This window comes from Neobacillus massiliamazoniensis (genome assembly GCF_001048695.1).
Taxonomy (GTDB): domain Bacteria; phylum Bacillota; class Bacilli; order Bacillales; family Cytobacillaceae; genus Neobacillus; species Neobacillus massiliamazoniensis.
Map to the genome: position 1 here is coordinate 1 of NZ_CVRB01000007.1, position 162,699 is coordinate 162,699.

A 162,699-nucleotide genomic window follows, 5' to 3' on the forward strand; every position below is an offset into this window, starting at 1 on the left:
TCCTGAGCCAGGATCAAACTCTCCAAGAAAGTTGATTTAGCTCGAAATTTACGTTGGCTTCACATCATTAAATGAAGTGAATAATTATTGTTTGTTGACGTTCTTGTTTGTTTAGTTTTCAAAGATCAATTTCTCTTTTGGAGCGGGTGATGGGAATCGAACCCACAACAACAGCTTGGAAGGCTGTGGTTTTACCACTAAACTACACCCGCATATATAATTTTGAATGGTCGGGAAGACAGGATTCGAACCTGCGACCCCTTGGTCCCAAACCAAGTGCTCTACCAAGCTGAGCTACTTCCCGTTTATACGTATAGATTTGGAGCCTTGTAGAGAAATTTCTTTTCTCTAACTTTTAGAAATGGCGCGCCCGAAAGGAGTCGAACCCATAACCTTCTGATCCGTAGTCAGACGCTCTATCCAATTGAGCTACGGGCGCATTTTTTAAAAGCGACTTTATTATCTTAATATAACTTTTCGAATCTGTCAAGAACTTTTTTTGGTGCGGCCGAGAGGACTTGAACCTCCACGGGGTTGCCCCCACTAGGCCCTCAACCTAGCGCGTCTGCCATTCCGCCACGACCGCATCTTCATTAGCGACAAAGATAATCATAACAGATTATTCATTAAGTTTCAAGAGGAAATTGTTGGTGCGGGTGAAGGGAGTCGAACCCCCACGCCTTGCGGCGCCAGATCCTAAGTCTGGTGCGTCTGCCAATTCCGCCACACCCGCATAAAAAGTAAATGGCTGGGCTAGCTGGATTTGAACCAACGAATGACGGAGTCAAAGTCCGTTGCCTTACCGCTTGGCTATAGCCCAATAATATTTAAATAAGTGGCGGTCTGGACGGGACTCGAACCCGCGACCTCCTGCGTGACAGGCAGGCATTCTAACCAACTGAACTACCAGACCAAAATTATTTTAGAAAAGAAACGGGAAATGACTTTTCGCTCATCCCCCATTCCTGATGACCCCTACGGGATTCGAACCCGTGTTACCGCCGTGAAAGGGCGGTGTCTTAACCGCTTGACCAAGGGGCCAAATTTATATGGCGGAGAAGGAGGGATTTGAACCCTCGCGCCGCTTACGCGACCTACACCCTTAGCAGGGGCGCCTCTTCAGCCTCTTGAGTACTTCCCCATATGGCTCCGCAGGTAGGACTCGAACCTACGACCGATCGGTTAACAGCCGATAGCTCTACCACTGAGCTACTGCGGAATAACTTCAAAACTTCCATCGAATAAGGTGCTTTCCTTATCGACTCTTTCCATTATAATGACGATGTATTATAAAGTCAATATCGTTTTGCGATAAAATTTTTTCCAAAGTTAAGCCTCAAGACAAACTGATTTCATTGATTTTTTTCAATTTCCCTTTGCATCTTCCACATACATATTTGCTAGTATTAATACTTTTTTTTCGCTTGTACTGAAGATGGCATTTAGTGCATTGATATAAGAGGATTTTTTTTGAAGACCGTTTTGGAGGCATATCGGTAAGGCGGTTACAAAATCTCGGTGCACCTGTCTTTTTTAGTAACCATTTGAACTCAAGATCACGATGCTGATATCCTTTCCCTTCAAGATGCAAATGATAATGACAAAGTTCGTGTTTTATTATTCCGATTAGTTCATTTTCCCCTAATTGCTCCAAGTACTTTTTATTAATTTCTATATTGTGGGTACCTAATAAATATCGCCCGCCAGTAGTTCTTAGCTTTGGATTGAAAGAGGCTTTATGTTTAAATGGTTTTCCAAATGAATCAAGTGATATTTTTTCCACCATTTTTTGAAGTTCGTGGTTCTCCATGCTTCTCCCCTCTCTTTCAGGCGAACGTGACAACCTATTATAGCATATATTAATTGTACCTTTAACGATGAACTTTTCGGGAGGTTTGATTATGCCGAGTTGGTTACAAAACCAAATGAAAAGAGCTTTCCACGAGAAAAACCTCTACCAAATAAAACTTTTAAACCAGTGCTGGTTTTTTTACCGAAAAAAGCATTACTCCTAAGCTAACGCGTTTTATTTTGGGTAAGTAAAGCTAGATTTTTTCTAAAGTTGATTTCCAATTAGCTACAAAATATTCAATATTGAACAAAAACAGCACCGGATTTAACAGGTGCTGTTTTTTACAAATGAGAACAACTACTTCGAGAGATTTTCAATGATTGGTTTTACTGAAGAGACGCTTTGCGGGTATTGAGATGACTTTCTTACGTATCAACGACCAAAAACAGTTGGAGCCCGAGAAAAAGGGCGTTGATAAAGTGTATCAACGACCGAAACTGGTTGGAACGAGAGAAAAAGGGCGTTGATAAAGCACATCAACGACCGAAATCAGTTGGAACGCGTGAAAAAGGGCGTTGATAAAGAGCATCAACGACCGAAATCAGTTGGAACGCGTGAAAAAGGGCGTTGATAAGGCGCATCAACGACCGAAGCAGGTTGGAACGCGTAAAAAAGAGCTTTGATAAAGCGTATCAACAACCAAAAACAGTTGGAACGAGAGAAAAAAGCCTTGATAAAGCACATCAACGACCAAAAACAGTAAGAACACAAGAAAAAGTGCTTTGAGACGGTCATGTAAACTCTCTTTTGTGCCCTGCTTCATGAAAAATGCATCCGTTCAGTCAAGTAAACTTTTTTACATGACCGGTTTCGGAAAAAACACATGCGTTCAGGCACGTAAACTCTTTTACATAACCGGTTTCGAAAAAAACTCATAAATTCATTCATGTAAATTCCTTGTCGACAAAACTTTGGGATCTCTTTTTTTAGCCAACAGGCTTATTTCATAAACAATTTTATTAAAAAATTCATCTTTGAATAAAAAATCAACAATGAAACTCAACATAACTAACAGAAAAAAGGAAAACAGCCATTGACGAAGTTCATCAATGACCATTTTCCGAAAAACACTATTCTTAACCAGCAGTGTCGAATTCTTATTGAGATGGCGGCAGCATTGTCAGTGCTACTCTGCCCTTTTTCATATCGACGGAGTCAACCCAGACGGTAACCACATCTCCGACAGATACAATATCTAAGGGATGCTTTACGAAGCGGTTGCTGAGCTTTGAAATATGAACAAGCCCATCTTGCTTTACGCCAATATCAACAAATGCTCCGAAGTCGACCACGTTTCGAACGGTTCCTTGTAGCTCCATTCCGGCTTTTAAGTCTTCTAGTTTTAAGACATCCTTTTTTAGGAGTGGACGAGGAAGATCATCGCGTGGGTCTCTTTCAGGCCTTACCAACGCGTCAATAATATCCTTTAAGGTTAATTCACCAATAGAAAGTTCCTCTGCAACAACCTTTAGATCAAGGCTGTTTAAAGCATTCCGCAATTCATCGGTCCCCAAATCTTTTGCTGTAAAACCTAGATTTGATAATAAGTTTTTCACTTCATCATAGTTTTCAGGATGGATTCCTGTACGGTCAAGCGGCTGTTTACCGTCTAATACCCGTAAAAATCCAATGGCTTGCTCATAAGTTTTAGCACCGAGCCGAGGTACTTTCTTTAATTGTGTTCGGCTCGTAAACTTCCCTTCTTCTTCACGCATTTTCACAATATTGTTGGCAGCTGTTTTTGTTAAGCCAGCTACGTATTGCAGCAGTGAAGATGAAGCTGTATTGACATTGACGCCTACTTGGTTAACGGCTGTTTCGACAACGAAATGGAGCGATTCAGATAAGCGCTTTTGGGATACATCGTGCTGGTATTGGCCGACACCTACTGATTTCGGATCGATTTTAACTAATTCCGCAAGCGGGTCCTGCAGACGCCTTGCAATTGAAACAGCACTTCTCTCTTCGACATGGAAATTCGGAAACTCTTCTCTGGCTAAATCAGAAGCGGAGTAAACACTCGCGCCAGCCTCATTGACGATGAGATAGAAAATTTCATCCATTTCTTTTAAAATATCAGCCACAAATTGCTCTGTTTCACGCGAGGCCGTTCCATTTCCGATCGCCACCATCTCTACCTTATACTTTTGGAGAATGGCGATGACCTTTTCTCTTGCTTCCTTTGCTTTCGAAACAGGCGGGTGCGGATAAATCACACCGATTTCTAACACTTTACCTGTTTCATCAACGACCGCAAGCTTACACCCGGTACGATATGCCGGATCAACCCCAAGCACTACCTTTCCTTTCAAAGGCGGCTGCAGCAGCAAATTCCGAAGGTTTTCTGAAAAGATATGGATGGCTTGCTCTTCAGCTTTTTCGGTTAGTTCGCTGCGAATTTCTCTTTCTATTGATGGCTGAATCAGTCTTTTGTAACTATCCTCGATTGCTTCCACGACAATCGGAGCTGTTGGTGAGTACTGGTTCCGAATCCACTTCTTTGAAAGGTAGCCATTCATCGCGTCCACATTTACCTTTACCGATGCACGTAAAATTTCTTCTTTTTCGCCGCGATTTAGCGCTAGGATTCGATGTGGGACAATTTTATTTACAGGTTCTTCGTATTCATAGTACATCTCATAAACCTTTTTCTCGTCTTTCTCTTCTTCCTTCACGGCCGATGCGACCGTTCCAGTCTTCATCGTTTCCTTGCGAATCCATTTGCGGGCTTCAGCATCATCCGAAACCATCTCTGCAATGATATCCTTCGCCCCTGCTACTGCCTCTTCAATGGAAAGAACCTCTTTTTCTTCCGATAAAAATTCTTGCGCTTTGCCCTCGACACTTTCTTTCGGGAAAGTCAGTAGCCATTCGGCAAATGGCTCTAAGCCTTTTTCCTTTGCTACTGTCGCTTTTGTCCGTCTCTTTTGTTTATATGGACGATATAAATCTTCCACCTCTTGGAGTTTTTCAGCGTTTGTTATTTTCCGACTTAGTTCATCCGTTAGTTTTCCTTGTTCAGCAATTATTCTTATTACTTCTTCTTTTCTTTGCTCTAGGTTCTGAATATATTGCCAGCGTTCGAGAACATTGCGAATTTGCACTTCATCAAGCGCACCGGTCATTTCTTTTCGGTAGCGGGCAATGAATGGGACTGTATTGCCTTCCTTAATTAAGGAGATGACACTTTTTACTTGTTTAAACGTAATGGATTGCTCGGCAGCAATTTTTCCAAAAAGCTGTTCCTCTTTCAATAATGTATCATTCACGAAAAACAAACCTCCAAATCCTTTATTCTATTATGGTTATTTTACAGCATGAACTTATTTTCGTAAAAAAAAGCAAGCCGGTAGCTTGCTTGAGCAAAAATATGAGGTCAGGTTTATGTATAAATTAGATAACGGGCGAGCCCTTTGGTGGTTCGTGAGGCGCAGATATCCATAATGAGGAAACATCTAGCTTATTTGTTTAAAAAAACGCTCTTTTATTGAAAAAAGAGCGTGTTGAAGGTTAGAATTCGATGAGTCCTAAGCTTACTTGCAAGGCTTCATCCACTTTTTCCATCATTTCGTCATCGAGATGGGTAATTTTATCGGTTAATCGCTGTTTATCTATTGTACGAATTTGTTCTAAAAGAATAACGGAGTCTCGTTCAAAACCATAGCGCTTCGCATCAATCTCGACGTGAGTAGGAAGCTTCGCTTTTTGAATTTGAGCTGTAATCGCTGCAACAATAACGGTAGGACTAAACCGATTTCCGATGTCGTTTTGGATGACTAGTACAGGACGGACACCGCCTTGTTCAGAACCAACAACTGGGGATAGGTCCGCGAAATAAACGTCACCACGCTTGACAATCAAAGGTTTATCCCCCGCTAACAAGACGTTCTACAGTATGTTCTGCCTCATATTCTGCTAAAAATGCTTCTGATGCGATCCCTAAATTGATCTTAGCCATTTCCATATATCCACGTCTCATGGATTCGCGAATTTGTCTCTTTTTCCGTTCGCGCAAGTACATTTTCGTTGCTTGATAAATAAATTCACTGCGATTCACATTCTCTTGTTTAACAAAACCATCTAATTCACTCAAAAGATGTTGCGGTAATTTTACCAAGATTTCCGTAGTTGCGCCAGATTCAGACACAAACATACACCTCCACCATCACTACACACCCGATTTTATCTGTACCATTTTTAATAATAACATTATTTGTAGATAATGCATAGACTAATTCTAATTCTTCTGTATTATAGACCAATGAATGCTCCTTTTATGCACAAAACATCCGCAATATTATTAATATGTTTAAGCAGAACGATTTAAGACTATTGATTTTGAAGTAAATAGTTCTTTAAATCGACAATTTTCCCACCTTTTTTGTAAAGGCGTGGAACACGGCTTGCGATGATACAAGGAATTTCGTAATTGATGGTCTCGAGTTTTTCAGCAACATCATTGATCGAGATCGATTGTTCTTTCTGGCGCCCAATCAACGTAACCTTGGTTCCTACCGGTACATAATCAGGAAGCAGAATCATACATTGATCCATACAAATTCTGCCAACAATCGGTGTTCTAAACCCTTCGACTAGTACTTCCTGGCCCTGAAGCTTACGGATCCAACCATCAGCATACCCGATTGGAATCGTTCCAATCCACACTTCTTTGTCTGCTTCATAGGTAGCGCCGTAGCTAACTTTATCCCCTTTTTGCATCTTTTTCACATGGACAAGCTTTGAGTGTAACGAAAAAGCCTCCTGCAACGGGAACGGTATTTCTTCTTCCATTTCACGAGATGGCGTTAAACCATACATTGCAATCCCAATCCTAACCGCATTAAAGTAAGTCTGCGGAAACCTTAGTATAGCAGCACTGTTGCTGCAATGGATGTACCGTGGGCGTTTTTTCAATGCGCTAAGCATATCCTGAAAGTTCTCGAATTGTTTTTGAAAATAAGTGAGGTCGAGTTCATCTGCTGTCGCAAAATGAGTAAAGACCCCTTCAAAAGAAAAGCGATTGTCTTCTTGAAGCATTTGCTCAACCGTTGCTAACTCTTCTTTGCTCCGAACGCCGATTCTTCCCATTCCACTATCAATCTTAAGATGAACTTTAATCTGCATGCTGGGATCTAAAAATTGTTTCGCCTTTATCAGCCATTCCTTTTGAAAAATCGTCACAGTAACATGATTACGAAATGCTATCTGAGCGTCTTCTGGTCTAACAGCACCTAAAACGAGAATTGGTGCGGTGATCCCTTTTTTCCTTAAGGCAATTGCTTCATCCATGAAAGCGACAGCCAAATAAGTAGCTCCTGCTGCAAGTGCAGTTTTGGCTACCTCCACATCACCATGACCATACGCATTTGCTTTTACAACTGCAATCATTTCTACAGTATCTGGCAATAGTTTTTTTGTAGAGATAACATTTTCGGTAATACAGTCTAAATCTACTTCTGCCCATGTATCCCGATAGAAAAAGCCCTGCTCTTCCATTTATTCCACTTCCTAATTACTTTAGTTAACATATTGTTTCATTTTATCATAAAAATATGGAATCAGAAAAAAACAGACCCTATTAAAAGGCCTGTAGGCAGGAGAAAATTTATCCAGTATTAACGGACAGTAACCCTACCTCAAGAATGAGAAAGAAACGAAGAAGATAGGTGAGGGATAACTGCCCGTAAATGTCCGATTGGTTCAACTAACCATCAGTGGGGGATGAAGAACCCCCCACTGATGGAAGTTTCACTTTATTTTCCAATCTCACCTTGGACAGATTTTGCTATTCCTACCATTTCATCCTTGGTTAGGTTTTTCGATGCCAGCATGTAATCGACACCGTCTTTCGTCCATGAAATGGAGTGGTCCGTAACGGCTCCAATCGTAGCACCTAAGTCAACTAAGTCTCCTTCAACATAGGTCGGCGCGGTTGCTTCCTTTACGATTACCCTTTCTTGGATGAGCGTAAAGGACTTCTTGCCGTCATATGTGAGTACGACCCGTTTCCCGTTATCAATCTTCACTTCTTTTTCCTGAATTAATTTCGAGTCCTTCAGTTCAAGGGTTGGATATTTAACGGTGAAAGATTGATCTTGCGCCTTCGCCATGGCAGGTAAACCAAGCTGGGCCCGCGTCATGTTCTTTTTCATATCAAAATCGTCCTTGTTAAAGCTGGCATTAAATTGCACCTTAGAAAACTCAACGGTAACAAGGGTCTTTCGGTCGGGATCCATCACTTTGACGACTGCCGGTGATAAATCACCTCTGTTCAGTTTGATCTCTTGAAACGGCAGCATACTATTATTTTGGTAACGTGTTTTCGTTTCAAAAATATAGTAATCCTTCGTTGCAGTAAACTTGGCTTCCTTATCCGTGACAATATCTTTAATCAGTGATTCATACAAATAGGCTTGACTACTATTTTGCGGCCAGTCACTTTGGAAGCGGAAGCTCTTATTAAGGGCTGGGGTTAACACAAATACCCCTTGTTCATTTCGTAGAATCATTTGACTTTGATCTTTTTGGGCATTTTTCAGATTGACTCGGTAAAATGTAGGATCTTTATGCCAAATTTCCACATTATAAACCTGTGAATCTGTTCCCATTTTTAAAGTCATTTTTGCGTTGACTTTATAACCTGATAAGTCGTCGAGTTTGCTATTTAAGTCTTTCACCACATCTTGCTGTGACTTAGAGCCACAGGCGGCTAGCGAAAAAATGACCATCAGCGCAGCGATGAGCAGCAACAACTTTTTCCCCATTCCTTCAACCCCTTCTTGTCTCATTTCATATGGTTTTTTGAAGAGAAAGGCAGGGAACTAAAATGACCATAGCTGACCTTGTCTCTCCTTTATTCCCTATGAATATATGAGACAGCCTTCGGGATTATGATTAGAGATAGTACTAGCCTTTAAAAAATGTTCTAATCCGATTCAATGACCACCTGTGCAACAGCATAATCTCTGCTATGGGATATTGATAAGTGGGCATTAACATCTGGCTTTACAATTACAGGCTTTCCTAATGGATCGACAGCAATTTCTATATCCAGGAAGGAAAGGTCTTTGCCTATTCCCGTCCCCATTGCCTTCGAAAATGCCTCCTTTGCGGCAAATCTCCCCGCCAAAAATTCCACTTGTCTACGGCCTGCAAGGGTTTCAAACCGATCCCGTTCACTTGGAGTTAAGATGCGGTCAACCAGTTTACCTGTTCTGTTTACTACATCCTCAACCCTTGATAGTTCGATGATATCGATTCCAATTCCTTTAATCATACTTCATCTTCCTTCTATTTAAATATCTGTTAGCATAATAGTGTACAAGTTTGATAAAACCGTCCATTATAAGTAGTAAGAATATTCAGGGGGTTTACCATGTTTATACGAACCGAAAGCTTTCGTGAATTTATTCGCTTTTATCCAATCGTTTCTTTGATCATATCCATTAATATCATTATTTATCTTTTATCCATTTTACCGTTTTTCCCTAACATTTGGTTCTTTGAAACGTTTTCAGGTGTCAACCTATACATTACGGAAGGGCAATTTTGGCGGTTGCTAACGCCCATCTTTATGCATAGCGGTTTTTCACACATGCTGTTTAATAGCTTTTCCATTTTACTTTTCGGACCTGCCCTTGAAAGGATGCTGGGCAGTGGCAGATTTTTATTTGTTTATCTTTTCTCAGGAATCATTGCCAATATTGCGACACTCATGGTTGAGCCACTGACTTTTACTCATGTCGGTTCCAGCGGAGCCATTTTCGGCTTATTCGGGTATTATCTCAGCATCATCATGTTTCGTAAAACGATGCTGTCTCGACAGAACTCACAAATTATTATAACCCTTTTGGTCATTAATTTACTCATGACCTTTCTACAGCCCAATATTAATATTACTGCCCATCTTTTTGGATTACTAGGCGGCTTTCTCTTAGGGGCCTTTCCCTATTTCAATAAAAAAGATTTTTCCGATTCCATCAAAGGAGTTTCCAACTGGGCTGGGAGCAAAAAAAAGGACTTTTCCTATCAGTCCCCTTTGAAAAAATTGATGTGGGGAGTGATTGTTCTCCTTGCCATCCTTGGGTTTCTTGCTCAAAGATAAAACGATATATACAGTAGGTAACTTTTCGGCTATCATAGCGAGTCTAGCGCAATTAGGGCTCTTGGTGACCGAAAACTGTGGCAAAGCAGAAATTTGGTCACCAAAGAGGGCTCTTGGTGACCGAAAACTGTGACAAAGCTGAAATCTGGTCACCAAAAGGGCTCTTGGTGACCGAAAACTGTGACAAAGCTGAAATCTGGTCACCAAAAGGGCTCTTGGTGACCGAAAACTGTGATAAAGCTGAAATCTGGTCACCAAAAGGGCTCTTGGTGACCGAAAACTGTGACAAAGCTGAAATCTGGTCACCAAAAGGGCTCTTGGTGACCGAAAACTGTGACAAAGCTGAAATCTGGTCACCAAAGAAGGTTCTTGGTGACCGAAAACTGTGATAAAGCTGAAATCTGGTCACCAAAGAGGGCACTTGGTGACCGAAAACTGTGACAAAGCTGAAATCTGGTCATCAAAGAAGGTTCTTGGTGACCGAAAATAGTGATAAAGCTGAAATCTGGTCACCAATGCACAAAAATGTGTTTTCTTCTTGTTATAAATCAACAACACAACCGTTTTTAAAAAAAGAGCATGGATAATTGACATCCATGCTCTTTTCTTAATTATTAATGGTTAAAGGATCTTGGCTTTGATGATTTGCCGCCGGTTCTTTTTTCTCCGCTTCTCGGCTTTACCGATGCTTTTTTACGACGGTCAGAATTGTAGCCACCGCGTGAATCATCTTTTCTTCTGCGATCACGGTCATAAGGTTTTCTTTCTTTTTTTCCAGGTAGAGGCTGCTCTTCCGTAAGTTTTACAGGAGTAGTATCAGGCTCTTTTGTCAGCATCTTCAGAACAGCTGCAATAACGGTTGATGCATCATTTGTTTCTAGCAATTCCTCAGCTGCTGCTTTGTAATATTGAAGATTGTTCGTTTCAATCGTTTGATTAATCTTATCCACTACCGCACGCTGTTGGCCTTCTAATGCCTCATCAAGGGTTGGTGGCTTCATCCGCTCCATCTTGCGTTTTGTAGTCTTTTCGACAACGGCAAGATACGACTTTTCACGTGGTGTGATGAATGTCAACGCCATTCCAGTTTTACCGGCGCGACCTGTACGACCTATCCGGTGAACATAGCTTTCAGGGTCCTGCGGAATATCAAAGTTGTAGACATGAGTAACTCCAGAGATATCAAGTCCTCTTGCCGCTACATCTGTAGCAACAAGAACATCAATCGATCCTTCTTTAAATTTGCGAAGGACAGAAAGACGCTTTGCCTGGCTTAAATCACCATGAATTCCTTCAGCCGCATAGCCTCTTAAGTTTAAGGCTTCTGATAATTCATCAACACGGCGTTTCGTCCGGCCGAACACAATTGCTAATTCCGGGGATTGAATGTCTAACAGTCTTGTCAGCACATCAAATTTATTCTTTTCTTGAACTTCAAGGTAATATTGCTCAATTGATGGTACAGTCATTTCCTTCGTTTTCACTCGAACGATATGCGGATCCTTCATGAATCGTTCTGCGATTCTTTGGATTGGACCTGGCATTGTTGCCGAGAACAGTAATGTCTGGCGCTCTTCAGGAATTTTAGCAAGAATGGCTTCAATATCTTCAATAAAGCCCATGTTTAACATTTCATCCGCTTCATCCAGAATAACCGTTTGGACATTATCAAGACGCATCGTCTTACGATTGATATGGTCCAAAAGACGTCCAGGTGTTCCCACGATAATGTGTGGGGATTTTTTCAATGAACGGATTTGCCGACTAATATCCTGTCCACCGTAAATAGGAAGGACGCGAACTTTTTTGCCTGCTCCGATTTTATAAAGTTCTTCAGAAACTTGAATCGCTAATTCTCTTGTAGGCGCAATAATAATTCCTTGAATCGCCTCTTTACTCGTAATAATCTTTTCCACTAATGGAATCCCAAAAGCAGCTGTTTTTCCTGTTCCGGTTTGAGCTTGCCCAATCACATCTTTATTTTCTAAGCTTAACGGAATTGTTTCAGATTGTATTGGGGTTGCTTCCTCAAAACCCATTTTGAGGACAGCCTTTAAGGTTGCCTGGCTAATACCTAAATCTTCAAACTTGGTCAATGTTTTCATTCTCCTTCATCTATTTAAAATTATACTGAATAGTTCTATCGAAACACATCTAAAATGCCGTTAGTAGGTATAACTTATTTTACCAAAAAAAAGACATTCCTCCAAAGGAGTATGCCCTTATCGCTTATCAGAATTTAGATCGTTAAATTCTGTACGCATAAATTCCACTACGCCTAATTAACCGTCCTATTCGGCGAGTTTCCATTTAACGTTCTTTAGACACGCTGAAGATAATCATACCATTATTATTTGTTTAATGCAATATAAGCAAGTAGGAAACAAATTATTCCAGCTTACGGTTCCTTCAAAAAGTCGTATACTTGGGAAAAGAGGGCATCCTTTTCCTCACAGTGACAGATATGATGCTTAGACTCTTTTATTAGGGTAAGCTTTTTCTGTTTTGCAGGAATGGTTCGATATAAATATTCAGCGCTTTTAAGCGGCACAATCCCATCACACTCTCCTTGTGCGATTAAAGTTGGCACATTTATCTGGCTTATCAGCGGTTTAATATAGGAAACGAGCCGTCTGAATTGCCATGTTGCAGCAAAAGGGGTTTCTTTTATTTTTCTTTTATATCGCTGAAATAATTCATTTTTGACTAAATTCCCCTTAAGCATATCGGCAGCTATCCCCTTTACATCAGAGAATAATTGCTTCGGATTCATATAATAGGCTGCAGCACTGAGTAAAATGAGCTTGTCCACAGGATATTTGGCAGCAAGATAGCCGGCAATTAAACCGCCCATGGAAAAACCAATGACATAAATCTCGTCACATGTTTCAATGAGTTTTTTTAATTCTAACTCAGCATATTCAAGCCACTCTTCATAATGAATCCCTTTTAAAGCAAGGGTGTCGCCATGTCCCGGAAGAGTTGGAACACGGAACACCCAGTCTGTTCGCTCCTGTAAATAGTGAACAAGCGGCTCTACTTCATATGGGGCACCTGTAAATCCATGAATACATAAGCATCCAATCATTTTTCTCACCAGCCTATTAACAGGCCCCGGTCCAAATTAGGAAACAAGCCTATTTCTGTAATGCCGTTACAATTTCCTCTAATTTCATCCCGCGCGATGCCTTAACAAGGACCAATGTCTGGGCATCTAAATGCTGCTTTAGCTCGCGAATGAGTCCTGCTTTATCTGTAAAAGCAAAAACTCTTTGTTCGCCTAATACTGATCGTGCACCTTTTGCTATTTGTTCCCCTAAAGCTCCATAGGTAAACAACAAATCAATTTTATCGGCATGTAAGCCTGTTCCAATTTTATAGTGGTATTGTTCTTCTTCCGCCCCAAGCTCAAGCATGTCGCCAAGAACAAGAATCTTCCGTCCATACCCTTGAAGATCCGAAACTAAATCGGTGGCTGCCAACATCGATGTTGGGCTGGCATTATAAGCATCGTTAATTATTTTTTCGCCATGTTTCCCTTCAACTAGCTCCATGCGCATATGTGTCAGCTTAATCTGCGCTAAGCCATCATTCATTTTTTCATATGGAATCGCAAAATGCTTGGCAATCAACATGGCTGCCATGGCATTTAAAATATTGTGTGTACCTAAAACAGGCAGCTGAAAACTCTCGTTCGAAGCATTTATTTTAAAACGGTTTCCTTGACCGAGTTGCTGAATTTCCGTTGGGAATACATCATTGGTGTCTTTTCTTCCAAAGGTTTCAAAATGAATAGTTCCTTGATGCTCTTGAAGTCTATCCATTAATAACGGCTCGTCACCGTTTATAACAGCCAGTCCTCCGTTTGCAAGTCCTAGTAAAATTTCAAGCTTCGCTTCTGCAATTGCCTCTCTTGAGCCGAGGTCAAGAAGATGGGATTCACCAATATTCGTAATCACAATGGCATCCGGACAAGCAAGCTTCGTTAGGAACTCAATTTCTCCTATAGCGCTCATGCCCATTTCTAACACAGCAATTTCCGTATCCCGATCTAGCCCTAGGACGGTTAAAGGGAGTCCGATTTCGTTATTAAAATTCCCTTCGGTTTTTTGAACCTTATATTGAACGGATAAGAGTCCGGCTGTCATATCCTTCGTCGTCGTTTTTCCGTTACTTCCAGTGATTCCTACAACCTTAACCGGCAGTTCGTGGCGGTACTCTCTCGCTAACTCCTGCAGGGCTAGTAGGCAGTTGTCGACTAATAGGATCGGCAAGTGGGCAGGAGGGTTGGGAACATCGCTTTGCCAGAGGGCGGCAGCTGCCCCCTTCGCAATCGCAGCTTCCACATACTTATGACCGTCCACATTTTCACCTTTAAAAGGGACAAACAGGTTACCCTTTTCGATTTTTCTCGAATCAATCGTCACCCCTTCTACGATTAGATCAACAAATGGGGTGATATCATTTTTTATTGAAATCATGTCAGAAATCTGTTTGATCGACTTCCTAATCATTTTTTTCCTCCATTTTTCAAGAAAAGCGCAAAGCGCCCCAGACAGAGGCGCACTTTCGCTTTTCTTATTGTCTAGCTTCAGCGCCTAGCCACTCGAGGTCATAAGCCTCTCCCATTAAGAAGGCAAAAAGCGCCTTCTTATTGGGAGTGTCTTATCCTTGTCGTGGCTGAACGAGGCGCTTACGCTTTTCTTAGATTGTATATTTAATTTTTTGTTTTTCTGTATGTCTTTCTATTGCAAGGTTTACAAGTCGCTCAATTAATTTAGGATATTCAACACCGGTTTCCTTCCACAATAGCGGGAACATACTAAACGGTGTAAAGCCAGGCATGGTATTTACTTCATTTATTAATACTTTACCATCCTTTGTTAAAAAGAAGTCTGCTCGAACAAGTCCTGAGCAATCCAATGCTTTAAAGGCTCGAATGGCCGACTCTTTAATTTCTCGGTATTCGTCCTCTGAAATATCTGCAGGGATCATTAAGGCTGTTTCCCCGTCCTCATATTTCGCTTTATAATCATAAAAGTCTTTTTTCGGTACAATTTCACCCGCTACCGAACATTCAGGATGATCATTACCAAGAACACCTACCTCGATCTCACGGGCAGTCACGCCTTCTTCAATAATCACTTTTCGGTCGTACTGGAAGGCTTCCGCAAAAGCAGCCTCTAATTCTGAGAGATTTCTACATTTGCTAATGCCAACGCTTGAGCCAAGGTTAGCAGGCTTAACGAAACATGGATAGCCAAGTTCTTCTTCTACTTTTTTATAGATTTCCACCTTTGTGATTTCCCATTCACTTTTGGTAAAAGCAACATAGTTTACTTGGGCAAGTCCTGCTTGCGCAAAAATATTTTTCATGATGACTTTATCCATGCCAGCGGCGGATGCTAATACGCCATTTCCAACATACGGAAGATTTAATAATTCTAAAAGCCCTTGTACGGTTCCATCCTCACCATTAGGTCCGTGCAGCAATGGAAAAATCACATCAAGCGACTCTTTTTCTTGCTTTTCGGTTTGAAAAAGCGATGGTGCTAAGGCTAATGGCGATACCTGAGTGCTCGCTGAAAATTCTAGTGCTTGCACGTTTTGAACCGGAGCATTAAGTTGAGGCCCTTTCACCCACTGCCCTTCAACATTTATGTAGATCGGATGAATTTCAAATTTTTCTAGGTCCAGTGCTCTAATAACAGCAAGGGCAGTCTGTAACGATACTTTATGTTCAGCGGATTTTCCACCATATAATAAACCAAGTTTTGTTTTCATAACAATCCTCCACCTTCTCATTAACGTTTTTATTTTACCACTTTATTTTATTAGAAAGGAAACGTGGTTCATGTTTTGGATGATTTTTTATACCCTATCCTAATTTTATGAAAAATACAGCTTACCTTAAAACAAGATAAAATCTCTCCAAGTGGATATTGGAGAGATTTTATATGACAGTTAATTTCCACTCTTTTAATTTCTTGTCAAAAATAATTTTTGCATGACAAGTTTTATGGGCAATTTGTTCATATTCCTCATACATATCATCCATATTATCAAAATCGCCAATTACCCAGACAGGAATTTCAATTCTCCCACGCTGATGATCTGCATCCTTTAATGAAATACAGATACCCTCTTTGATGAAAGGAGTTAACGAGAGAAGGATTTCCTTATTGACCGGAGGATAAAACCGTTTCTTTCGTACTCCAAGAAGTGTTTTTTCAAGTCTTAGGTGCCCCAATTTACCTGCAATCGACACACTTAATAGTTGAAAAAAATCCTTAAAGCTGCGGTAATAAATTTTGTTATACCAGCCGTCGTCACGGGCCAAATAAACAAAACGATTGCCTAGTTTATTATAAAACGGCAATTTCAAATGCTGCTTTTGATGGCCTAAATACAATAGTTCCGCAATTTCCTGGCCGGTCAGTTCATTTAACAATTCCTCTTCTAGAAAATCTATCCAGCAGAAATTCCCGTAACCATATACATCTTGTGTTGCCAACTTTTTAATTCGATCTTGCGGGCAATATTGGAGAAGTGTGTGCCTGTTTAAATCAGAGTCATCAAAGCGATGCTTAAGCAAAAGCAAATGATTTAATGACCCTGAAAAAGCAGTAACAAATTCTTCAAATTCGATTCCGTATGACAAAACATACTGGTCCGTTTGATTTAAATGTACGTAGATGAGGTCCCGTATGTCTTGATGATGCCTTTTCAATGCAACTTCCTCCGATCAACAATTTAGAAAATCTATTAAAACCTTACAGGATATAAGAATGAAAGAAAGCTTTTAATGAAATATTGGTCCATTTCATTTTACCAAATTATAGTGCAAATAGCTTATTTCAATTCTTTTACAAATAAAAAGATTTTGGTGAAATCATTGCAACTATTTTACTCCTATATATAGCCTTTTGGTCAATAGTTTATTTGTTAAATTTTCAATGCAATGTATACCTTTTTTATTATTTACTTTTCTTCCAGTTTTCAACGATTTATTGAAACCATTTTGTAAGTAAAATCGTTATTATATATGTGCGCCTGTAACATTTTACCTTAGAAATATTTTCTAGCATGTAATTAGACAATAAAGGTGATGAGTGTGTGTTGATGGAAAACAGAAGATATAGAACTGATCGCTTTGATTGGACGCTTACCTTATTGTTGTTCCTCTTTTTCTTAATTAGCTGTGTGGCTATTTACAGTGCACAAGGCTCCGCTCAATATGACAGGAATTTTTTAATCATGCAGGTCTTTTGGTATGTAGTTGGAGCCGCGATTATCTTGGTTTCGATTCTTTTTGATACATATCAGTATAAACGGCTTTCCTGGTATTTATATTGTTTTGGACTCTTATTACTCGTTGCTTTGATTGTTGCTCCCGAAAGTATTGCCCCTGTCAGAAATGGTGCTAAAAGCTGGTTTATTATAAAAAAAATAGGCCAGATCCAGCCGTCAGAATTTGTAAAGCCCTTTCTGATCTTAGCCTTAAGTCGGGTTATTATCCGTCATCAGGAACTCTATCAGGAAAAAGCGTTGAAATGGGACTTTCTTTTGCTTTTAAAATTAGGTGTCACTACCGCCGTACCGCTTGGACTCATCATGCTCCAACCTGACCTCGGAACAGGTCTCGTTATTTTGGCTATATTAACAGGTATGATTTTAGTTTCCGGAATTTCATGGAAAATCATTCTCCCTATCTATAGCGCAGGAACCTCCCTTGGAGCACTGATCCTCTATCTGGTTATTAATAAACCTGAGCTCCTGGAGAAATATCTAAAGGTAAAAAGCTATCAATTTCTTCGCATTTACGCCTGGATAGACCCTGTGAATAATGAATCAGGCGCAGGTTTTCACTTGATGAAATCATTAAGTGCAATAGGCTCTGGGGTCTTAACGGGAAAAGGGTTCGGCAAGCGGGAAGTGTATATCCCGGAAGGACATACTGATTTTATCTTCAGCGTGATTGGAGAAGAGTATGGCTTCGTTGGTGGAAGTATCTTAATTGGCCTCTATTTTATGCTTATTTACCATTTAATCAGGACGGCTTTGGATACGAATGATCCTTTTAATACGTATGTTTGTACAGGGATCATCAGCATGATTACCTTTCATGTCTTCCAAAATATCGGAATGACTATTCAAGTTCTCCCGATTACCGGAATTCCCTTGCCGTTTATCAGCTATGGAGGCAGCTCGTTAATGGGGAATATGTTTGCAATGGGACTGATCTACAGCATTCGCTACCACCATCGAAATTATATGTTTGCAACTGACAAATCCCTAGGCACTTAAAAAGCAACAATCCTTGCTTTTTTATTTATTGGCTAAGTTAAATCTCATTGATGATTTTGCCACTATGTTGATTGGAGCGGAAGGCGCGAGACTCCTGCGGGAGTACGTGGCAGGGGAGACTCTGCAGGCGCTTAAGCGCCGAGGAGGCTCCCCGGAACGCCCGCGGAAAGCGAAGCGCCTGAAGCGGAAATCAACAGGCAAGTTTAACACAGCCTAATTATTAAGATTATCTTAAAGATTACTATATATATTCCTTTATTAGACAAATTATTATAAACTAAAAAAGTATCTTTAATAAATTGTGAAGGTGAATTATGACTGCTTATATTAATACCGTTTTGGATTTCTTGTCTCATTTAGGTTACTTCGGCATTGCTTTAGGTTTAATGATTGAGGTTATCCCGAGTGAAATTGTACTGGGCTATGGCGGATATATGATTGCACAAGGACATATCAATTTCTTTGGAGCCCTCATTGCCGGTATAATTGGCGGAACCTTTTCCCAATTATTCTTGTATTGGGCGGGCTATTATGGTGGACGTCCATTTTTAGAGAAATACGGTAAATATGTACTAATTAGAAAACACCATATTGATATTGCCGAGAAATGGTTTGAAAAATATGGCGCCGGAGTTATTTTTTCTGCACGATTTATCCCTGTGGTACGACATGCGATTTCCATTCCAGCCGGGATTGCCAAAATGTCGATGAGTAAATTTACTCTTTACACCGTTGCTGCCATTATTCCGTGGTCTATTCTATTCCTATACCTTGGTAATGTTTTAGGAAAGAACTGGTCACATGTCAAGGAAGCCGCCGCACCATATGCAACGCCAGCTATTTTTGTTGCCATCATCATTGGCGTGATTTATTATTTAGTCAAACGAACAAAGAAAACCGCCAAATAGGCGGTTTTTTTTATGTTGATGACTTAGGTTTTGAAAATTTAGCTTGTGCCCATGCATCGAGCTTTTTGACATGGCTTTTTCCGATGGTAAAGCCGTATATAATTAGCAAGACAATAATGAGCGTATACAAATCAATTTTTTTTGTCGAGATAAAATTAATGATCCCCATTAATACTTGCGGGATTACTCCTGTCAGTGCAAACAATACCGTTGCAATCTTAAACCAAATTTTAGATTTTAATCCATATCGAGCATATAGCAAGAAAAATGTCGACAACCACGCCAATACCTCTAAACTACCAAGGATTATCCATTTGTTGTCAACCAAAATATTCATCATTATGAAACTCCCTTTCCTTTAAATTACCATCAAAATAAAAAAGCCATGGAGAACGACCGTTACCGATCTCTTCTCCCAGGCTTTTATCCTTCCGTGGACACCAAATAGCGGAAAACCCATTGCAAAAGTCCACACTTTTCCGCAATTTATACAGGTGTGTTTTCTCTCGGACCAGACTGGCATTACACCACGGAACCCTAGAAAACATGTTCATATATATTTATCCATTATTTTAACAGAAAAATAGTACCCAAAGTAGTTCTATTTTTTTACTTTTTAAAATGATACGGCAAAGTTGCAACAATAACTTTCTTTTTAAAAATAAGATAAGTCCTAATTAATAAGCTCGATTGATTGTGTAAAATATTATGCCAGCTCTTTTTGGTAATGAACTGTGGAATTAATACCGTTACCCGATAATTATTTTCACTCGCTTTGTGTTCCACTGTATCAATAAATTTCGATAAGGGCTGAAGAACACTGCGATAATGAGATTGCAAGGTTACAAGTCGTACATCAGGCTGCCACTTCTCCCACTTTTCGGCGAAACGTTTCTCATCTTCACGATCAAATGAAACATAAACAGCGAAAATTTGATCGGTTAATGATTTGGCATAATTAATGGAATTTTCCACTACCTTCGTAAACCCTGCAACCGGTACAATGATAACATTTCCTTCAATAGGGATTGCAGGTGATTCGGGATGAATCCTTAATTGTTCACCAACTGCTTCGTAATGTTTATTAATCCGATGAAACATAATAACAATTAACGGTAAAAAGATAAAAACAAACCACACTTGAGTAAATTTCGTTATAAAGAAAATAAGTAGTACCGTTAAAGTAATTATCGCTCCGATTAAGTTAGCACTTAGCTTTGCCAGCCATCCGCCCTGCTTTTTCCGGACCCATCTGATGATCATCCCTGTTTGTGATAAGGTAAACGGAATGAACACCCCAACAGCATAAAGAGGGATTAAATGCTCGGTTTTTCCGTGAAAGGCAATAATGAGCAGAATCGAAGCAACCCCTAAAGCAACGATTCCGTTTGAATAGCCAAGACGGTCGCCTCTAATCGCAAACATACGAGGCATATACTTATCTTTTGCCAGGTTAAATGCCAATAAAGGAAAAGCCGAAAAGCCAGTGTTGGCAGCCAAGACCAAGATTACTGCCGTAGTTCCTTGAACAAAAAAGTATAAATAATTCCGCCCGAAGGTTTCTCTAGCAATTTGCGAAACTACTGTTTCATCAGCCTTTGGTCCAATACCATAATAATATGCCAAAAAAGTAATACCACTAAACAATATCGCTAATAATGATCCCATTAGAATCAATGTTTTGGCTGCATTCTTGGGAGCGGGGTCTTTAAAATTAGGAATGGCATTGGAAATCGCTTCGACTCCTGTTAACGCTGAACAACCGGATGCGAAGGCTCGAAGTAGCAGGAATAAGGAAATTCCTTCCACCGGTGTCCCAAGGGCCGGATGATAAAAGGTATGCGAAACATTTCCGGTCATAATATTATAAATGCCAACTCCAATTAATATAAAAAGTGCAAAAACAAACAAATACACCGGATAGGCAAGAATCGTTGCCGATTCCGTTAAGCCCCGAAGATTTAAAATAGTAATCATGACAACTAAAACACAGGCAATCGGGACTGTATAGGGATGTAACTGCGGAATAGCGGATGTAATGGCATCCGTACCAGCAGAAACACTAACAGCCACTGTCAATATATAATCCACTAATAAAGAGCCACCAGCAATTAAACCCGCATTCACCCCTAGATTTTCTTTTGATACAACATAGGCTCCTCCGCCATGCGGATAGGAAAAGATAATTTGCCGGTACGAAATAATTAAGGCTGCTAATAAAAATAGGACCCCTACCGCGATCGGAATAGAATACCAGTAAGCGACTGCGCCTATGGTTGATAAGACAATTAGGATTTGCTCTGTGCCGTACGCCACAGAGGATAGGGCATCGGAAGACAGAATCGCTAATGCTTTTAAAATATTTAGCTTTTGATCTCCTAATGCCGTCGATTTTAATGGACGGCCAATTAAGATTCTCTTTACAGAAGAGAGCAAGTTTTTCACCCACCATGAAGTAGAATTTACCGATTGATTTTAACACAACTTATTGGAGTAGTAGAAGTGTTTTCTTTGTGTACAGCTTCCCCTCTAACTAAAAAAGCATGGAGATTTTCATCCTTCATGCTTCGACTAGACGATTTTTTTAGGGGCACCTTTTTTATTAATGGTCTGTTAAACTTGTCTGTTGATTTCCGATCCATGCGCTCGCTTTCCGCGGGCGGTCCGGGGAGCCTCCTCAGCGCTTAAGCGCCTGCGGGGTCTCCCCTGCCCCGTACTCCCGTAGGAGTCGAGCGCCTTCCGCTCCAATCAACATTGCAGAAAAATTATCATGAACTTTGTACGTATAGTGGTGCCTGTCACATTTTGGGACAGCCTCTTACTCATAAAAAAAACGTTCCTACCATAAGTAGAAACGTAATTTCAAATCAGGTTACCAATTATTTTTGACTTGCCGCTTCAATCACACGTTTCATAGCGTGCATTTGTCCCAAATGGCTCGATTCGTGGAAGATGGCAAAGTTCGCAAGCTCTCCATACGTTTCTGCTCCGAGGAATGGATGTTTAATTCGTTCAGATAAACTCTCCACTGGAATCTCTTTGATCCGCTTAATTTGCTCTTTAAGCTGAGCAGATAATTCCTCAACGGAAGGAACATCCCCCTGCCAGTCAGAAGGTTTCGTGCCCCTACTGAATAATTCCATGTAGTGTGCCGGAAGATGGGTCGATTTATTCGGAAAGCCAAACATAAATTGCTCTGCAACTGTCAGCACATGACCTACATGCCAATGAATCGTATTATTAAATCCTTTAGGCTGTACGTCCACGATTGCTTCGTCCAAGGCATCGACATTTTTTAGAAGGAAACTACGCGTTAACTCAAAATTTTTGAATACTAATTCGCTCATTCTCATCTTCCCCTCTTTCTGATTTCAAGCACCTTCTATTTTACCTAAATTTATCCTCTTAGGAAAATAATTTGCTCTTACATTTCTTCAGGCGCTTCAAGTCCCAGCAACCGCAATCCTTCTTTAAGAACAATCGTTACACTGTAGACTAAGGCAAGGCGCGCTTGTTGCTCATCACTTTCTTCAAGAATTTTTACTTCCGCATAGTACTTATTAAAAGCCTGGGCAAGGTTGACCACATATTTTGCCACCTGGGACGGATCAAATTGCTCGCATGCCCGTTTAATTGCATTTGGGAATTCCATTAGGAAACTAATGACTTTCCATTCCTTATCCCATGCTGCATGATCGTTTTTCGAATAATCCTCAGGATGCCAATTCCCTTTACGCAGAATCGAGCATGCTCTCGCATACGTATATTGAACGTAAGGCCCTGTTTCCCCTTCAAAACGAAGCATATCTTCCATAGAAAACTCAATATCGTTCATTCGGAAATTTTTTAAATCGTGAAAAATAACTGCCCCAACACCAACCTGATTCGCTACTTCGTCTTTATTAACTAAGTTTGGATTTTTTTCTTCAATATTTTGCTGTGCTAAGGAAATGGACTCTTTTAATACTTCTTCCAATAAAACAACCTTTCCTTTACGCGTGGACATTTTCTTACCGTCCTTTAACATCATTCCAAACGGAACATGGACCATTTTCTTAGCCCAACCATAGCCCATTTTTTCCAATACAGCCTTCAACTGTTGAAAATGCAGGCTTTGCTCATGACCAACTACATATAAAGAAAGATCAAAATCATAATGCTCCTTACGATAAATAGCCGCTGCTAAATCACGGGTTGCATAAAGGGTAGCGCCATCTGATTTTTTGATTAAGCATGGCGGCAGTTGTTCCTCGTGAAGCTCGACCACTTGAGCCTGATCGGATTCCACGAGCAAATGTTTTTCCTCTAACAGCTCGACAACACGGTCCATTTTGTCATTATAGAAAGCCTCACCTGCAAAGGAATCAAAGTCAACATGCATTAACTGATAAATTTTTGAAAATTCCTTTAATGATTCATCACGAAACCATTGCCAAAGCGACAATGCTTCCTCATTCCCATCTTCAAGCTCTTTAAACCAGTTTCGCCCTAGGTCCACAAGCTCCGGATTCGTTTCCGCTTCCTCATGAAACTTGATATAAAGTTTTAACAATTCTTTAATTGGGTTTTGCTTTATTTTTTCTGTATCTCCCCATAGCTTGAAAGCCGCAATCAACTTCCCAAATTGCGTTCCCCAGTCGCCGAGGTGGTTGATTTTGATTGGCTTGTAGCCAGCCTTTTCAACGATGTTCGCCAAAGCATTTCCTATCACCGTTGAACGCAAGTGCCCCATCGAAAACGGCTTGGCAATATTAGGTGATGACATATCAATCGTTACATTCCCACCATTCCCTATGGTAAGTGTGCCGTAAGTCTCTTTTTGTTCAAAAAGATCTGCAATCATTTTTTCCGAAACCGTCTTTTTGTTTAAAAAGACATTGATATAGGCCCCCACCACTTCGATCTTTTCAAAATTAGGAGATTGAACCCGTTCGCTTAACTCCTGGGCAATCAGATTCGGAGCTTTTCTTTTTAATTTTGCTAAAGTAAAGCATGGAAAAGCCAAATCTCCATGGGCATCGTTCTTCGGTTTTTCAATGCTCAATTGAAGTTCATCCATTGTCAATTCGTGATTCAGCAACTCGTAAAGAATGGCTGCAAGTTCTTGTTTAAAATTCATTTTTAACCCCTCCATATAATTTAAATTTGAAGCGCATTGCGACTTGCTTAGGAAAGAAAATAAAAAAACCCCCGCCTCTTAAAAGAGACGAGAGTTTGATAATCCCGCGGTACCACTCTAATTGTTCAAATAGAACCTGCTTTACATCATAACGGAGAATTTCCCGGCATGCCCTACTATTTTCAGGCAGGCATCTCAAAAGTGCGCTTCATTATCTGGTCTGCATCAGGCTCTCACCATCCCTGACTCGCTTTGCCTTTTCAGATAATTACTTTCTTTTTCATCGATTTTATCCGAATTATTAACAATTATTATACTGGAAAGAATCAGATTTAACCAGACATATTTGATGATTTTTATTGTTATGGAAACTCTATAATAAAAGGAGGTTTTCTTATGGCTAGAAGAAATAAAATCCTTGTTCCAGAAGCTAGAAAGGGTTTAGACGAATTGAAGGCAAAGGTGGCACACACTCAGTACCCCGAGGATGCAAAATTTGAAGCCGCCGAAGAGGTAGGTGTTCCTTTGAAAAAAGGCTATAACGGCCAACTTACTTCCGAGCAAGCAGGAAAGGTCGGTGGCAGACTGGGAGGCAGCATGGTTCGCGAGCTCGTCAAAATGGCACAGGAAAACATGGCGAAAAAAAGATAATTTGGGGGCCTGATTTTTCAGGTCTCTTTTTATTATTTTAGAATAAATTTGACAATTTTGTGACAATTGATAGAATATTCAGTAAGAAGGAGTGGATGACAATGCAGAAAAAAAATGTCAATAACTTATTTTTGACCACCAAGATTGCCCTCGGTGCTATTGGAATTGGACTGGTTCTTTTTTTAGTCGGCTTATTTGTAAGCGGTTTCAATTATTTTCTCTCTGCAACTGGTATTGGTATCATCATTGCTTCCTTGATTGTAATCTTCTTCGGTATGTCAATTAGTTTAATGGAAGAATATGTGGAAAATAGTAAACGCCATCAGCAGCTAAGGAAAGGTGTTACAGCATATTCGAAAAAGCCGTACCACTAAATCTGAAAAGTTAAAGAGCCGTGTTCCAATATTAGGAACCGGCTCTTTTTTAAAGGATAGATTTATTTTTCCCCTTCAGTTATATAACGACCCTGCACCCATGTCATAATGAAAAAGACGATGAAACAGATTAAAAGGAGAGAACCGCCAACAATGAAGAATATTAGATTAATAGTATCAATTCCGCTGATTGGCTTTGTATAATAAAGCCACATCCCCACCGTTAACCCAAAGGATCCAAGGATTGCCGTCCAAACATGAATCATCGCCAGTTTTGAGTTTTTCGGGATCTTAAAGACACGATAAAAAATAGCAAAAGCAAATAGTGACAACCAACCGACAACTAGAACATGAGCATGAACATCTCGGAAAGCGTATGCTCCTGACCCGGCCATATGGGAACCTAGAAATGCCCCCACTACTCCATAAATAGCAGCCGCTCGAATTAAAACCTTCGTACGATCCATCATATTTCAACCCCTTTGTTTAACTGACACAAGTGTCGGATTAATGTAAAACAAACAAAGTATTTCATTTACATGATTATTATTTCACATTCCGACACAAGTGTCAATAAAATCTAACGCGCTTTGATTCCATAAAAAATGACAGAAAAAAGCTTTTCACTCCAGTCATGTGGATCAACATTAAGCGTTCTTGGGATCTGTATTGAGTTAAAAAAAATACTTGTAATAATTTCTGGTGGCAAGTCGGTTCTTAGAAAATTTTCACTCTGTCCTCTTTTTATCATATTAACAATAATGGAAAAAAGCTCGCGATGATCGTGATCCAGCTTTTCGATTTGGCGCTCCATTTCACTTGTTTTGGCCGTTTTCAAATGAGGAATATATTGAATAAATTTATGGATATGAGAATAAGAAATAAAAATAGTAAGCAAATCTTTTAATTGTTGAATCGGATCACTATCGTCCAGCTTTAGACATTTTTCCATAAGGGTGTTCATTAAATTAACCATGTAGGAAGCGACAAGCTCGTCCTTGTTTGAAAAATACTCATAAATTGTACTTCTTCCTACGCCCAGCCGTTCGGCAAGAAGTTTAAAATGTAGACCGTCATAGCCTTTTTCCAATAAAAGCTCTTCTGTTGCCTTCATTAACTCCTGTTGATTTATACTACGCAGCCTTGCCATACAACCGTCTCCTTTGCAACAAACATATAGGTTATTATATAGAAAGCTGAAAATATATGAAAGAATCGTGATCAATGAAAATTATTTTTTCCTTATTTACCATGCACAGGGCCAATGTTGTTCTTTTATGTCCACTTACCAACCAAAAGTCACTAACGTTAACAGAATTGTTGAATTATTCACTCTCCAGTATTGGTATTTTTTTATAAAATAGACTTAAGGTTTTATGAAAGGATGTGGAATATGCCTTACAAACCACGCGTTGAAAAAGATGAATTGAAGCTTATGCGATTTTTAAACACACGAATGGATTTACTCGAAAAAGATAAAAAGCACTTTTTGAATCTCCAAAAAGGCTATGAAGGCGAAGGGATGTTTGACTTATTAACAGAGAAGCTTTCCTTAGAACGGTATGTATTGAACGATTTGCTCCTTGAGTTTAATAACTCAAAATTTCAAATTGATACGACCATGATTGTTCAAGAAAAAATTTACCTTTTTGAAGTAAAGAATTTTGAAAGCGAATATGAATACCGTTCTGGCATATTACATACTATTGCTGGAAATGAAGTTAATAATCCACTCGATCAGATAAAGCGGAGTGAATCCCTATTTCGCCAGTTACTTCAAAAATTAGGATTGAAATATCCCGTTGAATCATGGGTTATCTTTATCAACCCCGAGTTCACCTTGTATCAAGCCCCTAAAAACCAGCCCTTTAAACTTCCGACACAGTTAAATCAGTTTATGAAAAAATTAAACGCAACACCCTCTAAACTAAATGGATGGCACAAGAAACTGGCCGATCAATTAGTTTCCTTACATCAAATTGATTCTCCCTATCCCCGATTGCCCCCTTATGAATATGGTCAGCTTCGAAATGGTTTTACTTGTGCAACATGCCATTCATTTTCGGTTTCTTTACAGGAAAAGGAATTGGTTTGTGGTCATTGCGGTCATCATGAAAAATTAGAGTCTGCTGTATTGCGGAGCGTAGAGGAATTAAAGCTGCTTTTTCCAAATAGAAAAATCACTACTAATGCTGTTCATGAGTGGTGTGGGGTGGGTTTGTCTAAGAAAGGAATCAAAAGATTCCTTGATAAAAACTATAAATCTTTCGGGCATAATAGGTGGATCTATTACGAATAAGATTTGGATAGGCTCTTTATGGAGTAATTTACATTGTTTAGCATCAATTTCGCAAAGGGATTGTTTGTATTTTCATTTACCTCTTCCAGTTTTGGGCGATGATATGCTCTATCAACGATCTTTTCCTTACCTACATGCCGAGTTTGGTCATTGATAAGCGTTATCAATGACCTTTTTTCTGTTTTCCTATCGGTTTTGGTCGTTGATAATCGTTATCAATGACCCTTTTCTTCTTTTCTTACCTGGTTTGGGCGTTGACAAGCTCCATCAACGACCTTTTTCTTCTTTTCCTACCAGTTTCGGTCGTTGACCAGCTCGTTCAACGACCTTTTTTCTGCTTTCCAATTGATTTCGGTCGTTGATAATCGTTATCAATGACCCTTTTCTTCTTTTCTTACCTGGTTTGGGCGTTGACAAGCTCGATCAACGACCTTTTTCTTCTTTTCCTGCCTGTTTTGGTCGTTGACAAGCTCCATCAATGACCTTTTTCTTCTTTTCTTACCGGTTTCGGGCGTTGATACGCTCGTTCAACGACCTTTTTCTTCTTTTCCTACCAATTTCGGTCGTTGACCAGCTCGTTCAACGACCTTTTTTCTGCTTTCCTATCGGTTTTGGTCGTTGATAATCGTTATCAATGACCCTTTTCTTCTTTTCTAAACGGTTTCGGGCGTTGACAAGCTCCATCAACGAAACACTACGACCCAGTCGATCGATAGTGCCTGACACCAAATTGCCAGACAAGAAAACAGGGCAGTATAAATAGACTTCCCAGCACAGGCATCAGCATGTAAAGGAGATCGTGCCCCGTTGTTTTTCCGAGAAGGTACAGTAACGGCAGGTAATTGACACAACCAAACGGAATCACGTATGTAAAAAAACGGGCTACCCACTTTTGATAAATATTCAACGGATATTGGGCCATCTCGCGGCCGCCGTCTGTAAAAATATTTGCCACTTCAAGGCCTTGGACTGTCCAAAAGCACATGGTGGCGGCAAGCATATAGATTCCGGTAAAAATAAGCACTCCGCTTATTATCATCAATACAAGGGTTACCGCCTTCATCAAACTCCACTCAATCGGAAGGTTGCCGAGCGCCCAAACTAAAACAATGACACTCTGAAGAAGCCGGCCAAATCTTGTAAACTCGAATTTTGAACCAAGTACCTGTAAAAACGTGCTTCTTGGCCGAACGAGCAGTCTGTCAAATTCCCCTTTAACGACAAGATTGGAAAAAGCATCAAAGCCGCGGGCAAAGCATTCACTTAGTGCAAATGCCATATGGATGACGGCAAAGCAAAGCGCTACCTCGAAAAATTGCCAGCCTTTTATTTGCCCAAAACGTTCAAACAAGAAATAAAGGCCAGCAAAGATAGCAAACGGAATAAAAAACTGGCCGATCGACAACAGCCAAAATGATGTCCGATATTGCATTTGTGCTTTAAAGTGAATTAAAAGATATTTAATATAAAGGACCAATCTTCCTCACCCTCCCTGAACAACCACTTTCTTTAGTACACTGTTAAGCGCGATTCTCCCTAACCACACTAGAAAAAGAAGATACACAAGCTGAATAAGAATCCCAATGATGGCATCGTGCTGTGGAATTTGTCCCGAATAAACCCGAAACGGAAAATCGGCCGTCCAGCGAAACGGCAGAATATTGGCGATTTGCTGAAGCCATGCCGGCATTAAGGGAATCGGAATGACCAGCCCAGCAAAAAACTCACCGAGAACACCAAATACTAGCAGAGACCCCATTGGCGATAAAGTCACAAAAACGGATATATAAATAAACATGGAGATGGCTACCAATAGAAACAAGCCTAGAAGTAACGCACTTAAGAATAATAAAAATGCTGATAAGCTAGGTGGGAGTGTCAGGTTATATGGTTTCGGTAAAAAGAAAGAAACGAGTAAAATCGGGAAACATCGTAATAAGGCACTTGATAGCCGCTGCGCCAAAAGCTTCGCATACCAAAAACCGTAAAGCTCGCAAGGCCGGCAAAGCTCATAAGCAATATTCCCGCTCGTGATCATTTCCATCAGTTCGTTGTCACGAAACCAAAGCATAATAAAAGCAAGAAAAGCCTGCTGCAGCCATATGTAATTGATTAATTGTGTTAGGGAAATCGGAGGGATTTTGCTGGTATGTTCGTAAAAGGCTTCAAACACCATAATCATAATAAAGCCCCAGAAAAATTGAGTTACCACTCCAGCCAGTGCAGCCACACGGTATTGCATTCCATAAAGAAGACGCAGCTTCAAAACCGAAAGATACACCCTCATATTTGATACTCCTTATAAAGATGTACAATGATATCCTCAATCGGCTGTGTTTCAATCGCGACATCGATCAGCTCAACACGGTCGGACAGCTGAGTAATCACTTCGGAAGTCTTAACCCTATCTGTATCTATACTAAGAACAACTCTTTCCGGTGACCATGTAAGCACGGATGCCCCCGGAATATGAATAGGATTTGAATTCTTCCCGTAATCAGCCGTAATCGTTTTTTGTGTTCCAAACCGCTTCCTTAATTCATCTAAATTGCCGTCGTAAAGCAATCTTCCCTTACCAATCAAGATGACCCTGTCAGCTAATGCCTCAATATCATTCATATCGTGAGTTGTCAGAATGATCGTGACTCCCTTTTCTTTATTAATCGTTTTGATAAACTGCCTAACCGCAATTTTTGAAACAGCATCAAGTCCGATGGTCGGTTCATCTAAAAATAACACCCTCGGATTATGAATGAGAGATGCTGCAATTTCACAGCGCATCCGCTGCCCTAAACTTAATTGCCGTACAGGTGAATTCATGATTTCTTGTAATTCGAGAGTTTCAATGAGGAGTGCAAGCGTAGCTTTGTATTCTTGCTGCGGGATCTTGTATATATCCTTTAATAGTTCGAATGAGTCGATAACCGGTACATCCCACCAGAGCTGTGAACGCTGACCGAAGACAACGCCGATATTTTTTACATACTGAACACGATCTTTCCAAGGTGTATAGCCCATAATTTTGCAGGTCCCGGTGTCCGGCACCAAAATGCCGCTCATGATTTTAATTGTGGTTGATTTGCCTGCCCCATTTGGACCGATATACCCAACAATTTCACCGGAATCAATCGAAAAAGAGATCTCATTCAGTGCTTCCACAATGGTATGTTCCCGGTAAAAAAGCGCCTTCGCGGCCTGTCGAAGCCCGGTCGTGCGCTTGGCTACCTTGAAGGATTTGCTAATACCTTCTACGAAAATCATTATTTTCCCCTCCTTCAGAATTTAAGTCGCGGAGGAAAATAATAACATTAGGACACTAGAACGTCAAGAATTTTTTGAATATTTATACCATAAACCCAAGCACAATAAGAAACTGGGCTAAAATATAGGTCACCATAATACTTGTATGGGTGGTTCTTTTCTTTTCTGTAAACATATCAAAAGCGAGAATGGAGTCAGAAGTGATAAAAAACAAAGACCCTAAGAACGGTAGTAGAAAAGGAATAAATGACTCCGACCAAATACGTGTAAGGCTGAAAAAGCTCATTAGTAATATCACAACCATATACATTCCCACTGGTAGTTTCATAGATTTATTAATAGAGGGAAATAGCTTAGTGCTAATGACTGCACCAATAACTATGTAAGGTACCAACAGCAAATAAAACCATAATGGATAATGAAAACTTAGAAACGCAAAAACATAGAAAATATGCCCAATTAAGAAGGACGCGATGCCACCTAATAAAAAGAGCTTTTGTTCAGACCATATTAAAAACACATCACCGAAAAAGGACGCGATTAATGCCCAAATAATCAGGGAGTTGAATTTGTCCACATTCCAAATATAAAAAAGCAACAAAAGTGGCATTAATAATGGTTTCGTAATGTTTCTTCCTAACTGGTTGTTTTTTCTTAAAAAAATGATATGTAAGATTGAAACGATGATAAACGGAATTCCTATTAACGGGTTTAAAAGCATCTGCACTCATCTCCTTACTTACCTCTATTGTATCGTAGTCTAATAATTGTAACATTATATCCCGCTCTAAATATAAGGAATATTCCTTCTTTTTAAAAAGGCTTTTACAAATATTCCAAAGTTTTATCCCAGATCCCAAAGCTAAAACCTCATAAAAACTTACAGGAAAGACAAAAAAATCCCTAAAATCCATTTTTAATCTTTTGTTCACATTCCATTCATAATCGCTGATTAAGATGAGAGCAAAGATTAATAAGGGGTTGAAAAAAATGCTTAAACCTATTCAAAGTTTAGTTAAATTTTCGAGTAGTAAAAAAGGCGCAAAAGTGGTTCTCTTCATTTGGATTGCCGCTGTGATTTTATTAAGCGTACTCATGCCCGCTTCCAAACAATATTCAGTAAGCAGCAAAGAAGCAAGTGTGAAAAACGATACACCTTCCGCAGTCGCTAATAAAATCCTAGATAAGCAATTTCCATCAAAAGATGGTTTAACTGGATTACTTGTTTTTCACGATAAAAATAAAATCACCGATCAGGATCTAGAAAAGATTACCGAAGTTAGTAAGTGGCTTAGTTCGGATCAAAAGCCAAAGGATGTTGCCAGTTCGGTTCCATTCTATCAATTCCCGAAACCGGTGCAACAGCAATTTCTTTCTAAGGATGGAACAACGCTGCTCCTCAATTTTAATTTAAAACAAGGATCAGACTCGCATGTCGCCAATAAGACCGTAAAAGAAATTAATAATAAACTTAAAGAAATGAAATTAGGTTCCTTACAGGCTGAAATCACAGGACCTGCCGGCATCACTTCCGATACGATCACCATCTTTCAAAATGCAGACGTTGTGTTAATGCTAGCGACTGTTGCGTTGATCTTTGTTATCTTATTGATTATTTATCGTTCACCATTATTAGCGATTATCCCGTTGGTAATTGCCTCTATTGTGTACGAAGTCGTCGATCGGGTATTAGGGTTTGGTGCAAAACATGATTGGTTTGTTGTCGATAGCTCGGCGACCTCGATTATGCTTGTTCTGCTATTTGCAGTGTTAACAGATTATAGTCTATTTATTTTCTCGCGTTATCGCGAAGAGTTACAAAAGCACTCTTCAAAATATAGTGCAATGGGAGAAGCGATTCACCATGTTTCAGAGCCAATTTTATTCAGTGGCGGCACCGTTCTTCTCTCTGTCTTAACACTTTTTACAACGATTTTTGTACCATATAACCATTTTGCTCCAGTTTTTTCAACAGCAATGGTATTTATTCTTATTGCAGGTCTAACGTTAATACCAAGTATATTTGCCATTTTAGGTCGAAAAGCCTTCTGGCCATTTATTCCGAAGGTGGATGAAAAGGCAGTTAAGAAACCAGGCTTCTGGGGTAAAGTTAGTAATCAAGTTAAGAAACACCCTGCGATCATTTCAGGAATCCTTTTAATTTTCTTGCTCGTAGGTGCGTTCAATACGACATTGATCCAGTATTCCTTTAATATTATGAAGTCATTCCCAGCCGATCTTTCTTCCCGAAAAGGGTTTGAATTATTGGAACAACACTATCCTGCCGGGCAGCTTGCTCCAGTCACAGTTATTTTAACGAAAGACAGTGAAATAACATTAGACGAGTCATTTTTGAAAAATGTAAAAACGCTTGAGGAAAAAATGGGGAATATCAGCGGGGTTGATTCTTTTAGCCAAGGAATAACAGACGCAATGATTCAAAATCCATCAAAGCTTCCTCCAGGCTTCATCGGGGACGATAAAAAAGAAGTTAAACTGCAGCTGGTATTAAAAAATAATCCATATGATGACGGGGCAATTTCGACCATTCAAAAACTTCGCGATCAAGAAACAAAGCTTCTTAGCGAAAGTGGTCTTTCAGGCAGCGGCTACCAATTACACTATGCCGGTCAAACAGCAGAGCAATTAGATGTCAGGGCCATGAATCAACGAGATATGATCGTCCTGTTCTCTCTAGTCACTGTGTTAATTACCATCATGCTCGGATTCCAAACTCGTTCCATTTTACTACCAATTCTGATGATGGCAACAATTCTTTTATCCTTTGTCGCAAGCCTAGGGTTCGGCTGGATGATCTTCCACGATATTTTAGGAATTTCTTCAATCAGCTATCGTTTGCCAGTCTATACATTTGTCTTTATGGTTGCACTTGGGGTCGATTACAATATCATGCTTGTTTCCCGTATTAAGGAAGAACATCTTAAACATTCGTGGAAAGATGCAGTTGCAAACGGTGTTGCCTTAACCGGTGGCGTTATTTCATCAGCTGGTATCATTTTGGCTGCAACCTTTGCTGTATTAATTACACAGCCATTAGCAGAACTATATTTATTCGGAATTATCATGGCTTTAGGTGTAATCATGGATACCTTCTTAGTCAGAGGTATGCTGCTCCCTGCAATTTTGATTCTTGTAAATAAAAAGGAGAAATCTTCAGCAGCTTCCATTAATAATTCCATTTCCTAAAGTAAAACGAACAGTGCCAGGTGCACTGTTCGTTTTTTTTATGTTTTCATTTATTCAAGCAACTACAAATCTCCAGCGTGAGCTAACTCTTCTGCCCGATCCGTAGAATTTCTTTTTGAAAAAATGTTTTTGTGGTTTTTTACCGTGGTTATAAACATTGAAACGGTTAAAAACAAGAGTAATATCAATATAGCCCCACTTATATAATATTCAACGCTTGGGCTGAAACGGTACGAATAAAAAATCAAACTAGAAACACTGTAAAGTACAATTAAAAACAATTCGAACAACAAGCTCATACAAACAAACAATAAATATAAAATGACTATTTTTCTATGTGAAACATTTTGTAAAGTAAGGCCATCCCAACAAAGACTAGCAAACTTCCCCACCATTTATCACCTCAATAGACACTTCTTTTAAATAGTATGTCCAAAAAAGATGATTCATTACCGAAAACGTATTTAATAAGGACTCTGATTATTATCAGAACTCTCACTATCCTTTAACACTCCTAATTTCTCCCATTAATTCAACAAAAAAACCATTGTCTGCAATCTATAAGGATAATTATAATATTCAACATAATGTCTTTTACTTTTTTTCAAAAATTATTTTAGTAAGGAAAACTTTTTTCATTCGAAAATAGTCATAGAAGAAAGAGGAAGAAAAAAGTTGGGTGATTTCATGCAAAAAAATCGTTATATTACAGGATTAGATGGTTTGAGGGCATTGGCTGTATTATCTGTCATTGCTTATCATCTTGATTTACCTTTTGCAATGGGAGGATTTATCGGAGTAACCGTTTTTTTTGTATTGTCCGGTTATTTGATTACAAGCCTTTTATTATCAGAATGGGAAAAAACAAATACTATAGATTTGAAAAATTTTTGGTTTCGAAGAGCAAAGAGACTACTTCCAGCCATTTTCTTATTACTTATTGTTTTAAATATTATTGTTCCTATTTTTGTGCCAAATGCCACAAAACATTTACATAGTGATACGATTGCCGCCATTTTCTATTATAGTAACTGGCTTTACATATTCCAACATTTGTCTTATTTTGAAACATTCAATACACCAATGTTTCTTACTCATTTTTGGTCACTTGCAATCGAAGAACAATTTTATATTTTTTGGGCAATCGCTTTATTTTGGTTATTTAAAATAAGATTGAAAAAGGGCGTTATCGCAAGTTTGTCTTTTATTTTTGCTTGTTTTTCTGCTATATGGATGGCGCATTTATACCAACCAGGAATGGATCCAAGCAGGGTTTACTATGGAACAGATACACGTCTATTTTCTTTACTCATTGGGGCAAGCTTTGCACTTTGTTTTCCGATTCATCACTTGCGTGAATTAAAGAAAATGTCATCAAAATTCACTTTGGAACTTTTTGGGATTATTGGAGTTTTGGTTATTTTTTGTATGGTTTGTTTTACAAATGAGTATATGAGTTTTCTTTATTATGGTGGTATGTTTTTATTGTCCATTACCACAGGTCTTCTTGTTATTTCTATTTGTTCACCATCGAACACATTGTTAAGTAAACTTTTTAGCTTGTATCCACTAGAATGGATTGGAAAACGCTCATATAGTATTTATTTATGGCATTACCCAATCATTACTTTTATGCATTCTAAAGTAAATACAGCCGGAATTAGCTATTTAGAAATTTTATATGAACTTTTCATTATTTTCGCTTTAGCTTCTTTATCTTATACATTTGTTGAAACCCCAATTCGAAAAGGGAAAAAGATTCGCTTAAAAAAGTTTGCCTTATCTTTTACTTTAATAATGGTTATGGCTATAAGCGTTTCTTGTAATTATTCACAACCAAAGCCAGCACAAAAATCAAACGTGGCTCATGCAATACAAAAAGGGAATGAAACAAAAGAAGTAAAAGCTGTGGCTAAAACTCAAGAAGCTAAACCTGTAGATGAAACATCAACACCAACACAAACAACAACTACAACAACAAAAACACCTATCCTCACCAATGCTACAGCCATTGGCGATTCCATAATAATTGATGCTACCCCGGTTTTACAGGAAGGGGTTCCCGAATTATCTGTTTACGGAAAAGTTGGTCGACAAATGTCGGAGTTAAAGCCGATTGTTCAGCAATTGAAAAAGAACAATCAATTAGGTGATGTGGTTATTATTGAACTTGGTTCTAACGGGGCTTTCCCAAAAGAAATGCTGGAAGAAGTTATTAATATGATTGGAAAAAATAGAAAAGTGATTTTAATCAATACACGTGTACCGAGACCGTGGTGCCCGGTTGTAAATCAAACACTTGAAGATGTAGCAAAAGAATATCCCAATACAAGTGTAATTGATTGGTTTTCTGCAAGTAAAAATCATGATGAATATTTTGTCGATGACGGTGTACATTTAACGAGTGAAGGTGCAGATGTTTTTGCGAGCCTCATCGAAAAAAAACTCAATGAAATAAATCCAGAGAACATCAATAAAAAATCGACCAATCAATAGATTCAAATGATTGATTAAATCGCGACAGTGTTTCGTTTCAGATTGTAGACAAAAGGCATTCGAATGAGCCCATTCGGATGCCTTTTGTCATTTTGATGCTTTAGGCTTTGTTAAACTTGCCTGTTGATTTTCGCTCAACAAGCGAGCATCCGCGGGCGTTCCGGGGAGCCTCCTCAGCGCTTAAGCTCCTGTGGGGTCTCCCATGCCCCGTACTCCTGCAGGACGTTGAATCAGCATCCTTGAATCAACACCGCACGATGGAAATGCGATAGCATTTTCGAGGATCTCGCCCCTTCCGCTCCAATCAACATAGTTTCAAAAATCAACAATGACCTTTAACACTGCCATGCTTTAAGAAGCTTCTATCGCTTATTTACAACTAAATGCGCAAAATGGAAATGATCGAAGGCATGTAATTCATCTTCCCGGTTAGCAAAGTACATTTCTTCAATATTTGCTGGTGAAAGATTTTCATATAAAAGCATATTGCAATCCTGGAGCTCCAAATCCAGCTCAAACGGATCAAACCCGGTAATGATCGGCTCTCCTGTCTGGGCGGTGATTTGCCGCATTTGGATTAATTTTTGCGAAGCGGTTGTGTCATTAAAAGCAGTATCATCGAGGTAATCAAATACGAAAGAACTTCCGTTTACGGACAAAGCCGAAATAGTAGATAGAAGTTGGTAAAAATCTTTTTTCTCTAAATACATTACAACGCCTAACAAACTAAAATAGGCATATTTTTGTCCGTCAAAGCCACTTTTCTTCAGCTCGTTCTGGAGTGAATCATTTTTAAAATCAACTGGAACAAATTTTAGGTTTGGGGGTACCGCTATCCCCATTTCGTGAAGGCGATTTATTTTAAATGTTTGAGTTGCGGGGTGGTCCACTTCAAAGATGATAAAATCTTCAGGCAAGTTTTCTTGTCTTAATGCAAAGGTGTCAAGTCCTGCACCTAATATAACATACTGCTTTATCCCTCGCTTCACCGCCGACATAAGACCATCTTCTGCATATCGTGACCGGCTGACTAACTGTGGAATTGTCTGGGTATTCATCACCCAATCCAATTTTTCAGCAAACGTCTTCAAGACTTCACTCTTTTCCTGATCAAAGAACGCAATGGCATTGGCCCAATTGGCGGCAATTAGCTGTTTTTCATCTTCCCTTAATAGGGAATGAGCAAGATGATCATTAAAAACAGGCTGACTGCTGTTCGCTACATGATAACCTCTGGCAAAGCAGCTGACTAATGCGGTTAAACTTTGTTTCGTTTTTTCCACAAATAACTCCCCCTTCGTAAAAAGAAAAAAACCCCAGGCTAAAATATAACCTGGAGCTAATCTTACGGTAAAGTTATTTTATTGTCAATTAAAATATAATTATAGCACAAAATAAATATTTTGTCAACAATATTTTTTCAGTTCCTTTTTCGGTGCCTAACACCAAACTTCATTTGGAAAAATTAATAATATTGGCTTAAATATTGTTAAAAATTGATTTCCATTGTTTATTTGTCGCGTTGGAATTATCATGATGATTAACGTTTTGATTTAATTATTGTGTAATCCATAAAATAATTTCATATAAACTATAAAATAATTTCTAATATGCTTGGAGTGCGCAAAGGAATTTAAATAAACTTTAAGCATTTATTTCAGTTGTGGAGAAGAGAAGTTGATCTAACAAAAATCTTTGAAAGGAAAAAAAGAAATGCAGCGTAATAAAAGGATTTTGATGGTTTCACATTGCATTTTAAACCAGAATACGGTCATTGAAGACGAGGCAAGAGCGGAAGGCGCTGTCCTTTCTGCAGTTGAATGGGCCTTGAAGGAAGGTTACGGGTTTCTCCAGCTGCCTTGCCCAGAATTCACTTTTCTCGGATTGAACCGTCCCTCCATGACTTACGAACAATACAATACACCCGAATACAGAAAACATTGCAGGGAGATCTTGATGCCCGTCCTTCATCAGGCCGAAGAATACATAACAAATGGCTATGAGATTGTCGGACTTCTGGGGATCCAAAGCAGTCCTTCATGCGACCCTACTCGGGGCATCTTTATGGAAGAGCTAGCCGCAATGTTTGCAGAAAAAGGAATCGAGTTGAAAAAACTCTGGTATTTACCTGACACGAGCTCACCCACATTTAAGAGTGGAGAACATTTTGTAAAATAAATAAGAAAAGCGCAAGCGCCTTGGTCAGCCCCGACAGGCATAAGACGAACAGCGAGTGCAGCTCCCCAGCCACCACAGCAAGGAAGCTACTTGTGTAGCTTCCTTGAAGCCTTGCGGAATGGCGTTAGCCATGGAGCAGAGACTTCCTTGAAATCACTTCCGTGCCGGCTTATGACCCGAGGGGCTAGGCGCTCCGCCGAAAAACGCGAGTTTTTCGGCGTGCGAGGTATCGCTTTCGAAGCTTACTCTTATGGAGCTGGACAATTTTCGAAGTCAAATTTTATCTTGCTTATCAATCCAAATAGCCAGTTTCCCCATTGGAAGTTGGCTATTTTTCAATATGCGACTCATTTCTACCTTTATCGATTGTAATTAAACGTTTGATTAAAAACGCCCTTTCCCTTGCAAAGATAAGTTCCTTGCTTTAAAGAAGGTAAAAAAATTGTCAAAAAATATATGAAAAGTGGCCTATTTTTTCAAAAAAGTACATTTTCCCTGTTATTTTTCATTCTTTGACTATTTTCTCGCTTTTTCACCTTTAACTAAACGTTTGATTAAAAACAACTTCAAAATGGTTCATTACTGGATTTTCACACACACTTGTTTAAAAAACATGTCGAGAGCTGTCTTCAATTAGCCGAAAGAATAATCCGTTTATACCATTTAGCTGCCGCTTCGACTTCTTCAATAGTCAATTGATGGCCGCGATTCTCCCAATGAAGTTCGACCTTGGCATTCGCCTTTTCAAATAATGATTGCAGTTCGGTAGATTCCATTGGAGAACAGATGGGATCATTTGTCCCGGCAGCAATAAACACGGACTTCCCTGTTAAATCAGGTAGTTCTATTCCTTTTCTTGGGACCATCGGGTGATGAAGAATCGCCCCTTTTAATGCATTTTGATAGTGAAATAATAAGCTTGCTGCAATATTGGCTCCATTAGAATAGCCGATGGCAATAATATTTTCACGGTTGAAATCATACTTATTGGCTGCCTCATCAAGAAACTCGTTTAATTCTTTAGTGCGGAACACAAGATCCTCTTCATCAAAAACGCCTTCTGCTAATCTTCGGAAGAAACGAGGCATTCCATTTTCCAATACGTTTCCACGGACACTTAATACGGAAGCCTGATCATCAATCATTCCAGCAAGAGGTAATAAATCTGATTCGTCCCCTCCTGTTCCATGAAGCAATAGTAAAGTTGGTTTTGATGAATCTGTCCCTTTTTGGAATATATGTTTCACCACCATGATCTCCTTTCAAGTATCTATTTTGGTCGATCGATCGTAAAAATTTCTCCTATTTTTGCATAATCATTGCCTGCCAAGCGGCTTATCGCTCCTAAACCTCGTGGATCGATTCTTCCCTTTTCATAAAGATCGTTTTCAATGTGAAATTGAACCACTTTTCCAATTATAAGGTCGCAGCTGGGAGTATCCAAACCGCCTAATTCCAAGGAATGTTCTAATACACATTCCATTCGGATCTTCGCTTCCTCTACTCCTGGCACTGATATTTTTTCGCTTTCGATTGGCGTTAAATGCGCTAATTCGATTTCGCTTTGATGAGGAGGCAGGCTGGCAGCTGTTTGATTTATTTTTTCAACATTTTGTTCATTAACGATATGGACGACAAATTCCTTTGACTCGATGATGTTTCTGGCAGTATCCTTTTGCCCTCCTCCTGACCGCTGAATAGCTAATGAAATCAACGGAGGATTAGCTGAAACGATATTAAAATAGCTAAATGGTGCACCATTTAAAATTCCGTCCTTCGAAATCGATGTGACAAACGCAATCGGTCTTGGTATGATGCTCCCGATTAAAAATTTATAATTTTCTCTCTCGGTATTTGTAGCTGGATCAATTGAAAGCAAAGTAATCATCCTTTCCTTCGAATCAGTCTAATTTCCTTACTATTATCGGAATTAATACCTGTTCAATTTGTTCCCGTTTAGGATCAAATTGTTTAGGTAGCATTAATTTTTCTCCCAGTGTCTCACGTGGTTCGTCAATCGTAAATCCTGGCGAATCAGTAGCAATTTCAAATAAAATTTCACCATGTTCTTTAAAGTAAATGGAATGAAAATAGTTTCTGTCCTTAACCGGAGTGGTAACATATCCATTATCCTTTATATAGTTTTTCCAGTCTAATTGATCCTCATCATCACTTGTCCGCCAGGCAATATGCACCCATCCGTCCACGTCCAATTGGCGTCAATTTGAGATCTATGATATTTCCAATTTCAGCTATGGAACGAAAACGAACGAAATCTGGTTTGCTTTCTCATATTACTCAGTCCTTTTCAATTAAATTATGATTATTTTTACTCTGTTTCAAATTTATGTTGATTTTGAATAACTATCCTTAATTTTATTTTTGGATTAAAAATCAACAATGAAATGTAATCCAAGATTCTCAAAGACCAGTTATATCTCATATTCAAATATCTCGAATTTGAGATAATTATATTACTTCTTGCCCGAGGTGTCAATTGGGATTCTTTAGATGATATCGTTCACGTTGAAGGCTATACGTTTACAAAATCGCCTCGATTGGCGGATATCATTCACGTAGAAGAGCTCTACGTTCACTAAATCAACCCGTTTGGCGGATATCGTTCACGTAGAAGAGCTCTAGGTTCACTAAATCATCCCGTTTGTAGAATATCGTTCACGTAGAAGGGCTTTACGTGCACAAAATCACCTCGCTTAGTGGATATCCTTCACGTAGAAGAGCTCTACGTTCACTAAATCAACCCGATTGGAGGATATCCTTCGGCTGTTAGTTTATTATATTCCTTATATCATCCCATCCATAAACAAGCTCATTGAGCTTTTTCCCGGAGAACTCCACTGCTAGAGTGTCTATTTTTTTGCCGCCAAGGGTTTCGTAAAACCTGCAGGCGCTATTATCCTCCAACACTAAAACCAGCATGGTATGAATATTTTGTTGTTGCAATTCTTCAATTATTGGTCTCACAAGTAATTTCCCTAATCCATGACGCTGATATTCTTTTAAAATATATATTGCATATAATTCTCCGCTGAAATTAGGATATTTGCCTGTTCTTTCCTTGCCGCCGGATGAAAAGCCGACAATACTTCCTTCATCATTTTCGGCAACAAATACCCCTCCGCGCGGAATGTTCTCTTTCCATAATTGCTCTCGTCTTTCATAGGACAAATTATTTAAGTATTCATCTGGAATGATCGTTGCATATGTAGTTTTCCAGCAATCAACATGGACCTTCGCCATCCCCTTTGCATCACTCAACACGGCTTTTCTTACTTTCATTAAATCTCCTCATCCTCCCAGCAATATTTATCTACATAAGCTAATTCTCCCGTTGTCTATCCAAATATTATTACAAATAATTCACCGTTATCCTAATAATTCTTCCTCCAACTTCGTCTTCCTCTTTGGTCTTTAAAAAAATTCATGAGTCTACATTCCTCGACAGGATTACAACCTCAAGTTTGTCAATCAAACGTTTGTTTAAATATCTAGTAATCCCTTTGAATAAAAGGTTTCCCATCAAAAACACGAAAAAATATTGTCGATGATTTCATAAAGTTTTCTATAGGATCGATCATATCAGCCTATAAAAACAGTAAATCTCCAATTATCGACGGTTTATCTACATTTTCCTTTCTAATCAAACGTTTGTTTAAAACAACTACAATCTCTTTTGAGTAAAAGGATTTAACCGAATAGTGCCCAAAATACATGTCGAATACTAGTATAGGATTACAACCTCATGGAGAAATCTTCATTAAAATCGATGAGACTGAAAGCATAAATGTTCCTTTTGGAAATCCTATGCTTTATTTTATCTTTTGTATTGTTATTATTTAATTCGATCCTGTGAAACCTTTTACATTAGTGGTTCTCTATGATAATTGGAATATACTATGTGATTTGAACCATAAGTTTGCTGTCACGGCAAACTTATGGTTTTTTTGTTGGTGATAATTTCCAATTTGTATCGTTAATGGCAGTTAAAATTCATTAAGGGCTAATCTATCCTTTACTATTCCAAAGGGAATTCCATGTGTATCGTAGCGATATTTATAAAAAAAAGATACATATCAGAAAAAAACTACACCACATGTAGTATGAAACTATCTTTATAGTGAACAGACCTCATTAATGAAAAGGAAGCATTCATTTTTTTGTTGAATATGATTCATGCATGTATCGACAATCTTTTTTCAATTATTGAGTAGAAAACCGTTTATTCAAGCTCGTTTATGGCAGTTTTAAACAAACGTTTGATTAATAGACTTTTTGGGTAAATTTTTTAATCAAACGTTCGTTTGAAATTGGCTTCACCCTTGATTTTGAACGGATTTTATTCAAAAAACGGTAAAAATAATGTCGATGAAGTCTCATCTTTTCTCTTAGTAAATGGAAATATCGATAAAACCCCCGATAAACATACAGCAGATGACAGTTCCCCTTGTTAAACAAACGTTTGTTTAAAACTATCAAGATTCTTTATAAATAAAGGGTTTCCCGTTCCAAGAGCAAAAAAACATTGTCAGGAAAAGTCCCGAAAATCTTACAATATTAAAAAAGAACGGCCCCCTAAGGAACGTTCTATGTTTCTACCCTATCGATACCTTTTATTTAGAAGGAATAATAATAGAAAATCGTGTTCCCTTTCCTTTTTCGCTTTTTATTTCTATATCTCCGTTTAATTCTTTAATAATACCGTATGAAATCATCGTGTCGAGCCCAGTTCCCTTCTCTTTTATCGAATAGTTTTGTTCTAAGTAATTCAAGCGTGTATCGACAATCTTTTTTCAATTATTGAGTAGAAAAGCGTTTATTCAAGCTGGTTTATTGCAGTTTTAAACAAATGTTTGATTAATAGACTTTTTAGGTGAATTTTTTAATCAAACGTTTGTTTGAAATTGGCTTCACCCTTGATTTTGAACGGATTTTATTCAAAAAACAGTAAAAATAATGTCGATGAAGTTTTCACTTTTCTTCGAGCAAATGGAAATATCGAAAAAAAACCCGATAAACATACAGCAGACGACCGTTCCCCTTGTTAATCAAACGTTTGATTAAAACTACCAAGATTCTTTATAAATAAAGGGTTTCCCGTTCCAAGAGCAAAAAAAACATTGTCAGAAAAAGTCCTGAAAACCTTACAATATAAAAAAAGAACAGCCCCTAAGGAACGTTCTATGTTTCTACCCTATCGACACCATTTATGCAGAAGGAATAATAATAGAAAACCGTGTTCCCTTTCCTTTTTCGCTTTTTATTTCTATATCTCCGTTTAATTCTTTAATAATACCGTATGAAATCATCGTGCCGAGCCCGGTTCCCTTCTCTTTTATCGAATAAAACGGCAAAGCGATTCGGTTTATCTCTTCAGGTGACATTCCAATTCCCGAATCAATAATATCAATCACAATATTATTCTTTACCTTTTTCACATTAATTTGTAGACATCCTCCATTAGTCATGGCTTCAATCCCATTTTTTGCAATGTTAATTAAACACCGTTTTATATAAATGGCGTTGGCATTTATATAAAGGGAACCTACGCTTTTGCTTTCAACTTTAACATTATGTAGGCTGGCCATCGGTAAAATATCATCTATTACTTGATGGACAATTGGTGTAATATCTAATAATTCCTTCTCAACTATTTGTGGATTTACTAGGGATAAATAATCGTTAATAACAAGTTGCGTTTGTTCTAACTCCATTAGTATAACTTCCAAATACTCACCCTTATGTGTTTCTGAGATTTCGTTTTTACTAAACATCTGCATAAATCCATATACCGTAGTCAAAGGGTTTCTTATTTCATGGGCTATAGACGCAGCTAATTCACTCGTCACAATAAATTTTTCTGCACGCTGAATTTTTTCTTTCATTTTAAACCTTTCAAGCATTCCTTCAATTAGATAAAGAGACAACAAAGCAGTAAAAACATTGATTACTATATAATTGCATAAAAAGTAAATAAAATTTGGTTCAACTTTACCGCTAATCCGAATTTCGTTTACTAAAGCATAGACGGAAAAGGAAATAGCGCAAAAAGAAGTAAGCAATGTGCTGAACAATATTTTTCTTTTTTTAAAAAAAACAGCTAGAAAATATTTTGATACCATAGTAATGGAAGTGGCCATAAAATATACAATAACTGCAGCGAATACTCCGTTTCCACCCAAGTAAAAACGGTAAGATACAAATACAATGGTGATGATAATATAGCTCCTAAAACCACCATAGAGAACAGCTAAAATGATTGGGATAAGCCGTAAATCATAAATATATCCGGAATGAAACCTAAAGGGGAACGCCATACAAAGAACGATCGCAATTGATGAAAGAAAGCCAATTAATACATTATTACGTACTTCTTTTCCATCTTTATCTAACCAAAATATTTGATAGAAAAAAATACAAATGATAATAATGAAAGCATTTAATAATAGTGTCGAAATCCCCATGCGCAGCGCCCCTAATTCGATTGATAAGTGTCAGTAAACTGATAAGATTAAGATAATTATAAACAGTTTTTTATTAAAAAAAAATGCAAGAAGTTGAAATTAGTGTAAAAAAAAATTCCGTTACCGCGTACTCTTCTAACTCATTCATTAAAGGCTACTACTGCTGCTCGGAATCGATTTTTAACACCCTATCTCTGATCGTGTCGATTTTTGCTTTATTTACCTTTATCACATTCCAAAAAAACGAAAAAAAACGTTGGAATCGTTCTTTTTATGAACGATTCCAACGTTCTTCAATGTTAAATACTTTCCAGATGACAAAGGACATCCCCCAGGAAAATAAAAATAAGATAACTAACAGATAGCCCATCCAACTTATATCAAGATCGACGATCCACTTCCAACCACCACTGCTGATGTTCAGCTTTTCCGAAAGAACCTGAACTAACTCAATCATGCCGATCAATAATGCGGCGATGACGGATATCGCTGTGACAGTTAAATTGTAATAAACTTTGCGGATTGGCGTTGAGAATGCCCAGTTGTAAGCATTGGTCATAAAAATCCCATCCGCTGTATCCATTAAACTCATTCCTGCTGCAAAGAGAATAGGCAGTGACAGAATGCCGACTAACGGTAAGGCATTTTTGGCCGCACCTGCTGAAATAGCAAGTAATGCTACCTCACTTGCCGTGTCAAAACCGAGACCAAATAAAAAGCCGATAGGGTACACATGCCAGCTTTTATTGATTAGCTTAAAAAGGGGCCCAGTAAAGCGAGCAATAAAACCACGGTTTAATAAGAGTTCTTCAACTTCCGCATCATTGTATGTACCTTTGCGCATTTTGAAAAATACTTTTTGTAAATCGAACAAAATAATGGCATTTAGGATTCCAATAAATAATAGAAAACAGCCAGATACAATCGTTCCAATTGTCCCGCCCATTTCTTGCCAATGTGGCAATTCCTTTTGCGCCCATTGCACCGAAATCGAGAGAAGAACAGCCATAAGAAAAACAACACTTGAGTGTCCTAACGAGAAAAAAAAGCCCACTCCTATAGGATTTTTCTTTTGTTGAACTAATTTTCGGACCGTATTATCAATAGCTGCAATGTGATCAGCATCAAAAGCATGTCTCAATCCTAGAGTATAGGCAAGAAAAGCCATTCCGAGCAGCAATGGATTATTTCTTGCTCCAATCCACAAAAAGATAAGTCCTATTACATGTAATAAAAGGACAACTACACCATAGGGAATCCAATTTTTCTTTTGCAAACTATCACCTTCTATAACAGAATAATCATCTGATTCTATCTTTTAAAATTGTAACATTAATCCAGGATAGAAAATTTGACAAATTCGTAAACGAATCAAGCCTGTTTATTTCAGAGAATAGTCTACTTTTAAACATAAAAAAGAATCGGAATCACGTCCAAGAACGTCCGTTTCCCGATTCTTTAAAACATTTTATCGTTAAAGATTCATTCAATAAGCAAGTTGATTAAGCTTTCTTCTACTTCCGCATCTTAATAAAGTTATTTGTCGCATACTTTTAATACGTCTCATAAATTATGTTTCCTGTCTGAGAAGTATCATAATCTCCTAGGGAGTTCACTTCTGACTGAAACTGAGGGGAAGATAGAATCTCCTTTACCGTGCTTATGAGTCGTTCAGATTCAGGAGTTTTTAGGATTGCTAGGTCATAACGTTCTGTTATTAATGGAACGAAATCTATTCCAACGATTTTAGAAACCTTTTCAATTCCCACTCCCACATCTGCTACTCCAGAAGCAACAGCTGAAGCCACACTTAAATGGTTCGTTACTTCGTGACGATAACCTTCGATGTCCCTTGAAGTGATCCTGTTTAATCTAAGTTGTTCATCAAGAAGGATCCGTGCTCCAGATCCTTTCTCTCTATTTACGATTTTAATATGATCTTGATTTAAATCAGTCCAAGATTGGATATTTAGAGGGTTCCCTTTTTTGACATAAAACCCCGCCTTCCTTGAAAGAAGGTTAAGTAGGATATAAGGATAGCCCACTAAAATTTTTTTGATGTAAGGCAGATTATATTCTCCTGTATCCCCGTCAAACATATGTAAACTAACGATGTCGCATTCTCCATTGTACATCGATATTAGACTATTTAAACTTCCTGTATAAGAACGGAGTGACTTATAGGATGTATTTTTCTCGATGTGCTTTCCTAGAATATCTAGAACTAGATCTTGTCCACTAATGACAATATGATTTGAATCCTTAGTTTCGTTCTTGTGTTGTTCGACAACAGGTCCATACAATTTTGTACCCTGGTTCGTCTTTTGATTTTGAATATAATTGTCAAGGTCTTTTGCATCTATTCTCATCTGTCTACCGACGCGGAAAACAGGTAGCTCCCCTTTTTTAACAAGGTCATAAAGGGTTAATTTCGACACTTTTAAAAGCTGTGACACTTCTTCAATCGTATAGGAAAGCTCCTTTGACATTTTCATCCCTCCATCTATATTTTAACTTACTGCCTGTTAAAATGTATATTCCATATAAAATTAAGGCAATTATCATAAAGATTTGATCCTTACGACAGTAAAAGGTAGCTATCCGACAGTAAGATGGCACTATCCGACAGTAAAGTCTCTATATCCGACAATAAAACAACAATTTTTGCGTAAATAGTCAAAATTTAAGAAAAAAAGTGATGTTGCACACATTCATTTTCGTTATACTTAATTATAATTAGTAATAAATAGTTATAATTAGTATGAAAGGAAGAGATGGATGAAAAGATTTTATTTATTATTTTTCTCATTTATGCTACTTTTACTAACCTTGTCTGGATGTTCAACCCAGGATGACGCGAAAAAGAAAAAACAAGATGTACCAGAAAAGAAAGTGGAATTAACGATTTCAGCAGCCGCAAGTTTACAAGATGCTTTAAATGGCATAAAAGCAAACTTTGAGAAGGAACATCAAAATGTGACCATCAACTATAACTTCGGAGCATCTGGGGCACTTCAACAACAAATTTCTCAGGGAGCACCAGTCGACCTTTTCTTCTCTGCCGCTGAGGACAAATTTAATAAATTAGTGCAAGCAGGACAAATTGAAAAGGAAAAAGGAACCAATCTTGTTGGAAATGAACTTGTATTAGTCGTTCCAAAGGATTCGAATAAAGATATCAAATCATTTGAAGACCTTCCGAAATTAGATAAAATCTCCATAGGTACCCCTGAGTCTGTACCAGCAGGGCAGTATGCTAAGGAAACATTGGAAAAATTAAATATCTGGAATGCTGTTGAAGGAAAAGTGGTTTATGGTAAGGATGTTCGCCAAGTGCTTACATATGTAGAAACAGGTAATGTTGACGCAGGAATAGTTTATAAAACGGATGCATTAGTTTCTAAAAAAGTTAAGATTGTCGCAACGGCTAAGGAAAGCACCCACGCACCTATTATTTATCCAGTAGGTGTGATCAAGAACAGTACCCACCCAAAAGAAGCGCAACAATTCTATGATTATCTTCATAATAAAGAATCGATGGAGATTTTTAAGAAGTATGGATTTAAAGGCCTACAGTAATTAACATGGCTACAAACTTTTGGTCACCCGTCAGACTATCGATTGAAATAGCATCTGTCGCTGGAGTATTGGTCTTAATTCTAGGGTTATTTTTTGGAAAAGTGATGGCGAATCGAAAATTTAAAGGGAAAAGCATTGTTGAAACTGCTTTCCTTTTACCGTTAGTATTGCCTCCTACTGTCGTAGGTTTCTTGTTAATTATCATCTTTGGAAAAAATAGTCCCGTAGGACAATTGATACAATGGCTATTCCATAGTCCTGTAATGTTTACGTGGTGGGCTGCTGTGATATCCTCTACAGTTGTCGCCTTCCCTCTTATGTATCAATCTGCTAAGACTGGATTTGAAGCGATTGATGAAGATATTGAGGATGCAGCTCGGGTGGATGGGGCAAATGAATGGAAATTATTTATGAGTATCTCCATTCCTTTAGCACGTAAAGCGATCATTTCGGGAGCCATCTTGAGTTTCGCGAGAGCATTAGGGGAATTTGGAGCTACGTTAATGTTCGCTGGAAACATCCCCGGCAAAACCCAAACGATTCCAACAGCGATCTATATAGCCATTGATTCTGACAATATGCAATTAGCTTGGCTATGGGTATTGAGCATGATCGGTATTTCTTTTTTGATGTTACTATGTATCCAATTAATGAATTCCGAATAAGCGATTCAAAATTAATTCAATTAGTCTTCAAAAAGCTAGAGCATGCTTTGACAAAGATCATCAAAACATGCTCTTATCCTTTTAAAAACGTTCACCCACTATAAAAATATTAAACTTGGATTAGTTATTAATGCCAACTGATGAATTAGTCTTTTTAGTTGGTAATGCTACAAAGAACCAAATTATATTGATAATGCTAGCCATTCCGCAAATAACCAATAAACTAAATAGTGACGGAAGCATATTCTTTGCCACACCAAAAATCGCAATACTAAACATTATTGATATCAGGGTTAATAATCCTAAAACATCAAAGACCTCCATTATATATTTCACCCACTCCAAGCCATTGCGATACATTAATAACGGTACTATGTAAAAAAATAATATCATAGCAATCGAAAGCCACATACCCAAAGAATTGAATTGATTAGCGTTTTTCCCCACCTCTGATAATGGTGACAACGAAGCAACAATTGTCATAGAACAAAATAAAATAGCAGAAATTAATGTGATGATCGTAACTTTCTTTTTGTTATCCATATAAACCTCCTCGTTCATGTTTTGCGTAGAATCGGAAAATATGGGTCATGTTCCCATATAATACTAAACGAGTATATAGATGAAAAGTTTCAGTCATATTCTTCATTCTTATAAAAAAACCCCTTTTAGGAAGGGGTGAAAAATGAAAAATAAAGTCTGCCTAATTCGTTAACCTTCTGAGCTTTCCTCCATTTTCTCCGGCCACTTTGACCTCATTTCTTCGCCCCAGATACCATTTGTAGAAAGAGTCAGATAGTTCTACTGGCACATCCTTCACACCAGCAAAATGTATCGGTTTTGCTCGATTAATTGTTTCGATCGATGCGAGACATAGCAGTCGTTGAATAATATTCCGCGTTACTCTCACTTCAATCACCTTATCGCGTCTCGAAACAAATAATGTGGTGGTCAGAATTCCTTTTTTGAATTGAATAAAGTGATCCTTTAAAAGGTAACGGGTATTGAAGAAATTGAGCAATCTTGATACAAGGATCATTATTAACAGGAGAGCGGAGAGAATCCACCATGCTCCCTCCATATTTAACAACTTGGGCTTGAAATAAAATAAACCTCCCGTTGGCGCTATCCAGATCCAGCTTGGCCACAGCAAGCGAACCCATAAGGATTTTTTCGGTAGAACACTCATTTCTTGTGTGACTTCATAAGAAGGAAGTATTTCCGAAATCATTTCATATGCCCGTTTAACGGGTAGAAATGGAGAAGGCTGTTTCGTCAATGACACCTTTAGTAATATAGATTCGTTCAAAGTCTGAGGAAATTTCATACTTCCCATATTTAATAAATGTCCTTACCATTCCGAAAATGACAGAAGCAACGATGAAAATACTGATGATCATGGCAGCTATCCACCAAGATTTCACTATACTCGTAATAATCCCTTCGGCTTCTTTTTCGACATGGAGCTTATCAATAATTTTAAAACAAAAAGGTATAAGGACTAAAAAACTTAGAGATGTAAAGGATGCTTTAAAAATGTCACGTATAGTTGGCCTAAAATGAATCCTTCTCTCTGAATCTACATTCTTTATTTCCATTTCCGATGATAATATTTGATCATCATGGCTGATAGAACTGCTAGTCGATTCATCACGCTTTGGACGTGTTATGTGCGCTTCGATTCGATCTGCTTCTTTTTGAGAAATGACTTCGAATTTAACAGTTGCATCATCACCCTTCATCCCAGTTTCAAAACTGATCGAGGTCAGTTTAAAAATTCGATGAAATAAATTGGTATGTCGACTGATATTTTGAATTTTCGCAAAAGGAATGGTACGTTCAGACTTTCTAAAAATGCCTTCGTAAAGATGAAAGGAACGATCATCGAGTTCGTATTTATGGGTAAACCACTTGAAAATTTGTGAAATACTTATGATTACGAGAATGAGTAAAAGAGTCCATCTACTATAAAAAGTAAAAGCTGATTTAGAACCCATTTTGATCACGAATAGAAAAACAATGGCGAAAAAGGAGTTCTTGATGGTTTTCCCTAAATGAAAAAGCAAGAGAAGTGGATGGTAGCGTTGGGACTTCGTCATGATTCCACTTCCTTTATTTTTGCATATAGCGCAATCTGATTCCTTAACTCGACCGCCACCTCTTTTGGTAGAGCAGGAATGGTATGGGATGTCCCCATTGTGTCAATTGAAACGGAGCAGAGACCGTATTTTCTAAGAAGCGGGCCTTGTTTTGTTGCAATCGCTTGTATTTTAGTCATCGGAACAAGTTGGTTTTTTTCCACAAATACGCCAGATTTCAATTGTAAAAACTCTTCATTTACGTCATAGCGCCAAGTTTTATAAAGCAGAAACGGGCGGATAAAAGACCAAACTGTTCCTATCACCGCGATTGTTGTGATGGCCATCAGAATCCAGCCGATCCACTCTTTCCAAGAAAAACGATTATCAAGATATAGTAAAACTCCAAGAACTATAAATATTATTAAAATCTCAATGACGTCACTAATAATCCATACTTTAATCGCATCCTTAGATAATCGTTTTTGAGGTATATTCATTTGAGAATACAAAAAATCACCACCTATATATCTAAACTAGTTCCATTTGCGTAACAATAAACCTTGATGACTGTATAATTCATCTTCCTTCACATTTGCGGAAAGGGCTAATCGCCCCATCCGATTTAGAGGGCAGGCTTGGTTCCAATGACGACGGTGGCGTCTAGTTCGTCGTAACTGGACAACTGCGTTATCAGCCCGTTACGAGCAAAGATCTCGACGGTCTTGGAAGCCTGCCGCTCGCTAGTCTCGACTAGTAGGTGGCCGCCCGGTACCAACCAAAGTGGCGCTTCGGCCGCCACCCGTCGCTGGACGTCAAGCCCGTCAGCGCCTCCGTCGAGCGCCACCCGTGCCTCATGATTGCGGGCCTCCGAGGGTAGCAGTCCAATCGCCTTGGTAGGTACGTATGGAGCGTTGGCGATTAGAAGGTCTACGTGGCCCTGCAGTGAGGAGGGCAGTGGCTCGTAGAGGTCACCTTCGTACACATGACCTCCGGCAGCAGTGATGTTGCGGCGGGCACACCGCACCGCGGCTAGGTCTATGTCGGCGGCGTACAACTCGATTCGTTCTATGGCTGCGGCCAGTGCCGTACCCACCGCACCCGAGCCGCAACAGAGGTCAACTACGACGGCTCCCGGTCGGGCGAGTGTAGCGGCCTGACGGACGAGGAACTCGGTACGGCGACGGGGTACGAATACTCCAGGGTCCACCTCTATCCGCAGACCGCAGAACTCCGCCCAGCCAATGACATGTTCGAGGGGTAGACCGGCTTCTCGACGTTCCACCATAACGGCGAGATCCGCTGGTGTCCGTGCTGCAGATATAAGTAACCGGGCCTCATCTTCGGCGAAAACACAACCTGCGGTCCGAAGCCTAGTAACGATGTTTGCATAAATTGTTTCTCCATGAAAGCTACCACTATTCACACTTTTTCCCACCTCGGCATGGATTTTTATATCATCAACATCTTTTAAAGTTTCAGCCTTCGTTGGTAACTTACTACCATCAAAACGATTGACTTTTCCATTGCTCAAAAAATCTCTTCTTATGCCCATCAATCCCCCTTATTCCTAAAAACAAGTCTTACAAATCCAATGATTTTATTCCTTTGTTGTATTAGCTACTCTTTCAACATAGGGATCTCTAAACCTTTTTTTACTGCCCAAACCTGGTGATCATGAAAAAGAAGCTCTTCAACCTCGTTTACATTTATCCATTCTAAAAAGTGGTCATCATCAATGGGTTCTTGTAATTTGTTTCTCAGTTGTGCCAAGTAAAAATAACCATCACTAATCATTGGTTCTCTATTAGATGAAATAAAATATCTCATTGAGTTTCCAATATATGTACCTGTTGATACCTCATATCCTGATTCTTCTAAAGCCTCTCTGGTAAGACATTCTGTGTGCGACTCATTATTTTCAATCCCACCGCCAAGTAAAAAATACTGTCCATTCGTTGTTCGAACAACAGCAATTTTATCTTTAGTAGAATTAATAATTACAGCATATACACCTTTTCTTAATTCATAGTTAAGACCATCAATTTTTTCGCCAAATATTAGATTCATTGGAGCCTCCTCTTTCGGTTTATAGAGCCAACACTACTCGTTACACCTTGTTTCTAATCATGTCGATTATTAGTTTATTTAATAGGATATATTTTTACCTTATTCCAAATAGAGTTCCAATTCTTTTTACTAATCCGTTTTTCATAAATTAGCATTCGTTCTTCGGTTTCCATTAAATAAGGCGTTGGCCTAACTTCCAAATTGATCACATCGTGAATTCCACAAGGAGCTGTCAATATAACCTTGTCGCTTCCATCTAATTTCACTCCTAAAGCTGTTGCCGTTTCAGTGAATTTCGGAATAGCATCAATTGAAGAAGTGTAAGGTGGAAAATGATTGATAAGGTGCATTCTTGCCTGGTTTTTTACTGACCATGGGATATTGGGATGAAGCCTATTTAGTTTTTTCTCCCACTCTTTTTCCTCTGCTTCATTCAGATTTGTAGGATCATAGTACACAACATCAATATCAGGTAAAGCCGTTCTTTCGCTAAAATTATGTAACACATCCCATATCTTAGACCGTACAAAACCTGCACAAACCCACCAATCCGGCAAATTCAATGTTTTGGTAGTTTTTAATATTTCCATCATCCATTTATCTTCTTGTATGATTGATATAATATCTTCTTCGTTTTTGATCAACCTAAGGACCCCTTCATAAAAGTTATACGTTACTTTTTCTTCTTTGGTTCCATTAATCCTTCAAAAATTTTCCCTATCGCTTTACTCTCATCAATAATTGAGCGCTTTCTAATATCCCAACTCTAATAGCCTGATTGGTTGTACTAGTAAAATAGCCCCCAACAGATGAGGGAGCCTTCTACTTTCCTGAAGTCAGGTAAATTTCATTTTTTCAGGAAACTAGAGGTCTCCTACTTTCCCGGAGTCTAGCAAATTTCATTTTTTCAGGAAACTAGAGGTCTTCTACATTCCCGGAGTCTAGCAAATTTCATTTTTTCAGGAAACTAGAGACCTTCTACTTTCCCGAAGTCTAGCAAATTTCATTTTTTTGGGAAACTAGAGGCCTTCTACTTTCCCGAGGTCTTGCAAATTTCATTTTTCCAGGAAACTAGAGGCCTTCTACTTTCCCGAAGTCTTGCAAATTTCATTTTACCAGGAAACTAGAAGCCTTCTATATCCCGAACTTGTCGTTGATCAACTAGATAAGTTATAACGTTCCTTTTCATCCAATTTAAACACCCCTGTTATCACGAAGTTCTACAATAGTTCCTTCAGGTGCCTTCACTTTGCATAAGGAACCATTCTCAACCTGATAAATGTATTCACCATTCTTCATTAAGAATTCTATACCTAAGCTCCGCAAACGATTAACCTCTTCATTTAAATCCTCTACCCATATGCAAAAATGTACTAAACCTTGATTATTGGTATTTGCATCGCTAAGTACTTCACCAGATTTCCCCGTTTGCAACTCAATGTAAAAATCACCTAATTGTAGCCAAGTATTATAATCACGTCCGTGAAAATTAGGTGATTCTTGAACCAATGAAAAACCCAATCCTTCCGTATAAAATTTCAACGTTTCCAGATAAGAATTCGTTTGTATACACACATGATGAACAAAACTTCTCGACATATAGACTTCCTCTTTTCAAATGGTGATAGTTTAAAACCATTATAGCGATAATCTACAATAAACTTCTAATTTATCACTGCTAAAACCTCGTGGAGTTGGGATCCGATATGCTCAACCTACTAACTGATGAGTAATGCCTAGGAAGGAGAAACAAAACATTCCCTTTAGACAGTAAAAACCACCGATCTAATCAGTGGTCAATAAATCGCCAGGTTTCTCAATACTCTGATGATTATTCATGTTTCCTTTTAACAACTTGAGATTTGCAATAATCAAGATGCTTATGACAACGAGCAGGAACCAAGAGCTAATTTTACTAATATGAACAAGGGTCCAAGAATCCCGTTGGTTTGGATACTGCCAAGCTCCAAAGAAAGTAGCGATATTTTCAGCTACCCATATAAAGAAACCAATGAGGAAAAAAGAGAGAGCGAGTGGCATTTTATAGGTCGTTTCACGTACTGAAAATTGTACAAATGTTTTAACAAAAACCAAAAATAAAAGGATCGTTAAAAACCAGCGGAAATCATAAATAAAATGATGGGTAAAAAAATTTAAATAAATCATGATTCCAAGTGGTATTGTCCATTTTGCTTTTGGCCAATTGTTCATTCTTAAATCAAATCTACGCCACGCCTGACAAATATAGCTGGCAACACTTGCATACATAAAGCCACTGTACAGAGGAACTCCAAAAATCTTTGTCCATGCTTCTTCCGGATATGCCCAGGAACCGAAGTGTACTTTAAATATTTCTAGTAAAAGTCCGATCAGGTGGAACACACAAATCACTTTGACCTCATCCTTTGTTTCTAGGCCGGTTTTATACATCATATACTGCATGAAGATACAAACAAGTAAAATAAAATCGTAGCGATATAGCCCAGGAATAATAACAATCTTTGAAAGTGCAAGTGTTGCAAAGATTACTACAGGGAAAACACAAGATAAGGATTGATGATATCCAAAATATAAGAGATCTCGTATATATTTCATTGTTCCTCCTTTTAAGGCCGGATGATTTTCTCCTTTAATTTTATATTTTAAGAAAGAAATAAGTCAATAAATATTTATCGTAAAACGATAAATATTTATTGATTCGAAAGACATTTCGGGTTATTATATTGTTAGCTAGTGAAGGAGGCTTCTTCTTTTTATGAGACAGAAAGAATTATCAGTGTGGTTAAAATTGATAATTGTTATTTGCGGATTTTTCGGTCTGCTGTTATGTATTTATTTTAGTCCTGAAATTGGAAAGAGCATTTTACTGAACTCTGAAGATTTGAAAATGCTTTATAATCCCTTTATTACATTCATTTGGATTACAGGGATTCCATTTTTTATTGCTTTAGTTTTAGGGTGGCAGATCTGTTCTGACATTGGCTCCGATCAAGCTTTTACAGTAAAAAATGCAAATAAATTGAAAATAATAAGCGTTTTATCAATGATTGAAGGTGTTTTATACGTTGGCGCACTACTATATATTTTCGTAGTTGGGAGTTACCATACTAACGTTTTAATTTTTCTTTTACTGATTCTATTTTTCTCAGTCGTTATTTCCGTATTTACTTCCATGCTTTCTCATTTAGTTAGAAAAGCTAGTGAAATAAAGCATGATAACGATTTAACGATTTGAGGTGTTGAATGATGACTATTATAGTAAACCTTGATGTAATGCTGGCTAAAAGAAAAATGAGCGTTACAGAATTATCCGAAAAACTAGGAATTACAATGGCAAACGTATCAATATTAAAAAATGGAAAAGCAAAAGCGGTTAAATTTTCAACTTTAGAAAAGATATGTGAAGTTCTAGAGTGTCAACCAGGTGACATTCTGGAGTATAAAAAAAATGAATCTTGATTATCTCAATAGAGGAGAATTCATGATGAAGAATAAATACTTATTAGCATCTACACCAATATTGTTAGGAGTTGTTTGTCTAATTATCTATAGCATGATTGGTTCAAAAGTAGCACCAGACGGTACTTTAGAAGAACCTTTCTTCTTAATTCCATTAAGTTACCTATTCGTTTTAATTGGAATCATTTCAATATTGTTTGTAGCTGTCATTTCGATGTTTAAAAAAGTCAAACATAATTGATCAAACTGACCTACCTCTTTCAGTTTATAAAATAAAAACCGTAAGGAGATCAATTCTCTTTACGGTTTTTTTATTATTGGAGTTTAAGAAGAAAGCCTCTGTTTTTACACTAGATCATCTAACATTGCCAATAAGTTTTTATAATTAGTAAGTGTATCTTTATCCTCTACTTTGTAGCCAGATTTAAAAAATGTAATTTCTCCAGTTCCGTCATTAATCTGATTCCTTGTTTCGAGAATTCTCTTTAAGTTTTTGGCAGTGCCAATACTTCCAGAAATAATGTCTACATCTTCAGCAAAAAGCTTCTTTAAACTATTTTTAAAATATGGGAAATGAGTGCATCCTAAAACTACGGTCCCGTACTGCTTTAAATCAAAAGAAGATAATTGATCTCTTAAATAGGGTACAACTCTCTCTTCACTGAATTCGAAATTCTCAGCAAATTGCACAAGACCAGGAAGTGGTAAGCTTTCAACAATATCGTGATGGTCTATACTTTTCACCAGGTTATGAAATTTCTCCTCTTTGAGGGTCAAATTCGTCGCTAATACTAAAACTTTTTTTCGTTTTCCTTCACAATTTTGAACAGCTGGTTTTACGGCTGGCTCAATACCTAAAATCGGGAAATCATACTTTTTGCGAAGGTCTTCTACAGCGATACTGGTTGCAGTATTACAAGCAATGACTAATGCTTTTACGCCTTGATTAGCTATAAAATCAACAGCATTAAAAATATATTGTCTTACCTCTTCTTTTGGTTTTTCACCATATGGAACATGTAAAGTATCAGCATAGAAGATGTAATCTTCATTCGGCAGGAATCTCAATGCTTGATGAAGTACTGTTATTCCACCAATACCCGAGTCAAAAAATCCTATTTTCACTACTTTCACTCTTCTCGTTAATTAATTCTGTTCTATTTTATCACTCACGCCTTTCCAGTACCATTTTTCCACCTTTAATTTATTTCATTAAAATAAGTCTCTTAAATTCGCAAAACAATCATCAGTAGTGCAGCGATTAAAGCAATTGCACTACTCGTACTAAAAGCTACCATAGGTCCAAATGTCTGCCACAGATAACCCGCCATGATACTCGCCGGTAATGCTGCCAAACCGGTCATGGCATTGAAGGTACCCATTGCTGTGCCTCTTTGCCCTTCTGGTACAATATCAGCAATATAGGCTTTTTGGATCCCTTCGGTAAAAGCGTAGTAAAATCCATATAAAACAAACAATACCCAAACCAAAGAAACGCTTTTTACTATACCAAATCCAAAGTATATGGTTGCAAAAGTCAGCAATCCGGCAATGAGGACCGAACGACGACCAAAACGATCAGATAACATTCCAACAGGCGTCGAAAAGATACTGCTGCTTAAATTCATTGCAAAAAAGGCTAGTGGAATGAAAGCTGGAAGCATCCCTGCATCTTGTGCACGTAAAGCTAGAAAAGCATCAGAAAAATTACCAACAGTAAAAAATGTGAAAATTAAAGAGAACCAAATAAAGCGACGATCTAGATTTTTAAAACCAATTTTCGGAAGGCTTGCTTGTTTTACATTTTCACTTCGATCCTTTTCTTTTAAGAAAAAGAGGATAAGAATAATCGCCAGGATTCCAGGAATAACGGATAACCAGAATACAAGACGGTAATTACCTTTATATGTAGCTAGAATCCCAAAAGCAACCAACGGTCCTAATGCTGCACCTAGAGCATCCATCGAACGGCGAAAGCCAAAAGATTTCCCCCGTTCTTCTTTCGTTGTAGAGTCTGCAACGAGTGCATCACGCGGCGAAGTTCTTATTCCTTTACCAAATCGATCAGAAAAACGAATGATAAGAACCTGAGTCCAGGAGGCGCTTAACGCGAAAAGCGGTTTTGTCAAATTGGATAGACCATAGCCTATTAACATGAGCAGCTTATGTTTACCTAGGCGATCTGTAATCATGCCGGAAAACAATTTTAAAACACTCGCAGTACTCTCGGCTATTCCTTCAATAATACCGATTGATCCTACCTGTACGTGTAAAACGGAGGTAAGATACAGAGGCAGGATAGGAACAATCATATTACTAGATAAGTCTGTAAACAAACTGATAAGGCCAAGTACTAGAATCACAGGATTCATTACAAACAGTCTCTTTTTATTAGGTCCAGCCGAAGAATTCATTTTATCCCCTCTAAATATTCACCTTAGTTTTTTTATATTGGAAAAAACAACAATACATGTGTTCCTTCCCCTTCTTTACTTGTAATTTTAATTTCACCCTTGTGCAATTTCATAATACTTTTAGCAATATACAATCCTAAACCAGAGCCTCCCGTTTCTCTGCTCCTTGCCTTGTCCACTCGGTAAAACCGTTCAAAAATATTATTTATCTCGTCCTGAGGGATTCCAATGCCATAATCTTTCACTCGAACAATCGCATGATTTTCATTTTGTTCCACAAAGACATCAATTTTATCCTTGCTATATTTCATTGCATTATCTAGCAAAATGATGATGACCTGTTTGATCTTTAATTCATCTGCACGGATGATGATTGGATCCTCTTCTGAATGAAATGTAATTTCTCGCCTATATACATGCTTAAATTGTTTTAAAATATTTTGGCATAAAGATACCAAATTTACCTCATTAATTTCTAATACATTTTCTTTCTCTAAGTTGGTTAAGTCTAGAAAAGTCTCGGTCATTTTTTGAATTCTAGTTGCTTCTGAATGAATGGCATTGATCGCTTCTTCTGCCATTTCTTTATTTTCTATCCCATGCCTTCTTAAAAAATTTGCATAGCTCTTAATGACTGTTAAAGGCGTTTTTAATTCATGAGATGCATCAGAAACAAACTGTTTTTGTTTTTCCATATTTTCTTGAAGCCTATCAATCATACGATTGAAAGTTTTTGCCATTGTTTGGAGTTCATCCTTCGTCTTATTTTGAATGGTAATTGTTTTAGGAACACCACTCTTTTCAATTTCCTCCATGGTTTTAATCATATTGGAAATCGGTCTCATGATCATATTAGCTAACCATCGCCCCCCAAGTAAGGACAATAAAGCAGCTAAAATGGTGCTAAATATCAAAATCGTACGAAGAATCTCTTTTCTTGTTTCTAAACCTATTAACCGTTCCCCAATTTCCAAACTCCCACTAAGTTGCTGTCCATCATGAATCGGGACATGGACGATTAATACTTGCTCTTCTCCGTGTTCAGCCCTGATTATGCGTGTTTGAGCCTGCTTTGTCTCAGTGTATTTTCCTTTAATTTTTTTGGTGAGTAATGGATCATTCGATACTTCATAAACTACCTTATTATTCGGTTGCATAATTCTGATATAGGAATGAATGGTTAAATATTCTTTTAGTTTTCCATCAATGTTACTAGAAGATTGAATTTTATCGATGTCTTTTAATATGTCCGCTGCCTTTTGATACTGCATATCTTCTTCCATATTTACCGTGGTTTTCATAAATGAAAAGAAGACTACGATATTTATGAGTATCATGATACACAACATCCAAGCAGTCGTTAAAAGATTAATTTTTGTTGTGATTCTCATCTATTTATCCTTTATGGTATACCCGATACCCCTTACAGTGGTAATTAATTGGGAAGAAAATCCTTCATCAATTTTTTTTCTTAGATGAGTTACCGTGACATCGATTACGTTGGTTTCACCTTCATATTCATATCCCCAAACATTTAGTATAATGTTTTCCCGTGTAACTACTTTATTTTTATTCATTACTAAATAGACTAAAAAGTCGTACTCCTTCGGTGTTAATGAAATAAATTTCCCATTCCTTGAAACTTCTCTTGAGTCTGTCTCTATTATTAGATCCTCAACTTGCAATACAGATTCTTCTTCCTTTGATTTAGGATGATTACGAAGACAGGCACGGATTCGGGCTAATAATTCTTCGATTTCAAAAGGCTTAGTGACATAGTCATCAGCCCCGTGATCCAATCCAGCTACCTTATCAAATGTTGTATTTCGTGCTGTTAAAAGAATAATTGGAGTATTCCTGTTTTCCTTTCTATATCTCCTCAATACTTCGATTCCACTTAATCCAGGCAACATCACATCTAGTAAAATTAAATCCATTTCTGTTTGTAAGGCGGTTTCTAATCCTGCTTTACCATTGTGTTCTACTGATACCTGATAACCTTCATATCCCAATTCCATTTTTAAGACACGAGCAATCTGAGTTTCATCCTCGATCACCAGAATATGTGTTTTCACTTCACACTCATCCCTTCTAACCATCCGCAAAGCATTTTTTACATTTATTTGTCTCTTTTAATTCAATCCTTTTCCAATACAAGTCGTAACATTTCAAACAACAAGAAGTTAAAAAATATCCAGACACCGCCATATACATATCCACCCACAATATCACTAGAAAGGACATTGTTCGAGGCAATATTTGCAACCGCTATACCCATTAATAAGAATAACGCAAGTAAAAGTGCTAATACTGGCGCATAATTTTTTTGCGAATGACGGACAAGTAAAAATAAGCATGTTCCATAAATAATGATTAAATAGGTAGCATTTAGATCAGGAAAATTTGCAGAATGAAATACCCCTTTGAATCCCAATGATCCAAAGTAAGAAAATATCTCCTTAATCAAATCATGAAAAGGCTTCGCCCCTAATATTGCAACTAAAAGCAGAAGAAACTCTATCCCCCTGTTTCGTCCCTTTCGCCAAATATAGATGCTCGTAATCGCTATGATGACACCAAGTGCATATGGGGACTGAAAAAATAAGAATCCTTTCATCCAACTCTGGTAAATGGAAGAATCAACCATGTATTCAGTGATTTCATTGAACTGAGCGAAATCATTATATAAATAGTCTTGAGCTAATCCCAGCATCAAGATAACCATACCAATTAAAACTAAAGTAAGGAAAATAAGAAATATTTCAGTTGCTCTTATCGTTTTTAGTCGATAAATTAACCTTTTTATTAAACGACTAAAAAAGTCCTTAATTTGATTTTTATAAGATCGATATACCCAAAAGCATACTAACAATACAGCAATAGCAATAATAAAAAATACCATATATTTACTTGCGAATTTATGGAAATCCCTCCAGTGAGGTCCCAATGCTCTACCAAGGGAAATAAAACTAACTGCCCATAAGAAAGCACCAGTATAAGCAAGCATGACAAATTTCGGAAACGGCATTTTAGAAATACCCGAAATATAACCGGTAAAATGCCTTACCCCTGTAATAAAATAAGCAAAAACCAACATTTTACTGCCAGATCGTTCAAACCAAGCTGCTGTTTTTTTATATTTTTCAGGCCCAAAATGGATGTATTTACCATATTTTTCAATTATCTTATATCCTCCTGCTCTTCCGATCCAATACGTAGCTGTAATACCGATACCAGCTGAAATAAAAGCTGTCAGAAGGGCCAAAGCATAATTCATTTTTCCCTGATATACAAAGTATCCTGCATAACTCATTAATAATTCTCCAGATATTGGAATAGCCATGAGTTCTAGAAGAATACCTAAAAATAAAATCAAATAACTATGTTGTTCAAATATAGTCAATAAATGTGACATAAAAATGCCTCCAAAGTATATTTTGAAAGACCTAAACACGTATAGTGAACAAATCTTCCACTTTATGTCTTCTTATAATGTAGCACTTATTTATGAACAAACTAAGTTTTTAATGAATTATTAATGTTTTATACAGTAAACGAAAAGGCGCTTTAGCTATGCTTAGGATGCCCAATTTTTGGAGCAGTATTATTTTATATATTAATGGAGGTAAACGATGAAAAGAATAGTAGAGGCAACCATGCAACGAGCCATACTTATGATTGTATGTGTTGTCATTATCTTGGCTTGGGGAGGTATTTCCGCTTTCCAGATGCAACGAGATTATATGCCTGGAGTCAACAATACAACCCTTGCACTTAGCATGAGAGTTCCTGGGCTTCAAGCTGCTCAGGTAAAACAACAAGTAACAGATAATCTAGCAAGTGCCGTTAAAACAGTTGATGGTTTATCCAATGTCGAAACCACCTCTTATGATGGCGGCTTGTTTATGAGTTTGTATTTTCCAATGAATACAGATATGAAACAAGCAGAAGACCAAGTGAATAAAGCACTAGCCAAAGCTAGTCTTCCTTCAAACATAACTAGCACTCCAAGTGTTACACGATTAACAAACAGCTCTTTTCCTATCTTAACTTATAGCGTAACAAGTTCAAAATTGGATGAAACAACACTTCGCTCGACCGCAACGCAGGAAATTGTCAAACAAATAAAATCTGTACCAGGTGTAGCAGATGTTTCGGTGTTTGGGGGAGCAAAAGATGGTTATGTATTAAACATTCGAATGAAAGACTTAGTGAAAAACGGGTTAACATTGGATGACGTGAATAAACAATTTTCTATGTCCCTTCCAACCATGCCACAAGGTGATATTGTAAACAACCAATTATCGATTCCAGTATCGTTTGATGGGATACAATTAACTCAACAACAAATGGAAAACACAACGATTAAGAATAAGGAAGGAAAAGCCATTCCTATTTCAGCGTTTGCTACCATTTCTCATTCTTTAAATGACTTAAAAACGGTTTCTAGGACTAATGGAACACCAAGTGTCCAATTAAATGTAATCAAAACACCTTCTGCTAATATTACAGATGTTGCAAATCAAGTAAAAGACCGTGTAGCTCATCTTCAGTTGGATACAGTAAATCCAAAAGATGTTTCGTTTCATGTTTTACTTGACCGAGAAAATGAATTAAATAGCTCACTTCTCGGATTAGTTCGTGAAGGATTACTTGGGTGCCTATTCTCAATGATATGCGTGTTCTTCTTTTTCCGAAATGTAAGGTCAACCTTACTCATTGCAATTTCATTACCAATTTCATTACTGGCTACAACTGCTATCCTAAAAACAATGGGTATTACATTAAACATTCTAACTGTTTCAGGTTTGATTGTGGCGATGGGGCGTATTGTCGATGATTCGATCGTTATTTTAGACAACATGTATCGAAAACGGGAAGAATCAAAAGAAAAATCTCTACTTTCTCTTCTTACATCAGCCGTTTCAGAAATGATTCCTGCGATTTTGGGCTCAACCTTAACTACGATTGCTGTCTATATTCCAATCGCTTTTGTTGGAGGAGTCGTCAGTGCTACGTATAGCGGATTTGCCTGGTCAGTCGTGATTGCAATTATCATTTCATTCTTTGTTGCGATGCTGGTCATCCCTGCATTGGCCTTTATGGGATGGAAGGGCGGAAGTGGAAACTTAACGAAACAAACCGTCAAAGTAGATTCTCTCATGAAACCAGTATTGCAATCTGCCTTCAAACATAAGAAAGCAATGGTTATTGGTTCAATTTTGGTCTTTTTATGCGCTGGAATCTATTCAGCTTTTCTACCAGTAAACTTATTACCAAGTAGTAAAATCGGACAAATTGCGATTAAGGCAGAATTGCCACAAGGAAGCACTCTACCCGAAGTCGATTCTGAAGTCCAAAAAATTGAAAAAACGTTAAAAGCAAATCCAAAAGTCGATGCTTATTCATCTAATTTTGGTTCTAATATGACACCACAAAGTGATGATGTTTTTGACCAAGGCGGAGGATATATACAATATCCAAATGTGGCAAACCTTTCTGTTGTATTAAAAAATGACAAGGACACTGATTCTGTCGTAAAACAATTACAAGATCAACTTCCAAAGCTATCTGATAATGTTACTTATACTGTAACAAGCCAGAATATTTCTGGTGACGATTCAAAAATACGAATCTTATTTACAGGGTCCGATCAAGCAACTTTAGATACTGTAGCACAACAAGCGAGAACAAACTTATCTAATATTGCGAACTTAAGTGTAGATGGCAAAGTGGATTTAACAAATGGGTTACCTAAATACAAAATAACATTTGACCAAAAAGCGATCCAAGATAAAGGTGTGAAAGTTTCTGACGTTCTCACAGTCATTAATCGATATATGTCCCAATCTAAAGATGCATCCATTACGATTGATCATAAATCGCTTCCTGTGGACGAGTATTTAGACCAAATTGCATCAGGTACAAATTCTCCTATTACGGTAAATGCATCTCCAAGTGATGTTATAGCTTCTCTTGCTGCTGAAACATTCACTGGAAATAATGGAGAACAGGTACGTCTTGACCAAATTGCAAAAATATCAAAAGACTCATCTTCTTCAACTATTAGCGAACGAGATGGTCAACCATTCTCCCTTGTTACAGCGCAGATTACATCAAACGATGTTAGTAAAGTTGCCGATCAAGTCGACAAAACTCTAAGCAACATGAAAATGCCAAACGGTGTAACGTATTCAATGGGAGGAATCTCTGAACAAGTAAAACAAATGATTTTTGAAATGTCCGTTGCCGTTGCATTTTCTATTTTATTAGTATTAATGATTACTTCTTCTATTTTCAAAGGGTGGAGAGCACCGCTTGCTGTTCTTTTAAGCATTCCACTCGCTTTAAGTGGTGTCGTCATTGCATTAGTCCTTTTTGGCGGTCAATGGAACTTAGCAGCACTAATCGGTGTACTAATGCTTACAGGTATTGTAGTGACAAACGGAATTGTATTAATTGATAAAATCGAACGAAATCGAAAAGAAGGAATGCCTGTTAAAGAGGCTGTTTTGAATGGTAGTCTTTCAAGGATCAGACCAATCTTAATGACAGCAGCTGCGACAATCCTTACTTTATTATCACTTGCATTTTCTCATAACGCAGATACGGTTGTTTCTCAAACACTCGGTATTGTTGTAATTGGGGGAATGGTAACATCAACAATCAACAGCTTTATTATCATTCCAATCATTTATGAGTGGCTGCATAAAAAATCTGCTACAAAAAATACATCAACTGATGCAAGAAGTGCCAGCTAATAGTGATTGTTGAGATTTAACACTTATATAGTAGTGATTACAAAAAAGCTATGTTAAAGCTCATTGTTGTTTTGCCACTATGTTGATTGGAGCGGAAGGCGCTCGACTCCTGCGGGAGTACGGGGCAGGGGAGACCCCGCAGGCGCTAAAGCGCCGAGGAGGCTCCCCGGACCGCCCGCGGAAAGCGAGCGACTGGAGCGGAAATCAACAGACATGTTTAATAGAACCTACAAAAAACACCGAGCAAATTTGTGAAGTGAACCCCTTAAGTTGGACTAATGAATCCAGCTTAGGGGGTTTTTAGTTTGGTAAAGTTCTCAAATGAATGTAGAGAAAAGGTTGTATTGGAGTATTTGAATGGAGGAGGAGGAACGCACGACCTGGCAAAAAAATATGGTATTGGTAGCCATACAACTATACTTAATTGGGTAAATCAATATAAAAAATATGGGGATAAAGCATTCGATGTACGGAGTCCTAAGGATGTTTATGATGGTAAGTTTAAGTTAGAAGTTTTAGAATGGATGGGGAAAAACAGAGCATCATTACGTGAAACGTCCCTTCATTTTGATATAACTACACCAAGTACAATTTTATCGTGGAAGAGGAAATTCGAAGAAAACGGTGTTGAAGCTCTGTTTAAACAGAGAGGAAGACCAATAGAAATGAAATCTAACCATGAATACCAACAAGGGAAAAATGAGGAATCCTCCGAACTTGAAAAACTACAACGTGAAAATCGCCTGTTAAGGATTGAAAATGAATACCTAAAAAAGCTAAAAGCCTTAATTCAGGAATCCGAGGATACCGACAAAAGCAAGCGAAAGTAGTCACTGAATTAAGGGGGAAATATCGGTTATCTGAAATTTTGAAGGTCGTTGACCTTCCGAAAAGTGTGTATTTTTACTATCAAAATTATGAAGAAATCAAACAAAGTGACCGAGATTTAATAGAGGAAATCAAAGCCATAAAAAAGGATAATCCAGCCTATGGTTATAGACGGGTCTATCTTGAATTAAAAAATAGTGGATGGAAGGTAAATCACAAAAGAGTCCAGCGCATTATGCAGGAGCAAAATTTACAGTCAAAAGCATATACGAAGAAAAGCAGGAAATACAACTCTTATAAAGGGACGGTTGGTAAAATTGCCCCAAATCGGCTAAATCGTCGGTTTAAAACAGATCGACCTTATCAAAAGCTTACAGTAGATGTCACAGAGTTACGCTGGGGGGATAAGTCCACAGAACACCGCTGTTATCTGGAACCTGTTATGGACCTCTATTCTGGTGAAATCCTGTCCTTTAACATTGATCTTCATCCTACTGTATATTTTGCCTTAAAACCGTTACATGAAGCCTTGAAGGCACTTCCAGAACTTCCTTATCGGACAACTGTTCATTCAGACCAAGGGTTTCAATATCAACATCACAGCTGGGTAAAAGAGCTTAAGGAACATCATGTATTTCAAAGTATGTCACGTAAAGCGACTTGTCTTGATAATGCGGCAATGGAGAGTTTCTTCCACCTTTTAAAATCTGAAACAGTTCATCTTTACAACTATCAATCTTTTGAGGAGGTCGCTCAGGCCGCAGCAGATTGGATTAGTTACTACAATAACGATCGAATTAAAGAAAAACTCGGAGGTAAGAGTCCTGTACGGTACAGGCTTCTTACCACCGAGCAAGTAGCATAATATTTTTGTCCAACTTTATGGGGTCAGATCATTGTCGGTGTTTTTTGTGTGTCCACTCCCAAGACTCTCCTATTGATGTGAACAAATGTTGACATATATACTTTCGTTAGTATCAAGGCATTGGGAATCATTGACGGAGACCAGAGACGTTGTTAAAATTATTATTGGAATTAATGTGAAGATATTCACAAGTATTAACTCGTATTTTTTCAAAATAATATTTTCAAAAGGGGTTTCACGTTATGAAAAGAATCGTAACACTGAGCACTCGTAATCTGAAGGATACTGCAAAACACGGTGGATGTGGCGCATGCCAGACATCTTGCCAGTCAGCTTGCAAAACATCTTGCGGAATTGCAAATCAGAAGTGTGAAAACACACTAAACAGATAGGAAACAGGAAATGTGCCGCCCAACTGCTTTCTAGAAGGGCGGCAATTTTTTTCGCCATTACCGGGTTGTAAAACCCACACAGAATAGAAGTTTCACTTTATAGACAAAAGGAGCTTGATGATCAAGTGATTCATCAATATAAATTAAACGGATACAACATCGTCCTCGATACCTACAGTGGATCGGTGCATGTTGTCGATGACCTCGCCTATGAAATCATTGCGCTTTATGAGAATACACCTGCAGAAGAAATCGTGACAATAATGCTGGAAAAATACGCACATGATTCCGACATCTCCGAGGGGGACATTCGAGAAACTATCGCTGCTGTCGAGGGGCTAAAAAATGATAGTCAACTCTTTACGGAGGATGAATATAAGGATCTCTCAATTGATTTGAGAAATCGTCAGACTTATGTAAAGGCCCTCTGCCTCAATGTCGCGCATACTTGTAACCTGTCATGCGAATACTGCTTCGCCAGTCAGGGGAAATACAACGGAGACAGAGCTATTATGAGCTATGAGGTTGGCCAAAGAGCTATCGATTACCTACTGGAAAACTCCGGTCATCACCGAAACTTCGATGTTGACTTCTTCGGTGGAGAACCGCTCATGGCCTGGAAAGTTGTCAAGCAGATTGTCGCATACGCAAGAAGCAAAGAAAAAGAATACAAAAAGAATTTTCGCTTCACCTTCACGACAAATGGCATGATGCTGGACGATGAAGTCACCGAGTTTCTAAACAAGGAAATGTACAATGTCGTATTAAGTCTTGATGGAAGAAAAGAAGTCCATGACCACCTTCGTAAAACAGTCACTGGAAAGGGCAGCTACGATCATATCGTTCCAAAATTCCAGGAATTCGTAAAAAAACGTGGAGACAAAGAATATTATGTACGTGGGACCTACACCCACAATAATGTCGACTTCACCAATGACATTTTTCACATCGCAGATCTTGGTTTCGACAAACTCTCGATGGAACCTGTTATTTGTGACCCACGGGAACCATATGCGCTTACCGAGAAGGACCTTCCAGAGATTTACAACCAGTATGAGATTCTCGCTAAGGAAATGCTTAAGCGAAACGAAAAAGGCAATGGCTTTACTTTCTACCATTACATGCTCGACCTCTCAGAAGGCCCTTGCATCCAAAAGAGAATTTCCGGCTGCGGTTCAGGAACTGAATATCTCGCTGTCACACCATGGGGCGAGCTCTTCCCTTGTCATCAGTTCGTAGGTGATGAAGAATACAGCCTGGGAAACATCTGGGATGGAATCACAAAATCAGAGACACAATGCCAATTTAAAGAGTGCAACTGCTACTCGAAGTCGGAATGTCAGGACTGCTGGGCGAAACTCTACTGCAGTGGTGGTTGCACTGCCAACGCGCTGCACGCAACTGGCTCCATCAATGGAACCTACGACTTCAGTTGTGATATTTTCCGTAAGAGAATCGAATGTTCCATGATGGTAAAGGTAGCCGAATCCATCAGATCTATGGAACAGACTGTGGCCGAATAGGCACAAAAATGTAAAAAGAGGCTGGGACATACGTCAGAAAAAAATCTGATTTATGCTCAGCCTTTTTGGATTTAATTCTTACTCCTCTGCCAAATTCCACTTAATGATATGTCCAGCATGTGTAAGGCCTCCTCCAAATCCATACAGTAGAAGAGTGTCACCATTTTTTAACTTTCCTTCGTTTATCGCTATCTGTAAGGCTAATGGAATGGAAACAGAAGAGGTATTTCCCATGTATTCCACACTAGTTAATGTTTTATCTAGTGGGAAACCTGATTTTTCACATATGGATTCAATCATTCGTAAATTGGCACTATGTGGAACAAACCAGTTTATTTCATCCATTTTTAACTCTGCTTGACATAACAACTCTTTAATACCAATCGGTAGTGTACGTGATGCCCACTTATATACTTCTCTTCCGTTTTGAACAATCTTCCCATTCGTTCCTAAGGATTCTCCAAACATGGTAGTAGATAGATTGGTACGATATACATGCATACCACCTTCCCCATTTGTCCCCATATGGGTAGCTATAAAACTCGGTAATTCTTCATCTTTCTCTATTAGGACAGCTGCGGCTCCATCTCCAAATAAAATACATGTCGTCCGATCTGTATAATCAGTTACTTTAGATAGTGTTTCCGTCGTTATAACTAAAATCTTGCGATGAAGACCAGCTGTAATCAAACCATTCGCCAAATGTAATCCATAGGTAAAACCAGCACAGGTTGCGTTAAAATCAATAGCACCCGTCTGTCGAATATTAAATTTCTTTTGTATTTGGCAGGCTACACTTGGAAAAGCGTAGTCAGGTGTAGTCGTTGATACCAAAATACAATCCACGTCGATAAGGTCTTTATGATAATTTTCCACTAAGTCTTCAATAGCTTTAAAAGCCAACATTGAGGCAAATTCATTATCACCCGCAATTCTTCTTTCCTTCATTCCAGTTCTTTGAACAATCCACTCGTCGTTTGTATCTACAATTTTTTCTAAATCATCATTGGTAAGTTTCTTTTCAGGTACATAGGTCCCAATCGCTGTAATTCTCGCTTTTGATCGCATTCGTTTGTCTCCTTTACGTTTTTTATACCAGGTACTATAATTAGATATTAGTATCAAGTACTAATTGGTGTCAATCTTTTATCATGAAAATAATGGGAATTAAAATTCTACTTGTAGGAGAGAGATTCATGTTCAATACTCAACAAATTAAAGAAGCTATTCCACATCGTTTCCCCTTTTTATTAGTTGATCGTATTAGTGAAATAGAGGAAGGAAAACGTGCTGTCGGAATCAAAAATGTTACTACTAATGAGAAATTCTTTAATGGCCACTTTCCGGATTATCCAGTAATGCCAGGCGTTCTAATCGTAGAAGCATTAGCACAAGTCAGTGCTGTTATTATGTTAATGAGAGAAGAAAACCGAGGGAAGATTGGGTTGTTTGCTGGTATCGACCGATGTCGTTTTAAAAAACAAGTTCATCCTGGAGATCAGTTACGTCTTGAAGTAGAAATAACAAGAGTTCGTGGTTTAATCGCAAAAGCAAATGCTGTGGCTACAGTAGATGGAGAAATCGCATGTGAGGCCGAAGTTACATTCGCTCTTTTCGACAACCAAAAAGCCTAAAGAAAAAACCAAAAGAGAAAAAATATCTTTAATCTTTTAATAATGGGAGAAAGCTTCTGGACTAGGACAATTTTCAACTGGAATCTTGTGTATAATTTTAGGGATTTTATCCTTTATAATTAAATAATTTGTAAATAAAAGGGGCTAATCTTTATTTTTAAAGTTTAGCCCCTTTTATTACTTTTCACATAAAGTTAAAGCCCCACCAAAGAATCTAGTATAACAAGCTCTTTATTATATATTTTATTCATATACCATAACCCAATATTTTTCTCCTGGTTTACCTTCTTCAACAACTTTCTTCCAACCATTATTCTCATAGAATCTCATAGCTTTTTGATTTTCAGATACACACTTCAGTCTTATTGGTTTATTCATTTTTTCTAAGGAGGCATTAACCAGCTGACCACCAACACCCATGCCTGAGAAATCGGGATGGACAAATAAATTATGAATAAAGTTATCTGGCAAGTATAAAGAAGCAAATCCAAGAATTTGAGATTCTTCCTCTGCTAAAATTATATACTCATCAACCGTATCATTATCAAAATCTTCTACAGTCATTTCTTCGATATCCGCCCAATGAAAACTTTTACGACGTGATTCTAGGTATATCATTCTTAAATCAGGGTAATCTAATTCATTTGCTACTCTAATATTCAAATTTTTCCCCTCGCTTTCTAAATTCGTTCATCCAATCTTCAAGAAACGCCCCCAAAAAATGCTGTTCGTTCTTTTGTTATCCACTCATTTAAATCCATAGATGTTTGTTTCACAAGACGGTTCACAAGTACGTCATGCCATACATAATCCTCTAACAAATAGATATGCACGGGATCGTTCGTAAAAAATGCTACTTCACGCTCTTCTGGGGAAGGTCCATAAATCATTGAATGACCATCAACTGAAATAATAAACCAATGTGGATTGGTATTGGTTTCTGTATAGCTTGTAATTCGATGCTCATCTAGTGTAGGCAAAGCATTTTCTACGTGTAGTGTAATCCCCTTAATAGATACTGATTTAGATTTGTCTTCTAAAAGTTCTCGTAGTTCTTCGTACATATCGTCCCACATTGAAAGAACAATTTTATTCTTTGCTTCTGATAAAACCTTTTTACAATATTGAATAATCGATTCTCGACTTTTTAAAACCAAAATTTTATTTTCTTCTTTTGGCTCGTTTTTTTCTATTTTCTTGAGCTCTTCGCTCATTGATTCAAAATTTTGTTGCCATTGTTCTTTTGATTTAGCAAGAAACATGGAAACAGGGAGAGCTGAATAAATGGTTTGATTTAAGGTACTTTCCTTTAACACAAGGCCCTTATTTACCAATAAATCAAGTGTCTCATATATTCTTGCACGAGGGATACCTGAATCTTTACTTACTTGATAAGCACTCACATGACTGTTTTGTACAAGTGCTATATATGCTTTAGCTTCATACTCTGTATAGCCCAGATGCTTTAATTGTAAAATTAATTGTTCCATTGTCTTCCCTCCAGTCTATTTATTATAACTTATTTAGTTAAATGATTTCCCTTCCATACGGTGTGTTACCTCTTTACAAAAAACATTATAGTTACTATTATAGTAGTAACTAAGAGGGGTGAAAACATGTTTTCGGATATTAATATTGAAATTATTGTAATACTTGCTTTGTTTGGATTTTTAGCAGCCTTTATCGATTCGATCGTAGGTGGAGGTGGATTAATTTCATTGCCGGCTTTAATGTTTTTAGGACTAAATCCTGCTGCGGCTGTAGCAACGAATAAGTTAGCGGGTACAATGGGATCATTTACCTCTACTCTTTCATTCTATCGTTCGGGAAAGCTAGATTTACGCTCTGTATATCATTTTTTCCCTTTAGCTTTTTTTGGCTCAATGTTAGGTGCTTGGACCGTCCACTTAATTAACCCAGTAATTTTAAAGCCACTTATGTTATGTATGTTAGCAGCCGTAGCCATTTATACGATTTTTAAGAAAGATTGGGGAACGATCTCTACCTATAAAAAACTGTCTATAACTAAATTAGCTGGATTTATTGTTTTAATATTCGCTATCGGTTTTTATGATGGTTTTTTAGGACCTGGAACAGGCTCCTTCTTGATCTTTGCGTTTTTAATGGTTGGCTTTGATTTTATAAAAGCAGCTGGCATCGCAAAATTTCTAAATTTCGGTAGCAATATCGCAGCGCTAATCATGTTTATTTATTTGGGGCATATCCATTATGTCTACGGTTTTATCATGGGAATTGCTCAAATTTTAGGTGCTGTTGTAGGTTCACAATTTGCTATCAAAAAAGGAAGTCAATTTGTGCGAATCCTCTTTATCATCGTTACGATTATTTTGTTATCGAAAAATGCTTATGATTACTTCCATGTAAAATTAAACTAAATATAAAATTACATTTTTTATTATTTGAAAAATCCTCATACTGTTTCCTAAAAAACAATAGACTTGATTTAAATTATACCAAGTCTATTGTTATTAATTATAAGATTTTAGAGTCCTTTAAAATTCCGACTTGCTCTTTAAAATTGAATTTAACAATCAACCTTATAAATTCTTTCTAATTTAGATTGCACTTATAGTTGCCATGCCCTTGATATTTATGTTAGGTGAAAATATAGTAAATATTGGTGCAACCCCTGAATACTTCATTGAAAAAATATCCTTCCCTCTGCTTAACCCTCTTCAAATCCTTGGCTTATCAGGCTTTTTCGGGCTTCAGAACGCAAAAAAGAACCGAGATAACGTACCAACATTACGTTTCCCGATTCTTTTCAAAGCATTACACTCGACTACATTAAGAAAATCCCATCTTGGTCATATATTCCAAATTTACTTTAACTTTAAATTAGGTTAATACTTTTTTACATTACCATAATAAAGGCTTTACCTTTTCCTAGTATTCTATTAAAGGATTAACCTAAATGATTGCATCTTGAAAAGGGAGTGAAAGATTTGGGCAAATTTAAAAAGAAGAAAAAAATGATTGCTGGACTTGCATTAAGCACTGTTTTATTTGGTTCTGTAAGTGCTTATGCAGCAAAGGATGGTGCATTTGGGAGTACCTTAGTCGGTCGACAACCTAACGGCTCAGTTATGACTGCTGACAATCATTTGCTTACACCAGCCGGGAAGCAACTTGAATTTCACGGGGAACCAACTTCCGTTGCCGTTAATCCAAATGGAAAGACTGCTGCAGTCTTAGTAGGAGGTTACAATGGAAATGGGCTTAACATTGTAGATCTGACAACCGGAAAGGCGATAGCCACGAATGTCAACCTGGGTATTGGTAATGGATGGGGACTAGCTTATTCTCCTGATGGTAAAACACTCTATGCATCAGGTAAAAGTTCAGGGAAAATTGTCACTATGTCAGTGGCTGATGACGGAATTCCTACAGTGGCATCGACTTTAACACTACCATCAGCTAGTGTGGGGGGTACTAGTAACCCGCAAGACTTAGCTGCTGCGCCTGACGGAAAGACGCTCCTTGTGGCTCTCAATCGAGACAATAGTCTTGGTGTCATTGACCTGCAGTCGGGAAAACTTTCTACCAAAATACCTGTAGGAAACGCTCCTACTAGTGTGGTGGTTAATGGGAATACGGCATATGTGACAAATCAAGCTGGTAGAACAGCTAATTCTGATGACTTCACCATAAAGTCCTCTGGTACGCCGATTGTAGTAGACCCTAAATTGGGTACTTCATCTACCGGAACCGTATCGGTGGTTGATCTCACCACAAATACCGTTACGAAGACAATCCCTGTTGGGATTCAACCAGAGAGAATGACGCTCTCTGGAAAGTATCTCTTTGTAACAAACACAAACAGTGACACGGTGTCGGTTATCGACACACAAACCAATGATGTTGTTCAAACGATTGATATCAAACCATACCCGAACGCACCGAAGGGCTCTGCACCGAACGCTGTTAAAATGATTAACGGGAATCAATTAGTAGTAAGCCTGGGACGAGATAACGCCCTCGCTGTATATGACTGGAACGGACCGGAAAAAGAACCTCGCTTGAAGGGACTTGTACCGACTGCTTCTTTCCCTGATGATATTGCCATTGATACTGTTAACAATCAACTTCTTGTCACTAACTTGAATGGAGTAGGCTCGGTTGGAAACACGGATAAAAATCATTCAGTTTTTGCTCAAATCGGCTCTATGTCGATGATTCCGTTCCCTTCGAACGATGATCTCGTTAAAATGACGGACCAAGTTTACACCAATAACGACTGGTTCGGGTTGAAAAACCGAAACGCAAAGCCACGCAACAATAAGAAACCTGTGGCAATGCCAGAGAGAATCGGTGAGCCTTCCACCATCAAACACGTGTTTTACATCATCAAAGAAAATCGTACGTATGATCAGGTACTCGGAGACCTTGGTAAAGGCAACGCCGATCCAACTTTGACTCAGTTTGGTCAGAGCGTTACACCAAACTTCCATCAGTTAGCAAATACCTTCCCGTTGTTGGACAACGTCTACACAAGTGGCGTTCAGTCAGCTGCTGGGCATCAATGGGTTACACAAGCAACCCTCCCTGACTATGAGGAGAAAGAATCAGGATCAGGCAACCAGCGTAGCTACCCAGGAGGGAACCAAAGCGACCCTATGGCCTATGCACCAACCGGACATATTTGGGATAACGCCGTAGCACATAATGTATCGGCTGCTGTCTTCGGAGAAAATGCAACTAGTTTTAGTGGTCCTGAGCCATTTGGCAACTGGACTTCTTGGTATAACGATTACTTGATCTTGTCGGGGCAACAGCAAGGTTCGCTTCATGTGCCTGTTGGGGATTATCAAGCAAAAAGTGATATTCCAGCGGTGAATTCTATCTTGTACAAGCCGTTTCCTACCAACACCCAATCAATTCCTGATGTGTACCGGGCTCAAATCTTCTTGGACAAGTTTAATGATTATGTAAAGAACGATAATTTACCACAACTCATTACCATGTGGTTACCTAACGACCATACTGCTGGAACTTCCAAAGGGTACCCAACACCGCAGGCAATGGTAGCAGACAATGATCAGGCTGTCGGAAAGATTGTAGACGCCATCTCACACAGTCCGTACTGGAAAGACTCAATCATTTACGTTACCGAAGATGATGCTCAAGCTGGTGTAGATCACGTAGATGGTCACCGTGAACCAGCATTTGTCATTAGTCCGTGGGTAAAAAGAGGGGTAACTGATAGCCACTACTGGACCACTGCTGATATGATAAGAAGTATGGAACAAATACTTGGGTTACCGGCTATGAATCAGAACGATGCTGCGGCTGATCCGATGAGCGAGATCTTTACCGACCAACCGGATTTTACTCCGTATAATTTGGCTGCAAATCAAATACCACTAAATTGGATGAACGGGCAGCCAGCACCACAGGCAGCAGCGACTGCAACGACATCTGCAGCAGCACCTGCAGCGACAACTGCAGTCACACCTGCAGCGCAGCAGATGCAAAATGATTGGGATTCCTGGTCCGAAAAGCATAAGGATGATTTCGGTGGACCAGCCTCAAAGCCAGACGTTGTGAACGCGAATATGATGAACCATGTAACTTGGTACGCGACAAAGGGATATGATAAACCATATCCGGGTGACAAAAAAGTCTTAACACCGGATGAAGTTGAAAAGCAGCCTGCAAGCCATGCTCCTTCACCTGCTGGCAACTAAAAGTTCTTTTTTCCATTATCCTATGGTTAACCAATAAATCAAAAAGGATGTCCCAAAGGTATAACTTTCTGGGACATCCTTTTTTTATTTAGGACCAAATTTGTTACTGAGAGAAGGAGATTTTAACAAGAGACGCCTGAAATGACAGGGTCTTTTTTATTTATTTCTAAACATTTTCGAAAAAAATCCGATTAAATATAGGTCTTATCTTTATTATTTTGAAATAATAATCAACCAAAGTTAACAACGATAATGCAGTTTTTACTACAAGTATCATTGACTATAATTATCAGTTTTCCAATCTAACAAGGCTATTACTTAGATACAGGAGGAGGAAAAAGATGGAACAAGAAATGAAGCGTACATCAAGATTCAAATGGAACAGTGTAAAAATGAAGTTGATTGCTGGAATGACAGCCGTGGCGTTAGTGCCAACGATTTCTTTATCCATTATTTCAAATGTAGTGGCACAAAAGGTTGTATATGATGGATTGTCTCAGTCTACTCTTCAAGCAACAGAACAAGCCAACGAAGGATTAACTTATAAATTGCAAGGGGTTGAAAGCCAATTAAATTTGCTTGTTAACAATATCAATTTTACAGAATATTACCAGAACCCCATGAATGCGCAATACGGCTTGGCATTGTTGAATGGAACATTAAAGTCAGATAATGAATACTTCAGTGTTTATTTTTCTTCTACAAAAAAAGAAACGGTATCGGCTCCAGATAACGTACCAGCCGGTTATGATCCTACCACTCGTGATTGGTATAAGGGAGCAGTACAAAACAACGGAAAAGTATTCATCACAGAACCTTATCGTGATGCAGGAACAAACCAAATAACTTTAACGTTATCGCAGGCTGTATTGGATAAAGATCATCAATTGGTCGGAGTTGCTGCCATTGACTTAGATATTGGTCAATTTTCAAAAGCTATCAATAATATTACCATAGGCGAAAAAGGATATATGTCCATCGTTGGCAAAGATGGAAGCTATATCTCCAATCCTGACGATAGTCAGGTTGGTTCCAAGTCCCTTACGAAACTTTCTCTATGGAACTCTATGAATGATAAATCGACAGGGTACAAGGAATACACGGTGAATGGTGTTGATAAGTTTTCTGCTTTCTCTACTAATAAACTCACAGGTTGGAAATTTATATCAACCTTAGATGCTGCCGAAATTCAAAAAGGGTCAAATCAAATTCGAAATATTGGATGGATTTTAACAGGAATCTTTGCTCTATTATCTGCAATATGTGCATATCTTTTGGGTAAGCGTATGTCAAAGAATATTATTTCTGTTAAAAATGCAATTGAAACAGCTTCAAAAGGAGATTTTACAGTAAGAGTAGCTGTTAATACACAAGATGAATTTAAGGAATTAGAACAGAGCTTTAATAAAATGATGGAGCAATTATCATCTGCTCTTCAAAAAGTAGATCAAACCTCGAACGTAGTTAGAGAAACGTCCTCTAACTTAGATATGATGACAAGGGAAGCAAATTCAGCCTTATCTGAAGTAGCTATTTCTATTAGTGAAATATCAAAAGGGGCAACGTTACAAGCTGAGAACGTTTATGTAAGTGCGGAACAAATGAGAGAACTATCTCAACAATTAGACGAAATCTCAGCCATAACAGAAGATATAAATAACGCATCACAACGTTCTATGGCATTAAGTAATAATGGTTTAGAGAAAGTTCATATCCTAACGGAAAAAGCGTCGGAAACCAAGTCTTCAACAAATGAAGTTTCCGTTATTGTGAAAGATGTTGAAGAACGAATGGCAAAAATTAATGCCATTGTTGAAGTCATAACCAATATAACAGATCGCACAAATCTATTATCACTCAATGCCTCCATAGAATCTGCCAAAGCAAAAGAGTACGGTTTGGGTTTTGCGGTAGTAGCAAGGGAAATACGCAGTTTATCCGACCAATCGAAAGAATCAGTCATTGAAATCAAGAAAATCGTATCAAACATTCAAGCGGTTGTGAAAAAGGCAGTAGAAGCGATGGAAAGAACCAATGAGGCCGTTAGTCATCAAGATGTAGCTGTAAAGGAAACCGAAGCTATTTTTACCGATATTTTATCCGCTATCAATGAATTAGCCAAAGGAATAGAAACGGTAGAAGGTTCGGTCAAAGATAGTAAATCCAACAAGGATAGAATCAGTGGAGAAATGGATAGCATTACCGCCGTCTCTCAAGAAACGGCAGCGGCGACTGAAGAAGTTTCCGCATCTGCAGAACAAATTTCAGGCACCATGAAAGTCTATATTCAACATTCAAATGGATTAAAAGAATCATCACAACAGTTAGAACAAGAGATTAAAAAATTCAAATTAAATTAAAAGAATAAAATAGAAATAGAGGCTGACACAAAAAGCCGTTAAATAACGACTATTTTGAGCCAGCCTTTCTATTTTAACAATTTGTTTTTTTGTAAGGGATTAATACTTGTCTATATCTATAGAATTTAAACTGCACTTTGCAAAATCTGTCCATCACTCATTTTAATGATAGAGTCAACATAAGAAAGCATTTCTTCATCATGTGTAACCATTAAGGTAGTAATGTTTAGCGTTTTAGTTAAATTTCGGATTAACATCATAACATCTTTAGACCTTTTTGAATCTAAACTTGCAGTTGGCTCATCCGCAAAGAGAACTTTTGGTTTATGGATAATTGCACGAGCAATTGCAACCCGCTGCTTTTCCCCGCCAGATAATGAAGATGGATAAGCATTTTTCCGATGGTCCATTTCAACTAATTTTAGTATTTTGTCAATTTCATTTTTTTGTTCTTGTTTCTTTAGTTTAGCTTCAGATACATCCAACATTAGCATTAGTTGCTCTTCTACTGTGAGAAAAGGAACAAGATGTGCAAATTGAAAGACGAAACCAAATTTACTTGCTCGTATTTTCCGTACTTGTTCTGGACTCATATTAGTCATATTTGTTCCTTCGAACATTACTTGCCCATCTGATGCGGGTTGAAGTCCTGCTGCTATTGTAAGGAGGGTACTTTTACCAGATCCTGATGCACCCACTAATGCTGTTATTTCTCCTTCTCTAAGGGAAAGATTAATTCCTTTTAGTATTTCTTCCTTCACTTCACCATTAGTAAACGTTTTTCTAACATCATCTATTGTAAATATTGCCATATTAAACCTCTCCTTGTTGTATTGCTTGTAATGGTTCCACTTTTTTAATTTGCATTCCTGATAGCGTAGCTCCAATAAATCCGATAATTAAGAAGACGATTGACAATTGTACTGTTGTTCCAGCGGTTAAACTAAAAGGCATTCCTTTAGGTGCAATCATATTAAAACCTTGACTGAGTACAATTGATATGGAAAGAGCAATAACTGTTATAAACAGCATTTGTGTCCACATCATTTTAAACAAGGCACTTGTTTTTACCCCGATGGCTTTGAGAATCCCGTATAAACCAATCTTTTGAACGTTCATCATGTAGAAAAAGATAGCAAACAACATTCCGCTAATAGCAACTAAAAACCAAATAATCATATTGAGAGACATTTGTTCTGCTTTATAACTCGCAATTGTATTAAGGAACTCATTCTTCGAAAATGATTGTAAGCCAGTGTAATGTGTTGAATCTCCACCCGGTACGAACATCAATTGCATTGCATTGACCCGGTAAATTTCTTTGTAGTCGTCCATATTAATATAAGCAACAGGCGCATGGCTGAATTTACTATTGTCTACAAAACCTTTTACAATAAACTTGCCATTGTACTGATTATTCGTTAAGGTATCTCCAACTTTTATACCTTTATCTTTCATAGATTTATCTAATACGATTTCCCCTTTGTTAACATTTTTAAACAAACTTGAATCGGTCGATGTAACAAAAGCGACGCTTTGTTGCTTACCAGCACTATCGTTCAAAAATCCCATTTGAATTGAAAATGCTGCAGCATCTTTGTGTTCATTTAAAACTTTATCTTGGGTACTTTGATCTATCTTTGACATATTATAGTTTTGGTTTGCATCTTTCGTCATATAAAATTGTCCATTTGGTAAATCTTTGATTAATGCAGCATTATCTTGAGATAATCCATTTGCCAAACCGGATATAATAAATGTTAAAAAACTAACAAGAAAAATGATTGAACCTAAAATCAAAAACCTTACTTTATTTTTCTTAATTTCTTTCCAAGCGATATTCATCTTAATTCCTCCAGTCTCTTTGGTACATGCTTAGTTTATAATCGCTATATGAACGGAATATGAACATGAAATTACATTTAAAGAGATTTTAACCGTGATAAAGGTAGAAATAACAAAAAGAGCATGTTTTGAAAAAAGATTGCTCAAAACATGCTCTTATAATATTTAATAGGATTAAAAAACGGATATGTGCCGTTTTTCCAATATATGTGCCGTTTTTACGATTTTATGTGCCATTTTTTAAATATATGTGCCGTTTTTAACTTTTATGTGCAATTTGATCCCGAGTACCCATTTTTACCGTTGAAAAGAGGTCCGATTATAAATTCTGAGACTCATTTTTTGGATTTCCACCTCGAAAAAAACAGATATGTGCCATTTTTGATTTTTATGTTCCGTTTTTCAAATATATGTGCCGTTTTTCGATTTTATGTGCCATTTTATAAATATTTGTGCCGTTTTTAACTTTTATGTGCCATTCTGGAATGGTCCTCTAAAATCAGTCACCAATAATCCTGTTTATCAATTTTTACAAGTAAATCAAAAAGCTGAATCAAAAGGTCCATAATTAATCACCTTTTTAGTCAGCTTCTTTTGATCAAACTTATTACAAATTATCAATAATCTTCCAGTGCAATCCCATTGGAAGCTTTTACTATCATTTTCGTAATCATCTTAAACATTGCGCCCATTAGAATCGGTAAACGCAACATTAAATTACGCAGCAAGATTTTTGATTTTGAGCTTTCAATCATGCCCCCAGCAGCTACTAGCCCTATTTTTTGATTTTCCTCAACAAATTTTCTCATCTCTTTTTCGTAGGAAACAAAGGCACGGTCGTAATTGCCTTGCGCAGCTTTCAGTTCACCAGCTAGTACATAAGCACCGACAAGTGCCAGGCTAGAGCCTTGACCCGAAAGAGGTGATGGTCCATATGCCGCATCACCTACCAATGTAATCCGCCCTTTTGACCATGTCGACATGTGAATCTGACAAATCTCATCAAAATAGAAGTCTGTCGCTTCTTTCATGGTTTTGAGAAGATTCGAAGTTTCCCAACCCCTATCACCTTGGAAAGCATTTTGTACAAGTTTCTTTTGGGCTTCCACATCATAGCGATCATACTTCAGTGCCTCTGATTTGAACACGAACATACCCTTTGCTTCAGTATTATCTCGAGCACTATACATACCTACAGTTTTGCCTGGCATCGTATACATCAGCGAGCTGTGGTCGATGTTAAGGTAATTCTCGAGGGTAAAAATCGAGATATAACAGCCAAGAGAACGTTTAAATTGTTCAGTGTCACCAAAAATTAAGTTGCGCACATTGGAATGGAGCCCGTCAGCACCAATGATCAGATCGAATGTCTGCGGCTTGCTACGAGTAAATTGGACTTCTGCACCTGCTTCAGTCTCATGTATAGCGGTAATCGAATCGTCCCAAATATATTCGATTGTATCCTTAGTCAAGTCGTACAAAATATTACAAAGGTCCTCGCGCATAATCTCGATGTCCAGCCCATGTTGGTTTCCCATACTCGCTTCACTTATTTGACCTTGGATTTTGCCTTTACTGTTCACGAAGTAAACACCAGTCATGCGTGTGTCAGCTTCACGAACTTGATCGAGAATCCCCATCTGCTTAAGCACCGTAATGGCTACACCACGGATATCAACACCATATCCACCTCGTCGCAATGCGGGCGCACGTTCTACTACAGTCACATCAAAGCCGTAGCGATGAAGCCAGTAAGCTAGTGCCGGCCCAGCAATGCTCGCACCAGAAATAAGGACGCGCATCTTTTGTTTCATAATTGATATTCACTCCTACCCTAATTAAAAGTAACCTTCTATTTTATTTAAAATTCTTCAAATGGCAAGATATGACCAGGGTCATTGGCAATTATTCAACGTCAATTTTTTCTGCTGCGAAAATTCCGGAAATGTTGCGGCTATACAAATTCATATGCATACTGTTCCAATAAATGTCTCTCTGTCCGTATGAATTTACTTGGTGACAAGCCGCATGACCATGTCGACTTCTGGAATCCGATAGTCACTGCTCTCCCTTGCATTCATAACCATGACTCCTGAAAGAATCGTTAAATAGCTCGAGATCAATTCCTCTAAATCGCCCGCCACGATCTCGCCTGCTTGTTGACCTTCCGCAAATAGAGGCATCAATAAATCTACATAAGCCTTCATGGAGTATTGGGTAAAAAGCTCTTTCACTTCATCTGGCACCCCTTCCGAGGATCGCGCCTGATAAATTAACAAGTAATAATACTTGCTCTCTTCCTCAAGAATGGCCTCAGTCAAAAATCTAATTTTCTCAAGCGGAGAAATTGGGATACTTTGAAGACTTTTAGTAGAAGTATAGGATATTTCCATCGCTTCCTTCACAAGTGCAATAAAAGCCTCATCTTTCGACTTGAAATAGTGGTAGAATAGCCCTTGACTTACGCCCGCCTCCGCGGCGATCATGCTGATTTTTGTCCCGACGATCCCCCACTGAGCAAAGACCTTAAGGGCTGCTCTCATGATCTGTTCTTTTCTTTCATCTCGAATCTGGTTCAATTGTTCTTTATTTAAAGGCGACATTGGTTGCTTACTCCTTTGCTTTGTAGAAACTTAACTTAAAAAATGCTGCTTTACTTGCTGTCCCACCACTTCAGGTGAATTTCGATTATTTGGAGCAAGGTGGCTTAATTTCGGGAGTACTAGCGTCTTGGTGTTAGGGATGGTCTGATCCAGCACTCTCATCGTGCTTCCCATAGACTCTGGATTTTTCCCGCCTTCAATTAATAGCGTATCTGCCTCAATAGCGCTGTAATGACTGAAGGTGGAGTCCAGACGACCTACTTCTTTGTGTTCATTCAGGGATTCTGGTAATAATCTTTCCATGTGCTTCCAATGATCTTTACGTAGCATTATTCGAAGGATTAGCTTCAAATACCAAATAGGTACCAGTTTCATTGAGTTTACTGGACTAAAAGCTCTTACAAAAAAAGCAAAAGCGCCGTAGGTGTCATTCTTATTTAGTGCTTTCTCATATTTAGGAAACCAAGTTGTTGGTATGGACCCATTGATGGAAACACCGGGCTCATAAAGGGCTATTTTCGTAAATAAGTTGTTCATTCTTGCTGTTTCCAAGGCAACAAGCCCTCCAAAGCTATGACCGAATAAATAGGTAGCTCCTGTTGCTTCTTGCACAGCTGTAAGATCTTCGCATTCTTTGCGAATGGAATACTCGTTTCCTTGTGGTCCGCTTATCCCTCGTCCTCGTCGATCGATCACATGAACAGTAAAAGAGTCTGCTAATTCTTGTGCAAAATGTGTTAAATCATCAGAGCTGCTAAGCGCTCCATGAAGGACAATTACACCTGGTCCCCGACCAGTACTTTTGTAGCCAATGACCGTACCATCCTTTGATATTACCGTTGAATGAGTAAATGAAGTCGCGTCTCCCCTACCAGAAATATCTATCCACCCCTTATTTTTAATTTTGAACGAATGATTCAATCAAAAATATCATAAAAGATTTTAAGTTTTCTGTCAATACATTGTAATAAGTTTTTTTATCGTGACAAAAAAGTTAGAACTTGCTTCTATTACCTTTTCAGCCTTCAAAATTAATTTTCATTATTGTACTAAAAAATGATATGTACGCTTTCATGTATTGGTTACCTTCAACTTTCCTTTGTATTCGTTGATTCTGTCATTCTTATTCTCATTTCAATCAGAAATTCTTCTTCTTGTTGATTAGGAGAATTATGAATGTGTATTAAAGATTCATATATATCGCCGATAACCGTTAATTGATGGAGCTCAACATAACTAATGAGTTTTTGTAAACTTAAAAAATAATCTTCTGTTGATAAGCTGTTAAAGGTAATACATACATATCTACCTTGTGGAATTTTTGCGACTTCCGTATCTTGCATACGTAATAAAATCTGTTTATTTGATAAAACAGGTGTAAATAAATATCGATACGTAACATCATCAATATGTGTATAAGGCTGATATGAGAAAATGGCACCATAACCATTGTTTCTAAATCCTTCTGTCGAGGCAGCAAATTTCTTTAATTTACTGTAAGAAGCATTTAAAATATTTATCGGATCAATCCCTTTTGCCTTTGTCTGTATTATTTGTATTTCTTCTTCATACGAAAGAAACACTTCATCAAGCGGAGGATATTCCTTCTGCCTTTGCAATCCCTTTTTAGCATTCGCAATAATTTGTTCGATTTCTATTAAAGAATCTATTTTTTCCCTCACATTTTTTTCTTGTTCCGTTAAAAAGGTGTAGAAATCATCTCTATTTAGTCCTTGTACCTTTTTCATTTCTTCTAATGGTGTCCCAATATATTTAAGTGATTTAATGAGATCTAGAAGGTAAATTTGGGAGTCTTTATAATAACGATAGTGAGTATCCGGATCGATATAAGCAGGTTTAAATAAGTTGATTTTATCGTAATAACGTAGGGCCTTAATCGAGATATTCACTAGTTTTGAGACTTCCCCGATTGTGTAAAGCTTTTCCTTCATTTCTATCACTTCCTTACTCTAAGTATATTGAACTACTCACCACTTAACACCCTTAAGGGTTGTTTGAAGTGGGAGATTCCTAAGAACACCAGTGTATCCACCAGTTATTGATTAGGCGATCCCCGCAGTCCCTGCGGTTAGAAGTTTTACGGCTTCATTTTTAAGATTGATTCCTGCATTAATATCTCGATTATGATGGGTATGACACTTAGGGCATTCCCATTCACGTAAACCGAGATTTTTAACGTCTTTGTTTTGATAGCCACAACAGGAACAAAGTTGACTGCTTGCAAAGTTTTTTGCAACGGTTACTACTTGTTTACCGTACCATTTCGCCTTGTATTCCATCATGCTTTTGAATTGTGACCATGATACTTCACTGATGGCTTTGGCAAGATGATGGTTTTTCATCATATTTGAAACGGACAAATCTTCCATGCCGATTACGTCGTGGTTTTTGACAATCTCGGTGGAGATTTTGTCCAAGTAGTCTTTTCTTGCATTCGCAATCTTTTCATAGATACGTGCAACTTTCCTTTTGGCTTTGTACCAATTAGATCCACCTATTGTACGTCTGCTCATCATCTGTTGTGCTTTGGCTAATTTTCCCTCTAAGGTGCGGAAAAACTTTGGATTAGAATAGATGGTTCCATTAGAAAGAATGACAAAGTCTTTTAAGCCAACATCAACTCCAATAGCCGAATTGGTTTTAGGTAATGCTGCTACTTCTGTTTCAGTCGCTAAAGAAACAAAATATTTCCCCGAAGGATTACGTCTAATGGTTGCACTTAGTATACGACCTTCCACCTCACGACTTTTAGCAAAACGGACAAGACCAAGCTTAGGTAGTTTAATATGTTGATCGAATACAGCGATGTTGTTATTTGTATACTTTGTCGTATAGGATTGAACTTTATTCTTTTTTGATTTAAAACGAGGCTGTTGATTCTGTTTTTTGTAATAGCGAACATAGGAATCACTAAGATTTTCTACCGATTTTTGCAAAGCAATACTGTCTACTTCTTTTAAAAAAGGGTAATGTTTTTTTAGTTCGGGAAGGGATTTGATTGTTTCGTATTTGTTTAAATATTGACCTTTCCAATTATTAGATGTAAGTTGACCATTCTGTTTCATTTCTTCGACAATATACCAGTAGGCATCTCTTTCTTTTTGTTTGCCGAGAAAAAAATTGAATACAAAACGTGAACAACCTATGGTTTTATTAATGAGTTCAATCTGCTTCTTGTTGGGATATAGGCGAAACTTATAGGCTTTATGAACTAACACGAATTCCACCTCGCTTCACAAAGAACATTTGTTCTTATTATACCACGTGATGGAAAGTTTTGGCTAACGCCAATCGAAATTCATCTCCCCTTATCGTTAGGCTGCGCCCTTCACACGATTGAAGAGGGAGTCTTCTTTCGAGAATGATAAAGAAGCGTATTCTTTTTAGTAAACAAAGAATACGCTTTTGATTACTTAAGCTGTGCGATATGATGGCTCTTTCCAAGCAAGGGTTAACCCAATACCGACTGATAATAAGACTGTTGCAAAATAAAACGGATAGTTTAAATTGATATCGAATAAAGTCCCGCCAATAATTGGTCCAATTACATTACCGATACTTGTAAACATTGAATTCATACCGCCAACAAATCCTTGTTCATTGCCGGCAATTTTGGATAAATACGTTGTCACAGCAGGTCGCATTAAATCAAATCCGAGAAATACTGTTGTTGTAACAAGTAAAATCGTAAAGTATGAGTTCACGGTTGTTACTAAAAATACAAGGATCGTCGAGAGAATGAGGCTATAACGAATTAAACGAATTTCACCTATCCATTTAGTAAAGTGATCGAATAATGCAACTTGAACAATCGCCCCTACAATGCCTCCGCCTGATATTATGATGGCAATGTCTTTCGATGAAAAGCCAAATTTATGATCGACAAATAGAGCAAATAACGATTCAAAGGCTGCCAAACCCAACTGTGTAATTAAAATAATCATGAAGGATATAAAATACTGAGGTGCAAAAATACGTTTAATCCCTGTTTTTTGCCCTTTTACTTCTTCATTTTCAGGATTTCGTTCTGGCTCACGAAGTGCAATAATAGATAAAACGGCTGCGAATAATGCTACGACTGCTGCACTGTAGAACGGTAAGCGAGAACCATACTCTGCTAAAAAACCTCCAATGCCAGGCCCAATAATATAACCTGTTGATATCGCTGCCGACATATATCCAAGCGCTTTTGCACGTGTATTAGCCGTTGTAATATCTGCAATAACTGCTGTTACAGCCGGCATCATGAATGCTGCACTTACTCCGCCAAGCATTCGAGAAATAAAAAGAACCTCAACTGTTTTTCCGATTCCGAATAAAAACTCCGAAAAACTAAAAATTATTAGACCAATAACGATCATCCTTTTTCGCCCAAATCGGTCTACCCAACGGCCTGCAATTGGAGACACAATTAATTGTGTGACAGCAAAAGCAGCCACCATATAGCCGACAACTGATCCAGATAAATTTAACTCATCCATAATTTTGGGTGTAACTGGAATAACAAGGCCAATTCCTAAAAAGGCAATGAATAGATTCGTCAATACGATAGCTAAGGTCATGTTTTGTTTTTGCATATTGCTCTACTCCTTAAAAAATACCTTATAAAACATAATGTAAAGCCTCCCCTAAGGGGAGAGTCAACGAATTCATTACCAATTTTTTCGGTTTTGTCTTGAATCCATGCTTTTTAGAGGATAACTGAAATTTTTTTGTTTCTTCTTTGCTAACTTTCCCTTAAAGGGCAATTACAACAAAAAATCTTTTTCAAAGAATATGTTATAAAGGGTTCCTTGAATATTAAGAAGTTGTTTAGGGGATATTTTCAATTGGGAGATATTCCTTTAATGATTCTTAGGAGGACCTTATGATTCTCAATAATGAAAAATTAAGAGCAAGAGGGCATGAGTTTGCTCTGACTCATGAAATATATGTAACCAACTCCCTAACCGCTCATTCCTGGTCAAAGTTTCGGAAAGATATGGCTAGTTTGCATGCCTTTGCGGAACGTTTAAGTAACCATAAAGTACAGTGTAAGCAGCCTGCAGAAGATTGGTTGCTTGACCACATCAATTTTATGGAGACACAATCGCAAGCGGTTATTCGTAATTTGCCTAGAGCTACTCTTCAAAAGCTACCAAGATTAAGAACTAGCGGGGTGCCAAGAATATATGCCCTGTGCGAAGATTATCTGGAGCATGTGGACGGTCATTATGACGTTCACTCATTTGAAAACTACATAAAAGCATACCAAGAAGTTTCTGTACTTAAAGATATTGAGTGCTGGGCTCTACCTAATGCCATGCGAGTGAACATTATTCGTCGGCTAGCCAAAGTGATGCATGACGTCCGATATCGACACGAGGTATGTGATTCTATTTCATCCTTATTTGAACGAATTGGTGCAAAGAATTTGTCAGACGACAAAATACGGATTTTATTGGATCAAATTGCCAATAAAAAACCATTTGGTCCAATCGAGATTGTCCATTTTGTCCGACACTTAAGTGAAATGGAGCCTGATATTCGAATCGTTCGTGACTGGCTAGCGACCTATGTAGAGATCAATGAATCCAGCCTAGAGCAGATCGTTTCGTTGGAGCATCAACTTCAAGCGGAGCTTCAGGTGACTTGCGGAAACTTAGTGCAAAGTTTGCATATTTTAGAGCGCCAGCCCTGGCGTTTAACGTTTACAAAAATTTCTCATATAGAACAAATCCTTCTATCTGACACAATTAGTGATTATGAAGGTTTGGATTTAGCAAGCCGTGACTTACTTCGTGGACGTGTTGCAGAGATAGCCACCCAACTAAATATTCCAGAAACATTAGTAGCCGAGACGATCTTATCGCTCGCTAATTCCAATAGAGAAGACTCAGACAAAGCCGATGTCCTGCCTCGAAAGGCATGCGTGGCTTATTATTTACTCGATCCTCAAGGAATCATGGACATGCGTACAGCACTCTTAACTGTAACTCGACCACGCAATTTGCCACACATAGCCATTCGGCGCCAGCCGTCATTCTTGTATTGGTCGAGCTCAATTTTACTATTTGTTGGATTAATGTTTCTGTCGGGGGCATGGATAACATCTGGAACAGCCATTCAGCCTGTAGCTTGGATTGCGATTATAGCCGCTCTTTTTTTACCAATCAGTGAATGGGTTATAACGATTGTGCATAAAGGTATCTGTCGATTCTGCCACCCTACTCCTCTTCTCCGGTACGATTTTTCCGAAGAATTACCGGAAGATGCTGGTACAATGGTGGTTATTCCAGTGATTTGGTCAAGTACGGAGGAAGTCGATGAGGTGGTCAATCGACTGTTGATTCACTATTTGGCTAATCGGCAAAATAATATTTATTTTGGTGTATTGGCAGACTTTACAGACGCGTCGACCGAGACTCAATCAAATGATAAAGATCTGGTGACACATGCGATCAAACGAATCGATGCCTTGAGTGAGGAATATGGAGATGATAAATTTTTCCTATTTCACAGATCTCGTCTTTATAATCCCGTTGACAAAATTTACATGGGCTGGGAGCGTAAGCGTGGAAAAATAGTGGAATTTGTGGAGCTTTTATCAGGTAAAGAAAATACCAGCTTTACCACGATTCATGGAAAAAAAGATTTTCTGCAGAAGATTCGTTATGTATTTACCGTCGATCAAGATACACAACTACCGATAGGTGTCGTAAGCCGTATGGCTGGAACGATTCATTATCCATACAACCGACCACGGTTTAATAAAGAGGAAACTCGCGTGTTAGAAGGGTATGGAATCCTGCAGCCACGTATTGGCGTGAACTTTGAGTCCACCCAAAAATCAAACTTCGCTTCACTTTGGGCTGGAGAACCTGGTATCGACCCCTATTCCTTTGCCGTTTCCAATGCATACCAAGACCTATTTGGTCATGCGGTCTTTGTGGGTAAAGGGATCTTCGACGTTGAGGCCTTTCGGAAAACATTGGTGAACCGTATCCCGGATCATCATGTCCTAAGTCACGATTTACTTGAAGGGGGATATCTTCGCACAGGGTTAACTTCTGACATTGAAGTAGTCGAGTCGTATCCAAGCACATTTTATGCGTACGAGCGACGTGCCCACCGATGGATTCGTGGAGATTGGCAGCTTATCAAGTGGTTAGGAAAAACGTGCAAAGACCGTTATGGTGTGCCAAGGCGAATTGATTTATGTGGTCTGACCCGTTGGCAAATAATTGATAACTTGCGCCGTAGCCTCCTTCCCCCCATTCTTTTATTAATAGCTTTGTTAGGATTGAAGGTTTTGCCTGGTCGAGTATGGGTATGGGAAACGATTGTTCTACTCACCATTTTTCTTCCATTTTTTTTTACACTTGTTCAATGTGTGATTAGAAACGGAAGCGGTTGCAGTATGGGTATATATTTTTTGCAGAGTGCAGTTCAACTGATCACATTACCATTTACGGCTGTTCTTGCAGTAGATGCTATTTTACGCACACTTTATCGCCTGTTTATTAGCCGGCGCAATTTACTGGAATGGGTCACATTTGCAAAGACGGATAGCAGTCCTGAAAAAAGGCGAGTGTTTATGTATGAACCTGCTGGATACGTAGTAATTGCACTATTTGTCATTCTGGCATGGCTAGTCGGAGGGATTTTCGATCGTGCAATTGGAATGATCGCATTGGTCATGTGGCTTTTGGCACGGACCATTATACAGCAATTAAACAAACCGCCAAGAACAGAACCCCGTATATGGTTGAATAGTGCACGCTCTGATCTCAAGGAACTAGCGAGGCAGATTTGGTCATTTTATGATAAATATGTTACTCAAGATGAATCTTGGCTGCCGCCAGATAACGTACAGTATCATCCAAAGGAGGTCATTGCACACCGAACGTCACCGACCAATATTGGATTATATTTATCTTGTGTTATCGCTGCGCGCGATCTCGATTTCATCGATACTCCTGAAATGATCAGTCGAATCGAAGCAACGATGAAAACACTTGCTGGTATGGAAAAATGGAACGGGCATCTCTTGAACTGGTATGATACCTGTTCAACAGAGCCTCTTTTACCTCGATACGTTTCCACAGTTGATTCTGGTAACTTTGTTGCGTATCTGATGGTCGTTCGGCAGGGACTACAAGAATGGAAACAAAAAGAGGTACATTTCTATTCTCAAATCGAAAAAATAATGAAAGAAATTGATCAGTTTATTGAACAGACTGATTTCAAGTCTCTGTATAACACAAATGAGGACCTTTTCTGTCTTGGCTATCACGTCGATACAAACCAAAAAGATACGATCCTTTATGATTTACTAGCTTCGGAAGCAAGACAGGCGAGCTTTGTCGCAATTGCACTTGGACAAATTCCGGTTTCTCACTGGTTTACACTAGCACGTACCATGACGATTTTTGGTAAATGCAAGACGTTATTATCTTGGTCGGGTACGATGTTTGAATATTTGATGCCGAGACTGATCATGCGGACATATCGAAACACAATCTGGGACTCTACTTATCGAGGAGCCATTCACCGACAGCGAGAATATGCAGACAAACATCAGCTTCCGTTTGGTATTTCAGAAAGTGGCTATTACGCATTCGACTATCAATTGAACTATCAATATCGGGCCTTTGGTGTTCCAGGACTTGGACTTGAACGAGGCCTCGAAAGGAATTTGGTTTTAGCACCATATGCTACGATCATGGCTCTTCCATATGCCGGTGAAGCTGGAATTAAAGCACTCCAGAGATTTATCGACTATGGTGCGAAAGGCGAGTACGGGTTTTATGAAGCAGTTGATTTTACTAAAGCTAGAATGCCTAAGGGGAAAAATCACCAAGTAATACAGAGTTTTATGGCTCACCATCAAGGCATGAGCATGTTAACTCTTGTCAATTTGTTGAAAGATGAAATTATGGTGAATCGATTCCATACTGACCCACGTGTATGTGCAACCGATTTACTTCTACAGGAACGGGTACCAGCAAAACCTGCCCTGATTAAAGATCCACTGGGGATCGATGCAAAGACTCTGGAATTTGATCATAAGTCAGATGAGACGGAACGGACGTTTACCGGGCCAACTCTCGTTCCGGAAGTTAACGTGCTGTCAAACGGTCGTATAACCAGTGTAAATACGAATGATGGAACAGGTATGCTTACATGGAACGGGTTGGCAGTCACACGCTGGCGGGAAGACCCTGTTTTAGGTACATCGGGTCCGATTGTTTACATCCATGATGCCACTTCTGAAAAAACATGGAGTACAACAAGGTTCCCTTGTGAAGCTGCGATCGACACGAAAACTCTGTTTCGTATTGATAAAACAGCCTATGAAGGAACTTATGATGACATTTCATCCAAACTTGAAGTGACTATTTCTTCCGAAGTTGACGCTGAGGTACGACGTCTTCAGGTGGTCAACAACAGCAGTGAAGATCGTACATTAGAAGTAACGTCGTTCCTAGAGTTAGCGTTAGCAAACCAATCCGCAGACACTGCCCACCCCGCTTTCAACAAGTTATTCATCGAAACGAGTCACGATATAAAGGCAAAATGTTTGTTGGCAAAGCGTCGTCCGCGTGAGGAAGAAGAGGATGAGACGTGGGCAGTGCACACAATCTTTGTCGATGGATGTGAGAAAGGTGACTATGAGTTTGAAACAGATCGGGCAGAATTTATTGGACGTGGAAATACACTCCAAGTACCAAAAGCGATATTCTCACGCTTGCGTGGATCAACTGGTTCAGTTGTGGATCCTGCGTTTACCATGCGCCGTTGTATTCAATTGGCACCGAAAGAGTCCGCTACGATTTATCTGGTAACAGGTGTCGCTGAAAGCCGTGAACAGGCGCTTGAAATTGTTCAACGACTAGGTGATCCAAAGCAAGCAGATCGAACCTTCCATTTGGCATGGGTACGATCCCAAATCGATCTTAGGCAACTGCATCTAACTTCGAAACAAGCCTTAGAAGCAAATCTTTTGGCGGGAAGGCTCCTTTTTACTCCGCCACTCACACAGCTTCGCCAGGATGCAATTTCACAAAATGCTTTAGGACAATCTTCCTTATGGCCGCTTGGAATTAGCGGTGACGCGCCAATTGTCTTAATTTCCGTCAAGAATGAAGCAGATATTCCGTTCGTTATTCTTTTAGTCAGTCAACACCAATACTTATGTACGATGGGGTTGGCGGTTGACCTAGTGATACTCGATGAAACTATCGGGGGCTATCAGGATCAGTTCATGAACCGTTTGCGTGAGAACCTCGCTATACGGGGGATTAGCAACATGAGACGGATTGTTGGATTAAAGGCATCTCAATTGTCAGAGGATGAACGAACCCTTCTCATTGCCGTTGCACGTGTCTTACTCCGTGCCGGAGGACCAAGCTTACGAGCACAATTGCGCATCGTTGAAGATGAAATAAAGCCCGTACAGCAGAGGACAGTGTCAAATCAAGAAGGCCATTGGGAGCAGCAACCGTCTAGTATGGGAGCAAAAGGTGAATTTTTCAATGGTTGGGGCAGTTTTATCGAGGATGGATCCGCGTATCAAATTCATGTAAAAAGAGGAGCATATTTGCCGAGGCCATGGAGTAATGTCCTTGCCAATCCAAGATTTGGCTGCATCCTTACTGAATTAGGAACCGGTTATAGCTGGTGGCGGAACTCACGGGAATGTAAGGTTACGCCTTGGACGAACGATCCAGTTCTTGACCAGCCTGGAGAATGCCTCTACTTGCGCGACCTCGACAAGAATCAAGTTTGGTCGGCCGCGCCCAAACCAGCAGGCGGTAATCGAACGTATACGGTAACACATGGATGGGGATATAGTCGAATTGAACAACAGGATGGAGATATTTTATCCACTATGGAGACAACCGTTCCGTTACATGATCCGTTAAAACTCATTCGTCTCCAACTATGCAATACTAGTGAAGAATTAAAGAGGATATCAATTACGTATTACGCTGAGTGGGTTCTTGGCGTTTTACGTGAGGCTCAAGCACCTTTCATCATAACCGAATGGGATAAAGAACATAGCACACTGCTTGCTCGGAACACATACCAAGAAAGGTTTCGTGATGCTGTCGGCTTTTTGCATATTACACATCCGGATCCTATGCCGAAATCGCTTCAACCATATTCTTGGACCGGTAATCGTACAGAGTTTATCGGTCATGGCGGTACATTAGAGTATCCTGCTGCAATTTTAGAGGAGAAACTATCTAGGCAAACAGGTACTTTTTCCAATTCATGCGGGGCGGTTCAAATCGTGATCGAAATCCCAGCAAAAAGTGAGATCGCATTAAACATCTTACTAGGCTGTGCTGCTTCAAAACAGGATGTATTCTCTCTTGTTCAACAATATGGTCAACCTTCAGCATACGAAAAGACACTTGAAATCGTGACAAACAATTGGGAGCACATTCTTGGTCAAGTGCAAGTGAAGACACCTGACCGGAAAATGGATGTGATGATGAACGGATGGCTCTTGTATCAATCACTATCTTGCCGATTATGGGCCCGAACTGCTTTTTATCAGGCCGGAGGTGCATTTGGTTTTCGTGATCAATTGCAGGACTCACTGGCGTTCTTACATGTTGACCCGTCCATTGTGAGAAATCAACTACTCATTAATGCGGCTCATCAATATCAGGAGGGCGATGTCCAACATTGGTGGCACGAAGAAACGCACAAAGGAATACGGACCCATTTTTCAGATGATTTACTATGGCTTCCATATGCTGTATCTCGCTATTTAGAACTGACAGAAGATCTTGATATTCTCAAACAGGTAGTTTCATTCTTGTCCAGTGATATTCTCAAAGAGGGAGAATTGGAACGGTATGAAGATACAGTGGTGTCTGATGAGAAGGGATCACTGTTGGAACATTGCCTACGAGCCATTCGCCATGCTTTGAAGTTTGGTGAACATGGTCTTCCACTTATGGGAATTGGTGACTGGAATGACGGGATGAGTCGTATCGGTTCAAAGGGACGTGGCGAGAGTGTTTGGCTAGGCTGGTTCCTGCTAGATATCTTAAAGAGGTTTATTAGACTTGGGGATGAGATCATTTCTAAAGATATGCTCGAACTATTTGAACAGACCTCTACAAAATTGGAAAAGAACATGAATGAATTTGCTTGGGACGGTGCTTGGTTTCGTCGTGCGTTCACTGATGCTGGAACATGGCTTGGTTCGATGGAGAACAAGGAATGTCGAATCGACGCCATCGCTCAATCCTGGGCAATTATATCAAATGGGACATCTGTTGACCGACAGGAGCGGGCGATGCGTTCATTTGACCGTGAGCTTGTTGATCGAGATTTGAAACTTGCCCACTTGTTGACAAAACCGTTTGATAAAACTCGGCCGAGCCCAGGATATATCCAAGGCTATCCACCTGGAATTCGAGAAAATGGAGGACAATATACTCACGGTGTCATTTGGGGAATTGTCGCCTGGGCGATGTTAGAACGGCGTGATAAAGCCTTTGAACTGTTCTCCATGCTAAATCCAATTTCACACACAGAAACTTCACGCGATGTCAGGACTTATGGAAATGAACCTTACGTGATGTCGGCAGATGTATACACAGCAAGTCCCCATCAAGGTCAGGCTGGTTGGTCTTGGTATACGGGAGCGGCTGGCTGGATGTACCAAGCAGGATTGGAGTATGTATTGGGTATCAAGCGCTGTGGCAATCGACTATATATTCATCCTTGCGTTCCCATTGAATGGAATTCTTTCAGCCTCGACTATAGATATGGAAATTCAACCTATTCGATTGAAGTCTGCTGTGGAAAAAATCAAGGAGTTCCACTAACATGGGTAGTTGACGGTAAAGAAGTAAAAAATCAATCGTACTTGCAACTTGTTGATAATGGCAAAGTGCATCAAGTGGTAGTAAATGCAAGCCTACGGTGTTCCAGTGCGATAGAGTAAAGGGAAACAATGTCTTATAGGGAAAAACTAGGGGTCCATATTTGGTCCCCTAGTTTTTATATCCCCAAAATATTTCTTATACAAAAAAAGTTAGAGACAAGGTACCCTTTCTGCGACTGTTGTAATACTTAATATGAGTAAGCAAAGCATTTCGAAACTTGAGCGTGGGATTTATTCACCATCCATTAAAACCCTAATGGAAATTTGCGAAATACTAAACACTCCCTCAAATGAATTGATGAATAATAAGCTGAACAATTTGAGGATCCTTAACTATCGAAAAAAATGAAATTCTGCATGCGACGATATCTTCTCGTTTCCTGCAGAATTTTTTTATGTCTTCAAATATGTTGAGGAGCATGATTTGAGCTACGAGTAGATGCATGTCAAGTTCTTCTCAACGTGCCAATAAATCATAATGCCTCGGCCGTGGTTCCGGATATGCCATTCTATCATAAGATTTTAATCCTATGCGCCGAACTTTTTTGAATCTGAAGCCTAGTAATATCATAACTATGTATAAGAAAAAAAATAAACCCCAACGCTCTCCCCTTGCCTTAGCAATTCTTGCACTTTTTATGGAAGAACCAATGCATCCATACCGAATACACTCTTCTGGAACTTGGAGTGGTTGCGTGAAACAGCATAGCTGCTAAACAGTAAAGATTAGCAATTAAAGCTTATAAAATCGAGGGCAATTTGAGGAGGAGTTTCATATGACGAACGAAAATGCATCCACGTCAGAGCATCAAAAAACTGGTTCCGTAGTCTCCAAGGATGGCACTCGAATCGGCTATCGCCAATTTGGTAATGGCCCGGGTGTAGTGTTGGTACACGGTTCAAATGTATCGTCCCAAAACTTCATACAGCTTGCAAATGGGTTGGCTGATATTTTCACAGTCTATGTACCAGACCGGCGTGGTCGTGGTCTTAGTGGCCCATTCGGTAAAGATTATAGCATACAGATGGAAGTTGAAGATCTGGAGGCACTCCTAACCGAAACAGACGCACGCAATATCTTTGGGGTTAGCGCAGGCGGTCTGATCGCACTCCAAGCAGCACTCAGCCTACCGGTTATTGAAAAAATCGCTCTTTATGAGCCGGCGCTCTTGATGAACGGTTCAGAACAGACGGCCTGGCTTACGCGTTTTGACCAGGAGATCGCTCAAGGTAAGGTGGCCGCTGCGCTCATTACTTGTATGAAAGGATTGCAGTTGGCGCCTCCTATATTCAATGTCATGCCCCGCTGGTTGCTTGAATCTCTGACGAACATGGCGATGGCAAGCGAAGATAAGAAAGCAAAAGACGGCGATATTACAATGAGGATGCTCGCTCCGACGTTGCACTATGACGGGCTGATGCTCGCTGAAATGACAGGAACGCTGGATCGCTTTAGATCCGTGAGTGCTAAGGTGCTACTGCTAAGCGGGAGCAAAGGTCTATCTTGGTTAAAACCTTCCCTTTATGCTCTAGAGGAAGTCTTGCCACGTGTCAGGCGTATTGAATTTCCAGGACTCGACCATGGAGCCGCGTGCGATGTCAGTAATACTAATAAAGGTGGTAAGCCGGAACTGGTGGCCCAAGAACTTCGACGTTTTTTTGTCGAGTAAGTAAGAATGGGGCTATTGCTAAAGTCTTTTTCTATGTTTATTGAATTAAAGAGAGGGTTTTCTCCACATATAAATTCCCAGTAAAATCATCCAACAGAGTAGCAAGAAATTGGCTGGCATGTTGATCGCCATATCTAACTCAGAAAAACCTGTATAGGCAATCACTATGCCGGCAATTGCAGTAGGAACGCCACCAGCAAGCGCTAAAACACCTAACCATTTAGGAAAGTGCGGGTCTTTCAACAACACAAAGCCGTATAACGTTACCGTGACACCGAAGAGCAAGCTATCGATACTCGCAAGTCCTATCTCGATTTGTCTAACAGCGAGTGCAGAATTAAATAAAGCCTCTTTTGCGTTCTCCTGTGCCTTTGCCCAAGTGTCTACCATTGCCTTTAGCGCTATACCATCAACGGCTTGTAACGCAGCTGCTACCGCTAAACTCGCTACAGCGCTGACAGCTCCCAAAGTGGCTGCAGCGCCAGCGGGGCCCAGTACTATCCTTCGAGAAAGAAGTACAAGAGACGCCACCATCAAAGCGACGCCAGAAAGTTGCATTAAATGACTGAACACCCAGTTGTGGTCTGCGGCGTACTCCGTGAAAGCCGCCAACGGCATATTAGGGTCCTCGTGCATAGGGTGTAAAAAAGTGCCAACCAACAAAAATAGTGCGCCGCTAATTGCAGTAATAGCTGCAAACCTAACTTCTCCGTCGTAGTTTCTTTCAATAATAGTATCTTCAATATCATTATGCATTAGGCTATCTCGCCTTCCTTCGTATTCGTCCTTATTCGTTATGCGCGCATATATAAGGTGATGTTCCTAAATTGGCTCCATCTTTTCCGAATACTAGGATAGCCATTTAAACTATCCCCACTAAATATACATTAACGTCATAATATTGATAAATTATGTATTAGATGTTATTTACTTGTAAAATTTTTTTAAATAAACATTTAAGAAGAGTCGACGATACTCATTAGCAAAAGTGTTTTCAATCGATTTGTAGTTGAATATGGAAGACAAAACAGAATAGCAAATTTCAGCGCCCCTGACGGTAATCCCCTTTATTTAGTAGAAGTTAAATGGGCATACCGTAGAAATTAACCACTATAAGTTTAGCATTCGCTAAGTGTCTTCTTTTGGCTTATTGAGATATTTTGTTAATTAGTGAAATAAACAATAAGGAGTCCGCCTCTTTATTTGGCGGTTCCTTGTATTTTTTATAAAACTTTTATGTCATCATATAGATCTAAACTTCTCTTTTACTACGGAACAATTTAATTTTCCAATAACAGCTGCCTACTCGTTTTAATTCCCTTCAAACTGAAAAATATCTTGATTAATCAGTTGATGGAAGTATCTATCCATTTCTTCTGCTGAAACACTTTTTCTATTTTGTAACCACCATGTACTTAACGTTGTAATTACACCCGAATAGAATTCGCTAATTAACTCATTTGGTATTGTATGGCTTTTACAAATTCGATTTAATTCTTGATTCTCCTGTTTCTTCATTTCACGGGTTTGATAATGTATAAAGTTATTAAATTGTTTATCACCCATTTGCGACTCTAATATTTTACCAATCTCTTCATGATGTAAGAATTGCTCCATCACTTGAAATGGCTTAGTTAATCGATCTAAAAGTGGTATTGTCAAGGATTCCTCCTGATATTGTTTAAATCCAAATGCCAATAATGCATCTTTATCTTCAAAATGTTTATAAAATGTTGTTCGATGCACCATCGCACGATCACAGATTTGGTTGATGGTAATGGAACTATATTTCTGTTTTGATTGCGTCATTAATTCAAATAAAGACTCCCACAATAATTTATATGTACGTCTAATACGTAAATCAAGCTGCTCCTCATTACTATTCATCTACACTTCTCCTTTTATGTAGTTTAATTATACAACTTTCGAAAATTGATTCTCCTTTTTTAATCTACACGTGTATATTATATTGCATATACCCCTTAATATACAATTGTATTAAAAGCAATCAATGCAGGTGGTGATCTAAGGGGAGTATGTTTCTGGGCCAGACGGATTAGGTAGTCAAATTTTGTTCTATTGTACTCTGATTAAACATGGAGGGTTTTGTATGGAAAATACAGTCATTTCAACTTCCGAAATTAAGGATTTTAAAACTAAATCCGAAGAATTTGCTCCATTTTCTTGGTATAAAAAAATGCTGACGGAGCATCCGATTCACTATCATGAAGGCACCGACACTTGGAATGTTTTCAAATATGAAGACGTTAAGCGAGTTCTTACAGACTATGAACTATTTTCAAGTAAACGCCACCGTTCCATTTTACAGATCGGAGCAGGTACAGAGGAAGGGAGCGTACCAGATCGCTTAAAAATCAATGAAACGGATCCACCGGAACATCGTAAGTCACGTTCTCTGCTTTCGGCTGCTTTCACCCCTAGAAGTCTCAAAGCTTGGGAGCCGCGTATTGAACAGATTATTAACGATCTGATTGCCGAAATGGGTGATAAGTCGGAAATCGATATTGTCAAGGATTTTACAACCCCCCTTCCGATTATAGTAATGGCCGATTTGCTTGGGGTTCCGCATAAAGACAAGCTGTTGTTTAAGAAATGGGTAGATATATTGTTCATGCCTTTCAATAGTGAAAATGCCGAAGAAGTGGGTCAACAAAAGGCGAAGGCAGCGATGGAGTACTTTAATTATCTGTATCCGATCGTTGTGGAAAAAAGAAAGCAGCTTTCAGACGATATTCTTTCTGATTTGATTCAAGTTGAAATAGAAGGAGAAAAGTTTACGGATGAAGAAGTTGTTCGTATGACTATGTTTCTTCTTGCGGCGGGTGTTGAAACAACAAGTCTTTTGTTGGCTAATTCATTCTACTCATTGCTATATGATGCTCCTAAACTTTACGAAGAATTAAGAAACAATATAAACCTCGTACCTAATTTTGTTGAGGAGATGCTGCGTTACCGTTTCCACGTTATTGCATTGGACCGTGAAGTGAAAGTAGATAACAATGTTCTAGGCGTTGAGTTGAAGAAAGGTGATTTGGTAATCACTTGGAATAGCGCGGCAAACTTTGATGAGGATGTATTCGAAGATCCATTTACTGTGAATATTCACCGGAAAAATAACAACCGGCATCAAACGTTTGGCAATGGGCCGCATTTCTGTCTCGGTGCGCCACTGGCGAGATTGGAAGCTAACAAAGCGTTCAAAATTTTTATGGAAACATTTACTCGCATCGAATCGGTTCCAGGCTTCAATTTGGAGGCAAGTTTACAGACCTCAGCAGCTGGCCAGGCCTTATCCAGCTTACCGCTGAAGGTTCACCGCTAGGCCAAGTTGTCCGGTAAATTGGGGTGTCCCAAAAGTCATCAAAAATGACGGAGGGACACCCTTTCTTCGTTTTGAAAATGACCTCTAATCTTCTATTTCAAATCCAAAAACATCTTGATTGATCATTTGATGGAAGTATCTTTGTTTTAATGTAATATAAAAACGGATTCAGTGCGCAAACTGAGTTAAGAAATGAAATAAATACTGATAGTACAAAAAACCGACAGTTGCCGGTTTTTTTGCATCATGACGATATCAGCTCTTTTGAGCATTTATTGCTTCCCATTCTTCTTTGCTAGGATATTTCTATACCAACTTACCGTATGCCTAACTGCCTCTTTATGTGGGGTAGTAGCATGGTCGCCGAATTCCCTCACAAATTTGATGTGATCAACAACAAAAGGCCTTTCAAACTCATAAAAAATTTCTTTAATCTCCTTCATCATCGGATGAAACAAGGATAAAATAGAAACTACACCCCGCGAAGAGGTACGAACTTTACAGTCTGATCCCAATTCGTCAAAAAGCAACTGAAGCAGCTGCCTTGTTGTAATCGTGTCTGCACTTGGAATATGCCACACTTCCCCTAAAGCCCGATCCTCTTGACCAAGCGTCGCTAAACCTCTAGCAAAGTCATCAATGTAAGTATACGTATGTGGTACATCCACATTCCCCAGCACATCAACTGACTTACCGCTTAAAGCGAATCCAAAAACCCTCTCGCCCATAAATGACTGTTTTAGAACCCCAGGACCATAAAAGTCGGATGCTCTCCCAATGGCTACGCGTACCTTCCCGATCTTATGGGCATTCATTAATTCTTCAGCCATCCTCGCCCTAGTTTTGCCCTTTTCCCCCTCCGCTCTATATGGAAGGCTTTCCTTCAAAGGTGTATTCACACGACCGTACATATAAAGATTATCCGCATATATTAGCTTGGCATTCGCTGCGGCAGCTCCTTCTAAAATCCCTTTTGTTAAAGCTGGGAATTGTTTGGGCCAATTCAAATAACCTGGTTGTGCGCAGTGATATACTACAGAGGCATCTTTACAAATTTCTATAGCATCGGAACCTTGTGATGCATCCCCTCGGATCACCTGAACCTTATCATCACCAGGTAATTGGCCACTTCGATTCACCATGCGAATGTCTTGCACCCCTCTTAATTTCAATTCACGCAAAAGAGCCATTCCTAATGGTCCAGTACCGAAAATCACATGAGTGTTTTTATTCATTATCATTTTCTCCTTTCAAGATCAATACCCAAAGGATACTGTCTAACGTAACAGGAGAGTCAAGATAAGGTTATTTATTTTTTAATACAGGGATTTGAAGTTCCACTACGATCGAGTTATAGTCATCATGATTATTTTCTCTTCCGAACAGATGAAGTTCTCGAGTAGGCCCGATCGGTGAGAAACCATGGAGTGTAATCCACTTGAACAACTCTGACAAAGCATAACCCACTTCCATAAAACTACCGCTATGAATCAAACTAGCAACAACCGCTTCTCTTGGTAAATTATTAATAGAAATATTTTTAGATTCGGCAGTTATATCGTCAGAATAATAATCATGATCAATAATAACTGCAGTTTCAATATCAAAGTTATGGTCAACAAATTCTCTTGCATGATACAGTACCAATTCCTGATTCACTTGAATTCGATTCTTCGTTAACCACAAGTAAAGATCGTTGAACATCCTGCAACGATAGGAAACCATATCATGAATGGTTGGGATAATTTCACGGATAGAAACGATGGAATAAGGAGCTACATTTTTCAAGATGACTTCGTAGGGTGAAGGTTTCCCCTCTTGCTCTATTTGCAACAATCGAGCCTCGATGTTTCTTAATTGCAGGGTAGATTGTTCTATTTGTTCAGACAGTTCCTCTTGTTTCGAGTAAAGCATTTTACGCAACTGGTCTATTGATAAATCTCGATTAACCCACTCAGAAATTTGTTCCAACGAAAGTCCCATATCCTTGAATGCCAATATACGGGTTAAACGTGGTAACTGCTCAAGAGTATAGTACCGATAATTTGTCTTTGGGTCGATAAACTCAGGCTTCAATAACCCAAGATCATCCTTAACGTTCTAATTGACACTTGTGCTAACTGAGAAAATAATCCGATCTTAATCAACTGAGCACCTCTTCCATATTTAAATGCAATATTTTTCTATCATTAAAAAAAACTGGTCCCAAAGACATTTTATATGCTTCTTGGCCAGTTTTTTAGTTTTTTTATTTTAGTTCCCAACTTTATTGTAATTCCACAAATGCCCCTATATGTAGCTGACGTACATGACCTGTTTACACAAGTTTATTGTACTATCTTCTAGTTGTTCTAGAACATAACGGGTATCCGAGAGTAATCAACAGGTATTTCTGGAATTTCCTCATCATTTATGACCTGCATGATATACATCCTTCTTAAGCCGCTATCGTTAACCGTCAATTAACCACTTTACGATTAATCGCTGAAATGATTAAACAGATTTTCTAACCCTTTTATATCATAAAAGTCTCTATCACCCAATTTCGCTTCAGTAAACCAAGGGTTTTCATTTGATAATATCTCTTTAAAAATTGGCTCTTTTAAACTTGCTTGTTGATTTCCGCTCCAGGCGCTTGCTTTCCGCGGGCGGTCCAGGAGCCTCCTCGGCGCTATGCGCCTGCGGGGTCTCCCTTGACCCGCTTTTCCCGATGAACCTCTTTTATTTTTGTATGGATCTAGCATTTATTTTGTAAGAACCTCCTACATCCGTAGCATCATTGCCAAACGCTGAAAAGTGATTCAGAAAGTCTTTAATAGACAACCTCCACCAATTTTCTACCGCATCCCGATTTAATCAAATGTTTGATTAGTTTTACTGTCAGTCTTATCAAATCTGCATTTTTGGCCAAATACGGCTGCTAGAATTGTCATTTGATACGTTATTCATCTTACCAATTCGCCAGGAATTCGCAGCATGGGTTTTTAACTGTCAAAGCTTACTATTTTCCAAGCCATTTCGGGGGTTTTCATTGTTAATCAAACGTTTGTTTAAAACTGCTAGAATTCCCTTTATAGCAAAGAAAAACTTACCCAACCGCATGAAAAAAAGATTGAAACTTGTCTGGAAAGTTGTAAGGTTTAACCCCAATTCTCTTATAAAAATCAATCCGTGACATTTTCCGCCCCTTTTCATGCATTCTCACTTTCAAATAAACGTTTGATTAAATTGAACCGTATTCCTCATTAATAAAGGGTTTCCTCTTTAAAAGTCGGAAAAAAATTGTCGAAATACAGGAGGAATGCACTTCCTTTTTTATAGAAGTAAGAAAGATCAAATTTTGAGGGGAAAGTTTTAATCAAACGTTTGTTTAACAAAAAAGAACCGAGAAGGACGTACCCTTGGTACGCTTCCCGGTTCTTAAAGTCATGATAATCTAGTAATTATTCCCCTGCTTCTCTCCCGCTCTTCTAGCTGTTCAGATACCAACTTAATTACAGCAGGTACCAACTTTTTAGCAGAGAAACGAAGAAAATAACAGGTAGATGTTCAGTGACATTATAGTTGGTAACCCAAAAATCCAATAAAACCAATGAACTATTCTACAAATTATTTCTCATGTTAAGGATTTTTTAATGTTTTATTCAGAGAACATTAAATATAAATGGCTATACTTAAATTGCCCAGTTTTTTAATGGGTGTTTCATTTGTAATCTTGGGGTTTTACGTGTTTTACTTTCATTTTCTATATGAAGGTTCTTTTTTTGTGGTTATGGTTTCTTCAATGTTACCTTAAAAAAGTTAAAAGGAAGATAAAATTAAATGAGTATGTTACATCAAATTGCAATAAACTGGATTAACTCAATTGGATATTGGGGTATTCTTTTTGGAATGATTTTGGAAAGTGCCTGTATACCAATTCCCAGTGAGGTAATTATGCCTTTTGGAGGATATTTAGTTTCAACAGGCCATCTAAATATGATAGGTGTTATTTTGATTGGAACGCTTGGAAATATCATCGGCTCTTTAATTGCCTATGCTATTGGCCATTGGGGTGGGAAAAGATTTATAGTTCGATTTGGAAAATACGTATTCTTATCAAAAAAACATTTAGAATCTGCAGAAAAATGGTTCGATAAACGTGGGGAAATTACAGTATTTGTTTCACGTATCTTACCTGCGATTCGTACATTTATTTCCTTACCAGCTGGAATTGCCCGTATGTCACTTGGTAAGTTCTTAGCTTACACTGCTATCGGTAGTTTGATTTGGTCTGGTATCTTATCCTATGTCGGCTACATTTTGGGAAGTAACTGGGGAAACATTCAGAATATCCTACATCCTATAGCTTATGTGGTTGTCGTTATTGTATTGGTCTTTCTAGTTTACCTAATTGTAAAAATCATAAAAAACAAAAAAGTATAAGCTTAGCTTTATTTTCTATTTGGATAAATATTTAATAGGAGGATTGAGGGGTTTAAATGAATTACACATTATTTAAAGCTATAAACCAAAATGCAGGTCATCATTCCTTTTTAGATGGGCTTATGGTTTTCGTTACGAAAGATGCATTGCTTATTTATGCGTTAGTTTTACTTCTCATGTGGTTTATTGGAAAGGAAAAATATAAATATACAGTTGTATTTGCTGCAATAACTGGTGCAATAGCTTTGTTCATTAACTTTGTCTTAGGTCATATTTTTTACGAACCACGCCCGTTTGTAACACATCATGTTAATTTATTAATTCAGCATGCAAAAGATTCATCGTTTCCAAGCGATCATACAACAGGTGCATTTTCATTAGCATTTGCGGTACTTTGGCGGAGACATCGTAAAATTGGATTTGGAATGCTCTTATTTGCAATTTTAACAGGAATTTCTCGTGTTTATGTAGGGCACCATTATCCTTTTGATATACTAGCAAGTGTTATTGTAGCACTAATTACGAGTAGATTTGTATATGCATTTAGTTCTGTATTTAGACCAATTGCACGGATAATTATTAGCACTTACAACCGAATTCCACTGGTCCCTAAAACTGAACAACAGAGTGTTTCAAAATAATACAAGTAGAAAAACATCGGTTTTTTTCGATGTTTTTTTGCTTTAGGTGGTCTTTTTTTTAATCATCCTAAAAAAGACTTATTCAATTCATTCAGAAAATCAATACTTTTATTTACACTAAGAAAGTTTCATTTTTTCAATACAATCAAAAAGAAGTTTGAAACTCATACTGACAATAGAACGTCTTTTAACTTGTAAAAGTCTTTTTGTGTTTTTAGAAAATGAATTGTAAAATGTTCCTAATCTACACTAAGAATTTATAAAACAGAAATGGCTAAATTATTTTTAACGAGTGTTAAATACAAATCATCTATTTGTGGAGGAGAGATTGGTACTGTGAACAAAAAAATCCTAATAATTTCTTCTGATTACACAGGTCACGGGCATAAAAGCATAGCTGAATCATTACAAGAAAAAATTGCTGAAAATGAGCAAATACAAATACATGTTGTGGATGGCTTCTCATTAGGAGGATCTGCATTATTAAATATTGGTAAATCTTATGGTCCAATTACAAGATATTCTGCCCAATTATGGAATGCAATATGGCATGTTTCTGCAATGAATTCTTATGCGATAGACAAAGGTGTAGAAAATCTGATTAAAGACGATTTTATGGTTTTATTGGATGAAGTAAAACCAGATGTAATCTTGTCGATTCACCCAAACTTTAACGGTTCAGTTATTAACATTTTAAGAAAAGAAAGAATTCAAATTCCTTTTGGCACTCTTATTGCGGATTTGGTTAATATTTATCCATTGTGGTGCGATCCCAGAGCTGACTTTATTTTATGCCCGACTAAGGAAGCAAAGCTAAAATGCTTAGAATATGGCGTGCCTAAAGAAAAAATTCATGTAGTGGGATTCCCTGTTCGAGAGAGATTCCTGGGTCATCAAAATAAAACATTTGAAATTAAATCTGAACTTAACTTTTTAATAATGAGTGGCGGCGAAGGCGTAGGGGATATGAATACGATTGCGGAAAACCTGCTGAATCACTTTGATTGCACAGTGACAATCATTGCGGGAAGAAATGAAACATTAAAAGCGGAGTTAGAAAACTCCCTTAAACCTCGTTTTGACAAACGTGTAGACGTTTTAGGGTTTACCAAGAACATTCAGGATCTCATGCTTGCTGCTGATATTGGCATCATGAGAGGAAGCCCAAATACCATGTTCGAAGCTGTAGCAACAAATTTACCAATGATTATTACAGGAGCACTGCCAGGACAGGAAAAAGACAATCCGTTATTTGCAGAAAAGCATCTATTAGGTGTAAATTGTCAAGACAACGAAAATCTTAAATCGATAATCGATCAGTTATTGGCAAATGATGGAGAAAATTTGAAAATGATTATGGAATCCCAAAGAAAGTTTATCAATCCACTTGCTGCACAAGATATATTGGATTACGTAACTTCGGCTGAAAAAGCAAAGGGGAAATCAAGGAAGAGAAGAAGAATTCATCTTGTTCTTGCTACAAGAAAATCTTTTAAAAAGTTCAAACGGAGAAAGCCTTTAAAAAAGTTCAAACGGAGAAAGCCTTTAAAAAAATTAAAACGCAGAGTCGGATAATAGTGCTTTTTTGAAATTGAAGATGAAAAATACAATGTGGCTGAAGGAAATCTCAGCCTTTTTAGACTCTGTTTAACGATAATATTAATGCTTGATCCATATTAAAAGGATCAGTATTTGGTCTTTTTGTACTTTATATATCGTTCTGATTTAACATATAATCACCTGTTCAAACTTAAAAAATGGTTAATTATTTTTGGTATTCAGGATGGTTATGACGTTTGCAACCAAAAAGATAACACGCAGTCTTTATTGATGTATCGAATTTCATTTTCGGAATATAACATTCTAAAAATCGATCATAAATTTGTTCATACGCTTTCTTTTCATCGAGCAATTCTTTAATTCGTTCCTGCTTATCACTTTCAGTCCAATCTTCATCACATTCTTCTTCATAAACATCTTTGATTTCTTCACTTTTTTATTTATAGTTTCATTTAGTAATTCTTGAGCACAAGTTAGATTATTCAAATTTACCAGCGAGTAAACATATCGACTAATCCAATTTGGATCTTTAGCATAGATATTAGCCTACTAAAAAGTCGGTTTCTTTCCTCCCTACTCCCTCACTCCTAATCAAACGTTTGATTAAATAAAAAAGAACCGAGAAGGACGTACTATCAGTACGCTTCCCGGCTCTTGAAGCCATTACATAATACATAATTATTCCCCTGCTTCTCTCCCGCTCTTCTAGCTGCTCAGATCCCAACTTAATTACAGCAGGTACCGACTTTTTAGCCGAGGAACGAAGAAAGTGGCAGGGAGATACGACTTTTTTCAAACATACAACAAGTGTAGATTTATAAAAAAGTTTAATAAGAAACAATCCAAGAATGTTGATTTTTCTTCAATTTTTTTATTTTCCAGATTATATATTTTTTGAATAAAGTTTGATCAAAATACATGTTTATTATCACTATTTTATTTTGTAAGGTCTTTTTATTAAACTGTCCATTTGGGAGGGTGCAGTTCAGTGAGGACTGACCCCAAAGTTTCTTCATTTCTTATAGATTATAGATCCGGGTTGAAGACACCTTTTGAATCTTTCGCAATATTCGTAATTAATTCATTTCTTAATTGTTTTGCTTTTGTATATGCATCTGTAGCCGTGTCATTACTATATTTATTTAAATACTTAATTGCTTCCTGTTTGTCTTTCTTATAAAGCTCTGTAGCCTCTTTTTCAACCGAACTTTGTTTTGCAAATAACTGATCCTCGTAATTACCCCAATAGTTTTTCAATCCTACTCCAAGTGTGTCTGGGTTTGTTGCAGCTAAAGCAGCTGGTGCACGAAAAGCCCAGTAAGCTGATTGATCATCATATTTGTCATTACCAAGTTTAAAAGCAGTTGGTGTGTCATATGTTCCTTGATAGAATGGTAAATAAACACTATATTCCGGGTTTGCTAGGCAAAGCCACATAACATTGGCAATATCAGCAGGCATATTAGATCTTAGTTGAATAACATGGGATTCCACTGTACGATCTACACCAACAGCACGCTCATCTTTACCTGTACTTGTAGAAGGATCATATGGAGTACCTTCATAATGAGAGCCCATGAATTTCATCACTTGTTTTGGAGTAATTTTCTGATCCGGAATCATAAATAATGGATAACGTGTTAAATCAGCATTTTGGTTTATAGAAGGAGTAAATGTCTTTTCTCCCCACCATTCTCTACGTGTATTGTATTTTTGACCAACATCACCGTAAGCTCCAGCAAAATCAAATTTTTGATTAATATCTTTGTCATTGTTTGGTATTAAGCCTTTTTCAACTGCATGAGAAATTAATGTTTTAGAGCCCATGAAGTTTTTCGTGTCGGAAAGATTCACATTATCGATTCTTAATCCATTCGCAACAATTAAATAAGCATTATCAGGTACTCTTTCCGCTACCCATTGATGTCCTGTTCCAACCTCGAAGTACCAAATTTCATTCTTATCTGCGATCGCAACGCCATTTGCTTCAGCAGAACCATACTTTTCTATGTACTTTCCTAGTAATTCAGCACCTTCACGGGCTGTTTTAACACGTGGTAAAATCAAGGTTGGAATAACCGATTCGCTAACACCTTTTTCCACAAATGGATCAGATGCTTCTGCTTTTTTATTTGCATAAGCACTATTTGTAGCAGAAATTGCTACTCCGTATTCATTTATCCCTGCTTCTTCAAAAGGCCCTTTTGAAGGATCCCAGTCTGGTATTGCAATATACTTATAGGATACCTTTGGTTGATCTACTGTTAGTCCAGTTTCAAATTTTAGTTTTTCCCCTGATTTATGTGTTTTACTAGGGAATACCTTGACATGTTTCGACCATGCACTAGATACGTCCTCATTTCGTGCAACCAAGACCGAACCATCTGCGGTTGCTTTTTTCCCTGCAAAAACCGATGTGCAAGCGCTTGCAGGAAAAGCAAATCCTCCAACTATTAAGGTAGTAATGGCTGCTGCTACACTTGCTTTTTTGATACGATGTAACTTCATTTGCCTTCCTCCTCTAACATTTCTGGATTTATTTCATCGTTATTCTAGCATAATATAATAACTTTGTGATCACTTTCACATATTGTTCATATAGAAAAAAGTTAGTCCAAAATCATTTATTCAGAGGAATGGATTATCCTATTCCATCCCTCGTTTTTCTCCTTGTTTTTCAACACTCTTCAGGCTTTTCTTCCCGCTTTTTCTCCTGTTTCCTTCATAAAAAAAGACCGAAAGGTTACCAGGCATCTATCCTGATTTTCCTTCGATCTGATTCAACCTTTTTTATTTAAGGACATACATATTTGTATCAACCCAAAGTTTTTTAGGTGGGTACAACAAGTGTCTACTTACATTATTGTTGGTAACTAAAAAAACCGTTATTATCAAGGGTCCTACCAACATTTCCTATTTATTACATTTACATTAATGTTGGTAACTGAATACTATACTTGAAAAGTTCCAAATTATTTCTAACATTTAATTGATGTATGTTATGGCATTATGTTTATTAATATTTATAAATAATTCCTCAAATATAAATTGTATTAATTCTAATAATTATACATATTTGTGAAGGTGTGTTTATTTAACTAATAGATAGGTTAGTGGTTAAATTTATCGGATAGAACCGTGGGAATTATTGAGAAAATGCGCTCTCCTTACTCTAGAAAAGCGCCCGATTGCTGAATACCTGCCTTCTAATCTAATACTTTGTATTAGAGATTAAAGTGAGCCTGAAGCTTGGCTGACCAATGACACTAGCTGCCTTAAATCAAACGTATCTCCTTTAACAAGCTTCAGTGTTTTTCTTTCCGGTGGACCATCGAACATGCCTTCAGGAAGCTCCAGCTCGGCAGCATTAAAGATCGTAAAGCTAACCGCATTTTTCGATGTCGAGATGACAGCAGCGTATTTTCCGTTTTTCAAAAAATGGGGCTTCTTATACTGAATACGTTCATTGACATCCGGTATAGCTTGGTGGACGACCTCACGTAAATTTGTAGATAGTTCTCCCTGCCATGGTTCTTTTAACGCTTTAATAAAATCGGTTACTTCCTGATTCATTATGCATACTCTCCTTTTTGTACGTAGTGAATTTTTTTGAATTTGGGATGGTTTACGGTTTGGTAATCATCCATGTAACACCGAATTTATCTATAACTTCTCCATAGTATGCGCCCCATGGCTGCAAAGCAAAGGGATACTTGTTTTCTCCTCCCTCACCAAGCTTGGCATATGCCTCTCTAGCTTCAGACTCATTGTCATAGGTTAAAGCAAGACTGATGCTGCGGCTGCTGGATACCGGTTCAAAGGAATCGGAGATCATAAGCATATTCTTTTCAGCTACCATCAAAGACAGATGCATAACTTTATCCTTCATCGCTTCTGGAGTTCCTGGTGCCTCACCGAATGTTTTAAGTAATAGAATTTCCCCACCGAGTGACTCTACGTAAAAAGCCGCCTGGCTTCTTGCATCCTCCGACATTAGATAAGAGTTTAATTGTGCTCCCATTTTTTCAACAACCTTTCCATTTTCATTTGTCCTTCTATAAATACAACGAATAAACATTGGTGAAATCGACAAAGGAAAAAACTTTTTTAAAAATTTTTTAACATGTTGAGTTGGTCCTCTAAATCGGCTGCCATGACCAGTGTTCCAGAGTCTCGTAAGAAACCCTGATCCTCTTTGAGTTTTCGAACTTCGATTTTACCCATCGGAACCGGCATCCGTAGAGCCCAATTGAACGCCACATCTTCTGAGTTGACATCGATCAGGATATATTCCGCAATAAGCTCTTGATCTACCGGAAACGGGCCGGCCAGTATTTCCGGCTTTCCACTATCCGATGGATACATTATCCTTATCCCGGTTGAGCTTGGATGGAGTTCCTCTGCAGAAATGAGCACACCGGCGCTGGCCAAAGACTTCTTGTACGCAATCATTGCATCGATGTCTTCCTGGCTGTAATTTACCCCTGCTTCCGAGTATCCGGTCGCATTGACAATGAACATAAATCGCATTATTGTTTCCCTCCTTATGGGAAGATCACTTGAAGGCAATATTGGCTGCCGTGACTCTTCCCTTACTATAACGACGATTGGGAAACCCTGTAATCGACAATGCGGTAAAAAATTATTTCGATATGCGAGAATCACATTCAGCTGCCCGATTCAGTAATAGTTTCCGTTCACGCTCATTCAGGGTCATAGATGCAGCTAGTTCAAATTCTTTACGGGCTTCGTCGACCCTCCCAAGCTTTACCAGGAGGTCTCCACGAACGCTCGGTAGAAGATGGTATCCCTTTAAGGAAGATTCGGCACCGAGCTCATCAACAATCTGAAGTCCAAAGGCAGGTCCAAACGCCATAGATACGGCGACTGCCCGGTTTAATTCGACGATTGACGATGGTGTAACTCTCGACAGTGCTTCATAAAGGGCTGCAATACGGATCCAATCGGTCTCAGCAACGGTAGGTGCCTGTGCGTGACAAGCCGAAATTGCAGCCTGCAGCGAGTAAGGCCCGAGCGGCCGTCCAAGCTTCCGGCTACGCTCCAATGCCGCTAATCCGCGGCGAATTAACAATTGATCCCACTCGGCCCGGTTCTGATCCATGAGAAGAACAGGTTCGCCCATAGAGTTAACCCTCGTTTTAAAGCGCGAAGATTGAATCTCCATTAGAGCGACTAATCCATGAACTTCCGGATCATAAGGTACGATCTCGGCCAGTACACGTCCGAGTCTCAGCGCCTCCTGACAAAGCAGGGGACGGATCCATTGATCCCCGGAGGTTGCCGAATATCCTTCGTTGAACAAAAGGTAAATCACCTCAAGTACTGCAGAAAGGCGATCTTTAAGTTCTTCTCCTGCCGGCACCTCAAAAGGAACCTTTTTGTCTCTAAGGGTTCTCTTGGCTCGGACAATTCGCTGTGCAATCGTTGCTTCAGCAGCAAGAAAAGAACGTGCAATTTCATCCGTTGTAAGCCTACATAACAAGCGAAGCGTAAGAGCTACTCTGGCCTCCTGGGATAATACCGGATGGCAGGTCATAAAAATCAGACGAAGGAGATCGTCACCGATCTCCCCGGCTAAAGTATGATCTATGTCATCCTCTGTATATAAATCTGTACTACGGGCGATTTCTGTGTACTTCTGATCCCGCAGTTTGGTCCTGCGAATAAGGTCGATCGCACGTCGCTTCGCCGTCGTCATAAGCCAGGCACCTGGTTTGTCTGGAATGCCGGTCTGTGGCCATTGTTCAAGGGCAATCATCAAAGCATCGTGGGCAAGATCCTCTGCGAGACCGACATCCCGTACCATTCGAGTTAACCCCGCAATAAGCTTTGCCGACTCTATTCTCCATATTGCATCAATGGTTCGATGTGTATCGGACAAACTCACGCTTTTTTCTGCTCCTCAACCTGTTTACGAAGTGCTGCTTCTTTCGCCAGTGATTCAGGATTGTCTGTTAAGTCCTCTGCCTCGAATACCTGCCTGAGCTCAATCTCGCCCTGGCCAAACCCATGAGGGTCCGGCATACGCAGTGCCCATTCAATGGCTTCTTCTCTCGATTTGACATCAATCAGTGTATATCCTGCAATCAATTCTTTTGCCTCCGTAAACGGACCATCAATAATCTTCGGTTTAACTCCAGGTTCAGGATAGGAAATCCGGATTCCGTTTGAGCTGGGCTTGAGGCCATCAGCCGCTAGCAAGACACCGGCCTTTACCAATTCCTCGTTATACTTCTGCATGGCATCAATAAGCTCCTGACTGGGCACACCCCCCGCCTCTGAATCTGTTGTAGCTTTGACAATCATCATAAATCTCATTTTGTATACCTCCTATTTTTTCGTGAAGTTTCTTAACCGATGTAAAACCGTCAGGTAAGTCCGCTTCTATATATACAACGAATTAAACTTGACCGGATCGACAGCAATGTAAATTTTTTTCTCCGTATTACTTTCGGTGGCAAGCAGTAAAATACCTGTCTATCATTAAAAAGTGGAATAACAAGCAATCAATCGGGCGATACCGAAGAGACTAAACTACTAAGATTCACCCTGCTATTAACATTTAAAGGTGTTGTTCCACAATCTGGTCCGATTGTGGAACAAGAAAAAATCCTGCATATCAACACAGGATTTTTAATCAAACTTAATTTTAAATAATCGAACTTTGTTTTAAATGAACAATCTTTTTTATAGTAGCAAAAAAGAACCAAGCGATGGACCGTTAAATCCTAACACTTGATTCTTTCTGAGTGGTAAATACATATAATGTTCAGTTACCACCATTAATGTCTAGTTACTAACATTAATGTCGGTTAACACAAGTATTGATTTGAAATAAAGTTTGATCAAAAAAAATCACAAACCCATATTTTATGGTAAATAAGAAGAACCTATTTTGAAAAAAAGATTAATCAAAATAGGCTCTTTCTTTGTGAAGTATTGTTCAATTTTTATTAAAAAGTTTAATCATTTCCTATCTATGTTGCTCCACAATCGCGCCCTATAATGGAATAACAAATATTCCTAAAATAGATTATAGCTTGTTGAACTAACGACCGCCGTTAGCTGGATAAGTTAGTGAACAAAAAAGCACCCATTTTTCATGAGCGCCCCTTATGCTTTCTTCTTTTTACCAAATAGACCTATTGCAACTGCCGTTCCAACGGCTACCGCAAACCAAGCTGCGAAACTCACCATTTCCACCGCCTTCTCATAGTTTAAACATTTATACCTATCTAAGATATGCAGATTTCAAAAATTAAGACCGCCTTTTTTTATTTCTTCGACCGCCGTTAGTTTGAGTACAATCTTTCACAAACACCATAATGTCATTACATAGGTATTCAATTTTTCTTGATTTTCTTCCTCCATTAAATGGCCCTTAAATGGAACAACTTATTGTCACTCAACAGTTCCTTAAACGATTTTTCAATTCAGATGTTCTTTTCCTTTTCACTATAAAAACACCCCTTTAGACGAACATGTCTAAAGGGGAAAAGCTTCGTAACTTTCTTATAAACATCGCGACTTTCTTTAAAACATCGCAACTTTCTTTCAAATCTACAACAAGTGTTCAAGTACATTAAAGATATATAGTAAACATCGCTCCAAACCCAGGTTTTACGATACTATCATTTTTTGTAAGTGCATTAAAGATGTATAGTACCAATTTTCACCAGTTTTTATGGTTGTATAGTGGTCAGCTCAAGGATTGAACATATTAAAAACCTTTTATCCAATAAAATTCAGAATTAATAACTTCGCATAAAATATAGATTGACTAATCACTTTTTGATTTTAAACCTAATTTCGACTGCACATATTCAATAAACCATTTTTTCGGATATTTTATAGGAATTTGTTGATAAATATCTTTTTCGCTTATCTGCTGTTCTTGCATTCCTTTTATTATCCAATCAGCCAATCGTTTAAGATAATTTGCCTTTGTCTCAATCGAGGAATTCAGTAAAGAAGTTGTATTAGGTAAACTTAACATAAACCTAGTTGTTAAATTCATCAATTCAGATATCCGTCTTTTCGTTATTCTAGTTGGTCTTTTTCCATCACTGTCCCAGTTATCAAGTAAATCTTGTACCTTTCCCATTACTTCATTATCAAGGTTAACATCATATTTATAGTGGCTATTCTTTTTGATAATCCTAACATTTACAACAATTGAATTTATCCATACATTATCATGTTGTTTAAGCCAATGATAAGCTTGATAATTCTTAGCTATTAAATCTGTCCTCGATATATCAGGGCGGGATTTAAGTGTTTGTTCAATTTCTTTTCGAAATTTGTCTCTTTTTTTCTCCAAAGAAAAAGTCCTTTTTTGACTAACATAATTTTGCGGTAATTTCCAGCCACAATTTATATTATGTTCTACCATTACTCTTTTTAATGCATCAATCGTTATACAAAGCTCTTCGCTAATTACTTTCAAGGTTTTTCCTTGATTTATCAATCTTAACAATTCATTTTCCCAAACATGTCCAAATTGTAACACCCTCCCCCTACTTAGTTCATCCTTTTCATCCTTGAAAGGTCCTCTCTTAGTATAAATATAGCCACAATCGCATATGAAAATGCCTACATAGATGTTTGAATTAAGATACTTAATATCTATTTCCTTTACCACTTTTTGCTTGTAATGAGTAGCAGCAGGATTCAAACAATACCAAGGTCCATCCCTAAAAGGGGCTTGAATATTTGACTTGGAAATTTCAATATTAAAAAAGTTCTCTACTGAACCGGCAAGAAATCTCATTAATAAAACATGCCTTATTGGATAATATTTTAATTTTAATTCCTCAAAGGAAATCAATTCAAATAACCAGTGATATTTTTTATATATATGAGACAACCCTAAAATGTTCAAAAGGTCACAACTATAAAAATTGATAAGGTCTTCTAATAACTTTTTACATTTCATCTTGCCTAAATGTAAAATGTACCCTTTTTGTTTAAGTATAAAAAAATATCTTTCACATATCGAAGAACAATCTATTTTTTCATAATTAGAAAGTAGCCAGGATAAATCTTTTGATAAATCCCACAAAAAATTTTGTTCTCTTTCTTCAATAAAAAAACTTTGTGTAGTAGAACTATTCATGTCCTCCTTAGTAATAAAAGGTAACTCCTGTCTTGATGGATTCCTATATATTTTACTTAAAATTGTCCCATGTTTCGGGCAAACCAAAACTCCTGGGACTTGATGAATTCTTCGGATATATGTTTCTCCATATTTCTTTATATCGTCAATAGAACAAACAGTACAATAGTATATATTGCTATCCCTATCCCATCTTAAACCCAATTTAGTTAATATTAATCCTTCATTACTATTACGCATCATTTTAAAAACATCTTGCGCAAGACTAGTCTCTAAAAAAGGTCGGTATAATGGAAACAATGTGCAGTTTCTAATTAGATATTCTTCCGTGATACCCCAACTAGGAGGAATCCTTTTGATTATTTCATTAATTTTTGTGGGAAAATCAATTGAAATGTTTTTTACATCTTTATAACCAAATAACTCTGTATAGGTATTTGCCCATGTGAAACTCCCGGTATGAATAAAATACCTACAAATTAAACTGTAAAGTGTTTCATCGGGTCGCATTGGCGGAAAATACGGAACCAACAAATAATTTTCCCTCCTTGTATATACTTTGTATGTACAAAATCCCAATAAACGAAAAAAATCCACGTATCCAACGGATAGGGATTTTTCGGAAAATATTTGACTACTTATCACTCCAACATCGATACTAATAATCTAAGAATAAATTAAAATGGGTTTGCGATTGATTTTGGTTTATAATACATCTTGTCATACGATGTAAATATATGCTTTCTCGTAATATTAGAGTCTTGGTTTGTTCTAGCCATATTTGCCGCTCCAGAAATTAGTTTCATCAATTGTGCAAAATTTCCTTCAGTAACAATAAAAATCTCATTACTCAAATTACTCAAATTTGACGGCTTTTTAAATTCTAACTTTTTTTCAACATCCATTAATATCGACTTAAATGTTGCCACATCTTTCTTTGTTTTGTAGGATAATTGATTGAAATAAAGACTATTATCGAACTTTACATTTAATACCTTAGATGAATTAATATTTGGCAAGCCAACAATTACCAAAGAGGTACCTGTCCTTATAAGTATTTCTTTTAAGATGTAAATAATATCGTTAATAGGATTACCTCTTTCCACTAAAACTTGAAAATCATCAAGTACAATCATTTTGATTCCTGCATTTATTATAAATTCAACTAATCTTTCTATCTTCTTAAGATGAGAAGTCCTATCAGCATACCGAGTATCTCCAACCGCTCTTAGTAAAATTCTTAAAAGACCACCTTTATTTACCGGTTTTGAAAATCGGGCAAATAGTGTTGCTCTTGAAGTATCTATCTTTTCTAACTGATTAATACTCCCATCGATTAAAGTGGATTTCCCAACACCTGATTCTCCTGTTATTAATAAAGTGGTTCCCGAATGTGAATAACAATACTCAATTAATTCGATACCTTTATTAAAGGATTCATGTTCAATTAATATTTTATCCTTCATCTAATAAACGCCTCCACTATACTTTTTTAAAGCCCTTTCTATCTCCTCCCTTAATGAATGGTTAATGTATGGGCAATATTCCCATTTCTATCTCCAATGAGTTCTTGTTTCCAAGAGCTTAATATATTGAACTAATGTTCATTCTGAACAGTTATCTTTTTCTCTAGTGTATATTTATTCCATTCTGTATCCATCTTGCTATGTGTCAAATTGTCTTTTGGTGAAAGAGGTTCTAAGTGCAAATGAAAATCAAGAATAATCCCATTATCATCAAACATAAAGGTAATCCAAGGTTGCCCCTTTAAGCCTTTCGTTGATTCGTCAATTAAAAAAATATCCCATTTTGTATGGTCAATTTCAAAAATGGAAATCTCTTTTTTGCTCATTAAAAGCACCACCTAATTAATTTGTAATTTTAATAAATATCAAAAATTAATAATCCATTTGAAAACAATAGAATTGATAGCCAAAATTCCATGTAAGGGGGATTTTTCACGCAATTCTCTTTTATTTCCGGGATTTTTCCTTTTCTATCATTAAAAACTTTTAGGTACTCCGCGTAAGGGCATCATATCTATTAAAGAAAATACTCTTTGAAATATATCTATGGTAATTTTATACTCTAAATTATCCCGAATGGATTTGTCATAAGGAGGTTTAATACTTAGGTGAAACCAAGTGGATACTTTTTCTTAGAGGCATAGGAAATCAATGATTATCTAAAGAGGAAGATAGCGTCAACAACAAAACATCTAGGTGTATTTAATCAACATGTGTAAGTACATCAAAATTTCTAATACATAAAAATTCCCCCTAAAAAATTAGAGTTTATTCAATGTAATGCCTGGAATTTTATATTTACATTCGGTGTTGCTTTTATCAAAATAATCATTTAATGTCTCTTCCAAATCCCTTTTTCCCCTTCCTATCGCACGATTTATAAACCTATGAGATTGGATAGAAAGAGGCTTTGAGTATGAGGAGTTTATACAAGGAACCTCAATGTAATCATGTGTAATTGAATGGTCATACACGTAAACATTGGATAAATCCTCTGGATTGTATTTCAATTCAACTAAAATATCATAATTCCCACTTTGTAGATTATATAAGTCCTGAAGTTCTTTCGAATTATAAGTTAAATTGGCAACCCTAATGCCATCTCCTTTAACCTTCCTTCTTCCTGTATATCCAAACAAGACAGCTACTTGTTTAGGAGACAGCTGTTTTAAGCTTTTTGTAACAATCCATCCTTCCCTTATACATTTTTCAAACTCTTGTAGTTGTTCTGTATTGTCATCGATTATCCATGTATGTATTGCTTCATGAAGATTTCTAAGTTTTAAAGCCCCATTTTCTAACACAAACTTTTTTATTCGGTTTAATAACTTTTCAATATCTACTTTACTAATTGTATTTGAAAAACGAGGAATATACTCAAGCGCTATACTGAGCTGAGAACAGGCATCCTCGAAATGTTTATTATACATGTGACCATTATCAAGGATTAGATTCAAGGGGATTCCGGAAGATAACCACTCATTCTCAATTCCAGGATATATATCTTTAACATAGCTTTTTGGCAAAATTGCATGTTTTAATGCAGCCAATGCTGTATGGCATGAAGGAGGTTCAAAACTTAGATGATAGCCTAGGGGGTATTTTGAATTACTGTGCAAAATATAAGTCAACCAGGTGCGACCTAATGGTTGTAAGGTAAAATCATCAACAACAAATACATCTAACAATGTGTATCCAACTTGCGCTGTTCCACCCAGTTTTTCTAAAGCCATAAATAATTCCCCTTCCATATTAAAATTTCATTAATAAATATATCATTAATTCATTATTGTGTAAATATTTACAATAAAATAAAAAAGATTGTAATCCCTACAAAGAAATTACAATCTTTTCTTCTATATTATTAAATTCATTTTCACTTAAAGAATGTAAATCCATTTGATTTAAAAAATCGATTGGCGTTTTTTCATCAATATAAAATGAATAGAGAATAATATCTTTAATCAATGCTTTATTAAAAGACTGGGTAATAAAAATCCCTTTGGGATAAAAACCTTTTCTCCCTTTTAATAAATGAAGGAAATAATCTGGCTTAACTGCAACAAAAAGAAATACCTTTTGATTTCCTTTAAAATCAATAATAACCTCTACTTTTGCAATACCATTAGTAAGAGCATCTTCATGGATAACGTTAATATCCATCCTAATATGTTTATCCACTGTATATTCAAGTGTAGTTTTTACCGGTTCCTCCTGAATAGATTGGAACCCAGACAACTTTCCTGGTGTAATTGGACTAACTAACATCGCTTTCCCGCTATAAACTTTAAATAAATGAAAGATATATCTTTTATCCAATTTTCCACTTTTATTGCTAATAAAAAGATATTCACTCTGAGAGTAATGTTTATAATTTCTTTCTTGAATATACCCTTCTAATATCGACCTTACTTCATTGTCAAGGTGGTAAATTTTCTTTTGATTCTTCTGAGTAATTACGGAAATAACCCCATTACTGTAATCCTTTAATTTCATATCGACAATATCTGATATTAGCAAATTGGTTTTCATTAAAAGTATTATTAAAGTTAAATCCCGCTTATTTCGTCCCTTTCTAACAGCAGCCAAAAACTTCTCAACATCGAAAGATGAGACTTTCTCCTCTTCCTCCTTAACGGGGGCATCGGGTTCTACTCGATGACTACGTTCTAAAACAATGTTATCTTGAAATCCCTTGTTTACAAGAAATTGATTAAACTTTTTTAAGCCGGTCATTTTAGAATTAATGGTTGCAGCAGGTATTTTATCAAGCTCCATACTTAACCCATACATATTTACTGCTTCTTTTTCTAATTTTGTAAATTCACCAAAGTGGTGGTCATTAAAATATTTTAGGAAGTGCCGAACTGAAACCATATATACCTCTGAAGAGGCATTGGTTAATTTTTGCTCTTTTAATAGCCACTCCTTAAATTCATAAATTATATTCAAAAGCTTTCACCTCTAAAATTCCACATGATTTCAATATATTGCTTTTATTCTAAAGTAAAGATTTTTAATTCCTTTTTCAAGTTAATAAAAACAAGAACAATAATTAAAATGGAAAATATTTCATCGAATAAAAGATTTTTATTACATCATAATACAAACATACGTTTGAAGCTGATTTAAATACTGAAAGGAAGCCAAGGAATGAATTATATTGAAATCCCACTAACCAAGTGCAGAATTTTTTTAACGGAAAAAGAATTAGTTGGTTTATTAAGTAAAGATGTAGAATTATACAAGGAAAGCCTCAAAAGAGGTAAAGCTTTTATTCGAAGTAAGAAGCAACAACAGCGGGAAGTTGAAACTTTTGTTCAGCATAAAGCATCTAATTTCAGAAAGAACATTGATTAATTTAAGGAGAGAAAGAAATGGATTCTTTTAAAATCGGCACTTGGTTCTCGTATAAAAAGCTAAAATGGGAAACAAACCTTGAATGGTGCAGCGAGGAGGTAATAAGAAAAACTGGATTATCAAGAGAGAGACTTAAGAAAGTGTGCTTGAAGTTTTGCACGAAAATAAAATTATCGATTAGACAAACAAAATCAATGTTGATGGCAGTTGCCCCGAATATTACTGTTTTAACCAAAATGACCTTAACCGGGAATGTTTAAATGTTTGCTAATAGACGTTAGATATATTAATTATTACTTATTGGGAATAGGGGAAGCTAACCTTAAAGCGATTTTTCAGCATTATCACGTTCGGGCTGAAGATAAGCAGCAGTCCATTTGATTTTCCCTCGGTCACGTATTGTCATCGTAATCACTTTGGTATCATTAAACACGAACGTACGCTCTTCAAATAGTTAAAAAGAGATAGACCACTTATTTTCGGTCTTTAATTTTCGTTTTCTACTTAAGCACCCAGTTAATGAATAATACTCTATCCCTTATTCTTCTGATAAATCCAGTAATTCATCATCTTGATTAAGTTCCGGGTTCACACGGTTTTCAAGAATTCGATATTCCTCCTCTGTTAATCCAGTTTGAGAAATATCATGAGAAACAGTCAGTTTCCTCATTCTCTATTTAAGTTTTGTTCAGCATCTATAATTGCACCACCCGACTAATATATTTTCTTCATTATTTTTTATTGTATTATCGACCATTAATTTCTTTTAAATTGGCTATGTTTAAAAGCTAATTAATATGGGCATACTTCTAATGTTTTGACTCAAAATAAAAAGGTTTTTTAAAACTAATACAAAAAAATGTGTTAAAAAGGTCTTGAAAATTCAATAACATAGTAGATATAATAATCAAGTTGCCTTTTTTAAGGAAAAATGCTTGATTCCACTTCCGAAGAATGATATTCTTTTTTTAGAACTTAAGATTTTACCTAGTAAAAGTTACATTTTCACCTTCCACAGTGGAGTATTACCAACTATAATTTTTGTCTCAGTAAATAAAAATATTTTTGGCTTACTAAGTAAAAGTTTAAGTAGACAAGCATTTTATTTTCTTTTTCATCATATGATGGAGATTAGATAAAAATCACTCCCCAGTGGTTTGGAGAGTGATTCGGGTTTTTTCGGTTGTGGCGACCTAATTAACCCTTGAGATTTCGTTCGTCTAATACTTCGCGAATTGCTTGTTTTGTTTTTTCGTATTTTTTCTTTCTTCGTTCAGCTGTGGTTAGCTGAATTTTTCTTTTTATCGGCACATATGCCAGATTTGCTATAAAATAAAGTACGAATAGCAAGCAACAAATCCATAGTGGCATATGAAACACTAAAAACCAGATAATTGCTGATACAACAAATGGACCAAAAGACCTGTGCAATACGAAGAATTTTACAAAATCTGAAATGCTTGTCTTAGAAGATAAAATTTCGTTATCGATTGCCTTTTTAGTGTCTGCGTATAACTCATATGCAGCACTACCAAAAAACATTGTAACAACTAACAGAAATGCAGCGACCGTCATGTTTTCCTCACCTCCAGGTTCAACATGAGGAACCGTTTAGTGAGCCTAGGAAACACATTGGTCGGCGGACCTTTTGCTTGCACGATATTCAGTTGTAATGACTGCAAGGTGTATCTCCTCTTTCCTTAACCCTTGAGGCTTCATTTCTCTTTACTTAGTATTACTTTATATCGTCTTAGCGAACGGGACTTAATGGCTCCCGGAATACCCCTACAAAAGACTTGTAAAACACTCCAAAACTACCATTTTCCAAAATAGGTAATATGTACCCTCGATTATTATATAACACTGTCAACTGGAAAAACAAGGGCTGTTTTGAAAATTTTTGGGCGTTTTTTCATTTCTGTACCATTATACCCATTTAATTTCGATATGTTAACCGGTTGTGAGATTATATATTTTATTACTTTTCAAATAGCCTTCAGTACAGTCAACCTTTTTTTGCGATAATGATAATCTATCAGATAGCTAAACTCCCCACGCTATTCTATATAATCACTATATTCGCCTATTCTTAAATATATTCCATTATTTAAAAATAATTTGACCTTTATTATATATTTAAGATTTGGTCCAAATAATTCTTCACATTACCCCTTATACACTGTCAATGTGTAAATCAAGGGGTATTTGGAAAAAATTTCTCTAAAATGCCTCGTATTTTGATTGGCTATTAAAATAACACGATATCAGTTGTTCCATTTATCCGAAAATGTTTCTACTTATATTGTATTATCCTTTCTAAAAAAATCAATATATAGTGGTAGGTATAATTCTACCTAACTTTCTCTCTTGACAAAGTAACCACTTCACGTTTATAATGCAACCCTTTTTTTGTTCGAATCCAAGTTTTGTTCCAAATATTTCTTCCTTGTACACTACTATATTATAGCACCGGATTTATTTTTTCCAAATGGAGTCCTGCGTGACCTGGTTGGATGCTCTGCTTTTCCCATGCCCTCTTACATGATATCTATTGTAATAACGCAGAATTTTTCACAATTACTCCTGTATTCTACTATTTCTACGATTATAGGCGCGGGTACCACTTCGTTTTGGCATGTTCCTCTTTATAGGTACAGTGTAACCTAATTTCAAGGAAAATACCCCACCTAAGGATAATCCTGCCACCGCAATTTCTATCAATATATAAAATAAAGTGAAATATACCAACCAAAAATAAAACAACAGCAGAAATTTCTCCACGGTTTTGCAATCTTTTTTTTGCGAAATATTTTTCAGCCGTTCAATTTGGGAAAACGAGGACCATTTCGCTATTTGTTTCCCCCATTTTTCTTCAATTTAAACCTTATTAATATACATAAATGCAAAAAAAGCCCCAGCAACATTGCCGGAACTTTCTTATTTTTATTGTCTTGTTAATCGTTGAACATCAGTTTCTACGGCGAAGATACGCTTATTCAATGCTTCCGTCTTGTCGTCAACGTAATTTATAACCTTTTCATTAGAGTCATCAATATGTTGTGTAATACTCTCGATATATGTGCTCAAATCTTTTATTATTGATGTCTTAAAGTTATCTACCTTTTTATCAACGCTATCGACTTTCTTCTCCAGGCGTTCTTGTCATTTTTCTAAACTTTCTAATTTACTTAAGATTTGCTGTAATAATTCTTCCACCAAAATCTCCTCCGTTTTCTTTCTTATACTATATCACCGATTGAGGATACGAAAAAGCATCAGCCGGAACCGGTTAATACAGATAATAACCTATTATCTTTACAATAGTATTCCCTTCTTCGGGAACGTGTTGTGTAAACGGAAAGGAAATTACTTATCTCGCTAATGACAAGATAAAAGAACATTTTGTTTCTCTTTTAATAAAGAGTTATCGTAGAGATTAGTAAGTAAGTATTGCAAATTAAACCACTTCAACAAATCCTTACCTGGGTTCCAAACAAGCACAGGGATTGATTATGGGGACATCAACATGTGAAGCAGTTAATGCAATCTTTTAACAAAGTTATTTAGTTAATTCATATATGGACGAAAAAAATCCGGACACATTTGCATCCGGTTTATCTATACCATTATGATATATGGTCTTTTTCTTCTGGATTATCCAGCACACTAAAGTTTTGCAGATATTTACGATAGTTTTTAACAAGTTTCTTTTCAAGGACTTTACGTCCCTCAACTACCTCAATGTTCATATTGTTAATGGTAGGAAACTTGGATGTAATAGATACATTTGTAATTGGTGGTGCAACAACCAACCACTGAATGTTTAATAGGTCAAGCAAACTGAATACTCCTTCAACCAATTCTGGCGCTGACATTGTTCCAAACGGATTATCTGTGACAAGGAACAATGGACTGTTTTCCTCTACCCGCTGTCTCATTATCATGGCTATAACAATGAAATGAGCGAGCAATGTTTGTCCTCCACTCTTTGTCGAGGAGGTGACACTTCCTTGATTAATTGTTTCCCATTCCTTGTATACCGCATGCTTGGCTTCCCCTCGAAGTAATCCACCCTCAATATCAGGAATATGAATCATTAAGCGAGGAAAATCTCCCATAGCCTTTAATACTAACTTTGATATATTCATGGTCTTAACGATATCATGCACCGTAAAATTATCAATTTTGTCCTTATATTTACTAACATAGAAATCAATTTCGTTCATACAAAGTTCTTTGACCAAAGGCTTGATATCCTCTAATTTTGTCGGGAAAGGAAAGTTCTTATTGTACTTTATTAATGGAAAACGTTCCTTTTTCCAGTTTATAATTGTCAATTTCCGCACCAGGTCCTGTAGAACATTGATGACATCAAGAACCCTTCTGGATTGACGTTCTGCACACAAGTCAACAGCTTTGTCCGCTTTTTCCTTTTGTTCAAGTTCATCTTGAAGGTTATTTTTTGCCCAATCAAGATAATTGTTCAAAGAAGCCACGGCATCATCAAAGCTCATATCCCGAATAGTGGATAAGAAATGGACCAATTCCTTTTGATACGTTTCTGGTATATTAGTAAAGGACTCAATTTTTTCCTTTATCTGTGTAATACGTTTCCCCAGATTTTCTTGATAGCTACGATAATTCGTGGTTGACGAATTATATTTCTGGTTCCACTTAGTAAAATATTCTATAGGATTTTCGTGAATAATCACTCTTTCTTGCTCTGATAGCACTTGAGCAGGGTGAACTGGCAGTTTCAAGTCTTTTAGAAGACGAGTTGTTTGTTCCATCCCTTCGATGGACGTATGAAGCTTGGTGATTTCTTCTCTTGTTTCACTATACTGCCTTTCCAAGAGATTCCGCTCTTTTCGATATTGTTCTTTCGCTGCTTTCCAATCCGGAATCTCTATATATTCAGCACCAAAGCGAGGATAGTCCTTCTCCATATCCTTCCTTTTATCTTCCAAGCGCTTTTCAAGCTTTTCGATTTCCTCACGATTGTATTTCATTTTGCTCATGATTCCATCCACTTTTGCTTTTCCTTGGTCCCTTTGTTTTTCTGCCTGGGTTACAAGCGTTGCAAGATGCATTTCATCACTCTCAGGTACAGATAATTCACTCCATGAGTTCCCATACAAATCTTGAAGGATATTTTCGTGTTTTATGACTTGTTCTTGCAATGTTTTAACCGTTTGATTCAGTTCAGCTAATCGCATGTTCTTATTGCTTATGTTCTTGTCAAGCTCATGGTATTTGATGATATTCTCTCGTGCTTCTTTGGACAATGAATGACCGTAGGAGTGTGAGCGTAAATCCTGTTTTTCATCAAACGTATCGATTACGGCTGCTACTGGCATTTGTATGTCCCCTAACATCCGCCTTAATGTACTGTAGTTGCTTCGAACATATCCCATCCAGTTGCTAAAACTTGCACTGTTGTTTGTTTTTTGAATAGTTATTTTCCCTTTTTCTTCCTCTAATTGTGTAATGCCGTTCTCTGTTTCCTCGATGAGCTTAAGGAAATTCGATTTTGTTTTTCTGTTTTCTTTGTCTTGTTCCAGTTCATTTTCTAACAGCAAGAGTTCCTTTTCATTCTTTTCAAGGACTTCTAACTTATTGCTCAGTGACTCAACCTCTTCCAACTTCTTATTAAGTGCCCCTTCTTTCTCTTCCAACTGCACTTTAATGTCTGATAAAATATTCGTTTGCTTTTTTTCTTCCGTTTGGAGGTTCAAAAGTTTAAGAGCCAATTCCGTTTTTAGAATCCCGCTTAAAAGGACTTCCAATTCCTTCGAAACCTTCTCGATTTGTTCGATTTTTCTCTCAAACGCCCCAACCTCGTGGTCTGCATCATCTGCGTTCTTCTCCACCATAACTTTCCATTGCTCAAACTCATATTCATCTTCAAGGAAACTATAGCTTAAGTCTTTGAACAAATAATTCATCTCATCTTGTTTGTCTAAGAACGGATTCGCTGTGCTCTGCTTATCCTTTTTACTTGACTTCGTTTTATCGACCAATACAACATGACTACGAATTAATTCTTGTTCAATAAACGAAAGATTTAATGACTCAAATGATTCTTCCAATATAACAACGCTATATCGCAGAGCTGGGTTCCGCTCCAGTTCATATTGCTTTTCTTCACGGGAAAGATGATGGAGATACTCGCTTCCATACATGGATTCAATGCGGTGAGCATCTAATAATTGTTTTACTTTTAGTAAGTCACTGTTTGGGATATAGGAACCAATCTTATCCCCTTCCTCTATTAGATGAATATCTTCCTGGAAGGTCCACATTTTTCTAAGTTGTTCCTTGTGGGCATCCTTAGTTTTTTCTAAGTAATTTTCAAGGTCTTTCCTGATTTCGTAGTAACTTTCCCTTTCCAGTTCAAAAGGATAATGTGTTTTTAAAATTTTGGAGACATTGGCTATCAGTTCATTTTCTTTTTGGGTAGCAACTATGCTTTCATTCTCCACTTGCTTAATTTCACTTCCAATTGCTTTCACACGGTCTTCCTGCCTGGCTAAATCTATCCTTGTATCTAAAATTTCATTTTCCAAAATAGACTGAGACTTCGATGCGCTTTCAAAAGCTGTTTTAACTTGGGTTAGTTCCATTCTGGTCTCATCTATGATGTCGGAAATCTGGTAAGGCAGTTCTGCCCCATACTGTATACAAGCTTCCTCTAATTTTTTCTCGAATTGGTCTATTGCATTCGAAAGGTCATATGCCTTAAATTCCAAATCTCTTTTTTGTTTACTCTCGGAGTCCATGTCCATTTTAAGTTGCTGAATTTTGGTCTCATGAGCGAGGATAGAGCGTGCATTCCGGTTCATTTCCTTTTGCCAGGATTCAGAAATACTTTCCCATTTCTTGTTAAAATACTCCCTAATTTCTTTAAGACCGGCTGTTGCTTCTTTTAAATCTTCCGAATCCATTAGAGTCGAAATGCTCTGATTATTAGCCTCTATTTCATCCAGTTTGTCCATTCTTCTTTTTAGTTCAAGATTCACTTTTTCCTTTATAAGTTGCGTTTGATATCCTTTCAGGGCAAGGTCTGCTTTTAATTGTTCATGTTCCAACTCATAGTATTGCCCATCAACCTCATCCCTCTCTTGGTGCAGAACAATATAATCGATATTTGCATATTTCCATCTTGCTATGTCACGTTGCTCTTTCCGGGCAGTTTGTTCCTTTTCAAGTTTCGTTACTTGGTTTTCTTTGTAATCCATTAATGACATTAGGAGTTGAAGGAGTTCACTTCCTTTATTTTCCCAAATCTCTACGGACTGTTTAATTTCTTCTCCTTCCCTAAAGCGGTCTTGAAGTGGCAGAATAAAATCATTAATTTGTTCAATGCTGTCTACCATTGCTAACAGGTCGGGCAATTCCTTTGAAATCTTCAAGGCTTCTAAAAACCAAGAGGTTACAACGGATACCTCTTTTTTATTCCGTGAATCGATTCCCTCAATCTTATCATTTATTGTTGGAATGAGAAGGTTGTAGAACAAACCAGTATTATCGGTAGAGCCTTTGAAGAACTCTCCGAACCCGCCTTCGCCATCATTGATTCTTTTTAAAATGTTAACCGTGTTGGTATCATACCCATATTCCTCAATTTTTTCTATATATGAATCTCTGTCTTGCTTCGAATAAAAATGGAATGACTTATCGGATTTAATTGCTTCTTTCCAAGTATTGAAAGGAACCGCCTCTTTTTCTTTTTCATTCCATAACTGAAGTTCAAAAATATCAGCCATCTCAATCACTAAAGGCTCCATAGTATAAAGAAAATAATCAAGCTCTATGGGAGAATTTGTTTGAGACTTTTTATCATTCGAGACGAGGCGCGGAGTCACCGCTATACCAAGTATCACACGTTTGGATAATGACACTTGCCATTCTTGGACAATATGAAAGGTGTATTCGATGGGTCTATCTTCATCATTAAAAAAGAAATGATGTACATGGTTAAGGTCTTTCTTCCACGAAGTCAAAGGGTCTAATGTTTGAAACAATGTTTGGAAAAAAACCCCCTTACCGCCTCCATTTCTAAGAATATAGGCTGCATGACCAGGCATAGATTCAGGAATGGTAAAGTCCAACTTTAAGTCATCCGTATGTATGTTTCCTGAGTCGTACTTCAATCCAACAACTCTCATCTTTGCTAGTCTCGCTTCCATGATGCTCTTCCCCCTTCATTACTCCTCAAATTTCGAAAAACATCCTTATGAATCATTCCTCTTCCATGACCATTTGGAATAACAAGTAGCCCATATTCAGTTAGTTCATTAGAAAACTTAACTTGATTCATTTCCTTTATACTAAAGTCTAAAACTCGATTGTTTGAAAATTCCATAATCCTTATGCCCCCATTTCTCCAGTTTCTTTTACATCCTCTAATAAAACTTGGAACACATCATAACGGTCTTGGTATCTATCCATATTTCCAAATCGTGCGCGCAACCTCTCAAAGAAGACTGGCGTTGGGGTCATTCGGCTGGTTTGTGCAGTTCGTTCTATAAACACCATTTTATCCTTTTCCAACTCTCTTACTGCTCCATCAATCAATCCAAACTTAGATTCCTTGATATAACTTACACGTCCATTTTCTAATTTGTGATACCGAAGCAACTTCCACTTTTTATGCATTTCTTTTACCGCAAGTGACCAGTCCTTAGAAAATGTCCCTTCCGATTCTATATCAAGTTCGTGCCAGTGATTTAAGGCTTTGGTCACTAACTCCTCAATCTCACCATAGGATAGCCCTTCATTCTCCCACTTGATTTTGGAATCAATGTCGTTATCCGCTTCGGAACAAATGACCATCCACACAACTCCCATGATGTATAAATCAACTCGATTCTCATAGGATTTAACATTCCTTTTCAACTCGGATATCGGGTTAGTGTGGAAGGAGTTGTGGGGTTGCACAAGAATGTGTATGTGTTTATCTTGTCTCACAACCCTTAGCCCAAAGCTCTCCGCCAGCCTTCTTACGCAATTTCGAACTTCCTGAGATTCAATATATGGATGGACTAATGGATGGTCATTCGGCAGATACTTTCTCTGCCATAAACAAGCCACTAATTCAAAAGCTGCCCTCTCAATCTGCGCGATGTTCATTTTCTTCCGCCTCCTCCATGATTAATAAATAGGTAGATACATCGATTTTATTTCGTAAAACCATTGAGTCTTTGCTGGGAATGCTAAAAATCTGTTTGTTCCTTAATATGGATAATTCAGGATATTCCTCCATCAACTTGGAGAGCAACAAGGCTTTATCGTCACTGTCTATTTGTTGAAGGTTTTCCTCATTAACTATGAAAGGTTCGTCCATCGAAGCGAAGGCTAACCAAAAATCAAAAGCCTCCCGATTCTCAACCCACCTTGCCATCGTTAACTCATCTATTTGTTGCAAATGCCTTAAGGAAACTCTCCCTGTTTTCAACAACTCTTCAAATATTGGCTTCCATAATGTTAAAATGGAATCCCAATCGAGGGATATAGGCTCTAATTGGGGCTTTGTCTTGGTTCCAGTTCCTCCAAAAGTGGGGCGAGATAAATCCAGATGCTCCTCAATTCCCCATTCCAATGGTAAGATGGAAGGCTTATAGGGCGAAAACAATGATTCTACCAGCGTTAACATTTCGTCGGGATGAGCAAAACCTACTACTTTGGCTTTGTCTTCCCAAATCGTTTTCCTGAATGAGGTGGTATTGGTTAGCCAGATATTCCGGAAATGAGAGTTTCTTATTTGCAATTCCAATCGGACGTTTTCAATCACCAATTTTGCTAGCCTATCGTGATTATTTTTAGTTTTTGAGAGTCGTTTAGTTAATTGCATGTAGGTATTTTGATGCTCTGGAGACACAGCAATTCTCCTTAGAATTCCATCTAGTTTCCGGTACTTTTGGCTTTCTTCATCAAATTGTGCCTCCACATCTTTCAATTGTTTCCCCCATCGACTTTTATTTTCGTAAATGGTTGACTTTGGATTCCTGATAAGCTCATCCATATGGATTTTTTCCTCTTTTAACAGGGTCATAACCCGATGGTTTAACGAATCCAACATTCTTAAAGCAGACTTCAACTCACCTTTTTCAATCAGCAATTCAACCAGAATCTGCTGTATCGAAACAGGAAGATGTTTTTGAATTTCATTAGTATTTAAAAAAAGAGCCTGTGCTTCTTCAGATAGTTTGTAAACCGGCAGCCCTTCTTCAAAGTTTGTCGCATCCCTATCAATCTCAAGGTACTGAAAACGAAAGGTCTCCCATTCCATTTTATGTTCATTAAAGAATTGTTCTTGGAAGGCAAAGGTATGCTTCGAACTGCCCTCATTAACCATAAGAGCATCTACTATCTTTTCGGCTTCAAACCAATCACAATCTTTTTTCATGGATTCTGCCATCTTGAAAACCGTCTGTACCAGGTCATCCCTTGTTCGTCTGACATCATCCAATAATTCCTGATAGAAAATCACTGCAATCAGGGTGAATGATAAGTGGCGAGCATAAGGGTTTAAACGACCAAAATTTGCCCCTGTGCCAAGAATCCAAACAGGAATTAAGGTCTTAAAGCGAGACCCTAAATCTTCGAAGGATAATTGCCGCGCCTTTTCCATTATTGAAACCCTCCCTTATTGCGAAGAGTCTCAAAATTAATACACTCTTGAGCGATTCGCTTCCGTTGATTCCATAACGTCTTAATAACTTCAAAAGTTTCTTTGTAGTCCTTAAATTCCTCTTGTAGCAAATACAGGTTTTTTTCAATTACCTTCTGTTTTTTTAATACACTAGTCGCAACTTCATTTGAAAAGGAAATTAAAAACGAGTAAAAGTGGTGCGCCAGCGAAATATTGAAGTCTCTGTGTTTATTTTTAGCATCAAAGTAGATATTGAAACCCTCATAATCAATATCCCCTGAGTAACGTATCGTCAGCTGGGTAGGGTCATCGGTTATATCCTTTAAGTAGCCCAATGTACTACATATTCTGTATCCTTCTCCCCAAACCAGGTAATGTGGGATAGGTCCAAAATTCCAGGGAAGCTGTCGGATTAATACTTCTTTAAGAGTTTGATAAGTAGATAACCCTTCTACGACCAGAACCTCATGTAGATAGTTTTCTGGCACTGCTTCATTCTTCCAATATTGAAATGGCTCATGGACAACCTTATACAAAAGGTCTTCTGGCGTTAATTGGAGGCGATTCATTAAGCTCGTTCCATGTGAAGAAGCTAAATACTTTTCCGCTTCAATATCATCAGGAAGTTGTTCATATTTAAATAACATCAGTGACCGCTCCTCTCTGGTTATTTTTATATGTGTGTCTTTGTTTTTTACAAATTCATAGAGTGTCAGTATCAGTTTCCACTCATCCTCGGTCTGATATTTTTTCTGTCTTAAGTAAAATCCTAAATCGATATAGTTCATTACTCTTGCTATGTCTGCTTTATTCCATGTGTTTTCAACGTATTTAGGTGTAATCCAATAGGTATCGTTTAGGCGAGGTCGTTTACCATTGAATCCAGGATTTGTTACATCTTGAAGAATAGCATCCTTCTTAAGCCGGGTGATGACCTTATGAAATTCCTTATACCCTCCCAACTCGTTATATTTTCGAGGAGAACCCGCAGCTCCAATTACTTCATTTTCAAATTTTTCAGTTCGAAGAAGTTTCCTTGAACTTCTCTGTTTTTCACGTAAGGAGGTGATACAACGAATGATGATTTCTTCTAAATGCCCCATGTTGACCATCTTTCTTTTTGCTAATAGTCTAGTCAAAATAATAATTTCTTAAACTAGTAAAAATTCACAAATAACCCTTTTTTACCACAATGAATAAAGACCAAATGCAAAAAAGCAGAGAACTAATTTTCTCTGCTTCGAATCAACGATTGATAATTCCTTAAAAGGATAAACAAAAATGCATTTTCGTAATCTTTCCAAATCATCTAAGTATATTTTTCGATTTCTTGAGTGATAACTTCCTTAACCATAATTGAAATATCTGGTCTTAAACCAGCCTTTTTATATACCATCCAATCTTTAATAAACAAATTCCCTTTTGCCAAATGTTCTATCGCAATTTTTACCCGTCTTATTTGAAAGTCTTCAACACTTTCTGCTACAGATTTCAAATATTCAATAGACAGGGGTAATCTCTTTGCGTATTTGTCTACCCAAACCACCCTGTTTACTTTCATTGAAATGGACTTTATTGTTCTTCGAATAGGTTTTTCCTCATCATTCCAGTTATCTACTACATTTTTTAGCTCCGCTAAAAGCACTTTATCCCGTTCTTCCCAATCTACCCTTACAGTATTTCGAGAAAAAACCTTCCTTGATGGTGAATGGTTATATAACCACTCTTTATCATTTCTATATAGCCAGAAATACAAATCTTGTGAACCCGCTCTTAATTCACTTATTGATAAAGTTTGATTTTCTCTTTGGAGTTGTAACCACTTTTCCCTTTTTATTAATAAAGTTTCATTTTGCTGTTTTTGTCCTTTTTTATCTTCAATTATCGTATGAAGATACTGCTTTTCCTCTATTAAAGTTAAATGCTTTTTTATAACCTTAATATCGGTGTTCAGAGCATTTGATATATATGTTAAACTCTTTCCATCCCTAATCATGGATTCCACAGCATTTTCCCAAACCGGTCCAAACTCCAGAACCCTACTTTTCTTTAATTCATCCCCTTCCTCAAGATTCCGCGTATAGATATAACCACAAGAGCAACTAAACCTTCCAATTAGTTTTTTTGATTTAGGGTTTATACAAAAAGTAACTTCAGTAACACATCTTTTCAAATAATGGTCCGCTGCTGGATTAAGGCAGAACCAAGAATCCTTCCCAAAAGGTTCGCTAGATTTTGGTCCCTTGAAAAAATTCTCTACCGAACCAAATAAAAATCTCATCATTAATACATGATGTAGCGGATGAAAAGCCTTCCGATTCTTCCTTACCAGCTCCTGCACCCAATTATTTTCGGTTTCTTTAACAATACTACAATTAAGCATCTGCAATAATTCGGGAGAAAAGAAATTCATAACACTGATAACCAGCTCTTTTTGATTTACTCTACCAGTAGGCGTAGCAAAATTCTTGTGTATAAGAGCTGAAATGTACTTTTCCTTATAATAGTTAATAGGTTGTGCGGGAATATCAGAATTAATAATCCAATATAAATCCTTTCCTATATCAAATAACTTAACTAATATTTCTTCAGAGGGCATACCCTTGGTCTCTTCGGTATTGTCTACAGCATAATAAGCCGCAACATACTCATGCTGGCTAGAAAGTGGAAGTTTCACAATACTATTCTTCAATAAACAACCATGATGTGGACATACAAGAACGCCAGGTACTTGATGTATTCGATGCCAATACGGTTCTCCATACTTCTCTAATTCCTCTTGATAACAGGTTGGACAATAATCCAAGTAGCTTTTGCCAGGTATCCTATTTGCCGTAACACCTATTTGGGCATGAATATTATTGTTTTCCCCTCTTTTTAGTTTCGATTTAATAATATTTGCCCTTTCTACCGGCAAAAAGGGTTTGTATAGCGGAAACAATGTATGGTCCTTAATAAATACTTCACTGTTTAGTCTATTAAAAGCTAAATTATCTTCTAAATCTTTTAAATTACAAGGAAAATCTATTACTGCTCTCATTGTGGATTTCCCAAATAACTCACTAATAGTTGTTTTAAAACTTGTTTTTCCTGAGTGAACATGATAACGAGCAATGGTGCTATAAAGCAGTTCGTCTTTATAAAGTAAAGGAAAGTAACCTATCATACTAACTCCCCTCCGAATCAGGTAGATTAGTATACAGGATGGACAATTTATAAGATAATCATACGATTACTTTTAATCTTTCAATTTATTTCGATTCACCAGACCTCAAATTACAGAATTGCTTACTTTTTTATGTGTATATTTATTTAGGACTTGATACTCTGTAAAAACTAATAAATGACATTATAAAAAGAGCTTGGTTTCACCGAGCTCTTTAGTATTTTTTAAAGGTTAAAATTCGCTTATCCACTATTTAAAGAAATAGCTTATCTCCGATAACCCACTTTATACTATTCTATTGAGGGAACTTGGATAAATCCTTTTTTCTTCAATACATCTTTTAGTTCTTCACCATCTGAAGCAGCAGCCGTTAGTAAGCTTTCATCGTCTTCATCAGGTCTATCTTCAATAGTTTTTTGGGAGTTTCCCATCGTATCCTGTCGGCTGAATTCAAAGGAAATTGCTTTAAATGCTAATTTCTCTTCCGTTTCATTTTCACCCAACTCCTCAATTGCCAATTGAGCATATCTTTTTGCCTTTTTCTTGCCAATCCCCATACCTATTAACTTGGCAATTGTTTTATCTAGCTTTGTTTCATGAACAACTTCCTTTTCCAACTTTTGCAATTCAATCGCTTCCAAAGCTTTTCTTAAGTCTTCTTTCGTTATTGGATTTTGGTTTAATGGAATGACTTTCCTTTTGACTGGTTTAATATCTTCAAACCCATCTTCCAACATTGCACCATTGTCCTCTTTTAAGGCATTGAGAGCTTTCTCCATCAGAGTGAATTTTTCCTTTTTCACCTGTTTAATTATTTGAGGAGTTATTATTTCTTTTCCGCCTTTATTGATGACTTTTTCTTGAGAAAAGCGAAATAACTTCATAGCCACATCAATAATGCCCTGGCTCTCTTCATACATTAAATTGACGAACTCATCTGTTAAGGGGGTAAATGTTTTCGTCAATTGAATTCTCCATAATCCCTCTAAATAAAGTCTCCAGGTTTTATCATTCTTCATTGGGTCCCAAAATTGAGGACCATCACCTGTTAATCGGCGGATATTGCTAAACTCCGCTGCCAAGACCCTTATCGCTTTTGGTGTCCCAATAAGAAAAACCGGCAAACTAATTTTGTTTATTAGCGATGCAAAGAAATTTAGCACTATTTTTGCTCCACCACTTTTTTGTACACTGAGAAGCTGGATTTCATCAATAATTAGAATACCGATACAATACAAACTTGCTAAATGCTCCATATAATTAGTCAATTCTTCTACGCCAAGCCGTTTCTTCGTAACATATTCTAAGTGCTTTGTACCCAATAATCCATCAAGTTCCTTAAAAAAATTAAAACAGAGTCCTTTTAACCCACCATTATAAGTGCATTTTACTTTAAGATAGGTAATCTGAATTCTGGTTAGTTTTTCATGAGAGATAACTTGGGGGTATAAACTTAAAATTTTATCCATAGAAGTGCTTTTTCCGATACCTGAACTTCCTATGAATACGGTACCGCTATGACCTTCTTCCCCTTGTTCTTCCAAACAATATTCATAAGGCTCTTTATTTACAATTTTACTATGACTTTCGTAAAGCCTCTGAATCTGTTTAGGGTCCAGGGGATTTCTATCAAAGTACCCTTGTCTCATACAAATAGATACTTTTTGTTCCAATTCTATGTGCTCTTGAAACGGTTGAAAATAGCTTTTAATTGTAGGGCGAATGAGATGTATTCGAAATACCCCATCAAGTTCCTTTATCTCTTGGGAGATAGTTGGATAATGAGCCAATTTTCCATATACTTCCTTCTTAGTTAAAATATGCGGCAAAGCTTCTATTAACGGGTTTCCTTTATAATCGGGGATTATTTGGTCTATATAATGTGCAGGTACTCCTATTTCTTTATTTTTATTTTCACTCATCTCATTTTCTCCTCCTGCAATTTCTTCAAAAAGGCTAAATCGATTTCATCATCATCTTCCTCATATATTTCCTCCACCTCTATTTTCTCCTGTACATGTGAATGCTGCTGATAAGGATTGTTTTCGGTCAAAATAAATGCGCTTTGCTTCCTTTCAGCTTCTTTTTCAACAGCTCTATTTGGGATAATATCTGTTGTCTTTACCTCTTTAATTTGTCTATCCCCTTTTCTTTTCACTGCCTCATGTACTATTTTCTCAATATTTGCAATTTGATTTGTATTTCCTGTGAGAACAACCGAGTCATGGTCCGCCTTTGCATGGTCCTCCAATTTCATTTTGAGTTTTGCCTCTGCAAATGTCATTCCGCAATAGACTTTATTCCTTGAAAGTAATTCGCACGCTTTATAATCCGTATTTCCAAGGTGAATATATATATAATCAACCAATCTTGGGTCATATGAAACTTTTATCATCCAAGTCTCTTGTTCAGCACGATAATACCAATCTTCATCTTCAACATATTTACAGGAATAGAACATATTTTCAAATTTTATTCCCCTTGGCGTTACGCTGGCTTTTTCCACAGGCAATAAATTTAACTTAACGATTTTTGGGTCGGCATATCTTAGAATTCCAGTGTTTTTACCTATTCCCCAACTCCATAACTCGTTTGGTATAGGCTTTACATTATCCCTTAGCATATCCTTAGTTACTGGGTAATTATCAATCCAGTGATTCTGATTGTAATTTAATATTCCTTCAATAATGATTTTCGTATAATCTTCAATTGTTAGCACAGCGTCTTTTCTATAATCGGGGGCACCACGTTCGCCTGCATCCTTATGAACGTATCCAGGAAGTAGGGATTTAATTTTTTCCTCTGCCCTAAAGATATATTGCTCCACTATACCCTTTAAATCTGCCCTACCAGTCGGGGTATTATTAAACTTGATTAAAAATACTTGTAAATATGGTTCAATGTTATCACTGGTAAATTCAGGACCTTTATCAGAACGAATAGATAGGGGAAGATGTTTAGCTCGCCACATATCTGGAGTAATTTCATATCCATATTCTTTACAGAATTCAACCTTATCCATATTTGCATTCGCAAGTGCCATCATAGCACCCACCCACGATGCCTCTTCCACCCCGATATAAAAACCGGCAACTTCTCGCGAAAATACATCTATGACATAATAGACGGTAGCTCGTCCAATAATTTCTCCCGGATTAAATCTTGATACCAGATATACATTGCTTTTAGTCGAGTCTATTTGATACTCAGAACCGGGACCCTCAACGATGGAAGCACCTAATACAGGACGTTCGGTTAAATTATATTTTCTTGTACCTATTCTCTTCTTCCTGTGCTCTGATGTTTTATAGTGTTTTGCATTATAGTATATTAGTTGTCTACGGGATGGTCTTTTAGGTCTTGTAATAAATGCCCTTTTTCCATCCACATAAACTTCATCTGAATAATACTCCTTAATTAACTGGTTATAAGCATATTCAAGTGTCGAATTTCCTTCAACGTGATAGTATTTCTTGAGTATTTTATCGAATTGGTTCTTTACTTCTTTAGTTAGAGGGATTCCTTCATATTTTACGTTTTCATGGCTTGGTCCAGGTTTGCTCTTAACGAAGTTTCTTTCTTTAACCCCGGTTGCTTCATAATTAGGAAGAAGAGCATTTATATTTTTTCCTCTTTGCCAATATCTTCTTAAATATTTATATACAGTCATAGCATGCAGCTTTTCATGCTGTTCAACGATTTCTTGTATCATCTTCCATCTTATTTTCTCGTTGAAAATATCAGGTTCATTTTCTAAAGAAACAGCCTCTTTTATATATTGCCAATTTTTATCCCGCCGGTTTTTATGTTTATCAGGAATATTTTCCTCGTGGAAAACTTTCAAATAGGGGTCAACTAGCTCAATAAATAGTTCCTTATCCTCCAGACCCTGAAGGACTGAGGAAAAACGTCGATAAACCGGGAGAGCTTTTTTATCATCAATATCAATAATGAAACAATCATAGCCCTCATTGTCTATCCATAATATTCTCTGCCTTAGTAAAGTACCATCTGGCAATTCTGTAACAACAATAGAATTTACAGCAACAGGTAACATATTTCTACATTCCCTTCCTTAACTGCGGCAAAATCGCGTTTTTAATTTTTCCTCTTTGCCAATATCCCCATAAATATAAATATTATGTCCTTACCTTTATTCAGATAGCTTCCCCAAAAGACTGGTACGTTTATCGATTGGCTCATTTAAATTTATCTTTAATTGTTTACTAGCTAATAAGTGTTTGAACAAGTATAGGAAAACACCAGATTCAACCCCAAACTCATTACCTAAACCTATGGACATATCGAGTAGAGACATTTTTTCCTTTAATAAATTGCTTTTCAGCCTTTGGGACATTATTATAAGTTGGTCCTTTTTTATATCAAATTCATGTAAATCTTCTAATTCTTTATGGGTGTACAACTCTTGTAGATTATCGACTAGTTGTTTAGGGATATTCTGTTCTGTTAAAATCGCCCAATCAATGCCAAGCCTTTTGTAATAGACTCGCTCAATTTCTAACAGAATCAGTTTCCATCTGATTTTTAATGTATTAGAATGTCTAACCGTACGAATAATAGTTTTCCGTTTCCCCTCAACCATTTTTGTTATACAAAAACTACTAGTAAGTATCTTTGGAACCTGAGTAACCCTGTCTCGCGGGTACTGAACATTTAAGTTATCAGCAATAGCCAATACTTCGATTAGGTTCAAAATGGGGAAATGCTCTCTAATATCAATGATGGAATCATCCCAATCTAGCAGTAAAAAATGTTGGTATTCTAAAGTCGAAAGCAAATGTATCCTGTTTGTTTTGATACCAGGTATTCTGTTGATTGTTTGTTTAGATGAAAAATCGGAAACTTTTTTCCAAGGTTTATAATCCTTACCCTCACCTTGTCCAAGTCCTTCTTTTAAATATCGATGATACTTATTTAGCGTCCAAGGGGTTTTCCTGCCCAATTTCCAACACCTCCATAACTTGTGTATATACACGATATGTACAAAAGCCCATAAAACTGGAAAAGAATCCGCCTATCCAAATCGAAAAAACTTTGGATAGGGGATTCCTTTATATCATCTAGACAAAAATATATTAATTAAGCTTATTCTAGTAATTAAATTAATTGAAGTCAAAATGATTCAATCGCCTTTTTCTAACAATAATCTTCAAATTTTCTCCTATTTCCCTAAAATATGAAGCAGCAGAAACAAACTTTTTATATAATGATGTTGATTACTCGTTTGGCTCAATTTATGAGATAATGTGCATAAATCAAGGAAAGGATGATTCAGTTTGAAAAGAAAAGACTTCATAATTTATACTAAAACGTAAATTGATATCAATGCTGATATATTCAAAGTAGTTGATGCACCAATTAAAGTTCAATTACAAGCTTTTATTACTGGCTATATTGAAGACTATGGAGAATCACCATCTATCAACTATCTTCAATCAGTATTTCGTATAACAAAGCAAGATGCTGAAATAGCTTTATCCTTGTATAGTAAAAAGTGATTTTTTACCACCAGAAATAAGACCTGATTTAATTCGTTCAACTTTAATTATTACTTAAGCCATATTTTAGATAGGGGTTCCTTAATTGCATTTTCCACTCTCCATTATTACTAGTAAAATAGACTCCAAAATTATTTGTAACCTTATCAAACGGGAATTCCTTATTAACTTCAACCTTATCTATAAAAGAATAATCCGGACTACAGAGAAAGGTATTTCCATCATAGCCCTTAGCATTTAATACTTTACTATCAACGGAGATACCTTCTTCGAAGATAAAATTTGGGATTTTCACCATTTCATTCGTAATATTAGTTTCATTGGATTTTAACAATGAGACCCAATGGTGTGTATTCTCAGTAATACCAGGAAGCTTACCCACCGAATCAATAATATAATGCTTTAAACGTCTAACACTTAGTTCTTCATACTCTGAATCTAATGCAGTTCCTAACTCTGTTGCTGCAACTCTTGAATGAATACCTGCCAAGTGTATCTTAGCGGCATACAAGTTGGGTAATCCCATTTGAACCAATACAGCTAATGTTTCGTATTCTTTAGCACCCTCATCATTGTTTAACTCAGACAACATCCTAGCTATTGCATGTATACCCCAAGGTAGTGTATAACCAAAGTATTCGTTAATGTTTTTGAGAGTTCTTTCATCAAGAGAAGAAATTGATTGCCCTGTTATCCATAATTCCCTTACATCATCTTCTATTTCATTATTTTCAAATTGCTTTGACGGGAATCTGGATATAAATATTTCTGTATCCTTTAAAAAGACTAATAAATCTTCAATAGCTTTATTTGATTTTTGATATTTCTCCAAAATTTCTAGTACAACTGGTAGTTCATTTCTAATAAATAGCCCTGAACGAATTGGGATACTGGATGATACTAATCCCTTCCAAAATTGTGGCTCTCCCGCCAAATTTAATACCCCTTTATTTCGAGCCTTCAGAAATGAAATAATGTCTTCCTTATTTAAATTTTCAAAATATTTCACTTGGATATAAGCTAATGAATGTCTAAAGTAATCATCTATCCATTCGGAAGAATTTTCACATCCATAGCTCTCGAACTCTAAATTCAACGCCAACAATGTATCGTCTATCCAATCAAATAGGGTGAGCAAGTCATCAGTATGCTTCTCTTTTAAGGAGGAATAGTCATTTTCCGCTATCATTTGGAGTAGTGTCTCAAAACTTACATCTGTAGCTTTTGCAACACGATAAATATAATCAATAATATGTAGTAAACCACTTATAGCTTTATCTTGATTTCCACTTTCAAAATATTCAAGTGCCAGTCTTCTATCCCTTCTAGCACTCCATGAACTGGAACCTCTACTAGCGTCAACTACAAAGAGGATTTTGCCCTCTCTGTCTACAAAACTTCGTCCAGCACGTCCAGCAATATTCCAAAAGTCATTACTACTAATTTTATTTTCAGCGTCATACCAGACATTCGAAAAAATAACAGTTGATACCCCTATGTTAACACCTTGCCCTAAAGTAGATGTAGCAACGATTATCTTGGGATTGCCCTTTCTTATTAATTTTTCCATTGCTAATCTTACCTCAGTAGGCAAACCAGAATGGTGGCATAATACTCCATACTTAGCACATTGGTAAACCTTTGATTCTTCACCGTATGCTTCATCACAAGCTAATTTAAAAACACTCCATTCATCTATACTGGTCCATATATGTTCTTCTTTATTTTCTCCCATCGAAAGTATTACTTCCTTAGCTTGAGACAAGACCATATTCTTTCTACAAACAAAAACTAATACTGAGCCAGAGTTACTTAACTTTAATGCAGCTGCTGCAACTGCCTGCTTTTTTTCTCTAGGAAATCTATACTCAGACCTAGCCCTCTTAACAATAAACGGATTAATGAAGTTTCGATTAAATGACTCGATTTCACCTTTCCAAGTAATATTAACATTCCTACCATTGTATTCAAGTAGACCAAATCTTTGAGAGGATGGTCGCCAATTTGAATTAACCTCCATTGTTTCATTCCCGGATATCCAACTTGCAATTTCTGATGAATTCGGTAACACCGCTGAAAGAAGAATCATTTTACCCTGGTTTCTATTTAGATGAATTCTTAACTCTTCAATGAAAACTTCACTTAAAACCTGCCTCTCTTCTGGTCCAATTAAATGTCCTTCATCAATAATTACGAGTTTTATATTTGATTTAACTTCTGAGTTGCTTCTTAGTATTGCTTTTGCTTTCTCAGGGGTTGCAATGATAATGTTTGATTCATTTATTACCATCTCATCAAGTTTACTAAACTGTGAACCACCATAAAGATGAGATACCTCAAATCCTAATGGTCCGAATACTTTTGAGATTGAATCCTCTACCTCATATGCTAATGACCGAAATGGAGCTAAATAAAGTATTTTATTTTCATACCCTTTTACTAGGCAATCTAATATTGCAAACTCCGCAATTCTTGTTTTTCCCGCACTTGTCGGTAGACTTACGACTGCACCTTTATCATCTAATACCACCGGCAAAGCAATTTTCTGGGAATGGAAAATCTCTACTACGGGACTCTTTTGGAAAGCCATTGATGCTATATACTTCCTTACTGTCATATCTTCCCCATTTATATAAGGAGGTATCGCCTTCCACAAAGAATTCTCCTGAAACCCTTCGACGATTAACATAAATAGCCTTATAACCCACCACAAAGACGGTTCAGCATCAATTTCTAATAGTTCTAATAAGTCTTTTAGATATTCCTTTGCCTTCCTTAGCCATAATTCATTTCCGGTGAAGATAAATTCTAGCAAACTTGATAATGATTTTGAAAGGATTAAAACATAGACCCTATTATTTGCAAATTCTTCATCATCTAATTCTGATATGGTTTTATCACTATATTCACCACTCAAAAATATTTCAGAAAGGAATTTATCCAGTTCTGAATACTGTCTTCTTAAAAATAGCGATATTAATTTTGCAATTATTGTATCAACACTGATATTTTTCAATAATATAAAGGATTTTGAGTATTGATTAGCTGCATAAAATGCCAGAGAGCTTGTTAAAATAAAATATGTACTAAACTCATTTCTATTGGCGATTGGACTATATATGTTTTCTAAAATAACGGCACCCTTTTCTAAGGGGAAAATTGATTGACTATTACTTCCGTTTTCAGCAAAGGAACATCCAATTGATATGTAGGACATAGCTATACCAGTTAATTTTTCATCTAAATCAGGTGAGTAGTTCGGAAAGTTCGCAAACGGTTCCTGAACATTAAAAAGGATATAGCGTGAATCACTTTGAGCAAAATAGTTTTGAATAAGTTTATCACTTTCTAGCCGCTCCAATAAAGCCTCTGCTTTTTCAATCTTCATTCTCAATACCCCTTTTCAATTTCTCACTTGCTAGGGCAAAGCTTTGGGATATTAATTCTTCAGGCTTATCTAATCCCAAAGATAAAAAAATAAAACTAGGGTTCTCAGAATTTAAATGGTTTTCTACGTTTGTAGCTGTATTATGATTACTTAGTAGAAACCCAACATTAACCACCGGAACTTTCCCCTGTTTAACATCAATATTTAATTCTTCTAATTTATCTGCGAGCTCTTCTTCACCTAATTCACTAAGTCTATTTGCAACAAAGAGTATTGATAATGGCAGTTTTAATTTTTTTCCAAATTCATCTGTGATTTCCTTAACAGCAGCTTTATTTGGTGTTTTTCTGAACTTCGATTCACCTAGAATAACCTTATCGGCGAGATTCTCCTTATTGAAAAGGAGTACGTCATCCCCCTTGATGGATTGACTCACATTTGGGTTATACCGTAATTTATATAATAATAATTGAAGTGGGGTTGATGCCTGGAGATATTCAGCAAGAACTATCTCCGCTCCATTTCCTCTCATTGTTTTTTCAGCAACAGGTAGCATTTGCTGCTGATTTAAATACTCATTTAGTCCATATTTTCTTACTATCATTTCTCTTTTTCGTTTTAATCTAGCAATTGTTGAATCCGCGATATGATGGGTAAGTATCCAATCAGAGATTTGTTCAACTGCATATTCACGCATTCCCTCTGTTTCGATTAATTTCCTATGTATTTTATTATTTAAAATAGGTAAATCTTCGTGAGACAACCATTCCGCAAAAATGGATTTATTAGGGTGTTCTCCTATAAGTACACATTGACCTGAAATTGATTCATTCAATCCTTTTTCCCCCCAAGTTATCCGGTTATTTTTTCTATATCAATCAAAGTGTTAATCCGCTAAATTACTTTTAAATAATTACATTATCAATAAATTAATAAGAGCAGAAGCTAACTTACTTCTGCTCATCTTAGTTAGTTAAATTACAAATACGGTGCTTGCTCATAAGATAGTGTAAAACTTCATTTCTAAACCACAAATGATAATATTCAAGTTTTTGACCTTCAGTTGATACCATTGATGGAATCCAAGCGCTTATTTGGGATAAACTCAGATATTTAGTTCAAACTCCATCTGTGCCATCAACTCAGCCTGCTTAACAACTGTTTCTACTGCTTCCTTTTGTAAATCTGGTGGATAACCGTATTTCTTTAAGAGTCGCTTCACGGTTACTCGCATTTTAGCTCTTGCGGATTCACGAAGGTTCCAGTCAATGCTCATGTTCACTTTAATCGACTTTGTGAGCTCGTGTGCAATGAGTTTCAGTGTATCATCCCCTAATACTTGCTCTGCTGTTTCATGCGATGCTAGAGCATCATAGAAGGCAATTTCTTCTTTAATAAGACCTGCTTGCTCTCCTCGTTTATATGCCCCATCCACTTCCTTAGCCAACGCAATCAATTCTTCAATAACCTTCGACGTTTCAATCGCTCGCTTATTGTATTTATTGAGTGCTCCTTCAAGCATTTCGGAGAATCTACGTGCTTGAATTAAGTTCGTTCGCTGCACACTTTTCACCTTACCGTTTAACAAACGATTAAGTAACTCAACCGCTAAGTTCTTATGTGGCATTGCCTTCACATCTTCTAAGAACCTATCCGATAAAATCGAAATATCTGGGTTCTCTAAGCCAAGTGATTCATAAATATCTACTACTTCTTCTGAAATGACCGACTTCGAAATCAACTGATTAATTCTTGCTTCCATTTGAGCGTTCGTTTTCTTCTTGCTACCGTCACCAATGCTCTTTACAAGACTTGCTTTTACAGCTTTAAAGAATCCAATTTCTGCATTCAGCTCCTGTGCTTCGGGTGTAGTGGCACATAAAGCAAACGCTTTCGAAAGTTCTGTTACAGTCGTTAAAAAACGTTTCTTTTCTTCTTCACCCAGACCGAGAACAAAGTCCATTGTTGAAATAATAGCATTCATTCGTTCCGTTGCCTTTTCAGATAAATAGCCGCTATAATCATGTTCATACAACATTTCAATGAGCACTTCATGCTTTTCTAGCAAAATATCCACTGCAACAGATGTATCTACACCAGCAGTATTTTTGTCACTTTCCGTGTATTGATGTAACGCTTCTTTCAAGTTTTCTGCAATACCAATATAATCAACTATTAATCCACCCGGTTTGTCCTGGAATACACGATTCACACGAGCAATGGCTTGCATCAGATTATGCCCTTTCATCGGCTTGTCGATATACATTGTATTCATTGCTGGAACATCAAATCCTGTCAACCACATATCCCGCACAATGACGATTTGTAATGGGTCATCATTATCTTTCATACGTCTTGCTAAATACTCACGTCTCTTTTTATTCCCAATGAACGGTTGCCATTCAACAGGGTCACTTGAAGCACCTGTCATAACAATTTTAATCACGCCTTTGTCATCGTCATCGGAATGCCACTCTGGACGCAATGCCACAATTTCTTTATACAAATCAATCGCAATGCGACGTGACATCACAACCACCATCGACTTCCCGAACATCGCCTGTTTCCGTTCCTCATAATGCTTCACAACATCCTCAGCTAAACGATTCACTCGTGATGCAGCTCCAGTTAAGGCTTCAAGTCTTGACCATTTAGATTTCAAACGCTCTTTCACGGATTGTTCTTGGTCTTCTGTGATTTCTTCATACTCATCATCTAGCCGAAGGTCACTCGGTAAATCTAATGGAATAATACGACTCTCATAAAAGATTTTTACTGTTGAGCCATCCTCTACAGCTTGCGTCATATCATAAATATCAATGTATTCACCGAAAACGGCAGGTGTATTTTTATCCGTTGCTTCTACAGGTGTTCCAGTAAAACCAACAAACGAAGCATTCGGAAGGGCATCTCGAACATATTTTGCAAATCCATACTTCGTTTCCGCAGCGTTTCCACGAACGATTGCCCCGAATCCATATTGGGACCGGTGAGCTTCATCTGCCATGACAATGACGTTCGAACGGTCCGTTAAACATGGCATGACGCCTGTATCCTCATCAGGGGAAAACTTTTGTAACGTAGTAAAAATAATACCTCCCGATTCTACCGAAAGTAATTGTCGAAGTTCATCACGACTATTTGCTTGGTTCGGTGTTTGACGTAAAATACCATCCGAAATCGAGAACGTATTAAACAGTTGGTCATCTAAATCATTACGGTCCGTCAACACCACAATCGTCGGATTGTTCATCGCTTGAATAAGTTTTCCTGCATAGAAAACCATCGTCAAGCTTTTCCCAGAACCTTGTGTATGCCACACAACACCGATTTTATGGTCGCCTTGTACAGCTATTTTCGCTTTGCCTACCGCTTTATTCACAGCATGGAATTGATGATAAGAAGCTAAAATTTTGTATGTATTCTCTCCATCTGTTTGGAACAAAATGAAGTTACGTAGGATATCCATAAAACGACTTGGTTCCAGCATCCCTTTTAACAGCACTTCTAATTGCGATAGAGAGGTTGGAGCCAGTTCTAGACCATCAATAGTACGCCATTTCATAAAACGCTCTTCATTAGCAGTAAGCGACCCGACACGAGCATTCACTCCATCACTTGTTACTAGAAAAGCATTGTAACGAAATAAAGAAGGAATCGTTTGCTTATACGTTTGAAGCTGATTATAGCCTTCTGAAATTCCTGTTGCTTCATTTGTAGCGTTCTTTAACTCAATCACCACTAATGGTAAGCCATTCACGAAAACAAGCACATCAGGACGCTTATTTTGATTCCCTTCAATAATCGTGAACTGATTGACTGCCACAAAATCATTATTTTCAGGACTTGCAAAATCAAACAACCATACTTTTTCCGTTGGATTGTAACCATCTATGCCTTGCAATTCAATATCTAATCCTTCTGTCAACATACGATGAAATTTTTCATTGTTCATAATCAAACTCGGTGATTCGTTCGCAGCAATTTTCTGAACAGCCAGCTCAATCGCATTCATTGGCACATTCGGATTAATTCTACGAAGCGCCTCCTTCAAACGTTCATCTAATACTACATCTTGATAGCTATTCCGTTCTGGATACTCTCCTTCATGAGCAATATCGGGACCAGCTAAGATGGTATAATCCATCTCAGCCAGCCATTCCAACGTTGCTTCTTCTAAATCTGACTCTAAATACTTGAACATTTAAACCACCACACTTTCGTCTGGGATTTTTATTTCCCCTGAGAGGAGTTTTGGTAGAAGTGAATCTCGAATTTGCATCAATTTCTTATTTTGTTGCTGATTAAACCAAATTAGATTATTTTGAGTTTCGATTATTCTAGTTAACTCATTTAATTGCTTTTCCATCGGAAGCAAAATTTTAATTGATAGAATATCACCTGGCTTTATTGAGGGATATGCGCTTGTACTTTGCTCAGCTATAGCTTGTAATTCTTTCATTGTTTCTTCTTGAGTAAGCCATAAATATATTAAGTCATTTGAATAAATACCTTTACTTCTAAGAACTACAAACCCTGTTGAAGCTATCATATTTTCAATAGGTTCTTTGATAATTCCATGATGTTGTTGATTAGGTCTAACTGTAGAATAAACAATATCATTTGGTTGCACTTTTCTTTTTGCCCTGCTTGGAGTTTTATATTTGGTTGTATCAATCAATTGTATATTATCAATAAAGTTTCTAGTTATATTTCCTGTATCTAGATAATTTATATATGTCCATTTTTCACTGCTAGATAGTGTATCCTTGTTAGCATTACAAACTTCTCCTATCGTAACTACTTTCCACCCTTCAGGAATCTCGCTTAACTCACTATCAACCATCTTGCCACCACTTGATTTATACGGCTTCGCCTCCTCATTCGGAAACTCAAAATCAATAAACCAGCGCTTGAAAAGGGTTTGGGAGAGTTGTTCAAGATTTCTAATCATAGAATTGTTTAATTCAATTTTTGAATTTATAGCTGAAATTAAATAGACAACTCTATTTTGTGTTGTAATATCTGGGATAAACAATGGATACTTTTTAAAGTCCTTTAATACCACTCTTGGAATAGCTGAACCCGATAAATATCCCTCTTTTAATTCATTTTTAGCTTTATCTGTACCTAAATAATACATTAAATAATATGGATTTATTTTTGAGGTATCAGGTCTCAAAATAGCAATTGAAGATAATAAAACAACTTCTCTTTGTTCTCTAAATACAAAACAATATTCTAAACATGAATTGCCATCTTTAGCTATCAAAACATCATTTACTTGCGGCTGACATTTTCCAGCAACTAGCTTTATATAATCTGTTTCTGATATTTGTTTAGAGTTATCATAATCAAAATCAAATGCCCCCATATCTTTAACTGACAACATTTTATATCCGTCAGTTACAGCTTTTGGACTAGCATGGGCACCGTCAGTAATTACCAGACATACTTCCTCTAAGGAGAACCTCTTAAAACCCATACCCAATCCCTCCCAATGCTCGGCGGATTTGTTCTTCTAGCTCTTTTGATTTAGCAAATTGCTCAGATAGCTCTGTTGTTAAGCGTGTCATTTTTTCTTCAAATGGTTCACCATCTTCTTCTGCTTCTTCTAATCCTACATAACGACCCGGCGTTAATATGTAATCATTACTTCGTACTTCTTCAAGCGTTGCTGTTTTACAAAAACCTTGTAAATCTTGATATGCTTCATCTAACGTACCACGCCATTTATGGAATGCATCTGTAATCTTTTTGATGTCCTCGTCGGCAAATTCTTTATGTGTTCGGTCTACCATGAAACCAAGTTTACGTGCATCAATAAATAGAATCTCCCCGTTCCGAGCACGTTTCCCCGTTTTTGATTTGTTTTTCGATACAAACCAAATACAAACAGGAATTTGCGTTGAATAGAACAATTGCCCCGGCAACGTCACAATACACTCCACTAAATCAGCTTCAATTAAGTTTTTACGGATTTCACCTTCACCTGAAGCATTAGTTGACATTGAACCATTCGCTAAAACAAAGCCCGCTGTTCCTGCTGGTGCTAACTTTGAAATCATATGTTGAATCCATGCATAGTTCGCATTACCAGTTGGTGGTGTACCATACTGCCAACGAACATCCTCGCGCAACTTGTCCCCACCCCAATCTTTAATGTTGAATGGTGGGTTCGCTAATATGAAATCTGCCTTTAATCCCTTATGTAAATCATTTAGGAACGTATCAGCATTATGTGTTCCAATGTTTCCATCAATCCCACGAATCGCTAAATTCATCTTGCAAAGCTTCCACGTTGTAGGATTTGATTCTTGCCCATAAACAGCAATATCCCCTAGCTTCCCTTGATGTTCTTCCACAAACTTTTCACTTTGCACGAACATTCCACCTGAACCACAACAAGGGTCATAAATACGTCCCTTATATGGCTCTAACATTTCAACAAGCAAACGAACAACCGAAGATGGTGTATAGAACTCGCCGCCATTCTTACCTTCTGCACTAGCAAACTTACTCAAGAAATATTCATACACTCGTCCTAGTATATCTTTTGACCGACTTTCTTCATCGCCGACTTTAAAAGAAAACAAATCAATCGTTTCCCCAAGGCGAACTTTATCAAGAGCTGGACGTGCATAATCTTTCGGTAGAACCCCTTGCAAAGTAGCATTCTCTTTTTCAATCGCAATCATCGCTTTATCAATAATCTGACCAATCTCAGGCTTTTTCGCATTATCTTTTATGTATGACCAACGAGCCTCTTTCGGAACCCAGAAGATATTGTCCATCACATATTCATCACGGTCTTCTGAATCTGCATACTCGTCAGCCTCTAGTTCCGTATGTCGTTCTTCAAATGCGTCTGATACATATTTCAAAAATAATAATCCCAATACAACATTTTTATATTCACCTGAATCCATCGAGCCACGTAATTTGTCCGCCATACTCCATAATTGTTCTTCAAAACCAATATTTGCAGTTGCCATATGTATATCCTCCTAGTCAATCCTACTTTTATAGTGTCAAATATGAATATAATTGTAAAGTAAAATACAGCTATTGGTAATTAAAAAACAGTAGCTCAAAATTGCTACTGCTGTCATTATTTACACCGCTATTTAGATATTAACAGCTTAATGTTGATTATATCTTTTAAAGGTGGTAATCCATATTCAGGTCGACAAAATCCACATTAAACGACTACATAGCATTTATAGATAAAAATATAATACATGGTGGAAGGTGAATACAGTTTCAGAAAAATGAATTCAGAATTGAAAATCTAGAAAAATCCCTATCCAAATGGAATAGGGATTTAACAATTTTGGTCCGATTTACTATAAACCTTTAATGTTCACTATACATTTTTAGTGCCAACTATACATCTTTATTGTACACTATACATCTTTATTGTACCTGAACAACAAGTAAATTCCTTCTCCTCCAACCTACTCAACTGTTACCGATTTGGCAAGGTTGCGTGGTTTGTCGACGTCGCAGTCGCGGTGGAGAGCTGCGTAGTAAGCAAGCAATTGTAATGGTATTACAGAGATAAGTGGTGTTAATAATTCATTTACTTCTGGAATGACGAAGCTGTCTTCGTCCATATTGAGACCCTTCATCGAGATGATGCATGGATTTGCGCCGCGGGCAACAACCTCTTTTATATTTCCGCGGATGCTTAAGTTTACACTTTCTTGAGTAGCTAGGGCAATGACAGGTGTTCCTTCTTCAATTAAAGCGATCGTTCCATGCTTTAATTCCCCGCCGGCGAAGCCTTCTGCCTGGATATAGGAGATTTCCTTCAGTTTCAATGCTCCTTCTAGGCCAACATAATAGTCAACGGCGCGGCCAATAAAGAAGCAATTGCGTGTAACGGATAAGAATTCTCTTGAGATGTGTTCAATCAACTCTTTTGAATCACAGAGAACTTCGATGGCATTCGCCACAATCCCTAATTCACGAACAAGATTGAATCCGACTTCCAAGCCACGGCTTTTTGCTGCTACCTCAGCTAAAATGGCGAGGACAGCTAGCTGTGCTGTATAAGCCTTTGTAGAGGCTACGGCAATTTCAGGGCCAGCATGTAAAAGAAGAGTATAATCCGCTTCACGGGATAGAGTTGAGCCCGGAACATTTGTAATAGTTAATGCTGGGTAGCCCATCTCTTTTACTTGAACGAGAACGGCACGGCTGTCAGCTGTTTCACCGCTTTGTGAAATGAAAATAAATAGCGGCTTTTCTGAAAGCAACGGCATGTTATAACCAAATTCACTGGAGATATGAACCTCTACTGGAATTTTTGCCATTTTTTCAATGAACTGCTTTCCTACAAGACCAGCATGATAGGAAGTACCTGCAGCGATAATATAAACACGGTCTGATTCATTTAACGCAGCAATGATTTCTGGGTCAATGGTTAATTGTCCTTGCCCATTTTGGTACGTTTGAATGATTTTTCGCATCACAAGCGGCTGCTCATCAATCTCTTTTAGCATGTAGTGAGGGTAGGTGCCCTTTTCAATATCACTTGCATCAAGCTCTGCTATATAATGCTCGCGATCGATCGTCTCACCGCTTAGGTTTTGGATGGTCACACTGTTCATTGTTACAATGACAATTTCTTTATCCATTAATTCAACATACTTGTCAGTGACTTGAAGCATAGCCATCGCATCACTTGCGACAACATTAAAGCCGTTTCCTAGACCTACAAGAAGCGGGCTTTTGTTTTTCGCTACATAGATGGTTTCACTATCTTCTGCATCTAACAGCGCAATTGCATAAGAACCGTGTAACAGCGTCAGCGTTTTCCGGAACGCCTCTAGGACCTCTAAGCCTTCCTTTACAAATAGCTCAATAAGCTGAACAATGACTTCCGTATCCGTTTCACTTTTAAAAGTAGTTTCTGTTAAAAACTCACGCTTTAAAAGGTCATAGTTCTCGATTACTCCGTTATGAACTAGTGTAAAGCGACTAGACGTGCTTTGATGTGGGTGAGAATTCACTCTGCTTGGGACACCGTGTGTCGCCCAACGAGTGTGGCCAATGCCGATTTGTGCTACGACATTCTCATCGACAACATCTCGTAAATCAGCAATGCGGCCTTTTTCTTTAAAAACATGAATCCCGTTCTCATTTCGAACCGCGATGCCTGCTGAATCATAACCTCTATACTCTAGCTTCTCTAAGCCTTTTAATAAAATTTCTTTTGAGTCATTGTTTCCAATATATCCAACGATTCCGCACATTAATTTGTTTCCTCCCAATTCAGGGGGCAAGGCTCAACAACGGAGGCATACTTGCCCCCTTATCTCTGTTTTTTCTTTTATTAGGTGCATTTTCTTCACTTTGTCGACCAAGTCACCTTGGTGTTTTAAGAAGAACTTTCGGTTGTGCACTATAACCGGGAGGTATCCGCCGAAGTTTCGATAAACCTCCTCCTCGTCAACTAACCCACACTCAGGGTAGTTCAGGCGCTTTATGAAAAACTTACTCTTTCGATCCACCTTTCTTTTTCAATATACAAAGCAAATTAATCTTACATGATAGTCAGAGGTCAGTCAACTAAGAACAGTAAAATAAATTTTTACATTATTTCCAACAATTATTTATCATAATCATAATAAAATATGCATAAGGGAATGGAAAAGTTCCCTTATGCATATAAAATAGAGTCTATTCTTTAAGTTCCATTTCTTCTTTCACAACCGCAACAATTCGATTCACGTATGCTTCACAAAGTTCCTCAGTAGATGCTTCTACCATGACACGCACAAGCGGCTCAGTCCCGGAAGGTCGGACAAGGACTCTACCGTTCCCTTCCATTTCCGCTTCCACCTGCTCAATCACTTCTTTTACCTTTTCATTATCGGTAACGTGATGCTTATCAATTACCCTAACATTCACAAGCTTTTGCGGGTATTTTTTCATTTCACCGGCAAGTTCAGACAGCGGCTTTTTAGTCACTTTCATGATGTTGACAAGTTGGAGACCCGTCAATAATCCATCACCGGTCGTATTGTAGTCTAAGAAAATGATATGACCCGATTGTTCTCCACCAAGATTGTAGCCATTTTTCTTCATTTCCTCTACAACATAACGGTCGCCAACGGCTGTTGGTACACTATGGATATCGTGGCTTTCTAGCGCTTTATAGAAACCCAGATTGCTCATAACAGTTGAAACAACAGTCCCATGCTTTAAACGGCCCTGTTCTTTCATATACTTGCCGCAAATATACATGATTTGGTCGCCATCCACGATGTTGCCCTTCTCATCAATCGCAATCAAACGGTCACCGTCACCGTCAAAAGCAAGTCCGACATCTGCGCCTTTTTCTAGAACAAGCGCCGCAAGGGTATCAGGATGAGTCGAGCCCACACCCGCATTGATGTTTAACCCATTAGGTGCTGCACCCATCGTTGACAGGTCCGCATCTAAATCAGCAAATAAGTGTGAGGCAAGTGAAGAAGTGGCACCATGTGCACAGTCTAAGGCAATATGTATACCAGAAAAATCTTCATCCACGGTATTTTTTAAATATTGAAGATACTTTTGTCCGCCTTCAAAATAGTCGTTGACCTGGCCAAGCTCCGCTCCGACAGGCCGTGGTAGCTGATCCTCCACCATATCAATTAACTCTTCAATTTCCAGCTCTTGCTCATCAGAAAGCTTAAAACCATCTGGACCAAAAAATTTAATTCCGTTATCCGCTACAGGGTTATGAGAAGCTGAAATCATAACTCCAGCTTGAGCCCCCAATGCTTTTGTCAAATAGGACACTCCAGGTGTAGAAATAACTCCGAGACGCATCACTTCTGCTCCGATGGAAAGTAAGCCGGCTACAAGGGCACCCTCAAGCATATGTCCTGAAATACGAGTATCTCGTCCAATAATGACCTTGGGACGATCGTGATCTTTTGTTAAAACATATCCGCCAAAGCGGCCTAATTTAAAAGCCATTTCCGGTGTTAATTCACTATTTGCTACTCCACGTACCCCATCGGTACCGAAATATTTTCCCATTGAAAAATCGCTCCTTATCATGTATATAGCTAGAATTAAGCGTTATTGATTGTAACGGTGGCTGTTGATTTATCAAGCTGCGGTGGTTTTACCCCAGGAGGCCCATCCACTTGAATATTCACATTATGATTGCCCAGATTTAAATTAGATAAATCAATATACACATTAAAATCATTGGGCGTTAAAGTATTGACAACCGAACCCGATCCGGTTACAAGCAAATTCACCGTTTGATTAGCAGGGTCATTTATAACTGCTTTATATTGATTTGGTAAACCACGAATATTTATTGGAACACTCGATATCGTTTTCTGGGTTGTTTTTGACACCGCAACGGTTGCTTTAACTGTTTGCGGCGTGACCTTCGTAATTCCATTTGAAATAATAACCGGTAAGGTTAGGGTCGTATTGTCAGTAATTTTACTGACATCGACTTCAACCCTGACATTATCTGTACTATTTAATACATCTTCATTCCCAATAATCGTTGCTTGAGTGGTATCTAACTGGATGGAATCAATTGATACCCCGGCCGGTGGTGTTCCTTTTTGGATAACATTTATAGGTACCGTTTTACTAGTATTTTTAATAGGAATCGTTACCTTCACATACGCCGGCTCTATCTGTACGTCCAATTTGTTTAAGTCCTTGTCGAAAACCTGTACACGCGCTTCTTTCGTAATCGTATCCTTTACAGGAATTTTTTCATCAACTACTGCTTTTACATAGGCTATTTGATCAATAACATTTTTGGCACCCGTAATTTTCACCTTACCTGGTTCGACAATCGGTTGCCCTGGGGTATAACCATCTTCAAGTAAAGAACTCTTGAATTCCGGTTCGACCTTAAACTCTTTCGTAATTTTTTCCTGGACATTTACTTTTACAGAATCCGGAGTAATCGTAGCCTTCAATTTATCTGACAGATTTTTAACCTTGAATTTCACTGTCTGACTGCCTATTTTAGCATTGGTTAAATCAACATAAACTTCAAAGTCTTTTAATCCCTTTGCTTGCTCGACGAGGGAGATGGGACCTTTAATGGTTATATCAACCGTATTAGGGATTCCGGAAACGACAAGGTTTTTGGTATCGTAATAAACGGTTACGGGTATTGCTTGAATGGTCGCTGTAGTTTCTTCCCCCGGTACATTCACATCGATAAATTTATTGCCATTATGAGGCACGGATGTATAAAGGAGAAGCGCAAGTCCCAGGGCTAATAATTTTAAAAACCAAGGTTTATCGAACAGTTTATCCATTTTTTCTTCCCCTCCAGTTCCAACGAGCTGAAGAAGCCTGCTTCGGTTTAATATTTATCAATAATTCATTAGAAAGTATCTCTTTAAAGGCATCTGCCTTTAAATCGCGATGAAGCTCCCCATTTTTCGTGAGTGAAATCGATCCCGTCTCTTCCGAAACGACAATCGTTATACTATCTGTGACCTCACTAATGCCCAATGCAGCACGATGTCTTGTTCCTAGCTCCTTTGAAATAAACGGGCTTTCCGATAATGGAAGATAACAGGCTGCTGCTGAAATAGTATTTTTTTGGATAATGACCGCACCATCATGCAACGGTGTATTAGGTATAAAAATATTAATAAGCAATTCAGAAGAAATTTTCGAGTTTAACTGAATACCCGTTTCTATGTAATCGCTCATACCAGTTTCTCTCTCAATCGAAATCAATGCACCAATTCGGCGCTTTGCCATATAATCGGTGGATTTTAAAATGGCTTCAACCATTTTCTCCTGATCCTCATTTTCCTGATTACTACTTCTTAAATAGAATCGTCCCCGACCTAATTGCTCAAGCGCTCTTCTTAGTTCAGGTTGGAAAATAATGATAACCGCAAGGAATCCCCAATTGATGCACTGTTGCATAATCCAGCTTAAGGTTCTCAAACCGAGAAAATCACTGAGTACCCGGACAACAAGGATGACAATGATCCCTTTTAATAATTGTACGGCTTTCGTACCCTTGATCAGATTAATTATTTTATAAATTACAAACCATACAACGGCAATATCGACAATACTAGCTAAATATTTCCACAAATCGGCAAACGGCATTGTTCTTCCTCCGTAATCTTGCTTGAAATCGCATGTAGAATATAACCTTTTTATTATACCATAAATAATACTTGCATTTGTAATGGTAAAAAAACAAACCATCCTATTGAAAGAATGATTTGCTTTTTATACCAGTTTAATGATCAAATAGGCCGATTACCTCATTTGCTGTTTGCTTCATTTGATACCAGATCCAATCGAAGACCTTGTTCACCTCTTCAATTTGACCTGTGACACGACCTGCAGAAGCCATATATTTTTCGCCATTAATGACGGTAACATTCCCTTTTACTTCTCCTTCAATTCTGATCTTCCCATTGCGAACAATGACGTCCCCATTTACTGTTTCGCCTTTAGGAACAATGACAGTATTGTTTTTTACGATTAAGTTTTTTTGCTTTGATACCGAAAAGTCATGATCTTGATTCCAGGAAGTAAGCATACTTCCTGCCATTAAAAAAATAAATAAAGATGCCGCTGCCATTAAGGGGTGTGTTTTTAACCACCTCTTAATACCGATTTTTTTCTTCTCCTTTGGAAGACGCGCCATAACATTTTCCGTGAAATTTGCTGGAGCTTTTATGTTTGAAGTACTCTTTACAAAAGCAATCGTCTTTTTTAACTCATTAAAGATCGTTTCACACTCTTTACAGCCTTGGAGGTGTTCCCTCAATACAAATTCTTTTTCGCGCTCCATTTCCTCATCTAAATACTCATGCATTAGGTCAATAACATTGTCTGGACATTTCAACGGTTTCACCTCTTCTCACACACATCGTAATTGTTGTCTTAATGCCTCCCGACCTCGATGAATTCTAGTTTTGACCGTACCAAGCGGCAATTCCAGAATTTCACTAATTTCATTTAAAGACAACTCTTCAATATATTTAAGTACGATCGCTGATCGGTATTTTTCGGGTAGTTTTAAAATTTCTTTTTGAACTGTTTCATGCAGTTCTAAGCTTTCTAGCTCCTGTTCCGGCAAGGGAGTATTGGAAGGAATCTGTGAATACATGTTTAGCCCTTCTGTTCCGGAAACTTCGGCATCTAAATAATAATCAGGTTTCTTTTTACGGATTCTATCAATACATAAATTAGTCGCAATTCGAAACAGCCATGTTGAAAACTTTAATTCCTGATTAAATGAATTAATATTTACATAAGCACGAATAAACGCTTCCTGAGCCATATCTTCTGCTTCATGCTGACTTCCAAGCATGCGGTAGCAAAGCTGGTAAACACTATTTTTATATATTTCAACGATTTCTCCGAATGCATCTTGATCGCCTTTAATGACTTGTTTAATTCTTTTTTTAACAATGGCATCCATTAATTTATCTCAGCTCCAATATAGCTATACGAAATACGTATCAGTGACGAAAAAGTTTCATTTTTAAAAGAAATTTTTTCATCCCTATTATATTATCAAAAATTTACCAAAATGGTAGTGCAAAAATGATGAGAGGGAAAATAATATATGGTTAAACCCAAAAATATCATGGCGGTTTTGTTGTGGTTTCGAAAATAGAAAAAGCTTGGAGCAGCTCCAAGCTTTTTCTAAGTGACATTGTTATGGTGATTCATTTGTAAAAAAACTTTGTAATCTTACTTTTGGTCCCTATAGTCTATTAGCAGCTTATAAGAGCTTTTCACCAAATAATGAGGCCATTAGAGCGACAGCAACGGAAGCTGTTTTATTTTTATCATCGAGTATAGGGTTTACTTCAACAAATTCAGCTGATGTGATCAGCTTTGCCTCTTCGAGCATTTCCATTGCCAGATTGCTTTCACGGAAGCTTATTCCGCCAATCACTGGAGTCCCTACTCCTGGTGCTTCAACTGGGTCAAGCCCGTCCAAATCAAGAGATAAGTGAACACCATCGGTTCTGTCCTTCAGGTAGGCAATCGTTTCTTCCATCACCTTTGTCATACCCATACGGTCGATTTCATGCATCGTATATACTTTAATTCCTTTTTCTTTTATTAAAATTTTCTCGCCATCATCTAGAGATCTTGCACCAATGATAACAATATTTTCAGGTTTTACTTTTGGAGCATAGCCCCCTATTTCCGTCAGAGCAGGATGTCCGATTCCCATACTAACTGCAAGCGGCATACCGTGGATATTACCTGATGGCGATGTCTCTGCTGTATTTAAATCACCATGTGCATCATACCAAATAACTCCAAGATTGTTATAATGCTTTGAAACTCCAGCTAACGTACCAATTGCAATGCTATGATCGCCTCCAAAAACAAGCGGAAATGCTCCAGATTGAATAGCTTCGTCAACTTTGTCTGCAAGGTTGGCGTTTTTTTCTGCAACTAAATCGAGATTGCGAAGATTCGACTCTTTGTCAACTACTACTTCTTCTCTACCAATAGGAATGTCGCCTAAATCATGTATCTCATCAAATAGTGGTTTAAGTCGCTCATTAACTCCCGCGTAGCGGATTGCGCTTGGTCCCATATCTACTCCGCGTCTCATTTGCCCTAAATCCATGGGCATTCCAATAATTGAAAGTTTTCTCATCGAATATCCACTCCTACTCTTTATTGTCTCTTATTTAACCACTTTCATATAAATGACTCAACTCAACAAAATTTTGTATATATATACGGCTTTTAAGTTTATTTTGCTGGTTTCGGCTTAGGCTCTTTGAATTAGTAGGAATACGCGGAAACGGGCGCTTATCTTGGGTCTAAGCGACCGATATCTTTCGGAATGCTTGAAAACGGGCGCTTAAAAATACCTATCGATAACCGAAAATCACCAAAATTGATTTTCGTGACCCTATTCCTCAATTAGATATAACTTGGGCACGTAAATCGATTTTGAGGTCTTTTGGTGACCGACAAAACAGAAAAAAGGGAAAACTGGTCACCAATGAGATCGCTTGGTGACCGAAAAACATGGAAAATAGGAAAATTGGTCACCAATAAGGGTCTTTGGTGGCCGAAAAACATGAAAAAATGGGAAATAGGTCACCAATGATGACCTAAAATCAACAAAAAGAGCCAAGCAGTGAATCAATAACACGACCGGCTAGCTAATTTACCCATTAAAATCAAAACATACGGTCCTAACCCGCGACCCCACCGTTGCAAGGTCGTATTCTACCCCTGAACTACTTCCACAAATAATAGAAAAAACCCATGAAAAATAAATTTTCATGGGTTTTCGTTAATGTATGAGCCATGAAGGACTCGAACCTTCGACCCTCTGATTAAAAGTCAGATGCTCTACCAACTGAGCTAATGGCTCATAAATGGCTGGGCTAGCTGGATTTGAACCAACGAATGACGGAGTCAAAGTCCGTTGCCTTACCGCTTGGCTATAGCCCAATAATATTATATTTAATAGGTTGTCCAACTTGATTAAATATATAAATGGTGGAGGGGGACGGATTCGAACCGCCGAACCCTGAGGGAGCGGATTTACAGTCCGCCGCGTTTAGCCACTTCGCTACCCCTCCAAAATAAAGAGTGCCGGCTAGAGGACTTGAACCCCCAACCTACTGATTACAAGTCAGTTGCTCTACCAATTGAGCTAAACCGGCAAGTATATATTTTTATCATTATTTTTTAAAATGGTGGAGGATGACGGGATCGAACCGCCGACCCTCTGCTTGTAAGGCAGATGCTCTCCCAGCTGAGCTAATCCTCCATTAAATGGTGACCCCTACGGGATTCGAACCCGTGTTACCGCCGTGAAAGGGCGGTGTCTTAACCGCTTGACCAAGGGGCCATATAATAGTAAAATAGGTAAGCTTCCAAGCGGGCTCGAACCGCTGACCTCTTCCTTACCATGGAAGTGCTCTACCTACTGAGCTATGGAAGCATAGCTAATTAAAAAATCCATAAAAATGGCTCCGCAGGTAGGACTCGAACCTACGACCGATCGGTTAACAGCCGATAGCTCTACCACTGAGCTACTGCGGAACAATACTAGCCTGGCAACGTCCTACTCTCACAGGGGGATAGCCCCCAACTACCATCGGCGCTGAGAAGCTTAACTTCCGTGTTCGGTATGGGAACGGGTGTGACCTTCTCGCTATCGCCACCAGACTATTTTTTTAGACACTATTTTATTATAATGCCTTTTTGATATTTTTCAAGAGGTAATTTAAAATTTTTCATTCCCTCAAAACTAGATAATATAGAAGAAATAAGTTAGAACGAGTAAGCCTTAATGACTTGGTTAAGTCCTCGATCGATTAGTATCAGTCAGCTCCACATGTTACCACGCTTCCACCTCTGACC

At 37.8% G+C, this 162,699-nt stretch carries 128 protein-coding genes, 18 tRNA genes, 1 rRNA gene, 4 pseudogenes, 1 riboswitch and 1 other annotated feature; of the genes and pseudogenes, 35 read left to right on the plus strand and 116 right to left on the minus strand.

Going from position 1 to position 162,699, the window contains the following annotated elements; genetic code table 11:
* Nucleotides 1-138: 138 nt before the first annotated feature.
* The 11 genes from BN1082_RS25190 to BN1082_RS25240 form a co-directional block, all read right to left on the minus strand.
* A tRNA-Gly gene (locus tag BN1082_RS25190) sits at nt 139-212 on the minus strand.
* Between the two features lie 15 nt (nt 213-227).
* Nucleotides 228-304: transfer RNA gene (locus BN1082_RS25195), tRNA-Pro, on the minus strand.
* A gap of 58 nt (nt 305-362) precedes the next feature.
* Nucleotides 363-439, minus strand: a tRNA-Arg gene (locus tag BN1082_RS25200).
* A 61-nt stretch (nt 440-500) separates the two neighbouring features.
* A tRNA-Leu gene (locus tag BN1082_RS25205) sits at nt 501-586 on the minus strand.
* Between the two features lie 62 nt (nt 587-648).
* Nucleotides 649-733 (minus strand) — tRNA-Leu (locus BN1082_RS25210).
* Between the two features lie 12 nt (nt 734-745).
* A tRNA-Gln gene (locus BN1082_RS25215) sits at nt 746-820 on the minus strand.
* Between the two features lie 16 nt (nt 821-836).
* Nucleotides 837-913: transfer RNA gene (locus BN1082_RS25220), tRNA-Asp, on the minus strand.
* Nucleotides 914-969: 56 nt separating this feature from the next.
* Nucleotides 970-1,041: transfer RNA gene (locus tag BN1082_RS25225), tRNA-Glu, on the minus strand.
* Nucleotides 1,042-1,050: 9 nt separating this feature from the next.
* Nucleotides 1,051-1,141 (minus strand) — tRNA-Ser (locus BN1082_RS25230).
* Nucleotides 1,142-1,144: 3 nt separating this feature from the next.
* Nucleotides 1,145-1,219: transfer RNA gene (locus BN1082_RS25235), tRNA-Asn, on the minus strand.
* 117 nt (nt 1,220-1,336) lie between these two features.
* Nucleotides 1,337-1,810, minus strand: coding sequence for a SprT family protein (locus BN1082_RS25240; RefSeq protein WP_090639851.1), 474 nt, complete (start codon nt 1,808-1,810; stop codon nt 1,337-1,339).
* Nucleotides 1,811-1,901: 91 nt separating this feature from the next.
* Between BN1082_RS25240 and cmpA the strand changes: the two genes are divergently transcribed.
* Together cmpA and BN1082_RS28645 are read left to right on the plus strand one after the other, a co-directional pair.
* Nucleotides 1,902-2,015 (plus strand): cortex morphogenetic protein CmpA, encoded by a 114-nt coding sequence (cmpA, locus tag BN1082_RS25245; RefSeq protein ID WP_090639854.1) that lies wholly within the window; start codon nt 1,902-1,904, stop codon nt 2,013-2,015.
* A 434-nt stretch (nt 2,016-2,449) separates the two neighbouring features.
* A complete protein-coding gene (locus BN1082_RS28645; protein WP_281177060.1) occupies nt 2,450-2,578 on the plus strand; it encodes a hypothetical protein in 129 nt (42 codons plus the stop codon).
* 371 nt (nt 2,579-2,949) lie between these two features.
* Here BN1082_RS28645 and BN1082_RS25250 read toward each other — a convergent pair whose 3' ends face one another.
* The 7 genes from BN1082_RS25250 to acpS all read right to left on the minus strand — a co-directional run bounded on the left by BN1082_RS25250 (nt 2,950) and on the right by acpS (nt 9,128).
* Entirely contained in the window at nt 2,950-5,121 is a 2,172-nt protein-coding gene (locus BN1082_RS25250; protein WP_090639857.1) for a Tex family protein, read from the minus strand.
* Between the two features lie 241 nt (nt 5,122-5,362).
* Complete coding sequence (gene ndoA, locus BN1082_RS25255; protein ID WP_007083556.1) at nt 5,363-5,713, minus strand: type II toxin-antitoxin system endoribonuclease NdoA; 351 nt, start codon at nt 5,711-5,713, stop codon at nt 5,363-5,365.
* A 4-nt stretch (nt 5,714-5,717) separates the two neighbouring features.
* The gene (locus BN1082_RS25260; protein WP_090639859.1) at nt 5,718-5,999 is read right to left on the minus strand and encodes a CopG family ribbon-helix-helix protein; all 282 of its coding nucleotides are present in this window, start codon (nt 5,997-5,999) and stop codon (nt 5,718-5,720) included.
* Entirely contained in the window at nt 5,992-6,114 is a 123-nt protein-coding gene (locus BN1082_RS28650; RefSeq protein WP_281177062.1) for a hypothetical protein, read from the minus strand. Before BN1082_RS28650 ends, BN1082_RS25260 begins: the two co-directional genes overlap by 8 nt.
* A gap of 67 nt (nt 6,115-6,181) precedes the next feature.
* The gene (alr, locus tag BN1082_RS25265) at nt 6,182-7,348 is read right to left on the minus strand and encodes an alanine racemase (RefSeq protein ID WP_090639862.1); all 1,167 of its coding nucleotides are present in this window, start codon (nt 7,346-7,348) and stop codon (nt 6,182-6,184) included.
* Between the two features lie 257 nt (nt 7,349-7,605).
* Nucleotides 7,606-8,616: a LolA family protein gene (locus BN1082_RS25270; RefSeq protein WP_090639865.1), complete on the minus strand. Its 1,011-nt coding sequence runs from the start codon at nt 8,614-8,616 to the stop codon at nt 7,606-7,608.
* A 161-nt stretch (nt 8,617-8,777) separates the two neighbouring features.
* On the minus strand, nt 8,778-9,128 hold the full coding sequence (acpS, locus tag BN1082_RS25275) for a holo-ACP synthase (protein ID WP_090639867.1): 351 nt from the start codon (nt 9,126-9,128) through the stop codon (nt 8,778-8,780).
* Between the two features lie 99 nt (nt 9,129-9,227).
* Here acpS and BN1082_RS25280 point away from each other — a divergent pair, with 99 nt between their 5' ends.
* Nucleotides 9,228-9,956 carry a rhomboid family intramembrane serine protease gene (locus BN1082_RS25280; protein ID WP_090639870.1) on the plus strand — a complete coding sequence of 243 codons (729 nt, stop codon included), beginning with the start codon at nt 9,228-9,230 and terminating at the stop codon, nt 9,954-9,956.
* A gap of 77 nt (nt 9,957-10,033) precedes the next feature.
* Nucleotides 10,034-10,345: a hypothetical protein gene (locus tag BN1082_RS25285; protein WP_141650923.1), complete on the plus strand. Its 312-nt coding sequence runs from the start codon at nt 10,034-10,036 to the stop codon at nt 10,343-10,345.
* A 225-nt stretch (nt 10,346-10,570) separates the two neighbouring features.
* Here the strand turns inward: BN1082_RS25285 and cshA are convergent, their stop codons facing one another.
* The 5 genes from cshA to BN1082_RS25310 form a co-directional block, all read right to left on the minus strand.
* Nucleotides 10,571-12,052, minus strand: a complete 1,482-nt coding sequence (gene cshA / locus BN1082_RS25290) for a degradosome RNA helicase CshA (protein ID WP_090639876.1) — start codon at nt 12,050-12,052, stop codon at nt 10,571-10,573.
* 302 nt (nt 12,053-12,354) lie between these two features.
* Nucleotides 12,355-13,044: an alpha/beta hydrolase gene (locus BN1082_RS25295; RefSeq protein WP_090639879.1), complete on the minus strand. Its 690-nt coding sequence runs from the start codon at nt 13,042-13,044 to the stop codon at nt 12,355-12,357.
* A 49-nt stretch (nt 13,045-13,093) separates the two neighbouring features.
* Nucleotides 13,094-14,470: a UDP-N-acetylmuramoyl-tripeptide--D-alanyl-D-alanine ligase gene (locus BN1082_RS25300; RefSeq protein ID WP_090639881.1), complete on the minus strand. Its 1,377-nt coding sequence runs from the start codon at nt 14,468-14,470 to the stop codon at nt 13,094-13,096.
* Nucleotides 14,471-14,660: 190 nt separating this feature from the next.
* Nucleotides 14,661-15,740, minus strand: a complete 1,080-nt coding sequence (locus BN1082_RS25305; protein ID WP_090639884.1) for a D-alanine--D-alanine ligase — start codon at nt 15,738-15,740, stop codon at nt 14,661-14,663.
* A gap of 169 nt (nt 15,741-15,909) precedes the next feature.
* Nucleotides 15,910-16,686, minus strand: coding sequence for a hypothetical protein (locus tag BN1082_RS25310; RefSeq protein WP_090639886.1), 777 nt, complete (start codon nt 16,684-16,686; stop codon nt 15,910-15,912).
* A gap of 392 nt (nt 16,687-17,078) precedes the next feature.
* Here BN1082_RS25310 and BN1082_RS25315 point away from each other — a divergent pair, with 392 nt between their 5' ends.
* Together BN1082_RS25315 and uptA are read left to right on the plus strand one after the other, a co-directional pair.
* The gene (locus tag BN1082_RS25315; RefSeq protein ID WP_176699951.1) at nt 17,079-18,263 is read left to right on the plus strand and encodes an FtsW/RodA/SpoVE family cell cycle protein; all 1,185 of its coding nucleotides are present in this window, start codon (nt 17,079-17,081) and stop codon (nt 18,261-18,263) included.
* Nucleotides 18,264-18,577: 314 nt separating this feature from the next.
* Nucleotides 18,578-19,171, plus strand: a complete 594-nt coding sequence (gene uptA / locus BN1082_RS25320; RefSeq protein WP_090639889.1) for an undecaprenyl phosphate transporter UptA — start codon at nt 18,578-18,580, stop codon at nt 19,169-19,171.
* Nucleotides 19,172-19,181: 10 nt separating this feature from the next.
* Here the strand turns inward: uptA and BN1082_RS25325 are convergent, their stop codons facing one another.
* The 4 genes from BN1082_RS25325 to argS form a co-directional block, all read right to left on the minus strand.
* Entirely contained in the window at nt 19,182-19,511 is a 330-nt protein-coding gene (locus BN1082_RS25325) for a hypothetical protein (protein ID WP_090639892.1), read from the minus strand.
* A gap of 70 nt (nt 19,512-19,581) precedes the next feature.
* A riboswitch (guanidine-I (ykkC/yxkD leader) is annotated at nt 19,582-19,723 on the minus strand.
* A gap of 57 nt (nt 19,724-19,780) precedes the next feature.
* Entirely contained in the window at nt 19,781-21,607 is a 1,827-nt protein-coding gene (locus tag BN1082_RS25335) for an APC family permease (RefSeq protein WP_090639896.1), read from the minus strand.
* A 443-nt stretch (nt 21,608-22,050) separates the two neighbouring features.
* Nucleotides 22,051-22,518: a DinB family protein gene (locus BN1082_RS25345; RefSeq protein WP_090639901.1), complete on the minus strand. Its 468-nt coding sequence runs from the start codon at nt 22,516-22,518 to the stop codon at nt 22,051-22,053.
* Nucleotides 22,519-22,595: 77 nt separating this feature from the next.
* A complete protein-coding gene (argS, locus tag BN1082_RS25350; protein ID WP_090639903.1) occupies nt 22,596-24,290 on the minus strand; it encodes an arginine--tRNA ligase in 1,695 nt (564 codons plus the stop codon).
* A gap of 80 nt (nt 24,291-24,370) precedes the next feature.
* Nucleotides 24,371-24,583, minus strand: a binding site (T-box leader).
* A gap of 103 nt (nt 24,584-24,686) precedes the next feature.
* Between argS and BN1082_RS25360 the strand changes: the two genes are divergently transcribed.
* Together BN1082_RS25360 and BN1082_RS25365 are read left to right on the plus strand one after the other, a co-directional pair.
* Nucleotides 24,687-24,941, plus strand: coding sequence for an alpha/beta-type small acid-soluble spore protein (locus BN1082_RS25360; RefSeq protein WP_090639909.1), 255 nt, complete (start codon nt 24,687-24,689; stop codon nt 24,939-24,941).
* A 101-nt stretch (nt 24,942-25,042) separates the two neighbouring features.
* Nucleotides 25,043-25,315, plus strand: a complete 273-nt coding sequence (locus BN1082_RS25365) for a hypothetical protein (protein WP_090639911.1) — start codon at nt 25,043-25,045, stop codon at nt 25,313-25,315.
* 62 nt (nt 25,316-25,377) lie between these two features.
* Here the strand turns inward: BN1082_RS25365 and BN1082_RS25370 are convergent, their stop codons facing one another.
* Both BN1082_RS25370 and BN1082_RS25375 read right to left on the minus strand, forming a co-directional pair.
* Nucleotides 25,378-25,785, minus strand: coding sequence for a hypothetical protein (locus BN1082_RS25370; protein ID WP_425412225.1), 408 nt, complete (start codon nt 25,783-25,785; stop codon nt 25,378-25,380).
* Between the two features lie 110 nt (nt 25,786-25,895).
* Nucleotides 25,896-26,465, minus strand: coding sequence for a TetR/AcrR family transcriptional regulator (locus BN1082_RS25375; RefSeq protein WP_090639914.1), 570 nt, complete (start codon nt 26,463-26,465; stop codon nt 25,896-25,898).
* A 243-nt stretch (nt 26,466-26,708) separates the two neighbouring features.
* On the opposite strand from BN1082_RS25375, the gene BN1082_RS25380 reads away from it, so the two are divergent.
* On the plus strand, nt 26,709-27,614 hold the full coding sequence (locus tag BN1082_RS25380) for a nuclease-related domain-containing protein (protein ID WP_090639916.1): 906 nt from the start codon (nt 26,709-26,711) through the stop codon (nt 27,612-27,614).
* 267 nt (nt 27,615-27,881) lie between these two features.
* Here the strand turns inward: BN1082_RS25380 and BN1082_RS27910 are convergent, their stop codons facing one another.
* From BN1082_RS27910 to BN1082_RS25400, 5 genes are all read right to left on the minus strand, one after another.
* The gene (locus BN1082_RS27910; RefSeq protein ID WP_176699952.1) at nt 27,882-28,031 is read right to left on the minus strand and encodes a hypothetical protein; all 150 of its coding nucleotides are present in this window, start codon (nt 28,029-28,031) and stop codon (nt 27,882-27,884) included.
* 277 nt (nt 28,032-28,308) lie between these two features.
* Nucleotides 28,309-29,091 (minus strand): ABC transporter permease, encoded by a 783-nt coding sequence (locus tag BN1082_RS25385; protein ID WP_176699953.1) that lies wholly within the window; start codon nt 29,089-29,091, stop codon nt 28,309-28,311.
* 6 nt (nt 29,092-29,097) lie between these two features.
* Nucleotides 29,098-29,901, minus strand: a complete 804-nt coding sequence (locus tag BN1082_RS25390) for an ABC transporter permease (protein ID WP_090639919.1) — start codon at nt 29,899-29,901, stop codon at nt 29,098-29,100.
* Nucleotides 29,898-30,875: an ABC transporter ATP-binding protein gene (locus BN1082_RS25395; protein ID WP_090639921.1), complete on the minus strand. Its 978-nt coding sequence runs from the start codon at nt 30,873-30,875 to the stop codon at nt 29,898-29,900. Before BN1082_RS25395 ends, BN1082_RS25390 begins: the two co-directional genes overlap by 4 nt.
* Before the next feature lie 82 nt (nt 30,876-30,957).
* Nucleotides 30,958-31,596 (minus strand): lysoplasmalogenase, encoded by a 639-nt coding sequence (locus tag BN1082_RS25400; protein WP_090639924.1) that lies wholly within the window; start codon nt 31,594-31,596, stop codon nt 30,958-30,960.
* A 269-nt stretch (nt 31,597-31,865) separates the two neighbouring features.
* Between BN1082_RS25400 and BN1082_RS25405 the strand changes: the two genes are divergently transcribed.
* Complete coding sequence (locus BN1082_RS25405; protein ID WP_090639926.1) at nt 31,866-34,082, plus strand: MMPL family transporter; 2,217 nt, start codon at nt 31,866-31,868, stop codon at nt 34,080-34,082.
* Nucleotides 34,083-34,769: 687 nt separating this feature from the next.
* The gene (locus BN1082_RS25415) at nt 34,770-36,578 is read left to right on the plus strand and encodes an acyltransferase family protein (RefSeq protein ID WP_176699954.1); all 1,809 of its coding nucleotides are present in this window, start codon (nt 34,770-34,772) and stop codon (nt 36,576-36,578) included.
* 362 nt (nt 36,579-36,940) lie between these two features.
* On the opposite strand, the gene BN1082_RS25420 is transcribed toward BN1082_RS25415, so the two are convergent.
* Complete coding sequence (locus BN1082_RS25420; RefSeq protein WP_090639934.1) at nt 36,941-37,861, minus strand: class I SAM-dependent methyltransferase; 921 nt, start codon at nt 37,859-37,861, stop codon at nt 36,941-36,943.
* A 430-nt stretch (nt 37,862-38,291) separates the two neighbouring features.
* Here BN1082_RS25420 and BN1082_RS25425 point away from each other — a divergent pair, with 430 nt between their 5' ends.
* Complete coding sequence (locus tag BN1082_RS25425) at nt 38,292-38,756, plus strand: CD3072 family TudS-related putative desulfidase (RefSeq protein WP_090640145.1); 465 nt, start codon at nt 38,292-38,294, stop codon at nt 38,754-38,756.
* Between the two features lie 629 nt (nt 38,757-39,385).
* Here the strand turns inward: BN1082_RS25425 and BN1082_RS25430 are convergent.
* The 8 genes and pseudogenes from BN1082_RS25430 to BN1082_RS25465 form a co-directional block, all read right to left on the minus strand.
* Complete coding sequence (locus tag BN1082_RS25430; protein WP_090639937.1) at nt 39,386-40,003, minus strand: alpha/beta hydrolase; 618 nt, start codon at nt 40,001-40,003, stop codon at nt 39,386-39,388.
* Between the two features lie 23 nt (nt 40,004-40,026).
* Nucleotides 40,027-40,635 carry a flavin reductase family protein gene (locus BN1082_RS25435; RefSeq protein WP_090639939.1) on the minus strand — a complete coding sequence of 203 codons (609 nt, stop codon included), beginning with the start codon at nt 40,633-40,635 and terminating at the stop codon, nt 40,027-40,029.
* Between the two features lie 22 nt (nt 40,636-40,657).
* Nucleotides 40,658-41,033, minus strand: a pseudogene (locus tag BN1082_RS25440) (VOC family protein); the annotation flags it as partial.
* Between the two features lie 510 nt (nt 41,034-41,543).
* Nucleotides 41,544-42,056, minus strand: a complete 513-nt coding sequence (locus tag BN1082_RS25445; protein WP_090639942.1) for a GNAT family N-acetyltransferase — start codon at nt 42,054-42,056, stop codon at nt 41,544-41,546.
* Nucleotides 42,057-43,387: 1,331 nt separating this feature from the next.
* Nucleotides 43,388-43,525 (minus strand): annotated as a pseudogene (locus BN1082_RS25450) (ATP-binding protein); the annotation flags it as partial.
* A 456-nt stretch (nt 43,526-43,981) separates the two neighbouring features.
* The gene (locus tag BN1082_RS25455; RefSeq protein ID WP_090639944.1) at nt 43,982-45,238 is read right to left on the minus strand and encodes an ATP-binding protein; all 1,257 of its coding nucleotides are present in this window, start codon (nt 45,236-45,238) and stop codon (nt 43,982-43,984) included.
* A 271-nt stretch (nt 45,239-45,509) separates the two neighbouring features.
* The gene (locus BN1082_RS25460) at nt 45,510-46,529 is read right to left on the minus strand and encodes a HoxN/HupN/NixA family nickel/cobalt transporter (RefSeq protein ID WP_090639948.1); all 1,020 of its coding nucleotides are present in this window, start codon (nt 46,527-46,529) and stop codon (nt 45,510-45,512) included.
* A gap of 262 nt (nt 46,530-46,791) precedes the next feature.
* On the minus strand, nt 46,792-47,727 hold the full coding sequence (locus tag BN1082_RS25465) for a substrate-binding domain-containing protein (protein WP_090639951.1): 936 nt from the start codon (nt 47,725-47,727) through the stop codon (nt 46,792-46,794).
* 289 nt (nt 47,728-48,016) lie between these two features.
* On the opposite strand from BN1082_RS25465, the gene modA reads away from it, so the two are divergent.
* On the plus strand, nt 48,017-48,817 hold the full coding sequence (gene modA, locus BN1082_RS25470; RefSeq protein WP_090639953.1) for a molybdate ABC transporter substrate-binding protein: 801 nt from the start codon (nt 48,017-48,019) through the stop codon (nt 48,815-48,817).
* A gap of 5 nt (nt 48,818-48,822) precedes the next feature.
* Complete coding sequence (gene modB, locus BN1082_RS25475) at nt 48,823-49,482, plus strand: molybdate ABC transporter permease subunit (protein ID WP_090639955.1); 660 nt, start codon at nt 48,823-48,825, stop codon at nt 49,480-49,482.
* Between the two features lie 120 nt (nt 49,483-49,602).
* Here modB and BN1082_RS25480 read toward each other — a convergent pair whose 3' ends face one another.
* The 9 genes from BN1082_RS25480 to BN1082_RS25515 all read right to left on the minus strand — a co-directional run bounded on the left by BN1082_RS25480 (nt 49,603) and on the right by BN1082_RS25515 (nt 56,225).
* Nucleotides 49,603-50,025: a DUF5391 family protein gene (locus BN1082_RS25480; protein ID WP_090639958.1), complete on the minus strand. Its 423-nt coding sequence runs from the start codon at nt 50,023-50,025 to the stop codon at nt 49,603-49,605.
* A 160-nt stretch (nt 50,026-50,185) separates the two neighbouring features.
* Nucleotides 50,186-50,761 carry a PH domain-containing protein gene (locus BN1082_RS28770; protein ID WP_342666683.1) on the minus strand — a complete coding sequence of 192 codons (576 nt, stop codon included), beginning with the start codon at nt 50,759-50,761 and terminating at the stop codon, nt 50,186-50,188.
* Complete coding sequence (locus tag BN1082_RS28775; protein ID WP_342666684.1) at nt 50,727-51,581, minus strand: PH domain-containing protein; 855 nt, start codon at nt 51,579-51,581, stop codon at nt 50,727-50,729. The genes BN1082_RS28770 and BN1082_RS28775 overlap by 35 nt, the downstream gene beginning before the upstream one ends.
* Entirely contained in the window at nt 51,578-52,072 is a 495-nt protein-coding gene (locus BN1082_RS25490; RefSeq protein ID WP_176699955.1) for a PH domain-containing protein, read from the minus strand. Before BN1082_RS25490 ends, BN1082_RS28775 begins: the two co-directional genes overlap by 4 nt.
* 113 nt (nt 52,073-52,185) lie before the next feature.
* Nucleotides 52,186-52,986 carry a putative protein N(5)-glutamine methyltransferase gene (locus BN1082_RS25495; protein WP_425412229.1) on the minus strand — a complete coding sequence of 267 codons (801 nt, stop codon included), beginning with the start codon at nt 52,984-52,986 and terminating at the stop codon, nt 52,186-52,188.
* A gap of 194 nt (nt 52,987-53,180) precedes the next feature.
* Entirely contained in the window at nt 53,181-53,630 is a 450-nt protein-coding gene (locus BN1082_RS25500) for an NUDIX hydrolase (protein ID WP_090639961.1), read from the minus strand.
* 74 nt (nt 53,631-53,704) lie between these two features.
* The gene (locus BN1082_RS25505) at nt 53,705-54,271 is read right to left on the minus strand and encodes a nucleotidyltransferase family protein (protein ID WP_245640567.1); all 567 of its coding nucleotides are present in this window, start codon (nt 54,269-54,271) and stop codon (nt 53,705-53,707) included.
* 553 nt (nt 54,272-54,824) lie between these two features.
* Nucleotides 54,825-55,229 carry a VOC family protein gene (locus BN1082_RS25510; RefSeq protein ID WP_090639964.1) on the minus strand — a complete coding sequence of 135 codons (405 nt, stop codon included), beginning with the start codon at nt 55,227-55,229 and terminating at the stop codon, nt 54,825-54,827.
* Between the two features lie 186 nt (nt 55,230-55,415).
* Nucleotides 55,416-56,225 (minus strand): DUF817 domain-containing protein, encoded by an 810-nt coding sequence (locus BN1082_RS25515; protein ID WP_090639967.1) that lies wholly within the window; start codon nt 56,223-56,225, stop codon nt 55,416-55,418.
* A gap of 160 nt (nt 56,226-56,385) precedes the next feature.
* Here BN1082_RS25515 and BN1082_RS25520 point away from each other — a divergent pair, with 160 nt between their 5' ends.
* Genes BN1082_RS25520 through BN1082_RS25530 form a run of 3 tightly spaced genes read left to right on the plus strand, consistent with a single transcriptional unit; the run spans nt 56,386 to nt 57,330 of the window.
* Nucleotides 56,386-56,865, plus strand: a complete 480-nt coding sequence (locus BN1082_RS25520) for a DUF2975 domain-containing protein (protein ID WP_090639970.1) — start codon at nt 56,386-56,388, stop codon at nt 56,863-56,865.
* An 11-nt stretch (nt 56,866-56,876) separates the two neighbouring features.
* On the plus strand, nt 56,877-57,089 hold the full coding sequence (locus tag BN1082_RS25525; RefSeq protein ID WP_090639972.1) for a helix-turn-helix domain-containing protein: 213 nt from the start codon (nt 56,877-56,879) through the stop codon (nt 57,087-57,089).
* Between the two features lie 25 nt (nt 57,090-57,114).
* Complete coding sequence (locus tag BN1082_RS25530) at nt 57,115-57,330, plus strand: DUF3955 domain-containing protein (protein ID WP_090640152.1); 216 nt, start codon at nt 57,115-57,117, stop codon at nt 57,328-57,330.
* A 104-nt stretch (nt 57,331-57,434) separates the two neighbouring features.
* On the opposite strand, the gene murI is transcribed toward BN1082_RS25530, so the two are convergent.
* The 5 genes from murI to BN1082_RS25555 all read right to left on the minus strand — a co-directional run bounded on the left by murI (nt 57,435) and on the right by BN1082_RS25555 (nt 62,918).
* Entirely contained in the window at nt 57,435-58,214 is a 780-nt protein-coding gene (murI, locus tag BN1082_RS25535) for a glutamate racemase (protein ID WP_090639975.1), read from the minus strand.
* A 101-nt stretch (nt 58,215-58,315) separates the two neighbouring features.
* Nucleotides 58,316-59,503, minus strand: coding sequence for an MFS transporter (locus BN1082_RS25540; protein WP_245640562.1), 1,188 nt, complete (start codon nt 59,501-59,503; stop codon nt 58,316-58,318).
* A gap of 32 nt (nt 59,504-59,535) precedes the next feature.
* Nucleotides 59,536-60,894 carry a sensor histidine kinase gene (locus BN1082_RS25545; RefSeq protein WP_090639977.1) on the minus strand — a complete coding sequence of 453 codons (1,359 nt, stop codon included), beginning with the start codon at nt 60,892-60,894 and terminating at the stop codon, nt 59,536-59,538.
* Complete coding sequence (locus BN1082_RS25550; RefSeq protein WP_090639979.1) at nt 60,895-61,578, minus strand: response regulator transcription factor; 684 nt, start codon at nt 61,576-61,578, stop codon at nt 60,895-60,897. It lies immediately after the preceding gene.
* Between the two features lie 62 nt (nt 61,579-61,640).
* On the minus strand, nt 61,641-62,918 hold the full coding sequence (locus BN1082_RS25555) for a VTT domain-containing protein (RefSeq protein WP_090639981.1): 1,278 nt from the start codon (nt 62,916-62,918) through the stop codon (nt 61,641-61,643).
* Nucleotides 62,919-63,135: 217 nt separating this feature from the next.
* Here BN1082_RS25555 and BN1082_RS25560 point away from each other — a divergent pair, with 217 nt between their 5' ends.
* The 4 genes and pseudogenes from BN1082_RS25560 to scfB all read left to right on the plus strand — a co-directional run bounded on the left by BN1082_RS25560 (nt 63,136) and on the right by scfB (nt 69,872).
* Nucleotides 63,136-66,264, plus strand: coding sequence for an efflux RND transporter permease subunit (locus tag BN1082_RS25560; RefSeq protein ID WP_090639984.1), 3,129 nt, complete (start codon nt 63,136-63,138; stop codon nt 66,262-66,264).
* Between the two features lie 305 nt (nt 66,265-66,569).
* Nucleotides 66,570-67,957: pseudogene (locus tag BN1082_RS25565) on the plus strand (IS3 family transposase).
* Nucleotides 67,958-68,199: 242 nt separating this feature from the next.
* Complete coding sequence (gene scfA / locus BN1082_RS25570) at nt 68,200-68,349, plus strand: six-cysteine ranthipeptide SCIFF (protein ID WP_090639986.1); 150 nt, start codon at nt 68,200-68,202, stop codon at nt 68,347-68,349.
* 125 nt (nt 68,350-68,474) lie between these two features.
* Nucleotides 68,475-69,872: a thioether cross-link-forming SCIFF peptide maturase gene (gene scfB, locus BN1082_RS25575; RefSeq protein WP_090639989.1), complete on the plus strand. Its 1,398-nt coding sequence runs from the start codon at nt 68,475-68,477 to the stop codon at nt 69,870-69,872.
* Between the two features lie 78 nt (nt 69,873-69,950).
* Here scfB and BN1082_RS25580 read toward each other — a convergent pair whose 3' ends face one another.
* Complete coding sequence (locus tag BN1082_RS25580) at nt 69,951-70,940, minus strand: ketoacyl-ACP synthase III (protein WP_090639992.1); 990 nt, start codon at nt 70,938-70,940, stop codon at nt 69,951-69,953.
* Between the two features lie 128 nt (nt 70,941-71,068).
* On the opposite strand from BN1082_RS25580, the gene fabZ reads away from it, so the two are divergent.
* On the plus strand, nt 71,069-71,506 hold the full coding sequence (gene fabZ / locus BN1082_RS25585) for a 3-hydroxyacyl-ACP dehydratase FabZ (protein ID WP_090639995.1): 438 nt from the start codon (nt 71,069-71,071) through the stop codon (nt 71,504-71,506).
* A gap of 243 nt (nt 71,507-71,749) precedes the next feature.
* Here fabZ and BN1082_RS25590 read toward each other — a convergent pair whose 3' ends face one another.
* Entirely contained in the window at nt 71,750-72,169 is a 420-nt protein-coding gene (locus BN1082_RS25590; RefSeq protein WP_090639997.1) for a GNAT family N-acetyltransferase, read from the minus strand.
* 38 nt (nt 72,170-72,207) lie between these two features.
* Nucleotides 72,208-72,996, minus strand: coding sequence for a TrmB family transcriptional regulator (locus BN1082_RS25595; protein WP_090639999.1), 789 nt, complete (start codon nt 72,994-72,996; stop codon nt 72,208-72,210).
* Nucleotides 72,997-73,122: 126 nt separating this feature from the next.
* On the opposite strand from BN1082_RS25595, the gene BN1082_RS25600 reads away from it, so the two are divergent.
* From BN1082_RS25600 to BN1082_RS25610, 3 genes are all read left to right on the plus strand, one after another.
* Nucleotides 73,123-73,902 (plus strand): TSUP family transporter, encoded by a 780-nt coding sequence (locus BN1082_RS25600; protein WP_090640002.1) that lies wholly within the window; start codon nt 73,123-73,125, stop codon nt 73,900-73,902.
* Nucleotides 73,903-74,463: 561 nt separating this feature from the next.
* Nucleotides 74,464-77,214 carry a bifunctional YncE family protein/alkaline phosphatase family protein gene (locus BN1082_RS25605; RefSeq protein WP_245640568.1) on the plus strand — a complete coding sequence of 917 codons (2,751 nt, stop codon included), beginning with the start codon at nt 74,464-74,466 and terminating at the stop codon, nt 77,212-77,214.
* 341 nt (nt 77,215-77,555) lie between these two features.
* Nucleotides 77,556-79,574, plus strand: coding sequence for a methyl-accepting chemotaxis protein (locus BN1082_RS25610; protein ID WP_090640004.1), 2,019 nt, complete (start codon nt 77,556-77,558; stop codon nt 79,572-79,574).
* A 125-nt stretch (nt 79,575-79,699) separates the two neighbouring features.
* On the opposite strand, the gene BN1082_RS25615 is transcribed toward BN1082_RS25610, so the two are convergent.
* The 8 genes from BN1082_RS25615 to BN1082_RS25650 form a co-directional block, all read right to left on the minus strand.
* Nucleotides 79,700-80,386 (minus strand): ABC transporter ATP-binding protein, encoded by a 687-nt coding sequence (locus BN1082_RS25615; RefSeq protein ID WP_090640007.1) that lies wholly within the window; start codon nt 80,384-80,386, stop codon nt 79,700-79,702.
* A gap of 1 nt (nt 80,387) precedes the next feature.
* Nucleotides 80,388-81,419, minus strand: coding sequence for an ABC transporter permease (locus BN1082_RS25620; protein ID WP_090640010.1), 1,032 nt, complete (start codon nt 81,417-81,419; stop codon nt 80,388-80,390).
* A 617-nt stretch (nt 81,420-82,036) separates the two neighbouring features.
* Entirely contained in the window at nt 82,037-83,233 is a 1,197-nt protein-coding gene (locus tag BN1082_RS25625) for an FAD-dependent monooxygenase (protein ID WP_090640012.1), read from the minus strand.
* A gap of 195 nt (nt 83,234-83,428) precedes the next feature.
* Nucleotides 83,429-84,022, minus strand: coding sequence for a TetR/AcrR family transcriptional regulator (locus BN1082_RS25630; RefSeq protein WP_090640015.1), 594 nt, complete (start codon nt 84,020-84,022; stop codon nt 83,429-83,431).
* A 30-nt stretch (nt 84,023-84,052) separates the two neighbouring features.
* Nucleotides 84,053-84,943 (minus strand): alpha/beta fold hydrolase, encoded by an 891-nt coding sequence (locus tag BN1082_RS25635; protein WP_090640017.1) that lies wholly within the window; start codon nt 84,941-84,943, stop codon nt 84,053-84,055.
* Nucleotides 84,944-85,110: 167 nt separating this feature from the next.
* Complete coding sequence (locus BN1082_RS25640; protein WP_090640020.1) at nt 85,111-85,974, minus strand: MerR family transcriptional regulator; 864 nt, start codon at nt 85,972-85,974, stop codon at nt 85,111-85,113.
* Nucleotides 85,975-86,085: 111 nt separating this feature from the next.
* Entirely contained in the window at nt 86,086-87,261 is a 1,176-nt protein-coding gene (gene tnpB, locus BN1082_RS25645; protein WP_090640023.1) for an IS200/IS605 family element RNA-guided endonuclease TnpB, read from the minus strand.
* Nucleotides 87,262-87,456: 195 nt separating this feature from the next.
* A complete protein-coding gene (locus BN1082_RS25650) occupies nt 87,457-88,620 on the minus strand; it encodes an MFS transporter (protein ID WP_090640027.1) in 1,164 nt (387 codons plus the stop codon).
* Nucleotides 88,621-88,910: 290 nt separating this feature from the next.
* Here BN1082_RS25650 and BN1082_RS25655 point away from each other — a divergent pair, with 290 nt between their 5' ends.
* The gene (locus BN1082_RS25655) at nt 88,911-96,995 is read left to right on the plus strand and encodes a glycoside hydrolase family 94 protein (protein ID WP_090640030.1); all 8,085 of its coding nucleotides are present in this window, start codon (nt 88,911-88,913) and stop codon (nt 96,993-96,995) included.
* Nucleotides 96,996-97,128: 133 nt separating this feature from the next.
* Complete coding sequence (locus BN1082_RS28990) at nt 97,129-97,284, plus strand: helix-turn-helix domain-containing protein (protein ID WP_090640033.1); 156 nt, start codon at nt 97,129-97,131, stop codon at nt 97,282-97,284.
* Nucleotides 97,285-97,367: 83 nt separating this feature from the next.
* Here BN1082_RS28990 and BN1082_RS28445 read toward each other — a convergent pair.
* Nucleotides 97,368-97,493 (minus strand): annotated as a pseudogene (locus BN1082_RS28445) (Tn3 family transposase); the annotation flags it as partial.
* Nucleotides 97,494-97,711: 218 nt separating this feature from the next.
* On the opposite strand from BN1082_RS28445, the gene BN1082_RS25665 reads away from it, so the two are divergent.
* Entirely contained in the window at nt 97,712-98,605 is an 894-nt protein-coding gene (locus tag BN1082_RS25665) for an alpha/beta fold hydrolase (RefSeq protein WP_090640035.1), read from the plus strand.
* Nucleotides 98,606-98,650: 45 nt separating this feature from the next.
* Here the strand turns inward: BN1082_RS25665 and BN1082_RS25670 are convergent, their stop codons facing one another.
* Both BN1082_RS25670 and BN1082_RS25675 read right to left on the minus strand, forming a co-directional pair.
* The gene (locus BN1082_RS25670) at nt 98,651-99,361 is read right to left on the minus strand and encodes a DUF4386 family protein (RefSeq protein WP_141650924.1); all 711 of its coding nucleotides are present in this window, start codon (nt 99,359-99,361) and stop codon (nt 98,651-98,653) included.
* Between the two features lie 555 nt (nt 99,362-99,916).
* Nucleotides 99,917-100,492, minus strand: a complete 576-nt coding sequence (locus BN1082_RS25675) for a TetR/AcrR family transcriptional regulator (protein ID WP_090640038.1) — start codon at nt 100,490-100,492, stop codon at nt 99,917-99,919.
* Between the two features lie 223 nt (nt 100,493-100,715).
* Between BN1082_RS25675 and BN1082_RS25680 the strand changes: the two genes are divergently transcribed.
* Nucleotides 100,716-101,948 carry a cytochrome P450 gene (locus BN1082_RS25680; RefSeq protein WP_090640040.1) on the plus strand — a complete coding sequence of 411 codons (1,233 nt, stop codon included), beginning with the start codon at nt 100,716-100,718 and terminating at the stop codon, nt 101,946-101,948.
* A 272-nt stretch (nt 101,949-102,220) separates the two neighbouring features.
* Here the strand turns inward: BN1082_RS25680 and BN1082_RS25685 are convergent, their stop codons facing one another.
* Nucleotides 102,221-103,183, minus strand: a complete 963-nt coding sequence (locus BN1082_RS25685; RefSeq protein ID WP_090640042.1) for an SDR family oxidoreductase — start codon at nt 103,181-103,183, stop codon at nt 102,221-102,223.
* A gap of 70 nt (nt 103,184-103,253) precedes the next feature.
* Entirely contained in the window at nt 103,254-104,024 is a 771-nt protein-coding gene (locus BN1082_RS25690) for a MerR family transcriptional regulator (RefSeq protein WP_090640044.1), read from the minus strand.
* 1,746 nt (nt 104,025-105,770) lie between these two features.
* On the opposite strand from BN1082_RS25690, the gene BN1082_RS25705 reads away from it, so the two are divergent.
* The 3 genes from BN1082_RS25705 to BN1082_RS25715 all read left to right on the plus strand — a co-directional run bounded on the left by BN1082_RS25705 (nt 105,771) and on the right by BN1082_RS25715 (nt 108,589).
* On the plus strand, nt 105,771-106,373 hold the full coding sequence (locus BN1082_RS25705) for a DedA family protein (protein WP_090640052.1): 603 nt from the start codon (nt 105,771-105,773) through the stop codon (nt 106,371-106,373).
* Between the two features lie 56 nt (nt 106,374-106,429).
* The gene (locus tag BN1082_RS25710; protein ID WP_090640054.1) at nt 106,430-107,014 is read left to right on the plus strand and encodes an undecaprenyl-diphosphatase; all 585 of its coding nucleotides are present in this window, start codon (nt 106,430-106,432) and stop codon (nt 107,012-107,014) included.
* A 270-nt stretch (nt 107,015-107,284) separates the two neighbouring features.
* Complete coding sequence (locus tag BN1082_RS25715) at nt 107,285-108,589, plus strand: MGDG synthase family glycosyltransferase (RefSeq protein ID WP_245640563.1); 1,305 nt, start codon at nt 107,285-107,287, stop codon at nt 108,587-108,589.
* A gap of 1,011 nt (nt 108,590-109,600) precedes the next feature.
* Here the strand turns inward: BN1082_RS25715 and BN1082_RS25720 are convergent.
* From BN1082_RS25720 to BN1082_RS25770, 11 genes are all read right to left on the minus strand, one after another.
* The gene (locus BN1082_RS25720; RefSeq protein ID WP_090640059.1) at nt 109,601-111,082 is read right to left on the minus strand and encodes a C69 family dipeptidase; all 1,482 of its coding nucleotides are present in this window, start codon (nt 111,080-111,082) and stop codon (nt 109,601-109,603) included.
* Nucleotides 111,083-111,805: 723 nt separating this feature from the next.
* On the minus strand, nt 111,806-112,147 hold the full coding sequence (locus BN1082_RS25725; protein ID WP_090640061.1) for a DUF1801 domain-containing protein: 342 nt from the start codon (nt 112,145-112,147) through the stop codon (nt 111,806-111,808).
* A 52-nt stretch (nt 112,148-112,199) separates the two neighbouring features.
* The gene (locus BN1082_RS25730) at nt 112,200-112,595 is read right to left on the minus strand and encodes a VOC family protein (RefSeq protein ID WP_090640162.1); all 396 of its coding nucleotides are present in this window, start codon (nt 112,593-112,595) and stop codon (nt 112,200-112,202) included.
* An 86-nt stretch (nt 112,596-112,681) separates the two neighbouring features.
* A complete protein-coding gene (locus tag BN1082_RS25735) occupies nt 112,682-113,104 on the minus strand; it encodes a YciI family protein (RefSeq protein WP_090640062.1) in 423 nt (140 codons plus the stop codon).
* Between the two features lie 112 nt (nt 113,105-113,216).
* A complete protein-coding gene (locus BN1082_RS25740) occupies nt 113,217-114,482 on the minus strand; it encodes an RNA polymerase sigma factor (RefSeq protein ID WP_090640064.1) in 1,266 nt (421 codons plus the stop codon).
* Nucleotides 114,479-114,913: a YciI family protein gene (locus tag BN1082_RS25745; protein WP_090640066.1), complete on the minus strand. Its 435-nt coding sequence runs from the start codon at nt 114,911-114,913 to the stop codon at nt 114,479-114,481. The genes BN1082_RS25740 and BN1082_RS25745 overlap by 4 nt, the downstream gene beginning before the upstream one ends.
* Nucleotides 114,914-116,375: 1,462 nt before the next feature.
* Nucleotides 116,376-118,244 (minus strand): TnsD family Tn7-like transposition protein, encoded by a 1,869-nt coding sequence (locus BN1082_RS25750; protein ID WP_090640067.1) that lies wholly within the window; start codon nt 118,242-118,244, stop codon nt 116,376-116,378.
* A 143-nt stretch (nt 118,245-118,387) separates the two neighbouring features.
* Nucleotides 118,388-119,176 carry an ATP-binding protein gene (locus tag BN1082_RS25755; RefSeq protein WP_090640069.1) on the minus strand — a complete coding sequence of 263 codons (789 nt, stop codon included), beginning with the start codon at nt 119,174-119,176 and terminating at the stop codon, nt 118,388-118,390.
* A gap of 131 nt (nt 119,177-119,307) precedes the next feature.
* Entirely contained in the window at nt 119,308-119,562 is a 255-nt protein-coding gene (locus tag BN1082_RS25760) for a hypothetical protein (protein ID WP_090640071.1), read from the minus strand.
* A gap of 435 nt (nt 119,563-119,997) precedes the next feature.
* Nucleotides 119,998-120,969 carry a Mu transposase C-terminal domain-containing protein gene (locus BN1082_RS25765; protein ID WP_176699956.1) on the minus strand — a complete coding sequence of 324 codons (972 nt, stop codon included), beginning with the start codon at nt 120,967-120,969 and terminating at the stop codon, nt 119,998-120,000.
* A gap of 97 nt (nt 120,970-121,066) precedes the next feature.
* Nucleotides 121,067-122,188, minus strand: a complete 1,122-nt coding sequence (locus BN1082_RS25770) for a tyrosine-type recombinase/integrase (protein WP_090640075.1) — start codon at nt 122,186-122,188, stop codon at nt 121,067-121,069.
* Nucleotides 122,189-122,389: 201 nt separating this feature from the next.
* Between BN1082_RS25770 and BN1082_RS25775 the strand changes: the two genes are divergently transcribed.
* Both BN1082_RS25775 and BN1082_RS25780 read left to right on the plus strand, forming a co-directional pair.
* Nucleotides 122,390-122,596: a hypothetical protein gene (locus tag BN1082_RS25775; RefSeq protein ID WP_090640078.1), complete on the plus strand. Its 207-nt coding sequence runs from the start codon at nt 122,390-122,392 to the stop codon at nt 122,594-122,596.
* Nucleotides 122,597-122,613: 17 nt separating this feature from the next.
* Complete coding sequence (locus tag BN1082_RS25780) at nt 122,614-122,856, plus strand: hypothetical protein (RefSeq protein ID WP_090640080.1); 243 nt, start codon at nt 122,614-122,616, stop codon at nt 122,854-122,856.
* 278 nt (nt 122,857-123,134) lie between these two features.
* Here BN1082_RS25780 and BN1082_RS28655 read toward each other — a convergent pair whose 3' ends face one another.
* From BN1082_RS28655 to rocF, 23 genes are all read right to left on the minus strand, one after another.
* Nucleotides 123,135-123,266 carry a hypothetical protein gene (locus tag BN1082_RS28655; RefSeq protein WP_281177063.1) on the minus strand — a complete coding sequence of 44 codons (132 nt, stop codon included), beginning with the start codon at nt 123,264-123,266 and terminating at the stop codon, nt 123,135-123,137.
* Between the two features lie 527 nt (nt 123,267-123,793).
* On the minus strand, nt 123,794-124,171 hold the full coding sequence (locus BN1082_RS25785; RefSeq protein WP_090640082.1) for a hypothetical protein: 378 nt from the start codon (nt 124,169-124,171) through the stop codon (nt 123,794-123,796).
* A gap of 2,051 nt (nt 124,172-126,222) precedes the next feature.
* Nucleotides 126,223-130,785, minus strand: a complete 4,563-nt coding sequence (locus BN1082_RS25790) for a coiled-coil domain-containing protein (RefSeq protein WP_090640085.1) — start codon at nt 130,783-130,785, stop codon at nt 126,223-126,225.
* The gene (locus tag BN1082_RS25795) at nt 130,770-130,961 is read right to left on the minus strand and encodes a hypothetical protein (RefSeq protein WP_090640088.1); all 192 of its coding nucleotides are present in this window, start codon (nt 130,959-130,961) and stop codon (nt 130,770-130,772) included. The genes BN1082_RS25790 and BN1082_RS25795 overlap by 16 nt, the downstream gene beginning before the upstream one ends.
* A 5-nt stretch (nt 130,962-130,966) precedes the next feature.
* Nucleotides 130,967-131,728, minus strand: coding sequence for a DUF6063 family protein (locus BN1082_RS25800; RefSeq protein ID WP_090640090.1), 762 nt, complete (start codon nt 131,726-131,728; stop codon nt 130,967-130,969).
* Nucleotides 131,709-133,229 (minus strand): hypothetical protein, encoded by a 1,521-nt coding sequence (locus tag BN1082_RS25805; protein WP_090640093.1) that lies wholly within the window; start codon nt 133,227-133,229, stop codon nt 131,709-131,711. The genes BN1082_RS25800 and BN1082_RS25805 overlap by 20 nt, the downstream gene beginning before the upstream one ends.
* Nucleotides 133,229-134,389, minus strand: coding sequence for a Wadjet anti-phage system protein JetD domain-containing protein (locus tag BN1082_RS25810; RefSeq protein WP_245640564.1), 1,161 nt, complete (start codon nt 134,387-134,389; stop codon nt 133,229-133,231). The genes BN1082_RS25805 and BN1082_RS25810 overlap by 1 nt, the downstream gene beginning before the upstream one ends.
* Before the next feature lie 170 nt (nt 134,390-134,559).
* Nucleotides 134,560-136,416, minus strand: a complete 1,857-nt coding sequence (locus BN1082_RS25815) for a TnsD family Tn7-like transposition protein (RefSeq protein ID WP_090640098.1) — start codon at nt 136,414-136,416, stop codon at nt 134,560-134,562.
* A 290-nt stretch (nt 136,417-136,706) separates the two neighbouring features.
* Nucleotides 136,707-138,338, minus strand: a complete 1,632-nt coding sequence (locus BN1082_RS25820; RefSeq protein WP_090640100.1) for an ATP-binding protein — start codon at nt 138,336-138,338, stop codon at nt 136,707-136,709.
* On the minus strand, nt 138,335-140,473 hold the full coding sequence (locus BN1082_RS25825) for a DDE-type integrase/transposase/recombinase (protein ID WP_090640103.1): 2,139 nt from the start codon (nt 140,471-140,473) through the stop codon (nt 138,335-138,337). Before BN1082_RS25825 ends, BN1082_RS25820 begins: the two co-directional genes overlap by 4 nt.
* A gap of 96 nt (nt 140,474-140,569) precedes the next feature.
* Nucleotides 140,570-141,379, minus strand: coding sequence for a TnsA endonuclease C-terminal domain-containing protein (locus tag BN1082_RS25830; protein WP_141650926.1), 810 nt, complete (start codon nt 141,377-141,379; stop codon nt 140,570-140,572).
* 599 nt (nt 141,380-141,978) lie between these two features.
* Nucleotides 141,979-145,323 carry a DEAD/DEAH box helicase gene (locus BN1082_RS25835; protein WP_090640108.1) on the minus strand — a complete coding sequence of 1,115 codons (3,345 nt, stop codon included), beginning with the start codon at nt 145,321-145,323 and terminating at the stop codon, nt 141,979-141,981.
* Nucleotides 145,313-146,158 (minus strand): Hachiman antiphage defense system protein HamA, encoded by an 846-nt coding sequence (locus tag BN1082_RS25840; RefSeq protein ID WP_245640565.1) that lies wholly within the window; start codon nt 146,156-146,158, stop codon nt 145,313-145,315. Before BN1082_RS25840 ends, BN1082_RS25835 begins: the two co-directional genes overlap by 11 nt.
* Nucleotides 146,159-146,428: 270 nt before the next feature.
* Nucleotides 146,429-149,527, minus strand: coding sequence for a type I restriction endonuclease subunit R (locus BN1082_RS25845; protein WP_090640111.1), 3,099 nt, complete (start codon nt 149,525-149,527; stop codon nt 146,429-146,431).
* Nucleotides 149,528-150,808, minus strand: a complete 1,281-nt coding sequence (locus BN1082_RS25850; protein WP_090640114.1) for a restriction endonuclease subunit S — start codon at nt 150,806-150,808, stop codon at nt 149,528-149,530.
* Nucleotides 150,798-152,318, minus strand: coding sequence for a class I SAM-dependent DNA methyltransferase (locus BN1082_RS25855; RefSeq protein WP_090640117.1), 1,521 nt, complete (start codon nt 152,316-152,318; stop codon nt 150,798-150,800). The genes BN1082_RS25850 and BN1082_RS25855 overlap by 11 nt, the downstream gene beginning before the upstream one ends.
* A gap of 462 nt (nt 152,319-152,780) precedes the next feature.
* Entirely contained in the window at nt 152,781-154,583 is a 1,803-nt protein-coding gene (gene glmS, locus BN1082_RS25860; protein ID WP_090640119.1) for a glutamine--fructose-6-phosphate transaminase (isomerizing), read from the minus strand.
* Nucleotides 154,584-155,010: 427 nt separating this feature from the next.
* Nucleotides 155,011-156,360 (minus strand): phosphoglucosamine mutase, encoded by a 1,350-nt coding sequence (glmM, locus tag BN1082_RS25865; protein ID WP_090640122.1) that lies wholly within the window; start codon nt 156,358-156,360, stop codon nt 155,011-155,013.
* Between the two features lie 35 nt (nt 156,361-156,395).
* Nucleotides 156,396-157,622: a CdaR family protein gene (locus BN1082_RS25870; protein WP_090640124.1), complete on the minus strand. Its 1,227-nt coding sequence runs from the start codon at nt 157,620-157,622 to the stop codon at nt 156,396-156,398.
* Nucleotides 157,615-158,436 carry a diadenylate cyclase CdaA gene (gene cdaA / locus BN1082_RS25875; RefSeq protein ID WP_090640127.1) on the minus strand — a complete coding sequence of 274 codons (822 nt, stop codon included), beginning with the start codon at nt 158,434-158,436 and terminating at the stop codon, nt 157,615-157,617. The genes BN1082_RS25870 and cdaA overlap by 8 nt, the downstream gene beginning before the upstream one ends.
* Nucleotides 158,437-158,572: 136 nt before the next feature.
* Nucleotides 158,573-159,187 (minus strand): anti-sigma factor family protein, encoded by a 615-nt coding sequence (locus BN1082_RS25880; protein WP_090640129.1) that lies wholly within the window; start codon nt 159,185-159,187, stop codon nt 158,573-158,575.
* Between the two features lie 15 nt (nt 159,188-159,202).
* Nucleotides 159,203-159,766, minus strand: coding sequence for an RNA polymerase sigma factor SigW (gene sigW / locus BN1082_RS25885; RefSeq protein ID WP_090640132.1), 564 nt, complete (start codon nt 159,764-159,766; stop codon nt 159,203-159,205).
* 306 nt (nt 159,767-160,072) lie between these two features.
* A complete protein-coding gene (gene rocF, locus BN1082_RS25890; RefSeq protein ID WP_090640135.1) occupies nt 160,073-160,969 on the minus strand; it encodes an arginase in 897 nt (298 codons plus the stop codon).
* Nucleotides 160,970-161,284: 315 nt separating this feature from the next.
* Between rocF and BN1082_RS27920 the strand changes: the two genes are divergently transcribed.
* A complete protein-coding gene (locus tag BN1082_RS27920; RefSeq protein WP_176699957.1) occupies nt 161,285-161,431 on the plus strand; it encodes a hypothetical protein in 147 nt (48 codons plus the stop codon).
* Nucleotides 161,432-161,628: 197 nt separating this feature from the next.
* On the opposite strand, the gene BN1082_RS25895 is transcribed toward BN1082_RS27920, so the two are convergent.
* From BN1082_RS25895 to rrf, 9 genes are all read right to left on the minus strand, one after another.
* Nucleotides 161,629-161,701: transfer RNA gene (locus tag BN1082_RS25895), tRNA-Lys, on the minus strand.
* Nucleotides 161,702-161,706: 5 nt separating this feature from the next.
* Nucleotides 161,707-161,781, minus strand: a tRNA-Gln gene (locus BN1082_RS25900).
* Between the two features lie 46 nt (nt 161,782-161,827).
* Nucleotides 161,828-161,912 (minus strand) — tRNA-Tyr (locus BN1082_RS25905).
* An 11-nt stretch (nt 161,913-161,923) separates the two neighbouring features.
* Nucleotides 161,924-161,996 (minus strand) — tRNA-Thr (locus BN1082_RS25910).
* Nucleotides 161,997-162,027: 31 nt separating this feature from the next.
* Nucleotides 162,028-162,103 (minus strand) — tRNA-Val (locus BN1082_RS25915).
* A 6-nt stretch (nt 162,104-162,109) separates the two neighbouring features.
* Nucleotides 162,110-162,184, minus strand: a tRNA-Glu gene (locus tag BN1082_RS25920).
* A gap of 20 nt (nt 162,185-162,204) precedes the next feature.
* Nucleotides 162,205-162,277 (minus strand) — tRNA-Thr (locus BN1082_RS25925).
* 26 nt (nt 162,278-162,303) lie between these two features.
* A tRNA-Asn gene (locus BN1082_RS25930) sits at nt 162,304-162,378 on the minus strand.
* 9 nt (nt 162,379-162,387) lie between these two features.
* Nucleotides 162,388-162,504, minus strand: a 5S ribosomal RNA gene (gene rrf, locus BN1082_RS25935).
* Nucleotides 162,505-162,699: the final 195 nt, after the last annotated feature.

Bases quoted from the DNA above. Each gene is read 5' to 3' on its own strand.
- BN1082_RS25240 (WP_090639851.1), bottom strand. From the start codon at position 1,810: ATGGAGAACCACGAACTTCAAAAAATGGTGGAAAAAATATCACTTGAT.
- cmpA (WP_090639854.1), top strand. From the start codon at position 1,902: ATGCCGAGTTGGTTACAAAACCAAATGAAAAGAGCTTTCCACGAGAAA.
- alr (WP_090639862.1), bottom strand. From the start codon at position 7,348: ATGGAAGAGCAGGGCTTTTTCTATCGGGATACATGGGCAGAAGTAGAT.
- BN1082_RS25270 (WP_090639865.1), bottom strand. From the start codon at position 8,616: ATGGGGAAAAAGTTGTTGCTGCTCATCGCTGCGCTGATGGTCATTTTT.
- acpS (WP_090639867.1), bottom strand. From the start codon at position 9,128: ATGATTAAAGGAATTGGAATCGATATCATCGAACTATCAAGGGTTGAG.
- BN1082_RS25280 (WP_090639870.1), top strand. From the start codon at position 9,228: ATGTTTATACGAACCGAAAGCTTTCGTGAATTTATTCGCTTTTATCCA.
- BN1082_RS25295 (WP_090639879.1), bottom strand. From the start codon at position 13,044: ATGATTGGATGCTTATGTATTCATGGATTTACAGGTGCCCCATATGAA.
- BN1082_RS25300 (WP_090639881.1), bottom strand. From the start codon at position 14,470: ATGATTAGGAAGTCGATCAAACAGATTTCTGACATGATTTCAATAAAA.
- BN1082_RS25305 (WP_090639884.1), bottom strand. From the start codon at position 15,740: ATGAAAACAAAACTTGGTTTATTATATGGTGGAAAATCCGCTGAACAT.
- BN1082_RS25315 (WP_176699951.1), top strand. From the start codon at position 17,079: ATGGAAAACAGAAGATATAGAACTGATCGCTTTGATTGGACGCTTACC.
- uptA (WP_090639889.1), top strand. From the start codon at position 18,578: ATGACTGCTTATATTAATACCGTTTTGGATTTCTTGTCTCATTTAGGT.
- BN1082_RS25325 (WP_090639892.1), bottom strand. From the start codon at position 19,511: ATGATGAATATTTTGGTTGACAACAAATGGATAATCCTTGGTAGTTTA.
- BN1082_RS25345 (WP_090639901.1), bottom strand. From the start codon at position 22,518: ATGAGCGAATTAGTATTCAAAAATTTTGAGTTAACGCGTAGTTTCCTT.
- argS (WP_090639903.1), bottom strand. From the start codon at position 24,290: ATGAATTTTAAACAAGAACTTGCAGCCATTCTTTACGAGTTGCTGAAT.
- BN1082_RS25360 (WP_090639909.1), top strand. From the start codon at position 24,687: ATGGCTAGAAGAAATAAAATCCTTGTTCCAGAAGCTAGAAAGGGTTTA.
- BN1082_RS25365 (WP_090639911.1), top strand. From the start codon at position 25,043: ATGCAGAAAAAAAATGTCAATAACTTATTTTTGACCACCAAGATTGCC.
- BN1082_RS25370 (WP_425412225.1), bottom strand. From the start codon at position 25,785: ATGATGGATCGTACGAAGGTTTTAATTCGAGCGGCTGCTATTTATGGA.
- BN1082_RS25375 (WP_090639914.1), bottom strand. From the start codon at position 26,465: ATGGCAAGGCTGCGTAGTATAAATCAACAGGAGTTAATGAAGGCAACA.
- BN1082_RS25380 (WP_090639916.1), top strand. From the start codon at position 26,709: ATGCCTTACAAACCACGCGTTGAAAAAGATGAATTGAAGCTTATGCGA.
- BN1082_RS25390 (WP_090639919.1), bottom strand. From the start codon at position 29,901: ATGAGGGTGTATCTTTCGGTTTTGAAGCTGCGTCTTCTTTATGGAATG.
- BN1082_RS25395 (WP_090639921.1), bottom strand. From the start codon at position 30,875: ATGATTTTCGTAGAAGGTATTAGCAAATCCTTCAAGGTAGCCAAGCGC.
- BN1082_RS25400 (WP_090639924.1), bottom strand. From the start codon at position 31,596: ATGCTTTTAAACCCGTTAATAGGAATTCCGTTTATCATCGTTTCAATC.
- BN1082_RS25405 (WP_090639926.1), top strand. From the start codon at position 31,866: ATGCTTAAACCTATTCAAAGTTTAGTTAAATTTTCGAGTAGTAAAAAA.
- BN1082_RS25415 (WP_176699954.1), top strand. From the start codon at position 34,770: ATGCAAAAAAATCGTTATATTACAGGATTAGATGGTTTGAGGGCATTG.
- BN1082_RS25425 (WP_090640145.1), top strand. From the start codon at position 38,292: ATGCAGCGTAATAAAAGGATTTTGATGGTTTCACATTGCATTTTAAAC.
- BN1082_RS25445 (WP_090639942.1), bottom strand. From the start codon at position 42,056: ATGAAAGTAAGAAAAGCCGTGTTGAGTGATGCAAAGGGGATGGCGAAG.
- BN1082_RS25455 (WP_090639944.1), bottom strand. From the start codon at position 45,238: ATGGGGATTTCGACACTATTATTAAATGCTTTCATTATTATCATTTGT.
- BN1082_RS25465 (WP_090639951.1), bottom strand. From the start codon at position 47,727: ATGTCAAAGGAGCTTTCCTATACGATTGAAGAAGTGTCACAGCTTTTA.
- modA (WP_090639953.1), top strand. From the start codon at position 48,017: ATGAAAAGATTTTATTTATTATTTTTCTCATTTATGCTACTTTTACTA.
- modB (WP_090639955.1), top strand. From the start codon at position 48,823: ATGGCTACAAACTTTTGGTCACCCGTCAGACTATCGATTGAAATAGCA.
- BN1082_RS25480 (WP_090639958.1), bottom strand. From the start codon at position 50,025: ATGGATAACAAAAAGAAAGTTACGATCATCACATTAATTTCTGCTATT.
- BN1082_RS28775 (WP_342666684.1), bottom strand. From the start codon at position 51,581: ATGACGAAGTCCCAACGCTACCATCCACTTCTCTTGCTTTTTCATTTA.
- BN1082_RS25500 (WP_090639961.1), bottom strand. From the start codon at position 53,630: ATGAATCTAATATTTGGCGAAAAAATTGATGGTCTTAACTATGAATTA.
- BN1082_RS25510 (WP_090639964.1), bottom strand. From the start codon at position 55,229: ATGTCGAGAAGTTTTGTTCATCATGTGTGTATACAAACGAATTCTTAT.
- BN1082_RS25515 (WP_090639967.1), bottom strand. From the start codon at position 56,225: ATGAAATATATACGAGATCTCTTATATTTTGGATATCATCAATCCTTA.
- BN1082_RS25520 (WP_090639970.1), top strand. From the start codon at position 56,386: ATGAGACAGAAAGAATTATCAGTGTGGTTAAAATTGATAATTGTTATT.
- BN1082_RS25525 (WP_090639972.1), top strand. From the start codon at position 56,877: ATGACTATTATAGTAAACCTTGATGTAATGCTGGCTAAAAGAAAAATG.
- BN1082_RS25530 (WP_090640152.1), top strand. From the start codon at position 57,115: ATGAAGAATAAATACTTATTAGCATCTACACCAATATTGTTAGGAGTT.
- BN1082_RS25540 (WP_245640562.1), bottom strand. From the start codon at position 59,503: ATGAATTCTTCGGCTGGACCTAATAAAAAGAGACTGTTTGTAATGAAT.
- BN1082_RS25545 (WP_090639977.1), bottom strand. From the start codon at position 60,894: ATGAGAATCACAACAAAAATTAATCTTTTAACGACTGCTTGGATGTTG.
- BN1082_RS25555 (WP_090639981.1), bottom strand. From the start codon at position 62,918: ATGTCACATTTATTGACTATATTTGAACAACATAGTTATTTGATTTTA.
- BN1082_RS25560 (WP_090639984.1), top strand. From the start codon at position 63,136: ATGAAAAGAATAGTAGAGGCAACCATGCAACGAGCCATACTTATGATT.
- scfA (WP_090639986.1), top strand. From the start codon at position 68,200: ATGAAAAGAATCGTAACACTGAGCACTCGTAATCTGAAGGATACTGCA.
- BN1082_RS25580 (WP_090639992.1), bottom strand. From the start codon at position 70,940: ATGCGATCAAAAGCGAGAATTACAGCGATTGGGACCTATGTACCTGAA.
- fabZ (WP_090639995.1), top strand. From the start codon at position 71,069: ATGTTCAATACTCAACAAATTAAAGAAGCTATTCCACATCGTTTCCCC.
- BN1082_RS25595 (WP_090639999.1), bottom strand. From the start codon at position 72,996: ATGGAACAATTAATTTTACAATTAAAGCATCTGGGCTATACAGAGTAT.
- BN1082_RS25600 (WP_090640002.1), top strand. From the start codon at position 73,123: ATGTTTTCGGATATTAATATTGAAATTATTGTAATACTTGCTTTGTTT.
- BN1082_RS25610 (WP_090640004.1), top strand. From the start codon at position 77,556: ATGGAACAAGAAATGAAGCGTACATCAAGATTCAAATGGAACAGTGTA.
- BN1082_RS25615 (WP_090640007.1), bottom strand. From the start codon at position 80,386: ATGGCAATATTTACAATAGATGATGTTAGAAAAACGTTTACTAATGGT.
- BN1082_RS25620 (WP_090640010.1), bottom strand. From the start codon at position 81,419: ATGAATATCGCTTGGAAAGAAATTAAGAAAAATAAAGTAAGGTTTTTG.
- BN1082_RS25625 (WP_090640012.1), bottom strand. From the start codon at position 83,233: ATGAAACAAAAGATGCGCGTCCTTATTTCTGGTGCGAGCATTGCTGGG.
- BN1082_RS25630 (WP_090640015.1), bottom strand. From the start codon at position 84,022: ATGTCGCCTTTAAATAAAGAACAATTGAACCAGATTCGAGATGAAAGA.
- BN1082_RS25640 (WP_090640020.1), bottom strand. From the start codon at position 85,974: ATGAAGGAAAAGCTTTACACAATCGGGGAAGTCTCAAAACTAGTGAAT.
- BN1082_RS25650 (WP_090640027.1), bottom strand. From the start codon at position 88,620: ATGCAAAAACAAAACATGACCTTAGCTATCGTATTGACGAATCTATTC.
- BN1082_RS25655 (WP_090640030.1), top strand. From the start codon at position 88,911: ATGATTCTCAATAATGAAAAATTAAGAGCAAGAGGGCATGAGTTTGCT.
- BN1082_RS28990 (WP_090640033.1), top strand. From the start codon at position 97,129: ATGAGTAAGCAAAGCATTTCGAAACTTGAGCGTGGGATTTATTCACCA.
- BN1082_RS25665 (WP_090640035.1), top strand. From the start codon at position 97,712: ATGACGAACGAAAATGCATCCACGTCAGAGCATCAAAAAACTGGTTCC.
- BN1082_RS25670 (WP_141650924.1), bottom strand. From the start codon at position 99,361: ATGCATAATGATATTGAAGATACTATTATTGAAAGAAACTACGACGGA.
- BN1082_RS25675 (WP_090640038.1), bottom strand. From the start codon at position 100,492: ATGAATAGTAATGAGGAGCAGCTTGATTTACGTATTAGACGTACATAT.
- BN1082_RS25680 (WP_090640040.1), top strand. From the start codon at position 100,716: ATGGAAAATACAGTCATTTCAACTTCCGAAATTAAGGATTTTAAAACT.
- BN1082_RS25685 (WP_090640042.1), bottom strand. From the start codon at position 103,183: ATGAATAAAAACACTCATGTGATTTTCGGTACTGGACCATTAGGAATG.
- BN1082_RS25705 (WP_090640052.1), top strand. From the start codon at position 105,771: ATGAGTATGTTACATCAAATTGCAATAAACTGGATTAACTCAATTGGA.
- BN1082_RS25710 (WP_090640054.1), top strand. From the start codon at position 106,430: ATGAATTACACATTATTTAAAGCTATAAACCAAAATGCAGGTCATCAT.
- BN1082_RS25715 (WP_245640563.1), top strand. From the start codon at position 107,285: ATGGCTAAATTATTTTTAACGAGTGTTAAATACAAATCATCTATTTGT.
- BN1082_RS25720 (WP_090640059.1), bottom strand. From the start codon at position 111,082: ATGAAGTTACATCGTATCAAAAAAGCAAGTGTAGCAGCAGCCATTACT.
- BN1082_RS25725 (WP_090640061.1), bottom strand. From the start codon at position 112,147: ATGAATCAGGAAGTAACCGATTTTATTAAAGCGTTAAAAGAACCATGG.
- BN1082_RS25730 (WP_090640162.1), bottom strand. From the start codon at position 112,595: ATGGGAGCACAATTAAACTCTTATCTAATGTCGGAGGATGCAAGAAGC.
- BN1082_RS25735 (WP_090640062.1), bottom strand. From the start codon at position 113,104: ATGCGATTTATGTTCATTGTCAATGCGACCGGATACTCGGAAGCAGGG.
- BN1082_RS25745 (WP_090640066.1), bottom strand. From the start codon at position 114,913: ATGAGATTTATGATGATTGTCAAAGCTACAACAGATTCAGAGGCGGGG.
- BN1082_RS25755 (WP_090640069.1), bottom strand. From the start codon at position 119,176: ATGAAGGATAAAATATTAATTGAACATGAATCCTTTAATAAAGGTATC.
- BN1082_RS25760 (WP_090640071.1), bottom strand. From the start codon at position 119,562: ATGAGCAAAAAAGAGATTTCCATTTTTGAAATTGACCATACAAAATGG.
- BN1082_RS25765 (WP_176699956.1), bottom strand. From the start codon at position 120,969: ATGGCTTTAGAAAAACTGGGTGGAACAGCGCAAGTTGGATACACATTG.
- BN1082_RS25775 (WP_090640078.1), top strand. From the start codon at position 122,390: ATGAATTATATTGAAATCCCACTAACCAAGTGCAGAATTTTTTTAACG.
- BN1082_RS25780 (WP_090640080.1), top strand. From the start codon at position 122,614: ATGGATTCTTTTAAAATCGGCACTTGGTTCTCGTATAAAAAGCTAAAA.
- BN1082_RS28655 (WP_281177063.1), bottom strand. From the start codon at position 123,266: ATGAGGAAACTGACTGTTTCTCATGATATTTCTCAAACTGGATTAACA.
- BN1082_RS25785 (WP_090640082.1), bottom strand. From the start codon at position 124,171: ATGACGGTCGCTGCATTTCTGTTAGTTGTTACAATGTTTTTTGGTAGT.
- BN1082_RS25790 (WP_090640085.1), bottom strand. From the start codon at position 130,785: ATGGAAGCGAGACTAGCAAAGATGAGAGTTGTTGGATTGAAGTACGAC.
- BN1082_RS25795 (WP_090640088.1), bottom strand. From the start codon at position 130,961: ATGGAATTTTCAAACAATCGAGTTTTAGACTTTAGTATAAAGGAAATG.
- BN1082_RS25800 (WP_090640090.1), bottom strand. From the start codon at position 131,728: ATGAACATCGCGCAGATTGAGAGGGCAGCTTTTGAATTAGTGGCTTGT.
- BN1082_RS25805 (WP_090640093.1), bottom strand. From the start codon at position 133,229: ATGGAAAAGGCGCGGCAATTATCCTTCGAAGATTTAGGGTCTCGCTTT.
- BN1082_RS25815 (WP_090640098.1), bottom strand. From the start codon at position 136,416: ATGATAGGTTACTTTCCTTTACTTTATAAAGACGAACTGCTTTATAGC.
- BN1082_RS25820 (WP_090640100.1), bottom strand. From the start codon at position 138,338: ATGAGTGAAAATAAAAATAAAGAAATAGGAGTACCTGCACATTATATA.
- BN1082_RS25825 (WP_090640103.1), bottom strand. From the start codon at position 140,473: ATGTTACCTGTTGCTGTAAATTCTATTGTTGTTACAGAATTGCCAGAT.
- BN1082_RS25835 (WP_090640108.1), bottom strand. From the start codon at position 145,323: ATGAAGATTGAAAAAGCAGAGGCTTTATTGGAGCGGCTAGAAAGTGAT.
- BN1082_RS25845 (WP_090640111.1), bottom strand. From the start codon at position 149,527: ATGTTCAAGTATTTAGAGTCAGATTTAGAAGAAGCAACGTTGGAATGG.
- BN1082_RS25850 (WP_090640114.1), bottom strand. From the start codon at position 150,808: ATGGGTTTTAAGAGGTTCTCCTTAGAGGAAGTATGTCTGGTAATTACT.
- BN1082_RS25855 (WP_090640117.1), bottom strand. From the start codon at position 152,318: ATGGCAACTGCAAATATTGGTTTTGAAGAACAATTATGGAGTATGGCG.
- glmS (WP_090640119.1), bottom strand. From the start codon at position 154,583: ATGTGCGGAATCGTTGGATATATTGGAAACAATGACTCAAAAGAAATT.
- glmM (WP_090640122.1), bottom strand. From the start codon at position 156,360: ATGGGAAAATATTTCGGTACCGATGGGGTACGTGGAGTAGCAAATAGT.
- BN1082_RS25870 (WP_090640124.1), bottom strand. From the start codon at position 157,622: ATGGATAAACTGTTCGATAAACCTTGGTTTTTAAAATTATTAGCCCTG.
- cdaA (WP_090640127.1), bottom strand. From the start codon at position 158,436: ATGCCGTTTGCCGATTTGTGGAAATATTTAGCTAGTATTGTCGATATT.
- sigW (WP_090640132.1), bottom strand. From the start codon at position 159,766: ATGGATGCCATTGTTAAAAAAAGAATTAAACAAGTCATTAAAGGCGAT.
- rocF (WP_090640135.1), bottom strand. From the start codon at position 160,969: ATGAGAAAACTTTCAATTATTGGAATGCCCATGGATTTAGGGCAAATG.